This window comes from Neorhizobium alkalisoli (genome assembly GCF_007829835.1).
Taxonomy (GTDB): Bacteria; Pseudomonadota; Alphaproteobacteria; order Rhizobiales; family Rhizobiaceae; genus Neorhizobium.
Map to the genome: position 1 here is coordinate 1 of NZ_VIWP01000002.1, position 220,172 is coordinate 220,172.

230 protein-coding genes, 8 tRNA genes and 2 pseudogenes (1 of these 240 running past the window's edge) are annotated in these 220,172 nt (G+C 59.9%); 103 read left to right on the forward strand and 137 right to left on the reverse strand.

The window, feature by feature from the left end:
* Together FHW37_RS33465 and FHW37_RS05725 are read left to right on the forward strand one after the other, a co-directional pair.
* The coding region (locus FHW37_RS33465) for a tail fiber domain-containing protein (RefSeq protein WP_186458168.1) at positions 1 to 1,699 on the forward strand (1,699 nt) is incomplete at its 5' end.
* A gap of 461 nt (positions 1,700 to 2,160) precedes the next feature.
* Positions 2,161 to 2,988, forward strand: coding sequence for a calcium-binding protein (locus FHW37_RS05725; protein ID WP_145633889.1), 828 nt, complete (start codon positions 2,161 to 2,163; stop codon positions 2,986 to 2,988).
* A gap of 291 nt (positions 2,989 to 3,279) precedes the next feature.
* Here the strand turns inward: FHW37_RS05725 and FHW37_RS05730 are convergent, their stop codons facing one another.
* Entirely contained in the window at positions 3,280 to 3,750 is a 471-nt protein-coding gene (locus tag FHW37_RS05730; protein ID WP_145633891.1) for a hypothetical protein, read from the reverse strand.
* Positions 3,751 to 3,881: 131 nt separating this feature from the next.
* On the opposite strand from FHW37_RS05730, the gene FHW37_RS05735 reads away from it, so the two are divergent.
* From FHW37_RS05735 to FHW37_RS05745, 3 genes and pseudogenes are all read left to right on the forward strand, one after another.
* Positions 3,882 to 4,220, forward strand: a complete 339-nt coding sequence (locus FHW37_RS05735) for a hypothetical protein (RefSeq protein WP_145633895.1) — start codon at positions 3,882 to 3,884, stop codon at positions 4,218 to 4,220.
* Positions 4,221 to 4,267: 47 nt separating this feature from the next.
* Entirely contained in the window at positions 4,268 to 4,729 is a 462-nt protein-coding gene (locus tag FHW37_RS05740) for a hypothetical protein (RefSeq protein ID WP_145633897.1), read from the forward strand.
* 363 nt (positions 4,730 to 5,092) lie between these two features.
* Positions 5,093 to 5,323, forward strand: a pseudogene (locus FHW37_RS05745) (JAB domain-containing protein); the annotation flags it as partial.
* A 184-nt stretch (positions 5,324 to 5,507) separates the two neighbouring features.
* On the opposite strand, the gene FHW37_RS05750 reads toward FHW37_RS05745, so the two are convergent.
* The 7 genes from FHW37_RS05750 to FHW37_RS05780 form a co-directional block, all read right to left on the reverse strand.
* Positions 5,508 to 7,319 (reverse strand): ABC transporter ATP-binding protein, encoded by a 1,812-nt coding sequence (locus FHW37_RS05750; protein ID WP_145633899.1) that lies wholly within the window; start codon positions 7,317 to 7,319, stop codon positions 5,508 to 5,510.
* A gap of 11 nt (positions 7,320 to 7,330) precedes the next feature.
* A complete protein-coding gene (locus tag FHW37_RS05755) occupies positions 7,331 to 8,095 on the reverse strand; it encodes a DUF1028 domain-containing protein (protein ID WP_145633901.1) in 765 nt (254 codons plus the stop codon).
* A 3-nt stretch (positions 8,096 to 8,098) separates the two neighbouring features.
* On the reverse strand, positions 8,099 to 9,883 hold the full coding sequence (locus FHW37_RS05760) for a gamma-glutamyltransferase family protein (RefSeq protein WP_145633903.1): 1,785 nt from the start codon (positions 9,881 to 9,883) through the stop codon (positions 8,099 to 8,101).
* 20 nt (positions 9,884 to 9,903) lie between these two features.
* Positions 9,904 to 10,788, reverse strand: coding sequence for an ABC transporter permease (locus tag FHW37_RS05765; protein WP_145633906.1), 885 nt, complete (start codon positions 10,786 to 10,788; stop codon positions 9,904 to 9,906).
* Between the two features lie 10 nt (positions 10,789 to 10,798).
* Entirely contained in the window at positions 10,799 to 11,746 is a 948-nt protein-coding gene (locus FHW37_RS05770) for an ABC transporter permease (protein WP_145633908.1), read from the reverse strand.
* Between the two features lie 67 nt (positions 11,747 to 11,813).
* Positions 11,814 to 13,322: an ABC transporter substrate-binding protein gene (locus tag FHW37_RS05775; protein ID WP_145633910.1), complete on the reverse strand. Its 1,509-nt coding sequence runs from the start codon at positions 13,320 to 13,322 to the stop codon at positions 11,814 to 11,816.
* Positions 13,323 to 13,399: 77 nt separating this feature from the next.
* Positions 13,400 to 14,155 (reverse strand): FadR/GntR family transcriptional regulator, encoded by a 756-nt coding sequence (locus tag FHW37_RS05780; RefSeq protein WP_145633911.1) that lies wholly within the window; start codon positions 14,153 to 14,155, stop codon positions 13,400 to 13,402.
* A 215-nt stretch (positions 14,156 to 14,370) separates the two neighbouring features.
* Here FHW37_RS05780 and sthA point away from each other — a divergent pair, with 215 nt between their 5' ends.
* Positions 14,371 to 15,861 (forward strand): Si-specific NAD(P)(+) transhydrogenase, encoded by a 1,491-nt coding sequence (sthA, locus tag FHW37_RS05785; RefSeq protein ID WP_145633913.1) that lies wholly within the window; start codon positions 14,371 to 14,373, stop codon positions 15,859 to 15,861.
* Positions 15,862 to 16,062: 201 nt separating this feature from the next.
* Entirely contained in the window at positions 16,063 to 16,371 is a 309-nt protein-coding gene (locus FHW37_RS05790; protein WP_145633915.1) for a hypothetical protein, read from the forward strand.
* A 74-nt stretch (positions 16,372 to 16,445) separates the two neighbouring features.
* On the opposite strand, the gene rpsD is transcribed toward FHW37_RS05790, so the two are convergent.
* Positions 16,446 to 17,063: a 30S ribosomal protein S4 gene (rpsD, locus tag FHW37_RS05795; protein WP_145633917.1), complete on the reverse strand. Its 618-nt coding sequence runs from the start codon at positions 17,061 to 17,063 to the stop codon at positions 16,446 to 16,448.
* A gap of 296 nt (positions 17,064 to 17,359) precedes the next feature.
* On the opposite strand from rpsD, the gene FHW37_RS05800 reads away from it, so the two are divergent.
* Positions 17,360 to 17,605, forward strand: a complete 246-nt coding sequence (locus tag FHW37_RS05800; RefSeq protein WP_186458169.1) for a DUF982 domain-containing protein — start codon at positions 17,360 to 17,362, stop codon at positions 17,603 to 17,605.
* Between the two features lie 59 nt (positions 17,606 to 17,664).
* Here the strand turns inward: FHW37_RS05800 and FHW37_RS05805 are convergent, their stop codons facing one another.
* From FHW37_RS05805 to FHW37_RS05845, 9 genes are all read right to left on the reverse strand, one after another.
* Positions 17,665 to 19,182: an ATP-binding protein gene (locus FHW37_RS05805; RefSeq protein WP_145633922.1), complete on the reverse strand. Its 1,518-nt coding sequence runs from the start codon at positions 19,180 to 19,182 to the stop codon at positions 17,665 to 17,667.
* 163 nt (positions 19,183 to 19,345) lie between these two features.
* Positions 19,346 to 19,984 (reverse strand): LysE family translocator, encoded by a 639-nt coding sequence (locus FHW37_RS05810; protein WP_145633924.1) that lies wholly within the window; start codon positions 19,982 to 19,984, stop codon positions 19,346 to 19,348.
* A gap of 93 nt (positions 19,985 to 20,077) precedes the next feature.
* On the reverse strand, positions 20,078 to 20,365 hold the full coding sequence (locus tag FHW37_RS05815; RefSeq protein ID WP_145633926.1) for a HigA family addiction module antitoxin: 288 nt from the start codon (positions 20,363 to 20,365) through the stop codon (positions 20,078 to 20,080).
* A 14-nt stretch (positions 20,366 to 20,379) separates the two neighbouring features.
* A complete protein-coding gene (locus FHW37_RS05820) occupies positions 20,380 to 20,658 on the reverse strand; it encodes a type II toxin-antitoxin system RelE/ParE family toxin (protein ID WP_145633928.1) in 279 nt (92 codons plus the stop codon).
* An 86-nt stretch (positions 20,659 to 20,744) separates the two neighbouring features.
* On the reverse strand, positions 20,745 to 21,074 hold the full coding sequence (locus FHW37_RS05825) for a hypothetical protein (RefSeq protein ID WP_145633930.1): 330 nt from the start codon (positions 21,072 to 21,074) through the stop codon (positions 20,745 to 20,747).
* A gap of 314 nt (positions 21,075 to 21,388) precedes the next feature.
* A complete protein-coding gene (gene murI / locus FHW37_RS05830; RefSeq protein WP_145633932.1) occupies positions 21,389 to 22,189 on the reverse strand; it encodes a glutamate racemase in 801 nt (266 codons plus the stop codon).
* On the reverse strand, positions 22,173 to 23,009 hold the full coding sequence (locus FHW37_RS05835; protein WP_145633935.1) for an RNA methyltransferase: 837 nt from the start codon (positions 23,007 to 23,009) through the stop codon (positions 22,173 to 22,175). Before FHW37_RS05835 ends, murI begins: the two co-directional genes overlap by 17 nt.
* A 72-nt stretch (positions 23,010 to 23,081) precedes the next feature.
* Complete coding sequence (locus FHW37_RS05840; RefSeq protein ID WP_432442840.1) at positions 23,082 to 25,067, reverse strand: FUSC family protein; 1,986 nt, start codon at positions 25,065 to 25,067, stop codon at positions 23,082 to 23,084.
* 167 nt (positions 25,068 to 25,234) lie between these two features.
* A complete protein-coding gene (locus FHW37_RS05845; RefSeq protein ID WP_145633937.1) occupies positions 25,235 to 25,765 on the reverse strand; it encodes a hypothetical protein in 531 nt (176 codons plus the stop codon).
* Positions 25,766 to 26,018: 253 nt separating this feature from the next.
* Here FHW37_RS05845 and FHW37_RS05850 point away from each other — a divergent pair, with 253 nt between their 5' ends.
* The 4 genes from FHW37_RS05850 to FHW37_RS05865 all read left to right on the forward strand — a co-directional run bounded on the left by FHW37_RS05850 (position 26,019) and on the right by FHW37_RS05865 (position 28,964).
* Positions 26,019 to 27,233, forward strand: a complete 1,215-nt coding sequence (locus tag FHW37_RS05850; protein ID WP_145633939.1) for an NADP-dependent isocitrate dehydrogenase — start codon at positions 26,019 to 26,021, stop codon at positions 27,231 to 27,233.
* 70 nt (positions 27,234 to 27,303) lie between these two features.
* Complete coding sequence (locus tag FHW37_RS05855; RefSeq protein WP_145633941.1) at positions 27,304 to 27,747, forward strand: GNAT family N-acetyltransferase; 444 nt, start codon at positions 27,304 to 27,306, stop codon at positions 27,745 to 27,747.
* A gap of 87 nt (positions 27,748 to 27,834) precedes the next feature.
* A complete protein-coding gene (locus tag FHW37_RS05860; protein WP_145633943.1) occupies positions 27,835 to 28,464 on the forward strand; it encodes a glutathione S-transferase family protein in 630 nt (209 codons plus the stop codon).
* A 134-nt stretch (positions 28,465 to 28,598) separates the two neighbouring features.
* Positions 28,599 to 28,964: a hypothetical protein gene (locus FHW37_RS05865; protein WP_145633944.1), complete on the forward strand. Its 366-nt coding sequence runs from the start codon at positions 28,599 to 28,601 to the stop codon at positions 28,962 to 28,964.
* Positions 28,965 to 29,113: 149 nt separating this feature from the next.
* On the opposite strand, the gene FHW37_RS05870 is transcribed toward FHW37_RS05865, so the two are convergent.
* The 4 genes from FHW37_RS05870 to FHW37_RS05885 form a co-directional block, all read right to left on the reverse strand.
* Positions 29,114 to 29,365 (reverse strand): hypothetical protein, encoded by a 252-nt coding sequence (locus tag FHW37_RS05870; protein WP_145633945.1) that lies wholly within the window; start codon positions 29,363 to 29,365, stop codon positions 29,114 to 29,116.
* A gap of 111 nt (positions 29,366 to 29,476) precedes the next feature.
* Positions 29,477 to 31,099, reverse strand: coding sequence for an ABC-F family ATP-binding cassette domain-containing protein (locus FHW37_RS05875; RefSeq protein ID WP_145633947.1), 1,623 nt, complete (start codon positions 31,097 to 31,099; stop codon positions 29,477 to 29,479).
* An 83-nt stretch (positions 31,100 to 31,182) separates the two neighbouring features.
* Entirely contained in the window at positions 31,183 to 32,664 is a 1,482-nt protein-coding gene (gene tig, locus FHW37_RS05880) for a trigger factor (protein WP_145633949.1), read from the reverse strand.
* Positions 32,665 to 32,817: 153 nt separating this feature from the next.
* Positions 32,818 to 32,902: transfer RNA gene (locus FHW37_RS05885), tRNA-Leu, on the reverse strand.
* 703 nt (positions 32,903 to 33,605) lie between these two features.
* Between FHW37_RS05885 and FHW37_RS05890 the strand changes: the two genes are divergently transcribed.
* The 3 genes from FHW37_RS05890 to trmFO all read left to right on the forward strand — a co-directional run bounded on the left by FHW37_RS05890 (position 33,606) and on the right by trmFO (position 35,821).
* On the forward strand, positions 33,606 to 33,752 hold the full coding sequence (locus tag FHW37_RS05890; protein WP_145633951.1) for a DUF1127 domain-containing protein: 147 nt from the start codon (positions 33,606 to 33,608) through the stop codon (positions 33,750 to 33,752).
* Positions 33,753 to 34,023: 271 nt separating this feature from the next.
* On the forward strand, positions 34,024 to 34,167 hold the full coding sequence (locus FHW37_RS05895) for a DUF1127 domain-containing protein (protein ID WP_145633954.1): 144 nt from the start codon (positions 34,024 to 34,026) through the stop codon (positions 34,165 to 34,167).
* A gap of 229 nt (positions 34,168 to 34,396) precedes the next feature.
* Positions 34,397 to 35,821, forward strand: a complete 1,425-nt coding sequence (gene trmFO / locus FHW37_RS05900) for a methylenetetrahydrofolate--tRNA-(uracil(54)-C(5))-methyltransferase (FADH(2)-oxidizing) TrmFO (RefSeq protein WP_145633956.1) — start codon at positions 34,397 to 34,399, stop codon at positions 35,819 to 35,821.
* Positions 35,822 to 36,096: 275 nt separating this feature from the next.
* Here the strand turns inward: trmFO and FHW37_RS05905 are convergent, their stop codons facing one another.
* The 4 genes from FHW37_RS05905 to yajC all read right to left on the reverse strand — a co-directional run bounded on the left by FHW37_RS05905 (position 36,097) and on the right by yajC (position 38,356).
* Positions 36,097 to 36,582, reverse strand: a complete 486-nt coding sequence (locus tag FHW37_RS05905; RefSeq protein ID WP_145633957.1) for a hypothetical protein — start codon at positions 36,580 to 36,582, stop codon at positions 36,097 to 36,099.
* Positions 36,583 to 36,673: 91 nt separating this feature from the next.
* Complete coding sequence (locus tag FHW37_RS05910) at positions 36,674 to 37,531, reverse strand: phytoene/squalene synthase family protein (RefSeq protein WP_145633959.1); 858 nt, start codon at positions 37,529 to 37,531, stop codon at positions 36,674 to 36,676.
* Positions 37,532 to 37,536: 5 nt separating this feature from the next.
* On the reverse strand, positions 37,537 to 37,923 hold the full coding sequence (locus FHW37_RS05915; protein ID WP_145633962.1) for an Mth938-like domain-containing protein: 387 nt from the start codon (positions 37,921 to 37,923) through the stop codon (positions 37,537 to 37,539).
* 76 nt (positions 37,924 to 37,999) lie between these two features.
* Positions 38,000 to 38,356, reverse strand: a complete 357-nt coding sequence (gene yajC / locus FHW37_RS05920) for a preprotein translocase subunit YajC (protein ID WP_145633964.1) — start codon at positions 38,354 to 38,356, stop codon at positions 38,000 to 38,002.
* 220 nt (positions 38,357 to 38,576) lie between these two features.
* Between yajC and FHW37_RS05925 the strand changes: the two genes are divergently transcribed.
* Positions 38,577 to 39,449 (forward strand): ATP-binding protein, encoded by an 873-nt coding sequence (locus FHW37_RS05925; RefSeq protein ID WP_145633966.1) that lies wholly within the window; start codon positions 38,577 to 38,579, stop codon positions 39,447 to 39,449.
* A gap of 81 nt (positions 39,450 to 39,530) precedes the next feature.
* Here the strand turns inward: FHW37_RS05925 and FHW37_RS05930 are convergent, their stop codons facing one another.
* From FHW37_RS05930 to FHW37_RS06000, 13 genes are all read right to left on the reverse strand, one after another.
* The gene (locus FHW37_RS05930) at positions 39,531 to 41,141 is read right to left on the reverse strand and encodes a LysM peptidoglycan-binding domain-containing M23 family metallopeptidase (RefSeq protein ID WP_145633968.1); all 1,611 of its coding nucleotides are present in this window, start codon (positions 41,139 to 41,141) and stop codon (positions 39,531 to 39,533) included.
* Between the two features lie 155 nt (positions 41,142 to 41,296).
* Positions 41,297 to 41,941 carry a protein-L-isoaspartate(D-aspartate) O-methyltransferase gene (locus FHW37_RS05935; RefSeq protein WP_432442829.1) on the reverse strand — a complete coding sequence of 215 codons (645 nt, stop codon included), beginning with the start codon at positions 41,939 to 41,941 and terminating at the stop codon, positions 41,297 to 41,299.
* 8 nt (positions 41,942 to 41,949) lie between these two features.
* Positions 41,950 to 42,735, reverse strand: coding sequence for a 5'/3'-nucleotidase SurE (surE, locus tag FHW37_RS05940; RefSeq protein WP_145633972.1), 786 nt, complete (start codon positions 42,733 to 42,735; stop codon positions 41,950 to 41,952).
* The gene (serS, locus tag FHW37_RS05945) at positions 42,735 to 44,018 is read right to left on the reverse strand and encodes a serine--tRNA ligase (protein WP_145633975.1); all 1,284 of its coding nucleotides are present in this window, start codon (positions 44,016 to 44,018) and stop codon (positions 42,735 to 42,737) included. Before serS ends, surE begins: the two co-directional genes overlap by 1 nt.
* Positions 44,019 to 44,070: 52 nt before the next feature.
* Positions 44,071 to 44,898 carry a twin-arginine translocase subunit TatC gene (gene tatC / locus FHW37_RS05950; RefSeq protein ID WP_145633977.1) on the reverse strand — a complete coding sequence of 276 codons (828 nt, stop codon included), beginning with the start codon at positions 44,896 to 44,898 and terminating at the stop codon, positions 44,071 to 44,073.
* Positions 44,895 to 45,698 carry a Sec-independent protein translocase protein TatB gene (gene tatB, locus FHW37_RS05955; protein WP_145633980.1) on the reverse strand — a complete coding sequence of 268 codons (804 nt, stop codon included), beginning with the start codon at positions 45,696 to 45,698 and terminating at the stop codon, positions 44,895 to 44,897. Before tatB ends, tatC begins: the two co-directional genes overlap by 4 nt.
* A 35-nt stretch (positions 45,699 to 45,733) precedes the next feature.
* Entirely contained in the window at positions 45,734 to 45,958 is a 225-nt protein-coding gene (locus FHW37_RS05960; RefSeq protein WP_145633982.1) for a twin-arginine translocase TatA/TatE family subunit, read from the reverse strand.
* Between the two features lie 203 nt (positions 45,959 to 46,161).
* Positions 46,162 to 46,872 carry an SMC-Scp complex subunit ScpB gene (scpB, locus tag FHW37_RS05965; protein ID WP_145633984.1) on the reverse strand — a complete coding sequence of 237 codons (711 nt, stop codon included), beginning with the start codon at positions 46,870 to 46,872 and terminating at the stop codon, positions 46,162 to 46,164.
* On the reverse strand, positions 46,872 to 47,690 hold the full coding sequence (locus tag FHW37_RS05970) for a segregation and condensation protein A (RefSeq protein WP_145635894.1): 819 nt from the start codon (positions 47,688 to 47,690) through the stop codon (positions 46,872 to 46,874). The genes scpB and FHW37_RS05970 overlap by 1 nt, the downstream gene beginning before the upstream one ends.
* A 57-nt stretch (positions 47,691 to 47,747) precedes the next feature.
* Positions 47,748 to 48,764: a beta-N-acetylhexosaminidase gene (gene nagZ, locus FHW37_RS05975; protein ID WP_145633986.1), complete on the reverse strand. Its 1,017-nt coding sequence runs from the start codon at positions 48,762 to 48,764 to the stop codon at positions 47,748 to 47,750.
* Between the two features lie 360 nt (positions 48,765 to 49,124).
* A complete protein-coding gene (locus FHW37_RS05990) occupies positions 49,125 to 52,205 on the reverse strand; it encodes an SPOR domain-containing protein (protein WP_145633989.1) in 3,081 nt (1,026 codons plus the stop codon).
* Positions 52,206 to 52,272: 67 nt separating this feature from the next.
* Complete coding sequence (gene argS / locus FHW37_RS05995) at positions 52,273 to 54,030, reverse strand: arginine--tRNA ligase (protein ID WP_145633991.1); 1,758 nt, start codon at positions 54,028 to 54,030, stop codon at positions 52,273 to 52,275.
* 67 nt (positions 54,031 to 54,097) lie between these two features.
* Positions 54,098 to 55,330: a deoxyguanosinetriphosphate triphosphohydrolase gene (locus FHW37_RS06000; protein WP_145633993.1), complete on the reverse strand. Its 1,233-nt coding sequence runs from the start codon at positions 55,328 to 55,330 to the stop codon at positions 54,098 to 54,100.
* Between the two features lie 196 nt (positions 55,331 to 55,526).
* On the opposite strand from FHW37_RS06000, the gene erpA reads away from it, so the two are divergent.
* Both erpA and xth read left to right on the forward strand, forming a co-directional pair.
* Entirely contained in the window at positions 55,527 to 55,856 is a 330-nt protein-coding gene (erpA, locus tag FHW37_RS06005) for an iron-sulfur cluster insertion protein ErpA (protein WP_145633995.1), read from the forward strand.
* An 82-nt stretch (positions 55,857 to 55,938) separates the two neighbouring features.
* Positions 55,939 to 56,742 (forward strand): exodeoxyribonuclease III, encoded by an 804-nt coding sequence (gene xth, locus FHW37_RS06010; protein WP_145633997.1) that lies wholly within the window; start codon positions 55,939 to 55,941, stop codon positions 56,740 to 56,742.
* On the opposite strand, the gene FHW37_RS06015 is transcribed toward xth, so the two are convergent.
* The 7 genes and pseudogenes from FHW37_RS06015 to FHW37_RS06045 all read right to left on the reverse strand — a co-directional run bounded on the left by FHW37_RS06015 (position 56,731) and on the right by FHW37_RS06045 (position 65,262).
* Positions 56,731 to 57,087: a VOC family protein gene (locus tag FHW37_RS06015; RefSeq protein WP_145633999.1), complete on the reverse strand. Its 357-nt coding sequence runs from the start codon at positions 57,085 to 57,087 to the stop codon at positions 56,731 to 56,733. The genes xth and FHW37_RS06015 overlap by 12 nt on opposite strands.
* 86 nt (positions 57,088 to 57,173) lie before the next feature.
* Positions 57,174 to 57,968 carry an exopolysaccharide production regulator ExoR gene (gene exoR / locus FHW37_RS06020; protein ID WP_145634003.1) on the reverse strand — a complete coding sequence of 265 codons (795 nt, stop codon included), beginning with the start codon at positions 57,966 to 57,968 and terminating at the stop codon, positions 57,174 to 57,176.
* 480 nt (positions 57,969 to 58,448) lie between these two features.
* Positions 58,449 to 59,687, reverse strand: coding sequence for an OmpP1/FadL family transporter (locus FHW37_RS06025; protein ID WP_246690687.1), 1,239 nt, complete (start codon positions 59,685 to 59,687; stop codon positions 58,449 to 58,451).
* Positions 59,688 to 60,036: 349 nt separating this feature from the next.
* Positions 60,037 to 63,053 (reverse strand): annotated as a pseudogene (locus tag FHW37_RS06030) (valine--tRNA ligase).
* Between the two features lie 20 nt (positions 63,054 to 63,073).
* A complete protein-coding gene (locus FHW37_RS06035) occupies positions 63,074 to 64,027 on the reverse strand; it encodes a PopZ family protein (protein WP_145634006.1) in 954 nt (317 codons plus the stop codon).
* 233 nt (positions 64,028 to 64,260) lie between these two features.
* Entirely contained in the window at positions 64,261 to 64,914 is a 654-nt protein-coding gene (locus tag FHW37_RS06040) for a protein-L-isoaspartate O-methyltransferase family protein (protein ID WP_145634008.1), read from the reverse strand.
* A 150-nt stretch (positions 64,915 to 65,064) separates the two neighbouring features.
* Entirely contained in the window at positions 65,065 to 65,262 is a 198-nt protein-coding gene (locus FHW37_RS06045; protein WP_145634010.1) for a hypothetical protein, read from the reverse strand.
* A gap of 236 nt (positions 65,263 to 65,498) precedes the next feature.
* On the opposite strand from FHW37_RS06045, the gene FHW37_RS06050 reads away from it, so the two are divergent.
* The 5 genes from FHW37_RS06050 to FHW37_RS06070 all read left to right on the forward strand — a co-directional run bounded on the left by FHW37_RS06050 (position 65,499) and on the right by FHW37_RS06070 (position 68,460).
* A tRNA-Cys gene (locus FHW37_RS06050) sits at positions 65,499 to 65,572 on the forward strand.
* Between the two features lie 336 nt (positions 65,573 to 65,908).
* Entirely contained in the window at positions 65,909 to 66,409 is a 501-nt protein-coding gene (locus tag FHW37_RS06055; protein WP_145634012.1) for a ferritin-like domain-containing protein, read from the forward strand.
* 651 nt (positions 66,410 to 67,060) lie between these two features.
* Positions 67,061 to 67,264 carry a hypothetical protein gene (locus FHW37_RS06060; protein ID WP_145634014.1) on the forward strand — a complete coding sequence of 68 codons (204 nt, stop codon included), beginning with the start codon at positions 67,061 to 67,063 and terminating at the stop codon, positions 67,262 to 67,264.
* 161 nt (positions 67,265 to 67,425) lie between these two features.
* A complete protein-coding gene (locus FHW37_RS06065; RefSeq protein ID WP_145634016.1) occupies positions 67,426 to 67,647 on the forward strand; it encodes a hypothetical protein in 222 nt (73 codons plus the stop codon).
* A 558-nt stretch (positions 67,648 to 68,205) separates the two neighbouring features.
* Positions 68,206 to 68,460 carry a DUF982 domain-containing protein gene (locus FHW37_RS06070; RefSeq protein ID WP_186458170.1) on the forward strand — a complete coding sequence of 85 codons (255 nt, stop codon included), beginning with the start codon at positions 68,206 to 68,208 and terminating at the stop codon, positions 68,458 to 68,460.
* Positions 68,461 to 69,418: 958 nt separating this feature from the next.
* On the opposite strand, the gene FHW37_RS06075 is transcribed toward FHW37_RS06070, so the two are convergent.
* Positions 69,419 to 69,652 (reverse strand): hypothetical protein, encoded by a 234-nt coding sequence (locus FHW37_RS06075; protein WP_145634020.1) that lies wholly within the window; start codon positions 69,650 to 69,652, stop codon positions 69,419 to 69,421.
* Positions 69,653 to 69,863: 211 nt separating this feature from the next.
* Here FHW37_RS06075 and FHW37_RS06080 point away from each other — a divergent pair.
* The 5 genes from FHW37_RS06080 (at position 69,864) to FHW37_RS06100 (ending at position 72,785) form a co-directional block, all read left to right on the forward strand.
* A tRNA-Asn gene (locus tag FHW37_RS06080) sits at positions 69,864 to 69,938 on the forward strand.
* 311 nt (positions 69,939 to 70,249) lie between these two features.
* A complete protein-coding gene (locus tag FHW37_RS06085; protein WP_145634022.1) occupies positions 70,250 to 70,612 on the forward strand; it encodes a DUF3307 domain-containing protein in 363 nt (120 codons plus the stop codon).
* Positions 70,613 to 70,704: 92 nt separating this feature from the next.
* Positions 70,705 to 71,316: a Crp/Fnr family transcriptional regulator gene (locus tag FHW37_RS06090; RefSeq protein ID WP_186458171.1), complete on the forward strand. Its 612-nt coding sequence runs from the start codon at positions 70,705 to 70,707 to the stop codon at positions 71,314 to 71,316.
* Between the two features lie 282 nt (positions 71,317 to 71,598).
* Positions 71,599 to 72,312, forward strand: a complete 714-nt coding sequence (locus FHW37_RS06095; RefSeq protein ID WP_145634027.1) for a class I SAM-dependent methyltransferase — start codon at positions 71,599 to 71,601, stop codon at positions 72,310 to 72,312.
* Between the two features lie 233 nt (positions 72,313 to 72,545).
* Positions 72,546 to 72,785, forward strand: coding sequence for a DUF982 domain-containing protein (locus FHW37_RS06100; protein WP_145634029.1), 240 nt, complete (start codon positions 72,546 to 72,548; stop codon positions 72,783 to 72,785).
* Between the two features lie 216 nt (positions 72,786 to 73,001).
* Here FHW37_RS06100 and FHW37_RS06105 read toward each other — a convergent pair whose 3' ends face one another.
* Complete coding sequence (locus FHW37_RS06105) at positions 73,002 to 73,559, reverse strand: cupin domain-containing protein (RefSeq protein WP_246690688.1); 558 nt, start codon at positions 73,557 to 73,559, stop codon at positions 73,002 to 73,004.
* A gap of 405 nt (positions 73,560 to 73,964) precedes the next feature.
* Between FHW37_RS06105 and FHW37_RS06110 the strand changes: the two genes are divergently transcribed.
* The 6 genes from FHW37_RS06110 to FHW37_RS06135 all read left to right on the forward strand — a co-directional run bounded on the left by FHW37_RS06110 (position 73,965) and on the right by FHW37_RS06135 (position 78,280).
* The gene (locus FHW37_RS06110) at positions 73,965 to 75,002 is read left to right on the forward strand and encodes a cysteine synthase A (RefSeq protein WP_145634032.1); all 1,038 of its coding nucleotides are present in this window, start codon (positions 73,965 to 73,967) and stop codon (positions 75,000 to 75,002) included.
* A gap of 19 nt (positions 75,003 to 75,021) precedes the next feature.
* A complete protein-coding gene (locus FHW37_RS06115) occupies positions 75,022 to 75,762 on the forward strand; it encodes an alanyl-tRNA editing protein (protein ID WP_145634034.1) in 741 nt (246 codons plus the stop codon).
* A gap of 27 nt (positions 75,763 to 75,789) precedes the next feature.
* Complete coding sequence (gene sseA / locus FHW37_RS06120; protein WP_145634036.1) at positions 75,790 to 76,656, forward strand: 3-mercaptopyruvate sulfurtransferase; 867 nt, start codon at positions 75,790 to 75,792, stop codon at positions 76,654 to 76,656.
* A gap of 4 nt (positions 76,657 to 76,660) precedes the next feature.
* Positions 76,661 to 77,218, forward strand: a complete 558-nt coding sequence (locus tag FHW37_RS06125; RefSeq protein WP_145634039.1) for a GNAT family N-acetyltransferase — start codon at positions 76,661 to 76,663, stop codon at positions 77,216 to 77,218.
* Complete coding sequence (locus FHW37_RS06130; RefSeq protein ID WP_145634041.1) at positions 77,218 to 77,691, forward strand: hypothetical protein; 474 nt, start codon at positions 77,218 to 77,220, stop codon at positions 77,689 to 77,691. Before FHW37_RS06125 ends, FHW37_RS06130 begins: the two co-directional genes overlap by 1 nt.
* 88 nt (positions 77,692 to 77,779) lie before the next feature.
* A complete protein-coding gene (locus FHW37_RS06135; RefSeq protein ID WP_145634043.1) occupies positions 77,780 to 78,280 on the forward strand; it encodes a DUF1203 domain-containing protein in 501 nt (166 codons plus the stop codon).
* 186 nt (positions 78,281 to 78,466) lie between these two features.
* Here FHW37_RS06135 and FHW37_RS06140 read toward each other — a convergent pair whose 3' ends face one another.
* On the reverse strand, positions 78,467 to 79,171 hold the full coding sequence (locus FHW37_RS06140) for a PadR family transcriptional regulator (protein ID WP_145634044.1): 705 nt from the start codon (positions 79,169 to 79,171) through the stop codon (positions 78,467 to 78,469).
* Between the two features lie 173 nt (positions 79,172 to 79,344).
* Complete coding sequence (gene ald / locus FHW37_RS06145; protein WP_145634046.1) at positions 79,345 to 80,463, reverse strand: alanine dehydrogenase; 1,119 nt, start codon at positions 80,461 to 80,463, stop codon at positions 79,345 to 79,347.
* A gap of 142 nt (positions 80,464 to 80,605) precedes the next feature.
* Between ald and FHW37_RS06150 the strand changes: the two genes are divergently transcribed.
* Entirely contained in the window at positions 80,606 to 81,067 is a 462-nt protein-coding gene (locus tag FHW37_RS06150; RefSeq protein ID WP_145634048.1) for an Lrp/AsnC family transcriptional regulator, read from the forward strand.
* Positions 81,068 to 81,073: 6 nt separating this feature from the next.
* Here the strand turns inward: FHW37_RS06150 and FHW37_RS06155 are convergent, their stop codons facing one another.
* Positions 81,074 to 81,907 (reverse strand): DMT family transporter, encoded by an 834-nt coding sequence (locus tag FHW37_RS06155; protein WP_145634051.1) that lies wholly within the window; start codon positions 81,905 to 81,907, stop codon positions 81,074 to 81,076.
* A gap of 310 nt (positions 81,908 to 82,217) precedes the next feature.
* On the opposite strand from FHW37_RS06155, the gene FHW37_RS06160 reads away from it, so the two are divergent.
* The 5 genes from FHW37_RS06160 (at position 82,218) to FHW37_RS06180 (ending at position 87,839) form a co-directional block, all read left to right on the forward strand.
* Positions 82,218 to 83,006 (forward strand): hypothetical protein, encoded by a 789-nt coding sequence (locus tag FHW37_RS06160; protein ID WP_145634053.1) that lies wholly within the window; start codon positions 82,218 to 82,220, stop codon positions 83,004 to 83,006.
* Positions 83,007 to 83,143: 137 nt separating this feature from the next.
* Complete coding sequence (locus FHW37_RS06165) at positions 83,144 to 83,458, forward strand: PilZ domain-containing protein (protein ID WP_145634056.1); 315 nt, start codon at positions 83,144 to 83,146, stop codon at positions 83,456 to 83,458.
* Between the two features lie 220 nt (positions 83,459 to 83,678).
* Entirely contained in the window at positions 83,679 to 85,667 is a 1,989-nt protein-coding gene (locus FHW37_RS06170; protein WP_145634058.1) for a bifunctional 2',3'-cyclic-nucleotide 2'-phosphodiesterase/3'-nucleotidase, read from the forward strand.
* Positions 85,668 to 85,877: 210 nt separating this feature from the next.
* Positions 85,878 to 86,714, forward strand: coding sequence for a PhzF family phenazine biosynthesis protein (locus FHW37_RS06175; RefSeq protein ID WP_145634060.1), 837 nt, complete (start codon positions 85,878 to 85,880; stop codon positions 86,712 to 86,714).
* 84 nt (positions 86,715 to 86,798) lie between these two features.
* Positions 86,799 to 87,839 (forward strand): CorA family divalent cation transporter, encoded by a 1,041-nt coding sequence (locus FHW37_RS06180; protein WP_145634062.1) that lies wholly within the window; start codon positions 86,799 to 86,801, stop codon positions 87,837 to 87,839.
* A 232-nt stretch (positions 87,840 to 88,071) separates the two neighbouring features.
* On the opposite strand, the gene FHW37_RS06185 is transcribed toward FHW37_RS06180, so the two are convergent.
* Complete coding sequence (locus FHW37_RS06185) at positions 88,072 to 88,656, reverse strand: DUF2087 domain-containing protein (protein WP_145634065.1); 585 nt, start codon at positions 88,654 to 88,656, stop codon at positions 88,072 to 88,074.
* A gap of 213 nt (positions 88,657 to 88,869) precedes the next feature.
* Positions 88,870 to 89,838, reverse strand: a complete 969-nt coding sequence (locus FHW37_RS06190) for a LysR family transcriptional regulator (protein ID WP_145634067.1) — start codon at positions 89,836 to 89,838, stop codon at positions 88,870 to 88,872.
* 151 nt (positions 89,839 to 89,989) lie between these two features.
* On the opposite strand from FHW37_RS06190, the gene FHW37_RS06195 reads away from it, so the two are divergent.
* Positions 89,990 to 90,601: an FMN-dependent NADH-azoreductase gene (locus FHW37_RS06195; RefSeq protein WP_145634069.1), complete on the forward strand. Its 612-nt coding sequence runs from the start codon at positions 89,990 to 89,992 to the stop codon at positions 90,599 to 90,601.
* Positions 90,602 to 90,607: 6 nt separating this feature from the next.
* On the opposite strand, the gene FHW37_RS06200 is transcribed toward FHW37_RS06195, so the two are convergent.
* The 4 genes from FHW37_RS06200 to ilvA all read right to left on the reverse strand — a co-directional run bounded on the left by FHW37_RS06200 (position 90,608) and on the right by ilvA (position 96,945).
* Positions 90,608 to 91,888 carry a GGDEF domain-containing protein gene (locus FHW37_RS06200; protein WP_145635900.1) on the reverse strand — a complete coding sequence of 427 codons (1,281 nt, stop codon included), beginning with the start codon at positions 91,886 to 91,888 and terminating at the stop codon, positions 90,608 to 90,610.
* Positions 91,889 to 91,948: 60 nt separating this feature from the next.
* Positions 91,949 to 95,122: an EAL domain-containing protein gene (locus tag FHW37_RS06205; RefSeq protein WP_246690689.1), complete on the reverse strand. Its 3,174-nt coding sequence runs from the start codon at positions 95,120 to 95,122 to the stop codon at positions 91,949 to 91,951.
* 157 nt (positions 95,123 to 95,279) lie between these two features.
* Entirely contained in the window at positions 95,280 to 95,603 is a 324-nt protein-coding gene (locus tag FHW37_RS06210; RefSeq protein WP_145634070.1) for an HlyU family transcriptional regulator, read from the reverse strand.
* A 91-nt stretch (positions 95,604 to 95,694) separates the two neighbouring features.
* Entirely contained in the window at positions 95,695 to 96,945 is a 1,251-nt protein-coding gene (ilvA, locus tag FHW37_RS06215) for a threonine ammonia-lyase (protein ID WP_281407236.1), read from the reverse strand.
* 220 nt (positions 96,946 to 97,165) lie between these two features.
* Between ilvA and FHW37_RS06220 the strand changes: the two genes are divergently transcribed.
* Positions 97,166 to 97,249, forward strand: a tRNA-Leu gene (locus FHW37_RS06220).
* 167 nt (positions 97,250 to 97,416) lie between these two features.
* On the opposite strand, the gene FHW37_RS06225 is transcribed toward FHW37_RS06220, so the two are convergent.
* Complete coding sequence (locus FHW37_RS06225) at positions 97,417 to 98,379, reverse strand: YiiG family protein (protein WP_145634072.1); 963 nt, start codon at positions 98,377 to 98,379, stop codon at positions 97,417 to 97,419.
* A gap of 362 nt (positions 98,380 to 98,741) precedes the next feature.
* Between FHW37_RS06225 and FHW37_RS06230 the strand changes: the two genes are divergently transcribed.
* Positions 98,742 to 99,110: a hypothetical protein gene (locus FHW37_RS06230; RefSeq protein WP_186458172.1), complete on the forward strand. Its 369-nt coding sequence runs from the start codon at positions 98,742 to 98,744 to the stop codon at positions 99,108 to 99,110.
* A gap of 86 nt (positions 99,111 to 99,196) precedes the next feature.
* On the opposite strand, the gene wrbA is transcribed toward FHW37_RS06230, so the two are convergent.
* Positions 99,197 to 99,796: an NAD(P)H:quinone oxidoreductase type IV gene (gene wrbA, locus FHW37_RS06235; RefSeq protein ID WP_145634075.1), complete on the reverse strand. Its 600-nt coding sequence runs from the start codon at positions 99,794 to 99,796 to the stop codon at positions 99,197 to 99,199.
* A gap of 377 nt (positions 99,797 to 100,173) precedes the next feature.
* Between wrbA and FHW37_RS06240 the strand changes: the two genes are divergently transcribed.
* Complete coding sequence (locus FHW37_RS06240) at positions 100,174 to 100,959, forward strand: competence/damage-inducible protein A (RefSeq protein ID WP_145634078.1); 786 nt, start codon at positions 100,174 to 100,176, stop codon at positions 100,957 to 100,959.
* Between the two features lie 352 nt (positions 100,960 to 101,311).
* Positions 101,312 to 102,151, forward strand: a complete 840-nt coding sequence (locus tag FHW37_RS06245; protein WP_145634080.1) for a universal stress protein — start codon at positions 101,312 to 101,314, stop codon at positions 102,149 to 102,151.
* A gap of 62 nt (positions 102,152 to 102,213) precedes the next feature.
* Here the strand turns inward: FHW37_RS06245 and FHW37_RS06250 are convergent, their stop codons facing one another.
* Positions 102,214 to 102,549 (reverse strand): EthD domain-containing protein, encoded by a 336-nt coding sequence (locus FHW37_RS06250; RefSeq protein WP_145634082.1) that lies wholly within the window; start codon positions 102,547 to 102,549, stop codon positions 102,214 to 102,216.
* Positions 102,550 to 102,648: 99 nt separating this feature from the next.
* Here FHW37_RS06250 and FHW37_RS06255 point away from each other — a divergent pair, with 99 nt between their 5' ends.
* A complete protein-coding gene (locus tag FHW37_RS06255) occupies positions 102,649 to 103,560 on the forward strand; it encodes an AraC family transcriptional regulator (RefSeq protein WP_145634084.1) in 912 nt (303 codons plus the stop codon).
* Between the two features lie 46 nt (positions 103,561 to 103,606).
* Here FHW37_RS06255 and FHW37_RS06260 read toward each other — a convergent pair whose 3' ends face one another.
* Positions 103,607 to 104,920, reverse strand: a complete 1,314-nt coding sequence (locus FHW37_RS06260; RefSeq protein WP_432442841.1) for an MFS family transporter — start codon at positions 104,918 to 104,920, stop codon at positions 103,607 to 103,609.
* Positions 104,921 to 105,131: 211 nt separating this feature from the next.
* Here FHW37_RS06260 and FHW37_RS06265 point away from each other — a divergent pair, with 211 nt between their 5' ends.
* Entirely contained in the window at positions 105,132 to 105,596 is a 465-nt protein-coding gene (locus FHW37_RS06265; RefSeq protein WP_145634086.1) for a GNAT family N-acetyltransferase, read from the forward strand.
* A gap of 51 nt (positions 105,597 to 105,647) precedes the next feature.
* On the opposite strand, the gene FHW37_RS06270 is transcribed toward FHW37_RS06265, so the two are convergent.
* Positions 105,648 to 106,073: a YciI family protein gene (locus FHW37_RS06270; protein ID WP_145634088.1), complete on the reverse strand. Its 426-nt coding sequence runs from the start codon at positions 106,071 to 106,073 to the stop codon at positions 105,648 to 105,650.
* A 326-nt stretch (positions 106,074 to 106,399) separates the two neighbouring features.
* Here FHW37_RS06270 and FHW37_RS34015 point away from each other — a divergent pair, with 326 nt between their 5' ends.
* From FHW37_RS34015 to FHW37_RS06300, 7 genes are all read left to right on the forward strand, one after another.
* Positions 106,400 to 107,308 (forward strand): MFS transporter, encoded by a 909-nt coding sequence (locus FHW37_RS34015; RefSeq protein WP_246690690.1) that lies wholly within the window; start codon positions 106,400 to 106,402, stop codon positions 107,306 to 107,308.
* Positions 107,309 to 107,368: 60 nt separating this feature from the next.
* Positions 107,369 to 107,710, forward strand: a complete 342-nt coding sequence (locus tag FHW37_RS34020) for a hypothetical protein (RefSeq protein ID WP_246690691.1) — start codon at positions 107,369 to 107,371, stop codon at positions 107,708 to 107,710.
* Positions 107,711 to 107,832: 122 nt separating this feature from the next.
* Complete coding sequence (gene gpt, locus FHW37_RS06280; RefSeq protein WP_145634090.1) at positions 107,833 to 108,330, forward strand: xanthine phosphoribosyltransferase; 498 nt, start codon at positions 107,833 to 107,835, stop codon at positions 108,328 to 108,330.
* Between the two features lie 914 nt (positions 108,331 to 109,244).
* Positions 109,245 to 113,066, forward strand: coding sequence for a vitamin B12-dependent ribonucleotide reductase (locus FHW37_RS06285; protein ID WP_145634093.1), 3,822 nt, complete (start codon positions 109,245 to 109,247; stop codon positions 113,064 to 113,066).
* A gap of 76 nt (positions 113,067 to 113,142) precedes the next feature.
* Complete coding sequence (locus FHW37_RS06290; protein ID WP_145634095.1) at positions 113,143 to 114,189, forward strand: hypothetical protein; 1,047 nt, start codon at positions 113,143 to 113,145, stop codon at positions 114,187 to 114,189.
* 43 nt (positions 114,190 to 114,232) lie between these two features.
* Positions 114,233 to 114,514: a BrnT family toxin gene (locus FHW37_RS06295; protein WP_145634097.1), complete on the forward strand. Its 282-nt coding sequence runs from the start codon at positions 114,233 to 114,235 to the stop codon at positions 114,512 to 114,514.
* On the forward strand, positions 114,501 to 114,842 hold the full coding sequence (locus FHW37_RS06300; RefSeq protein WP_432442830.1) for a helix-turn-helix domain-containing protein: 342 nt from the start codon (positions 114,501 to 114,503) through the stop codon (positions 114,840 to 114,842). Before FHW37_RS06295 ends, FHW37_RS06300 begins: the two co-directional genes overlap by 14 nt.
* Before the next feature lie 10 nt (positions 114,843 to 114,852).
* Here FHW37_RS06300 and FHW37_RS06305 read toward each other — a convergent pair whose 3' ends face one another.
* Entirely contained in the window at positions 114,853 to 115,818 is a 966-nt protein-coding gene (locus FHW37_RS06305) for a GGDEF domain-containing protein (RefSeq protein ID WP_246690693.1), read from the reverse strand.
* A 277-nt stretch (positions 115,819 to 116,095) separates the two neighbouring features.
* Between FHW37_RS06305 and FHW37_RS06310 the strand changes: the two genes are divergently transcribed.
* The gene (locus tag FHW37_RS06310; RefSeq protein WP_145634099.1) at positions 116,096 to 117,610 is read left to right on the forward strand and encodes a DUF882 domain-containing protein; all 1,515 of its coding nucleotides are present in this window, start codon (positions 116,096 to 116,098) and stop codon (positions 117,608 to 117,610) included.
* Positions 117,611 to 117,694: 84 nt separating this feature from the next.
* Here FHW37_RS06310 and FHW37_RS06315 read toward each other — a convergent pair whose 3' ends face one another.
* Entirely contained in the window at positions 117,695 to 118,117 is a 423-nt protein-coding gene (locus tag FHW37_RS06315) for a hypothetical protein (RefSeq protein WP_145634101.1), read from the reverse strand.
* A 365-nt stretch (positions 118,118 to 118,482) separates the two neighbouring features.
* Between FHW37_RS06315 and FHW37_RS06320 the strand changes: the two genes are divergently transcribed.
* Positions 118,483 to 119,442: a hypothetical protein gene (locus FHW37_RS06320; protein ID WP_145634103.1), complete on the forward strand. Its 960-nt coding sequence runs from the start codon at positions 118,483 to 118,485 to the stop codon at positions 119,440 to 119,442.
* Positions 119,443 to 120,170: 728 nt separating this feature from the next.
* Positions 120,171 to 120,947 (forward strand): transporter substrate-binding domain-containing protein, encoded by a 777-nt coding sequence (locus FHW37_RS06325; RefSeq protein WP_145634106.1) that lies wholly within the window; start codon positions 120,171 to 120,173, stop codon positions 120,945 to 120,947.
* 52 nt (positions 120,948 to 120,999) lie between these two features.
* On the opposite strand, the gene FHW37_RS06330 is transcribed toward FHW37_RS06325, so the two are convergent.
* A complete protein-coding gene (locus FHW37_RS06330) occupies positions 121,000 to 121,899 on the reverse strand; it encodes a LysR family transcriptional regulator (protein ID WP_145634108.1) in 900 nt (299 codons plus the stop codon).
* Between the two features lie 105 nt (positions 121,900 to 122,004).
* Here FHW37_RS06330 and FHW37_RS33470 point away from each other — a divergent pair, with 105 nt between their 5' ends.
* Complete coding sequence (locus FHW37_RS33470) at positions 122,005 to 122,148, forward strand: hypothetical protein (RefSeq protein ID WP_186458173.1); 144 nt, start codon at positions 122,005 to 122,007, stop codon at positions 122,146 to 122,148.
* A 72-nt stretch (positions 122,149 to 122,220) separates the two neighbouring features.
* Positions 122,221 to 122,394 (forward strand): hypothetical protein, encoded by a 174-nt coding sequence (locus FHW37_RS33475; protein WP_186458174.1) that lies wholly within the window; start codon positions 122,221 to 122,223, stop codon positions 122,392 to 122,394.
* Positions 122,395 to 122,457: 63 nt separating this feature from the next.
* Here FHW37_RS33475 and FHW37_RS06335 read toward each other — a convergent pair whose 3' ends face one another.
* A complete protein-coding gene (locus FHW37_RS06335) occupies positions 122,458 to 123,093 on the reverse strand; it encodes an outer membrane protein (RefSeq protein ID WP_145634110.1) in 636 nt (211 codons plus the stop codon).
* Between the two features lie 388 nt (positions 123,094 to 123,481).
* Between FHW37_RS06335 and FHW37_RS06340 the strand changes: the two genes are divergently transcribed.
* From FHW37_RS06340 to FHW37_RS06355, 4 genes are all read left to right on the forward strand, one after another.
* On the forward strand, positions 123,482 to 124,579 hold the full coding sequence (locus FHW37_RS06340) for an acyltransferase family protein (protein ID WP_145634112.1): 1,098 nt from the start codon (positions 123,482 to 123,484) through the stop codon (positions 124,577 to 124,579).
* Positions 124,580 to 124,691: 112 nt separating this feature from the next.
* Positions 124,692 to 124,910: a hypothetical protein gene (locus tag FHW37_RS06345; protein ID WP_145634114.1), complete on the forward strand. Its 219-nt coding sequence runs from the start codon at positions 124,692 to 124,694 to the stop codon at positions 124,908 to 124,910.
* Positions 124,911 to 125,115: 205 nt separating this feature from the next.
* A complete protein-coding gene (locus tag FHW37_RS06350; protein ID WP_145634117.1) occupies positions 125,116 to 126,117 on the forward strand; it encodes a ketopantoate reductase family protein in 1,002 nt (333 codons plus the stop codon).
* 342 nt (positions 126,118 to 126,459) lie between these two features.
* On the forward strand, positions 126,460 to 126,771 hold the full coding sequence (locus FHW37_RS06355) for a DUF1883 domain-containing protein (RefSeq protein WP_145634119.1): 312 nt from the start codon (positions 126,460 to 126,462) through the stop codon (positions 126,769 to 126,771).
* Between the two features lie 49 nt (positions 126,772 to 126,820).
* On the opposite strand, the gene FHW37_RS06360 is transcribed toward FHW37_RS06355, so the two are convergent.
* Entirely contained in the window at positions 126,821 to 128,137 is a 1,317-nt protein-coding gene (locus FHW37_RS06360) for a replication-associated recombination protein A (protein ID WP_145634121.1), read from the reverse strand.
* The gene (locus FHW37_RS06365; RefSeq protein ID WP_145634123.1) at positions 128,134 to 129,549 is read right to left on the reverse strand and encodes a DegQ family serine endoprotease; all 1,416 of its coding nucleotides are present in this window, start codon (positions 129,547 to 129,549) and stop codon (positions 128,134 to 128,136) included. Before FHW37_RS06365 ends, FHW37_RS06360 begins: the two co-directional genes overlap by 4 nt.
* Positions 129,550 to 129,676: 127 nt before the next feature.
* On the opposite strand from FHW37_RS06365, the gene FHW37_RS06370 reads away from it, so the two are divergent.
* The 4 genes from FHW37_RS06370 (at position 129,677) to FHW37_RS06385 (ending at position 131,087) form a co-directional block, all read left to right on the forward strand.
* Positions 129,677 to 130,051, forward strand: coding sequence for a YkvA family protein (locus FHW37_RS06370; RefSeq protein ID WP_145634127.1), 375 nt, complete (start codon positions 129,677 to 129,679; stop codon positions 130,049 to 130,051).
* Between the two features lie 37 nt (positions 130,052 to 130,088).
* Positions 130,089 to 130,451, forward strand: coding sequence for a lysozyme inhibitor LprI family protein (locus tag FHW37_RS06375; RefSeq protein ID WP_145634130.1), 363 nt, complete (start codon positions 130,089 to 130,091; stop codon positions 130,449 to 130,451).
* A gap of 70 nt (positions 130,452 to 130,521) precedes the next feature.
* The gene (locus FHW37_RS06380) at positions 130,522 to 130,773 is read left to right on the forward strand and encodes a CopG family transcriptional regulator (protein WP_145634133.1); all 252 of its coding nucleotides are present in this window, start codon (positions 130,522 to 130,524) and stop codon (positions 130,771 to 130,773) included.
* Positions 130,773 to 131,087 carry a type II toxin-antitoxin system RelE/ParE family toxin gene (locus FHW37_RS06385; protein ID WP_145634135.1) on the forward strand — a complete coding sequence of 105 codons (315 nt, stop codon included), beginning with the start codon at positions 130,773 to 130,775 and terminating at the stop codon, positions 131,085 to 131,087. Before FHW37_RS06380 ends, FHW37_RS06385 begins: the two co-directional genes overlap by 1 nt.
* A gap of 19 nt (positions 131,088 to 131,106) precedes the next feature.
* Here FHW37_RS06385 and ilvD read toward each other — a convergent pair whose 3' ends face one another.
* A complete protein-coding gene (ilvD, locus tag FHW37_RS06390) occupies positions 131,107 to 132,942 on the reverse strand; it encodes a dihydroxy-acid dehydratase (protein ID WP_145634137.1) in 1,836 nt (611 codons plus the stop codon).
* Positions 132,943 to 133,164: 222 nt separating this feature from the next.
* On the opposite strand from ilvD, the gene FHW37_RS06395 reads away from it, so the two are divergent.
* Together FHW37_RS06395 and FHW37_RS06400 are read left to right on the forward strand one after the other, a co-directional pair.
* Positions 133,165 to 133,413: a DUF1902 domain-containing protein gene (locus tag FHW37_RS06395; RefSeq protein WP_145634140.1), complete on the forward strand. Its 249-nt coding sequence runs from the start codon at positions 133,165 to 133,167 to the stop codon at positions 133,411 to 133,413.
* Positions 133,414 to 133,416: 3 nt separating this feature from the next.
* Positions 133,417 to 133,611, forward strand: coding sequence for a type II toxin-antitoxin system HicA family toxin (locus tag FHW37_RS06400; RefSeq protein ID WP_145634142.1), 195 nt, complete (start codon positions 133,417 to 133,419; stop codon positions 133,609 to 133,611).
* Between the two features lies 1 nt (position 133,612).
* Here the strand turns inward: FHW37_RS06400 and FHW37_RS06405 are convergent, their stop codons facing one another.
* Positions 133,613 to 134,035 carry a DUF4112 domain-containing protein gene (locus FHW37_RS06405; protein ID WP_145634144.1) on the reverse strand — a complete coding sequence of 141 codons (423 nt, stop codon included), beginning with the start codon at positions 134,033 to 134,035 and terminating at the stop codon, positions 133,613 to 133,615.
* Positions 134,036 to 134,245: 210 nt separating this feature from the next.
* Between FHW37_RS06405 and msrP the strand changes: the two genes are divergently transcribed.
* From msrP to FHW37_RS06420, 3 genes are all read left to right on the forward strand, one after another.
* Positions 134,246 to 135,193, forward strand: a complete 948-nt coding sequence (gene msrP, locus FHW37_RS06410) for a protein-methionine-sulfoxide reductase catalytic subunit MsrP (RefSeq protein WP_145634147.1) — start codon at positions 134,246 to 134,248, stop codon at positions 135,191 to 135,193.
* 2 nt (positions 135,194 to 135,195) lie between these two features.
* The gene (msrQ, locus tag FHW37_RS06415; protein WP_145634149.1) at positions 135,196 to 135,846 is read left to right on the forward strand and encodes a protein-methionine-sulfoxide reductase heme-binding subunit MsrQ; all 651 of its coding nucleotides are present in this window, start codon (positions 135,196 to 135,198) and stop codon (positions 135,844 to 135,846) included.
* A gap of 99 nt (positions 135,847 to 135,945) precedes the next feature.
* Positions 135,946 to 136,818, forward strand: coding sequence for a DUF817 domain-containing protein (locus tag FHW37_RS06420; RefSeq protein ID WP_145634151.1), 873 nt, complete (start codon positions 135,946 to 135,948; stop codon positions 136,816 to 136,818).
* An 86-nt stretch (positions 136,819 to 136,904) separates the two neighbouring features.
* Here FHW37_RS06420 and FHW37_RS06425 read toward each other — a convergent pair whose 3' ends face one another.
* From FHW37_RS06425 to rpsL, 33 genes are all read right to left on the reverse strand, one after another.
* The gene (locus FHW37_RS06425) at positions 136,905 to 137,483 is read right to left on the reverse strand and encodes a DoxX family protein (RefSeq protein WP_145634153.1); all 579 of its coding nucleotides are present in this window, start codon (positions 137,481 to 137,483) and stop codon (positions 136,905 to 136,907) included.
* A gap of 61 nt (positions 137,484 to 137,544) precedes the next feature.
* The gene (locus FHW37_RS06430; RefSeq protein WP_145634155.1) at positions 137,545 to 137,958 is read right to left on the reverse strand and encodes a DUF2809 domain-containing protein; all 414 of its coding nucleotides are present in this window, start codon (positions 137,956 to 137,958) and stop codon (positions 137,545 to 137,547) included.
* Positions 137,959 to 138,036: 78 nt separating this feature from the next.
* Positions 138,037 to 138,462, reverse strand: a complete 426-nt coding sequence (gene rplQ, locus FHW37_RS06435; protein WP_145634157.1) for a 50S ribosomal protein L17 — start codon at positions 138,460 to 138,462, stop codon at positions 138,037 to 138,039.
* A 45-nt stretch (positions 138,463 to 138,507) separates the two neighbouring features.
* On the reverse strand, positions 138,508 to 139,518 hold the full coding sequence (locus FHW37_RS06440) for a DNA-directed RNA polymerase subunit alpha (RefSeq protein ID WP_145634160.1): 1,011 nt from the start codon (positions 139,516 to 139,518) through the stop codon (positions 138,508 to 138,510).
* A 174-nt stretch (positions 139,519 to 139,692) separates the two neighbouring features.
* Entirely contained in the window at positions 139,693 to 140,082 is a 390-nt protein-coding gene (gene rpsK / locus FHW37_RS06445; RefSeq protein WP_007766864.1) for a 30S ribosomal protein S11, read from the reverse strand.
* Between the two features lie 113 nt (positions 140,083 to 140,195).
* Positions 140,196 to 140,564 (reverse strand): 30S ribosomal protein S13, encoded by a 369-nt coding sequence (gene rpsM, locus FHW37_RS06450; RefSeq protein ID WP_145634162.1) that lies wholly within the window; start codon positions 140,562 to 140,564, stop codon positions 140,196 to 140,198.
* Between the two features lie 243 nt (positions 140,565 to 140,807).
* Entirely contained in the window at positions 140,808 to 141,458 is a 651-nt protein-coding gene (locus FHW37_RS06455; RefSeq protein ID WP_145634163.1) for an adenylate kinase, read from the reverse strand.
* Entirely contained in the window at positions 141,455 to 142,795 is a 1,341-nt protein-coding gene (secY, locus tag FHW37_RS06460) for a preprotein translocase subunit SecY (protein ID WP_145634165.1), read from the reverse strand. Before secY ends, FHW37_RS06455 begins: the two co-directional genes overlap by 4 nt.
* A 237-nt stretch (positions 142,796 to 143,032) precedes the next feature.
* Positions 143,033 to 143,512 (reverse strand): 50S ribosomal protein L15, encoded by a 480-nt coding sequence (rplO, locus tag FHW37_RS06465; RefSeq protein WP_145634167.1) that lies wholly within the window; start codon positions 143,510 to 143,512, stop codon positions 143,033 to 143,035.
* Between the two features lie 10 nt (positions 143,513 to 143,522).
* Positions 143,523 to 143,732, reverse strand: a complete 210-nt coding sequence (rpmD, locus tag FHW37_RS06470; protein WP_145634169.1) for a 50S ribosomal protein L30 — start codon at positions 143,730 to 143,732, stop codon at positions 143,523 to 143,525.
* A gap of 14 nt (positions 143,733 to 143,746) precedes the next feature.
* A complete protein-coding gene (gene rpsE, locus FHW37_RS06475) occupies positions 143,747 to 144,313 on the reverse strand; it encodes a 30S ribosomal protein S5 (RefSeq protein ID WP_145634171.1) in 567 nt (188 codons plus the stop codon).
* Positions 144,314 to 144,452: 139 nt separating this feature from the next.
* On the reverse strand, positions 144,453 to 144,815 hold the full coding sequence (gene rplR, locus FHW37_RS06480) for a 50S ribosomal protein L18 (RefSeq protein ID WP_093000497.1): 363 nt from the start codon (positions 144,813 to 144,815) through the stop codon (positions 144,453 to 144,455).
* Positions 144,816 to 144,827: 12 nt separating this feature from the next.
* A complete protein-coding gene (gene rplF, locus FHW37_RS06485; protein WP_145634174.1) occupies positions 144,828 to 145,361 on the reverse strand; it encodes a 50S ribosomal protein L6 in 534 nt (177 codons plus the stop codon).
* A gap of 42 nt (positions 145,362 to 145,403) precedes the next feature.
* Positions 145,404 to 145,802 (reverse strand): 30S ribosomal protein S8, encoded by a 399-nt coding sequence (gene rpsH / locus FHW37_RS06490; RefSeq protein ID WP_145634176.1) that lies wholly within the window; start codon positions 145,800 to 145,802, stop codon positions 145,404 to 145,406.
* 12 nt (positions 145,803 to 145,814) lie between these two features.
* Positions 145,815 to 146,120, reverse strand: coding sequence for a 30S ribosomal protein S14 (gene rpsN, locus FHW37_RS06495; RefSeq protein ID WP_145634177.1), 306 nt, complete (start codon positions 146,118 to 146,120; stop codon positions 145,815 to 145,817).
* Between the two features lie 33 nt (positions 146,121 to 146,153).
* Entirely contained in the window at positions 146,154 to 146,711 is a 558-nt protein-coding gene (gene rplE, locus FHW37_RS06500; protein WP_145634179.1) for a 50S ribosomal protein L5, read from the reverse strand.
* A complete protein-coding gene (gene rplX, locus FHW37_RS06505) occupies positions 146,704 to 147,012 on the reverse strand; it encodes a 50S ribosomal protein L24 (protein ID WP_145634181.1) in 309 nt (102 codons plus the stop codon). Before rplX ends, rplE begins: the two co-directional genes overlap by 8 nt.
* Before the next feature lie 12 nt (positions 147,013 to 147,024).
* Entirely contained in the window at positions 147,025 to 147,393 is a 369-nt protein-coding gene (gene rplN, locus FHW37_RS06510) for a 50S ribosomal protein L14 (protein WP_007770138.1), read from the reverse strand.
* 241 nt (positions 147,394 to 147,634) lie between these two features.
* The gene (rpsQ, locus tag FHW37_RS06515) at positions 147,635 to 147,871 is read right to left on the reverse strand and encodes a 30S ribosomal protein S17 (protein ID WP_145634182.1); all 237 of its coding nucleotides are present in this window, start codon (positions 147,869 to 147,871) and stop codon (positions 147,635 to 147,637) included.
* An 11-nt stretch (positions 147,872 to 147,882) separates the two neighbouring features.
* Positions 147,883 to 148,083, reverse strand: coding sequence for a 50S ribosomal protein L29 (gene rpmC, locus FHW37_RS06520; protein ID WP_007531673.1), 201 nt, complete (start codon positions 148,081 to 148,083; stop codon positions 147,883 to 147,885).
* 12 nt (positions 148,084 to 148,095) lie between these two features.
* Positions 148,096 to 148,509 (reverse strand): 50S ribosomal protein L16, encoded by a 414-nt coding sequence (gene rplP / locus FHW37_RS06525; protein ID WP_145634185.1) that lies wholly within the window; start codon positions 148,507 to 148,509, stop codon positions 148,096 to 148,098.
* Positions 148,510 to 148,547: 38 nt separating this feature from the next.
* A complete protein-coding gene (gene rpsC, locus FHW37_RS06530) occupies positions 148,548 to 149,291 on the reverse strand; it encodes a 30S ribosomal protein S3 (RefSeq protein WP_145634187.1) in 744 nt (247 codons plus the stop codon).
* The gene (rplV, locus tag FHW37_RS06535) at positions 149,291 to 149,680 is read right to left on the reverse strand and encodes a 50S ribosomal protein L22 (RefSeq protein WP_145634189.1); all 390 of its coding nucleotides are present in this window, start codon (positions 149,678 to 149,680) and stop codon (positions 149,291 to 149,293) included. Before rplV ends, rpsC begins: the two co-directional genes overlap by 1 nt.
* A gap of 2 nt (positions 149,681 to 149,682) precedes the next feature.
* Positions 149,683 to 149,961 (reverse strand): 30S ribosomal protein S19, encoded by a 279-nt coding sequence (rpsS, locus tag FHW37_RS06540; protein WP_145292336.1) that lies wholly within the window; start codon positions 149,959 to 149,961, stop codon positions 149,683 to 149,685.
* A 16-nt stretch (positions 149,962 to 149,977) separates the two neighbouring features.
* Positions 149,978 to 150,811: a 50S ribosomal protein L2 gene (rplB, locus tag FHW37_RS06545; protein ID WP_145634191.1), complete on the reverse strand. Its 834-nt coding sequence runs from the start codon at positions 150,809 to 150,811 to the stop codon at positions 149,978 to 149,980.
* An 11-nt stretch (positions 150,812 to 150,822) separates the two neighbouring features.
* A complete protein-coding gene (locus tag FHW37_RS06550) occupies positions 150,823 to 151,116 on the reverse strand; it encodes a 50S ribosomal protein L23 (RefSeq protein ID WP_145634194.1) in 294 nt (97 codons plus the stop codon).
* On the reverse strand, positions 151,113 to 151,733 hold the full coding sequence (gene rplD / locus FHW37_RS06555) for a 50S ribosomal protein L4 (RefSeq protein ID WP_145634197.1): 621 nt from the start codon (positions 151,731 to 151,733) through the stop codon (positions 151,113 to 151,115). The genes FHW37_RS06550 and rplD overlap by 4 nt, the downstream gene beginning before the upstream one ends.
* Positions 151,734 to 151,747: 14 nt before the next feature.
* Positions 151,748 to 152,389 carry a 50S ribosomal protein L3 gene (gene rplC, locus FHW37_RS06560; RefSeq protein WP_145634198.1) on the reverse strand — a complete coding sequence of 214 codons (642 nt, stop codon included), beginning with the start codon at positions 152,387 to 152,389 and terminating at the stop codon, positions 151,748 to 151,750.
* Between the two features lie 37 nt (positions 152,390 to 152,426).
* Complete coding sequence (gene rpsJ / locus FHW37_RS06565) at positions 152,427 to 152,735, reverse strand: 30S ribosomal protein S10 (protein WP_003507767.1); 309 nt, start codon at positions 152,733 to 152,735, stop codon at positions 152,427 to 152,429.
* 312 nt (positions 152,736 to 153,047) lie between these two features.
* Positions 153,048 to 154,223, reverse strand: coding sequence for an elongation factor Tu (gene tuf / locus FHW37_RS06570; protein WP_145634200.1), 1,176 nt, complete (start codon positions 154,221 to 154,223; stop codon positions 153,048 to 153,050).
* A gap of 69 nt (positions 154,224 to 154,292) precedes the next feature.
* A complete protein-coding gene (gene fusA, locus FHW37_RS06575) occupies positions 154,293 to 156,392 on the reverse strand; it encodes an elongation factor G (protein ID WP_145634202.1) in 2,100 nt (699 codons plus the stop codon).
* A 33-nt stretch (positions 156,393 to 156,425) separates the two neighbouring features.
* Positions 156,426 to 156,896 carry a 30S ribosomal protein S7 gene (rpsG, locus tag FHW37_RS06580; protein ID WP_145634204.1) on the reverse strand — a complete coding sequence of 157 codons (471 nt, stop codon included), beginning with the start codon at positions 156,894 to 156,896 and terminating at the stop codon, positions 156,426 to 156,428.
* Between the two features lie 79 nt (positions 156,897 to 156,975).
* On the reverse strand, positions 156,976 to 157,347 hold the full coding sequence (gene rpsL, locus FHW37_RS06585; RefSeq protein WP_003547537.1) for a 30S ribosomal protein S12: 372 nt from the start codon (positions 157,345 to 157,347) through the stop codon (positions 156,976 to 156,978).
* 503 nt (positions 157,348 to 157,850) lie between these two features.
* On the opposite strand from rpsL, the gene FHW37_RS06590 reads away from it, so the two are divergent.
* From FHW37_RS06590 to FHW37_RS06600, 3 genes are all read left to right on the forward strand, one after another.
* A complete protein-coding gene (locus FHW37_RS06590) occupies positions 157,851 to 158,144 on the forward strand; it encodes a transcriptional regulator (protein ID WP_145634205.1) in 294 nt (97 codons plus the stop codon).
* Positions 158,145 to 158,327: 183 nt separating this feature from the next.
* Entirely contained in the window at positions 158,328 to 159,038 is a 711-nt protein-coding gene (locus FHW37_RS06595) for an acid phosphatase (protein ID WP_145634207.1), read from the forward strand.
* Between the two features lie 232 nt (positions 159,039 to 159,270).
* Positions 159,271 to 159,642, forward strand: a complete 372-nt coding sequence (locus tag FHW37_RS06600) for a DUF6693 family protein (RefSeq protein WP_210249275.1) — start codon at positions 159,271 to 159,273, stop codon at positions 159,640 to 159,642.
* A 101-nt stretch (positions 159,643 to 159,743) separates the two neighbouring features.
* On the opposite strand, the gene rpoC is transcribed toward FHW37_RS06600, so the two are convergent.
* From rpoC to FHW37_RS06650, 10 genes are all read right to left on the reverse strand, one after another.
* The gene (gene rpoC, locus FHW37_RS06605) at positions 159,744 to 163,952 is read right to left on the reverse strand and encodes a DNA-directed RNA polymerase subunit beta' (protein WP_145634208.1); all 4,209 of its coding nucleotides are present in this window, start codon (positions 163,950 to 163,952) and stop codon (positions 159,744 to 159,746) included.
* Between the two features lie 183 nt (positions 163,953 to 164,135).
* Positions 164,136 to 168,272, reverse strand: coding sequence for a DNA-directed RNA polymerase subunit beta (rpoB, locus tag FHW37_RS06610; RefSeq protein ID WP_145634211.1), 4,137 nt, complete (start codon positions 168,270 to 168,272; stop codon positions 164,136 to 164,138).
* Positions 168,273 to 168,528: 256 nt separating this feature from the next.
* Positions 168,529 to 168,909, reverse strand: a complete 381-nt coding sequence (gene rplL, locus FHW37_RS06615) for a 50S ribosomal protein L7/L12 (protein WP_145634213.1) — start codon at positions 168,907 to 168,909, stop codon at positions 168,529 to 168,531.
* 57 nt (positions 168,910 to 168,966) lie between these two features.
* On the reverse strand, positions 168,967 to 169,485 hold the full coding sequence (gene rplJ / locus FHW37_RS06620) for a 50S ribosomal protein L10 (RefSeq protein WP_145634214.1): 519 nt from the start codon (positions 169,483 to 169,485) through the stop codon (positions 168,967 to 168,969).
* Positions 169,486 to 169,841: 356 nt separating this feature from the next.
* A complete protein-coding gene (gene rplA / locus FHW37_RS06625) occupies positions 169,842 to 170,537 on the reverse strand; it encodes a 50S ribosomal protein L1 (RefSeq protein WP_145634216.1) in 696 nt (231 codons plus the stop codon).
* A 1-nt stretch (position 170,538) separates the two neighbouring features.
* Positions 170,539 to 170,970, reverse strand: a complete 432-nt coding sequence (rplK, locus tag FHW37_RS06630) for a 50S ribosomal protein L11 (protein WP_145634218.1) — start codon at positions 170,968 to 170,970, stop codon at positions 170,539 to 170,541.
* Between the two features lie 178 nt (positions 170,971 to 171,148).
* Positions 171,149 to 171,679, reverse strand: a complete 531-nt coding sequence (nusG, locus tag FHW37_RS06635; RefSeq protein WP_145634220.1) for a transcription termination/antitermination protein NusG — start codon at positions 171,677 to 171,679, stop codon at positions 171,149 to 171,151.
* Positions 171,680 to 171,694: 15 nt separating this feature from the next.
* Positions 171,695 to 171,895 (reverse strand): preprotein translocase subunit SecE, encoded by a 201-nt coding sequence (secE, locus tag FHW37_RS06640; RefSeq protein ID WP_145634224.1) that lies wholly within the window; start codon positions 171,893 to 171,895, stop codon positions 171,695 to 171,697.
* 195 nt (positions 171,896 to 172,090) lie between these two features.
* A tRNA-Trp gene (locus FHW37_RS06645) sits at positions 172,091 to 172,166 on the reverse strand.
* 154 nt (positions 172,167 to 172,320) lie between these two features.
* Positions 172,321 to 173,688: a capsule biosynthesis protein gene (locus FHW37_RS06650; RefSeq protein WP_246690694.1), complete on the reverse strand. Its 1,368-nt coding sequence runs from the start codon at positions 173,686 to 173,688 to the stop codon at positions 172,321 to 172,323.
* Positions 173,689 to 173,889: 201 nt separating this feature from the next.
* Between FHW37_RS06650 and FHW37_RS06655 the strand changes: the two genes are divergently transcribed.
* Positions 173,890 to 175,185: a capsule biosynthesis protein gene (locus FHW37_RS06655; RefSeq protein ID WP_145634229.1), complete on the forward strand. Its 1,296-nt coding sequence runs from the start codon at positions 173,890 to 173,892 to the stop codon at positions 175,183 to 175,185.
* A 388-nt stretch (positions 175,186 to 175,573) separates the two neighbouring features.
* On the opposite strand, the gene tuf (FHW37_RS06665) is transcribed toward FHW37_RS06655, so the two are convergent.
* The 4 genes from tuf (FHW37_RS06665) to FHW37_RS06680 form a co-directional block, all read right to left on the reverse strand.
* Positions 175,574 to 176,749: an elongation factor Tu gene (gene tuf / locus FHW37_RS06665; RefSeq protein WP_145634200.1), complete on the reverse strand. Its 1,176-nt coding sequence runs from the start codon at positions 176,747 to 176,749 to the stop codon at positions 175,574 to 175,576.
* Positions 176,750 to 177,005: 256 nt separating this feature from the next.
* Complete coding sequence (locus FHW37_RS06670; RefSeq protein ID WP_145634235.1) at positions 177,006 to 177,503, reverse strand: histidine kinase; 498 nt, start codon at positions 177,501 to 177,503, stop codon at positions 177,006 to 177,008.
* 199 nt (positions 177,504 to 177,702) lie between these two features.
* Positions 177,703 to 177,776 (reverse strand) — tRNA-Gly (locus FHW37_RS06675).
* A 25-nt stretch (positions 177,777 to 177,801) separates the two neighbouring features.
* Positions 177,802 to 177,886, reverse strand: a tRNA-Tyr gene (locus FHW37_RS06680).
* A 203-nt stretch (positions 177,887 to 178,089) separates the two neighbouring features.
* Here FHW37_RS06680 and FHW37_RS06685 point away from each other — a divergent pair.
* From FHW37_RS06685 to FHW37_RS34430, 6 genes are all read left to right on the forward strand, one after another.
* Positions 178,090 to 178,971 carry a TrmH family RNA methyltransferase gene (locus tag FHW37_RS06685; RefSeq protein WP_145634237.1) on the forward strand — a complete coding sequence of 294 codons (882 nt, stop codon included), beginning with the start codon at positions 178,090 to 178,092 and terminating at the stop codon, positions 178,969 to 178,971.
* Positions 178,972 to 179,109: 138 nt separating this feature from the next.
* Complete coding sequence (locus tag FHW37_RS06690) at positions 179,110 to 179,766, forward strand: DUF982 domain-containing protein (RefSeq protein WP_145634238.1); 657 nt, start codon at positions 179,110 to 179,112, stop codon at positions 179,764 to 179,766.
* A 159-nt stretch (positions 179,767 to 179,925) separates the two neighbouring features.
* Positions 179,926 to 180,732: a 3'(2'),5'-bisphosphate nucleotidase CysQ gene (cysQ, locus tag FHW37_RS06695; RefSeq protein WP_145635920.1), complete on the forward strand. Its 807-nt coding sequence runs from the start codon at positions 179,926 to 179,928 to the stop codon at positions 180,730 to 180,732.
* Between the two features lie 90 nt (positions 180,733 to 180,822).
* The gene (locus FHW37_RS06700; protein WP_145634240.1) at positions 180,823 to 182,127 is read left to right on the forward strand and encodes a UDP-glucose dehydrogenase family protein; all 1,305 of its coding nucleotides are present in this window, start codon (positions 180,823 to 180,825) and stop codon (positions 182,125 to 182,127) included.
* Positions 182,128 to 182,229: 102 nt separating this feature from the next.
* A complete protein-coding gene (locus FHW37_RS06705; protein WP_186458175.1) occupies positions 182,230 to 182,796 on the forward strand; it encodes a GNAT family N-acetyltransferase in 567 nt (188 codons plus the stop codon).
* Positions 182,797 to 182,930: 134 nt separating this feature from the next.
* Positions 182,931 to 183,056, forward strand: coding sequence for a hypothetical protein (locus tag FHW37_RS34430; protein WP_281407238.1), 126 nt, complete (start codon positions 182,931 to 182,933; stop codon positions 183,054 to 183,056).
* A 43-nt stretch (positions 183,057 to 183,099) separates the two neighbouring features.
* Here the strand turns inward: FHW37_RS34430 and FHW37_RS06710 are convergent, their stop codons facing one another.
* Positions 183,100 to 183,774 (reverse strand): hypothetical protein, encoded by a 675-nt coding sequence (locus tag FHW37_RS06710; protein ID WP_145634244.1) that lies wholly within the window; start codon positions 183,772 to 183,774, stop codon positions 183,100 to 183,102.
* 277 nt (positions 183,775 to 184,051) lie between these two features.
* Positions 184,052 to 184,127 (reverse strand) — tRNA-Thr (locus FHW37_RS06715).
* 262 nt (positions 184,128 to 184,389) lie between these two features.
* Between FHW37_RS06715 and FHW37_RS06720 the strand changes: the two genes are divergently transcribed.
* Positions 184,390 to 185,160 (forward strand): NAD kinase, encoded by a 771-nt coding sequence (locus FHW37_RS06720; protein WP_145634247.1) that lies wholly within the window; start codon positions 184,390 to 184,392, stop codon positions 185,158 to 185,160.
* Between the two features lie 27 nt (positions 185,161 to 185,187).
* Here FHW37_RS06720 and FHW37_RS06725 read toward each other — a convergent pair whose 3' ends face one another.
* A complete protein-coding gene (locus tag FHW37_RS06725) occupies positions 185,188 to 185,841 on the reverse strand; it encodes a TetR/AcrR family transcriptional regulator (protein WP_145634249.1) in 654 nt (217 codons plus the stop codon).
* Positions 185,842 to 186,008: 167 nt separating this feature from the next.
* Here FHW37_RS06725 and FHW37_RS06730 point away from each other — a divergent pair, with 167 nt between their 5' ends.
* The gene (locus FHW37_RS06730; RefSeq protein ID WP_145634251.1) at positions 186,009 to 187,211 is read left to right on the forward strand and encodes a multidrug effflux MFS transporter; all 1,203 of its coding nucleotides are present in this window, start codon (positions 186,009 to 186,011) and stop codon (positions 187,209 to 187,211) included.
* Between the two features lie 75 nt (positions 187,212 to 187,286).
* Here the strand turns inward: FHW37_RS06730 and prfB are convergent.
* The 3 genes from prfB to FHW37_RS06745 all read right to left on the reverse strand — a co-directional run bounded on the left by prfB (position 187,287) and on the right by FHW37_RS06745 (position 192,401).
* Positions 187,287 to 188,415, reverse strand: a protein-coding gene (gene prfB, locus FHW37_RS06735) for a peptide chain release factor 2 (RefSeq protein ID WP_145634253.1) whose coding sequence is annotated in 2 segments (ribosomal slippage) — positions 187,287 to 188,345 and positions 188,347 to 188,415 — 1,128 coding nt in all. Because the reading frame shifts where the segments join, the coding sequence is not laid out codon by codon here.
* 107 nt (positions 188,416 to 188,522) lie between these two features.
* On the reverse strand, positions 188,523 to 190,979 hold the full coding sequence (locus FHW37_RS06740; RefSeq protein WP_145634255.1) for a penicillin-binding protein 1A: 2,457 nt from the start codon (positions 190,977 to 190,979) through the stop codon (positions 188,523 to 188,525).
* 267 nt (positions 190,980 to 191,246) lie between these two features.
* Entirely contained in the window at positions 191,247 to 192,401 is a 1,155-nt protein-coding gene (locus FHW37_RS06745; RefSeq protein ID WP_145635923.1) for an N-acetylmuramoyl-L-alanine amidase, read from the reverse strand.
* A gap of 756 nt (positions 192,402 to 193,157) precedes the next feature.
* On the opposite strand from FHW37_RS06745, the gene FHW37_RS06750 reads away from it, so the two are divergent.
* From FHW37_RS06750 to aat, 6 genes are all read left to right on the forward strand, one after another.
* Positions 193,158 to 196,076, forward strand: coding sequence for an Rne/Rng family ribonuclease (locus FHW37_RS06750; protein WP_145634259.1), 2,919 nt, complete (start codon positions 193,158 to 193,160; stop codon positions 196,074 to 196,076).
* Between the two features lie 284 nt (positions 196,077 to 196,360).
* A complete protein-coding gene (locus FHW37_RS06755) occupies positions 196,361 to 197,122 on the forward strand; it encodes a DsbA family protein (protein ID WP_145634260.1) in 762 nt (253 codons plus the stop codon).
* Between the two features lie 148 nt (positions 197,123 to 197,270).
* On the forward strand, positions 197,271 to 197,708 hold the full coding sequence (aroQ, locus tag FHW37_RS06760; protein WP_145634261.1) for a type II 3-dehydroquinate dehydratase: 438 nt from the start codon (positions 197,271 to 197,273) through the stop codon (positions 197,706 to 197,708).
* Between the two features lie 28 nt (positions 197,709 to 197,736).
* Positions 197,737 to 198,204 carry an acetyl-CoA carboxylase biotin carboxyl carrier protein gene (accB, locus tag FHW37_RS06765; RefSeq protein ID WP_145634262.1) on the forward strand — a complete coding sequence of 156 codons (468 nt, stop codon included), beginning with the start codon at positions 197,737 to 197,739 and terminating at the stop codon, positions 198,202 to 198,204.
* An 11-nt stretch (positions 198,205 to 198,215) separates the two neighbouring features.
* Positions 198,216 to 199,562, forward strand: a complete 1,347-nt coding sequence (gene accC / locus FHW37_RS06770) for an acetyl-CoA carboxylase biotin carboxylase subunit (RefSeq protein ID WP_145634263.1) — start codon at positions 198,216 to 198,218, stop codon at positions 199,560 to 199,562.
* Positions 199,563 to 199,570: 8 nt separating this feature from the next.
* On the forward strand, positions 199,571 to 200,188 hold the full coding sequence (aat, locus tag FHW37_RS06775; RefSeq protein ID WP_145634264.1) for a leucyl/phenylalanyl-tRNA--protein transferase: 618 nt from the start codon (positions 199,571 to 199,573) through the stop codon (positions 200,186 to 200,188).
* A 21-nt stretch (positions 200,189 to 200,209) separates the two neighbouring features.
* Here aat and FHW37_RS06780 read toward each other — a convergent pair whose 3' ends face one another.
* The gene (locus FHW37_RS06780) at positions 200,210 to 200,647 is read right to left on the reverse strand and encodes a DUF2155 domain-containing protein (protein ID WP_186458176.1); all 438 of its coding nucleotides are present in this window, start codon (positions 200,645 to 200,647) and stop codon (positions 200,210 to 200,212) included.
* Positions 200,648 to 200,832: 185 nt separating this feature from the next.
* Complete coding sequence (locus FHW37_RS06790) at positions 200,833 to 201,231, reverse strand: NADH:ubiquinone oxidoreductase subunit NDUFA12 (RefSeq protein WP_145634267.1); 399 nt, start codon at positions 201,229 to 201,231, stop codon at positions 200,833 to 200,835.
* Between FHW37_RS06790 and FHW37_RS34435 the strand changes: the two genes are divergently transcribed.
* A complete protein-coding gene (locus FHW37_RS34435) occupies positions 201,230 to 201,352 on the forward strand; it encodes a hypothetical protein (RefSeq protein ID WP_281407239.1) in 123 nt (40 codons plus the stop codon). The two genes, FHW37_RS06790 and FHW37_RS34435, sit on opposite strands and share 2 nt — an antisense overlap.
* A gap of 18 nt (positions 201,353 to 201,370) precedes the next feature.
* On the opposite strand, the gene FHW37_RS06795 is transcribed toward FHW37_RS34435, so the two are convergent.
* Genes FHW37_RS06795 through gatB form a run of 3 tightly spaced genes read right to left on the reverse strand, consistent with a single transcriptional unit; the run spans position 201,371 to position 203,875 of the window.
* Positions 201,371 to 201,832 (reverse strand): GNAT family N-acetyltransferase, encoded by a 462-nt coding sequence (locus FHW37_RS06795; RefSeq protein ID WP_145634269.1) that lies wholly within the window; start codon positions 201,830 to 201,832, stop codon positions 201,371 to 201,373.
* A gap of 29 nt (positions 201,833 to 201,861) precedes the next feature.
* The gene (locus FHW37_RS06800) at positions 201,862 to 202,368 is read right to left on the reverse strand and encodes a GNAT family N-acetyltransferase (protein WP_145634271.1); all 507 of its coding nucleotides are present in this window, start codon (positions 202,366 to 202,368) and stop codon (positions 201,862 to 201,864) included.
* Positions 202,369 to 202,372: 4 nt separating this feature from the next.
* Complete coding sequence (gatB, locus tag FHW37_RS06805; protein ID WP_145634273.1) at positions 202,373 to 203,875, reverse strand: Asp-tRNA(Asn)/Glu-tRNA(Gln) amidotransferase subunit GatB; 1,503 nt, start codon at positions 203,873 to 203,875, stop codon at positions 202,373 to 202,375.
* 124 nt (positions 203,876 to 203,999) lie between these two features.
* Here gatB and FHW37_RS06810 point away from each other — a divergent pair, with 124 nt between their 5' ends.
* Together FHW37_RS06810 and FHW37_RS06815 are read left to right on the forward strand one after the other, a co-directional pair.
* Entirely contained in the window at positions 204,000 to 204,320 is a 321-nt protein-coding gene (locus FHW37_RS06810; protein WP_145634275.1) for a DUF1294 domain-containing protein, read from the forward strand.
* A gap of 95 nt (positions 204,321 to 204,415) precedes the next feature.
* Complete coding sequence (locus FHW37_RS06815) at positions 204,416 to 204,994, forward strand: hypothetical protein (RefSeq protein WP_145634277.1); 579 nt, start codon at positions 204,416 to 204,418, stop codon at positions 204,992 to 204,994.
* A 5-nt stretch (positions 204,995 to 204,999) separates the two neighbouring features.
* On the opposite strand, the gene FHW37_RS06820 is transcribed toward FHW37_RS06815, so the two are convergent.
* Positions 205,000 to 205,509, reverse strand: coding sequence for a GNAT family N-acetyltransferase (locus tag FHW37_RS06820; RefSeq protein ID WP_145634279.1), 510 nt, complete (start codon positions 205,507 to 205,509; stop codon positions 205,000 to 205,002).
* A gap of 94 nt (positions 205,510 to 205,603) precedes the next feature.
* Here FHW37_RS06820 and FHW37_RS06825 point away from each other — a divergent pair, with 94 nt between their 5' ends.
* Positions 205,604 to 205,831: a hypothetical protein gene (locus FHW37_RS06825; RefSeq protein ID WP_145634281.1), complete on the forward strand. Its 228-nt coding sequence runs from the start codon at positions 205,604 to 205,606 to the stop codon at positions 205,829 to 205,831.
* On the forward strand, positions 205,815 to 206,108 hold the full coding sequence (locus FHW37_RS06830) for a type II toxin-antitoxin system RelE/ParE family toxin (protein WP_246690695.1): 294 nt from the start codon (positions 205,815 to 205,817) through the stop codon (positions 206,106 to 206,108). The genes FHW37_RS06825 and FHW37_RS06830 overlap by 17 nt, the downstream gene beginning before the upstream one ends.
* Positions 206,109 to 206,176: 68 nt before the next feature.
* On the opposite strand, the gene gatA is transcribed toward FHW37_RS06830, so the two are convergent.
* Both gatA and gatC read right to left on the reverse strand, forming a co-directional pair.
* Positions 206,177 to 207,658, reverse strand: a complete 1,482-nt coding sequence (gene gatA / locus FHW37_RS06835; protein ID WP_145634283.1) for an Asp-tRNA(Asn)/Glu-tRNA(Gln) amidotransferase subunit GatA — start codon at positions 207,656 to 207,658, stop codon at positions 206,177 to 206,179.
* A gap of 58 nt (positions 207,659 to 207,716) precedes the next feature.
* The gene (gene gatC / locus FHW37_RS06840; RefSeq protein ID WP_145634285.1) at positions 207,717 to 208,004 is read right to left on the reverse strand and encodes an Asp-tRNA(Asn)/Glu-tRNA(Gln) amidotransferase subunit GatC; all 288 of its coding nucleotides are present in this window, start codon (positions 208,002 to 208,004) and stop codon (positions 207,717 to 207,719) included.
* A 256-nt stretch (positions 208,005 to 208,260) separates the two neighbouring features.
* Here gatC and FHW37_RS06845 point away from each other — a divergent pair, with 256 nt between their 5' ends.
* Positions 208,261 to 209,121: a M48 family metallopeptidase gene (locus tag FHW37_RS06845; RefSeq protein ID WP_145634287.1), complete on the forward strand. Its 861-nt coding sequence runs from the start codon at positions 208,261 to 208,263 to the stop codon at positions 209,119 to 209,121.
* A gap of 64 nt (positions 209,122 to 209,185) precedes the next feature.
* On the opposite strand, the gene FHW37_RS06850 is transcribed toward FHW37_RS06845, so the two are convergent.
* Entirely contained in the window at positions 209,186 to 209,896 is a 711-nt protein-coding gene (locus tag FHW37_RS06850; RefSeq protein ID WP_145634289.1) for a metal-dependent hydrolase, read from the reverse strand.
* Between the two features lie 107 nt (positions 209,897 to 210,003).
* Here FHW37_RS06850 and ruvX point away from each other — a divergent pair, with 107 nt between their 5' ends.
* A complete protein-coding gene (gene ruvX, locus FHW37_RS06855; protein ID WP_145634292.1) occupies positions 210,004 to 210,498 on the forward strand; it encodes a Holliday junction resolvase RuvX in 495 nt (164 codons plus the stop codon).
* On the opposite strand, the gene FHW37_RS06860 is transcribed toward ruvX, so the two are convergent.
* The 3 genes from FHW37_RS06860 to FHW37_RS06870 form a co-directional block, all read right to left on the reverse strand.
* On the reverse strand, positions 210,435 to 210,767 hold the full coding sequence (locus FHW37_RS06860; protein WP_145634294.1) for a DUF6105 family protein: 333 nt from the start codon (positions 210,765 to 210,767) through the stop codon (positions 210,435 to 210,437). The genes ruvX and FHW37_RS06860 overlap by 64 nt on opposite strands.
* Entirely contained in the window at positions 210,764 to 210,967 is a 204-nt protein-coding gene (locus tag FHW37_RS06865) for a hypothetical protein (protein ID WP_145634296.1), read from the reverse strand. Before FHW37_RS06865 ends, FHW37_RS06860 begins: the two co-directional genes overlap by 4 nt.
* A 99-nt stretch (positions 210,968 to 211,066) precedes the next feature.
* On the reverse strand, positions 211,067 to 211,711 hold the full coding sequence (locus FHW37_RS06870; RefSeq protein ID WP_145634298.1) for a TetR/AcrR family transcriptional regulator: 645 nt from the start codon (positions 211,709 to 211,711) through the stop codon (positions 211,067 to 211,069).
* A gap of 189 nt (positions 211,712 to 211,900) precedes the next feature.
* Between FHW37_RS06870 and FHW37_RS06875 the strand changes: the two genes are divergently transcribed.
* Positions 211,901 to 212,836 (forward strand): AEC family transporter, encoded by a 936-nt coding sequence (locus FHW37_RS06875; RefSeq protein WP_145634300.1) that lies wholly within the window; start codon positions 211,901 to 211,903, stop codon positions 212,834 to 212,836.
* On the opposite strand, the gene FHW37_RS06880 is transcribed toward FHW37_RS06875, so the two are convergent.
* Positions 212,818 to 214,470, reverse strand: a complete 1,653-nt coding sequence (locus FHW37_RS06880; RefSeq protein WP_145634302.1) for an acyl-CoA dehydrogenase family protein — start codon at positions 214,468 to 214,470, stop codon at positions 212,818 to 212,820. The genes FHW37_RS06875 and FHW37_RS06880 overlap by 19 nt on opposite strands.
* A 182-nt stretch (positions 214,471 to 214,652) precedes the next feature.
* Here FHW37_RS06880 and FHW37_RS06885 point away from each other — a divergent pair, with 182 nt between their 5' ends.
* The 4 genes from FHW37_RS06885 to dprA all read left to right on the forward strand — a co-directional run bounded on the left by FHW37_RS06885 (position 214,653) and on the right by dprA (position 218,861).
* Positions 214,653 to 215,594 carry an aspartate carbamoyltransferase catalytic subunit gene (locus tag FHW37_RS06885; RefSeq protein WP_145634305.1) on the forward strand — a complete coding sequence of 314 codons (942 nt, stop codon included), beginning with the start codon at positions 214,653 to 214,655 and terminating at the stop codon, positions 215,592 to 215,594.
* Positions 215,591 to 216,880 carry a dihydroorotase gene (locus tag FHW37_RS06890; protein WP_145634306.1) on the forward strand — a complete coding sequence of 430 codons (1,290 nt, stop codon included), beginning with the start codon at positions 215,591 to 215,593 and terminating at the stop codon, positions 216,878 to 216,880. Before FHW37_RS06885 ends, FHW37_RS06890 begins: the two co-directional genes overlap by 4 nt.
* Before the next feature lie 196 nt (positions 216,881 to 217,076).
* Positions 217,077 to 217,694 carry a glycerol-3-phosphate 1-O-acyltransferase PlsY gene (gene plsY, locus FHW37_RS06895; RefSeq protein ID WP_145634308.1) on the forward strand — a complete coding sequence of 206 codons (618 nt, stop codon included), beginning with the start codon at positions 217,077 to 217,079 and terminating at the stop codon, positions 217,692 to 217,694.
* Between the two features lie 21 nt (positions 217,695 to 217,715).
* Positions 217,716 to 218,861, forward strand: coding sequence for a DNA-processing protein DprA (dprA, locus tag FHW37_RS06900; protein WP_145634310.1), 1,146 nt, complete (start codon positions 217,716 to 217,718; stop codon positions 218,859 to 218,861).
* On the opposite strand, the gene FHW37_RS06905 is transcribed toward dprA, so the two are convergent.
* Complete coding sequence (locus FHW37_RS06905) at positions 218,841 to 219,044, reverse strand: hypothetical protein (protein ID WP_145634312.1); 204 nt, start codon at positions 219,042 to 219,044, stop codon at positions 218,841 to 218,843. The two genes, dprA and FHW37_RS06905, sit on opposite strands and share 21 nt — an antisense overlap.
* A gap of 327 nt (positions 219,045 to 219,371) precedes the next feature.
* Between FHW37_RS06905 and topA the strand changes: the two genes are divergently transcribed.
* Positions 219,372 to 220,172: the beginning of a type I DNA topoisomerase gene (gene topA / locus FHW37_RS06910; RefSeq protein WP_145634314.1), read on the forward strand. Its footprint extends 1,902 nt past the window's final position; the window shows 801 of its 2,703 coding nt (coding positions 1-801); its start codon is at positions 219,372 to 219,374; its stop codon lies off the right edge, out of view.

Consider the following 220,172-nt stretch of genomic DNA (forward strand, 5'->3'; position numbering starts at 1 on the left):
CCCCGCTGAAAACATGCGAGGGACGGTTGAAACATGGGTCAATTCTCAATGGAAATATCGGGCTGCGCCGGGTCAGCTCTCAGTGGAAATCAACATTCAAGGCGGATACAGCCCAAGCTCTGTCGCGCCGATCATCCGTGCCATTCGCGGCGCAGCCAAACGTGATTTTGTCCGCTCGAACCTGATCTACACGACGACTGGCACATCGCCAGCCTACGTGCTGACCTACCTTGTCGCGCCTACAGCCTACAACAAAGGCGAGATTTACCGCTTCTTCGCCCATGCAGACAATACCGGTGCTGCGACGATTAACATCAACGGCTTGGGCGCAAAGTCCCTGTTGAGCCAGCGCGGCGAAGCCCTGTCTGCTGGTCAGATCAAGACCGGCGATGCGGTTGAGGCATATTACGATGGCACGAGCTTCCGCATTATCTCGAACGAGAAGCACAATGCCAAGCTGACCGGTGTACTGAACATCACCGATTCAGCGCCCGGTCTTCTTTTCACCAACACGTCGAACACAGCAGCTAATACCAATGTCCGATTTGGTATGGTCGGGAACAATGCAGTGCTGACGGTCGGCACCTCGAACACCCTGACGGTATCGGCGAACAATCTGACCGTCGCTGGTTCGATCAACACAGCCGGTTTGACTTCGACGGCTGCAATTTCTTCGACAGGCAGCGTTACGGGTGCTGGACTGATCTCCACAGCCGGTATCAGCGCCACCGGCAACATTGCCTTGGCGGCAGGTGCTGAGCGTCAGATTTCGTTCGGCGATGCCGGTACCTATTTTTACGGCAATTCGACCCAGACCGGTCTGTATTACCCTGCCGCGAACAAGTCGCCGTGGTATTACAACAAGTCTTCTGACCTTGTGAATTTTCAAGCGGGTGCACTTCAGCACAACGGCACGACGGTCGTCATCAATAACGGCGGCACCTATTCGCTCAACATCACCGGCAATGCTGGTGGTAATGCTGCTACCGCGACGACTGCAACGCGTGCAAACCAATTACTGCTCAATGGTTCTGGATATGCGAATTTCCATTGGTCAGGACAAGGCGGTCAGCCGACTTGGATGTGGGGCGCTGGCGACTCAGGCAATAGCTATCTTTACAACCCGTTGAACTTCAGCGTGAACTACGCCACTAGTGCGGGCAACGCGAACACTCTCGGTGGTCTCAGCAACGCCTACTTCATGCAGCGTCTTGTGAATACGTGGCTTACTGACAACGAAGGTGGTCTACGTTTTTACTTTAATTCCGGTAGCGGTCCCACCACAATTCGCAGCTCTGGTGATCCTATCGTGCGTTTTATGAACGGCAACGGTACCGTGGCTGCTCATGTTCGTGCAGGCGGCACCTACGAAAACCTCTCCGACCGTCGAACGAAATATGACATTGTCGATGCGAACGATATCGGTCGTGACAACCTCATGGCTCTTCGACCGCGTTGGTACAAGCGTGTAGGCATCGACAAGGTTGAACTCGGCTGGATTTCTCAGGAAACCCGTGAAGCTATCTCTGCCGCAGTGAACCCGATCAATCCGGACGACCCGGATGAGCTGCTGTACATCGATGAAAAGGCGATCTCAGTTGCGACTGTTGCGACCGTTCAAGAGCTTGTTGTCGAACTGGAAACCATAAAAGCTGAACTAGCAGCCCTGAAGCCGAAGACGCGCAAGAAAGCGGCTTGAAACGAAACATTAGCGTCCTAATTTCTTCCTTGGACATCCCCTCTGAAGTCCAGTTTAGCATTCCCATCGAATTAGCCCGCGCTTTCTTATCCAAGGCGCGGTTTTTTTCTTGAGAACGATCTACATCTTTTGATCAGCTTGTGCTGGAAGCCGCAGGACGTAGAGTCCTTATGGCTGACGCCTGTCTTTTCGGACAAGCTGGTGCGGTCAGCAGGCCCGCACAGAAGAGAAGCTGTGCGGGCTGTCGTCATTTGCGAACGACAGCGCTTACTACCTCTTTTGGTGGAATTGATGTAATGTCGCACGGAGCTAAACTTATCTGCGCGTTGCTTCGTTCATAGAGCAGCGCCCACTAGGCTCGCGTGGTTCGAGCGTCTACGCGAGCTTTTTTCCATTCCGTGGAAAAGTTGAATTCTCGCCGTCAACATAAAATCAACGAGCGATCACTGGGAGTTCTGGCAATGGTTGGACAAATCACCACGACTGACTTCAATGGCGAGATCGTAGAACTCGCGCCACTCGGAACGATAATGGCATCGCTTTCTGTCGATGGATATACATCGGATCAGCTAAGTTTCTCCATCCAGCGTCAACAATACTGGTATGCCGAGACGGTTCTCTACAGCGATTCAATCGACACGAACGCCTTCAAAATCGAGGGCAGTAAGCTTGTAGTCGCCAGCGATGACGATCTGAATTTTTTTAGTTGGCGGGTTGAAGGTTTCGGGGTCAGTCTTCAGGCTCGTGATACGTCAGGCAATTTGGTCGCCAACACCTATTTGTCGTTCGACCCAATTGATACATTGAACGACTACCGAGGGACGAACCACGCCGACAGGCTCGTCGGCACAGATGGAATGGAAAAAATAATCGCTGGCGCTGGTGATGATAAAATATACGCTAAAGGCGGCGACGACGTGCTATATGGCGGCAGAGGAAAGGACGTACTCGTCGGCGGAGCTGGTTCAGATACGTTTCTTTACAAATCCATCAAAGAAAGCACGCTCAAAGCGCCGGACCTGATCGCGGAATGGGATCATTTCTCCCAATACAACATTCGAGATTTGATCGACCTATCGCCAATCGACGCCAATACGAAGGTCAGCGGAGATCAAGATTTTGACTGGCTAGGCTCAAAGAGTTTCAGCGGTCATGCTGGCGAATTGCGTTATGTGAAAGATAAGTCCGACACCTATGTCTATGCAGATGTGAACGGCGACAAAAAAGCGGATTTCGCGATTCACATCGGGGAGGCTGTGAAGATGTACGCTGATGATTTCCTGCTTTGATGCGAGTATGTTCGAAGTTGACGCGGCTTGCATTGGATTTGTAAATCATCGCGGCGTTTACTAGCAAAATGTCTATTGGTCGTTCTCAGCACGCAGCGGAGTTTTGTCCCGCTTGCTATCGCTGCTGATTTGCTTAGATGCCCGTAAGCGACGGAGAAACTTAGAGAGCGCCGATAGGCTGTCCTGTTTTCCGTCCGCTTCCAATTCGTTGTCAGTCATATCAACCCCCATTTGCTCGCACGATGCTAACGCGAAGCCTGTGGGTCAATTCCACCAAAAGAGGTAGGCCCCTTAGTGGGCCTTTTTATTGCGTCGGGTATTGTTGTTCTGTTCGACAATCGTGGACCAGCGCAGATTACCGGGCTCATATCCCTTCTCATTGTCGATGCGGTCAATCGAGTAGCCAACGCCCGGTCGGAACTCGACACAGCGAGCAAACTCTTCGAACGACTTGAAATGATTTTGAATGCCCCTCGCCCCATAGTCTTTGTAGCGCGGGTGGTTCGGGTTGCTTGTGCGATTGCAGATGTTTTTCCAGCAGTTCCACAGTGAGGCCTGCTCTGTATCGGTGGACGTGCTGAAGCCGTGTCGGGTTTTGCCTGCGGCGTGCATCTCATCGAAAATCTGATTGACCGATTTGCGGGCCTTGCGAGCATTGTAGTCTGCAAAGAGGTTGCGGACGTCGGCAAAGATAATGTCGCTATCGATTTTGATAGAAGCGACGGATGCACTTTGAAATACGGTGTTGCTTTGAATAGTCATTTGAAAATCTCCTTAATAAACGCTTGCAATTTTATTTAGCGATTTTCAGTTTTTCAGAGTTCGAACACCGATATCGGAAACTAAGACGCCGGATTATCTAAATATCCCTGCAAGCATCAGGGAGAAATACATTGATCAAAGCCATACTTATTGGGCTGCAACAGACAGACAGCCAAATCCAAATCATTCAGCGCGGCGGGAAAAGGTTCGTGCTGGCACTCGCTATCGAGATCGCAACTACAGCCGATCAGATCGACAGCATCGACGCCACGACAGCGGTATCATTCAGTCTGGAAGAGGTGCCGCTCTCAGCCGCACGGAAACTGCTCGCTGAAATGGACGGCGATGCTGGCGCTATCGTCGCGATGCAGGACGGAAAGTCACTCAGCGGTGACGATCTTGAAGCGCTGAAGACCTATGTCCGGAGACATGTGAAGGCCCTGCCGGTGGCGACGATCAAGTCAGAATAAGCGGCTAGCTAAATAACCGTAGCAAAACATTTCTAGGAGATACGCATATGAAAACCAAAATCAATTTTACCAGCTTCGGTCGCTCTGCGAAAACCGGCACAATCGAGGGCAAGTTCAATGTTCGCGTGCCTTGGCTGGATGGCAAGATCGGTGAGTTCGATTACGAAAATGCAGTAATTACTATCGATCCGGCTGAGCTGAAGGACGCTGTCTATCGCGAGCAGGTTCGAAAGATCGAGGACATCTTTCACGGCATGGACGGCATCAACATCGACGGCACAGTGGTCATCGCCGAACGATCATACTTCACCAACGGTGAGCTTTATCGCGTCCGGGATACATTGCCAGAAGCTGGTAGCGCCCGCATTCAGTGCGAGTATGCGACTAAGGATGACGAAGGCACTGACATTTGGACACCGTGCGAAGAAGCCTGCGACTTTGCAGAAATCGAGCCGTACATGACCGGGCTTGATGCCGTATATGACAGAGCAGGTCGTCAGAAGCATTGAGCTATGAATAGACAAAGGGTCCGGCGCTTAGGTTCCGGACCTTTTTTGTTGTCAGTCGAAAATCGATAGCTTTTCAGGGAACCAGTGAAGATCGATCTTGAGGCAGCGAAGGCGCCGCCCGTAACAACTGTTTAATCGCCCTTGAAATGCTGCCGGTGATAGTATTTAATATCGCCTGTGTGTTGTTAGCACTGCTAATTATTGAGTTAATTTTACGGTCTATCCCGATAAACGAACTCAAAATGGAATATGCTAACGAGCGCTTATAAAGCTACAGTAAATCAGTGACTTAGTCGTTCGCTGACTGGAAATCTGGCTTTTTAAGTCAATCACACCCCGATCATACCCCGATCATACGCCGGTCACACGCCGGTCTATCCGCGCGAAGTGGTGCGGCGGGCGCTGGAACTGTCAGCGACGGCGATCATTCTGGTCCACAATCATCCAAGTGGCGACCCGACACCGTCGCGGGCCGATATCGATATGACGAAGACGATCGTCGATACGGCAAAGCCGCTCGGGATCACCGTCCATGATCATATCATCATCGGCAAGGACGGGCATGCCAGCCTGAAGGGGCTAAGGCTGATCTGAGCGTCGGCGATTGCCCCTCATCCGCCTGCGTCCTTCGGACCCTTCTACCCGTCTTGACGGGGAGAAGGGATATGCCGCGGCGCCACCATTTTCTCGACACCGAGCGGGGCACGTCCCCTCTCCCCGCATGCGGGGAGAGGGTTAGGGTGAGGGGCAGACGTCAAAGCGGTTGCCAAGCTGGCAGTCACCCCACCTGCACCAGATGCCCCGCCGAGACCTCGCGATATTCCCGCTTCGGCGGCTGGTAATCCATGTCGCGCACCGGGCTTTTCAGCTCGTCATTCGAGATCCCGCGCCGAATGCCGCGGCGGGACGGATCCGGCACCGGCACGGCGGCCATCAGCTTTTTCGTATAGGGATGCTGCGGATTATCGAAGACGGCGGCACGCGGACCGATCTCGACGATCTCGCCGAGATACATGACCGCCACCCGATGGCTCACCCGTTCGACCACGGCCATGTCGTGGGAAATGAACAGGAAGGCGAGATTCAGGTTCTGCTGAAGGTCAAGCAGAAGATTGCAGACCTGCGCCTTGATCGACACGTCGAGTGCAGACACGCTTTCGTCGGCGACGATCACCTTCGGGTCGAGCGACAGGGCGCGGGCAATCGCGATACGCTGGCGCTGACCGCCGGAGAATTCGTGCGGGTAACGTTTTGCCATATCGGCGGAGAGGCCGACCTTTTCCAGGAGATCCGCGGTCTTCTCCTTCGCCTGTTTGGCCGTCCCGAGCTTGTGCTTGATGAAGGGTTCGGCGATTGCCGTGCCCACCGTCATGCGCGGGTTGAGCGAGGCGAAAGGATCCTGAAAGATCATCTGCACGGATTTGCGCATGCCGCGCAGACTGACCTGATCGAGGCGTCGAACGTCGTAACCATCGAGCTGGATGTCGCCGGCCGTCGGCTCGACGAGGCGCATGATCGAGCGGCCCGTCGTCGATTTTCCGCAGCCGGATTCACCGACCAGTGACAGGGTCTCACCCTGAAAGAGATCGAAGGAGACGTTTTCGACCGCATGCACGGCGCCGGTCTGCCGAGACAGCAGGCCGGAGCGGATCGGGAAACGGGTGACGAGGTTTTTCACCGCCAGAACCGGCGTCTTGCCGCCGGTAATCGTGCCGGCGACCTCGACGGGTTCGGCCGCCTCGCCCGTCGCCATGTCGACGACAGGGAATCGCGTCGGCCATGCGTGGTTCTGCATCGAACCAAGCTTTGGCACAGCTGAGAGAAGCGCCCGCGTATAAGGGTGTTTGCCGTGGTGGAAGATGTCTTCGGTCGGGCCGGTCTCGACCTGTTCGCCGCGATACATGACGATCGTGCGGTCGGCGATCTCGGCGACCACGCCCATGTCATGGGTGATGAACAAGACCGACATGCCCTCCTCTTCCTGCAGGATTTTTATGAGGTCGAGGATCTGTCCCTGAATGGTGACATCAAGCGCGGTCGTCGGCTCGTCGGCGATCAATAGTTTCGGTTTCGACGCCAAGGCCATGGCGATCATCACGCGCTGGCGCATGCCGCCGGAAAACTGGTGCGGATATTCGTCGAAACGCGACGAGGCATTCGGGATGCGCACTTTTTCCAGAAGCCGTACGGTTTCCGCGCGCGCCTCCTGTTTCGACAGGCCCTTGTGGCGCGTCAGGACCTCGGAAATCTGGCGGCCGATCGTAAAAATCGGGTTGAGCGAGGTCATCGGCTCCTGAAAGATCATCGAGACGTCATTGCCGCGCACGCCGCGCATCTCGCTTTCCGGCAGCGACAGCAGGTTCCTGCCCGACAGCAGGACTTCGCCTTCGATGCGGCTTGATGCCGGCGACAGAAGGCGCATGATGGAGAGCGACGTGACGCTCTTGCCGGAACCGCTCTCGCCGACGATCGCGACCGTCTCGCCGGGATGCACATCGAAGGAGACGTTGCGGACAACCTGCTTCCACTCGCCATCGACGAGGAAGGACGTGGTGAGGTTCTTGACGGAAAGGACGGGCGAAGCGCTCATCAAAACTTCCTTCATCGCGATTTCAACGGAGTGGCAAAGGAGGCGGACGGACGGCCTTCGGCGAGCCGTTCGGCCTCAAGGGCAGCGATTTTTTCGTCGATGACGCGCCGGTCGATCATGCCATGCGGGTTTTCGCGGGTCGGCATGGTTTCGGCGACATGCAGGTACCGTTCCTGAGCCACCGTATAGAGGCGGCGCAGTTCGGCAAGCGGATCGGCGTGGTCGTCGGCATGGAGACGCAGCCAGGGATAATCCTGGTCGCGATAGATGACGATCGCCGCCGATTGTTTTCCGCGCTTGTCGCCGCCGGCCTTTTCGCCGGCATCCATGGCGTCGAGAAAACGCTCGGCCAGCGGCGCACCCGCGGCGGCGCGCTCCTTGTAGACACGCAGCGTCTCGGCGATCACCTCGGGGCCGGCGAGCATATTGCCGGCGACAGAGACATTGTCGTCGACCAGATGGCCGGCCCAGTCGATGCAGTTTTCGCCGGTATAGGCGGCGTTGCGGCCGTCTGCGTCGATGAGGTGCATCTGTCTCTGGCGATGGCCGTCGTCGCGCGCGGTCAGCGTCTCGATGATCTTGGCCGGCGCCATGCCTTCATCCAGAAGCTTGAGGCCATCTGTGCCGTAAAGCGGGCTGACAAATGCCTGGGTGGCGATGGCGCCGACCCTGCCCCTGATATGCGGCACAGCGCTGCCGACCGAAAAGAAGCGGCTGGCGACGGCGCTGCCGAGATGGTCCGTCTCAGGATCACGCGCGACGATCGACCAGGTCATGGTTCAGCGCCCCACCGCATAGGCCTGCATCAGGCGTGGCGTGGCGGCAGCCCGCAGCAGGCCGTCGGCATCGCGGCGGGCGGCGGTCAGGCGGCCGACCGTCCAGGGATCGGCGACCGTCACCTTGTGGCCGCGACGGCGCAGCTCGTCGAGCGCTTCCACGCCGATATTGCTTTCCACCATGATTTCGCCCGGCGAGCTGGTGCGCGGGTAGAAGGAACCGGGGAAATGCGAGGTGTGGAACAGCGGCATGTCGATCGATGCCTGCAGGTTCTTGCCGTGATGGACGTAACGCAGGAAGAAGGGCAGCTGCCACTGGTCCTGCTGGTCGCCGCCCGGCGTGCCGAACACCATGGACGGACGCCCCTGATGCAGGGCAAGCGACGGGGTAAGCGTCGTACGCGGGCGCTTGCCCGGCGCGAGCGAGGTCGGCAGGCCTTCCTTCAACCAGAACATCTGGGCACGGGAATTCAGCGCAAAACCGAGGCCGGGAATGATCGGCGAGGACTGCAGCCAGCCGCCGGAGGGCGTCGTCGAGACCATGTTGCCCCAGCGGTCGATGACGTCGATATGCACGGTATCACCGCGCTTTTCCGTGAGGTGCGACATGGTCGGTTCGTAGACCGCGCCCTTGCCACTCATCTGACCGAGCATGGCCATGGTCGCATCGACCTGGCGCTCGTAACCCGGCACCGTGCCGGGGCGCAGGTCGAGTGAGGCCGTGGAACCGATCAGCTTGCGGCGCTCATCGTTATAACCGTCGGAGAGGAGAAATTCGGTCGGGATCTGGCCGAACTCCGGATCGCCGTAATAGACTTCGCGATCGGCAAAGGCGAGCTTCATCGCCTCGACGACCGTGTGGACGAAATCCGGGCCGGACGGATCCATGGCGGAGAGGTCAAAACCCTTCAGCAGGGCGAGCGACTGCAGGAGGACAGGTCCCTGCCCCCAGGCCTGCGTCTTTGCCACCGTCCAGTCGTGATAATCATAGGTCTGCGGCGCATCGATCGTGGCGCGCCAATTGGCCATGTCCTCGGCTGTCAGCACGCCCTTGTGCTTCATGCCGCTCGCATCCATCACTTCGGCAGTCTTCAGATAGGTGTCGATCGCTTCCGCGACGAAGCCGCGATAGAAGGCGTCGCGGGCGGCCTCGACCTGGTCCTCGCGGACGGTTCTGGCTTCCGATTCGGCAATGATGCGCTTCCAGGTTTCGGCCAGAACCGGATTCTTGAAGCTGGAATGCTGCTCAGGCGCGGAACCGCCCGGTACCCAGGTCTCGTAGGAAGTCGGCCATTCCTTCTTGAAGAACTCCGCCAGTCCCTTGATCGTGTTCGACACGCGCGGCAGCATCGGGTGGCCGTATTCGGCGTAATAGATCGCCGGCTCCAGAACCTCGCGAACGGTCATCGTGCCGTAATCGCGCAGCATCAGCATCCAGCCGTCGAAGGCGCCGGGAATGACGGTCGCGAGCAGGCCGTCGCCGGGGATCAGTTTCAGGCCTTCGGCGGTGTAATGGTCGATCGTTGCACCTGATGGTGCCGACCCCTGCGCGCAGATGACCTCGACCTTGTCTTTTTTCTTCGAATAGAAAACGGCCGGCATATCGCCACCGGGGCCGCAGAGATGCGGCTCGACGATCTGCAGCACGAAGCCGGTCGCGACCGCAGCATCGAAGGCATTGCCGCCCTTTTCGAGGATCGCCATGCCGACGGCAGAGGCGATCCAGTGCGTCGAGGTGACGACGCCGAACGTGCCGAGAATTTCCGGGCGGGTGGTAAAGTCGCTCATGTCTCTATTCCTTGAAATGCTTAGGCTTCGCGCGGATCCAGCGCATCGCGCAGGCCGTCGCCGAGAAGATTGAAACCGATGACGACGAGGAAGATCGCGATCCCCGGCCACATCGCCATCCATGGCGCCTGGCTCAGAAAGTTCTTCGCGACATTCAGCATCGAACCCCAGGAGGGTGCCGGCGGTTGCTGGCCGAGACCGAGGAACGAGAGGCTCGCCTCGGCGATGATGGCGGTGGCGATGGTCAGCGTCGCCTGGACGATGATCGGCGCCACGACATTGGGCAGGATGTAGCGGGTCATGATCTCGAAGTGATTGAGGCCGACGGCGCGGGCACCCTCGACATAATCCTCCGTCTTGACTGCCAGAACCTGGCCGCGTGTCAGGCGAATGAAGAGCGGCATGGCCGAGAGGCCGATCGCGATCATCGCATTGGTGAGGCTCGGGCCGAGGAAGGCGGCGAGCGCGATCGCCATGATTAGAAAAGGCATGGCAAGCAGTGCTTCGGTGACGCGGGAGATCACCATATCCACCCAGCCGCCGAAGTAGCCGGCGACGAGGCCGAAGGGCACGCCGATGCAGACGGCGATCGCCACGGAAAAGACGCCGGCCATCAGCGAGGCGCGTGCGCCCCAGATCATCCGCGAGAGAATATCGCGGCCGAGATCGTCGGTGCCGAGCCAATGGGCGGCGGATGGCGCCTTGCGGATCGCCGACCAGCTGGTGGCGATCGGATCAGGGATCGGCAGCAAGGGAGCGAGGATGGCGAGGATGGCGAAAAAGGCGACGATGCAGAGCCCGACCAGCGCGCTCCTGTTGCGTTTCATCTTGCGCCATGCCCGGTTTTGGGCACGGCTCTGTTCGCGCTTGGCGGCGACGGGGGTTGCTTGATCGACTGTGGTCATGGTGCCAGCCTCACAGGGTTGCCCGCAGGCGCGGGTTGAGCAGGACATAGGCCATGTCGGCAAGCAGGTTCATCAGGATGAAGCCGACCGCGGTGCAGAGCACGATGCCCTGAACGACGGCATAGTCGCGGTTGAAGACGGCATCGACGGTCATCTTGCCGAAGCCGGGAATGGTAAAGATCTGTTCGGTCAAAACGGCGCCGGCCAGAAGCTCGCCGAACAACAGCGCCAGCAGGGTGATCACCGGCAGAAGCGCATTGCGAAAGCTGTGGCTGAGCACAACCTGGCGCGGCGACAGGCCTTTGGCGCGGGCGGTGCGGATGTAATCGGCATTCATGACGCCGACCATGGCCGAGCGCGTGTGGCGCATCAGGGTGGCGGCCAGCGCATTGCCGAGCACGAAGGCCGGCATGATCATCGTCTGGATCGACCGGACCGGATCGACGAAGATCGATTCGTAGCCGGATGCCGGCAGCCAGCCGAGTTTTACCGAAACGAGCAGGATCAGCATGATGCCGAGCCAGAAATTGGGAATGGAAAGCCCCGACAAAGCAACGATATTGGCGACGTAATCGATCCAGGTATTCTTCTTGACGGCGGCGAGAATGCCGATCGGAATACCGATGATCATCGCAAAGAACATCGCCATGACGGCGAGCTGGATCGTCACCGGCAGTTTCTGGCCGATCAGTTCCAGCACCGGCTGGTTGGTGCGCAGCGAAATGCCGAAATCGCCGGTCAGGATGCCGCCGAGCCAGGAGAAATACTGGACGATGATCGGGTCGTTGAGATGGTATTTTGCGCGCAGGAATTCGAGCGTCGCCGGATCGCGCTCTTCACCCGCCATGGCGAGGATCGGGTCGCCCGGCAGCAGTTTCTGCAGCGAAAAGACGAAGATCGAGATGATCAACAGGGTCGGGATCGCGACCAGCAGCCGCTTTCCGAGATAAACAGGCATGGTATCGCCCTCGATTTTTGTCAGGGACCGCACGGGCGAACCCGTGCGGTTGGCTCTCGAATGCGACTTACTTCTTGGAGACGCCGAGCAGACGCATCATGCCGTCCGGCGACGGAGCAAAGCCTGAAACCTTCTTGGAAATGGCATAGGCGTAAGGCTGATGGCCGAGATAGATGATCGGCATATCGTCGTTGAGGATCGCTTCAGCCGCATCATATTTCTGCTTGCGGGCTGCGTCGTCGGTCGAGGTGCGGGCTTCGTTGAGCAGCTTGTCGACTTCCGGATTGCAATATTTCACGTCGTTGATGCCGCCCTTGCAGGTAACGAACTGGTGGATATTGCCATCCGGATCGATACGGCCGGACCAATCGGAACGGCTGAGCTGGTAATTGCCGCGGGTCTGCTCGTCGAGCAGCGTGGCGAACTCGGTCGACTTCAGCGTGACGTTGAAACCGGCTTCCGCGACCATCGACTGGATGACCTGCATCATCTGGGTCTGGGTCGTGCTGTTGGCGTGCTGCAGCTCGATATCCAGCTTTTCGTAGCCGGCTTCCTTCATCAGCTTCTTCGCCTTTTCGATATCGCGGGCAGGAACCGGGATATCCTTGTCGAACCACGGGCTGGACGGCGGGAACGGCTGGTTGCCGGCCATGGCCGTGCCTTCGAAAACGATCTGGCTGATCGCCTCACGGTCGATGGCGAGCGAAAAAGCCTGGCGCAGGCGCTTGTCCTTGCCGAGCGGGTTATCGGCACGCGCACCGTTCTTGATGTTGACGTACATGGCCATGTAGCCAGGGCCGATGACGTCGGCATAGGTCAGGTTCGGATCGGCCTTGACCGATTCGACGTCAGACGGGGAAATGCGCTCGGCAATGTCGAGATCGCCGGAACGCAGGTTGGCGAGCTTAACCGTCGTGTCGGGGATCGGCAGATACGTGATCTTGTCGACGAGGATCTTGTCCTTGTCCCAGTAGTCGGCGAATTTTTCCAGCACGATACGATCCTGCTGGATGCGTTCGACGAACTTGAACGGACCGGCGCAGACCGGCTTGGAGCCGAAATTGGCGCCGAGTTCCTTGGCAGCCTTCGGCGCGACGATCATGCCGGCGCGGTCGGACAGCTGGGCGAGAAGCGTCACGTCCGGCGATTTCAGCGTGAACTTGACTTCCAGCGGACCGGACGCCTCGACCTTTTCGACAGACGAAAGCTCGCTCTTGCGGCGGGATTCCGGCAGGGTCATGTTGCGTTCGATCGTGTATACGACGGCAGCGGCATCCAGCGCCTCGCCATCATGGAACTTGACGCCGTCGCGGATCTTCATGGTCAGGACCTTGCCGCCCTCGGACCAGTTCCATTCTGTCGCCAGCTGCGGAACGATCTTCATGTCCTGGGAAATGTCGACAAGCTTGTCGCACATGGCGGTGTAGACGATACGGCCGACGAAAGTGCGTGACTGAGCCGGATCGAGAACGTCGGCATCGTCATTGAGGCCGATGCGCAGTTCGGAAGACAGGGCCGGAAAGGCAAAAAGCACGCCGGCAAGCAGCGCGGAAGTGAGTTTGGTCAATTTGGTCATGTTCTATCCTCTGGTCTATTTGATCTCTCGAATTTCTTTTTCTTGGCCGGCATCCGCCGACAGGTCTTGAAATTGGTTCAGGAAGCCTCGCTGAAAGGCGCCTCATCCGAAGTGTCAGCATGGTCATGTTCGAGCGAGGTTGCGCGGATCAGGCGCTCCTGCAGCATCAGCAGGTGCTGGCGCATCGCCTCCCCTGCCCGTGCCGGATCGCGCGCCTCGATCGCGTCGATAATGTCCATGTGCTGGATCAGCGAGACGCTGACCGTGTTGCCGGAAATGCGGGCGCGTTCCCGGATTGCCTGCCAGGCCTCGTCCTGACGGACACGGTTGACGACGTCGAAGATTGACAGAAACAGCTGGTTGCCGGCGCTCTGGGCGATCTGGCGGTGAAGCGCGCCATCCCAAAGCTCGCGGGCATCGGCATCCGTGCTTTCGATGATCTTGTTGGCGAGGTCGCGCATGCGGGCAATCTCGGCCGGCTTGGCACGCATAGCGGCAAGCTGGGCCAGCTGCGGTTCGATGCGCAGGCGAACCTCCATGATCTCCATGAAGTCGGTGCCGGCGACGATATCTTCCAGCCGGTCGGCAAAGGGTTCCGGCCGCTCGCCGACAAAGGTTCCGGATCCCTGCCGGCGCCAGATCAGGCCTTCCGCTTCCAGCACTTCCAGCGCGCGACGCACGGCCCGGCGGCCGACATTGAGCGCTTCCGACAAAGCGCGCTCCGTCGGCAGACGGCCATCCTCGCCGAAGCCGCGGGCATGGATCAGCTCGCGGAGCTTATCCAGCGCATAATTGGAATTGTCGTGGGCGCCGCCCGTCGTGACCTGGACCATTCAGCGTACCAATTTATGATTGGTGCAGTTGGACGATATTTCCAAAGAGGCGTCAAGGCACTTTTTGTGCAGTCAACATATTCGCCTAAATCGTGGGCAATTATTCAGCGGTAAGACTTTGACGACCGCAATCAAACATTTAGAATAAAATGATAGGCAGTGACGCAAATAGGCTATTGCAGTGCAAAAGCCGTTTTTGAGGAGCGAAGCATTTCATGAACCAGTATGACCTCATCGTCGTCGGCAGCGGCCCGGCCGGCCGCCGTGCCGCCATCCAGGCAGCCAAGCTCGACAAGAAAGTGCTCGTCATCGAGCAGGGCCGCCGGGTCGGCGGCGTCTCGGTTCATACCGGCACGATCCCGTCGAAAACGCTGCGCGAGACGGCGCTGAACCTGTCCGGCTGGCGCGAGCGCGGCTTTTACGGCAAGGCCTATCGCGTCAAGCAGGAGATCAGCGCCGACGACCTGCGCCGCCGCCTGTTGATCACGCTCGACCACGAAGTGGAAGTTCTCGAACACCAGTTCGCCCGTAACCGCGTGCAGCACATGCGCGGCAAGGCAAGCTTCGTTTCGCCCGATACGCTGGAGATCCAGAAGGACGATAACGATGTCGTTCAGGTCAGCGCCAAGAGCATCCTGCTCGCCGTCGGCACCCGTCCGTTCCGTCCCGACTACATGCCCTTCGACGGCCGGTCGGTGATCGATAGCGACGAACTTCTGGAAATGCAGAACCTGCCGCGCTCGCTGGTCGTCATCGGCGCCGGCGTCATCGGTATCGAATACGCAACCATCTTCTCGGCGCTCGATACGGCGGTTACCGTCATTGACCCGAAGGCGACCATGCTCGATTTCATCGACAAGGAAATCGTCGAGGACTTCACCTATCAGCTGCGTGACCGCAACATGAAGCTGATGCTGGGCCAGAAGGCCGAGAAGGTGGAGCACATGCCGGACGGCAAGGTGCAGGTAACCGTCGATTCGGGCCGCCGCATCATCACCGACATGGTTCTCTTTGCTGCCGGCCGCATGGGCGCGACCGACACGCTGAACCTGGCTGCAGCGGGGCTCGAGGCTGACAGCCGCGGCCGCCTGCGCGTCAATCCGGAAACTTTTGAGACCTCGGTACCCGGCATCTTTGCCGCCGGCGACGTCGTCGGCTTTCCGAGCCTTGCCTCGACCTCGATGGAACAGGGCCGTATCGCTGCCCGCGTTGCCGTCGGCGCGATCGCCAAGGAACCGCAAAAGTATTTCCCTTACGGCATCTATTCCGTGCCGGAGATTTCGACGGTCGGCCTGACCGAAGAAGAAATGAAGGAACGCGGCATTCCCTACGAATGCGGTATCGCCCGTTTCCGCGAGACCTCGCGCGGCCATATCATGGGTCTCGATTCGGGCATGCTGAAGCTGATCTTCTCGATGAAGACCCGCCGCCTGCTCGGCGTCCACATCATCGGCGAGACCGCGACCGAGCTTGTGCATATCGGCCAGGCCGTACTCAATCTCAAAGGCACGGTCGAATATTTCGTCGAGAACACGTTCAACTATCCGACGCTCGCCGAAGCCTACAAGATCGCCGGCCTCGATGCCTGGAACCGCATGGGTGAAGCGCCGAAGGACGAGAGCAAGGCAGCTCCCGCTCCCGCCGAAAAGGCCGCGACACCGGCCGCAAAGACCAAGGCAGACGACAAGAAGGCTGCCGCCAAGTGAGATCAGGCGGCCGGGAAGCACGACGCTTGCCGGCCGCCATATGCTCCGCGGCTCTTCCGGGCATTCCTCGTATCCTGCATCATTGACGTGGTCAGATCCTCGGCACGGGGCCGAGGATGACGTAGCGTGAAGGCCTCACCCTCGATACACTGATCTCTTACGTGCAAAAGAAGTCGCACGGGCGGTTAGGGAGCGGTACAGATGGCCATCAACCGGGGCAGCCTTGCCTTGCGTTACGGACTGGTATTTTTCGCCATCGTCATCCTTGCGCTTCTGCCGGCCATTCTCGCCATCGGCAGCAGCATTTTTGCCGACAGTATCGGATGCCAGGTCGATGAGGGAAGCAGCCATCCCTGCCTGTTCATGGGCAGCGATATCGGCGACACGCTGAATTTTCTCTTCGTGATGGGCTGGTTTGCCCTGATGACCATTCCGGCCGGCGCGGCAGCGCTGGCACTCTGGGCGTCCGTTCTTGTTCTCCACCTCATCCTGCGCCGGCTCAGCCGCTGAAGCGGATACGAAAAAAGCCGCGTCGGAGACGCGGCTTTCGATTTTCCGTCGAGAACGCCCCGAAGGGCGCTTCATCAACGCGAGTAGAATTCGACGACCAGCTGCGGTTCCATGACGACAGCGTAAGGAACGTCGGACAGGCCCGGAACGCGAGCGAAGGTAGCAACCATCTTGTTGTGGTCGACTTCGATGTAGTCCGGAACGTCGCGCTCAGCGAGGGCAACGGCTTCCAGAACCGTAACGAGCTGCTTCGACTTCTGGCGAACTTCGATAACGTCGCCAGCCTTGCAGCGGTACGAACCGATGTTGACCTTGACGCCGTTGACCGTGACGTGGCCGTGGTTGACGAACTGACGGGCAGCGAAGACCGTCGGAACGAACTTGGCGCGGTATACGATCGCGTCGAGACGGGCTTCCAGCAGACCGATCAGGTTCTCCGAAGTGTCGCCCTTGCGGCGGTTGGCTTCGTCGTAGATCGCGCGGAACTGCTTTTCGCGCAAGTCGCCGTAGTAGCCCTTCAGTTTCTGCTTGGCGCGCAGCTGCACACCGAAGTCCGAAAGCTTGCCCTTGCGGCGCTGGCCGTGCTGGCCCGGGCCGTATTCGCGGCGGTTAACCGGCGACTTCGGACGGCCCCAGATGTTTTCGCCCATACGGCGATCAATTTTGTACTTGGACGATTCGCGCTTGCTCATCGTATTTCCTTTCAGAATGTGTCACCGGTTCGTTTCCGGACCGGATCAAGGAAACACGCCCTCCTCTGAACCCTGATTTAAGGGCTCTGACAGGTTTCTCACGAAAGCGTCCGGAGAAAACCACGGGACATGTCAGTGAAACACCGGGTCTTTCGGCCCGGCGTTGGGGCGGTCTTTAGGGGCATGTCATGGAAATGTCAACAGCGGCCCGACCTTAAGACTTGGATAAGGCTGATTGCAGGTTTCTTTGATCGCAACCACTCCGCACACCACATATGGTCAAGGAGGATACTGCCATGAAAACGCAACCGTTCAACACCCCGATCCATGTCGAAAACCCCGATACCGGCGTCGAACAGACGGTCAAAACCGTCCGGCAGGCAAAAACCATGCTCGACGACGGCTGGCCCGCCTTCCACGGCAGCCAGCATCACCATGCCGAAGAAGTCTGCGAGGCCGCCCTTCACGGTGAAACGGCTTCGGGCGAAGCTAGGCGCGCCTTTATCGCAGCCGCCATCGAGGCGCATTTTCATATTCACTGAAACGGCCGAAACCGTGCCGTGAAAACCGGGATACGATAATTGTCAAACCGGCGGGCGGATTACTCCGCGGCCGCCTTCGTCTCGCCCTCATCCAGCGCATCGGCGCTGCCGGGCGCGGTTTCCGACTGGAGATCCGGGAAAGCGACGATGCGTTTGCCGGAAAAGTCGGCATGCACGACGATCAGGCCCTGTTCCTCGAAATAACCGAGGAGACGACGGGCGCGTCTGGCCGAGTGGGTGCCATAGGCGCGGGCGATGCGGGCGTCGGAGGGGCACGGTTCGCCGCCGATGGCAGCCTTCGCCATCATCAGGAAAACGCCCTGTAGGTCGTCGGCGACATTGTTCGACAAGGACAGGACCAGTTGCCATTTCTCGCCGGCCGCCGTTTCGACATCGACGCCGGAACGGGCGACCGCCACGCGGCGGCGGAAATCGCCAAGCGCCAGCGGTGGGCCCGGCAGGCGGCGCATGCGGGCGCGGACGAGAAAGTCCTGATAGAGGACGGAATCCGTGCGATAGGCCGATTGCGGGTCGTCGAGGATTTCGTTCAGCACTGCGGCCAGACGTTCCTCGCGCTCTTCCGGAGACATTTCCGGCTGCGGCACCCTCGCCTCCTGCGGCGCAGGCGAAGCGGCCGGTGTCGAGCGCGACAGTTCGGCCAGGATATCGGTGGTCGGGCGCGGTGCCGGGTTGGCGCGGCGCGGCGCGAGCGGGCGAGTGAACTCTTCCGGATCGGGCGTGAAGATCAGGTCTTCGACATCCTGCGGCGCATCCGGCAGCGGCATGAGTTTCGGGCTGGACGAACGGGCGCCGGTCTCGACATGGCCGATGGCGATCGGCAGCGGACGGCGCGACAGGGCCGGGCCGAGGGCGACAAAATTGCCGCGCTTCAGGTCGCGGAACATTTCCGCCTGACGGCGGTCCATGCCCAAAAGGTCAGCAGCACGCGCCATGTCGATATCAAGGAATGTGCGGCCCATGAGGAAGTTCGAAGCTTCGGCCGCAACGTTCTTAGCAAGCTTTGCAAGGCGCTGGGTGGCGATGACGCCGGCTAGTCCGCGCTTTCGGCCACGGCACATGAGATTGGTCATGGCGCCGAGCGACATTTTTCGTGCATCTTCGGAAACGTCGCCACCGACGGAAGGCGCAAACATCTGCGCCTCGTCGACCACGACCAGCACCGGGTACCAGAATTCGCGATCGGCATCGAACATGCCGTTGAGGAAGGCGGCGGCGGCGCGCATCTGTTCCTCGAGATCGAGGCCTTCAAGCGTCAGGACGCATGAGACGCGGTTCTTGCGAATACGGTTGGCAATGCCGGCCAGCTCCGCCTCGGTACGCTCACCATCGACGACGACATGGCCGAACTTGTCCGAGAGCGTGACGAAGTCACCTTCGGGATCGATGACGACCTGCTGCACCCAAGGCGCGGACTGTTCCAGCAGACGGCGCAGGAGATGCGACTTGCCGGAGCCGGAATTGCCCTGCACGAGAAGACGCGTCGCCAGAAGCTCTTCGATATCGAGCTTGGCGGGATCACCCCCGGCCAGTTTCCCCATATCGATGCCGACCTGCAATGCACTTACCTCTTCAAACGCTGGCTGATGCTGTCTCTTTGCGGTGACGCCCAAGGCCACCGCGTGCATGCTCTATCAAAGATCGGGATTCGTTTCGCCGGGCAAGAGCGAAAATGCACAGGCTTTACGATCTTGCCCCACAGCGCCGCATCGAGGCGACCAATCAGCCGGCGGCCCGCTTGAAGCCGAGCGACAGAAGACCGGCACCAATCATCAGGCTTCCGCCGGTTCGATTGACGATTTTCTGGACCTTTGGCTTGCGGATCGTGTTGCGCGCCGCAGAGGCGAGAAAGCCGTAAAGCGTGGCATTCAATGTCGCGAGGATCAGGAAGGTGACTTCGAAAACCGCCATCTGGAAAAAGAGCGGCTTTGACAGATCGAGAAACTGCGGCAGGAAGGCGACGAAAAAGACGATGCTTTTCGGGTTGAGCGCGGTGACGGCATAAGTGTGCAGAAAAACCCGCCACGGCCTTGCCGTCACGACCTCTTCCTCGCCCGCATCGGCGGCGCGCTCCGCCACCGGCACGCGCCAGAGCTTGATGCCGAGATAGATGAGATAAGCGGCACCGGCCCATTTCAGCACGGTGAACAGCGTCGCGGACGCCGCCAGTAGCGCGCCGAGCCCGAGCATGGATGCGGTCATCGAAGTGAAATCACCAAGCGCCACGCCGGCAACCGTCGCAGAGGCCACCTTGCGGCCATGGCTCAGCGCGTAGGAAATGACGATCAGGATCGTCGGCCCCGGAATGGCCAGAAGAACGGCCGAGGCGGCGACAAAGGCAAGCCAGTGTTCGAGCGACATGTTTGCAAACTCCTCCAGAAGAGAAGCGACCAAGCCACCGGTTTTTCGAATTGGCAAGAGGAGACCGAGGGCTAAATTTCAGGTGGCCGTATTTCAGGCGGCCTTGTCGTCCAGCAGCTGAACGTCCGGCTGCTCCCGCTTCAATGCCTGTGAAAGATCGTAATTCGCCTGCATCGACAGCCAGGCGCGGGCCGTGCTGACCCCTGCCCGCTCAAGTCGGACAGCCAGATCGGGACTGATCCCTGCCCGTCCGTTCAGCACACGCGACAGGGCGACCCGTGACATGCCAAGCCGTCCGGCGGCATCGGTCACCGACAATCCGAGCGGCACGAGAACATCCTCGCGAAGCAATTCACCGGGATGCGGAGGTGATGTCATCATCGTCCCTACTCCTTTCAATGATAATCCTGATAATCGACGAGCTCGACATCGGTATCGAGGAAACGGAATGTGATCCGCCAGTTTCCGTTGACCCATATCGACCAGTGACCTTTCAGATCACCCTTCAATGCATGAAGCCTGAAACCCGGCAGATTGAGATCGTTCGACCCCGTTGCGACATCCAGCAGGCCCAGAATACGTCCAAGCTTGGCCGCATGCGCCACCTGGATGCCTTTGGTGGTGCCGAAACAACAAAAGGCTTCGAACCCCTTGTGTCGGAAGCTGACGATCATGATCGGCTGTATTTGGTATCGCTACAAGATACAGCCGATCACTTCGTAGGTTCAGGCCTCACGCTACTGCGGTCGACGGCAGTTCATCACCGCCAACGCTCCCAGTAACGTTCTTCCCCATTGACCGCGTCATCGTTGATGCCCCGCTCGAGGCCGATGTCGCGGCGCATTCTGTAGGAAAGCACATCCACGTCATTGATCCGCGCCAATTGATGGCGCTGCCAGGCGGCCCGGAGGAAAGCGAGCGCTATTTTCCAGACGCCGAATTCACGAAACAGGTCGCCGAGAACCAGCGACAGGTCGTCAACAACCCTTGATTGATTTTTTTGCATAGATTTTCCGCCCCGGTGCCGGTGGCAGCCAGGTCCTTTCTGGTGTCGGAAACGCAAAGGGAACAGGGCGGATTCAGGCGGCATGGCAGAACATGCCGTTGCCCGGTCAGCCGATTACGTCAGATGAAGGTAAAAAGTCGTCGGAAGACGGATTTTGGGCGTTATCAGCCCTTGAAAGCGAGCCCGAGCACAGGACGCGGAGCGCAGGTCCGCATCATCACCGGGGTCGATCCGCCAGAAAGACGGGTATGTGCAAAAATAGCAGTCATGCTTACGCCTCCTGATTTGAGAACTGCGGATGAGGTGAGTTTACACACTCTTCGCGGCGAGGCAACAAGCACATCTGGAAATTGTACTCGGAGGCATGGAGCGTTGCTGAAAAAGCACAATTCTGGGTATCAGGCGGTCCGAAGCCCAAAACCCTGCATCAGCCGGCTCGTGGCGAAATCCGGGTTGCCGGAGGTGAAGACAGCAAAGTCGTAATCGTCGGGATGCACGGCGCCTTCGATGAGCGGCACCTTGCGGCGTGCCTGGCGGGCGATGGCTTCGGCCGGGTCGAGCCAGTCGACCGGCCATGGCGCGAGGCGGCGAAAGATATTCGCCATGAAGGGATAATGGGTGCAGGCGAGCACGACGATATCGGTTTTTGTCCCGTCCTTCTCGACGAAACAGGGAGCAATCTCGGCCAGCACCGCGTCGTCGACAACCGTCTCGCCGCGGATATAGGCCTCCGCCATGCGGGCAAGATTTTCCGAACCGACCAGCCGGACGTGACATTGGGTGGCGAAGGACTGGATGAGATCGCGGGTATAGGCGCGCTTGACGGTGCCGGGTGTCGCCAGAACCGAAACGAGGCCGGAACGGGTACGCTCGGCGGCAGGCTTGATCGCCGGCACCGTGCCGACAAAGGTCATGGCGGGGAATTTTTCACGCAGCGCGGCACCGGCGAGCGTGAAGGCGGTGTTGCAGGCAATGACGCAGATTTCCGGGCTGTAATCGGCGATCAGCTTTTCGAAGAGTGTGAGGATGCGTTCGGTCAGCGCCGCCTCTTTCCAGCCGCCATAGGGAAAACCGGCATCGTCGGCGACATAGATGAAACCGCGCTCGGGCATCAGCACGCGCGCCTCGCGCAGCACGGTCAGCCCGCCAATGCCCGAATCGAACATCAGCACGGGTTTCAGATCATTCGTCGCTGCCATTCCCCGAATTCTCCCCTGCTCCCAAATCCTCGGCCTTTTCCGGCACCGCATGCGGCCGCCGGCGCGGAAAACGGTCAAGCGAACGGATCACGCCGCGGACGACGCTGATTTCCTGCTCGGTAAAGCCGCGCCGCGAAAACACCGCGCGCAGATTGTCGACCATCTTTGGCTTTTTTTCCGGCGGATGGAAATAACCGCGGGCGTCGAGCGCTTCCTCGATATGGTCGAACAGGCCAAACACCTGTTCCTTCGTGGAAGGCCGCTGCTCGACCGGCTGGAAGGCAGTCTCGTCGAGATCCTCCATGCCGGACTTCATCCATTCATAGGACATCAGCAGCACGGCCTGGGCGATGTTGAGCGAGGCAAAGGCCGGATTGACCGGGAAGGTGACGATCTCGTCGGCCAGCGCCACCTCTTCATTGGAGAGGCCCCAGCGCTCGCGGCCGAACAGGATGCCGGTCTTTTCACCGGCCTTGAACTTTTCACGCAGCGTCTTGGTGGCGCCGACCGGGGCGCGTACCGGCTTGAAGCCGTAACGTTCGCGCGCCGTCGTGGCATAGACGAAGTTGAGGTCGCGGATCGCGTCTTCCAGCGTCTCGTAAACCTTGGTGCCGTCGATGACGTGGTCAGCCTTGGAGGCGGCGGATCGGGCCTTTTCGCTCGGCCAGCCATCGCGCGGATTGACGAGGCGCAGTTCAGCCAGGCCGAAATTGGCCATGGCGCGCGCCACCATGCCGATGTTTTCGCCCAGCTGCGGCTCGACCAGAATGATGGCCGGCCCTTCGGCAATGAGTTCGCGCTCGCTATTCGTCCCAGACATATTCGCTTCCGATGATGTTTGGCCGCAAATAGCGGCCTCAGCCTTTCGCGGCAAGCCGCTTCTTGCCGCCGATCAGGCGGGATAGAGCCGATTGAGGAGATTGGCCACCCTGTCCGCCCCCATTGCGGCCCCCTGACGGAAGGCAGGCGCGGCATTGCCGGCCATGACGGGCCGCGGCTTGCGGGTGGCGAAACAGTCCGATCCGCGGGCCGCCGCCTTGCTCAATGCCGCCCTCGCCTCCTCGATCGCCGTCAGCACGTCTGGATCAAGCGGCTTTTTCGCCTCGGCGAAATCATGGGCGAAGATCCGCGCCCAATAAGAGGTCGCGAGGAACATGGCGAGCGTCTGGCGGATCGGCCCCGGCCGGGTGACCAGCGACCAGGCGCTGCCGAGCGGCCGGGCTGCTACGGTGAGTTCGCGATAGGCGGCATCGAGACGGCTCGACAGTTCGATCACCCGGTAGCGGCTTTCGCCATCGCGCGCTGCATCGAGCAGCTGGCCCAGCGCATCATACCAGCGGGCAAGCGCCAGATCGACATTGGAACGGGTCGAGGCAGGAAACACGACGAAGGCGACGAATGTGCCGGCAACGGCGCCGATCATGGTTTCTTCGACACGCAGCAGAAGCACGTCCAGCGTCAGTTGGCCGATCAGGCCGTAGACGAGGCAGAGAACGATTGTGACGAAGAAGCTCAGGAGCGCGTAGGAAACCTGCAGGAAATAGAAGGCGAGGAAAACACAGGCCGAGGCCAGAATGACGGTCGAAACAGTGTGGCCTGCCAGAAGCGTCGCGGCGGCAAGACCGATGATGATGCCAAGCGCGGTGCCGACGGAGCGCTGCATGGCGCGGATCGCCGCATCGCCGCGCGACTTCGTATTGTTGAAGGTCAGAAAAGCCGTCAGCACGGCCCAGAACCAGCGCTCGCGAGATAGAAACAGGCCAAAGATCATGGCGATGCCGGCGGCAATGGTGATCTGCGCTGCCGCCCTGACCAGCGGATTCTTCCATGAAAAATCCGGCTTGGTCGGCGGCTCGTCCACGACGCGGTCGTCTATCGATGCAAGGCCGCCAGCTTCCTTGCCGGCGGCGCGACCAAGGGCTTGCAGCGACCGCTGCAGCCATAAAAGCGCCTGTGCACTTGCCCGGGCCGTCTCACCACCCTTTTCGACGGCAGTGCTCGCGGCCACCTTTTCGGCAAGGTCGCGATCGCCGCTGATGACGGCATGGACGAGAACGAAGGGCGGCGGCGTCTCGAGCGACTGGACGATGGCGCTTTCGGCCGAAAGATGCAGGTCGAAGATCGCCATGGAAAGCGCGGTCACCGGATCGTCGTCGGAATGGGCGGTGCCATCCACCTGGCGCGGCAAAAGACCTTCCGCCATCAGCACGACGTCCTTCAGCTGCTCTTCCATATGGCGCAGTTCGGTGCGGTCGTTTTCGGTAACGCGCCCTTCTTTCGACAGGACCGAGAGCCTGACGAGGATATCCATCACCCGCCCCTGCATCGCCTTCAGCGCCGCACGCAAATCCCGCCGCCAGTCTTCCGGAAACAGGAAAGTGCGGACCAGATGACCGATCGTGACGGCAAACAGTGGGCCGAGGGCTGCAAGCGGCAGCTCGGCAAAGGTCGGCTTCAGATAGGCGCCCATGAAATAGGAAATGAAGGCGAACATGCCGACCGCAAAGCCGCGCTGGCCGTAGACGCGCGCAAGGCTTGCGGCGAGGATGACACCGAGAAAAGCAAGGTCGGCAACAAGCCGATACCCTTCCAGCAGCGCCGCCAGCGAAATGCAGAAAAGGCTCGCGGCACAGCCGATCAGCCGTGTCTTCAGCTGTTCGCCGGGCGTGCGATCGCGCACCGCAACGCCGCCTTCGATCGAAAGCACGATCGCCAGCGCGTAGGAGATGGACGGCAGAGGCGTGACGAGGAAATGGAAGGCAATCAGCGCCGCAATCGAGATGAGGATGCTGAGCGTGACGCGGGCGCCCATCCTGACCCGCGACAGCGCCGGATCGTGGGCCACCAGCCGGTCGACCAGGGCGGAACGAAAGGTCATGACCATATGCTGCAGGCGCATGGCCGGGCCTTTGACGGTATCCGGCAAAGGCTTCAGCATTGCATCGGCCTTTCGATCACTTGCATCCCTCGTCCGCTCCGGCTTGCCCGTTTCGCTCGGCCCGCCGGTCAATCGCTGCTGTTATTCGCGCTGACCATGAGCGCTTGTCACTCGCCCTTGGCGATCGACTGCATTTCCTCGACCAGCGAATCACGTTCGTTTTCGACCACACGGTGGATGTCGTCGATGACCGGCTTGCCGCCCTCGTCGATGACGTCGAAATGCACTTCCGTGACGCTGTCCTTGACCTCGGGATCGTCGATGCAGGCCCACTGCTTGAAGGTGACGGTCACGTCCGTCACGCCATTCTTCGGCGTGCCGGGAACAGTCTTGACCTCTTTCAGCGGACACCCGTCCTGCGAACTTGTGACAACGTCGTAACCGAAAGGATCACCGGGGGCGTTGTTTTCCGTCTCATAGGCCGGATGTTTGGCAGCTTCGGCATAAGCGGACTGGAATTTCTTGCTGAAAAGACGCGACAGCGGATCGGCGTCGAAAATGGATTTCCAGTCGCTATCGGCCGTGTTCCAATTGTCTTCCGTGACCTTCATCACGGCATTGACCGGCTCGGTCGGATCGGCAGCGTAGGCGGCCTGCGAGATCAGCAGAATGGCGGTCAGGAGCGGTAAAGTCCGCATGGGCTTGATCCAGATTCTAGAGAATTTGCCGGGACATTACGCTGCGTTTGCCATTTGGCAATGGCCAATCTGAGGCAAGCGGAAGATCACCCGCCGACGCGCGGTTTTACATCCGGTTTCGCATTTGGTTTTTCGTTGCCGAAAAGACCGATATTGCAGTGCGATGCCTTTGCGTTCTGCCCCTGCGGTGCTATAGCGCACCCCGTTGATCATTTCGGGGCCGCGATGGCCCGCTTACGACAAGAGGAAGTCCATGCAGAAGATCAAGGTAGCAAATCCGGTCGTCGATCTCGACGGCGACGAGATGACCCGTATCATCTGGCAGCTCATCAAGGACAAGCTGATCCTTCCCTATCTCGATCTCGACATCGAATATTACGACCTCTCCGTCGAGAACCGCGATGCCACCAATGACCAGGTGACGATCGATGCCGCCAATGCCATCGCCAAGCACGGCGTCGGCATCAAGTGCGCCACCATCACGCCGGACGAAGCCCGCGTCGAAGAATTCAAGCTGAAGAAGATGTGGAAGAGCCCGAACGGCACGATCCGCAACATCCTCGGCGGCGTCATCTTCCGCGAGCCGATCATCATGCAGAACGTGCCGCGCCTCGTTCCGGGCTGGACCAAGCCGATCATCGTCGGCCGTCACGCCTTCGGTGACCAGTACCGCGCCACCGACTTCAAGTTCCCGGGCAAGGGCAAGCTGACCATCAAGTTCGTCGGCGATGATGGCCAGACCATCGAGCATGACGTGTTCGACGCACCGTCCTCGGGCGTTGCCATGGCGATGTACAACCTCGACGACTCGATCCGCGATTTCGCCCGCGCTTCGTTCAACTATGCCCTGCAGCGCGGAGTTCCCTGCTACCTGTCGACCAAGAACACCATCCTCAAGGCCTATGACGGCCGCTTCAAGGACATCTTCCAGGAGGTGTTCGATGCCGAGTTCAAGGCGCAGTATGACGAAGCCAAGCTGTGGTACGAACACCGCCTGATCGACGACATGGTCGCTTCCGCGCTGAAGTGGTCCGGCGGTTACGTCTGGGCCTGCAAGAACTATGACGGCGACGTTCAGTCGGACATCGTTGCCCAGGGCTTTGGCTCGCTCGGCCTGATGACCTCGGTTCTGATGACGCCGGATGGCAAGACGGTTGAAGCCGAAGCCGCACACGGCACGGTCACCCGCCACTACCGCCAGCACCAGAAGGGCCAGGAAACCTCGACGAACTCGATCGCCTCGATCTTCGCCTGGACCCGCGGCCTCGCACACCGTGCAAAGCTGGACGACAATGCCGAGCTTTCCAAGTTCGCCAACACGCTCGAAAAGGTCTGCATCGACACGGTCGAAGCCGGCTTCATGACCAAGGACCTGGCGCTCCTGATCGGCCCGGATCAGCCGTGGCTCTCGACCACCGCTTTCCTCGACAAGATCGACGAAAACCTGAAGGTCGCAATGGCTGCCTAAGCCAAAAAATTCGGATAGAAGTGAAACGGCGGGACGCAAGTTCCGCCGTTTTCATTTGGGGAGAAGTTTCATGTCCGTCACCGTCCGCCCGCTCGAAATGTCCGATCGCGAAGCCTGGGGGCCGTTGTTCGAAGCCTATCTGCGCTTTTACGAAACCGTGCTGCCGGCGGCGCAATATGACCTGACCTGGAGCCGTTTTCTCGATCCCGCCGAGCCGATGCATGCCTTCGGTGCCTTCGAGGACGGACGCATGGTCGGGCTGGTGCATGTGGTCTTCCACCGCTCCAGCTGGCTGCCCGAAGTCACCTGTTATCTGCAGGATCTCTATGTCGACCAGACGCAGCGCGGCAAGGGAACCGGCGAGGCGCTGATCGAAGCCGTTGCCGATCTCGCCCGCGCCCACAAGGCCGGCCGCCTCTACTGGCTGACCCATGAAAGCAATGCCACCGCCCGGAGACTCTATGACCGGGTGGCGCAGAATGCCGGTTTCATCCAGTACCGCAAACCGCTCTGACACCCGCCGGCCGGCATCTTTCTTCAACCGGTTGTCTTGATTTGCCGGCAAGCTGCCGCACATGGCTTGCCGAGCGGAGGAAAAAACATGTCAGACGAAATCGTTTTTTATACCAATCCGATGTCTCGCGGGCGCATTGCGCGCTGGATGCTGGAAGAGGTTGGCCAACCCTATCGCACGGAAATCCTCGGTTTCGACGGCGCGATGAAATCCGACGACTACAAGCTGGTCAATCCGATGGGCAAGGTTCCGACGATCGTACACGGCAAGGCGGTGGTCACCGAATGCGCCGCGATCTGCGCCTATCTGGCCGATGCATTTCCATCTGCCGGCCTTGCGCCGGACACGACTGCGCGCGCCGATTATTACCGCTGGATGTTCTTCGCTGCCGGTCCGATCGAATCGGCGGTTACCAACCGTGCACTCGGCTTCGAAGTACCGGCGGGACGTGAGCGCATGGCGGGGTATGGCACATTCGGCGATGTGATGAACACGCTCGAAATGGCGCTGCGTTCCAACCCCTATATCGCGGGCGAAAAGTTTACCGCAGCGGACGTCTATGTCGGCTCGCAGGTCGGCTGGGGGCTGCAATTCGGTTCGATCGAAAAGCGGCCGATCTTCGAACAATATTTCGGCCGACTAGCTTTGCGCGAAGCCTATCAGCGGGCCGCGGAGAAGGATGATGCAGCCGTGGCAATGCTTCAGAAGGCCGGATAAACGGTATTTTTCGAACATTTGCTCACGGGATGGCCGGCCTGCCGCTTTATTCAGCGAACGTTAAGCATGGAAGGCCACAATTGCGCCGACCTGGGCTGCAATAGAAATGCCCGGAAGAAACGGAACGGCCCAAGATGAAAAAGATCATCATCTCTGCAATGGTTTCGGCTGTGACGCTTGCGAGCGTCATTGCGCCGGCCACGACTGCCTCGGCACAATATTATGACGGCGCACGCCGCTGGGACCATCGCGGCCCGCCGCCGCCACCGCCGCGCCGGCATCACCATAACAATACCGGTGCCGTCATTGCCGGCGGCCTTGCTGCCGGTGTCGTCGGCGGCCTGATCGGCGGTGCGATCGCCAATAGCGGCCCGACCTATGTCGCGCCGGCCTACGCTCCGCCGCCGCCGCCCCCGCCGCGTTGCTGGTTTGAAGACCGCAGCGTGCCGAACGCCTATGACGGCGGCTACCATGTCGAAAGCATCCGGGTCTGCAACTAAGCCGATCCCGTGCTTCATGCGAATAGGAAAACAGCCGGCTTTGCCGGCTGTTTTTTTTGTCGTACCCGAACAGGATCGCAACAAAAAAGGCCAGCTTCGCGCTGGCCTTTCTGCATGTCGATGAATGGTCGTCTTACGAGGGTGCCGGATCAGCGGCAGACGCGCGTGGTCTTGCTGACCCAGCGGCCATGGTGGCGGTATTTCACGGTCTTGGTCCGGCAGACGGTGCGATAATGCGGGCGGTGATGACGCCGTTCCCAGCGGTCGCGTTCATGGTGGCGGGAATGCGGGCGATAACCGTGGTCACTGACGGTGACCGTGTAGCTTTCGGCCAGCACCGGGGCTGCCGTGGTACCAAGGCAGCCAAGGCCGATAATGCAGGCGGCGATAAACTTCTTCATGTCTTCCTCCTTCAGGCGCGCCAGTGGCGGCGGATGGTGAGAGGTTAGACGCCCGAAACTGAACGGCTCCTGACAAAGCCGTTCATCTTCGTGACGGTTGAGGCACCCGTATCAGCTATGCAGGCCCGGCGCTTCGTAGCCGGTGCGCTCGACATATTCCGAATAACCGCCATCAAAACGATGAATGCCTTCCGGCGTCAGTTCCAGCACGCGGTTGGACAGCTCGGCCAGAAAATGACGATCGTGGCTGACGAACAGCATGGTGCCTTCGTAATCCGACAGCGCCTTGATCAGCATTTCCTTGGTGTCGAGGTCCAAGTGGTTGGTGGGCTCGTCGAGGACGAGAAAATTCGGCGGATCGAACAGCATGGCGGCCATGACGAGGCGGGCCTTTTCGCCACCCGACAGAACACGGCACTTCTTTTCGACGTCATCGCCGGAAAAACCGAAACAGCCGGCAAGCGTGCGCAGAGCGCCCTGGCCTGCCCGCGGAAATTCCGATTCGAGCCATTCGAACACGGTCTGCTCGCCATCGAGAACATCCATGGCATGCTGGGCGAAATAGCCCATCTTGACGCTGGCGCCGAGTGCGACCGCACCCTGGTCCGGCTCCGCCGTGCCGGCAATCAACTTCAGCAGCGTCGATTTGCCGGCGCCGTTGATGCCCATGATGCACCAGCGCTCGCGGCGCTTGATCAGGAAATCGAGGCCTTCATAGATCGTCCGGCTGCCATAGGCCTTGTGGACGCCCTTGATGTTGACGACGTCTTCACCCGAACGCGGCGCCTGCTGGAATTCGAAGGCGACGGCCTGGCGGCGCTTCGGCGGTTCGACGCGCTCGATCTTGTCGAGCTTTTTCACGCGGCTCTGCACCTGCGCGGCATGGCTGGCGCGCGCCTTGAAGCGTTCGATGAACTTGATTTCCTTGGCAAGCATGGCCTGCTGGCGTTCGAACTGCGCCTGCTGCTGCTTTTCGTTCTGCGCGCGCTGCTGTTCGTAAAAGCCGTAATCGCCGGAATAGGAATTGAGCGAACCGGCATCGATCTCGATGATCTTCGTGACGATGCGGTTCATGAACTCGCGGTCGTGCGAGGTCATCAGAAGCGCGCCGTCATAACCCTTGAGAAACTGTTCGAGCCAGATCAGGCTCTCGAGATCGAGATGGTTCGACGGTTCGTCGAGCAGCATGACATCGGGGCGCATCAGGAGAATGCGGGCCAGCGCCACGCGCATCTTCCAGCCACCAGACAGTTTGCCGACATCGCCGTCCATCATTTCCTGGCTGAAGGACAGGCCGGCGAGCACTTCGCGGGCGCGGCTTTCGAGGCCGTAACCGTCGAGCTCCTCGTAACGGGCCTGAACCTCGCCGTAACGCTCGATGATTTCGTCCATCTCGTCCATGCGGTCGGGATCGACCATGGCGGCTTCGAGCTCGCGCAGTTCGGCGGCAACGGAGCTGACCGGCCCTGCCCCGTCCATCACTTCGGTGACGGCGCTGACGCCGGACATTTCGCCGACATCCTGGTTGAAATAGCCGATCGTGACATTCTTCTCGACCGAGACCTGACCTTCGTCGGGGATTTCCTGGCCGGTGATCATGCGAAACAGCGTCGTCTTGCCGGCGCCGTTCGGGCCGACCAGTCCGATCTTCTCGCCACGGTTCAGCGCCGCCGAGGCCTCGATATAGAGAATGCGGTGGCTGTTGGACTTGCTGATATTTTCGATACGGATCATGGCTGCGGCAACTCGACGATTTCGGGACAACAAAAAGCCGGGTCGTCACCGACCCGGCTTTCCGATCTTTTAGGTTCCGAAGATTATTCGGCGCTGTCTTCAGCGGCCTTCTTCTTCGGAGCAGCCTTCTTCTTCGGGGCTGCGGCTTCTTCGCCTTCAGCTTCCGAAGCTTCGGCCTTGGCCTTCTTCGGCGCAGCCTTCTTCTTGGCCGGCTTTGCGTCTGCTTCGCCTTCTTCTTCGGCCATCAGCTCTTCCTTCGTCACGGTCTTGTCGGTGACCTTGATTTCGGTGAGCAGCTGGTCAACGACCTTCTCTTCGAAGATCGGGGCGCGCAGCGAGGCGGAAGCGCCAGGCGTGTTGCGGAAGAAATCGAGGATTTCCTTCTGCTGGCCCGGGAACTGCTGCAGCTGGGCGTAAAGCGCGCGCTGCATTTCTTCCTCGGTCACTTCGACGCCAGCCTTTTCGCCGATTTCGGAGAGAACCAGGCCGAGACGGACGCGACGTTCGGCAAGCTTGCGGTATTCGGCGCGTGCTTCTTCCTCGGTCGTTTCTTCGTCTTCGAAGGTCTTGCCGGACTGGGCGAGATCAGTGTTGATCTGGCGCCAGATGTTTTCGAACTCGGCATCAACCAGGCTCGGCGGGGCGTCGAACTGGTACATCTCGTCCAGCTGGTCGAGGATCTGACGCTTGACCTTCTGGCGGGTGATGTTGCCGTACTGGCTTTCGATCTGGCCGCGGACGATTTCCTTCAGCCGATCGACCGATTCGAGGCCGAGCTTGGAAGCGAGTTCGTCGTTGATCTCGACTTCGGCCGGAGCAGCAACGTCCTTGATGGTGACATCGAAGGTGGCTTCCTTGCCGGCGAGGTTTGCAGCCGGGTATTCGGTCGGGAAGGTGACGGTGATAACCTTGTCTTCACCAGCCTTGAGGCCAACCAGCTGGTCTTCGAAGCCCGGGATGAAACGGCCAGAGCCGAGAACCAGTTCTGCATCTTCTGCAGCGCCGCCGTCGAAGGCAACGCCATCGACCTTGCCGAGGTAGTTCATGGTGACGCGGTCGCCGTCGGCGGCCTTGCCCTTCTTGGTTTCGTAGGTACGAGCGCTTTCGGCGATCTTGAGGATCTGCTCGTTGACTTCGTCTTCAGCGATCTCGACGACTTCACGGGTGACCGAGATACCATCAACCGACTTCAGCTCGATCGGCGGGATGACTTCGTAGGAAACGGTGAATTCGAAATCGGCTTCAGCGCTCAGGATCTTCTCGGCTTCAGCTTCGTCCTCGGTCATCGAGATCGACGGCTGCGTCGCGGACTTTTCGCCGCGCTCGGAGAGGATCTTGGTCGGGCGCTCGCGAACGATCTCGTTGACGAGGTCGGCCATGATCGACTTGCCGTACATCTTCTTCAGATGCGCCATCGGCACCTTGCCCGGACGGAAGCCGTTGATGCGGACCTTGTCCTTGGCGTCGGCGAGACGGACGTTGAGCTCGGCTGCCATGTCCTGCTTGGGGATGACAACCTTGATTTCGCGCTTCAGCCCTTCAGCGAGCGTTTCGGTAACCTGCATTTTTAAACCTTCTTATCGTGGCGGCGGTGCCCAGACACCGTTCGTTTCAATGAGCACACCACCGGAACCTCAAAGTGACCAGCTGCGGCTTCGGAGCGCAATCATCGCCCGGAACCCGATCAGCCAGTTCAGGCGACCCAATTCCGGCGACCCTGGTGCGGGTAGAGAGACTTGAACTCCCACGCCTTGCGGCACCAGAACCTAAATCTGGCGTGTCTACCAATTTCACCATACCCGCGCCCCACGCGTCGAAAATCCTCGTGACGGAGGCCTTCCGGAGCGCGCGTCTCTATATCACCCGTTTTGGCGCACGCAAAGGGAAAATGACGGTTTTCCGACACAGCCGAAAGCCCCGCCCGACAGGCCCGCCGATCCCCGCATTGCCGCCAGAGCCGCGCGATATTTCCCCTCCTCGCGCAGCTTGCCGACCCCACGCCGGGATTGCCCCGCAGCCAGCCATGCAGTTCAGACATGCCATCCCTTCCCTTATTGCACTGCACAAATCGATGCAGATTCTGTATCTATCATTGCAGAGATTGATCGGAGCGATTTGATCTCTCGATTTCGGCGCAGATGCCGACCATGAAAATGCCTCGCTCACGCGGGAAAACATATTCGGACCACGCACTCCTCCTCCCAGTGTGGTCCGTTGAGACTGGCGACCCTCCTCCTCCCAATCGCCAGTCACGCACATGACGCCCGCCGGATCTCCTCCCCCGGTGGGCGTTATGCGTTTCAGGCCAGCCTGCACAAAGCGCAATTCGCCTGTTTTTTGATCATCCAGATGCCAGAATGACGTAGTTAAGAAACATGTAATGCGTCCAGCGCATAGGTGTCATACCTAAAGCGCGCTTTTTTCTTTGCATCGCAGCATTTAAAACGATTAGCAGACGAAGAACGGGGCCGTTGGGCCTCACAAGGGCTCTAAAGGACCTAAGACAATGAACATCGCAAAGAAGCTCAGCAACTGGCGCAAGTATCGCGAAACGGTCACCGAACTCGGCCGCATGACCGACCGCGAACTTTCCGACCTCGGCATCGGCCGCTCTGACATCCGTCAGGTTGCCCGCACGGCTGTCGGCTTCTAATAGCCCACAGAATAAAGCATAACCGGCACCTGCCCGGCCTTCAGAAGACGCTCCCATCCGGGGGCGTTTTTCGTTTGTGCAGTTCTTTTACCGCCCGAATTCACAGCTGCCGGTTTTTCGGGCTCAGATGCAAAAATAATCAACACATTGCACATTTGCATGGCAGTCGCCTCCTTTTTGCACTGCACATTCTTATTATGCGGGCGTATAAGAACGTCATCGCTGGTGGCGAGAAGATCACCAGGACAAAGACACTTTTGAGGAAACGACCATGAACCCGATCCGCATCGCAAAGAACTGGATCAGCTACCGCCGCACGATGAGCGAACTCGGCAACCTGTCGAACCAGGCGCTCAGCGACATCGGCCTGACCCGCTACGACATTCGCAACATCGCAGCTCGCTCGTTCCGTTAATCCGCTTCGAATTCGAAGCGGTCCCGCCGGTCTCAAATCTGGCCGGGAGAACGAGAGAGCCCGAAGGGGCACCCAAGGATGATCAGAGGCACCTTTTCAGGTGCCTTTTTGATTCCGGCCTCGCAGCAAGCCCCCTTTTCCCAGATCTGCCCGAATTTCGTCTGCTCCAGCCCGACAGCTACCTGCTTTTTGATTTCTGTAATTCAGATGTCATGATAATGAGCCGGCCATGAGCACGACATCTCCCTCTTCCACATTCGACCCCATTCACATCGTCGGCGGCGGCCTTGCCGGTTCCGAAGCCGCCTGGCAGGTTGCCGAGGCCGGCATCCCGGTCATTCTGCATGAAATGCGCGGCGTGCGCGGCACCGATGCCCACAAGACCGACGGCCTTGCCGAACTGGTCTGTTCCAACTCCTTCCGCTCCGACGATGCGACCGCCAATGCGGTCGGGGTCATCCATGCGGAAATGCGGCTTGCCAATTCGCTGATCATGGCCTGCGCCGACCGCAACCAGGTTCCGGCCGGCGGAGCGCTTGCCGTCGATCGCGACGGCTTTTCCGACGCAGTTACCGAAACGCTCGAAAAGCATCCGCTGATCACGGTCGTGCGCGAGGAAATCCAGGGCCTGCCGCCGAAGGAATGGGATATTTCCATCATCGCCACCGGCCCGCTGACCTCGCCTGCGCTTGCCGAAGGGATCCGGACTGAGACCGGCGCGGATGCACTCGCCTTTTTCGATGCGATCGCGCCGATCGTGCATCGCGATTCGATCGACATGGATATCTGCTGGTACCAGTCGCGTTACGACAAGGTCGGACCTGGCGGCACGGGCAAGGACTATATCAACTGCCCGATGGACGAGGCGCAGTACAATGCCTTCGTCGATGCGCTGATCGCCGGTGATACGGTCGGTTTCAAGGAATGGGAAGGCACGCCCTATTTCGACGGCTGCCTGCCGATCGAGGTGATGGCGGAACGTGGACGTCAGACCTTGCGCCACGGACCTATGAAGCCGATGGGCCTCACCAATTCCCATAACCCGACCGTCAAGGCCTATGCTGTCGTGCAGCTGCGCCAGGACAATGCGCTCGGCACGCTCTACAACATGGTCGGTTTCCAGACGAAGCTGAAATACGGCGCCCAGGCCGATATTTTCCGCATGATCCCGGGCCTGCAGAATGCCGAATTTGCACGGCTCGGCGGTCTGCACCGCAACACCTATATCCAGTCGCCCGTCTTGCTCGACCGGTCGCTGACGCTGAAAAGCCGCCCGGGCTTGCGTTTTGCCGGCCAGATCACCGGCTGCGAGGGCTATGTCGAAAGTTCCGCAATCGGACTTCTCGCTGGTCGTTTTGCTGCAGCGGAGCGCAAGGGCGAGGCCATCGTGCCGCCACCGGCAACCACCGCCTTCGGTTCGCTGCTCGGCCATATTACCGGTGGCCATCTCGTGCATGACGAAGAGCCCGGCAAACGCTCCTTCCAGCCGATGAACGTCAATTTCGGCCTGTTTCCGGAACTGGCACCCGGCTCTATCGTCCGCCCGGAAGGCATCAAGCGCTTTCGCGGCAAGGACAAGACGATCATGAAGCGCCAGCTGATGGCAGCAAGGGCGCTGAAGGATTGCAAGGAATGGCTGGGGCTGGCGGGCTGAAGTTTTCTGCTACCACGGCCGTATCTGGGATTGTGGCCTAGCAGCTGTTATTAGGTGGTACCTCCCCCCCCAAAACCTCATTCCTGTGCTTGTCACAGGAATCCAGCCGACGCGCGTCCGCGCGGCGATAGGAGTCTTTTCAGCCCAAAGACTTGGGCTGGCTGGATCCCTGTGACATACCGTGGGCGAAGCCCTAAGGGCACAGGGATGAGGAAGCGCGAGAAGGCAGGCCTTCATAAACTCAACAATGGCACACCGAAGTGAGTTTCAAGGCCTCACACCGGATCGGGCTCGCCACCATGATCCGCAGGCTTTCCCGCATCATGCTCATGCTCGGCAATGCTGACGTAATTGTTGAGCAGCCAGAGGGACACTTCCGCGGCCTCCTTTTCCGTCTTGAAGACGAACGTGCCGTTCTGTGTCGGGCTATCGAGGAATTCGGCGGTAAAACCCTTGGAATTGGCGAGCGGCACGATACGCACGCGGCCCGGCTGGATCACATGGCAGGCATAGTGATTGCGGCGGTTGCGCATGATGCCGGCCTTGTTGTCGTGCAGGCGCACGAAAAAGGCGCTGCCGTCGGCCGTCGCATGCAGGCTGCGGATCGCTTCCTCAGGAAAGGCCCGGCCAAATTCAAGAATGGCGAGCCCCGTATCGAAGCTGCCGTCGCCGTCGTCATTCTGCCTGGCGACCCGTGTGATGTAATAGGCCGCGATCAATATCAGACCGACCAGAATGGCCCAGACCAAGGAACCGCTCAAACCGATTCTCCCTTAAGCGCAGTGTTGCGCGTCTCGATCCGAGTTCATCTACAATGCGTGGCTTGCGCGAATTTTGCGCAAACCTTCCACTTCAGAAGCGCCTGAACAAGCCGGATTTCAACATCCGCAATTGGCGCCGCCATTGCGGCGGTTGCATGTCGCCGTCGAGAACCGCGGCGCCACGCCGGCGTGCCTTTTTCAGCACCGGTTCGGCAAGCGAGACCGCGAGGAAGGCCGGGAAGGTCTTTGGCGAAATGCCGCCTGCCCGGCGCGCCTTTTCGAGATGTTCGAGGCCGAGGCCGGCAAAGGCTTCGACGGCAGCCGAAATCTTCGGGCGATCTTCACCGGCGAGAAAGGTCTCGCGGTCGAGGCCGGTGGCAGAGAGGATATCGAGCGGCACGTAAAGCTGATGCCGACGACGATGGATCGGCAGGAGAAGCAGGAAACCGGCGACAGCCTGGGCAACCCCGGCATGGCCGGCCGCCTCTGCCGAACGCGGCGCGTCCTCTGCCGAAAGCACGAGACTGGCGAGCTGGATCAGCGCCGAGGCGGTCTCGCCGGCATAACCTTCGAGTTCGTTGCGGTCGGCAAGCGGGTCGTCATAGAGGTCAAAGGTGCGCGCCTCGATCATGTCGAGCAGCGTCTGGCGCGGCAGACGGTAGGTGTCGACCGCCTCCATCAGCGCGGCTGCAATCGGGTTGCCGCCGGTATCGCCGGCGCCGTTGCCTTCCAGAAGATCGCGCCACCACTGCAGGCGGATTTCGCCGGGCAAGGGTTCGCGCACGACGTCCCTCACCCGCGCGAGCTCGGCATTGAAGGCATAAAGCGCGGACAGTTCCGGGCGCTTGTCTTCCGGAGAAAGCAGGCAGGCGAGATAACGGTCGCGATCGCTGTCGCGCAGCGTCGTCAGGCAGATGTCGGAAGAGACGGGAGTTTCGCCGGCGGCCATCGGTGTCAGACGGCAATCAGGGCCGTCGCGACGGCGCGGGATTCGGCGAGCATGATATTGTAGGTCCGCACGGCAGCGCCGGTGCTCATCGGGTCGGATGCGATGCCGACGGCCTTGAGCGCGGCTTTCAGATCTGCCGGAAGCGGCTTCAGGTTGGCGCCGGTGCCGACGAGGATAACCTCGATGCCGGCGGCTTCTGCGATGACCCTGGCAAAGGCGTCGACCGTCAGCGGTTCGCCTTCCGTGATATCCCAGCCATGGATGCCGGAGGGCAGGCAGAGAATGGAACCGCGATGCGACATGTCGGCAAAGCGGAAACCGCCATTGCCATAGGCATCGATCGGTGCGCGACCGGGAAAATGGGCTTCGCGGATTTCGATCCCTTTCGCCATATCGCGTCTTTCTGTCAGTCAGTCGTCATTGAAAACAGGCCCGCCGAAGCGGGCCTTGTCGAATTACCTGGCCGAATTACTTGGTCGGGGCTTCGGTCTTGACCGGCTCGCCCTTGACGCGGACTTCGGCAATATAGGTGCGCATGGCGCGAACCTTGACGCCTTCGGCGATTTCGACTTCGACTTCGTTGTCGTCGATCACCTTCGAAACCTTGCCGACAAGACCGCCGCCGAGCACGACCTGATCACCACGACGGATGCTGGTCAGGGTTTCCTGACGCTTCTTGGCCTGGGCACGCTGCGGACGGATCAGGAAGAAATACCAGACCACCATCAGCGGCGCGAACAGCAGAACCATCTGCAGGATGGAATCGGTGCTGGAACCCGCCGGGGCCGCTCCGCTCGCCTGGGCGAAAGCATCAGTAATGAACATCAAGAACTCCTAGGATGATCGGAGACCCTGGCCCCCGTTACAAGCCGCCGGAATATAGTTGTGATCGGCGCGAATGCAACAGAAAGCACTCAGGTACCGTACTGAATCCACGGTGCAAAGGCTTTTGATGCTCTAACGAAGGTGTTACCCGGTTGCAAACGACGGTCGCGGCACCCAGACGAAACAGTCGGCCGCCTTCAAAAACCTCGAGGAAATACCGATGCCAGATGAGATCAACCTCCAGATCCTTGCCGAAGTCAGACGCCTTGCCGACGCCATGGAACGGCTCGCCGGACCGCCGCCCGCCATCAACGACTGGAATGCGGCCGACTGTTTCGTCTGGGTGCCGGCCAATCTGAAGCTCTCGCCGGTCAAGCGCCCCAACCGCGTCGCGCTCTCATTGATCCGTGGTGTCGATCATGTGCGTGACATCCTGCATGAAAACACGCTGCGTTTTGCCGAGGGCTTTGCCGCCAACAACGTACTCCTCTGGGGCGCGCGCGGCATGGGCAAGTCATCGCTGGTGAAGGCGGTGCATGAGGATGTACGCGTCCAGTCCGGCGTCTCGATCAAGCTGATCGAAGTGCATCGCGAGGACATCGCCTCCCTGCCCGGCCTTCTCGATATCCTGAAGGAAAGCGGCCAGCGGGCGATCGTTTTCTGCGACGACCTGTCCTTCGATCATGACGATACGGCCTACAAGTCGCTGAAGGCGGCACTCGACGGCGGCATCGAAGGCCGGCCGGACAATGTGCTCTTCTACGCCACGTCCAACCGCCGCCATCTCCTGCCGCGTCACATGATGGAGAACGAGCAGTCGACCGCGATCAATCCGTCTGAAGCAGTCGAGGAAAAGGTGTCGCTGTCGGACCGTTTCGGCCTCTGGCTCGGTTTCCATAAATGCAGCCAGGATGACTATCTGACGATGATCGACGGTTATGCCGAACATTTCGATCTCGGCCTTACCCGCGAGGTGCTGCATCACGAGGCGCTGGAATGGGCGACGACCCGCGGCGGGCGCTCGGGCCGTGTCGCCTGGCAATATATCCAGGATGCAGCCGGCCGGCTGCGCAAGCCGCTCGATCGCGGCTGAAACCCGAAATCACAATGCAAGAACAAGAAAAGCCCGGCATCGCTGCCGGGCTTTTCTCTGTCCCCTTGAAACGCAATACAATTATTCAAGGTAGGTAGTCGGGTTGACCGGGGTCGCGTCCTTGCGGACTTCGAAATGGACCTGCGGGCGCTTGGCGTCGCCGCTCATACCGGACGCTGCGAGCGTCTGGCCGCGGGTGACCTTCTGGCCACGGGTGACGTTGATCGAACCGGCATGGCCGTAAACGGTGACCTTGCCATCGTCGTGACGAACGAGAACCGTGTTGCCGAGCTGCTTCAGACCATTGCCGGCATAGATGACGACGCCGTTTTCGGCGGCCTTGATCGGCGTGCCTTCCGGAACCGAGATATCGATACCGTCATTGCGGTTGCCGTCGACATTGGCGCCGTAACCGGCGATGACTGCGCCGCTGACCGGCCAGCGATATTTTTCGATGCCGGTGGACTGCGGAGCGGCAGCCGAAACATCCGACTTCTTCTCGACTTCGCTGATCGAAGCGGTTTCAGCCGAAGGCTTTGCAGCGGCGGCCGGTGCGGAAGCGTGTTCGACGACAGCCGGAGCGGCGGCCTTCGGTGCAGCAGCCGGCTTTTCCGGGATGGAGGCCGTCTTGACCGGATCGGCAACCGGAGCAACCGCGTTGGCGACCTTCAGCGTCTGGCCGACACGAACGCCGCCGGTCAGGCCGTTTGCGGCCTTCAGCTGGTCGATCGGCGTACCGGTTTCCCGGGCGATCTTGGCAAGGCTGTCACCCTGCTTCACCGTATAGGAGGCGCCGAGCTTACCGCCGGGAGGGGTAATCTTTGCAGGCTCGACCATGCCCTTGTCGCGGGCCGATGGCAGGACGGCAACCTTCTGTTCCTGCTGCGGCGCCGGTGCCGGAGCCTTGTTCTGCAGGTCGATATCGGCCGATGCCGTCTTGGCCGAGTTCGGCGCGGTGCCGAAGGTCGGAATGATCACGGCCTGGCCGGCAGCAACCTGGCCGCCATTGGCCTTCAGAATTTCCTTTTCCGGCACGCCGTAACGACGGGCAAGCGTCGCAGCGTTTTCGCCGGGCTTCAGGGTCACCTTCGGAGCGTTGACCGTCGACCAGCCGGACATCGGTTTGACCGTGCCGGTGGAGAGGTTGTCGGCGCGCATCGGCTGCGCCGTCGGGGCTGCCAGATTATGGGGGGCCGCGCCGAGAGCCGAATTGCGGCCCGGCATGGGCTGGGCCATGGCTTCCTGGCGGGTCTGCGGATCATGGGCCATCGGCGCCGGATTGCGGGCGGCCATCGGCGCAGGTGCGGCCGGCGGCAGCATCGAGGCAGACGGAGCGGCAAGCTCGTTGCGCTGTACGGCGACCGGCGCGACAGCTGCACGGGTCGGCGAACCGTAATTGCCGGCAGGCGCCGGATAAGGCTGATTCATCGCCGTATTGCGATTACCGTAAGCCGGCTGCGGCGGCAGAGCCTGACCGGAATTCAGATCACCGACCGGAACCGGCGCCTGACCGTAAGCGCCACCACCCTGTCGCGGCTGGATCGACGCGGTCGACATCGTATCTGTCTTGGAAAAAAGACCGGAGAACCGGTTGGCATCGGAACTGCAGCCCGTTGCCGCACTGGCCAGCAAGGCCGCAACCGCGAACTTTACAAAGGACGTTCCGACTTTCGGAGCACTCTTGAGACGCATCACTCGACCTACACCCACGCAACTATATCGTGAGAGTGATTAAAGCGCGTTAGTCTTACCGCCCGGTTAAAGCGGCACTATCAGATCGAATTTTTTGTCAAATTGATAACCATGACAAAAGAGAGCCGCTCCACCAGCGGAACCTTTTCGGCAGGTCAGAGGGCGGCGGCCATCTGCGGAACGAGCGGCAGATAGGGTACGGTAAAGAGGTCTTCCCGCTCGAAACGGCTGCCGGTCTTGGTGAGACGCACCATCAGGCAGGTATCCATACCTTCCATGACGAGAGGTGCGACCATCGAGCCGCCATGGGTCAACTGGTCGGCATAAAAGCGCGGCATTGCCGGGAAGGCTGCGGTCACGAAAATGCGGTCGAACGTGCCCTCGCCCGGCATGCCATTGCTGCCATCGGCCTGGCGCACGATGACATTGCGCAGGCCGAGTTCGTCCATCCGCGCCTGCGCATCGGCCGTCAGGGTGCGATAACGATCGACGCTCAGGACACGTTCGGCAATCCGGCCGATCACGGCTGCGCTAAAACCGCTGCCGGTGCCGATTTCGAGAACGCGATGGCCGGGCTTCACCTGCAGCTTCGACAGAAGCCGCACGGCAAGATCTGCTCCTTCCATGAAGGAGCCGCAGTCGATCGGCACGGTCCGGCTGGAATAGGCCTCGTCAGTCAAGGTCGCCGGTACGAATTGCGAGCGCGGCGTCTGTTCGACGGCCGTCAGGAGATCGAGATCGGAAATGCCCTCGGAGCGCAGGCGCAGCACAAGGGCGGCAAAACCTTCTTTCTCGAGCATGGCCGATTTCAACGGGCGGCTCCAAATCCCAATCCGGTTGATCCGAGTGCGGTTGCGAGGCGATCCTGCACCGAATAATCGGTGAGGTCCAGCTTCAGCGGTGTCACGGAAATCTTGTTTTCCTTGAGCGTCTGAATATCGGTGCCGTCGCGAAAATTGCCTTTCCGGTCGGAAAATTTCAGCCAGTAATAGGGACGGCCACGGCCATCCTCGCGGGCATCGATCATCAGGCCGAAATCAAGCTTGCCCTGGGAGGTCACTTCCACGCCCTGCACCTCTTCCGGGGCACAATGCGGGAAATTGACATTGAGGAAGGTTCCGTCCGGAAGCTCGACCGTCATCAGCGTCTTCAACAGGTCGGACGCGTAAGTCTCCGCAACTTCCCAAGGCGTAAACCGGCCGTTTTCCTTGCGCGCCGCCTGGCTGACGGCGATCGAACGGACGCCCTGCAGCGTTCCCTCGATCGCGCCGGCAACCGTGCCCGAATAGGTGATGTCGTCGGCCATGTTGCCGCCGTCATTGATGCCCGACAGAACGAGATCCGGCTTGCCGCCCATGATCTCGCTGATCGCCATGATGACGCAATCAGTCGGCGTGCCGCGCAGCGCGTAACGCTTGTCTTCGATCTTGCGCAGGCGCAGGGGCTCGGACAGCGTCAGCGAATGGGCAAGACCGCTCTGGTCGGTCTCGGGTGCGACGATCCAGACGTCGTCGGACATCGTGCGGGCGATCCGTTCGAGAACCGCCAGCCCTTCCGCGTGGATGCCGTCGTCATTGGTCAGAAGAATGCGCATCAGGCAGCCCGCTCGATCTTGGTGAGGCCTCCCATATAGGGCAGAAGCGCGTCCGGAATTGTGACGGAACCATCTTCGTTCAGATAGTTTTCCATGACGGCGATCAGGCAACGGCCGACGGCGGTGCCGGAACCGTTCAGCGTGTGAACGAATTTCAGCGCCTTCTCGTCCTTACCGCGATAACGGGCATTCATGCGACGGCCCTGGAAATCGCCGCAGACCGAGCAGGACGAGATTTCGCGGAACGTATCCTGACCCGGCAGCCAGACCTCGATGTCATAGGTCTTGCGGGCGCCAAAGCCCATGTCGCCGGTGCAGAGCGTCATGGTGCGGAAATGCAGGCCGAGACGCTTCAACACGTTCTCCGCGCATTCGGTCATGCGCTCGTGTTCGGCAACAGCACTTTCAGCATCAGTGATCGAGACCAGCTCGCATTTCCAGAACTGGTGCTGGCGCAGCATGCCGCGCGTATCGCGACCGGCCGAACCCGCTTCCGAACGGAAGGACGGGGTCAGCGCTGTGAAGCGCAAAGGCAGCTTTTCCTGTTCCAGCACTTCGGCGGAGACAAGGTTGGTGAGCGTCACTTCGGCCGTCGGGATCAGCCAGCGGCCGTCCGTGGTCTTGAAGAGGTCTTCGGCAAATTTCGGCAGCTGGCCGGTGCCGAACATTGCCTCGTCACGCACCATCAGCGGCGACGACACTTCGGTATAACCGTGTTCGCCGGTATGCATGTCGATCATGAACTGGCCGAGCGCGCGTTCGAGACGGGCGAGCGGCCCGGTCAGGACCGTGAAGCGCGAACCGGAGAGTTTTGCGGCGCGTTCGAAATCCATATAGCCGAGCGCTTCGCCGATTTCGAAATGCTCTTTCGCGGCATGATTCCAGCCCGGCTTCTGGCCGACCGTGCGCTTGACGACATTGTCGTGCTCGTCCTTGCCGACCGGTACGTCGTCGAACGGAATGTTGGGGATGCGCGACAGGGCGTCTTCGAGGGCGGCGACCGCTTCGCGCTCTTCGCGCTCGGCTTCCGACATCGTGTCCTTGATGGTCGCAACTTCGGCCTTCAGCTTGTCGGCAAGCTCGGCATTCTTCTGTGCCATGGCAGCGCCGATCTCCTTGGAGGCGGCGTTGCGGCGTGACTGCATGTCCTGAAGCGTCTGGATGACGGACCGGCGGCGGTCGTCGAGGCCAATAAGGGTTGCAGCCATCGGCTCGGCGCTGCGCTTTGCGAGTGCTGCGTCCAGAGCTTCCGGATTGTCACGGATCCATTTGATATCAAGCATCTTTTCCTGCCTTCAGCCAGATGCCGCGGCTGCTTTAGGCGTGAGCTTCAGCTCACGCCTTGTCGGTCTCGGCGACGTCCGAAGAATCCTGGTCCTTGAGGGCTTCATCGGCACGCTTGCGCTCGACGAGTCGCGCGGCGTAGATGGAAATCTCGTAGAGAAGGATAGTCGGCAGCGCAAGGCCGATCTGGGACATCGGATCGGGCGGCGTCAGGACGGCCGCGGCGATGAAGGCGATGACGATCGCGAACTTGCGCTTCTCGCGCAGCCAGTCGCTGGTGAGCAGGCCGACGCGGGCCAAGAGCGTCGTGACGACCGGCAGCTGGAAGACCAGCCCGAAGGACAGGACCAGCGTCATGATCAGGCTCAGGTATTCCGAGACGCGCGGCAGGAGCGAAATCCCGACCTCGCCTTCCGTCGGCGCCTGCTGCATCGCCAGGAAGAACCACATGATCATCGGCGTGAAGAAGAAATAGACCAGCGCCGCGCCAAGCAGGAACAGGATCGGGGATGCGACGAGGAAAGGCAGGAAAGCCTGACGCTCGTTCTTGTAGAGGCCCGGTGCGACGAACTTGTAGATCTGCGAGGCGATCACCGGGAAGGCAATCACCAGGGCACCGAACATCGCGACCTTCACCTGGGTGAAGAAGAATTCCTGCGGTGCCGTATAGATCAGCTCCGACTTGGCGACATCGAGATGCGCCCAGAGGACTGCCCATTTATAGGGGATGACCAGCAGGTTGAAGAGCTGCTTGGCGAAGAAGAAGCAGCAGATGAAAGCCACGAAAAACGCGCCGATCGACCAGATCAGGCGGGTCCGCAATTCCATCAGATGCTCGATGAGCGGCTGCGGCTTGTCCTGGTAGTCACCGCTGCTCATGCGTCGTCCTTCGGTGTCTCGGTCTTCTTGGTCGCGCGCTTGCGGGGTGCCTTAGCGACAGCCTGTTCAAGCTTTTCGACCAGCGGGGTTTCGACGGGAGCAGCAGGCTTAGCCGCACGGCTGCGCTTCGGTTTTTCGGCAGGTTCTACCGCTTCGACGATCTTGATCGTCTTTGCGGAGACCCGCTTCGGCTTTGCCGGCGCAGCCGCAGCCACTTCAGCAACCGGCGCGGCAGCCGCCTTTTCAGCAGCAGACTTGCGGGGTGCACGAGGCTTCTTTTCCGTAACAGCAGCAGTCGCCGGAGCAGGTGTTGCCGCCGGTGTCGCGACAAGGGGTGCCACCGGGGCCGCCATGGGAGCGGACTGAACGGGTGCTACCGGAGACGCGGCCAGAGGCTCTACGCTCGGCGGCACTTCCGGAGTTGCGGCAACCGCCGACGATCCTTCGACCGCCTGCTGGGCGTCCACATCCGTCTTCGCCTCTTCCGTAGAGGGGACCTGCGTCGCCTTCTGGAGATCGTTGCGGATATCCTGCCCCATCTGCCGCAGCGGATTGATGGCATCCCGCAGCGCGTTGGTGGGGTTCAGGCTCTTTGCATCGGAGATCGTCTTGCGGACGTCGTCAAATTCCGATTCGCGAAGCGCCTCATCGAACTGAGCCCGGAAATCTCCGGCCATTTTGCGGAAATTGGACGTCATCTTGCCGAAGGCGCGCAACATCGGCGGCAGGTCCTTCGGACCAACCACAACGATGAGCACGACAGCGATGACGAGTATCTCGGACCAACCGATATCGAACATTCAATAAGGCTCCTGGAACCCGCAGGTCGATCCCATCAGGACCGGCTGGTTTCCTTGACCTCGTCGGCCTTGTGATCGACCGTCTTTGCAGTGGTCGTACCATTGCCGGCTTCCGGGGCGTCCTCGTCGGTCATGCCCTTCTTGAAGCTCTTGATACCCTTTGCGACGTCGCCCATCAGTTCAGGGATCTTGCCACGGCCAAACAGGACCAGCACGATCACAAGAACGATCAGCCAATGCCACACACTAAACGAACCCATAATCCAACTCCATTAGAACGTAATTACCGATGTAAGCTCTTTGGGCTGGTTTTTCAAACACCAAATACAGGTTCGCAATGCTCCTCCCGGACGTTGTTAACCGCCGGAAGCAGATCGGGTCACAAGCGCATGCAAATTGTGCAAGACTTTATCGAAAGCTCAGAAATGCACCGTAAGATGCCGGTTTTTAACGCAAAAACCGGTTATTCTTCGTCGCCGCCGCTCGGAGCAAGCAATCCGAGCTCCTCCAGATCCAGCTGCGTGATCGGGTCTTCCTCCTCGGAAAGCTCGTCGGCACCGATCGGAATGGGGATGGAGAAGCCCGACGGGATGCGTCCGGAGAGCAGGCCCGCTGCCTTCAATTCTTCGAGACCAGGCAGGTCGCGCAGCTCTTCAAGCCCGAAATGATCGAGAAAGTCCGGTGTCGTGCCCAACGTCACCGGCCGACCCGGTGAACGACGGCGGCCACGAAACCGCACCCAGCCCGCTTCCATCAGCACATCGAGCGTACCACGCGAGGTCTGCACACCGCGGATCTCCTCGATCTCGGCGCGGGTGACCGGCTGGTGATAAGCGATGATGGCAAGGACCTCGAGCGCGGCGCGTGACAGCTTCTTGACCTCGCCCTCCTCCTTGCGGATGACGAAGGACAGATCGGCGGCGGTACGGAAGGCCCAGCGATCGCCGGTCCGGATGAGATTGACGCCGCGCGGCGCATAAAGCTCGGCAAGGGCCGCCATGATCGCCGGAATATCGCTGCCGAGCGGCAGGCGCTCGGCGAGAAAACTTTCAGGCACGGGCTCGGCCGAGGCAAAGACCAGCGCCTCGGCAATGCGGCAGGCTTCAGTCAGCGTCAGCGGCTCTGAGACGATATCGTCGTCGTTCTCGATCAAATGCTCATTGCTGCCGGACATCAACGCGAACCCTCGGCGATGGAAGCCGCAGAGGGCACGACAGGCCGCCCCTCCCCCTTGCGCAGATAGATCGGCTGAAAAGCACCGTCCTGACGGATCTCCAGACGGCCCTCGCGCACCAGCTCCAGCGATGCGGCAAAGGCGCTTGCCGTCGCCGTGACGCGGTCTTCCGGCGCCAGATATGGCAGGAGATAGTGCTGCAGCGCCGTCCAGTCGCCGATTTCACCCAGCATGCGGGTCAGAAGCTCACGCGCATCGACAAGCGACCAGACCTTGCGGCGTTCGATCGTGACCTGCGTGACGGCCGTGCGCTGCCTGAGATTGGCATAGGCGGATAGGAGATCATAAAGGCTCGCGTCAAACGCCGACTGAGAGCGATGGGGAATATGCTCCGGCGCGCCGCGGGAAAAAATGTCGCGACCGAGGCGGTTGCGGTTGACGAGCCGGCTTGCGGCATCGCGCATCGCTTCCAGCCGCTTCAGGCGGAAAGCGAGCGTGGCGGCCATTTCCTCGCCGCTCGGGCCATCATCGTCCTTGGCCTGTTTGGGGATGAGCAGCCGTGATTTCAGGTAGGCGAGCCATGCCGCCATGACGAGATAATCGGCGGCAAGCTCGATGCGCACCCGCCGGGCGCTTTCGACGAACAACAGATATTGCTCGGCCAGCGCCAGGACGGAAATGCGCGACAGGTCCACCTTCTGGCTGCGGGCCAGATGCAGGAGAAGATCGAGCGGGCCTTCAAAACCGGCAACGTCGATCATCAGCGCCGGATCGTCGGCAGCCTTTTCGATGCCGACATCCTGCCAGAGCTTGTCCATAGGAATGACATTTTGCGATGTCGTCATGCCATTCCGTTCCTTATGCCTCGGCTCCGGTCAGGCGCTGGGAAGCAGCCCGTGAAATTCGGCGCGAAGTGTTTCCTCGTCCGCACCGTCAGCGGCAGCAAATCCGGCTTCGACGGCCTTGGCGCGTCTCAGCGCCTCACCGGCAAGCGGGATCGCTTCCTTCACCACCGCCTTCATTTCGTCCATCAGGCCGTTGCAATGCAAGATCATATCGCACCCGCCCCCAACAATCCGCGCGGCACGCTCGCCGATCGTGCCCTTCAGCGCGTTCATCGACGTGTCGTCGGACATCAGCAGGCCGTCGAAACCAATATGGCCGCGGATGATCTCGTCGATCACCTTGCGCGAGATCGTCGCCGGCTCGGTCGGGTCGATGGCGGTGAAGACGATATGAGCGCTCATCGCCATCAACTCGTTCTTGAGCGCGACGAAGGGCAGGAAGTCGTGTGCTTCCAGCTCCGCGCGCGAGGCGGTAACGACCGGCAGTTCGTGATGCGAATCGGCCATGCCTCGGCCATGGCCCGGCATGTGCTTCATCACCGGCAGCATGCCGCCCGCCTTCAGGCCATCGGCAGCAGCCTGCCCCATGGCAGAGACCAGCGCCGGATCGAAACCATAGGCGCGGTCACCGATGACATTGCTCGCCCCTTCGACCGGCACATCGAGGACCGGGAGGCAATCGACATTGATGCCGAATTTCATCAGATCAAAGGCATGCAGGCGCGACATCAGCCAGGCGGCGCGAAGGCCCGCCTCGCGGTCACGCCTGTAGATCTCGCCGAGCACCGCAGCCGAAGGGTAACGCTCGATCATCGGCGGGCGGATGCGCTGAACGCGGCCACCTTCCTGGTCGATCAGGACCGGCGCGTCCGGACGCCCGATGCTGTCGCGCATGGCGGCGACGAGATCGGTGATCTGCGCCGGCTCGATGCAATTGCGGGCAAACAGGATGAAACCCCAGGGCCGCTCGTCGCGGTAAAAGGAAATTTCATCGGCTGTCAGTTGCGGGCCGCTGGAGCCCAGGATCATCGCTTTTGATTCGCTCATGACAAATCCTAGAGCCTTTCCTTGTTAGATTGAAGCATTCTGCCGGAGCAGGTTTTCGTTGGGGCAGAGGCGATTGGCGAAGGGCATACCATAGGGTACGTCCGAGCCGATCGCCTCTGATCCCGGCGGAAAGATGCCCGGCCCCTTCGGGGTTGGCTGAACCGGGCCGGCTGATCGCCTGGCCGGCTTGGCCGTATGCCGCAGCTACGACGCGCGCCGGCCAGGCGACCATCCGACTCCGCTTGAGCCAACAGAATGCTTCAATCTAACAAGGAAAGGCTCTAGATGGGATGGAGGCAATAAAAAACGGGGCGCCAGGCGCCCCGTTGGATTTCAGGAAACTCCAGGTCCTGCCACCGCTTACTTGGCGACGAGGCAGGTACCGCCGGCTGCGCGATACTTTTCGCAGAGCGCTACGGCATCGGTCTTGCTGCCGGCCGGGATACGGACGCGGTAGAACGTGCCCTTGCCGGCAATCTCGGCAGCCTTGATGTCGACGCCGCGTCCAGCAATCACGCCACCGAATTTCGACGACAGGCTCTGATACGACTTCTGGGCATCGGCCTGGGTCGGCAGCGAGGCGATCTGGATGACGTAACCGCCATCACCGACGGAAGCGACCTGGGTCGGAGCGGCCGGAGCCGGCTGCGCTGCGACAGGTGCAGCTGCTGCCGGCGTCGGAGCACGTACGGCACCCTTGTCACTTACCGCAGCCACGACATTGACGGGCTGCTGCGACGGACGGGTGGTCGGAACCGGAGCCTTGGAGACCGATGTATTTGCAGGCGCCTGCATTTCGGCAGTCGTCGTCGAGACCGGCATGATATCCGTCGCAGACGCCGACGTCTGCTGGATCGAGGCCGGTGCCGCAGAGTGAGCGGCAGGCGCAGCGTTTGCAGCTGCCAGTTCAGGCGCCTTGACCGAAGCGGCCGGCATCTTTTCAGACGAAGGCGAGGCCAGAGCCGGCACCGGAGATGCAGCCGAAGCCGAAACTTCCTGCTCCACCAGCTTGCCGTCCGGGCGGACGATCATCGTCTTGACGCGACGCGGTGCAACGGTGACCGCATCCTGCTGGCCGTTTGCAGCAACCTGCTGCTGACCCTGCTGCGGCAGAAGCCGCGGATCTTCGGTCTGACCGACATCGGTTGGCTCGATATCGTTTTCGCCTTCCAGCGGCAGGCTTTCCGGCATCAGGGTTTTCTGGACGACGTCGACCGGCTGTTCGTCGCTGGAGATCAGCGCCTGCTGCTTCGGCGTCTGCGGTGCGGCACCTGCAACGCGGTCGTAAACCGCCTTGTCCTGGTTCGGCACCGTCTTGCCGCCCGGATTTTCCGGAACGACCTTGATCGGATCCTTGTCGGCAGCGATCACGACGGGCTCGCCGCCGGAGACGACGCGCGACATGCCACCACCGAGCAGGGCATAAGCGCCACCACCGAACAGCGCCACGGCGCCGACGAAGGCAAGCGGCAGAACCCAGGCGCGGGCCGAACGGCGGGAACCGCTCTCCTCGAACTCACCCGCATAAGCTGCTTCCGCATCGTAGTCGGCGGCCGGCAGCGGCGTTGCCAGGCTGCGGCGGAAATCTTCCTCGAGCGCCTTTTCGAAATCGTCGAGATCGGCCTGGACCGGCTGCGCATCCTTGCGCGGCTCGGCTGCGCGTGCGGCGGCGGCAGCAGATACCGGGATAGCGGCCTGTTCCTTCGCGGCAGGCGATGCCGTGTTCGACGGCTCGACCAGCAGGGCTGCAAGCTCCGCATCGATATCGAGATCGTATTCCGGCGTGTAGAGCGGCTCCTCCTCAGGCTCCTCGACCGGGAGCGCCGGAACATCAAGCTCGGCGATAGCCTCGGGGTTCTCTTCCGAATCGGCGATCAGCGCCGGATCGAAAGGAAGCTCTTCAGCGACCTGTTCGGACACATCCTCTTCGGCAGCGGCGGCGACAGCCGGCTGGGCAAAGGATCTTGCATTTTCGGACGGTGCATCAAAAACAGCGGCCGGTGCCGTGAAGGCCGCGGCCTGAGCGGCACGAACCGGCTGCTGAGCCTCGACCGCCTGCTTGACGGGCTGACGGTTGTTTTCCTCGCCGACGATATCGGCCAGATCGAGTTCGAGATCGTCGAGCGCAAGCTCAAAAGCCTCGTCGGCGAACGGATCGATATCAAACGGATCGTCCGAAACTTTTGGCGCAGCCGCAGCGACTGCAGGCGCAGCAACAATCGGCGCGGCAATAACAGGTGCTGCAACGATCGGCGCCGGCGAAGCGACGAGCGGCTTTACCGGAGTTGCCGGCTGCCCACCAACCGGGAAGCGACCGATATCATAGATCAGCTCGTCGAGCGCCGAAAACTTTTCGACCGGCTTCTGAACCTGGACATCGGCAACAGCGGGTGCGGCCGGCTTCGGCAGTTCGAATGCCAGCGGCTGAACCGGCGAAGACGCGATCGGCTGCGAGGCGACCGGCGCCGATGCGGCGTCGGTCTTCATGAAGGAAAGATCCCAGTCGGCTGCAGCAGCAGCGACGGCATCGGAGGCCTGCGCATCGGCCGTCTTGGCATCGAGAGTCGGCGCGTCAAAAACCGGCTGCGGTGCAACGACCGGTGCGGTTTCGGGAGCGCGCGCAATCGGCGTCACGCCGCCATTGATGTGGAAATTCGCCAGCGGCATGCGGAAGCCGGGCGTATAACCTTCCTTGCGGCGGCTCTCGGGCTGCTGGACCTGCTGAACCGGAATGACCGGCGCTGCGGGAGCAACCGGCTGCGGCTCGCTGATGAAGGAGTTTTCGAGTTCGGCGGCCAGATCGAAAGCAGGCGCTTCGACCGGAGCTGCCGGCTGCGCGCGCTCGAACTTCGGCTCGGCTTCAAAAAATGCAGCGGGATCATAGGCCTGCGCCTGACGGACCGGCTCTTCGAAAACCGGCTCGGGGCGGATCTCTTCGAACGGCGTGGGGACCGGTGTGGGCTCGGCATAAACTGCAGCCGGCTCGACGGACGGATATGCCGTGGAAGCTGGATCGGCAGCAAGAGCGCCCTCGCCGCGCCATTCGGCCACGTCATCGGGCTGGATCGGCTCGACATAGACCTGTTCGGCGGCCTGCTCGGTGTATGAGTTCGCCTCAAGCTGCTCCGGCGCATTGCCATAGGCAGGCGCATCAAACGCGGCCGATGCAGCTTCCTGGGCCGGCTCGTCGAGCGGAATATCGTTGACGGGATCAATGCGGGGCGTGTCGTATTGCTCGAACTCGCGCAGCAATTCGTCTTCGAGATTGAAGACCGGATCGTGCCGGGGTCCGACGACCTGATCAGCCGAAACCGGCGGCGCGGGACGCACAGCCGGCTTCTCTTCAAAACCTACAATGCGGGCCAGTTCCGCCAACGGATCGCCATCCGCAAAGAAATCCGGACCATCGTTCCGGCTACGCGCAAGGTTATTTTCCGCCATTCCGTTGCTCACTCAACCAACATTACAACCGTCTCTACCAGCGCAATGTGGGGAAATGAGGGCGTTTTTACCGCATTTCTTCCGGTGCTGCTGTACCTGTGATTGCAAGTCCTGACTTCAGAACACAGGCGACCGCATGCACCAGCCCAAGCCTGGCAATGCTCAATTGTCGGTTTTTATCGTTAACAAAACGTAATTCAGGATTTTCCTTACCTTTATTCCAATGGGAATGGAAGGAACTGGCCAGATCATACAGGTAAAAGGCCAGTCTATGCGGCTCCTGGGCAATGGCAGCAGCTTCGACGATTCGCGGATATTCGGCAAGCTTGGCGACAAGCTGAAGCTCGTTCGGATCGCTTATCTCGGCAGCGGCCGAAGCAAGATCCACCGTGGCGAGATCGAGGTCCGGAAACGCGTCCTTTGCCTGACGGAAGACCGAGGCGCAGCGTGCATGCGCATATTGCACGTAGAAGACCGGATTGTCCTTCGACTGTTCCGTCACCTTGGCAAAGTCGAAATCGAGCGGCTCGGAGCTCTTTCTGTAGAGCATCATGAAGCGCACGGCATCGCGGCCGACTTCGTCGACCACGTCACGCAGGGTGACGAAATTGCCGGAGCGTTTCGACATTTTGACCGGCTCTCCCTCGCGGAAAAGCTTGACCAGCTGGCAGAGAAGCACGGTGAGCTTGGCCTTGCCGTCGGACACGGCGCGGGCGACAGCCTCCAGACGCTTGACGTAACCGCCGTGGTCGGCGCCGAGAACGTAGATCATCTCGTCGTAGCCGCGGTCGAACTTGTCCTTGAAATAGGCAACGTCGGCGGCGAAATAGGTATAACTGCCATCCGACTTGATCAGCGGGCGGTCGATATCGTCACCGACCTCCGTCGAGCGGAACAGCGTCTGCTCGCGGTCCTCCCAGTCTTCGGGCAGCTGGCCCTTGGGCGGCGGCAGCGTGCCGCGATAGACATGGCCCTTGAAGGTCAGGTCGTTGATCGCCTGGCGGATCCGCTGGGCGCCGTTGGCGTGCAGGGTGCGTTCCGAATAGAAAACGTCGTGATGCACGTTGAGCGCCGCGAGATCGTCGCGGATCAGCGCCATCATCATCTCGATCGACTTTTCCTTGACGATCGGCAGCCATTCCTCTTCCGGCATGGCATGCAGCCGCGGGCCGTATTCGGCGGCAAGCGCTTCACCGACCGGGATCAGGTAATCGCCGGGATAAAGACCGGACGGGATCTCGCCGATCGTTTCGCCGAGCGCTTCGCGATACCGCAGGAAGACCGAGCGGGCGAGCACATCGATCTGGCTGCCGGCGTCGTTGATGTAATATTCCTTGGTGACGTCGTAACCGGCGAAATCCATCAGGTTAGCCAGCGCGTCGCCCACCACGGCGCCGCGGCAATGGCCGACATGCATCGGGCCGGTCGGGTTGGCCGAGACATATTCGACATTGGCCTTATGGCCGGCGCCAACCTTGGAGCGGCCGTAATTCAGGCCTTCCGAGACCATGGCGGAAAGCAGCTGCTGCCAGTAGCCGGTCGAAAGGCGGATGTTGATGAAGCCGGGGCCGGCAACGGACACTTCGCTGACATCGGCATCGCCGCGCAGGGCTTCGGCAATGATTTCGGCAAGCGCGCGCGGATTGGTGCCGAGCGGTTTCGAAAGCACCATCGCGGCATTGGTGGCGACATCGCCATGGCTCTGGTCGCGCGGCGGCTCGACGGTAACGCGGGCGAGATCGACCGGCGTTTCCTGCGCCTTGATCAGCTCAAGGCCTTCCAGAGTCGTCTTAATTCTCTTCTCGAAATCGGCAAACAGATTCATGTCACTCATCCGGGCGTAACGCCCCTGCAAGCTCGTTAAGAGCCGTTAACATTCGTTGGCGCGGTGCCTAGCGCAAATCGGGAGTCTGGTCAAACAGCTCGCCATGCACCCGGATCGCATAGGTATCGGTCATGCCGGCGAGATAGTCGGCAACATGGCGCGCCCTCGCCGCATCTTCGAGCCCGGCAATATGATGCACCCAGTAATGGCTGCGCATCAGCGACGGATCGCTCATATAGGCGCCGAACAGGTCTGCGACGATCTGGCTCGCACCGGCCCGGATACGCATGATTTCCGGATGCCGGTAGATGCGGGAAAAGAGCAGTTTCTTGATCGCCTTGTCCGTGTCCGCCATCTCCGGCGAAAAGGTCGCAGTAACCCGGCCGGCGGCACGGATATCAGCGGCGCTCTCCGGCTTCAGGACAGACAGATTGGCCTGGGTGACGCCGATCACGTCTTCCACCATGCGGGTAATCTGGCGGCGCATGATCTCGTGGACGAAACGGCTTGCCTCCAGTCCCGGATACCGATCGCGCACGTCGCGCATGAGGCCGGCAAGGAACGGCACTTCTTCCAGCATTTCGAAAGTCAGGAGGCCGGAGCGCAGGCCGTCGTCGATATCGTGGGTATTGTAGGCGATATCGTCGGAAATCGCCGCCACCTGCGCCTCAAGGCTGGCGAAGCTTGCGAGTTCCAGATCGTGCAGGGCGCAATAATCGAGGATCGGCTGCGGCACCGGCTTTTCGCCGCCATGACCGCCGGAGCCATGCGCAGACGGTCCAAGCAGCGGGCCATTGTGCTTGACGAGGCCTTCGAGGCTTTCCCAGGTGAGGTTCAGCCCGTCGAAATCCGCATACCGGCGCTCAAGCTTGGTCACGACCCGCAGCGACTGGGCGTTATGATCAAAACCGCCATAGGGCAGCATGACCTCGTGCAGCGCATCCTCGCCGGTATGACCGAAGGGCGTGTGGCCGAAATCGTGGACGAGTGCCACGCCCTCGGCGAGATCCTCGTCGAGCTTGAGCGCCCGGGCAAGCGCGCGGGCGATCTGCGCGACTTCGATCGTATGGGTAAGACGCGTGCGATAATGGTCGCCATCAGGGCTGATAAAGACCTGGGTCTTGTGTTTCAGGCGGCGGAAGGCGGTCGTGTGGACGATGCGGTCGCGATCGCGCTGAAATTCCGAACGAGTGAGACTGTTGTCGCTTGGAAAAAGCCTTCCCCGCGAGGTCCATGGGTCGCAGGCGAAAACGGCTCTGTCGCCGCTGCCGAAACCGAGCGCCCGCGTATCGATCGTCATGCTCTCACCTGCCCTTTGCGCATCATCACTCTGGCATTAGCCTTGGCCACCTTGACGCCAACCCATTGACGCGTCGTTCACGTCTTCATACCTATAGAGGAACGGTATGCAACGCCGGTAACAGTATCGCCGGATGCTTGCGCCAAAATTCACCTGCGGAACCGCCGGGCCTTGAACCTGGCAGGAGACGGAAAATATGACCACGAATGTAACTCTCTCGGATGCCGCGGCCAAGCGGATTGCCCAGATCGTATCGGCCGAAGCCGGCAAGCAGGCGCTGCGCGTCTCGGTCGAAGGTGGCGGCTGTTCCGGCTTTTCCTACAAGTTCGACCTTGCCGAAGCACCGTCCGACGACGATGTCGTGATCGCCAATGGCGATGCCAAGGTGCTGATCGACAGCCTGTCGCTGGTCTACATGGCCGGTTCGCAGATCGATTTCGTCGATAACCTGCTCGGCCAGTCCTTCCAGATCAACAATCCGAATGCCGTCGCCAGCTGCGGCTGTGGCACCAGCTTCTCGATCTGAGCCTTACCCAAAACCATCTTCGCCCTTTCCAAGCCGCTTCCATTCGCTAAAAGGGAGAGCTTGAAGACGAGGATGGCATAAGATGAAGATCGCGACCTGGAACATCAATGGCGTCAAGGCGCGGATCGACAATCTGCGCCAGTGGCTCACCGATTCGTCTCCCGACATCGTCTGCCTGCAGGAAATCAAATCCGTCGACGAAGGGTTTCCGCGTCTCGAAATCGAGGCGCTCGGTTATCATGTCGAAACCCATGGCCAGAAAGGCTTTAACGGCGTCGCGATCCTGTCGAAGCTGAAGCCGGAAGATGTCATGCGCGGCCTTCCGGGCGACGACAGCGACGAACAGTCGCGTTATATCGAATGCGTGTTTTCGGTCGAAGGCGGCGTCATCCGCGTTGCCTCGATCTACCTGCCGAATGGCAATCCGTCCGACGATCCGGTCAAATACCCCTACAAGCTCGCCTGGATGGAACGGCTGCGCCGCCATGCGGAGACCTGCCTTCTATTGGAAGAGCCGCTGATTCTCGCCGGCGATTACAACGTCATCCCCGAGCCGCATGACTGTTTCGACCCGGCCGTCTGGGCGACGGATGCGCTGTTCCTGCCGGAAACGCGTGCCGCTTTCCGCCGCCTCGAAAACCTCGGCCTTACCGACGCCGTCCGGGCGACGACGGATGCGACAAAACTTTATTCCTTCTGGGATTACCAGGCCGGCGCCTGGCCGAAGAATAACGGCATCCGCATCGACCATCTTCTCTTGTCGCCGGAAGCAGCCGACAGGCTGAAGGCGACGGCGATCGAAAAGCATGTGCGCGCCTGGGAAAAACCGTCGGACCACGTGCCGGTCGTCGGCCTGTTCGATTTCTCTGCTCCGTCAGCGGTGTGAGAGAATATTTAAAAGCCGGCCAAAGGGATCGCGCAGGAAGAACCGCCTGACGCCCCATGGCTCCGCGGTCGGGCCATATTCGATCGCAAGGCCCGCCGATTTCACCCTTTCGACGACATCATCGAAATTGTCGACTTCCAGCGACAGGTCGGGAACTGGCGTGCCGGATCCGCCTTCAGAGGCGATGCTGATCTGCGCTGTCTGGTAAAGGGCTGCATTCGAGCCATAGGTGACGATCCAGCCGTGATCCATCACCGGTTCGAGATCGAGAATTTCGCAATAGAAGGATCGGGCCTCTTCCAGCCGGTCCGAAGCGATATTGGCGACGATACGTCGGACTGCCACCGGCACCTCCCTGCCCGCTTACGCCCAATGGTCCAAGGCAATGCCCTGAACCGGCTATTCAATCCAGCGCGTTATTCCACGCCTTATTATTCCACTCCGCGGGCAAACTCGTGCGACAGGGCGATCGCGCCGCGGCGGTCTTCCTCATTGGCGACGGAAAAGGCCTGTTCCTGCAGCTGCTGCATCCAGATACAGTCCTTCGGGCTGCACTTGTCGAGCGCCGCCGTCAGGAAAGCAAGGCCACGCACCGTCTGGCCTTCCTCGACCAGAATATTGCCGAACACGGCCATGGCGCCCGGATGGCCGGACTTGCGGGCCTGGTTCAGCCATTTCTTCGCCTGCTGGATATTGGCCGCACCGCCCTCGCCGGCCAGGATCATCTTGGCGAGCTGGAACTGTGCTTCGGGAATGCCAAATGTCGAGGCGACCTGGAAATAAAGCTGGCGAGCCTGGGACAGATCCGGCTTGATCGGCGTGTCGGGAATGCCGCGGCGGTAATAGCTGGCGAGCGACAGAAGCGCATTGACGAAGAAGCCGGTATCTTCCGAACCCGGTTCGACGCCCTGCGAGGCGATCTCGTTATAGATCTTGAAGGCTTCGTAGTCGTTCTTGGCGACACCATCACCAAACGCATACATGTTGGCCAGCGCCCAGCGCGAACCGGTATGGCCCTTTTCGGCCGCATAACGGTAAGCCTCGACGGCATCTTCCTTCTGGCCGTTCTTATAGGCCTTGAAGCCGAACTTGAAGAGATCGAAGGGACCGGATTCCTTGGTGACGCCCGACTTGATATCGAAAGCCGCTGCCGGAGCCGCCAGAATACAGGCAAACCCCACCCCAAGAATCAGTCGTTTCACGAACACGCTGTCAAACTTGGGCATAACTCAGCTTCTTCCACTCCACCGCGGAACCAGATGGTCCGCACCGGTCGTCCATGCTCCCGGACCAGCCGGAAGTCGCGGCGACCGATAGGCGCCTGCCATTACTTCCGATCGATGAAAAAGACAGTACGTGCCATTTTCGGCAAGACTAGGACCTGAAGTCCACGAAGCAAAAACACCAGCTGCGGGTGAAGAAACCCGCTCGCCGGAGCGCCGAAAGCCCCGCTTTATTTTGAAAAACCCGCCCATGGTACTCCAGATCGCGCGTCCCGCCCCCGCAGACCGCGCCCGTTATTCCCTTACCGCTGCTCCCCGTTTGTGGCGGGAAATGGACAGAATGCCACCGGTACGAGACATCGCCCATCGTCGCAGAAAACTGTTGCCAAATCGTCACAACGTTTTGACTGCCGCGGAACATGCAAAGGCCCGGCTCTGGCCGGGCCTTCAAGCTTCATTCAACCATTGGCTGACGACGTCACCTCAGAACTTGACCTTCAGCGAGGTCGAGATGGCGGCAACCATATCGTTGTCGTAGCTGTAGGTCGCTTCATTGCCGATGATACCGCCATCCGCGACCTGCGCCGACGAGTCGCCGCTGCTCATCCAGCCAAGGACGCCGGCGAGCTTGATCTCGACATTCTTGGTCGGCGAATAGGAAACGCCCGTCGTCACCACCCAAGTGTCGCTCAGGCTGCCATATTCCTGCGACGTGCCGCGATCCCAGGTGAGTGCGACCGCACCGCTCCACTGTTCGTTGAACTTGTGGCCGATACCGCCCGTGATCGTCCAGCCATCGCGATACCCGAGATCGAGCTGGGTGATCTGACCGAGAGCGTCATTGGAGAACGGGATGGTCTGCAGCTGACTCCAGTCGACCCATTTTACCGAACCGAAGGCCAGCCAGTCCTGGGCAATGCCGGACTGCAGCTTCAACTCAAGCGAGTCAGGCATGGCGGTCGAGCCGTGGACCGGAACGACCATGCCGCCGAGCGGATTGAAGGCGCTCGGAAGGTTGGTGAGATCGACCGTGCCCGAAACGTCGTTCAGCTTCACTTCGCTGAAATAGACGAGGCTGGCGCGGAAGGCATATTCCGGAATTTCGTAAGCCAGACCGGCGCGCCATCCCCAGCCATGGCCGGCGAGATCGAGACGGCCGATACCATTGCCGGTGAGACCAGCGCCGGCGATCAGTTCAGGCGCCAGAACGAGGCGCTCCTTGAAACCATCCATTTCGAGATAGTTGGCGCCGCCGATGACACGCAGCTGGCCCGGACCGGCATCGAAACGGTAGGAACAGGTCAGCGCATAGTTATCGCTGTTGATCTTGGTTTCGGTGTTCTGGTAGGCGCCGGCCCAGTTTCGGCCGGGATTGCTGTGGGCGCCATAAGGCTGCGAATAGTCGAACATGCAGTCGGCATTCTCGTAACCGACCTTGCCGCCGATCCGCGGCGACCAGTAATTGTCCGTTTCATCTGCGCGATCGGAGTAACCGAGCGCATTCAGCGAAACCGGCGTCGTGCCGCTCGTATCCTGAACGTTCTTCAGCTTGCGATCCGGCATGACGAATGTCGCCGTCGATTCCACTGCGACCGAAGACGGATCGAACAGCAGATCGATATTGTATCCGCCACGCTCGATCCCTCCCGCGAGCGCCGGCGACTGAACCGCCACACCTGCCATGACGGCGAGGACGGCCCTGGTCATGTGCTTGTTTGCCATTTTATCTCCCACTCCCAGGCAAGTAACGAGACGAGTTTGAAATGTCTCAGCCGAAATAACAACTTTCAGCTGCCCCGGCTTCGCACTGCAACACACGTAAAATTTTACGTAAGATCGCATGCGCATGGCCCGAATCGGGAGCTTCGAGACAAAAATACCTGGCGGCCCGCCGCTGGCTATGGGGACATAGAATATTATGTCCGTTCGCATGGCAGTTGTGGCAATGCGGCAACATTGCGGCTTTCTCCCCCTGTGCAGGTGCACAAAAAGCAGGTTTCGGCTGCAAACAAAAAGGCCGCGGCAGAAACCGCGGCCTTGTCATTGATCTAACTCAAGGTTCGCTTGCGACTCAGCCTGCTTCGCTGACCCGCAGGAGAGCCGTCTTCAGATTGGCCAGCTGCACTTCGAGTTCGGCGTAACGCTCGCGTTCGGCGGCAACCACTTCCGGATCGGCATTGGCGACGAACTTTTCGTTCGAGAGCTTCTTGCCGATACGCTCCTTCTCCTGTTCGGCCTTGCCGATCGCCTTTTCGATACGCGCCTTTTCGACGCCAAGATCGATCAGGCTGCCGAGCGGCAGGCAGGCGGTCGCTTCGCCAACGACGATCTGGGCCGCACCCTTCGGGGCGACATCAGCCGGAGCGATGCTTTCGACACGGGCCAGACGGCAGATCGCAGCCTCATGGCGACGCATGCGGAAGGCGGTCACCTCATTGGCACCGACGACGATCAGCGGCGCAGTCGCAGACGGCGGCACGTTCATTTCCGAACGAGCCGAACGCAGGCCGGAGACCAGATCGATCAGCCAGTTGATCTCGTCTGCCGCACCATCGTCGGCAAAGGTCGAGGTCGGCCAGTCGGCATGGCAGAGAAGACCGTCGCGGGTCGCGGTGTGTGCCCAAAGCTCTTCCGTCATGAACGGCATGAACGGGTGGAGCAGCTTGTAGGTCTCTTCCAGAACATGGGCCATGCAGGCCTGTGCTTCCGCCTTGGCTTCTTCGTCTTCGCCCATGAAGATCGGCTTCAGGAGTTCGAGATACCAGTCGCAGACCTGGTTCCAGACGAACTTGTAGAGCGAACCGGCAGCCTCGTTGAAACGCTGGGTCTCGATCGCAACCGTGACTTCGCTCGTGGTGCGGGCCAGTTCCGTCAGGATCCAGCGGCTGACCGTCAGCTTGGCATTTTCCGGCGCAAAATCCGGATCGCGCGCCACGCCGTTCATCTCACCGAAGCGGGTGGCGTTCCACAGCTTGGTACCGAAATTGCGGTAACCGGCGATACGGGCCGGATCGAGCTTCACGTCGCGGCCCTGCGCTGCCATGACGGCCAGCGTGAAGCGCAGCGCGTCGGCACCGTATTCGTCGATCAGGTCAAGCGGGTCGATGACGTTGCCCTTGGACTTCGACATCTTCTGGCCGTTCTTGTCGCGGACCAGGGCATGGACATAAACGGTGTGGAACGGCTCGACGCTGTTGCCGTCTTCGTCCTTCATGAAATGCAGGCCCATCATCATCATCCGGGCGACCCAGAAGAAGATGATGTCGAACCCGGTGACGAGAACGCTGGTCGGGTAATATTTTGCCAGTTCCGGCGTCTTGTCCGGCCAGCCGAGCGTCGAGAACGGCCACAGGGCAGACGAGAACCAGGTGTCGAGAACGTCTTCGTCGCGGGTCAGGATCGAACCCGGCTCGTAGTTTTCGAGCTTTTCCTGAACCCAGGCCTTCCACGGGCCTTCATGGGCCAGATAATGCTGGACGGCGGCGTCGAGCGCCTCTTCCTCGGTCTTTTCGACGAAGCACTGGCCATCCGGGCCGTACCAGGCCGGGATCTGATGGCCCCACCAGAGCTGGCGCGAAATGCACCACGGCTCGATGTTTTCCATCCATTCGAAATAGGTCTTTTCCCAGTTCTTCGGAACGAAGTTGGTGCGGCCTTCGCGAACGGACGCGATCGCCGGCTCGGCCAGCGTCTTTGCATCAGCAAACCACTGGTCGGTCAGCATCGGCTCGATGACGACGCCGGAGCGGTCACCGAAGGGCTGCATGATCTTCTTGTTCTCGACATAGGGAATGTCGTTGCCTTCGGCATCCTTGACGGTGACCGCCAGACCTTCGGCATTGATCGCCTCGATGATCTTCTTGCGGGCGACCATGCGGTCGAGACCACGATAATCTTCCGGAACGAGGTTGATCTCGTCGACATCACTTTCGCTCGGCAATTCGCCGGACTTGGTGATCGCTGCGGCCTGCGCTGCGCATTCGGCGTAAGAATCGCCATCGGCGCGCATCGAAGCCGTCGTGTCCATCAGGCGGTAAAGCGGGATCTTGTTGCGCTTGGCGACCTGGTAGTCGTTAAAATCATGCGCGCCGGTGATCTTGACCGCGCCCGAACCGAAATCCGGTTCCGGATATTCGTCGGCAATGATCGGGATCAGACGGCGATGTTCCTTCGGGCCGACCGGGATTTCGCACAGCTTGCCGACGATCGGCGCATAACGCTCGTCTGATGGGTGAACGGCAACCGCGCCGTCGCCCAGCATTGTTTCCGGGCGGGTCGTCGCGATCGAGATGTAATTGCGCTCTTCCGACAGGATGATGTTCCCGTCTGCGTCCTTCTCGACATAGGTATAGGTCTCACCACCAGCCAGCGGGTACTTGAAGTGCCACATATGGCCTTCGACTTCCCTGCTCTCGACTTCGAGATCGGAAATCGCCGTCTCGAATTTCGGATCCCAGTTGACCAGACGCTTGCCGCGATAGATCAGGCCTTCCTTGTAGAGCGTGACGAAAACTTCGAGGACGGCCTTGGACAGGCCCTCGTCCATGGTGAAGCGCTCGCGCGACCAATCGCAGGAGGCGCCAAGGCGCTTCAGCTGGTTGAAGATCAGACCACCCGATTCGGCCTTCCAGTCCCAGATGCGGTTGACGAAAGCCTCACGGCCCATCTCGCGACGGCCCGGCTGCTGGCGTTCCATCAGCTGACGTTCGACGACCATCTGGGTTGCGATGCCGGCATGGTCCATGCCCGGCTGCCACAACACGTCCTTGCCGCGCATCCGCTCGAAGCGGATCATCGCATCCTGCAGCGTGTTGTTGAGCGCATGGCCCATATGCAGCGAACCGGTGACGTTCGGCGGCGGGATGACGATACAAAAACTCTCGGCACCCGGCTTGGCATTGGCACCGGCGCGAAATGCTTCCGCATCATCCCAGGCTTTTGCGATCTTCGGTTCGACGGCTGCGGAATCGTAGGTCTTCTCGAGCATTTCCTGACCCGTTTTTCTTTATGAATGAGATGGTGGGTTGTTAAAGAGATGGGGCGGACGAAGTCAATAAAAAAGCCGCCCCGTTGCCGGAGCGGCCATATTCAGTGACGCTGCGACAGAATTATCGGCGAGGGCCGCGGGCCACGCGTTCGATTTCTTCCCGCACGAGACGCTCGACGAGTGTCGGCAGATTGTCGTCCAGCCATTCCTGCAGCATCGGGCGCAACAGTTCCTGCGCCATGTCCTCGACCGAACGGCGCTCGAGGCCGTTGAAGACGGCTGCGAGATCGTTGAAGGACTGGGCAACCTGCTCGCCGGCTTCCAGCGACAGGAGACGCGCGGTCTCCTCGATCTTGGCAGGAAGGCTCGTTGCCTCAGGTTCGACCGGCTTCAGCTCCGGCTGGCGCAGCTCGACATGGGCGGCCGGTGCCGGTGTGACCTGTACCGGGGACGGCTGCACTGGGGACTGCTGGGCAGGCTCGGCAAAGCGCGGCTCGACCAGCCTCTGCTCGACGGGCTGCACTTCACGAACCGGTGCTTCGAAACGCGGCTCCTGGCGGGACGGCTGTTCGGCTGCGGGCTCGAAACGGCGCTGCTCATAACCGCCCTGTTCGGCGGCCGGCTGGCGCTGAACTGGCGGGATCGAGGCACGCAGTTCGACATGATCGAAGGACGGCGCGGCACGCGCGGGTTCTACCGGCGCCGGAGCCGGGGCAGACGCGCGACCGGAGGCCTGTTCCTGCTGGCGCATCGAGGCGGCGCGGACACGGGCGGCAACATCGGCCAGCGACATGGTGCGCTCGGTGGCAGGTGCAGCGGCCTGGACCGGTGCGGGCTCTTCCTCGACATAATTTACGGAAGGCTGCGGCTGCAGCGACGGCTGGCCGCGATCGTTTGCAGCAACGGCCGGCACATAGGCGGGCTCGTCGGCAAGTTCGATCTCGTCTTCTTCTTCATAGGCCGGCTGGCTGGCGAAGGAACCGTCGCTTTGCGGTTCATTGGTCTCGATGATCCGGCGGATGGAGGCCAGGATCTCTTCCATGGAGGGTTCACGCGCTACATTTGGCTGGGCCATTTCAATCCCCGTTTTCACCGGCCCCGTCAGAGACGGCAAGCCTTAGCCTGCGAGAGGCCAATTCGGATTCATCTTAAGGACATGGCGCTTCGATACAACGCAAGCCGCGCCGCTAGAATCACGCATACACAGATTTGTTGAGAAAATGAATCCCCCTCACCCGCGCGGCGTCAAACGAAAAAGGGGCCTTGCGGCCCCGATCTTCCTGTTTTCCAAAGGCGATGTGACGCCTCTCAGAAGACGAACTCCCTTGCCTTGCGGAAGCCCGGCAGCGGCCGGATCGAGGCGTTGAAATGGCTGTTCTGCGAGAGAACGCCCTGCTCCTTGACGATTGCAACGGCCTGCGCGGCATTGCCATAGCCGATCACGCCGACGAGGCGCCCGCCATCACGCAGCTGGTCGAAAAGGGCCTGCGGAATTTCTTCGACGGAACCGCTCACAAAGATGATATCGTAAGGCGCACCCTTCTTGGAGCCGGCCTCCATGTCACCCGCGACCACGGTTGCATTGTCGTAACCGAGCGCCTTCAGCTTTTCGCCGGCAGCGGTGGCAAGACCCTGATCCGCTTCGACAGAAACGACCGAACCGGCCAGAAGCGAAAGAAGGGCGGCGACATAACCGGTGCCACCGCCGATTTCGAGAACGGCGTCATCCTTGGTAATGGCGGCGAGCTGAAGCAGCTTTGCCAGCGGCGAAGCTTCCATTAGGTAACGGCCCGGACAGATCTCGATATCCGTATCGACATAGGCAAGCGCCTTTGCCTTCACCGGCACGAATTCCTCGCGCGGCACGGCGTAAAAGGCTTCAAGAACGGAGTGAGCCGTAACATCGGTGGTACGGATCTGGTTTTCCACCATCTTGTTGCGCGCTACGTCGAAATCGATCATCTCACCTACCTCAAATTGCCGGCGCGCCCATCAGGGCTTTGCCAGCCTTCCCGTAAAACCGTGTTACTTCGCTCGCGGCACGCTTTCAAGACACGGCTCGGCTTCTGCGAAAAAAACACGGCGATCACGGTTCGGCCGGGTGAGACCGACTTATGAAGAGAGCGGCAGGCCCTGCTCGCGCTTGGCGGCAGCCATCGTATCCTGCTGGTAGGAATTGCGCAGACCATAATTGCGATCGAAAGCGGTCTGGCGGGCAAGGGCCATATGGAAAGCGCCGTCGGCAAAGGTGCCGGTCGCGTCATATTCCATGGCGGGCTGGCGCAATACGGTGATGATCTTGTTCAGCATGTCAGTCCTCCTTGCCATCGACTCATAAACTAGAAAACTTACGTTTCCGTTCCGTGACTTAAGACAAAAAGCGTTAAAAAATTAACCATACCGCAGCGCAGCATCCGGAAAATCCCGTCATCACCACGTCACAAAGGTTCAGAACGAAAAAAGGGCCGCGTTCAGAATGAAGGCACTTGCGCCTCATGTAGATTCGTTCTAAACGCCCGGCACCGCTCGCTTTTAAAGCACTGGATGGCCTCGTGGCGGAGTGGTGACGCAGAGGACTGCAAATCCTTGCACCCGAGTTCGATTCTCGGCGAGGCCTCCATCCATTTCCTCAAAGATATCAATGCGATAGAAGCTAACCAACGGCACTTCCGTGCCTTCTCCCGTGTTGCATCACGCTGCAGTGAATTCCCTTGGTTTCCGGGCATTTTCATTGGCTATCGGCTACTCGGTGCAACATGGGTAACCGCCGCCATCATGGTGAGGCTGGCGCAGAGAATACTTCGCATAACGCGCATGCTCCTTCCCTTCTGCTGGGTGGTGGCAATTGGTTCCCGCGCTCAACCTTTTGTACGCTATGGTACGCGCCGGAACGTTTCGTCCGCGTCCTTGTTCAGGATTCGCTTTCCTAGAAGCGAAACGAACAAGGAGAACCGACATGGCTGACAAGACGCTTGAAACGCTGTTCCACGAAACGCTCAAGGACATCTATTATGCTGAGCGTCAGATCGTAAAGGCGCTGCCGAAGATGGCGCGCGGGGCCAATGACCCCAAGCTCAAGGCCGCATTCGAGAAGCACAAGGAAGAAACCGAGGGCCAGATCGAACGCCTGAAAGAGGTCTTCGAGATCATCGGCAAGCCGGCTCGCGGCAAGACCTGTGATGCGATCGAAGGCATCCTTTCCGAAGGCTCCGAGATCCTCGAAGAATTCAAGGGCACTGCTGCACTCGATGCCGGCCTGCTGGCTGCCGCCCAGGCTGTCGAACACTATGAGATCAGCCGCTACGGCACCCTGAAAGCGTGGGCCGCGCAGCTCGGCATGAAGGACGTTGCTGCACTTCTGGAGCAGACACTGTCCGAAGAATCTAAAACTGACGAAGCCCTGACCGGCCTCGCTGAAAGCGCCGTGAACCTAGCTGCCGAGAAGAAGGCGGCCTGATCGCTGAAAGCAGACTGACGAAACGAGAAAGCCCGCCGCTGTGAGGCGGCGGGCTAACGAGATACCGGGAAAATCCCGTGATTTGGGCATCACCAAACCGGCTTATTTCTCAGCGCTTCCAGCCCGATTTTGGCTTGTTTGGCGATCACCCCGGATCGCGCTAGGCCAGCGACCGATGCGTCAGCAAATCTGCCATTCGAAATGCTGCGTCGAGGGAGACGGCTTTGCTCAGTACATTGATGCCGTTTGCTATGTGATTTTCCACAGTTTCAAACAAATAATACCCGCCAAACCAAGGCGTTCATGGCGGCTCTCAACGACCACTGGCGCCCTTTCCTTCTCACGGCTGTATTCACAGGCAAAGCCGACGACGGGACAGAACTGGCACAAGCCGCGAACATCCTGCTCGGCTGACTGCAACACGGCTGCAACATGCGGCGGCGATCCCGCCGAAATGGCTGTGACAACGCGGTATTACCATGCCTTGCTGAACACCGGCAGGACATCATTGGCCAAAGCCGACACCAATCCCCTTTAAAAGAACCGCCCCCTGCGGATGTGCAGTGACGCTGCGGTGACGGTCGCGTGACGCTGATTGTGATCATCTGCCCATCGAGGCGAAAATGCCCGCCATTTCTTCAGGGGATTACGATGGAACTTAAAACCAGTCAGGGAAACATCGTCGTGGCCGATAGCATTGATTGCTACGACGCCGCGAAGGTCGCTCTGGCCGCGGTCATCAAGGATCTCGTGGCGCAGGGTTTCAACCGCGCAGAGATTGCCTTGGCAATCGCGGATTCGGCAGAGGACTATGTGCTCGATCTCGCCTCCCACCGCACGAGCGCCCACCACTAGTATCCGACCCAAGACGCAGATGCAGCTGATGTGACTGCCCGCATGAAACGATACCGGCGACACTTTCGTCGGCGATCCGCGTGCGGCAGTCAGAGTTGCAAATCCGGCGCTCGACTGTATTGCTTCCCGAGTGATTCCTTGTCGCTTCAGCGGGTATATTGATGGCATCGAGCAGTCGGACCGCATGCCTGGCCATATTCGTGATGGCCGCACTGAACATATCGGTGAATTGTGCCCAAGCCGGCGATATGCGCCTGCTCGCCTATGCGCGTGTCGATAATTTTCTGTCCGAAGCGCGCGATTTCCAGTTCGAGCCCGAACCCGCAGCCGATGGCTGCATCGTCACTCCGGGCGACGACATGGAATGTTTCGACGGCGAATAATTCGGGATCCCCTTTGGGGACACTTCGCCAATCCTCTACAGCCAGCCCATAGCCGAATCACAGCGCTCCGTCTCGTAAGCCGTCGAAGCTTAAGAGCCATGTCTCCACACGGAGACTTGCGTGACCTCCGCCCTTCCCCAATAGCAAATATCGGCATTCATGTGCCGTTTCGCACCACAAACTGTGCGTATTAACCGGGCGTCCACCATGTCTGCTAACGGAACTGGAACTATTCGCCACCGCCACCCCAGATGATGGACGAAACGAATCCGGCCCTCCCGAAAGGCCGATTCCTTCGCCATTCAGAGGCCAGAACGCGGGATCGAGTTCGTCCCGCGGCGCGTTAGCGCATGGCCAAGGGGAGCATGCCATGCCGAGTTTTTCGACGTTGATCCTGATTGTTTTATGCATTGCCGCGATCGCCTTCGTCGCATCGCAATTCGTCAGCCTGTTTTAAGGCCGACATTCCGCCAACCGTCTCCATGATTGCGGAACCAAAACCGCGAACCGGCGTTTCTAGCGCCGGCATTCCGATTTCGAAATCATGAGTACGGTATTTTGGCAGAGACTATCCATTGGAGCAGCCCGGTCGTTGTCCAGATCGGCTACGGATTTCCCGAAAACGTTCGCGGCCCGCAGGAGGCACTGGATTACCTGCAATGGCGCTGGCCGGTGCGCCATGGAAATTATTATTTCGAAGCCCTTCGGGAATGCACCGATTTCCTTAAGCAGCAGACCCCGCTCGACAGGGCGCGCGAAATCTTCGTTCTTGCCAGTATCGAGGCGAAAATGCTGGCTGGCGCCGCCGCCTGAACCGGACCATCGGCTCCAGCCCGTGAACGGCGAAAAGTCGCGCACTCGACGAAACGAAATCTTAACGATCCTTCCGAGGAGCTTGTTAATGGCTCGATTATAAAAAGAACATCGACGGCGATGTTGTCGTCATGTCCTTATCAGAAGGATCGCCATGACGGCGATGATCGACCATGAAGCTTACCGTCTCGGACGCCGTCCTGGCGTTTACCACCATCGTATCGATGATCAGCATTGTCTATATCGGCCACCTGTTCATGGCCTTCTTCTGATGATGCGCGCTCCCTCCCCCACCCGCCATTAAAGCTGTTCGCCATCGACGGCATGCGACCCGCATTGCCGGCAGATTGCCGATCTCGCTTTCCATCACCTCCATCATCGCCTTTGCCGGAAGGTCGAGATCGCTCGCCCCTTCGACGTGAGGCCCATCCTTGCAGTCAGGCAGCCCAGGGTGGGAGGGAAGCCGACTGTTGCAATCAATCCATGCGCCAGTCGCTGTATGCCGCCAGCGCGCGCCTGCGCGCCACGGAGAAGTTTGGCCGCAGCCTTATCCCGGATGCAGTGGCGCATTCCGGGCGAATGCGCTATATTCGACCGATCGCACGGGTTTGGGAGAGTTCGTGCGTGTCAGACACGGTAGGAGGAGACCGTCATGCACTATCTGTCATTCTTGACCGCCATAAATCCGTTCATTCTCATCATACTCGCCGTCGTCCTGGCCTGCGGCGCCTATGATCACTGGATCCAGCATCGCTAAATCCGGCTGCGATCCTTCGGATTCGCTTTCCGCGCTTTAGTCCCGTGTTGCAGCATGTGGTTTTCGCAAAACCGCAGCAGCGTTTTTTTTGCGCGACATGTTCTGACTTGTGGAGAACCGGCAAGCGCTACGCTGCCTGTAAAATCTTTCCCTCGCATTCAGCCAGCCGCTGACGCTTCCCGCTCGCGATCATCGGCGCGATCAGGGCTGCCGGGCGTTGCGGCGCCTCTTGCGCTTCAGATACCAGAGCCGCATGCCTCTTTCGGCGCGCCGCACGACGGGGATATCCTGAGACAGGACGAGAAAGCCGAGCGGCAGCATCCAGAAGCCGAGAACGGGCAGGAAACCGAGAACCCCGCCGACAACGAGACCGGAGCCGATGCCGATGCGCCCGACCCGCGAACGCGGCATGGGCACGGACCAGCGGGCGATCATCAATCGTCCGGTCTTTTGATCGATTCCGAAATGCGTCTGTTTTTTATGCTCGGCCAACCCGGATTATCCTCCCTGAAAAAAGCCCAGTGCAGAAGGGCCAGATGGGAAGCAATCGTGGATAAAACAAGCGAACGTCATTTTTTTGAAAAAATCGCTTGGCAAATCGGAAAAGCATTTGTATTACCCCGCTCACGCCGCGGCAAGCGGTTGTTCCCTGGTAGCTCAGCGGTAGAGCATTCGACTGTTAATCGACAGGTCGCCGGTTCGAATCCGGCCCGGGGAGCCATTTCTTCCACTAGAAATGGTCAAATACCGCTAAACAAACAACATCACATTTTTGAAGATACAGCGCGCGTCATGTGCGAGCCGCGATCTTTATCAGTCGTTCGAAGAAACACCTTTCAATAGCTGCTGACGTTGTTTGCGGCCTTTCCCCTTCCCGTCACCCAATCGCATCCCGACAGAATCACTTGGACTCATGTTTGGTGAGTTGCGTGAATCTGACAACGCAACTTCAGACCAAAAGTGTTCCTTCGGGAACAGACAGGAATTTCAGCGGCGTGTATGAAAAATCATTGCCAATGAGAATTGCCGCGAATGCTTTTCAATCTCCAATTCGTCCATGACCTCTTCGCCCTGATCATCCTGTTATGCGGCGCGCACTGGCTGGGCGATTACGCGTTCCAGTCGGGTTATCTTGCCGGTGCCAAGACCAGCGGGCCTTTGCGGATCTATCATCTGATCGCCCACGCCGGCATTCATGGGATGCTGATTTTTCTCGTGACCCAGAGCGTTGTCCTCGGATTTGCGGAATGGGTCCTTCATGCGATCATCGACGACTGCAAGGTCAGGGGCTGGACAACCTATGCGCAGGATCAGGCTTTGCATTTCGTCTGCAAATTCATCTGGCTGATCGCCGCCTTTCTGGTCGTCGGACCGCCATCTTTTCTGCAATGGTAAAGCCCGGCCGAACCCGCCCTCCTGAGGACCTGCTTCGCGGCACGGAGTTGTTCGGGTCGCTTCCCGACGATGTGCGCGCAGAGTGTGCGCGCATGTTCCGCCAGATAAAATTTCCGGCAGGACACACAATTTTTCAGGCGGATGATGCCGGAAATCATGCCTATCTGATAGAAGAAGGCCTCATCCGGGTATCCCTGTCAAACGCGGCCGGCAGGGAGCTGAACGTCCATATCGCCAGGGCCGGCGATCTGGTTGGAGAGATCGCGATCCTCGACGGCGGCCCGCGGACGGCCGATGCGGTCGCCCTGACCGATGTCCTCGCCTTCTCGATGCAGGTCACCGACTTCGAAAACCTTCTCAACAGACATCCCAGCCTCTCGAAGGCGGTCATTGCCCTGCTCTGCCACCGCATCAGGAACACGATCGACAAGCTGGAAAACGTCGCCCTGCATCGTATCGAGGTGCGTCTCGGGCGTTTCCTGCTGAACGCGATCAATGCCGAGGATTTTGCCAAGGCGGGGCCATACGAACTGAAACTCGGATATTCCCAGAGCGAATTGGCTCGCCTGCTCGGGACGACCCGATCCAAGCTGAATGTGACGCTGCGCGCGCTCGAAGCCGGCGGCGTCATCAAATGGTCGGCCAAGGCGATTGTCTGCGACCGGGATGCGCTTCTGGAGATGCTGAAGGAGAATGGCGTCTAGGCCCGCCGCCTTCCGCCATGACCCGTCGCCGATCCACCCCGCTTAACCGTTACTTTAGAATTTCCTTATTTGTACGGAGCAATCCGCGCGAAAGATCTCGCGGGACATAAGATACGTTCGCCAAGTCGAAAATCATGTCGGTATGGGCTTTGTCGCCTCGCATCGTGATTTCGAAACAACGTATTCCCCTTAAAAGAGCAGCACAATTCAAGCGTCAGCTTTGCCGCTTGCATTTATGATCGCCGTTGTCAGACTCCACAGCAGAATCAACTGGAGTTTCCGATGAGCGAGAGTGTGTTGAAATATTCACAGATGCAGAGGGCGTTCTATGAACATGCCGCATCCGTGGGAAAATATGATATCGACCATAAGCGAGATATTGTGGTTGGCAGTTACCACGAACACAATCGCTGGAGTGACTACGACAAATATCTGTTCGGATTCATCGATGAATCCTACAAAGACAAGCTGGCACTTGATTTCGGCTGCGGCCCCGGCCGCAACATCATTAAATATAACCATCTTTTCAAAAGAATCGACGGCTGCGACATTGCGCAGACCAATCTGAACAATGCGGAAGGCAATATCAGGTTCGAAGGAATGGAAGTTCCCAACCTGTATCTTACCCAGGGCGCGGATGTAGGCAACGTCCCGGACAACACTTACGACGTGATCTTCTCGTCAATCACCATGCAGCATATCTGCGTCCACGAGATCCGCTACGCAATTCTTACGGACATGTATCGGGCTCTCAAGAAACTGGGACGCATCTCGATCCAGATGGGCTTCGGTGTTTCGCCAGGAAAACTGTCGTATTTCGATAATTTTTACGATGCGGCAAGCACCAATAGCGCCGCAGATACAATGATCGAGAATGTCGACTACATTCAGGGCGATCTGGAGCGGATCGGTTTCCTGAATTTCAAATATCACATTCGTCCGACCGGTCCCGGCGACAGTCATCCGCACTGGATCTTCTTCACGGCACATAAATAAGTTTTTTCCGACGGGAATAGCTGCTGTGTCGCCTCGAAGGCTGCGATCGATATCTGCATCGCGAAACCGCTTGCACCTTCAGACCTGCTGCTCCGTTTGAAGATCGAGCTGCGCCAGTAACAATGGCGCGGCCACCGCCTTTCCGCGATCGTTACTTTAGAATTCCCTTGTTTGCACGGAACAATCCGCTAAGCTCTGCATTGGAAGAGGTTGGCATTAAGGGAGGAAAACCGATGCAGACAAGCTGGGAGAAACCGGTGCGCGTTGCTTTTGGTCATCTGGGTACGGAAGTCATCAACAGCCCTTCGGAGGCTCTCATGCTTTTGATGGACCACTGGCCGGATCTGCGAGGCCCGAGCTTCGTGCGGGCAAGAAGTGCCTGCCGTGCAGCGCTGGATGGCCGTCGGTCGCCGGAAGATGCACGCCGCCATTTCGAGGAAGCCGTCAGCGAAGCTCAGCTGCACGTCAACTGATCAACGGCGCTGAAACAGCCCATCGAGACAGAAGAGCAAATGAGACCGGCTAGCTCCGTCGAGGCGGCCAGCGATCGTTTTGACGCCAATGCTCCGGCAAAAACCTGAACTGAGAGAATGCAATGGCCGGTTTTCCGGCCATTTGTCGTTTCGACAAAAGACGGCTGCGGATGGGCTACTCAGCGCGGCTCCAGGTCGTGGATTGGGAAAGCCAGCCTATACGCCGATAATATCGCCAAAAAGCCGGATCATCGGCCCGGAGAGCGCGATCGGCGCAAACAGGACCGAGAAACAGACGCAGGGCTTGTCGCCTGCAATCGGGCGATGGTCGAGCGTCTCATCGGCGACGGACACATCCCCTTCACCGAAAATGCCGCGGTGATCGTGAAACTCACCTTCCAGCACAAGCGTCAGCTCCAGCCCATGATGACCGTGATTGGGAAGCGCGCGGCCGGGCCTTGCCCATAAAAGAGAAGCCTCGACCTCGGAGGAGCGCTCGATCACGTGCTCGCGCAGTCCCGGCAGCTTGGTTCTCCAGGGAATGCCGGACAGGTCCTTGCCGGCATAGGCTCTCAGCAGTGCCGGCCACATGCCTCGATCGACAGGACCGCCATCCAGACGCGGCGGCGTGGATTTGAGGATATCGAAAAGCGTGCGATCGCGGAATTTCAGCGGCTGCGGCTCGACCGCCTCAAGCGAGTCGCCGGCAAGCCTTTGCAGGGTGTGAGCAAACCGTCCGGCCGGCGCCTGCATCTCAAGATGCGACCCAACCAAGACATGCGCCGGCGGCGGGAGGGAGCCCGCTACATATTGCGCAACCAGAAAATCAACTCGTTCGAGATTTAGAAGCATGGTCCAGCATCGGTATCATCAGAATAGTTAAAATATAAAAAGCTAAAATTCGTCAATATCACGTCCAACATTGCTTCACCGCCCCCCCTCGGCAAACCACGAGACCAAGCCTGAGACTGCAGGCCCACTCTACCAAAAAATCATACAATTCTCTTTCAAGTTTGTCGACATCACTGCAGTGCAACCTGCCGCAGATGTGATCGGAGGGCAGATTCGCTCGAATTTTCGCTGCGGAAAATCTGCCGAAGCAACGGATTTTCTTGCTCTCCTTGCCTTGCCCGCCCAAAAGAGCCTTATTACATGTTCGCAGAACAAAAAGGCTTACCCATGACCTTCAATCCTTCCGTCGTCGACGTGATCGGCAATACCCCTCTCATCCGTCTCAAGCGGGCATCCGAGGCGACAGGCTGCGAAATCCTGGGCAAGGCCGAATTCATGAATCCGGGCCAGTCGGTCAAGGATCGTGCGGCGCTGTTCATCATCCGCGATGCGGAGAAAAAGGGCCTGCTGAAGCCGGGCGGCGTAATCGTCGAAGGCACGGCCGGCAATACCGGCATCGGGCTGACCATGGTCGCCAAGGCGCTCGGTTACCGGACCGTGATTGTCATCCCGGAAACCCAGAGCCAGGAAAAGAAGGATGCGCTGAAACTGCTCGGCGCAGAACTGGTCGAGGTGCCGGCTGTTCCCTACAAGAACCCGAACAATTACGTCAAAGTGTCCGGCCGCATTGCCGAGGAACTGGCCAAGAGCGAGCCGAACGGCGCGATCTGGGCAAACCAGTTCGACAATGTCGCCAACCGCGAGGCACATATCGCAACGACCGCACCGGAAATCTGGGAACAGACCGGCGGCAAGGTCGATGGTTTCATCTGCGCGGTCGGTTCGGGCGGGACGCTGGTCGGCACGGCCATGGGGCTGAAGGCGAAGAATGCCGGCATCAAGATCGGCATCGCCGATCCGGAAGGTGCGGCACTCTATGAATATTACGCGCATGGCGAATTCAAGTCGGAAGGCAATTCGATCACCGAGGGTATCGGCCAGGGCCGCATCACCGCCAATCTCGAAGGTTTTACGCCGGATTACGCCTATCGCATCTCCGATGCCGAAGCCCTGCCGATCGTCTTCGATCTGGTCGAGGAAGAAGGCCTTTGCCTTGGCGGCTCGTCCGGCATCAACATTGCCGGCGCGATCCACCTCGCCAAGGATCTCGGCCCCGGTCATACGATCGTGACGGTGCTTTGCGATTATGGCAACCGCTACCAGTCAAAACTTTTCAACCCGGAATTCCTGAAATCCAAGGGTCTGCCGGTGCCGGCATGGCTGACGACCAAGCGGGATATCGCCATTCCCTTCCAGTCCGCCTGACGGCTGGGGAGCATTCTTGATGAGCGTCGAAATCCTTTACCGCGACGATTTTTATCTCTCGACCGCGGAAGCGCTGGTGACTGCGATCCACGAGGATGGCGGCATCGAACTCGATCGCACGTGCTTTTATGCGACCTCCGGCGGCCAGCCGGGTGACACCGGCTTTCTGGAACGGGCCGACGGTACGAAGATCATGCTTGGCCAGACCAAACACGGCGCGACCAAGGATATCGTCATCCATGTACCGCTCGAAGGCGAACCCCAGCCCCTCGTTGGCGAGGCGCTCGTGCTGCATGTCGACTGGCCGCGGCGTTACAAGCTGATGCGCATGCACACTGCCTGCCACCTTCTCTCGGTCGTCTGCCCCTTTCCGATCACGGGTGCGGCCGTCGGCGAAGACGAATCGCGTGTCGATTTCGACATGACAGAAGCCTCGGCCGACAAGGACGAGGTGACGGCAAAACTGATGGAGCTGGTGCGCCAGAACCATCCCGTCACACTGCAATGGATCACCGACGAGGAACTGGCCGCCAATCCGGGCATCGTCAAGTCGAAGAACGTCCGGCCGCCGGTCGGGCTCGGCCGCGTCAGCCTTGTCTGCATCGGCGAAAATTCCAGCATAGACAGCCAGCCCTGCGGCGGAACGCATGTGTCCGAAACCCAGGAAGTGGGCGCCATTCACATCGCCAAGATTGAAAAGAAGGGCAAGGAGAACCGTCGTTTCCGGATCCGCTTCGGCGAAGCCGCAATCGACGCCTGACATCCTTGCTCCCGAAGGAGACAGACCATGAGCGAAACCAGCCGTTTCGTCGTTTCTTCCGAGTGGCTTCACGGCGAACTCGGCAAGCCGGACCTGAAGATCGTCGATGCCGCCTTCTATCTTCCGGCGCATAACCGCGATGCCGATGCCGAATATGCGAGCGGCCATATTCCGGGCGCCGTCCGCTTCGACCATGACAAGGTGGCCGACAAGTCGACCGGCCTGCCGCATATGGTACCGACGCCCGAGGTTTTCTCGGAAGCCGTCGGCAGGCTCGGCATCAGCGAAAATGACCGGATCGTCATCTATGACGGCCCCGGCATCTTTTCCTCTGCACGCGGCTGGTGGCTGTTCCGCATCATGGGCGCCAAGAACGTCTTCATCCTGGACGGCGGGCTTGACGGCTGGAAGGCCGAGGGACGCCCGCTCGAGACCGGCGTCACCGCCCCTACCCTTGCCGTGTTCAAGGCCGACCTTCTGCTCGACAAGGTGATCGATTTCCAGACCATGCTGTCGATCGTCAGCGACAGCACGCGCCAGATTGCCGATGCGCGGCCGGCTGGCCGTTTCACCGGTGCGGAACCCGAACCGCGGGCCGGCATGCGTTCCGGCCATATGCCGGGCGCCGTCAGCCTTCCCTCCGGCACGTTCTCGGTGAATGGCAAGCTTCGCTCGCTTCCCGAACTGCGCAAAGTGATCGAGGACGCGGGCATCGATTTCGGCCGTCCGATCGTCACCAGTTGCGGCTCGGGCATTACCGCCGCGATCATCACGCTTGCGCTGGAATCGCTCGGCCACGAGGACAATGCGCTCTATGACGGATCGTGGACCGAATGGGGTGCAAGGCAGGATACGCCTGTCGTCACCGGTCCGGCAACGCCGAACGCGGCCTGACCTGATGGCGAAAAAACCGACCCCGCTCACCACCCGCGTCACCAGCCTCGAAATGACGGCACCGCCGAAGGCAAGCCTGCCGGTTCCGGTCAACCTGCAGACGGCGATCATGCGGACCTCGGAAATCCCGCTGCATTTCTACCGCTATCTCTACCGGCAGGTGGGCAAGCGCTGGAACTGGTTCGAACGCCTGCGGCTGAATGACGAGGAACTGGCGGCGATCATCCATGCGCCAAAAGTCTCCGTCTCGGTGCTTTACGTGGATGGCGCCCCGGCCGGCTTTTACGAGCTTGCCCAGAAGGAAGACGGGATCGTCGAACTATCCTATTTCGGCCTGTTCGAACGGGCGCTCGGGCTCGGCATCGGCAAATGGTTTCTGCTGCAGGCGCTTTACACCGCCTGGCAAGACAATCCGCAGAAGGTCACCGTGACGACCAACACGCTCGACCATCCGCGCGCGCTGCAGCTTTATCAGATGATGGGCTTTTCGCCGGTTGCGGCCGGTGAGGCGGAAGTCGTGCCGATGACGGATGCGGAACTGTTCAAGGTTTTGGGCGGCTGATGAATGTGCCGTCACCCAAAGCGGTCCTTGTCGCTTTGGTGATGCTCGTGCTCGTTATTGCAGCCACCCTGCTGTTCTGGCAGGTGCTGAAACTTGCCTTCTATCGACCGCAGGACGTCGTGGTCGAACGGATCGAAGCCCTCTGCTCGCGGATACCGCAACATCGCCGGCGTAGCTGGTTCGAAAAACCGCGGCAATGGACGGACGAGTGCAGCAAACTGCTTAAACAGAATGGCGGGAGAAATGTTGCCCGCGCGACATTTTTGTCCTTCACCTATCGGTCGCCCGCCGATGGCGAGCCACATGCCGGGACGCTGCAGCGGAACCTCAACGACGCAGGGCAGGCCGCCAGAACCGGCGATCGAATTGCAATCGAAGCCTCCTGGCTGCTGAGCGATGTGTTTACCGACTGGTCGAGCCCCAGCATTGCGCCGGAGAATATTTTCCGCGGCTCGCTCCCCGACCCCAATTGAGCGAGCGGCATGTCGCCCGCCGCGCAAGTATCGGGTGGCGGCTTTGCTTTTGCGGCGGCATGACAGGGCAAAACCGAAGGAGCCCATCATGACCGCTGATCCGTCCACGCAAAAATCCGCCATCCGCTTTACCGCCATGCCCGCGCCAGACGCCGTCCATCTGTGGAGTGGCGGACTGGATGCCTATGGCCGCCAGCCGGAAACAAAAGTCTCCGACGGCCCCGGCCATCCGTGCCGGCATTGCCTGAAAAATATCGAGGCGGGCGAGGAGTTTTTCGTGCTCGCATACAGACCCTTTCCGGACCTGCAGCCTTATGCGGAAACCGGACCGATCTTCCTGCACAAGGCGCGGTGCTCGCGTTATGAGGCCGAAGAGGTAACGCCGCCGATCCTCTCCAGCCCGGACTATATCGTCCGCGGTTACGGTGCCGACGACCGGATCGTTTACGGCAGCGGTGCGGTGACGCCGACCGGCACGATCGACAAAAGGGCGAGCGAACTCTTCGCCCGTCCGGAGATTGCCTATGTGCATGTCCGCTCAGCCCGCAACAATTGTTTCCAGTGCCGGATCGAGCGTCCTGAAGCATAGGGACCGCGATGAGGCCGATCGTCAAAACCCTCTCTGGCCTGCCGGCCATCTCCCCCACGAGGGGGGAGAAAATTTGCCGCACTCGCTCGCCCTGCATTTAAGCATTCAGCGGATCGACTGGGTTAAGCCCTCCCCCTTGTGGGGAGGGTTTGGGAGGGGACTTACCCCACCCATGAGCCTTCATTTTCAATTATGGCTTTCGCCATCCTTCGGCTCCGTTCGCTCCAGCCCTTCGGCCAGATCGAGCAGAAGTTTGACGTATTCGCCGGCCTTCTTCTCGTCTGCCTCAAGCTTGCGGGCGATCACCTCGCGCAGGTTCAGCATGGCGGCATCGACGCTGCGCGGCAGGTTCGGGCCGGCTTCGCCGCCGCGGCGCTTTGCACGTTCCTGCTTTTCGCGGATACGCTCGGCCAGTTCCGACAGGCGGTCGAGGATCATCGAGGCAAAGCTGCGGTTTTCATCGAGATAGGCCTTGCCTTCCTCGGTGATCGCATACCGCTTCTTGTTGCCGTCGGCTTCCGCCACGACATAGCCGGCTTCTTCGAGATAGGTGAGCGTCGGATAGATGACGCCCGGGCTCGGGGCGTAAAAGCCGTAGGTCATGTCCTCGATATGCTTGATGATCTCGTAGCCGTGACGCGGCTCCTTTTCGATCAGTGCCAGAACGACGAGGCGCAGGTCGCCCTGCATCAGGAAACGGCCGACCCGGCCCTCCCCGTCATCACCAAAACCACGGCCGCCCGGGCCACCGGGGCCGCCATGATGACCGGGACCACCCCGGCCGCGGCTGAACGGTCCGCCGCGCATGGCAAAGATTTCCTCGAAGCCACGGGCTTCGCGACCGTCCCGACCATGGCATCCATGCCGGCCTTCAAATTTGCGTCCAAACATTGTTCGTCTCCTTTAGACTGTCTTTCGATATATCTAAAGATAGCAATTCACTTCCGATTGTCCAGATCTTCGATATATCTAAATCATATCGTATTAATCTGAAACGCAGAAAAACGCCGGAAGGCATTCGGCCACCCGGCGTTTTCGTAAGGATTTACGACTATCGAAAGGCTTCAGGCGACCGCCAGAACGCTTTCCGGCGATACCGCTTCGTAACCCAGTGCCTCGGCCACCGGCCGGTTGGTGACGCGGCCCTTGTGGACGTTGAGGCCGTTGCGCAAGTGCCTGTCCTCGGCGATTGCCCTGAGGCCCCGATCGGCCAACGCCAGCCCATAATGCAGCGTTGCATTGTTCAGCGCATGCGCCGAGGTTACGGGCACGGCGCCCGGCATGTTGGCGACGCAATAATGGACGATGCCGTCGACCTCATAGGTCGGGTCGGAATGGGTGGTGGCATGCGAGGTCTCGAAGCAACCGCCCTGATCGATCGCCACATCCACCATCACCGCGCCCTTGCGCATGCCCGACAGCATTTCGCGGCTGACGAGTTTTGGCGCAGCCGCACCGGGGATCAGCACGGCACCGATGACGAGATCGGCGGAAAAGATTTCCTCTTCCAGCGCGTCGATCGTCGAATAGCGCGTATGCACCCGGCCGGCGAAAAGGTCGTCGAGCTGGCGCAGGCGCGGCAGCGAACGGTCGAGAATTGAAACATCGGCGCCGAGACCGGCCGCCATGCGGGCCGCATGCAGGCCGACGACACCGCCGCCGATCACCACGACCTTGGCCGGCAGCACGCCCGGCACGCCGCCGAGCAGGATGCCGCGGCCGCCATTGGCCTTTTGCAGCGCCGTCGCGCCGGCTTGGATCGCCAGCCGTCCGGCGACTTCCGACATCGGCGCCAGAAGCGGCAGGCCGCCGCGATCGTCGGTCACGGTCTCGTAGGCGACGGCCGTGACGCCGGAGGCGAGCAGGCCCCTGGTCTGTTCCGGATCCGGCGCGAGATGCAGGTAGGTATAGAGGATCTGGCCGTCGCGCAGCTGCGCCCATTCGCCGGGCTGCGGCTCCTTCACCTTGACGACCATGTCGGATTTTTCGAACACGTCCCGGGCGCTGGCGGCGATCCTGGCGCCAGCCGCCGCATAGGCGCCATCATCGGCACCGATCCCGCTCCCTGCGCCGGTCTCGACCAGCACGTCATGGCCATGCGCCACATATTCGCGCACCGCAGCCGGCGTCAGTCCGACGCGATATTCGTGATTCTTGATTTCCTTCGGGCATCCGACGCGCATGCAACGCTCCTCCGTTCGATTGCGGCTCAGTTCAAAACTCCCGGTGACAGGCTAGCCGCAGAGCGGATGAAATGTCCTTGCGAAGACGGGGACGCGATGGCAGAGTTTTCGCGCTTTCGCAATTCTTCGGGGAATTCTTCGAATGAGCACTCTCGACAGCATCGATCATGCGATCATGCGCACGCTGCAGGACAATGGCCGGATTTCCAATGCCGAGCTTGCCGAGCGGGTGGGACTGTCACCTTCCGCCTGTTCGCGGCGTCTCGACATTCTGGAAAAGAACGGCACGATCAGTGGTTATCACGCGCGCCTGTCCAACAAGGCGCTCGAATACAAGATGATGGTGATCGTCCATATCTCGCTGTCGGGGCAATTCGCCAAAACGCTGACGGAATTCGAGACGGCGGTCAAACGCTGTCCGAACATCCTCGTCTGTTACCTGATGTCCGGCGAATATGACTATATCCTGCGCGTCGCCGCCAAGGATCTGGAAGACTATGAGCGGATCCACCGCGACTGGCTTTCTGCCCTGCCGCATGTGGTCAAGATCAATTCCAGCTTCGCGCTTCGGGAAATTATCGACCGGCCGAATGTCGGGCTTTGAGCAGCCTCAGGAGACCCCGATCAGGATCGCCCCGGCAGCCACGACGATACAGGCCGCAATGCGCTTGACCGTGAGTGTCTCCCCCAGGAATAGCCAGCCAATGACGACGGCGAATACGACGCTGGTTTCGCGCAATGCCGAAACGGGACCGGCCGGCGCCAGCGAATAGGCAACCAGCACGACGCCATAGGAGAGAAGCGATACCATGCCGCCGCCGACCGCCTTTTTCGTCTCGCGCGCGCGCAGGTCGATCTTCAACCGGCCACGCGTCAGGAGGAAGGCGGCGCCCAGCAGAAAACCCGGCAGCACGAAAACCCAGGTTATATAGGCGGCGCGATCGCCCGAAACGCGAATGCCGATCGCATCGACTGTCGAATAACCGGCAATCATCACGCCGGTCGCAAGCCCGTAAAGCATGGACTGCACGGAAGCGCTGCCCTTGCCGAGCGCCAGAACCATGATGCCGATGACGATGAAGAGCACGCCGAGCATGGCGAGCGGATGCAGCGCCTCGCCGATCAGCGCAAAACTGCCGGCCGTGACGAGAAGCGGCGCGCTGCCGCGGATGATCGGATAGACCTGACCGAGTTCGCCATGCCGGTAAGCGGCGACGAGAAGCAGGCCGTAAAAGAGCTGGAAAAACGCGGAGCCAATCAGATAGGGCCAGGCCGCAGCGATTGGCAGCGGCAGGATGATAGCAACCGGAAGTGCCACGACCGTCATGGCCAGCGACATGACGGTCATCGTCCAGAAACGGTCAGCACCGGAGCGCAGAAAAGCGTTCCAGCTTGCATGCAGCACGGCGGCAAACAGCGCCAGGAAAACGACGGAAGTACTCACCGGCACTGACCGGAATTTGCCCGGGAAAATCCTTCCCGCATGCCGCACGAAACCATTCCCATCCCCGCTCTCCGAATCGTTTGTGAAAGATTTGTGACAGTCGCGGAAACATTGCGAAAGGGGCAGTTTTGCAAATCAGCCGACGGATAGCGACATGGGTCAGAGCGGGATCGCAGCCACGCTCTCGTCCGGATGTGTGGCTGGAACAGAAAGACACTCGACAGATCCGGGCGGTGCGCCATCTACCCCTTGGCCCTGCCGTCAGCCGCCCTCAGCCGGGTGTTCGAGAAACCAGATTACGGACCTTTCGATGACTGATTTTTCTTCCCGCTTTGCCGAACTGCTGAAGACACTGGACGATGAGAATGCGGAATTTTTCGGCGCCGGAATGCGCGACGAGCTTCTGGCGCTTGTGCCGGCTATCCCGGACCGGGCCGCGGAAGCCTGTCTGTTCCGCGAACTGGCGGTTCTCGAAGCGAAACGGGATGAACTCGTCTGCCTCGACCATGCGGAACGGGCACTGGCGGCCCATGCGGATACCGGCGCGCTCTCGGATCATCGGCTTTATTTCATGCATCTCACCTGCGGCGATGTCGGCACCGCCTGGAATGGCGGGCCGCGCACGGCATTTCACCTCAAGGAAGCACTGAGGTTGCATGCGGAACTGGGACGGCCGCTCCCCGAAGCCTTCTCGCTGCGCCTCAACCGCGGCGTCCATGAAAGAACCAACGGCACGGCCCGCATGGGGCTCGACTGGTTCGAGCCGCTTCTGGCCGACGGCGAGCGGGAATATGGCGCCGAAAGCCCCTATCTCAACCATCTGCTGGGGCTGATGTCGGATAGCGAGGAGAAGCTGGGAAACATGCCGAGGGCGCTTGCCCATGCGGAACGTGCCTTGGCGCTGCTGGATGTCGGCAGCGACATGGGACGGCGTGTCAGCGCGCTCACGGCCCATGCGAAACTGCAGCTTCGCGCTGGACACGAAGCCCGGGCACGACAGCTTTCCGACGAAGCCATCGCCTTCGCCGACGCGCATTGCTCGCGCGCCACGCAGGAATTCGCCAGGGAGCAGAAGGCAAAGATCTTTCCGGTTTCCTAGATCACCCGCGCGCAAAAGCGATCATCCCGGCTCTGCCCGCGCCTTTCGAAGACCAGTCCATTTTTATCGATCGCCCTAAAGGCGTTTCAATATGTGACGTGTAGGCTGTCTTCCAGAGAGCCATGAGGATGATCTCGATGACAGTCAAAAGCATGAAGACACGTGCAGCCGCGCGCGAAAAGACGCGCATCATGGGAACGGTACGATACTATAACGAGTCCGTCAGCGGACGGGTGGTCGACCTGTCGGCAAAGGGGCTGGCGCTGGATGTCGCAAGCCCTTTCAACGCCGCCAATGGCAGCCCGGTAAAAGTCGAGAGCAACGAGCTCGGCATTCTCGAAGGGACGGTGAAGTGGCTGCATCGCGGCCGGCTGGGCATCGAATTCCGCCCCAATTCCAATGCGGCGGCCCAGGTTTCTTCCTATTTTCGCTTCTTCCACAAAGGCGCCTGATCCCGCCGCGACAGGCAACCGATGACAGAGGGCGCGACGGCGAAAGATCCGCCGCGTCCCTCCCTTTCGATAACGTCCCGCCCCGCCACCTGGGCGACAATCAGGTGTCACAGAACCTCGCTTAAAATCCGCTTGGATATCCCATCCGTGCGGGCCAATATGGGTCCGATTGGAATTCGCCGAACCACACCGTCGGCGCCATATTGCGAGGAGTTTGTTGATGTCGTCCTTGACCGCCCCCTTCATCCTGACCCGCCGTTCGCTGATGTCGGGCATTGCCGCGTCCTCGGCACTGATCGCGCTGCATCCCTTCGCCGCCCGCGCGGCCGGCAACCAGGCGCATCTGCGGATCATGGAAACGACCGATATCCACGTCAACGTCTTCCCTTACGACTATTACGCCGACAAGCCGAACGACACGATGGGCCTTGCCCGTACCGGCTCGATCATCGATTCGATCCGTGCCGAAGCCGGCAATTCGATGCTGATCGACAATGGCGACGTTTTACAGGGCAGCCCGATGGGCGATTACATCGCCTATGAGCGCGGCATGAAGGATGGTGACAAGCACCCGGTCATCTCGGCGATGAACACGCTGGGCTACGAGGTCGGCACGCTCGGCAACCACGAATTCAATTACGGCCTCGACTTCATGTTCAAGGTCCTGAACGGCTCGAACTATCCTTATGTCTGCGCCAACCTGACCAAGGGCCAGCTGGCATCGGATCCGAAAAAGGACGAGCTGTTCTTCAAGCCCTACATCATCATCGAAAAGCAGATCAAGGACGGCGCCGGTGCTACCAGCCCGGTCAAGATCGGCTTCATCGGCTTCGTGCCGCCGCAGATCATGGTCTGGGATTCAAAGAACCTCGAGGGCAAGGCACAGACGCGCGATATCGTCGAGGCGGCCAAGGCCTGGGTGCCGGTCATGAAGGAGGAAGGCGCCGATATCGTCATCGCGCTCTCGCATTCCGGCATTGACGGCACCGGCCAGAAGGAGCGAATGGAAAACGCCTCGCTCTATCTGGCCGGCGTCGAGGGCATCGATGCGATCTTCACCGGCCACCAGCATCTCGTCTTCCCCGGCCCGAAGGACTTTGTCGGCATCGAGGGCGTCGACGCCAAGAAGGGCACGCTGCAGGGCAAGCCCGCCGTCATGGCCGGCTTCTGGGGTTCGCATATGGGCCTGATCGACCTCCTGCTCGAAAAGGACGGCAAGAGCTGGAAGATCGTCGACTTCACCTCCGAGGCGCGGCCGATCTATCACCGCGACGAGGCCAAGAAGGTCGTTGCCGACGTCAAGGACAAGCCGGAAATCGTTGCCGCCGCCAAGGCCGAGCATGAGGCGACCATCGCCTATGTCCGCCGCCCGGTGGGCAAGACATCTGCGCCGCTCTATTCCTATTTCGCGCTGGTTGCCGACGATCCGTCGGTACAGATCGTCTCGAATGCGCAGACCTGGTACATCAAGGACATGCTGAAGGAGAGCCAGTACAAGGATCTCCCGGTCCTGTCTGCCGCCGCTCCCTTCAAGGCCGGCGGCCGCAATGGTCCGGACTATTACACCGACGTCCCGGCCGGCGACATCGCCATCAAGAACGTTTCGGACCTCTATCTCTATCCGAACACGGTGCAGGCGGTTCTGATCACGGGCGCGCAGGTGAAGAACTGGCTGGAAATGTCGGCTGGCATGTTCAACCAGGTGAAGCCGGGTTCCAAGGATGCGGCCCTCCTGAACAATGCCTTCCCGTCATACAATTTCGACGTGATCGACGGCGTCACCTACCAGATCGACCTGTCGCAGCCGGCGCGTTTCGACAAGGATGGCAAGGTGACCGATGACAAGGTGGAGCGTATCGTCGACCTGAAATTCGACGGCAAGCCGATCGATCCGGCCCAGAAATTCGTGGTCGTCTCCAACAATTACCGCGCCGGTGGCGGCGGCAATTTCCCGGAGATCGCAGCCGACAAGGTGATTTTTGTCGCGCCCGATACCAATCGTGACGTGATCGTCCGCTACATCGTCTCCCAGGGCACGATCAACCCGTCGGCCGATGCCAACTGGTCGTTCAAGCCGATTGCCGACACGACCGCCGTCTTCGAGACCGGCCCAAAAGCCCGCCAGTTCGCCAAGGACGTCAAGGGCGCCAAGATCGAAGATGCCGGCGACGGCGAAAACGGTTTTGCGAAGTTCCGACTGGTGCTGTGAGGCATTCGTTAAAAAGACCCCTCCCCACCCTCCCCACAAGGGGGAGGGCTTAACCCGGCGGCGACGCTTTAGCCTCGATTGAGGCTGGCGGGCGCCGCGCGTATTCTCCCCCCTTGTGGGGGAGATGGCCGGCAGGCCAGAGAGGGTCTTGGCCACAGGCGATTACGTAGCGGCAACCACCGCGAAACTGCATGACCGACAGGACACCCCATGCCCACATTCTCCTTCCAGCAGGTTGACGTTTTTTCCAGCCAGCCGATGCGCGGCAATCCGCTGGCGGTCGTGATCGGCGCCGATGCCTTGAGCGATGCCCAGATGCAGGCTTTCGCAAACTGGACCAATCTCAGCGAAACCACGTTTCTGCTGCAACCGACCGACCCGACTGCCAGCTATCGCGTGCGCATCTTCACCCCGAGCCAGGAACTGCCCTTTGCCGGCCATCCGACGCTCGGCAGCGCCCATGTCTGGCTGTCGCAACAGGCCACATCACCGGATGGAGACATCGTTCAGGAATGCGGCGCCGGACTGGTGCGCATCCGCCGCGACGGCGGCCGGCTTGCCTTTGCGGCACCGCCCCTCACCCGTAGCGGCCCGGTCGATCCCGCCCTCATCGAGAAGATCGCCAAGGCGCTCGGCATTCCGGTATCGCTAATCATCGATTCCAACTGGTGCCAGAACGGGCCGGACTGGATCGGCGTGCTCCTGCCCTCGCGCGCCAACGTTCTGGCCGTAAAACCGGATTATTCCATTCTCGCCGGCACCCGCGTCGGGCTGGTCGGACGCTTCGATCCGTCACGGGATGGCGATGAAGCTCTATTCGAAGTGCGCGCCTTTACACGCAACGGTTACGAGGATCCGGTCACCGGCAGTCTCAATGCCGGGCTGGCGCAATGGCTGATCGGCGCCGGCGTTGCGCCTGAAAGTTATGTGGCGGCACAGGGCACGGTGCTCGGCCGTGCCGGGCGTGTCCATGTCGACAAGGTCGGCGAGGATGTCTGGGTCGGCGGCGAGGTCGCGACCTGCATTGCGGGGACGCTGACACTCTAAGCATTTCCCCTCATCGCCCATCCCCTTCGCCCGCCTCGCATTTACTGCTAAAATCGCGTGACGCCTTTGGGAGGAGGCGTAGCAATGCTCGACAAACCGAAAACCACAGCAACCCCCACGGCAACCTATGGCGAAGAGCCGGGTCTGCGTTTTGCTGTTCTTCTCGACGGTCAGGGCGGATGCCGGACGGTCGATATCGCGGCGGCCTGCAGCTGGAAGCCGGGCGATGGCGTCATGTGGCTGCATTTCGAGCGCGATCATCCGGCCTCGGCCGACTGGGTCAACACCAAGGGCGGCTTCGATCCGCTCGTGGCCGAAGCCCTGCTCGAAGAGGATTCCCGCCCCCGTGTCGAGCCGATCGGCGATGGTCTCCTGATCATCCTGCGCGGCGTCTGTGCGGCGCCGCCGGAGGACGAGGAGACCGAGGAAGACGATCTCGACCTCGTTCCCCTGCATATCTGGGTGGATGAACACCGGCTGGTGACATTGCGCGACAGTGGCCATTTCATCACCGCGCTCCGCGACATCCGCCGCGCGCTCGATATCGGCAAGGGGCCGAAAAAGGCGGGCGATCTGCTGGCTCTCGTCAGCGACAAACTGGTGCGCGATCTGGAACCCGTGCTTGACGGCATGGACGAGGAGATCGACGAACTCGACGACCTGATTTTCAAAGGCGAGGCCAGCGAGGTCCGGCAAAGGCTGAAACTGCTACGACGCCGCGCCGTGCAGCTGCGCCGTTACCTCGCTCCCCAGCGCGATGCGCTGAACCGGATCGAACATGACGATGCGCCCTGGCTGAAGGAACGCGACAAACTCAGGTTCCGCGAGGTGATCGATAAGCTGATGCGCTTCATCGAATATCTCGATGCGATCCGCGACCGCACCAGCATTTTGCATGACGACCTTGCCACCGTGATCGGCGAGCGGATCGCCCGCAATTCCAACCGGCTCGCGGCGCTGGCCGCTCTTCTCCTGCCGCCCAGCGTCGTCGCCGGCCTGTTCGGCATGAATGTCGGCGGCATTCCCGGCGTCAACGATACCTGGGCGTTTCTGATCATCGTCGCCGTCGTGGTGGTCATCTCGGCGGCGACGCTGTGGGTTTTGAAGAAGATCGACTGGTTGTGATGGCGGTGCCGCACGCCCCCTATGATCTCCCCCCTTGTGGGGGAGATGTCACGAAGTGACAGAGGGGGGTGGGCGACGGTTCTACAAAGTCAAAGATAACGATGGCGCGCGGCATCCCCCCTCTGCCCTGCCGGGCATCTCCCCCACAAGGGGGGAGATCGACTAGCGGCATGCTTCAACTTGTATGCGCTCGAATGAGAACTATCCTATTGGACACCCAGCCTCCCGCCACTCAAGCCGCGACCGCCCTGCCCGCTCCGATCCTTGAAGCCAGCAGCCGCAGTTCCGCCGGTGGCTTGCGTTCGATGCGGCGATAACCGCTGCCGTCACGTTTGCGGGTGACGAGGCCGAGATCGAACAGGTCGCGGCGCAGAAGCGCGGCGTCGCCGAACAGGTGGAAACCGTTCAGGAACTCGCTGATGCCGCGTTCCGAAAATTCCTCGCCCCGCGGGATCTTTGACCAGAGCAGCCAGAGGCAAAGTTCCTGCTGGGCCCGCTTGGTCGGCCAGCGGATGAGCCTGCCCTCGCGATCGAAAAGTCGCAGCATTTTGGCGACCCGTGCCTCATTGGGCATGGGCTCGGGTTCAACGGGATGCAAAGCGGTCACCGACAGGTGACCTTCTTCCGCCGGCGGCACTGCTGCGGTTTTGGCGCTGGCGCGAAAATGCTGGTAGTTTTTGAAACCGGCAGCCCGGCTCAACAGGTTGAGCATTTCGACATGGCTGGGTTTATGATCGAGCGTGACGATCTGTTCACGCAAAGATTTGGCGAATGCCGACATGTCGGCCACCGCCATCGGAAAGATGGTTCTGGTCATCTCTTATCCTCGACACGTGCCGGTCCGTCTGGAATGTCGCTGGTCGCCGTCTTGTCGATTTCGGCACGGGATAAGTGCTGATGATCCTGGAATATGCAGGTTTAGCTTCCCTTTCGGGACGGCGACGCCTCGGTGAACTGCTGACCGTGACGCCATCTATAACAGAGGCCGCAAGCGCGTCAATCGCATCGGCGCGCGGCCATCGCGACCTGCCTACTCGGCGGCGACGGGATAGCTGAGATGTTCGCCGGTCTTCACCAGCCGCGAAAATTCGGCATGGTTGGGGCAGGACGACAGGCGGGCGCCAAAACTTTCGATCAGCCATTGGCCCGCAGGACCCGGCGGATTGGCAGCTTTGCGCAGCGCATAAAGCGGATATTCGCCCTGTTCATAGGCTTCGAGATCGAGCTTGACGAGATCGCCAGTACTCAGATCCCCGCGCACCATCGAAGCCGGCAAGCCGCCCCAGCCGAGGCCACCCTTGATCAGCTGGTATTTCGTCGCGATGTCGCTGATCCGCCAGATCTTGTAGGACAGAACGTTGAAATCCCGGCCCGCGGTAATGCCGGAAGCATCCGTTACTACCAGCTGGGTTTCCTCGCGCACATCGGCCACCGTCAGCGGCCGGCCAAGGCGCACGAGCGGATGTTCGGGGGCAGCGACCGGCAGCATGAAGGAATGGCCGATCCTTTCCGCCACCAGCGAATCGTCTGGCCGCAGCAGCGCGCCGCCAATGCCGATCCCGGCCCGGCCGGAAGAGACCATGTCCATCACCATGCCGAGCTCGCCGACACTGAGGTTGAGCGCGACGCTCGGAAACTGCTTGCGGAAATCCTTCAGCTCGGCCACGACCGCCTCGGCCGGCACCATGACGCTGATGGCGAGCGAGACTTCCGCCTCAAGCCCCTGCTTGATGCTTTTTGCCCGCGAGCGCATCACCTGCAGGTCGGCGACGATGCGGCGCGCATCGGTCAGCATCGCCCTGCCCGCATCCGTCAGCCGCGGCTGCCTTGCGCCGCTACGCTCGAACAGCGGCATGTCGAGCTGCGTCTCGAGATTGGCGATCGTATAGCTCACCACGGACTGGGCGCGGTTGAGTTGTCGGGAGGCGGCGGAAAAGCTGCCGCTTTCGGCAACGGCAATGAAGACCTGCAGCTGGTCGAGTGTCGGGTTGGCGTCCATTGAACTATCCAGATCTTCGATAGAAAACTTCGATATTATCCCCGTTTTATCGATGACGGTCCACCCTTATTTCTGACGCCAGACGAGTCCCTCCAGTCTCGCAAGCGGGCCGCAAGGCTCAATATTTTTAGAGCAATCAAGGATTTGACCCATGTCCTCCATTCTTCTGGTGACGTCCAGCCCGCGCGGCGAGGAATCCCTGTCCACCAAGATCGCCACCGAATTCGTCGATAAGTTGAAGGCGAAGGATGCTGGCGCAACCGTGACCCGCCTCGATCTCGGCAAGAACCCGATCGCACATCTCGACACGGTCACCACGTCGGCCATCCGCAAGCCGGCCGAAGCCCGCAACGCCGAAGAAGCTGCCGCTGCCGCCGAATCCGACCAGCGCGTTGCCGAGCTGCTCGCAGCCGACACGGTCGTGCTCGCCACCGGCCTCATCAACTTCAACATCTATTCGACGCTGAAGAGCTGGATCGACAACGTTGCCCGCGCCGGCCTGACCTTCCGCTACACCGCCGAAGGCCCGCAGGGTCTTGCCACCGGTAAGAAGGTTTATGTCGTTCTGTCGGCTGCCGGCGTTTACTCCGAAGGCCCGGCCATGGCGATGAACCATGCCATTCCCTACCTGAAGACGGTTCTCGGCTTCATGGGCATGACCGATGTCGAAGTCATCTATGTCGAAGGCACCGCCTTCGGTCCGGAAGCCTTTGAAAAGGCAATCGCGACCGCTCAGGAACGCACCACGGCGCTCGCAGCCTAAGACTGCTCAGGAGGCTGCGACTGCAGCCCCACCGAGACGACCATGACGGCCGTGGACATTGTCCCGGCCGTCTTTTTTTGCCTGGTAGAGGCGCGTATCGGCAGCAGAGAGCAGAGTTTCAAGCGAGGTCCCGTCATCCGGCGCGGTCGCAACGCCGATCGAGACCGTCATTCCCTCGCCATCCGGACGCAGCACGCCATGGCTCGCAAGCCTCAGGCGTTCCGACAGCGCCAAGGCTCCGTCATGGTCCGTCACAGGCAGGATCATGACGAATTCCTCGCCACCGAAACGGAAAAGCCGATCGCCCGGCCGGGCGCTGACCTTGAGGTTCGCGGCAAGCCCCCGCAACACGTCATCGCCCTTCAAATGACCAAACAGATCGTTGACCTGCTTGAAATGGTCGGCATCGATGATGATCAGACTTACAGCATCTCTGACAGACAGCGAGTTACGCAACAATCCCGGCGCATCGGCTTCGAGCCGGTTGCGATCGAAGGCGCCGGTCAGGCCATCGACGCCGCTTGTCGCGAGCAGCGCGTGGTACCGTTCGCGGAAGGTGAGATCGTGAAAGATGTCGCTGATCTCGCGCCGGGACCGTGACAGCCGCGGGATCTGCTCGATCTTCATGTAGATGCCGAACAGCGCTGAATAGAGCAGAACCGCAAGAAGCTTGGCGTACCAGCCGCCGAAAAAGACGGCGAGCGGCGCGTTGAACAGAATATGCAGGACGGAGAAGAAGGCCGCCTGATCGAAAGTCATCATGATCAGGCCGCTCAGGCAGAAGCGCCAGACGACATGGCCGCGCAGGATACGCCCGAGCCGCTCGTAAAGAAGGATGATGGCGATCGCATCGACATAAAGGATCGCCGTGCCCCAGACCATCAGCCATCCCATCTCGTTGAGGAAGCCCATGTCGGCGGGACGGCCGCCCGGCAGGGTGACCACCGGATGGGCCTGCAGGATCTGCGCGATGACGACGGTCAGGAGATTGCCGAGAAACAGGCCGTAGATCGGCTGACGCACGGTCGCCGCATCCTCCTTGAGATAAAGGAGCAGGATCATCATCAGCTTGCCGGTGAAAAACACCGAGGATCCGGGCGAAACAAGACCGAATGGCAGCTCGACGTAAAAGACGGCCGCCAGGTAGGTTTCCATGAAATGCATGACGCCGAGCGCGGCCAAAAATACCCCAAGCCCGAGCTGCCGGCGGAAATGCAGGAAGCCGGCCATGATCGCGAAATAGATGACCGCCTCAATGACGAACAAAACGAGATTGAAGACCTGCATCGACATGTTTTCTCAGCTACTTAAGGCGATCCATCGGGACGCTCGGCTCGATTATGGCGATTATACCTTGCGGTGCAACATCCTCTGCGGCGTTATGCTTTCAAAACTGTCGTCCTGGATTTCCGGCAGTCTGCGCGGCATGTTGCGCAGCCGCGTCGCAATGGCCGGATCGATATCCCTTGCAAGTTCGGACGCCCTGGCGGGACGGCCGAGAAGGTAGCCCTGCAATTCGTCGCAACCGGCCTGGGCGAGGAAAAGCGCCTCTTCAATGCGCTCGACACCTTCGGCAACCGTATTCATGCCAAGCCCGGCACCGAGATCGATGATCGTGCGGACGATGACCTGCGCATTCTCGACTTTGCCGATATTGGAAACGAAGCTGCGGTCGATCTTGATCGTATCGAAGGGATAACGGCTGAGATAGCTGAGCGACGAATAACCGGTGCCAAAATCGTCGAGAGCGATATCGAAGCCGATCTTTTTCAGGTCGTTCAAAATCTGCAATGCGCGTTTGTCGTCGTCGATCAGCACGTTTTCGGTGATCTCGAGCTCGATGCGGTTCGGATCGGCACCCGTGCGGCGCAGGAGTTCGGTCAGGTTGGAGACGAATTCCGAATGGCGGAACTGCAGCGGGCTGACATTGACGCTGATCCGGCCCTCGATCGTCTCCAAGAGCCGGCAGGCCTCGGCCAGAACCCATTCGCCGAGCTGGATGATCTTGCCCGAGGCTTCGGCCACCGGAATGAAGTCACCGGGGCTGATCATGCCGCGCTTCGGATGGCTCCAGCGCAGCAGCGCCTCGTAACCGATGACATCGGCCGTCTCCACCTCGACACGCGGCTGCAGATAAAGTTCGAACTCGCCACGTTTCAGGCCGATCTCGAGATCCGCCTCAAGCGCACGGCGCTTTTCGATCAGCTCGTTCATGCCCTTTCGGAACAGGCGAAAAGCGTTCCGGCCGGCATTTTTTGCGTGATAGAGGGCGATATCGGCGCAGCCGACAAGCGGGTCGCTGTCCTGCGCATGGTCGGGGCAAAGCGCGCCGCCAATGCTGACCGAGACATTCACCTGCTCGCCGAAACCGATATCGATCGGTTCAGCCATGGCCTGCAGGATACGCGCACCAAAATCCTCCAACTGCGCCTCGTTCTCGACATGGCAGAGCAGGACCGCGAATTCGTCGCCGCCTAGGCGGGCGGCGCTGGCATGCTCGCCGGCCACCGCAGCGAGCCGGTTGGCCGTGGCGCGGATCACCGCATCACCGGCCTGGTGGCCGTGAATGTCGTTGATATCCTTGAAGCGGTCGAGATCGACCATGACGACGCCGCAGCTGCGCCCGGGGCCGGCGGTGTTGACGAGCGATTTCAGGCGTTCGGAAAAGAGAACACGGTTGGGCAGGCCGGTCAGGGCATCGTGCTGGGCCAGATGGCGGATGCGCTGCTCCGCCTGTTTTCTCTCACGCAGATCGAAAAAACAGCCGACACGCGCCGTTTCGCCACGAAACACGATGTCGCGGCCGCGCGCCTGCACCGGAATGCATTCGCCATTCGGCCGGCTGATCGAGATTTCGTAGCTGGTATCGTCATTGAGCTGGACGATCTCGGCAATGCTCATCGTCTCGCCGTCCATCAGGAAATCATAGATCGACGTGCCGACCAGCTCGCTCAGCGGCAGGCCGACCAAGGCGCTCAGCTGTTCGTTGCCGTCGACGACAAGGCCATTGCGGTGGATCATGATCGCTTCGAAGGTCGCATTGGCAAGGGTCGCGACGCGTTCGGCCTCTTCCCGGTCGTGGCGGAGCTGCAGCAACTCGCCGCGGCTGCGCTCCTGATCTTCTAGCCTGTTCATCAGCCGGTTGAAAAGGCCCGTCAGCCGTTCCGATTCATCGCCACGCACGATCGGCAGGCGCTTCTGCAGGTTGGGATTGGCATCAAGCAGATCGCCCAGCGCATTTTCGACATGGCCGACACCGAGCCGCGTGCCGTGCTCGGCCATGTTGAGCCCGTCATCCTCGTCCTCCAGCGAAACGCGGATCGGCATGATCCGGCCGAGGATGCGGAAGAAGATATAACCGAGGCCGAAGGACCAGTAGAAATTGACGCCGGCACCGACCATCTGGATCTGCAGCTGGCCAAGCCGGCTGCCGGCCGGCAGAAGCTCAAGCGGAGCAAACAGCGCGACGAGAAGCGTGCCGGCGACACCGGCAAAGGCATGCACGCCAATCGCGCCGACGGCGTCATCGACCTTGAGCACCCGTTCGACAAAGGCATTGCCAAAAATGGCGACGGCACCACCGATCGCGCCGACCATCAGCGAGGCGGCCGGATTGAACATATCGCAGCCGGCCGTGACGGCCACCAGACCGCCGAGCAGGCCGGCGCTCGATTTTTCCGGCAGGATGACGCCATCCTGGAAAAAGCCGAGGACATAACCGATGCAGGCGCCCATGCCGCCGGCCAGAACCGTGTTGACGATGATCGGCGCCGGCGAATGCGACAGACCGAGCGTCGCGCCGCTGGTGAGGCCGATCCAGCCGGTAAACAGCATCATCGCGCCGGTCGTCGCCAGAACCGGATTGTGGCCGGCAATGCGGACCGGGCTTCCGTCTATCCCGTATTTGCCAAGTCTCGGACCGATGACCAGACAGGCGGCAAGCGCCATCCATCCGCCCGTCGAATGCACCACGGTCGAGCCGGCAAAATCGACGAAACCCATATTGGCGAGGAAAGCGGTGCTATTGGCAAACAGTGCATTGCCCCAGGCCCAGTGGACGAAGGCCGGATAGATCAGCACCGACATGAAAAGCGAGGCGAAGACATAGGCTGCAAGCTTCATCCGCTCAGCGACGGCACCCGAGACGATGGTCGAGGCCATGCCGCAGAACATGACCTGGAAGACGAAAAAGGCGGATTGCCAGGGGCTTACCTGGTTGAGGAAGTAGAATGTGTCATCGCTGCCGATCGGCAGCAGCCCGTCCGATTTGCCGAAGGCCATCATGAAGCCGACGGCGGCAAAGGCGACCGCGCCGAAGACGAAATCGAGCAGGTTCTTCTGCGCGACATTGATCGAATTTTTGGAGCGGACCATGCCCGCTTCGAGCAAAAGAAAACCGACCTGCATGGCCATGACCATGACGGCGGCGACGAGAACCCAGATCAGATCGAGATTGGAGGCGGCAAAATGTCCGTCACCGGCAAAGAGCATATCCGGGCTGAGGCCGGCGACAGACGCCACCCCTACCCTTGTTACCCGAAACGCCCCCCGGCAAGAACGCATGAAATCGACCGCTGAAAACCTGATGAAAATCAAGTTCAGCTTACGGGCAAGGATTTAATTTTGAGTGTTTATCGGTTTTCGCTTGATGAAAGCGGCACCGGCCTGAACGTCAGGTTCAGGCTGAGCGGGAAACCTCACCATCGGCAAACAGCGACGGACCGTTCTGGTCGATGATCTGCTGTGCCTTGCGCACCGTGTATTCGACCGCATCGTCCATTGAGGTGAACATGTCGGCGCGCACGAAGGTCCGCGTCAGGGTCTGGCCGTTGACATCCTTTTCGATGCGGCCGGCAAGACGGAACTGCTGGCCCTCGCGCATCGGGGCCGCATAGATCCGGCATTCGCCATAAAGCTGCGGCTCGGCCTCGGCAGCCGGCGCGGAGGACGGCTTGGCGCCGCCGGAAAACATCGAGAAGAGATTGTTGAGAAAAGAAGCCATGTCCGCTTGCTAGCACATTCGGGCAACGGACGAAAAGAGCCGCGCCGCCAAAATCCGACGGCTGCGGCTTCGTCCTTTCGCCCCTCCCCGATCAGATGATCAGGTTGGCGAGGATTTCGTTTTCGGTAATGTCCTGATAACCGAGGCCGGCATCGTCGAAACGAGCCAGAAGATCGGTAAAGCTTTCCGGCGTTTTCGCCTCGATGCCGATCAGGATCGAGCCGAAATTGCGGGCCGATTTCTTCAGGTATTCGAAACGGGCGATATCATCGTCCGGGCCGAGCAGGTTGAGGAAGTCGCGCAGGGCGCCGGGGCGCTGGGCAAGTCGCAGGATGAAGTATTTCTTCAGGCCGGCATACCGCATCGCCCGTTCCTTGACGTCCGGCAGACGCTCGAAATCGAAATTGCCGCCTGAGACGATGCAGACCACGGTCTTGCCGGCAAGCTTTTCACGATCGACCAGATCGAGCGCGGTGATCGACAGCGCGCCGGCCGGCTCCAGAACGAGGCCTTCGACATTCAGCATGTCGGTCATCGTCACGCAGATGGCATTTTCCGGCACGAGCTGGACCTGATCGGCGGAGAAATTCTTCAGCGCCTGGAAATTCAGATCACCGATGCGGGCGACGGCAGCGCCATCGACGAAATTATCGACCTTCGGCAGCGTCACCGGCTCGCCCCTGGTAAGGCTGGTCTTCAGGCTTGGCGCCCCTTCCGGCTCAGTGAAGAGAAAACCGTCCTTGGCCACGACGTCCTTGAAATAACCGGTCAGGCCCGAGGCGAGACCACCACCGCCGACCGGCATGATGACGAGATCGGGCGTCACACCTTCCGGCAGCTGGTCGAGGATTTCGGCCGCGACCGTTCCCTGGCCTTCAATAATGTCGTCGGCATCGAAAGGCGGCACCATGGCGCCGCCAGTTTCGGCCACATAGGCGCGGGCTGCGGCATAGCACTGGTCAAAGATGTCGCCGATCAGCTTGATGGTGATGAAGGGGCCGCCGAACATGCGGGTCTTGTCGATCTTCTGCTGCGGCGTGGTGACCGGCATGAAAACGACGCCCGGCACCTGGAAATGGCGGCAGACAAAGGCAAAACCCTGGGCATGATTGCCGGCAGAGGCGCAGACGAAGGTCTTGTCCTTCTCACCCGCCGCAATCGCCTTGCGCAGGAAATTGAAGGCGCCGCGAATCTTGTAGGAACGGACCGGCGAGAGATCCTCACGCTTCAGCCAGATCTGGGCACCGAATTTCGCGCTCAGGTGATCATTGAGCTGCAGCGGCGTCTCCGGAAAGATTTCCCGCATTGCCAGTCTGGCTTCATCCACGCCCGCCTTATCCACGTGCGGCTCCTCCTCATTCGAAACTGGGCGGCAAATCCTGCCGCGATATCTGGTGCGGGCGACGAGGATCTTTTTTGATCCGGCCGTCAAAGCCCGCATCTCTTGGGTTTCGGGTGCCCTATCGCCATTCCGAAGGCCGCGCAAGTCCAGCCGGCCGGCATGCGGTACGTCAGAACTTTCGTTGACCATGGTCGGGGGTTCTGGCAAAGGGTTTTACAGAGCGGACGTGGTGGAATTGGTATACACAACAGACTTAAAATCTGTCGCCACTGGCTTACGGGTTCGAGTCCCGTCGTCCGCACCAGTTTCGGCAGACCTGTTCCGCAACCGAGCTTTCAAACCCAAGCGACGTGTTTACGCGGAGCGGAGCGGACCGTTCCGCCCCGGGAATGCCCTCGCCCCGGCATTCGACGCCGGGGCACCTTGTCTCTGGCAAAAAGGGCGGCGTGCCCGAATGGGCACACCAGATCCTCAGCAACGGTTGAAGTTCAGCGCGTTGATGACGTTGTTGAAGTTCTGCAGCAGCGTCGAAGCGTCCCGCTGCTCGTCCGACTGCATGAGCTGGAACTGTGCCGGGCGCTTCTTGTCCTTTTCATATTTGCCGCTTTCGGTGTCCTGGATGATCTCGCGCCCCTTGGCGAGATAGGCGTTGACGTGCAGCATCAGCGAAGAGCAACCGTTCTTCGTCTTTTCCCGGACCTTGTTCTCGTAATTCGTCGCCATGCCGTTAAACTGGTCGAGTGAGGTTTTGAAAGCCTCCTTCTTGTCGCCGAGACCATTGCCGGCCAGAAAACCGCTGGCCAGATCCATGCTTTCCTTGATGTGATAACTCATGCCCAGCTGGTAATAGGCGATCGTATCCTTTTCGGCCTTCTCGAATTCGGCCTTGATACGGGCACGGTCCTTCGCGTCGATCGCATTGGCAAAGCCGGCCTGCGCCGCCGTGACCGCCTCCATGCTGGCGATGAAGGCCGACTGGATCTCGCGGCCATGGGCTCCCTTGTCGCTCAGATAAGTCTTGGCCCCGATATAGTTGGCCATGTCGCTATAGAGCGGATCGGCCTTGCCGAGGGCCTCGCTATAGGTCTGTGCCGGAGCGTCGAGATCTGCCATGTCGGGCTTCATCGCCCGCGCCTTGTCCAGCTTCTCCTTGATCCGGCCCATGGATGAGGTCGAGGAGAAGAACAGGCTGTCGCTCTTCTTCTTTCCGTCGAAGACGGGCTGAACATATTGCCGGTATTTTTCCAGATCGTCGCCGAACGAGGCCTGCGTCATGTTCGCGGTGCCGACATATTCGTTATATTTCAGCACCTCGGCCTGTTCGGCCGACACCTGTGGCTGCCGATTCGCCTCGGATTTGCTGTCGTCGCAAGCCGAGAGCGTGAGCAGGCAAGCGGCAATACCCAGCGACCTGATTGCAGTCTTCATCGTCATCAAATTTTCCCAGTTGAAAGGCGGAGGAGAATTTTCCGCATGCGAAATTGTCGGCACCGCCGATTGATTTGACCCGGATCCGGGAGTTGCAAGGTGAAAGGAGGACAGGCGCGGATCGGGCTAATCCGAATGCCCGGAAACGAAAAAGAAATTGAAAGAATGAACATAATCCATAGGTTGCAGGCGATATGCCCGGCAACACCGGGCAATCGTGATATAGGTCACGGCGGCGAACTGTCCATTCACGGCGGGTTCAGAAAAAATCCTTACAGTCTAAGCCGTTAGGTCAAAAAGCAGGCGCGATGACGAGACAGGAAAAAGCCTGTCATTCGGATGGCGGAGCTTTGGGAGGAAACCAAGAGATGAAAATCAATCTGCGCGCCATGGCGACGATCTCGGTCATGATCCTGTCGGGCACGACGCTGGCCGGCTGTGTCAGTGAAGGCTACGGCTATGACGACGGGCCGCGTTATTCGCGCCCCTATTATGGCGGCTATTACCGATTCTATGATAGCGGCCGTTATTATTCGCGCCCGCGGCCCGAATGGCGCGGCAATGATCGCGACCGGGACCGCGATCGGCCCCGCCACTGGGATCGCGGTGACAACCGTGGCGACAGGGGCGACCGCGACGGCCGGCCCTCGCGGCCGAACTGGCGCGACCGGGACGATCCGGGTCCCGCCAGTGCACCGCGCGGCGGTCATCGTCGCTGGATGGAAGACGACGGCTGAAGAACCGGCCGGAGGCTTTATCGAAATCCGAAACAAAAAAGGCGCGGTAGCCTCGCTACCGCGCCTTTCTCGTCACTCAGATAAAATCAGGCCTTGAGCTTGGCAGCCAGCTTGGCGACGTGGGCGCCCTGGAACTTTGCACCTTCCAGTTCGATTTCCGACGGCTGACGCGAACCGTCGCCATTGGTGATCGTGGTTGCGCCGTAAGGCGAGCCGCCCTTGACTTCTTCCGTGCCCATCTGGCCCTGGAAGGCGTAAGGCAGGCCGGCGACGACCATGCCGTGGTGCAGGAAGGTCGGGAGGAAACCGAGCAGGGTCGATTCCTGGCCGCCGTGCTGGGTGGCGGAGGAGGTGAAAGCCGAGCCGACCTTGCCGACCAGCTTGCCGTTGAACCACAGGCCACCGGTCTGATCCCAGAAATTGCGCATCTGCGAGGCGACCGTGCCGAAACGGGTGCCGGCGCCGACGATGATTGCATCGTAGTCAGCCAGTTCGTCGACGGTGGCGATCGGAGCGGCCTGGTCCATCTTGAAATAGGAGGACTTTGCGACTTCTTCCGGAACCAGTTCCGGAACGCGCTTCACGACGACTTCGGCACCGGCCGACTTTGCGCCTTCGGCAACGGCATTCGCCATCGTTTCGATATGGCCGTAGGAAGAATAATAGAGAACCAGAACTTTCGTCATTGTCTTCGTTTCCTTGAGTGGAGCCTGACTTGGTGTGGATGTGGTTACGGGCGAACCGGCGATCAGCCGCTTCAGAAACTCGATGATCATGTCTGCCCTTGCAAGCTGTCGATTAAAGGCGGTTCGATTACAGCCGTATGAATTGCAACAGCCGGTTGGTTTCAGATGTCGACTGCAAACTAGCCAAGCCGGCGGCCGCGGCACAGCCCACCCTTTCACGACGCACTGTCCATCTTTTATGAACGCTCGGCCAAAGTCTCGTCCAATTCTGCAACAATGCGCGATCGAGTGCGATCAACGGGGATCAAAGCGGCTTGCGCTTGCATTCGCAACCATCCGCGATAACGTCGAGGTCACAACAGACAAGTGAGCCTTTCATGACCAGCCCCTCTTCCGCCTCCTCCGTCGTGACCGCCGCCATGCTGGCGATCGGCGACGAGCTTCTCTCCGGCCGCACCAAGGACAAGAATATCGGCCATCTCGCCGATCTCCTGACGCTGTCCGGCATCGACCTCAAGGAAGTGCGGATCGTCGCGGACGAGGAGGATGCGATCGTCGAGGCGCTGAACGCGCTGCGTGCCCGCTACACTTACGTCTTCACCTCGGGCGGCATTGGCCCGACCCATGACGACATCACGGCGGATGCCGTCTCCAAGGCTTTTGGCGTACCGTGCATCCACGATCCAAAGGCGATGGAACTGCTCGCCGCCATGTACAAGCGCCGCGAGATGGAATTCACCGAGACCCGCCAGCGCATGGCGCGCATGCCGGAAGGCGCCCGCCATATTCCCAATCCGGTTTCGACGGCACCGGGTTTCGTGATCGAAAATGTCTATGTCATGGCCGGCGTGCCGCAGGTGTTTCAGGCGATGATCGACAATGTTTTGCCGACCCTGAAGACGGGTGCAAAGATCCTGTCGCGGGCGATCGCCTGCCCCTATGGCGAAGGCGATATCGGCACGCTGCTCGGTGCAATCCAGAAGGCACATCCGGAGACCAGCATCGGTTCCTATCCGAAATATGACGGGCAGCGTTTTTCCACCGAACTGGTGGTCCGCGCCCGCGATGCGGACGTGCTGGAGGCCGCGGCACAGGCCGTGGTCGCGATGATCGCGGATCTCGACCGCGCCAAGGCGAAACCCAATCCGACTGCGGAAGCGTGATGCCTTTTGGCTCAAAGCAATGCCAATTCAGGCAAAAGCTACCGCATAAACGAAAACCCCTCCCCACCCTCCCCACAAGGGGGAGGGCTTAACCCAGCCACTCCGCCGAGGTCCAATTCAGGCAGGCGAGTGCCGCGGGTCTTCTCCCCCCTTGTGGGGGAGATGGCCGGCAGGCCAGAGAGGGTCTTTGCCACATATCGACGGCTACCTTTCGAGAGCAAATCGCCATTCGGCACTTTCTGCAATATGCGGCACCGCCCTGCTCCCCCAAATGCTTGACCGACCTCAATGACAGCCCCACCTTATCCTTTAGGACTGGTTCCATGAACCGGCCGCTCAAGGAGGTAAGGTTATGGGCTACAAGACCATTCTCGCCGTTCTGGATGCTTCGCACAGCGCCAGACAGATCACCGATTTCGGCACCGCGCTGGCCGACCAGTTTTCCGCCCATCTTCTTGGCGTACATGCCGAGACACTTGCCGCAGTTCCGCTGATCGCACCGATGGAAATTCCCGACCCCGCCGCCATGCAGGTTCTGCAGGAAGTGGCGCAGAAGGAAACGTCCCAGGTCGAGCAGATCTTTCGCCAGCAGACGAGCCGCGACGGTATTTCCGCCGAGTGGCGCAGCTTCATGTCCTCTGCCGGTTATTCGGCCAATACGGTGATGGAAACCGCCCGCACCGCCGACCTGATCATTGCCGGCCAGAGCGACCCGGCGCATGCGGACCACCGCGCCGATCTCGAAACCTTTCTGTTCGAAAGCGGCCGACCGCTTCTTCTCATCCCCACCACGCTGAAGGCACCGCAGCCGATCCGCCGCGTGCTGATCGCCTGGAACGGCTCGCGCGAGGCGGCCCGCGCCACGTTTGACGCCCTGCCCCTCCTCAAATCGGCAGACAGCGTCGAGATCCTTGTCGTCGACCCGCCGGAACGCCCCGGCCAGGATGGCGAGACGGCTGGCAACGAGATTGCCGAAACGCTTGCCCGCCATGGCGTAAAGGTGACGCTCACCACCCACCAGACCGCTGGCGGCAAGGCGAGCGCCGCGATCGAAAACCGGCTTTCCGACAACAGTATCGATCTGCTCGTGATGGGCGGTTACGGCCATTCGCGCTGGTGGGAAATGCTGTTCGGCGGCGTCACCCGCAGCATTCTGGACAGCATGACTGCGCTGACGCTGCTGTCGCGGTAACGCGAGCGGATTGAAAAGCGCTCCGCCGCCCATGACCGCGGCGGAGCAATCCTTACCCGCCGTTATTCGACAACGACAATCTCCTCACAGACAAGCCGGACGATCGACGACATGTCGATGAAATTGTCGTGGTCCGGATCGACCTTGGTGACGAAATTTTCCGAGAGGAAAAGGCCGTCCATGTCTTCGACTGTATCGAACCATGCTTCCACCACGGCATCGAAGCCGGGCTTTTCGGATCCTTGCGTTTCGATCGGATAGGAGACGACGAAGCGGCGGATTTTCTTTGCTTCCGGGATGGCAAACAGCATGGGTGCGTGGATATTCCGGCGATAGTCGCGGAATTCCTGGATGCCCATTCCCGGCTTTCGGTTGAAGCCGATGATGACCTTGATCATGAGATTTCCTTATCGAGGATGATTGACGGCCGGGAGATAGCAATCGCGCAGGGGACGAACTATGCTTGAATAACCCTATTACTTTCGCGATTGTCCCCGATGTCTGCCGATCCGCTGTCCGAAGTCCTTTCCATCCTGAAACCCGAGACCTGCATTGCCGGTGGTTTCGATCTTGGCGGCGAATGGTCGGTCCAGTTCGAGCAGCACAATGGCGTCAAATATTTCGCGCTCGTTTCCGGTGCCGCCTGGGTGAGCGTCGAGGGCGAGCCGGAGCCGATCCGGCTGGAGGCGGGAGATTGCGTGCTTCTGCCGAACGGGCGGCGGTTCGTGATGGCAAAGGACCTTGCCTTTCCGTCCATCGGCATCGCGGCCCTGCCGGAATCCGACTGGAATGGCGGTATCGCGACCCTGAATGACGGCGGCGACACGACGATCCTCGGCGGCCATTTCGGCTTTTCCGGTGCGCATATCGACATCTTGCTCGGCTCGATGCCGGCGATCATCCGGCTGCGGGACGAGGAGGACAAGGTCGGCCTGCGCTGGGCTCTGGAGCGCATGCGGCAGGAACTGTTTTCTAGACAGCCGGGCGCGAAACTGGTGATCCAGCATCTCGCCCATCTGCTGCTGGTGCAGGCGCTGCGGCTTTATCTCTCGCACGGCATAGGCCGCGGAACGGGATGGCTGTTTGCGCTGGGAGATCCGCGCATTGCAGCGGCGATCGGGGCCATCCATAAAAGCCCCGGCCATCGCTGGACCTTGCCTGTACTTGCCGAAAAGGCGGGAATGTCGCGATCCAAATTCGCGCTGCGGTTCAGGGACCTGTCCGGTTATGCGCCGATCCAGTATCTGACCCGATGGCGCATGCTGCTCGCCTGCGACCGCCTGACCAAGGGTCATGAGCCGATTTCGGTGATCGCCCTGTCATTGGGGTATGAATCGGAAGCGGCCTTCAGCACGGCATTCCGGCGCGTGATCGGCTGCGCACCACGCAGCTATGCGGCGACGCCCTAAGCATGTTCGCCACTTCCGCGGCGAACACAGTTTTGGTCGAACGGTCTCAGTGATCGTGGTGCAGGTAACGCGCCTGGCGCGGCAGCCTGAGCGATACCAGAAGCGCGATCGCCATCATGACCGTGACATACCAGTAGAACATCTGCTCGCTGCCGGCCGTCTTCATCGACAGCGCGACGAATTCCGCCGAGCCGCCGAAGATCGCGTTGCCGACCGCATAAGCGAGGCCGACGCCAAGGGCGCGCACTTCCGGCGGGAACATTTCCGCTTTCACGATGCCGCTGATCGAGGTGTAGAAGCTGACGATCGCCAGCGCGACAACGATCAGTACGCCGGCCACGACCGGGCTTTGCACATATTGCAGCGTGCTCAGGATCGGAACGGTACAGATCGTGCCAAGCACGCCGAAGAGCAGCATGTTGTTGCGACGGCCGATCTTGTCCGACAGTGCGCCGAAGAGCGGCTGCATGCACATGTAGAGGAACAGCGCCACGGTCATGATGTAGCTCGCCGTCTTCACCGGCATATGCACCGTGTTGACCAGATATTTCTGCATATAGGTGGTGAAGGTGTAGAAGATCAGCGAACCGCCGGCCGTGTAGCCGAGAACCGTCAGGAAGGCCGGGGTGTGGTGGCGGAACAGTTCCGACATGGTCCCCGCCTCCTTGCTCTTGGCGGTTTCCGTCTTCTGCGTCTCGGTCAGGCCGCGGCGAAGCAGAACGGAAACGACGGCGGCGATGGCGCCGATCACGAAGGGAATGCGCCAGCCCCAGGCGGTGATCTCTTCCTTGGTCATCAGCGCCTCGATGATGACGATCACCAGCACAGCGAGAAGCTGGCCGCCGATCAGCGTCACATACTGGAAGGACGAGAAGAACCCGCGGCGGCCACGCAGGGCGACCTCGGACATATAGGTGGCGGTCGTGCCGTATTCGCCACCAACCGACAGGCCCTGGATGAGACGGGCGACCAGAAGCAGGATCGGTGCTGCCACGCCGATCTGCGCATAGGTCGGCAGAACCGCGATCAGCAGCGAGCCGGCGCACATCATCGCCACCGAGATCAGCATCGAGGTCTTGCGGCCGAGACGGTCGGCAATCGTGCCAAAGATCCAGCCGCCGATCGGGCGCATCAGGAAGCCGGCGGCAAACACGCCCGCCGTCTGCAGCAATTGCACCGTCGGATCTGAATTCGGAAAAAAGGCACTGCTGAAATACAGCGCCGTGAAAGCGTAGACGTAGAAATCGAACCACTCGACAAGATTGCCCGACGATGCCGCCATGATGGCAAGGACGCGATGGCGGGTTTCCTCAGCAGTATAATGCGGCGCCGTGCCAGTACCGGATTGCTCTGACAAGATTTTTTCCTTCAGAATTGTGGAGATCAACGCGCGGAAGACATTCTATAAAGGAGTGATCTAGGGGCCTCGGCCCCGGAGGCAACCTGAAGGCAGGATGTACCGCTCGCTGAAGACGACAGGCATCGGCGCGCCTGCAGCTGACAGAAGGCTGCCGAAGCGGCTACAGAGTGGCAAATACCTCAGCCTTACGGCCTGCCCTTATGGAGCGCTCATGTTCGATATCATCGAGGACGATCTCAAGAACCCGCAATCACGGGCGCTGATTGCGCTGCATCTGGCCGGAATGAGTGAAAACGTGCCTGACGACGCCACCTTTCTCGGCCTGTCGGATCTTGAGCGCCCGGAGGTGACGGTGTGGAGCGCCTGGGAAAATTCGAGGATCGCCAGTATCGGCGCCCTGAAAATGCTGCCGGATGGAACCGGCGAGATCAAGTCGATGCGCACCCATCCGAATTTTGCCGGACGCGGCGCAGGCGCTGCCATCCTGAAAACGATCATCGCCGCCGGCAAGGCGCGTGGCCTTCGACGCCTCAGCCTCGAAACCGGCAGCGGCAGCGCCTTTGCCGCCGCCGTGGCGCTTTACCAGAAATACGGTTTTGAAAAAGGCGAAGCCTATTCGACCCACACGCAGACCGAGTTCAACCATTTTCTGCATCTCGATCTGCCGCAGTCATGACGGGCCGCGCCCCGGCAGTGGTTTGACTGCCGAGGCGTCAAGATCCGGCGGTCAGGCCACGCCGAGCCTGCCGCGCTCGCCCGTGCGGGGATTGGCGAGTTCTTCCGGCGTCAAAAATTCGGCGAGATCCTCCACCTCGTAAAAAGGCCGGATCTCCATCTCGCTCCGGCCCGGCATCGTGTTCGGCGCGCGTCTCGCCCAGGCCACCGCCTCGTCGATATCCTTGACCTCCCAGATCGCAAAACCGAGGACGAGATCGCCGTTTTCGGCAAACGGCCCGTCGATCACCGTGCGCTCCGCGCCCTCGAAAACGATCCGTTTGGCGTCACCGCTGTTCTTCAACCCGGCAGCGGCAACAAAAATGCCGGCCTCGACCAGTTCCTCGGTAAACCGGTCCATCGCCGCAAACGCCTCGGTCGCCGGTTCTTCCCGCTCCGCATCACCAACCGATGACTTCATGAACACCATCACACGCATTGCGTCTCTCCTCGCTCCAGCCGGCCTTTTGGCCTCTCTGATGGAAGACGAAGCAACTTGGCGAGAACCGACATGGTTGCATGGATTTTTGGGGAGACGGCTTGCACCCACCAATCTCACCCCTTGTGGGCAGGGGAACGGCATATGGCCAAAGTCCCCTCCCCACCCTCCCCACAAGGGGGAGGGCTTAACCCAGCCGATCCCCCGAGGCCTGCATTGAGGCGAGCGAGTGCCGCGAGTCTTCTCCCCCTTGTGGGGGAGATGGCCGGCAGGCCAGAGAGGGTCTTGGCCACATGCGACTGCCTTGCCTCAAGGGGGAGATCGGCATGTCGCAGGCTCTGCCCCACATGCCCCCATTCAACCAGCTGTCACAAAAGCCGGCTAACGTTACCACTTTCAACCTGACCCCATTGCCATTCCTCATGCCCATCCCCTCGCCGACCGTCCGTGCCGTCGCAGCACTTTCGCTGACCCAGCTGATCGGCTGGGGCGCCAGCTTCTGGCTGCCCGCCGTCACGGGTCCGGCCATGGCGCGCGACCTTGGCATGACGCTGCCGATGGTAATGGCGGGGCCGACCGTGATGCTGGTCGTCATGGCCATCGCCTCCTGGCCGCTCGGCGGGGTTTTCGAGCGGTTTGGCGCAAGGCCGGTCATGGTCATCGGCTCCCTGTTCGGCGCGGCCGGACTTTTCGTCATGGGCGTTTCCGCGGGACCGGACCTCTATTTCCTCGCCTGGCTCATTCTCGGCCTTGCGGGTGCGACGATGCTGACGACGCCGGCGCAGATCGCGGTGACGGAAATCGCCGGCGACAAGGCGCGGCAGGCGCTGAGCGTTCTTATCCTCGCCGGCGGGCTGACCTCGACCATCGTCTGGCCGCTGACCGGAGTTCTGCAGGCCGAATGGGGCTGGCGCGCGCCGACCTTGCTGTATGCCGCACTGATCCTGTTCCTCTGCCTGCCGCTGCACTGGGCCGTGCTTGCCCGCAAACCGCGGGAAAAATCCGCAGCCAAGACGACCGCCGAACCTGTCGTTATCGATCGGCCTCGTTTTGCGCTTCTGGCGATCACCTTTGCCGCCAATGGCTTTTTCACATGGGGTTTTGCACTCACCATCATCATCCTGTTCGAAGCGGCCGGGCTTGATCATGCGAGCGCGCTCACAGCAGCCGCCTTCATCGGCATTGCCCAATGGGGCGGGCGCATGGTCGATTTTCTCGGTGGCCGGCGGGTTTAGGGTTTAGTCGCAGGCCTTGCCGCCACGGCACTGTTTCCGCTGAGCTTTGTCGTTCTGCTGATGACCAGCAATTTTGCCGGTGCCGTGACATTTGCCGTGCTTTACGGAATTGCGAGCGGCATCACCGCCGTCACCCGCGCGACGCTGCCGCTGCAGATCTTCGCCCCCGGCGCCTATGCGCGGGCTTCGGCGCGACTTGCCGTGCCGCTCAATCTCTCCTTTGCCACGGCACCGCCGGTCTTTACCGCGATCGTCACCTCGGCCGGGCCGCATGCGGCGCTGTGGCTGGCGCTGGTCATCTCGATCTTCGCCTTCTCGACGCTTTTCTGGCTTTTTATCCTGCAGCGCCGGATGGACCGGGCGGCAATCCAGCCATTGGATATCTTCGCCGACCGGCCGTGATTCGCCCTCCGCTGCCGACACCGCGACAAAGCCGCATTCCGTCCACAGCCATTCCTTGCCAGAAGCCCGGCATTACCGGTATTAGCGAGAGCCAACGCAGCTCTCGCTAACGGCAAAACACCATGTCTCTTCCCGAAAAAGCATTTCCGGTCTCCTGGGACCAGTTCCATCGCGATACCCGCGCCCTCTCCTGGCGGCTTTCCGGCCTGAACCAGGAATTCAAGGCCATCGTCTGCATCACCCGCGGCGGTCTGGTGCCGGCGGCGATCATTTCGCGCGAACTCAATATTCGTCTGATCGATACGGTCTGCATCGCCACGCGCCATGACTATGTCAATCAGGGCGACACGGTTCTCCTGAAGGGTATTTCGCCCGAGCTGATGGAAAATGGCGGCGAAGGCATTCTGGTCGTCGACGATCTGACCGATACCGGCAAGACCGCGCTCGAAGTGCGCGAAATGCTGCCCAAGGCGCATTTCGCCTGCGTCTACGCAAAACCCTCCGGCGTGCCGACGATCGACACCTTTGTCACCGAAGTGTCCCAGGACACGTGGATCTATTTCCCCTGGGACATGGGCTTTACCTACCAGGAGCCGATCGCCAAGGGGTCCAAGGGCTGATTGGCCGGCTCCCTTTCTTAAAGGAAAGGGTATCGGCATCGGGATTTAAGGCGGTGCAGCACGCTCCCAATGATCTCCCCCCTTGTGGGGGAGATGTCACGAAGTGACAGAGGGGGGTGAGCAACAGTTCTGCAAGTTCAAGCTGAAACGGTGCGCAGGGATACCCCCTCTGCCCTGCCGGGCATCTCCCCCACAAGGGGGAGATCGGCTGGCGGGATGCCCCCTGCCTCATCCAAAGCTCCCCCTGTCCCGAAATGACGCTGTCAATGACCGGCCCGTCCGAAAAATCTTCGGCGGGCCTTTCTACATCTTGTGGGCACCTGTCACCAATTTGTATCAATATGGTAGCGGAGCCCCTTGAAACGGGGCTTCAGCGCTGCCCGCTTTGCCCCTGAAATGCCACGATCTCAAATGGCAAGCCTCGCGCAAGCTTCAAACTTTTCGTCCAAGTCCCTGAGAATCCAAGAGCTTTTTTCATCCCCGTTATCCACAGGTAAGAACCACAATATCTTGTGGTTAAAAATGTGCTGCAAACTACGGCTTGACCGAATCGCCGCACGCTCGCATGAATGAACCCATGTTGCGGCGGCGACTGAACCGGAGGTAACGAGGCCGGTTCTCTTTCGAGTTCTGCGGAAACAATTGTGGGCTTGGCGTGTTCTGAAAGACCGCCGGGCAACGGGTTTTCGCGGCCTTTCGGATGCTCTGCCGAAACACGTGATGGCACTGGCGGAAAGAACCTGTTAATACTATATTTAGTGTTTGCAGCCACCATCCATCACAAGATACAGAGATGACATCCAAGATGATTCACCTGGATGATGGAATTTCAACCGGCTGCCCATGATGGCGAGCAGCCGGCGCGGACACGTGCGCCCCAAGAGTGGCGCCAAATTGATGAGGGACCTAAGGCAATGCGCATCGAACGTCGTTTCACCAAGCCTGCGACAGGCGCTTACGGGGAAATCGAATTCCGCAAGGCGGTCAGCGAGATCCGCAATCCGGACGGGTCCATCGTCTTCCGGCTTGCCGATATCGACGTCCCGACCCAGTTCTCCCAGGTCGCGACCGACGTTCTGGCCCAAAAATATTTCCGCAAGGCCGGCGTTCCCAAGTTTCTGAAGAAGGTCGAAGAAAACGACGTTCCCTCCTTCCTGTGGCGCTCTGTAGCTGACACGGAAGCGATGAAGGCCCTGCCGAAGGAAGAGCAGTACGGCTCGGAAACCGATGCGCGCCAGGTATTTTCGCGTCTTGCCGGCACCTGGACCTACTGGGGCTGGAAGGGTGGCTACTTCACCTCCGAAGAAGACGCGGCCGCCTTCATGGACGAGCTTGCCTATATGCTCGCCACCCAGCGCGTCGCTCCGAACTCGCCGCAGTGGTTCAATACCGGCCTGCACTGGGCCTATGGCATTGACGGCCCCGGCCAGGGCCATTTCTATGTCGATCCCTTCACCGGCAAGCTGACCAAGTCCAAGTCGTCCTACGAACATCCGCAGCCGCATGCCTGCTTCATCCAGTCCGTCGAAGACGACCTCGTCAACGAAGGCGGCATCATGGACCTGTGGGTTCGCGAAGCCCGTCTCTTCAAGTACGGCTCCGGCACCGGCTCCAACTTCTCCCATCTGCGCGGCGAAGGCGAAAAGCTTTCGGGCGGCGGCCGTTCTTCCGGCCTCATGAGCTTCCTCAAGATCGGCGACCGTGCAGCGGGCGCCATCAAGTCCGGCGGCACGACCCGTCGTGCGGCCAAGATGGTCGTGGTCGATATCGACCATCCGGATATCGAGGAATACATCAACTGGAAGGTCAAGGAAGAGCAGAAGGTTGCTGCCCTCGTTACCGGTTCCAAGATCGTCAATCGCCATCTGAAGGCGATCATGAAGGCCTGCGTCAATTGCGAGGCTGACGGCGAAGACTGCTTCGACCCGGCCAAGAACCCGGCCCTCAAGCGCGAAATCCGCGCTGCCAAGAAGGACCAGGTTCCGGAAAACTATGTCGGCCGTGTCATCCAGTTCGCCCGCCAGGGCTACAAGGACATGGAATTCAAGACCTATGACACGGACTGGGATTCGGAAGCCTACCTGACCGTCTCCGGCCAGAACTCCAACAACTCCGTCTCGATCAAGGACGATTTCCTGCGCGCAGTCGAAAACGACGGCGACTGGAACCTGACCGCCCGCAAGGACGGCCGCGTCATGAAGACGCTGAAGGCGCGCGACCTGTGGGAATCGATCTCCTACGCCGCCTGGGCATCGGCCGATCCGGGCCTGCATTTCAACACGACGATGAACGACTGGCACACCTCGCCGGCCGGCGGCCAGATCCGCGGCTCGAACCCGTGCTCGGAATACATGTTCCTCGACGACACGGCCTGCAACCTTGCTTCGCTCAACCTTCTCCAGTTCAAGGACAAGGCAACGAAGAACATCAACATCGCAGACTACGAACATGCGACGCGCCTGTGGACCGTCGTGCTCGAAATCTCGGTCATGATGGCGCAGTTCCCGTCCAAGCGGATTGCCGAACTTTCCTACGAATACCGCACGCTCGGCCTCGGCTACGCCAATATCGGCGGCCTGCTGATGTCCTCCGGTATTGCCTACGATTCTGCTGAAGGCCGCGCCATTGCCGGTTCGCTGACCGCGATCATGACCGGTATCTGCTACGCAACCTCGGCTGAAATCGCGTCCGAGCTCGGCCCGTTCCAGAACTTCCCGGCCAACCGCGACAACATGCTGCGGGTCATCCGCAACCATCGCCGCGCCGCCCATGGCGAGACCTCCGGTTACGAAGGCCTGTCGGTCGATCCGGTTGCGCTCATCCATGCTGAAAACCCGGATCAGGATCTGGCAGCCCATGCCAAGTCGGCCTGGGACAAGGCACTGGAACTCGGCGAAAAGCACGGTTACCGCAATGCACAGGTCTCGGTCATCGCCCCGACCGGCACGATCGGCCTTGTCATGGACTGCGACACGACCGGCATCGAGCCCGACTTCGCACTGGTGAAGTTCAAGAAGCTCGCCGGCGGCGGTTACTTCAAGATCATCAACCGCGCCGTTCCGGACGCGCTGCGTTCGCTCGGCTACACGGAAAGCCAGATTGCCGAAATCGAAGCCTATGCTGTCGGCCACGGCAACCTGAACCAGGCTCCGGGCATCAACCCCGGCACGCTGAAGGCCAAGGGTTTTTCGGATGAGAAGATCGAAGCCGTCAACGGCGCGCTGAAGGCCGCCTTCGACATCAAGTTCGTCTTCAACCAGTGGACGCTCGGCGCCGACTTCCTCAAGGGCACGCTCAAGGTCACCGACGAGCAGCTCGCCGACATGAGCTTCAACCTGCTCGAGCATATCGGTTTCTCGAAGAAGGACATCGAAGCCGCCAACATCCACGTTTGCGGTGCGATGACGCTCGAAGGCGCGCCTTTCCTGAAGGACGAGCATCTGCCCGTCTTCGATTGCGCCAACCCCTGCGGCAAGATCGGCAAGCGTTATCTCTCGGTCGAAAGCCATATCCGCATGATGGCGGCTGCCCAGCCGTTCATCTCCGGTGCGATCTCGAAGACGATCAACATGCCGAACGACGCCACCGTCGAGGATTGCGGCGCCGCCTACATGCTGTCCTGGAAGCTGGCCCTCAAGGCCAACGCCCTTTACCGCGACGGCTCGAAGCTCTCCCAGCCGCTCAACGCCTCGCTGATCGACGAAGACGATGCAGACGATGCGATCGAGGAACTGGTCGCAGCGCCGACCGCAGCCCAGGCCGTGCAGATCACCGAAAAGATCGTGGAACGCGTCATCGAGCGCGTCACCCGCGAGCGCGAAAAGCTGCCGAACCGTCGTCAGGGTTACACCCAGAAGGCCAATGTCGGCGGACACAAGGTGTATCTGCGCACCGGCGAATTCGGTGATGGCCGCATCGGCGAGATCTTCATCGACATGCACAAGGAAGGCGCTGCCTTCCGCGCGATGATGAACAACTTTGCCATCGCCATCTCGCTCGGCCTCCAGTATGGCGTGCCGCTCGAAGAATATGTCGAAGCCTTCACCTTCACGAAGTTCGAGCCAGCCGGCATCGTCACCGGCAACGACGCGATCAAGAACGCCACGTCGATCCTCGACTACGTGTTCCGCGAACTCGCCGTCTCCTATCTCGGTCGTCATGACCTTGCGCATGTCGATACGTCGGACTTCGGCAATACGGCACTCGGCAAGGGCATCCAGGAAGGCAAGACGCAGCTCGTCTCGACCGGCTGGACCCGCGGCTACAAGCCGACCCTGATCCAGGGCGGCCAGTCGGGTGACCGCGCCGGTTCCGAAGCCAAGGGTTCGGCCACCGCCGCCCCTGCCCGCGCTTCGGCAACGGTGACCTCGTTTGCCGGCTCCGCGGCCCGCAAGCTGGAACCGACCGTGTCGATCTCGACCTCGGAAGTCGTCTCCTTCAAGCGCGATTATGAAGAGCGCGCCAAGGAACTGGCCGAAGAGATTGCCGAGGAAGTGCTCGAGGACGTGGCAACCGAGGACAAGCAGGTTGCAACCGCGCTCTTCTCCGACAAGGCCGAAGCAGACGCCGCTGCCGCCAAATCGGAAGCCAAGAAGCTCGAAGCCGACCGCCGCATGAAATCGATCATGCAGGGCTATACGGGCAACATGTGCTCCGAGTGCCAGAATTTTACGATGGTTCGTAACGGCACCTGCGAGAAGTGCGACACGTGCGGCGCGACGAGCGGTTGCAGCTGATTAGTTATGGAGCGCTGCACTGAACGGTGCAGCGCTCCAGCAGTAATATGTCCCGCAACTTTGGAGATGGACATTTATGTTCTCCGGCAGGTGGATTGGAGACCTCAGAGGAACTCATGTTGCCAATCTTTTTGCCGAATTTACCCAAGTAGACGGCGATCCATTTATCATTCTAAGACTTGGGAATAGCAACGACGCCTTAAAATTCGAAGGAAAGCTACTGCCTGTCCTTCAGAGATCTCAGTCCTTAAAAAGCACTGCAGAATCTCAAAATCCTGAGAATATTAGTTTATTTCTGGAACGTGCCGATCAGAGCATAATCGCAGGTCGTTGGGAAGGCAGCGGCGATCAAGCCGGAATTTTTCAATTATCCCCCGTCGCCTCACCATCGGCCGAGATTTCTTCAAATGAATCTCAAACGCCGATGCGCGTCATCAATAAAGCGGCTTCATTGCCGCGCCTAAAGATCTACAGGAACGAAATTCAGCTTATAACGGCCAAAATGAAGTCTATGCTTCAATCTCCATTTGACGTGGTTATAAGAGCGAAGGTCGATGGCAAAGACATCAACGCATACGCCTCTGATTTTTGGAAGATACCAGGACTAAACAATAAAACTCCTGAGATATATCTTAGTTTAACCGAGCCAGCAAATCCAATAGCCCGCTCCATAAACGTCAACATAACAACTTCTGGCTGCTATTACTCGGCAACAGGAGTTGATGAAGTTTGGGTCGCAGGAACCTTCGAAGAGCTTAAGTCTTTACCATTGTTGCGTAACCGCACGATGAAACGTATTTTTGAGAACAACGCACTCACCATAAATGGCGTCATAGCTGTTCTTGCCGTAGCACTTTCACCGGATCTAACATTTACAAAGCGAATTATACTATTCACATTCGCATTCGTTTTCGCCGTTACATTTAAATTTATACATAGTAAAATCATAGAGACGGCAGTATATCTCAACAAAGATCGAACGAAACCTTCGATGATAGATCTGCCAGGACTAGTAACCACTCTTGTCGGCACAGCTATCATTGGCTTTGTGCCTGTTGTGTATGCCTACCTCCAAGGCGACTATATAAAGAACTTTCTCATACAGTTTCTTTCTACAAATTAGAGATTTAAGCACCCCCTCCACTACTGGAAACCCGTAGTCCGCCATGCTATATTTCGCGTGGAATGAAGACAAGGCAGCGGCCAATCTCGCCAAGCATCGCGTCAGCTTTGCCGATGCATGTTCCGTATTCGATGATCCATTTGCCTTGGATATCGAGGATCTATCCATGGAATACGGCGAGATCAGACGGCGGATCATCGGCCTTGGCCAGGGGCGATTTCTGACGGTCATCTATACGGAACGGGACGATACGGTCCGGCTCATTTCCGCCCGAAAGTCCACGAAACCGGAAATGCGGGAGTATGAAAACAATGTCGGATGGTAAGAAGGATCAGACCGACTGGGCCTATCTCGACGCCATGACCGACGCGGAAGTGGAAGCAAACGCGCTTGCCGATCCCGACAATCCGCCAAGGACCTCCGAAGAGCTGCGCGCGGCTCCACGCATGCCGCAGGTCAAGGTGATCCGTCGAGCACTTCGCCTGACGCAGGAAGAGTTTTCGACCCTCTACCATATTCCACTCGGCACTTTAAGCGATTGGGAACAGGGCCGTTCCGAACCCGACCAGGCCACAAAAGCCTATCTCAAGGTGATTGCTGTCGATCCGCAGGGAACGGCGTCGGCATTGAAGAAGGCGAGCGGCAGAGCCTAAGCCCTCATCCTCACGTCCCAAATCCCCGTTCCGCCTCTTCCTCCGCCTCCTGCGGCACCCCGAGACAGACGACCGCGATCCGCTCGCGGGTCGCCTTGGCGATATACATATAGCCGTCCGCCCGCTTCATCAGGCTTGCGACATCATCGCCCTTTTCCAGAAACGCGACGCCGACGGCGGCCCCGACATCGGCAAGCTCGCCTTCGATCGGCACCGGCTTGAAGACGCGCGCCACGGCGTCTTTCAGATTATCCACCGCTGCCATGCCGTCATGCCTTGAGACCGGCAGGAGGATGACGAATTCGTCGCCGCCGACGCGGGCGATGAAATGGGTGTTGGAAAAATTGTCGCGCAACCGGCTGGCGATCGTCTTCAAAACCTCGTCGCCGGCATGGTGGCCCATGCGGTCATTGACGGGCTTGAAGCCGTTCAGGTCCATATAGGCAAGAAGCAGATCGCCGGAGAGATGCGGCGCGAGCAGCCTTTCGGCAAGTTCGGCTTCCAGCCCGGCGCGATTGGCAAGGCCGGTCAGGAAATCGGTACGGGCAGAGGCCATCAGGGCGCGGTCGATTTCCTGCTGGTGGCGCACGCGCGACGAGACGTCGAGGATGATTTCGACATCGAAGGACACGCCGTCCACCACGGTGCGCTGGGCGGAAATCAGGGTCGGGATGATCGTGCCGTCGACATGGCGGATATCCACCTCTTCCAACACGTAGGAGCCCTGTTCGGCCAGCATCCGGTGGCGGCGGTCGCGGGCGGGATTGTCGATCGCCGCCCCTTTCGAGGTCAGCTTGCGGCCGGAAATATCGTCCCAGCGCAGCCCGGTCAGTTTCAGATAGGCATCGTTGACCTTGGCATAACTCGATGTCTTCGTGTCGCTCGTGCTGACGGCCATGGCCACCGGCGCAAACTCGAAGAGGCGCATCAGCATGGATGCCAGTACTTCAGGTTTGATGAGTTCCTTGTCTTCCATGGCCGCCCGGCTCGAGAGATCTGCTGACCGTTTTATGACAGACACGTTAAGATGTTGCTGATGCAATACATCGATATGACTGCAATTGCGGCAAAGACCCGCGGAAAATCCTCAAAACAGCCGGCTTAATATTTCAGATAGTTAGTCATGTTTTGGCGATGCTTTCGGCTTCACTCTTTCGCGAGCAGGCGCATTCCGATGTCCGGATATGGCGCACATCAACCGCTTGTTAGCTTTTCATTGACCATAATTTCCGCTGACCAGCCGGAATTGCGCAATGCCGCAATCCGGTCGTTACAGTTTTAAAGTCAGCGGGTTTTTCGTGTCTCAGTCCCAGCCAGTCTCCGTGTCGCAGGATTTTTTGGACGCCATCAAGGCGGCCCGCGGCTTTATCGGCAAGGCTTTTGGCGCACTCGCCCTGTCGCTCGCGGCGCTGGTCGGCTCCACCGTCTACGCCGAGGCGGAAGACCGGGCGCTGAAACTCTATTTCACCCATACGGGCGAAAGGGCGACGATCACCTACAAGCGCAATGGCCGGCTCGACATGCAGGGCATTGCCAAGATCAACCGTTTCCTGCGCGACTGGCGCCGCAATGAAAATGCCCGCATGGATCCGCGCCTGCTCGACGTGATCTGGGAAATCTATGACCGCACCGGCACGAGCCAATATATCCATGTCGTCTCCGCCTACCGGTCACCCGCCACCAATGCGATGCTGCGCGGCCGCTCGCGCTCGACGGGCGTTGCCAAGAAAAGCCAGCATATGCTCGGCAAGGCGATGGATTTTTACATTCCGGGCGTCAAACTTGCGACCCTGCGGGCGCTGGCCATGCATATGCAGTCCGGCGGCGTCGGGTATTACCCGACATCCGGCTCGCCCTTCGTGCATGTCGATGTCGGCAATGTCCGCGCCTGGCCGCGCATGAGCCGGCAGGAGCTTGCCCGCCTGTTTCCGCGCGGCCGCACCATGCATCTGCCGGCATCGGGCGGACCGCTGCCCGGTTATGACGATGCCGTTGCCGATTACCGCCGCCGCGTCGGCGCAAAAACCATCGAGGTTGCCGCCACATCCGCAGATGACGACGATGATGCACCCTCCGCGCCCGTCACGAGACGCAGCGTGATCACCGCCATGCTGCCGACCCCGAAGGACAGGCCGGAAGCCGCAAAGGCGATCCTCGCCGCAGCCGCGGCACCAACGCCGACCCTGGCGCCGATCATGACACCAACCCTGACACCACCACAGGCGCCGGCGGCACCACAAACACCGGCCTTTGCCGATCTCGCCCGCCTCGCCATTCCAAGACCCGGCACCCGACCACAATCCGACGGGCCGGAAGCGCAGATCGACGACATCGAAACCGCATCGATCGACCCCGCCGCGATCGCCGCTCCCTTGCCGATGCCGTCGCCAACCGCAGCGACCCCGGCCGTGTCGGAAAATCCGCTGGCGGCGCTCGCGCCCTCCATCGCTTCTCCCATCCCGGCCGCCTTCGCGCCGGGCCGGCTGCATCCCGTCTCGACAATCCGCCTTGCCATGCCGAAGGCGGGCTCGATCGCGTCGCTGCCGATCACCGGGCCGGAATTCGAGGAGGAAGAGGACGAGTTCGACGCGCAGGACGCGCTGATCGCCTGGGCGATCTCCAAACCCGGCACGCCTGCCGGCATGAGCGCCCCTGTTGTCACCGGCCGCACCCTGACCGACCTCACCGCCCCCGCCGCCCGCACCGAACCCCTGCCGGCCGCGATTTCGGAAGATTTCGATTTCACGCGGTTCTGGTCGAAGGGGTAAAGCCCTCAAGGGATCGGTCGGCCCGCCCCAATATCGACAGGTGCCTGCCACACACGAGATTAAAACCCGGCCGCAGCGACGCCGTCAGATGGCTGCATCGAATGCATCTGCCTCGCTTTGGGTGGCAAAATTGAATGTGATCAGTTCGCTGTCATCCTCCTGACGGATACCGACTGCGGTCACGATCAACCGGGCGATCTCGTCCTGCGCTTCGCTTCCCGACCGAGACAATTTCACCGCCTTCTCGATGGCGGGTGCAAATAGCTCGCTGATGACACCGAGGCGCATATTGTGTTTCATGATGATATCGCGGTCTTCGATGATCGCCGTCTGCTCGGCCTTCGGGATCAAGGCATTGTCCATTGCGGTGATCGTGGCATTGGTCGCGAGTTTGATCGGACCTTCCTGAAGCCACCGATCCACCATCTGGTGGAACTGACGCATGCGCGCAGCGGGGATTGATTTCTGTACGGTGATAGACATCTGCGGTCCTTTGTCGGCATCCAATCAAATAGAAACACGCTTGCTTCGATGATGGACCTGGTGTCGCCATCATCAGACTTTGCGTCAGGAGGGTCTATGGGGTCGAACAGCGGGCTTCAATGCCTTTATCCTGAGGATCAGCTCGACGGGGACGTTGGTACAGGTGAAAGGGAGATAGAGGACGGCCTCATACACCGTTTCGGGCCGGCTGCTATTGTGGCGCGGATGCGCCAATAGCGGACATGCCTCGAAGCGCCATGAAGGTGCGCTACCGACCCAATTAAGACACCGCAACTCGGTTGTACTTCGTCCGAAAGCTGCAATAGAGTTTCGTGCCGCGTTGTAGGCGCAAGTAGCATCCTGTTATTAATAAAGCGAAAGGCTTTAGCTTGGAAAGTACCGGTCGCTTCAATGCGGAATTGAGGGCTCTGCAGTCAAATAGCTATGACCGGTGCCAATCGTGCGGCGCACAGTTGCCAAGGGAGGTGGCTGCGTATGCAGGCTATGCGGCTGATGGCAGCGCTCGTTATGTCGGCGAATGCTGCGTCCAGGAGCTCGATGAGCTAGCGACTCACGTCTATTGGTGGTGGGAAGCCGACAAGCGTGTTGAACCGAGCACTACCCTATGGCGATACATGGACCTTGCGAAATTCCTCCAGCTATTGGATGGAAGCGCGTTGTTCTTTTCTCGTGCGGACAAGTTCGAAGATCCTTTCGAAGGCGCTTCAGGCCTAGAGTCGCGCGAAAAAGAATGGGACGCTTTCTACCTAGATTATTTCCGGCGTGTGGTTCGAAACCCTCCACCGGGAGTGACTACAGCTTTGCTGTCGGAAGATGCCGTGGAGCAAAACGCTCAGCATCTCCTAGCCTCGATCCGAGATGGCGCTATTCGTGATCGTCGCTCGACTTTCGTTAGTTGCTGGCATGCCAACTCCGGGGAATCGGAGGCGCTGTGGCGTTTATATTGCCCGCCCGGTTCAAGCGGTGTCGTGATCAAGACAACAGCTGGCCGATTGATGAGCGCACTGGATCCCAACGCTCCAGTCAAGCTAGGACGAGTCCAGTACGTAGACTTCAGGACGTCATTTGCCGGTTTTCATGATCGCATCTTTTGGAAGCGTAAGTCCCTAAGTCATGAGGCTGAGGTTCGCGCTGTTATCGCGCGTAGACTGAGTGAGGATCGGTCTGGCGTATCCGTCTCGATCAACCTTTCCGAGTTGATTGAGGTAATTGTACCTTCCCCTCTTGCCCCAGCATGGTTTTCAACACTGCTCGGTTCGATTCTGGAGCGCTTCAACCTTCAAATTCCGGTCCAAGAATCAGAGCTGCTCGCTCAGCCATTCTTCTGAGATGTAAAATTTGAGCATAGTCTGATTTTCGACGCTGTTTCGCAAAATCGGCCACTCCGGTTCCCGCCCCATCTCAGACGAGCCTAGCTCAGTCCTGTTATGTCCGCTTCGGGCCGAAAACAGACATGGCCGGCATCCCCCACTCCCCTCCAAAAAAAATTCACCTCGCGTTTTCCCCCTCCCCAAAACCTGTGCCTATAATGGTTGCGTTCCGTCACGGATACACCGGCAGGCGTGCCGGCGAGGCGGGATCGGCGCGGGGTGTGAGGGAGAGACGCAGGATCTCGCATCCCGGGTTCGCGGAAAATGGTCTCCCTCCGGCGAGACGGGGAGTTTTGACGGGTTCGGACCGGCTCGTCATTTCTTGATGCCCGACCAGGGCGCCGGGCGTGCCTGTGCGGCACACAGGGTGGTTCGACGGACAAGTTTTGCCGGGCTTTTCAGTCCGTGACACTTTTCGAAAGACCGGCGGAAAAGACCGTCCGGAAGAACCACGGCAGAGGGACCGAAGTCGCGGGCAAAAACCGCCGAACGGGGCGCCGGGAGGTGTCATTTGTTTTTGAATTCACGAGGCAGCTTTCGGCGCCCCGTCCGTTCAATCAAAAGGCCGGGATCGCCAAGGGATAACTCTGCCTTGCGCCTGCCTGCGGCAGCGCTTCGCGTTGACATCAACCGATGCCCGGCTCACCCTGCCCGGGACGATATTTGAGGACGAAGGGATTTTGGCGATGAGACGGATCTTTTGGGCAGCGCTGGCGATCTTTGCGGTCGGGCTTTATGCGGCGCAATCCTTGGCAGATGACGGCGCGCTGGCGGCGATCAAGAAGGATGGCGTGCTGAAGATCGGCACGACGGGCGATTACAAGCCTTTCAGCTACAAGGGGCCGGATGGCGAACTTGTCGGCGCCGATATCGCCATGACCAGGGATCTGGCGGCCGAGCTCGGCGTCAAGCCGGAATTCGTCATGACCAGCTGGAAGACGATGCTCGAGGATTTCAAGGCCGGCAAATTCGACATGGTCGCCGGCGGCATTACCGTCAATCCGGCCCGCGCCGAGGTCGGTGATTTTTCCGTGCCGAATGTCAGCGATGGCAAAAGGCCGATCGCCCGTTGCGAGGATGCCCAGAAATTTTCGACGATCGAAGCGATCAACCAGCCGTCCGTGCGCGTCATCGTCAATCCGGGCGGCACGAACGACAAGTTCGCCCATGAAAAGCTGGAAAAATCGACGATCGAGGTTTTTCCCGACAACAAGACGATCTTTGATCAGATCGCCGCCAACAAGGCCGACGTGATGGTGACGGACGGCGTCGAGGCCGATCTGCAGTCAAAGCTGCATGCCGGCGTGCTTTGCCCGGTCGCGGTCAAGGAGCCATTCACGCATTTCGAAAATGCCTATCTGCTGCGCAAGGACACCGCCTTCAAGCAGGCCGTCGATGCCTTCATGACGAAGGAGCTTTCGAATGGCGACTGGAAGGCAAAGCTCGACGCCTCGATGAAGTGAGGCGTGTTCGGCGCGGCTGGATCGCGCGGGAAAAGGTCGGCATGAAAATGCCTCAGCCGCCGACCGCCCGCTCCAGCGCGCCGACGACATCGAGGAAATTGCGCACCAGCGGCGAGGCCTCGTCGCGGCGATAGAGGCCGACAATGCCGGACAGGATCGGATCGCCGGCAAGTTCACGAAACACGACGCCCGGCATCAGCACGCTCGACGACACGGCGCCGGGCACGATCGCGGCACAGCCGCCGAGCGAGACCTGGGTCAGGACACCGATCAATGTGCGCTGGACGGACTGGACATTGACGACGAAGCCGCCGCGGCGGGCCAGTTCGTTCGTGCCATAGGTGAACTGTTCCGGCACGACAAAACGGCTGTCGGCCAGTTCGCCGGCCTCGATCGGCAGATCCGGCGTCGCGGCGAGCGGATGGTCGGAGGAGAGTGCCACGACGTGGCTGTCGTCGGTGAGGCCGATCTTGCGCAGCTCGGCGGCACCGGGCGCCAGCGGCGCCCTCACCAGCGCAAAATCGATGCTGCGGCTCTCCACCATGACCGGCAATTCCTCGATCTGGTATTCGGCGGCGATCACGACCGCCCGCGGAAAACGCTGGCGGAAGGCGGAGACGATGCGCTGCAGCGTGCCGCCATAGGCGGCCGAGCCGACATAACCGACAAACACCTTGCCGGCCTCGCCGCGGGCCGCATAACGGCCGATCTCTTCGGCAGCGGCAGCGGCTGCCAACACGTCGCGCGCCGCCTTGATGAATTCCCGGCCCGATGTCGTGACGCTGAGTTTCTGGCTGGTGCGTTCGAAGATCGGCGCGCCGAGCAGATCCTCGACATATTTGACCTGAACCGAGAGCGTCGGCGTCGATATGCCGAGCGCAAGGGCGGCGCGGGAAAAGCCGCCTGCCCGTTCGACGGCGACGATATAGCGGTAATGTCGGAGCTCGATCATGAAAAGATCATTAGGCCTGACCTAACGAAGTCGCAAGCTATCCGAAAATGACGCTCGCTCAGATTGAGCGTATCCCGGAAACCAAGCGGATTGGAGGAAGGGAAAATGTGGATTGCAGTTCAGATCGTCGGCTTGGCTGGAACGGCCTGCATCTTGGTCGCCATGATGTGCGTGCAGCCGTTTCCGGATCACATCGTCAAGGACAGGGATGGCCGCAAGGGCGCGGCGAAGAAGAAGGATGGCGGCTGAGCCGCCCTTCCCGGCAGGTATGCCGATCAGAGGAAAGACGCACGGCTTGACGTTTCAGGACAGAGGATAGGGATGCTCAGGAAACTTCCATGGCTTGCACCGGCCGGCGCCATCGGCCTCGTTGCCGCTGAGATCGAGCCGCCCGTGCCGGATCTGGTCTGGGCCCTGCCGCTCAGCGTCAGCATCGTCGTCTGCATCGTCCGGTTCGGCAGCCATTCCGGGCATGGTGACAATCGCCGGAAATAAAAACGGCGGGGCACAAGGCACCCCGCCGCAATCTGGATCGACTGGAGATCGATCGGAAACAGATCAGAACTTGTAGTTCACGCCGAGATTGATCGTGTGGTCGTGAACGTCCTTCTTGCTCTCGACACCGCCGGTTTCGCTGCGGACATCGCCGGTCATGACGTAATTGTATTCGACGCGGGCAGAAATGTTCGAGGTCAGGTTCTGCTCGACGCCGGCGCCGATCAGGAAGCCCGGCTTCCAGCCGTCCGGACCGGAAACATCGCCGTGGTCGCGGAACTTGGTCATGGCAAGACCGGTCGTGCCGTAAACGAGGGTCTGGTCGAGCGGAACGCCGGCCTTGACCTTGGCAGCGATGCGGTGGCGCTCGTCGAGCTTGCCGCCACGGGCCTTCACACCGGCATCGCCGAGGTAGGAGTAGTCGAGTTCGCCACCGACGACAGCGCCGCCGACATCAGCATTGTAGCCGCCGTGAACGCCGAGGTTCAGGCCCTTGCCGCCGTCGAACGGGTTGATCTTGCGCGAGGTCATGCCGCCGTGGCCGCCGACATAGGCGCCAGTCCAGTTGGCCGGGCCGGAAGACGGCTCGTTGTAAGCCGGGGCCGGCTCGGAATAGTTGGTGAGATCGGCGGCGAGAACCGGGGTTGCGGAAACCGCAGCGGCAAATGCCAGCGCGAAAGGCGCGAAAGTCTTGGTCATGGTTTACTCCGTACAGAGCCCGCGCTTCAAACAGGACGCAGGCGTTACTCGTTACAAATCTGTGCAGCGGTCGTCGCCGTTTTCACCCGGCGACAGGACCGCTTAAGCAATTCCTGGGCGCCGCCCCCGGACCGCCGGCAGGTCCCTTCTCATTTTCATGATTTTATAAACACATCCTTAACCGGACCGACCCGGGCGCCCGACTCTTCGATCAAGTTATGTAACGAAGCCGAGAAGTGCGGCGATCGGGCCCAAAGGCAACATCATTTTACCGAGACTGGTGTCGAAGCGGGCGGCAGGGCTCTGGACGCGGCGCAGCAATTGTCCCAACTAGACAGATGACCGGAATGGCCGCGACCGCGGCGCCCGAAGCGAGGATGGCGCATCGATGACGCAGGCCGAGAGACCGACCCATGAACGTTTCGTCCTTCTGGACGGCCTGCGCGGCATCGCCGCCATCTTCATCATCCAGCGGCATGCCGAGGACCTGCTCGGCGATGCCCTGCCCTCGAGCTATCTCGGCGTGGATCTGTTCTTCGGCCTGAGCGGCTTCGTGCTGGCGCATGCCTATGGCGCCGCGCTTCGCGAAGGGCGCATGTCGGCGGGGCAGTTCATGAAGGCGCGGCTGATGCGGCTCTATCCGCTCTACGGCTTCGCGCTGGCACTGGTATCGGCCTATTACATCTTCATGTATCTGTCGGGACGGCCGGTCTTCTTCGGGCAATTCGTCGTCCCGCATGAGCTGGCCGTGTCGATGCTGACCGGTCTCCTCTTCCTGCCCGCCCCTTTCACGATATCCTTCAATGCGGCGCTGTTTCTGGTGCACCCGGCCTGGTCATTGTTCGACGAACTGGTGGCCAATATCGCCTATGCCTTGAAAGGTGCGCGGGCGAAGGTGCGGGAGATGCTCGTCTTCATCGCGTTCTGCGCCGTCGTTCTGGTGATCGCGGCGATCGAGTTCGAGCGGCTGCATGCGGGTTTTCGCTGGCATGAAATGTATGCGGGCTTCGGACGGGTATTCTTCTCGTTCTCGGTCGGCATGCTGATCTATCGCTATCGCCGCAAGGTGCCGCTGGTCCGGCCGTTCCAGGCCTTGCTCTGCATTGCCGTCCTCTGCATCGTGCTGACCTTCCCGACGCCCAAGGACATGAAGGCGCCTTTCGATCTCTTCATCGTCTTCCTCGTCTGGCCGGCCCTTCTATATGTCGCAAGCGGCATCGTGCCGGGATCGGTAACGGCCGCCGTCTCGAATTTTCTCGGCACCGCATCCTATGCGGTCTATGTCCTGCATGCGCCGCTGCTCGACTGGGCGCATGTGTTGTGGCCGGGCATGACGGAACCCGGCATCGCGCCGTTTGCCGGCATCGGTCTGATCAGTCTTATCGTCCTTCTCTCGTGGCTCTTGACCGTCAAGGTCGACCAGCCTTTGCAGAAGTGGCTGAAGGCCCGCATCGGCGCCCGCAGGTCCGTTGCCCAGCAAGGCTGACCCGCGCGGTATTTGCCGAATCACCAAGATTTTTTTGAATTTGATGGAACTTTTTCTACATTAGGAAATTGGAAAGATTCAGACAAAAAACGAGAAGAGGAGAATCGTGACAATGCCGATGTCTGCAACACACCAGCCCCTCACCTCCCCTGACGAACATGTCCTGACTGTTCAGGAGGCGCTGGAACCCCTGTTTCTTGCCTTGGAGCAGGAAGCCGAGGTCAGGATGATCGCCGCCGCCGTCAAGGCCGGATGGCCGGTCGAGGAAGCCGTTGCGGCGATAGACGAGCTGCGCCGCAGCGAATTGCTGGCACATCCCAGCACGCACTGAATTCTTCCAAAAAACTTTCGTCTTACAGAGATATGCTGCCGGCACCATTCTCGTGGCCGGCAAGAGAAGCGAGTGCAGGTGGCGTCCTGATGGACGTGCAAAAAACGCACTAACTCTTTGAAACTGCAGCGTCAGCCTCAAAATCGATTAGGATTTTCCGGCCGATGCTGTAGCCTGCCGGCTTCAACAACGCCGGCGAGGTATCATGACAATCACCAATATCTGCGTTTACGGAGCGGGGGCGCTTGGCGGTGCCTTTGCGGCCAAGATTGCGGCAGCATCGAACGGGGCCAATGTCTCGGTCGTTGCGCGCGGCAGTCACCTGTCGGCGATCCGTGAAAACGGCCTTGCGGTGGTTTATGACCGGGATGGCCTGGAACCGGTCGCAGCGAAGGTCACGGCCACCGACGACCCCGCCTTACTGCCGAAACAGGACCTGATCATCACAGGCTTGAAAGGTCACCAGCTGAGTGCCGCAGCAGATGGCATCGCCTCCCTGCTGAAGCCCGGCACACGCGTGATGATGATCCTGAACGGCATTCCGTGGTGGTATTTCCATGGCGATACGGAAAGCGGTTTCGCCGGGCGCCAGCTTCCGGAGGTCGATCCGGATGGCCGCATCTGGGACCTGATCGGACCGGAGCGGGTGATCGGCTGCGTTGCCTATCAGGGCGCGGAAGTCATCGAGCCCGGCAAGATCCGCCTGACCGGCAAGGGACATTTCTACCTCGGCGAACCTTCCGGAGAAATGTCGGACGATCTCGCCGAAATTGCCGCCATTCTCGACCGGAGCGATCTCGAGGCGCGGCCGACGGCCCGTATCCGCGACGAGATCTGGGCCAAGCTGCGCGGCAATGCCGCCTTCAATCCGATCAGCGCTCTGACCAGAGCCCTGATGAACAACATGATGGCCAATCCCGAACTCGCGCAAATGGTGCGGCGGATCATGAACGAGGTGCAGGCCGTCGGCACCGCTCTCGGCTGCCGTTTTACCCGCTCGGCCGACGAACAATTTGCCAGCGCCAGCGGTTTTGGACCGGTCAGGACATCCATGCTGCAGGATCTTTTGGCCGGCAAGCAGCTGGAAATCATGCCGCTGACAGGCATGGTCGTCTCGCTCGGAAAGCTGACCGGTGTCCCGACGCCGATCTGCGAAACCGTGCTTGCGCTCACGGTCCAGCTCGACCGCGAAAACCTGAGAAAATGATTCATGTCGCTAACATCTTGATTCCGCTTTCGGCAGCAGAACATTGATTTAAAAAGATCTCCTCAAATGCGGCGAAGCAAATATGCATCCCTGCCCCGCCGCAACAAAGAAATGCCCGCTGTGGGGAACAGCGGGCATCAGATAGGAGGTCGATTGTTATTGTTGTGCGGCGACGCAGGGGACGACATCGCCCGTTTATTCATCTTGCCATCTACAGACCTCAGCCTGCGACAGTTGATCGGTTCCATTGAATAACACTTGAACTGCGACTAAGTTCCACCAATCCTTAACCACACCGGGTTAGGCTTGATCGACTGGAATGCTGACACCAATGAGGCAGATATGGCGGGACCCAATTTCCGCTACAAGCATTACGATCTTCAATCTCAGCGTGCTGGCACGGTGATAGAAGTGACATTGAGCGCGGTGAACAACATCCGCCTGATGACGGCTGCCAATTTTCAGCGGTTTACCGAAAAGCTGGACTTCAAATATGTCGGCGGCGTCGCCAAGAAATCGCCGATCCGTCTCACCGTTCCCGACCATGGCCACTGGCATCTGATCGTCGACATGGAAGGTCATAACGGGCTGGCCGAATCCTCGGTCAAACTGATCAATTCTCCCAACCACGTGCCCCAGAAACGGGCCTCCTGAGTCTGAGCTCGAGCTGGGGCTTCGACATCAGCGGCAAGCGGCAGATGGATCAATCGCCGGACCGTTCCTTGCGAAGCTTTGCCCACCATTCCAGTCGCTTGCGGATATCCCGCTCGAAACCACGCTCCGGTGGATCGTAAAAGACCTGGCGGCCCATCTTTTCGGGAAAATAGTCCTGGCCTGAAAACGCGTCCGGCTCGTCGTGATCGTAGCGATAACCGTCGCTATACCCTTCCGTCCTCATCAGCTTGGTCGGGGCATTCAGGATGTGTTTGGGCGGCAGGAGGGAACCGTTTTCCTTGGCGGCACGGGTGGCGGCCTTGAAGGCGGTATAGACGGCATTCGATTTCGGCGCCGTCGCCAGATAGACGCAAGCCTGGGCAAGCGCCAGTTCCCCCTCCGGCGAGCCGAGATAGTCATAGGCGTCCTTGGCGGCATTGCAGACGACCAGCGCCTGCGGATCCGCGAGGCCGATATCTTCGACCGCCATCCTGACCAGCCGACGGCCGAGATAAAGCGGATCCTCGCCGGCATCGAACATGCGGGCGAGATAATAGAGGGCGGCATCCGGATCCGAGCCACGCACCGACTTGTGCAGGGCGGAGATCAGATTGTAGTGGCCATCCTGCGCCTTGTCGTAGACCGGCGCGCGGCGCTGGACGATTTCCGTCAGGGCCGGCGTATCGAAGATCTCGCCCGGCCTTGCTGCGCGCCAGACTTCCTCCGCCAGCGTCAGCACCGCCCTGCCATCGCCATCGGCCATGCGGATGAGGCTCGCACGGGCATCGTCATTGAGCGGCAGCGGCTTTTCCTCGGCCGCTTCGGCGCGCTCTAGAAGTTCCCGCAGGCTCTCTTCATCATGGGCGCGAAAGGTCAGGACGCGGGCACGCGACAGGAGAGCGGCGTTGAGCTCAAAGCTCGGATTTTCCGTCGTGGCACCAACGAGGATGACGGTGCCGTCTTCCATGACGGGCAGAAAGCTGTCCTGCTGAGCGCGGTTGAAACGATGGATCTCGTCGACGAAAAGCAGGGTCTGACGCCCCTGCATGCGCCGCATGCGCGCCGTTTCGAAAACCTTCTTGAGATCGGCGACACCGGAAAAGATTGCCGAGATCTGCTCGAAGGCAAGGCCCGCCTCGCCCGAGAGGAGCCGGGCAACAGTGGTCTTTCCCGTACCCGGAGGCCCCCAGAAAATCATCGAGCCGAGAGAGCCCGAGGCAATCATCCGGCGCAAGACGCCGTCTTCACCGGTCAGATGCGGCTGACCGGTGACTTCAGAGAGACTTTTCGGCCGCAACCGGTCTGCAAGTGGCCGGCGATTGGCCACCTCCTCCGGAATTTTCGGCGCGAAAAGGTCGTCGCTCATCGGAAGAATTGCCGGATGCGCTGGCCGTCCCGCTCGATCTCGACCCGCCAGAAGCCCGGATCCTCGTTGAGCATCTGCTCCATCACCTTGGTCGACTTGACGGGATCGCCGTTGACCGAAATCAGGATATCCTTGGGTGCAAAGCCGAGGCGGGCGGCGGGCGAGCCGCGGGTCACCTCGGTCACCACGACGCCGGTCTTGTCAGGCGCCATCTGGATTTCGGTGGCGAGCTTGGGTGAAAGGTTTGCGACACGCAGGCCGGCAAAGGGATTGCGACCTTCAAGCAGGCGTTCGTCGCGCGGCGTGTTTTCGGGCGCCGGGTTGAGAGCCAGCTCAACTTCGCGCTGGCCATCGGCGGTCCGCACGGTGAGTTTGACGCGTTTGCCGAGACCGGCCGTCGTCAGACGATAACCGAGCGCATCGGGATGTTCGACGGAAACGCCGTCGACCGCCGTGACGATTTCACCAGTCTTGAGGCCCGCCTTGTCTGCAGGGCCACCTTCGGCGATGCGGCTGACCAGTGCACCACGCGCAGCCTTCAGACCGAGCGCTTCGGCGACATCGGAGGTGACGGCATCGAATGTCGCGCCGACATAGGGCCGCTCGAAGGTGGAGCGTCCCTCTTCCGCAGAAGCCAAGAACACCTTGACCAGATTGGCCGGAATGGCAAACCCGACACCGTTCGAGCCACCGCCGCGCGAAAAGATCGCCGTGTTGACGCCGATCAACTCGCCTTTCATGTTCATCAACGCACCGCCGGAATTACCGGGATTGATCGATGCGTCGGTCTGGATGAAGAAGCCGAAATCGCCCGAGCTGACCTGGTTGCGGGCAAGCGCCGACACGATGCCGCTCGTCACCGTCTGGCCGACGCCGAACGGGTTGCCGATGGCGAGCACGAGATCACCGACCTCGACCGCATCGGAATTGCCGATCGGCAGAACGGGGAAATGTTCCTTCGACTTGATCTTCAGGACTGCGAGATCGACCGTCTCGTCCTTCAGGACCACCTCGCAGGGGAATTCACGGCCATCGGCCAGTGCGATCTTGATATCGTCGGCGCCCTGAATGACGTGATTGTTGGTGATGACGAGGCCTTCCGGCGTGGCGATGACGCCCGAACCGAGCGAGGACTGCTTTTCCGAACGGTTCGGCATGCGCTGGCCGAAAAACTGCTCGAAGAAGGGATCGCCGGAAAACAGGTTGGAGCGCTGCACGACGCGCTCGGCATAAACATTGACGACGGCGCCGGCGGTCTGCTTGACCAAGGGCGCGAAGGACAGCTGCATGTCCTGACGGGTTTGCGGCAGAGCCTTGCCCTGGCTTTCCTGTGCCTGCGCCGTAACGGCAGCGGGACAGGCAAGGGCCAGAACGATGAGACCGGCCGACAGGCGCTTAAACAGGCTTGGCATTCGATTCCTCTTTCAATTTCAGCATCAAGTTTTAGCGCGGCAGGCTGGAAAAGAAAGGTGGCCGAAACAGGACGGAAAGGGCTATCTCGTCGTTTTGACGCGGTCACGAAATCAAAGAGGCGTAAACATGCTGGCAAGGCTGAAAATCTGGGCGAAAGCGCTGAAGCGCGATGTCGTCGCGCTCTGGATTGCCGCCCGTGACCGCCGCGTGCCGTTTTCCGCCAAGATCGCCGCCGGCGCGGTTGCTGCCTATGCTCTGTCGCCGGTCGACCTCATTCCGGATTTCATTCCCGTCCTCGGTTATCTCGACGACCTTCTGATCGTGCCGCTCGGCATCATGCTGGCCATCCGGCTGGTGCCGGACGCGCTGATGGCGGAGTTTCGCGCAGAGGCCATGCGCAGGGCCGAAAGACCGGTCAGCCGCAGCGGTCTCATCTTCATCCTTGCCATCTGGCTCGCCTGCCTCATCTTTCTCGGATGGAGCCTGAAGGATCTCTTCTGAGACCGGCTCCCCGCATTCGATCACGAGGGCCACAGGCATGAGACATTTTCTGACGACAACCGGCATAACGGGCCTTCTCTTCGGCGCAGCCCTGATGGCAGCACCTTCGACCGCCTCTGCCGCCAGCTTCGACTGCGACAGCGGCAAGCTGGCCGCGGATGAAAAGGTGATCTGCGACACGCGTTCGCTCAACGATGCGGATGTGAAAATGGTGACCACCTTCGACATCCTGACCAGCCTGCTTGCGATGGGGAACCGCGGCAAGCTGCAGGAAGAGCAAAGCGTGTGGCTCAAGAAGCGCCAGGCCTGTGGCGAGGATGTGGAATGTATCCGCGGCGCCTATGCCGAGCGGCTGAAGCAGCTGGATGAGGCGTATAAGGGGCTGAGCCGGCCTTTGTGATATGCCCGGCCGCGATGGCCCTACGCGTCGAAAGATGATAGCCTAGACCCATTCATAACAATGGTTTGTCATGGCCAAGAAACTTACGATCGACATTAGCGACGACGTCATGGTCGGCCTTGATCGGCTTGCGAACAGGTCTTCCGTATCCTCGGCTAGCCTCGCAAGCCAAGCATTGTCCGCCTATGTGGCTAATGAGCTTGAAATTGTCCGGGGTATTGAGCGAGGCTTGTCCGACCTGGAGGCCGGCAGGGTCGTATCTCATCAGGATGCGATGGAAGAGATCAACACTCTGATCAGCAACTCTCCGGCTCGTCGCTGATGACAGCAAAACTCCAGTGGTCACGTGATGCATTGGAGGATTTCAAGAGACAAATTGGATATATTGCCGAGCACAATCCTGAAAGTGCGCGCGATGTGGCCAAGCGAGTGGACGAATGCGCACTTAGGCTTTCTGTGCATTCGACAGGACGCCCTGGTCGGGTCGCCGGCACCTTGGAAAAGTCCGTTGCCGGGCTGCCTTATATCCTTGCTTACAACATTTCAGCGACGGATCGCGGATCTGTTCTTACCGTTCTGCGCCTCATCCATACATCCCGTGACTGGCGCAAAGGACAGTGGCCGAAGGAAGACTAGCCCCCTCCGGCCAATTCAATCATTCCGGCAGGATGCGAACCGCACCCTTGTCCGCCGAAGCGGCAAATGCCGCATAAGCCTTAAGCGCCGTCGTGACATTGCGCTTGCGGGGCGCGGCCGGCTTCCAGCCGAGGGCTTCCTGCTCGTGGCGGCGGGCGGCGAGTTCACTATCGGTCACCTTGAGGTGGATCGTGCGGTTCGGGATGTCGATCTCGATCATGTCGCCTTCCTGCACGAGGCCGATGGCGCCGCCCTGGGCTGCTTCCGGCGAGGCGTGGCCGATCGACAGGCCCGAGGTGCCGCCCGAGAAGCGGCCGTCGGTGATCAGCGCACAGGCCTTTCCGAGGCCCTTGGACTTCAGGTAGCTCGTCGGATAGAGCATTTCCTGCATGCCCGGGCCGCCCTTCGGGCCTTCGTAGCGGATAACGACGACATCACCGGCCTTGATCTCGTTGGAGAGGATCGCCTTGACCGAGGCGTCCTGGCTTTCGAAGACGCGCGCGGGACCGGTGAATTTCAGGATCGATTCATCGACGCCGGCGGTTTTGACGATGCAGCCGTCGAGCGCGATATTGCCGTAAAGCACGGCCAGACCGCCATCCTTGGAGAAGGGCTTTTCAACCGAGCGGATGACGCCCTTTTCGCTGTCGGTATCGAGCTCGTCCCAGCGCGACGACTGGGAGAACGCGACCTGGGTCGGCACGCCGCCCGGTGCTGCCTTGAAGAAGGTGCGGACGGTTTCCGAATTGGTGCGGGTGATGTCCCAGCGATCGATTGCGTCGCCGAGGGTTGCTTCGTGGACCGTATAGCAATCGCGGTTGATCAGGCCGCCACGATCGAGTTCGCCCAGGATGCGCATGATGCCGCCGGCGCGGTGAACATCTTCCATATGGACGTCCTGCTTGGCAGGCGCGACCTTGGAGAGGCACGGAACCTTGCGCGAGAGCACATCGATGTCTTCCATAGAGAAATCAACGCCGCCTTCGTAAGCGGCCGCCAGGATGTGCAGAACCGTGTTGGTCGAGCCGCCCATGGCGATATCGAGCGACATGGCGTTCTCGAAGGCCTGCTTGGTGGCGATATTGCGCGGCAGGACGGTCGTATCGTCCTGCTCGTAATAACGGCGGGCGAGATCGACGATCAGGTGGCCGGCCTCGACGAACAGGCGCTTGCGGTCCGAATGGGTGGCAAGCGTCGAGCCGTTGCCCGGCAGCGACAGGCCAAGGGCTTCGGTCAGGCAGTTCATCGAATTTGCGGTGAACATGCCGGAGCACGAGCCACAGGTGGGACAGGCGGAACGTTCGATCGTTTCGACTTCTTCGTCCGTGTAGCTTTCGTCGGCTGCGGCAACCATGGCGTCAACCAGATCGAGCGCAACCTTCTTGCCGTGAACGGTCGCCTTGCCGGCTTCCATCGGGCCGCCGGACACGAAGACCGCTGGGATGTTGAGGCGCATCGCGGCATTCAGCATGCCGGGCGTGATCTTGTCGCAGTTCGAAATGCAGACCATGGCGTCGGCGCAATGCGCATTGACCATGTATTCGACCGAGTCGGCGATGATTTCGCGCGAAGGCAGCGAATAGAGCATGCCGTCATGGCCCATGGCGATGCCGTCATCGACCGCGATCGTGTTGAATTCCTTGGCAACACCGCCGGCCGCCTCGATCTCGCGGGCAACGAGTTGGCCGAGATCCTTCAGATGGACGTGGCCGGGCACGAACTGGGTGAAGGAGTTGACGACGGCGATGATCGGCTTGCCGAAATCGCCGTCCTTCATGCCGGTGGCGCGCCACAGGCCGCGGGCTCCGGCCATGTTGCGGCCGTGGGTGGTGGTTCTCGAACGATAAACAGGCATGGATGTATCCTCGGTCTCTTCCCGGTCTTGCAGTCTACCGGTTTATCAGCCGGGACGCAAAAGCCGCTGTTTTGTAAGCTCTCCTAGCAAACCGGAAAAATGCTGTCACTACCAGCAAGGGCAAAAGCGGTACTGTGCGGTACGGTACGGTTTGATCCGGTGAAATTGTATTTCCGATATGGCTGCGGTTATAATCAGCCAGCGATTTTCTCGGAGAGTTCCATGAACACTGTCATGTCCATCATCGTGCATGCAACATGGGATGACGAAGCATCCGTGTGGGTCGCAACCACCGACGATATCGATGGGCTGGCTGTCGAGGCTGCCACGATCGAGGCACTTGAACCCAAGGTGAAGGAAGCTCTTGCGGACCTCATCGAGCTTAACGGGATCAGCTCACCTCTGGCTGAGATTCCTATTCGTATCCTTTCGGAGCAGCATTCGCATATTGCCAACCCTCACGCTGCGTAAGCCATGGCGAGCTATCTGCGCGAACTCAAGAAACTGCTCGAAAAGGCTGGTTGCCATTATCATCGTCCAGGAAAAGGCGACCATGAGATCTGGTACAGCCCAATAACCCAGCGCTATTTTACCGTCGACCACGGTGTGAAGTCGCGCCATACCGCAAATGCGACCCTCAAGCAGGCGGGATTACCAAAAGCATTTTAAGTTAGCGCCCTCGCCTCAAATCTTCCCGGCTCATGCCAAAATGCTCCAGCACGATATCGAGGTTGCGGCGGTTGGATTTGAAGAAGACGTCGAACACGTCACCTGCGACAGGCACACTGCCGAGCAGAGTGTCGGCGGCGATGTTGGCGAGCATGCGGACGAGCTTTTCCGCGGGTACGCCCAAGAGCCGTGCCTCGTTCATCATGTAGAGGCCGACCAGAGCGCCTCCGGCGTCGCCAATGACGGGCACAAGGCCGAAGACGGAATCGGCACCGAAACGGATGCCGGTGCCGGGAATCCGGATTGCGGTATCCATCAGCCGGGCGATGCCATGCAGACGGCGCAGGCGGCGCATCAGTTCCAGCCGGTCGGCATTGTCGGCAAAGGCGCTTTCGGCGCGGTCATCCCAGGTTCTGGTTGCCATCGATCTATGTGCCTCCATGCCCCGCCAATCATTGAAGGGGTATTCCGTAAATGGATATGGCGGCCCAAAAGTTCAAATCGGCCCAGATCTTCGGCAGCTCCACCGGATTCTTCACGCAAACGTGCTTCGCGGATCAGCTTGTTGCTGTGAAACCAAGGGCTTTGTGCTTACGTATGAGCATAGACACGCTTCCCGCCTGAGGAGACCTCGATGCCTGCCTATCGTCCGCCGCATATTCCGTCTTGCGAAATCACACCGCGCGATACCTATCTGTCGCGGCGCCAGTTCATCGGCACGGCGGCAGCCGGTGCCGGTCTGGCGCTGATGGGCGCCGGCATGGCCGAGGCAGCGCCGCTGACGGCAGCGCCCAGCGCCTACAAGATCGACGAAAAGCTGACGCCGAAGGAAGCGGTGACGAGCTACAACAATTTCTACGAATTCGGCGTCAACAAGGAAGATCCGGCCCAGAATTCCGGCAGTTTCAAGCCGACGCCCTGGTCGGTGAAAGTGGATGGCCTTGTCGGCAAGCCGAAGGAATTCGGCCTCGACGAGCTGATGAAAATGAAGCTCGAGGACCGGACCTACCGGATGCGCTGCGTCGAGGGCTGGTCCATGGTCATTCCCTGGATCGGTTTTCCGCTGGCAAGCCTGCTCGATCAGGTCGATCCGCTTGGCAGCGCCAAATACGTCTCGTTCGAAACCGTCGTGCGACCGGAGGAAATGCCGGGCCAGAGCGGCTTTTTCCAGCCCCTGCCCTGGCCTTATATCGAAGGGCTCAGAATGGATGAAGCGCGCCATCCGCTGACCATTCTTGCCGTCGGCCTTTATGGCGAAACGCTGCCGAACCCGAATGGCGCACCGATCCGGCTCGTCGTGCCGTGGAAATACGGGTTCAAGAGCATCAAGTCGATCGTCCGCATTTCGCTCGTCGAAAAGCAGCCGGAGACGACCTGGAAAAATTCGAATGCCCGCGAATACGGGTTTTATTCCAACGTCAATCCGGCCGTCGACCATCCGCGCTGGAGCCAGGCGACGGAGCAGCGGATCGGCGAAGGTGGCCTGTTCGGCAATGCCCGGCGCGATACCCTGCCCTTCAATGGTTATGCCAATGAAGTCGCCAGCCTCTATTCCGGCATGGACCTGAAGGCGAATTACTGAGCATGGCGTTTCTACCGACCCTGCCCCGACACTATCACGCCGCCAGCATCTGGGCGCTTTACGTCATCGGCCTCTGTCCCGCCGCCTGGTATTTCTATCAGGCGGCAACAGGCGGGCTTGGGTTCAATCCCGTCAAGGAATTCGAACATCTCCTGGGCAGCTGGGCGCTGCGCCTGATCATCGCGACGCTTGCGATCACGCCGCTGCGCGACATCTTTGGCATCAACTGGATGCGTTACCGGCGAGCGCTCGGGCTTCTCGCCTTCTATTACGTTGTGATGCATTTTGCCGTCTATCTGCTGCTCGACCTGCGCTTAAATTTTGGCGCGGTCGGCGGCGACATTATTCGGCGGCCCTATATCACCATCGGTTTCGCCTGCCTTGTCTTCCTCGTGCCGCTTGCGATCACCTCGAACAACTGGTCGATCCGCAAGCTGTCAGGCGCCTGGAACAGGCTGCACAAGCTGATCTATCTGATCGCCGTGGGCGGCGCGATCCACTACGTGTTGGCCGTCAAGTCGGTGACGCTGGTGCCCTTCATCCATATCGCGTTGATCGGCCTGCTTCTCGCCTACCGCCCGCTGCGGAGGCCTTTCCTCGCCTGGAAGCGGGGCGGGAAATCCGCCCGGACGCCAAGGCCGGCCGAGCGTTAGCCGCTACATCCTGTTGGTGAAACCGGCATCGCCTGTGCGCGCGGGTTGACATGCCACGCTCGCCGGGGTCCATTCCGAGCCCTGAATGGGGAGTTTGGCATGACAACGGATACGGGGGTGAATAACGGGCGGCTGGCGCTCCTGGATTTCTATCTCTGCGATGTCCGGCCGTTTCGTCAGCTGACGGGCTTTCTCCGCTTTGTCGTCGAATTCCTCTATTTCGGCATGAAGGAAGCACGCGCCTGCCTGTTTGCCGGCCTGTTCTTCGTGTCGATCTTTCTTGTGCCGAAGGCCGGGCTTTTCGGGGTGCCACGGTATGACGTGCTTCTCGTAATCGCGCTCGCCATCCAGATCTTCATGATCTGGAGCAAGCTTGAAACGCTGGACGAGGCCAAGGCAATCTGCCTCTTCCATGTTGTCGGTTTTGCTCTGGAAGTCTTCAAGACCTCCGGCAGCATCCAGTCCTGGTCCTATCCGGATTTCGCCTATACCAAGGTTCTGGGCGTGCCGCTGTTTTCCGGCTTCATGTATGCGGCGGTCGGCAGCTACATCATCCAGGCCTGGCGCCTGCTTGACCTGCGCATCCGTCATCATCCGAGCTACTGGATGGCAGCCCTTGTAGCGCTCGCTACTTACGCCAATTTCTTCACCCATCACTTCATCGGCGATTATCGCTGGTATATCGCCGCCTGCGCGCTCGGGCTTTATGCGCGCACCAGCGTGATCTTCCGCCCTTACGACCGCGACAGAAAGATGCCGCTGCTGCTTGCCTTCGTGCTGATCGGCTTCTTCATCTGGCTGGCGGAAAACATCTCGACCTTTTTCGGCATCTGGAAATATCCGAACCAGCTCGGCGCCTGGTCGACGGTGCATATCGGCAAATGGAGTTCCTGGTCGCTGCTGGTGATCATGACCTTCACGATCGTCGCCAACCTCAAGCATATCAAGCGGCAGATCCACGTTCCGGACTGACGCTCCTCTTTCATAAAAACGTTTGAGGCCGGGTCCCCAAACCCGGCCTCTTTCCTGTCCTTGCTCGAAAGCCCTCCTCGCAAGGGCTAGAACTGCTTTTTGAAAAGCAGCCGGTCGAGCGACAGGTAACCACCGCCGAAAGCCGCGAAGATGAAGGCGCCGCCGGTCCAGAACAGCGAGTTCTGTTCGGCCTTTTCCTGAACCTGATGCAGAAATTTAGCACCGCCATCCGCTATGCGGGCCATGGCATTCGGCGTGAAGAGGTCACTGCCGGCCTTCAACGCATCGATGCCCGCCTGGGTCAGGACCGCATCGCCATAGGGATGGGCGAAATGGTACCAGAGCGTGATGGCCAGCATGACGCCGTTGGCAAGGGCGGCTGGCCGGGTGAAGAGGCCGAGCGCGATCAGCAGGCCGCCAAAGACCTGCATGACGGCGAGCATGGGCGAGAAAAGCCACCCCGGATGGAAGCCGAGCCCTTCGACGAAGCCGACCTGGGCCATCGGCGCCATCAGCTTCGGCCAGCCTTCGAGCACCAGCATGCCGCCGATGGCGACACGGAAGATGGTCCAGGCCATGGGCTGGGCCACATGCTCGTAAAAGCCGCCCAAGGCGGGAATGAACAGTTCTTTGGGTTCGTTGTCGAATGCAGGTGTGTACGCCATCGTCGTCCCTCACAACCCCTTTGGTTGATACGGTCCGAGATTACACTCGGCAGAAATGACCTCATTGATCGCGGTCAACACGCGTCAGCATGGCATCCGCGACGGCCGCAAGCGCTATGCCGATCGCATAGGCGAGAATATTCCAGAGCGAGAAGACACGGCCGAGAAGCAGCTTGCCGGCGAGTGTGAGGCGGAATGCATCCAACGCTGGGGTCTGGTAGAGCCGCGAAAACTCGACTGCGATGGCGATCAGGAGCGCCACCGTGACGAGGACGATGGGCCGGCGTAGGCCGGCAAGGCACGCGACGATTAGGAAAACCATCGCGCCCCAGAGGATGGAGCCGCCATATTTGACGATGAGGAAAGGCAGGCCGAGATCGTATCCGAAGCGCCGCAGCAAAAGCCCGAGGAGGATCACGCAAAGCGCCGCCAGAAGCCGGCCGAGCCGCCGTTTCGAAATCCCCTTGCCCGCCATGTCGCCCTACCCTGCAGATAACAAAAAGGCCGGGTGTTTCCACCCGGCCTTTTTGAATTCAGTATCGGTCGCTTGAAATCAAGCGGCTTCGGCAGCTTCTGCTTCAGCAGCAACGCGAGCCTTGTCGGCTGCGCCCTTGGCGTCAACATCGCGTTCAACGAACTCGATGACGGCCATGGCAGCGTTGTCGCCCTGGCGGAAGCCGGCCTTCATGATACGCAGGTAGCCGCCGTTGCGGGTTGCGTAGCGCGAAGCGATGGCGTCGAACAGCTTCTTGACAGCGTCCTGGTCCTGGATCTGCGAGATCGCCTGACGACGAGCGTGCAGGTCGCCGCGCTTGCCGAGAGTGACGAGCTTTTCAACGATCGGACGGATTTCCTTCGCCTTCGGAAGGGTCGTTACGATCTGCTCATGAGTGATGAGCGAAGCCGCCATGTTGGCGAACATCGCCTTGCGGTGGCTTGCGGTGCGGTTAAGCTTGCGGCCGGATTTTCCGTGGCGCATGTTAGGTCTCCTTCACTTGCAGGCATACGCCTGCAGTATGATCTGTTAGTATTGGTCTTCGTAACGCTTGGCGAGGTCTTCGATGTTTTCCGGCGGCCAGGCGGGAACTTCCATGCCGAGATGGAGGCCCATGGATGCCAGAACTTCCTTGATCTCGTTCAGCGACTTGCGACCAAAGTTCGGAGTGCGGAGCATTTCCGCCTCGGTCTTCTGGATCAGATCGCCGATGTAAACGATGTTGTCGTTCTTCAGGCAGTTAGCCGAACGAACGGAAAGTTCCAGTTCGTCGACCTTCTTGAGAAGTGCCGGATTGAACGCCAACTCGGTAACCGATTCCTCTTCGGCTTCCTTCTGCGGCTCGTCGAAGTTGACGAAAACAGCGAGCTGGTCCTGGAGGATGCGGGCGGCGAAGGCGACAGCGTCTTCACCCGTGACCGAACCATCGGTTTCGATGGTCATGGTCAGCTTGTCGTAGTCGAGAACCTGGCCTTCGCGGGTGTTTTCCACCTTGTAGGACACTTTCTTGACCGGCGAGTAGAGGCTGTCGACCGGGATGAGACCGATCGGAGCATCTTCGGCACGGTTACGTTCGGCCGGGACGTAGCCCTTGCCGTTGTTGACCGTGAATTCCATACGGATTTCAGCGCCCTCGTCGAGGGTGCAGATCACGTGGTCGGGGTTCAGGATCTCGATGTCGCCAACCGTCTGGATGTCGCCGGCGGTAACCGAGCCCGGGCCCTGCTTGCGCACGACCATGCGCTTTGCGTCGTCGCCATCCATCTTGATGGCGATTTCCTTGATGTTGAGCACGATGTCGGTCACATCTTCCCGAACGCCGGGGATGGACGAGAATTCATGCAATACGCCGTCGATCTGCACTGCGGTGACAGCAGCACCGCGCAGAGACGACAGAAGCACGCGACGAAGCGCGTTGCCGAGCGTCAGGCCGAAGCCGCGCTCCAGGGGTTCGGCAACAAGCGTTACCTTGGTACGGCCGGAGGAGGAAAATTCCACCTTGTTCGGCTTGATCAGTTCCTGCCAGTTCTTCTGGATCATCACTTAAACCTTCCGTTCGTTGCCACCATTCAATCGTGGCAACCGAGCATGAGGAACTCCGAGAGGAGCAAAGCTCTTCGGCGATACGGTTAAAGCCGCTCGACCTTTTATAGGTAAAGCGGCTGTCCCCGAGTTCAAAACCGGGCCGCCAAGGGCGACCCTTAAGTCTGACGATCAGACGCGGCGCTTCTTGCGCGGACGGCAGCCGTTGTGCGGGATCGGCGTGACGTCGCGGATCGAGGTGATCATGAAGCCAGCAGCCTGCAGAGCGCGAAGTGCCGATTCACGGCCGGAACCCGGACCGCAAACTTCGACTTCAAGCGACTTCATGCCATGCTCCTGAGCCTTCTTGGCGCAGTCTTCGGCAGCGATCTGAGCAGCAAACGGGGTCGACTTACGCGAACCCTTGAAGCCCTTGGCACCAGCAGACGACCAGGCAATAGCATTGCCCTGTGCGTCGGTAATGGTGATCATCGTGTTGTTGAAGGTAGAATTGACGTGGGCAACGCCCGACGTGATATTCTTGCGTTCGCGACGACGAACGCGGGTGGCTTCCTTGGCCATATTATCCCTTTCGTTGATCTCTGCACCGCCGTAATGCCAGCGGCTCCACCTTGGAACGGACCATCACGCAAAAGCGGACAGGAACCCTGCCTGCTCGGACGATCCATCCAAAATTACTTCTTCTTACCGGCGATTGCCTTGGCCGGACCCTTGCGGGTGCGGGCATTGGTGTGCGTGCGCTGACCGCGGACCGGAAGGCCACGACGGTGACGCAGGCCACGGTAGCAACCGAGGTCCATGAGGCGCTTGATGTTCATCGCGGTTTCGCGACGAAGATCGCCTTCGACCTGGTAATCGCGGTCGATGGTTTCGCGGATCTGAAGGATTTCAGAGTCCGTCAGCTGATGGACGCGCTTGTCAGCAGCAAGGCCGACCTTGTCCATGATTTCCTGTGCAAACTTCGGGCCGATCCCGTGAATGTAGGTCAGCGCGATGACAACGCGCTTCGCAGTCGGGATGTTGACGCCAGCGATACGTGCCACGCCTATTCTCCTTGGTTCCGGTTGCCATCCGGCAAGCGGTATTTCTTCCATGAAAGCAACCGAATAACGGCCGCCAGTTCAAACGTCATACGGGACAGCTCAAAAGGATCGCCCCGGATGTCCTTGGCAGGACCTCCGCGCCGATCGCTGAAAACTGTCGCGAGTTGGCGCGGTGTTTAGCGGAATCAGTGCTTGAATGCAACCTTACCGCCCAAGATTCTTTAACAGACCTGTGACAGCCTTTTAGAGGCTGCCGAGGATCTTTTCGATATCGGCCGTGACCTTGTCCATCTCGGCCATGCCGTCGACGGTCTTCAGCTTACCCTTGGCATGGTAATAGCCGATCAGCGGCGAGGTTTCCTTGTAGTAGACCTCGAGGCGCTTGGTCATGGTTTCGGCATTGTCGTCCGGACGGCGCTTGAAGTGGGTGGAACCGCACTTGTCGCAGACGCCTTCCTTGGAAGGCTTCTTGTCCGTGTCGTGATAGACCGTGCCGCACTGCCCACAGGAATAACGACCGGAAACACGGCGAACCAGTTCCTTGTCGTCGACCCGCAGCTCGATGACAACGGAGAGATCCTTGCCCTTGGCCTGCAGCATGACCTCGGTGGCATCCGCCTGGACCAAGGTCCGCGGAAAACCATCAAGGATAAAACCGTTCGTACAGTCAGGCTGATCGATCCGTTCGGAGACGATCGCGTTGACGATCTCGTCGGAGACGAGATTACCGGCATCCATCACCGCCTTGGCGCGCTTGCCAACTTCGGTTTCTGCAGCAACAGCGGCACGCAGCATGTCACCCGTGGAAAGCTGCGGAATGCCGTGCTTTTCCACGATCCGCTGGGCCTGGGTCCCCTTACCCGCGCCCGGCGGTCCTAAAAGAATCAGTCTCATCGTCCCCTCTTGCCTCCGCGCAGCTTCGATTTCTTGATCAGACCCTCATATTGCTGCGCAATGAGGTGTCCCTGGATCTGCGCCACCGTATCGAGGGTAACACTGACCACGATCAAAAGCGAAGTACCACCAAGGGCTAATGGCACGCCGGTGCGGGCCACCAGGAATTCCGGCAGGATGCAGACTACGACTAGATAGATCGCGCCGATGACCGTGATTCGGGTCAGCACATAATCGATATATTCGGCGGTGCGCTCGCCCGGACGGATGCCCGGAATGAAGCCACCATGTTTCTTCAGATTGTCGGCCGTGTCCTTCGGATTGAAGACGATGGCCGTGTAGAAGAAGGCGAAGAAGGCGATCAGCGCCGCATAAAGCAGCATGAACAGCGGCTGGCCATGGCCGAGCGACGAGATAACGGCAGTCGCCCAGGTCGGCAGCGCCGTCGTGCCCGCAAAACCTGCGGCCGTTGCCGGCAGAAGCAGAAGCGAGGACGCGAAGATCGCCGGAATGACGCCCGAAGTGTTGAGCTTCAGCGGCAGGTGCGAAGTATCGCCCTGGAACATGCGGTTGCCGACCTGACGCTTCGGATACTGGATCAGAAGGCGGCGCTGGGCACGTTCGACGAAGACGATCAGCGCAATGACGGCGATCGCGACAACGAGGACGAGGAGAATCAGACCGGTCGGCAGAGCGCCGGTGCGGCCAAGTTCCATCGTGTTGGCAAGAGCAGTCGGCAGACCGGCTGCGATACCCGAGAAGATGATCAGCGAGATACCGTTGCCGATACCGCGCGAGGTGATCTGCTCGCCGAGCCACATCAGGAACATCGTGCCGCCGAGAAGCGTGACGACGGTCGAGAGGGTGAAGAACCAGCCGGGTTCGGACACGATCCCCTGCCCGCTCGAAAGGCCGGCGGCAATGCCGTAGGCCTGCAGCGCGCCAAGGATGACGGTGCCGTAGCGGGTATACTGGTTGATGATCTTGCGGCCCTGTTCGCCTTCCTTCTTGAGGTTCTCAAGCGAAGGAACGACGGAGGTCATCAGCTGAACGATGATCGAAGCCGAGATGTAAGGCATGATCCCGAGGGCGAAGATCGCCATGCGCTCGACGGCGCCGCCCGAAAACATGTTGAACAGGCCAAGGATACCGCCGGCCTGGCCGCGGAAAGCCTGCGCATAGGCTTCAGGGTTCAGGCCCGGAAGCGGAATATGCGTACCAAGGCGATAAACGAGGAGAGCAGCGAGCGTAAACCACAGCCGCTTCTTCAGATCCTCAGCCTTGGCAAAGGTTGAAAAATTCAAATTGGAGGCAAGTTGTTCTGCTGCAGAAGCCATGCAATTCTCCGCCCGACACATTTCTCCGGCGGTGAACAAAACCAAACCCGGAAAGCAGTCTAAATTCTGGTTTTAAAAACCGGGCTTCGGGAGATTGCGGCTGCAATCGACTGCCTCACCCTGTTTTCCGTGTGATTCCGGACAGGCGACCCGGCTGGATCGCCGCGGAATCGTGAGGCTCACATATGGAGATAAAAATGCCCGGTGTGAAGCTCACACCGGGCATTTTCAAACGATTTACTCTGCGGCAGATTCGACAGCTTCGAGAAGCTTGATCGAACCACCGGCCTTTTCGATCTTTTCGACAGCAGCCTTGGAGGCGCCGGCGACTTCGATCGAGACCTTTGCCTTCAGTTCGCCGTCGGACAGGACGCGAACGCCGTCCTTCGGGCGACGGATCACGCCAGCAGCCTTGAGGGCAGCCGCGTCAACCGTTGCCTTGGCGTCGAGCTTGCCAGCATCGATCGCGGTCTGGATACGGCCGAGCGATACGGTGACGTAATCCAGTGCGAAGATGTTGTTGAAGCCGCGCTTCGGCAGGCGACGGTAGATAGGCATCTGACCGCCTTCGAAGCCCTTGATGGCAACGCCGGAACGGGCCTTCTGACCCTTGACGCCGCGACCACCGGTCTTGCCCTTGCCAGATCCGATACCGCGACCTACGCGGATACGGTCCTTGGTGGAGCCTTCGTTGTCCTTGATCTCATTCAGTTTCATGATCAAACCCTCACTTCTCGTCGACGACGCGGACGAGATGCTGGACGGCCCGGATCATGCCACGAACGGAAGGCGTATCTTCCAGAGTGCTAACCCGGTGCATCTTGTTGAGGCCCAGACCGATCAGCGTTGCACGCTGGATGGCCGGACGGCGAATAGGCGATCCGATCTGTTCGACCGTAACCGTCTTTGCTTCAGTCTTCTTCGTAGCCTTAGCCATGGATCAGACTCCTCTTATTCTTCCGACGCATTGCCGGAAGCGGCGCGGCGCGACTGCAGGGTGGCATACTTGATGCCGCGCTGAGCTGCTACGTCCTTCGGATGCACCTGGTGCTTGAGAGCGTCGAACGTCGCACGGATCATGTTGTACGGGTTCGAGGAACCGGTCGACTTGGCGACGACGTCATGAACGCCGAGCGTTTCGAAGACGGCGCGCATTGGACCACCGGCGATGATGCCCGTACCAGCCTTGGCAGCGCGCAGCAGAACCTTGCCGGCGCCGTGACGGCCGTTGATGTCGTGATGAAGCGTACGGCCATCGCGCAGCGGTACGAAGATCAGGTCGCGCTTGGCGGATTCAGTTGCCTTGCGGATAGCTTCCGGCACTTCGCGTGCCTTGCCGTGACCGAAGCCAACGCGGCCCTTCTGGTCGCCGACGACGACGAGAGCAGCAAAACCGAAACGACGGCCGCCCTTGACGACCTTGGCGACGCGGTTGATCGCGACCAGCTTGTCGACGAATTCGCTATCGCGCTCTTCACGAGGCGCACGATCTTCGCGGCCCCTTCTTTCCTGTGCCATTGTCCTTGTCCTTTTTCTTTTGCGGGTGGAACGGCAGTTGCATGAATTCCGGCATGTGAGTTCACCTGCCGGATTGAGGTGCGGAAAAACCGCAATTCGCCCGCCCTGCCCTTTCACAAGGCAGGACGGGCGAAATTGATTAGAAGCTCAGACCGCCTTCGCGGGCAGCTTCAGCAAGTGCCTTGATGCGGCCGTGATAGATGAAGGCGCCGCGATCGAACACGACTTCCTTCACGCCAGCCTTCGAGGCGCGTTCTGCAACCAGCTTGCCGACGGCAGCAGCTGCTGCAACGTCCGCACCGGTCTTCAGCGACTTGCGCAGATCGACGTCGAGCGTGGAAGCGGCAGCAAGCGTGCGGCCGGCCACGTCGTCGATGACCTGTACGTAGATGTTCTTGGAGGAGCGGTGAACCGACAGACGCGGACGGCCGTTTGCGACCTTCTTGATCTGGCGGCGAACACGGCTCGCACGCTTGGTGAGTGCTTCTTTTCTGGTAGCCATGATCGCTCGTCCTTACTTCTTCTTGCCTTCCTTGCGGACGATCCGTTCCTCGGCGTACTTGACGCCTTTGCCCTTGTAGGGCTCGGGACCACGGTATTCGCGGATTTCCGCGGCAACCTGACCGACCTGCTGCTTGTTGATGCCGGTGACGACGATTTCCGTCGGCTTCGGCACGGCAATGGTGATACCCTCAGGGGTTTCGTAAACAACGTCATGGCTGAAGCCGAGCGCCAGCTGCAGGTTCTTGCCCTGCATGGATGCGCGGTAACCGACGCCGTTGATTTCGAGCTTGCGCTCAAAACCGTCCTTAACGCCCTTGAAGATGTTCTCGATCATCGTGCGGGACATGCCCCACTTCGAACGAGCATCCTTCGAATCGTTGACCGGGGTCACCGAAACGGCGTTGTCCTTGAATTCAACCTTTACTTCGTCATTGGCGACGAAGAAGAGTTCGCCCTTCGGACCCTTTGCAGAGATCTTCTGGCCGTCAACGGTAGCCGTGATCCCAGCAGGAACCTGAACGGGCTTTTTACCGATACGAGACATTTTTTTATCCTGTCTGTCCGTTATGGAGATCCTTGCCCAGTCTTAGAAGACCGAGCAAAGAACCTCGCCGCCTACGTTCTGTTCGCGAGCCTGGTGATCGGCCATCACGCCCTTCGGGGTCGAAAGGATGGTGATGCCGAGGCCGTTCGCGACCTGCGGAATGGACTTAACCGAGACATAAACTCGGCGGCCCGGCTTCGAAACGCGGCCGATCTCACGGATCACGGATGCGCCTTCGTAGTACTTGAGTTCGATTTCGATCTCGGCCTTGCCGTTACCGTAGTCGATTTCCGAATAACCGCGGATGTAGCCTTCAGCCTGCAGAACGTCGAGAACGCGTGCACGCAGCTTGGAAGCAGGCGTGGAAACGGACGACTTGCGACGGGCTGCGCCGTTGCGGATACGGGTGAGCATATCGCCCAAGGGATCAGTCATGGTCATCTAACGATCTCCTTACCAGCTCGACTTGACGATGCCCGGCACTTTGCCGAGGTTGCCGAGTTCGCGAAGCGCGATACGCGACATCTTAAGCTTGCGATAGAAAGCGCGCGGGCGACCGGTGACTTCGCAACGGTTGCGGATACGCGTCTTCGAGCCATCACGAGACATCGAAGCGAGCTTGATAGTTGCCTTGAACCGGTCTTCGATCGGAAGTTCCTGGTTCATGATGGTCGCCTTCAGTTCTGCACGCTTGGCAGCCTGGTTGGCGACGGTCTTGCGGCGGCGCTTGTTCTTTTCAACTGCGCTGGTCTTCGCCATATGGGAGTTCCTTTTAAACGCTCGTCGTTACGGTTACTGGCGGAACGGGAAGTTGAACTCTGTCAGAAGAGCCCGCGCTTCGTCGTCCTTGGTAGCCGTCGTGCAAACGATGATGTCCATGCCCCACATCTGATCAACCTTGTCGTAGTTGATCTCCGGGAACACAATGTGTTCCTTGATGCCCATGGCGAAGTTGCCACGGCCGTCAAAGCTCTTCGGGTTCAGGCCGCGGAAGTCGCGAACGCGCGGAAGCGCGATGTTGATCAGGCGATCCATGAACTCGTACATACGGGCGCCGCGCAGGGTGACCTTCGCGCCGATCGGCATCTGTTCGCGGACCTTGAAGCCTGCGATCGAGTTGCGCGCCTTGGTGATGACCGGCTTCTGGCCGGCGATCGCTGCGAGATCGGCAGCAGCAACAGAAGGCTTCTTGGAGTCGGCAGTCGCCTCGCCCACACCCATGTTGATGACGATCTTTTCCAGCTTGGGGATCATCATCTCGTTGGAGTAGGAGAACTGCTCCTTCAGCGCGCCACGGATACGCGAAACGTATTCCGCCTTGAGACGCGGCTCATACTTAGCCTCAGCCATCGATCACATCTCCCGTACGCTTGGCAACACGAACCTTCTTGCCATCGACGACGGAGAAGCCAACGCGGGTCGGCTTGCCGTCTTTCGCGACGATCGCGATGTTCGACAGGTGAATGGACGCTTCCTTGTTGATGATGCCGGCTTCCTGCGTCTGAGACTGACGCTGGTGGCGCTTCACCATGTTGATGCCGCGAACGACCGCACGGTCTTCCTTCGGCAGGACCTGGAGGACTTCGCCAGAACGGCCCTTGTCCTTACCAGCCAATACGACGACGTTGTCGCCCTTCTTGATCTTATTCATCGCATGAGCTCCTTACAGCACTTCCGGAGCCAGCGAGATGATCTTCATGTGGTTCTTCGCACGAAGTTCGCGCGGAACCGGTCCGAAGATACGGGTGCCGATCGGCTCTTTCTTGTTGTCGATGAGGACCGCTGCGTTGTTATCGAAGCGGATGACGCTGCCGTCCGGACGACGGATGTCCTTGGCGGTGCGCACAACAACCGCCTTCATCACGTCACCCTTCTTCACGCGGCCGCGCGGGATCGCTTCCTTGATCGAAACGACAATGATGTCGCCGATGGAAGCGTACTTGCGCTTGGAGCCGCCCAGCACCTTGATGCACATGACACGACGTGCGCCGGAATTATCCGCCACGTCGAGGTTTGTTTGCATCTGAATCATGTCAGGTCGCCTTTTTCTAATGACCGGCAAGACCGCGCGCGAAAATGCACGGAGCCGGCAATGAACATAATTTTTGTGCGCGGGATGGGTCTTGCCAAGGTGGTTTCCCGAGTTGGGACCTTCCATGCGCTCAAAGCAAAAGTACGCCCGTTGCCGAGCGTACTGCGCCAGTGGCGTGCTTCATATACGATTCTGCGCCAGACGCAAGGCCCTTAGGCCAGTCTGACGCAAAACTGTAAGATTAGGCCTGGGCGGTAATAACCGTCCAGGTCTTGTCCTTGGAGATCGGTGCGCATTCCTCGATGGAAACTACGTCACCAACCTTGAACTGGTTGTTTTCGTCATGCGCCTTGTACTTCTTGGAACGGCGAACCGTCTTCTGAAGCAGCGGATGCGCGAAGCGGCGCTCTACCCGAACAACAACGGTCTTCTCGTTCTTGTCCGAAACGACTACGCCCTGCAGAATGCGTTTTGGCATATTATTCTTCCTTAGGCCTTGGCTTCTGCCGCCTTCTGGCGGGCAATGGTCTTAACGCGGGCGATGTCCTTGCGGACTTCGTTGATGCGCGAGGACTTCTCGAGCTGACCGGTGGCCTTCTGGAAGCGCAGGTTGAACTGCTCCTTCTTCAGGTCGGCGAGCTTGTCCTTGAGCTGGTCGGCCGTGAGGCCGCGAACTTCTTCGGCTTTCATGTGCCTTGCTCCTTACTCTGCGATGCGCTGTACGAAGCGCGTCTTGACCGAGAGCTTGGCGGCACCGAGCGTCAGAGCCTGGCGGGCAAGCTCTTCCGTAACACCATCGATCTCGAACATCATACGACCAGGCTTGACCTTGCAAGCCCAGTATTCGACGCCGCCCTTACCTTTACCCATACGGACTTCGGTAGGCTTGGCAGTAACCGGAACGTCAGGGAACACACGGATCCAGACGCGGCCGGCACGCTTCATAGCACGCGTGATCGCGCGGCGGGCCGCTTCGATCTCGCGAGCATTGACGCGGTTCGGTTCAAGTGACTTCAGGCCGAATTCGCCGAAAGCCAGGTCGAAGCCGCCCTTGGCCACACCCTTGATGCGACCTTTGAACTGCTTGCGGTACTTGGTACGCTTTGGCTGCAACATTTTCTTACTTCTCCGAGCTTATCTTTCGCCAGCGCTTATCAAGCGTTTTCGCGTTCGCGACGACCGCCTCGGTCACCGCGATCACCGCGTTCACGGCTTGCCGGGCCCTGTGCGTCGCCTTCCAGCGCGCGGCGTTCGGAAGCCATCGGATCGTGCTCAAGGATTTCGCCCTTGAAGATCCAGACCTTGATGCCGCAAATGCCGAAAGCGGTTTCAGCCTCTGCAGTACCGTAGTCAATGTCGGCGCGCAGCGTATGAAGCGGCACGCGGCCTTCGCGGTACCATTCGGTACGAGCGATTTCTGCACCGCCGAGACGGCCGGCGCAGGTGATCTTGATGCCTTCGGCGCCGAGACGCATGGCCGACTGAACGGCACGCTTCATCGCACGGCGGAAAGCCACGCGGCGCTCGAGCTGCTGGGCGATCGACTGAGCGACCAGCGTAGCATCAACTTCCGGCTTGCGCACTTCAACGATGTTGAGGTGCGTTTCCGAGCGGGTCATTTCGGAAAGCTTCTTGCGGAGCTTTTCGATGTCTGCGCCCTTCTTGCCGATGATCAGGCCCGGACGAGCCGAGTGGATCGTGACGCGGCACTTCTTGTGCGGGCGCTCGATGACCACCTTGGCGATACCGGCCTGCTTCAGTTCCTGCATGAGATATGCACGGATCTTCAGGTCTTCGTGGAGCAGCTGGCCGTATTCGGCGTTGTCGGCGAACCAACGGCTGTCCCAGGTGCGGTTAATGCCGAGGCGGAAACCGATCGGATTAATTTTCTGGCCCATTATGCGGCCTCCCCTTTTTCCTCGACTTCGCGAACGACGATCGTCAGATGCGCGAAAGGCTTTTCGATGCGCGATGCACGGCCACGGCCGCGAGCGTGGAAACGCTTCATCGTGATCGACTTGCCGACGTAAGCTTCTGCTACGATCAGCGCGTCGACGTCGAGGTCATGGTTGTTTTCGGCGTTGGCGATAGCAGACTCGAGGGTCTTCTTCACCGTGCCAGAGATACGCTTGCGCGAGAACTCGAGTTCTGCGAGTGCGCGCTCAACCTTCTTGCCGCGGATCATGGCGGCAACCAGGTTCAGCTTCTGCGGGCTGATGCGAAGCGTACGGGCGACTGCCTGTGCTTCGTTGTCCTTCAGCCGGCGTTCGGTCTTTGCCTTCGCCATGATTACTTCCTCTTCGCCTTCTTGTCCGCGCCGTGACCGTAGTAGGTCCGGGTGGGAGCGAATTCACCAAACTTGTGTCCGACCATGTCTTCGTTGACGGCTACCGGCACATGCTTGTTGCCGTTGTAGACGCCGAACGTCAGACCGACGAACTGCGGCAAGATGGTGGAGCGACGGCTCCACATCTTGATTACTTCACTGCGTCCGCCTTCGCGCACCTTCTCAGCCTTCTTGAGAAGATAGCCGTCAACAAACGGACCTTTCCATACTGAACGAGCCATTGAACGACTTCCTCTCTTACTTCTTCAGGTGGCGCGAGCGCATGATGAACTTGTCCGTGGACTTGTTCGAACGTGTGCGCTTGCCCTTGGTGGGCTTGCCCCAAGGCGAAACCGGATGACGGCCACCCGAGGTACGACCTTCACCACCACCGTGCGGGTGGTCGACCGGGTTCATGACGACGCCGCGGTTATGCGGACGCTTGCCACGCCATACGGTACGACCGGCCTTGCCGTCGTTGATGTTGCCGTGATCCGGGTTGGAAACGGCGCCAACGGTAGCGAGGCACGAGCCCGGAACGAGGCGCTGTTCGCCGGAGTTCAGGCGCAGGATAGCCATGCCGGCATCGCGGCCGACCAGCTGTACGTAGGTGCCAGCAGAGCGAGCGATCTGACCGCCCTTGCCCGGCTTCATTTCGACGTTGTGAACGATCGAGCCGACCGGGATGTACTGCAGGGGCATGGTGTTGCCCGGCTTTACGTCGACGGCCTTGTCCGAAGCGATGACCTTGTCGCCGGCAGCGAGACGCTGCGGAGCGATGATGTAGGCCTGCTCGCCATCGGTATAGGTGATGAGCGCGATGAACGACGTACGGTTCGGGTCGTATTCCAGACGCTCGACCGTGCCTTCAACGTCGAACTTGCGACGCTTGAAGTCGACCAGGCGGTAGGTACGCTTGTGACCGCCGCCGATGAAGCGGGCGGTGATGCGGCCGTTGTTGTTACGACCGCCGCTCTTGGAGAGACCTTCCGTCAGCGCCTTGACCGGCTTGCCTTTCCACAGGCCCGAACGGTCGACGATGACCAGCTGACGCTGGCTCGGGGTCGTCGGATTATAGCTTTTCAGTGCCATTTTTCTTTACCTCAGAGACCGGTGGAGATGTCGATCGTCTGACCTTCGGCCAGGGTGACAACAGCCTTCTTGACGTCTTTCTGCTTGCCGACGAAACCGCGGAAGCGCTTCGTCTTGCCCAAACGGACCAGCGTATTGACGGCAGTGACCTTCACACCGAAGAGAGCTTCTACGGCAGCCTTGATTTCCGGCTTCGAAGCAGTCTTGGCAACGTTGAAGACAACCTGGTTGTGCTCAGACAACAGGGTCGACTTTTCGGTGATCGACGGAGATACGATCACGTCGTAGTGGCGAATGTCTGTCACTTGAAACGCTCCTCGAGGGCTTCAACCGCAGCCTTGGAAAGCACGAGCTTGCCGCGACGCAGGATGTCGTAAACATTGATGCCCTGAACCGGCAGAACGTCCACGTTCGGGATGTTCTGGGCTGCGAGCTTGAAGTTGCTGTCGAGCTCAGCGCCACCGATCAGGAGGGCGTTGGTGAGACCGAGCGAAGCGAACGTACCAGCGAGAGCCTTGGTCTTTGCTTCAGCAGCAACCAGGTTGTCGACGATGATCAGGTCTTCGGCCTTGAGCTTGGCAGAGAGAGCGTGACGCAGAGCGAGCGCACGAACCTTCTTGGGAAGGTCATGCTCGTGGCTGCGCACGACCGGGCCGTGAGCCTTACCACCGCCGCGGAACTGCGGAGCGCGAGCCGAATGGTGACGAGCGCGGCCCGTACCCTTCTGCTTGTACATCTTGGCGCCGGTGCGCGAAACTTCCGCACGGCCCTTGGTCTTGTGCGTGCCCTGCTGCTTCTTGGCGAGCTGGTAACGCACCATACGTGCGAGGATGTCCTCGCGGGGATCGAGGCCGAAGATCGCATCCGACAGGGAAACCTGGCCGGCGTCTTTTCCCTCGAGGGTCTTGACGTTGAATTCCATTGTAGCTGGCTCCCTTACTTCGCGGCCGACTTGATGGCGTCGCGAACAACGATCCAGGCGCCCTTGGAGCCGGGGACGGCACCCTTGACGAGGATCAGGCCGCGGCCTTCATCGGTCGAAACGACTTCGAGGTTCTGGGTGGTGATGCGCGTCTGGCCCATGTGACCAGCCATGCGCTTGCCCTTCCAGACCTTACCCGGATCCTGGTTGTTACCAGTCGAACCGTGCGAACGGTGCGACACGGAAACACCGTGGGTCGCGCGAAGACCGCCGAAGTTATGGCGCTTCATGGCGCCGGCGAAACCCTTACCGATGGAGGTACCGGTCACGTCGACCAGCTGACCAGCAGCAAAGTGATCAGCCTTCAGCTCGGTGCCGACTTCGATCATGTTATCTTCAGAAACGCGAAACTCGACGAGCTTCGCCTTCGGCTCAACGTTGGCAATAGCGAAGTTGCCGCGCATAGCCTTGGAGGTGTTCTTCACCTTGGCAGAACCAGCACCGAGCTGAACGGCTGCATAGCCATTCTTCTCAACAGTGCGGTGTGCGACGACCTGGCAGTTTTCCAGCCGCAATACGGTAACCGGGATATGCTCGCCAGCGTCGTTATAGACGCGGGTCATTCCCACCTTTTGTGCAATTACACCCGAACGCATCGGTTCAATCCTTCTCACTCAGTCCAAGACAGAAGTCTTAGAGCTTGATCTCAACATCGACACCTGCGGCGAGGTCGAGCTTCATGAGCGCGTCCACCGTCTGCGGGGTCGGGTCTACGATGTCGAGAAGGCGCTTATGCGTGCGCATCTCGAACTGCTCGCGGCTTTTCTTGTCGACGTGGGGGGACCGGTTAACCGTAAACTTCTCGATGCGGGTCGGAAGCGGAACGGGGCCCCGGACGCTAGCTCCGGTGCGCTTCGCCGTCGACACGATCTCGCGCGTAGAAGCGTCGAGAATACGGTGATCGAATGCCTTAAGGCGAATGCGGATATTTTGGCCGTTCATTCGACGTTATCCTTGTTATCTTGTTTACGCATGCCTGGGTTACGGCACACGTTGTTCGTTTTCCTAAGGCGGGACCACCGGTGTCAAAGATCGAACGGGATGCGCGAACAGCAGCATCCCCTTCCAGTCTTCGGGCCATTGGCCCACCTTAATTTCTTTAGCAATTGCCTACTTCGTACAAACGAAGCACGCGCAAATCGCGCTTGCGCGCCATTTGCTACATTTCTGTGTCATAAGCAAGTCACCATCGGCAACTTGCTTAAAGAAATTCATGCACTCGGCGCAAACCTGGTTTGCGCCGAGTGTTATCGATTACTCGATGATGGAAGCGACGATGCCGGCGCCGACGGTACGGCCGCCTTCGCGGATAGCGAAGCGCAGCTTTTCTTCCATCGCGATCGGAACGATCAGTTCGACGGCAACCGTGACGTTATCGCCAGGCATAACCATTTCCGTGCCTTCCGGCAGGGAGACGATGCCCGTCACGTCCGTCGTGCGGAAGTAGAACTGCGGACGGTAGTTGGTGAAGAACGGCGTATGACGGCCGCCTTCTTCCTTCGTCAGGATGTAGGCTTCTGCCATGAACTTCTTGTGCGGCTTGACCGAACCCGGCTTGCACAGGATCTGACCACGCTCGACGCCGTCACGGTTAACACCGCGAACCAGTGCGCCGATGTTGTCGCCGGCCTGACCCTGGTCGAGCAGCTTGCGGAACATTTCAACGCCGGTAACCGTCGTCTTCGAGGTGGCGCGGATGCCGACGATTTCGACTTCTTCACCAACCTTGACGATGCCGCGCTCGACGCGACCGGTCACGACCGTACCACGACCCGAGATCGAGAACACGTCTTCGATCGGCATCAGGAACGGCTGGTCGATCGGACGCTCAGGCGTCGGGATGTAGGCGTCGACTTCGGCCATCAGCTTGCGGATAGCGTCTTCGCCGATGGTCTTGTTCGAATCTTCGAGAGCGGCCAGAGCCGAACCCTTGACGATCGGAATGTCATCGCCCGGGAAGTCGTAGGACGACAGAAGTTCGCGAACTTCCAGTTCGACGAGCTCGAGGAGCTCTTCGTCGTCAACCTGGTCGACCTTGTTGAGGAACACGACGATCGCCGGAACGCCAACCTGGCGCGCGAGCAGGATGTGTTCGCGGGTCTGCGGCATCGGGCCGTCAGCAGCCGAGCACACCAGGATCGCGCCGTCCATCTGGGCTGCGCCGGTGATCATGTTCTTGACGTAGTCGGCGTGGCCGGGGCAGTCAACGTGTGCGTAGTGGCGGTTCGGGGTCTCGTATTCGACGTGCGCCGTCGAGATGGTGATACCACGGGCCTTTTCTTCCGGAGCAGCGTCGATCTGGTCATACGCCTTGAATTCACCGAAATACTTCGTGATCGCAGCCGTCAGCGACGTCTTGCCGTGGTCGACGTGACCGATCGTGCCAATGTTGACGTGCGGCTTATTGCGCTCAAACTTGCTCTTTGCCATTGGAGGCTCTCCATTCTTGTCCCCACCAAAGGGGGAAATTCTTCAATGCCTAGGGATGGGTAGCTCCGGTCACTTCTGACCGGAGTACTTTGCCTGGATTTCGGTCGCGACGTTCGACGGGACCGGTGCGTAGTGATCGAACACCATCGAGTACTGAGCGCGGCCCTGCGACATGGAGCGCAGGTTGTCGACGTACTTGAACATGTTCGCGAGCGGAACGTGGGCAGCGATGACCACGGCGATACCGCGGCTTTCCTGACCCTGGATCTGACCACGACGGGAGTTCAGGTCACCGATGACGTCGCCGACGTAATCTTCCGGCGTTACCACTTCGACCTTCATCATCGGCTCGAGGAGCTGGGCACCGGCTTCGCGGGCAGCTTCACGGAAGCATGCACGGGAAGCGATTTCGAAGGCCAGGACCGACGAGTCGACGTCGTGGAAAGCGCCGTCGATGAGGGTCGCCTTGACGCCCAGCATCGGGAAGCCTGCCAGCGGACCGGAAGACAGAACGCTTTCGATACCCTTCTGAACGCCCGGGATGTATTCCTTCGGAACAGCACCACCGACGATCTTGGATTCGAACTTGAAATCTTCGCCATCCGGGTTCGGTTCGAAGATGATCTTGACGCGTGCGAACTGACCAGTACCACCCGACTGCTTCTTGTGGGTGTAGTCCTTTTCCGTCTGACGGGTGATCGTCTCGCGGTAAGCAACCTGCGGAGCACCGACGTTTGCTTCGACCTTGAACTCGCGACGCATACGGTCGACGATGATGTCGAGGTGAAGTTCGCCCATGCCGGCAATGATGGTCTGGCCGGATTCCTGGTCGGTCTTGACGCGGAACGACGGGTCTTCAGCAGCCAGGCGGTTGAGCGCGAGGCCCATCTTTTCCTGGTCGCCCTTGGACTTCGGCTCGATCGCGATCTGGATGACCGGCTCCGGGAATTCCATGCGCTCGAGGATAACCGGCTTCAGGGGATCGCAGAGCGTGTCACCCGTGGTGGTTTCCTTGAGGCCGGCGAGAGCAACGATGTCGCCTGCAAAGGCTTCTTCGATGTCTTCACGGGAGTTCGAGTGCATCTGAAGCATACGGCCGACGCGCTCGCGCTTGTCCTTGACCGTGTTCATGACGGACGAGCCCTTTTCGAGCTTGCCCGAGTAGATGCGAGCGAAGGTCAGCGAACCGACGAAGGGGTCGTTCATGATCTTGAACGCGAGCATCGAGAGCGGCTCGTTGTCGTCAGCGTGACGTTCGATTTCGGCTTCGGTCTTGAAGTCGATGCCCTTGATCGCCGGAATGTCGAGCGGCGACGGCAGGTATTCGACAACGGCGTCGAGCAGCGGCTGAACGCCCTTGTTCTTGAAGGCAGTGCCGCAGAACATCGGGTGGAACTTGACGTCGATCGTGCCGCGGCGAACCAGGGCGCGGATCTTGTCGTTGTCCGGCATGTCGCCGTTCAGGTAAGCTTCCATCGCTTCTTCGTCGATCTCGACAACGGTCTCGATCAGCTTTTCGCGATATTCGGCAGCCTTTTCCTTCAGGTCGTCCGGGATCTCGACTACGTCCCAGGCAGCGCCGAGGGACTCGTCACGCCATACGAGAGCGTTCATCTCGATCAGGTCGACAACGCCCTTGAATTCGGTTTCTGCACCGATCGGGAGCTGCATGACAACTGCGGTGGCGCCGAGACGGGTCTTGATCATCTCAACCGAGCGGTAGAAGTCCGCACCGGTCTTGTCCATCTTGTTGCAGAAGATCATACGCGGAACGTTGTACTTCTCAGCCTGACGCCAGACGGTTTCCGTCTGCGGCTCTACGCCGGCGTTGGCATCGAGAAGAGCGATCGCACCGTCGAGAACGCGCAGCGAACGTTCGACTTCAATGGTGAAGTCGACGTGGCCGGGGGTGTCGATGATGTTGAAGCGACGCTTCTTGCCATCACGGCCGGTCCAGAAGGTCGTGGTCGCAGCAGAGGTGATCGTGATGCCACGCTCCTGCTCCTGCTCCATCCAGTCCATCGTGGCTGCGCCATCATGAACTTCGCCGATCTTGTGCGACTTACCGGTGTAATAAAGAATACGCTCGGTGGTCGTGGTCTTGCCGGCGTCGATATGCGCCATGATACCGAAATTTCGGTAGTCTTCGATTTTATACTCGCGAGCCATAGGACTGCCTTTCGAATTTCGATCGGATGGAAATTACCAACGGTAGTGCGAGAATGCGCGGTTCGCGTCAGCCATCTTGTGCGTGTCTTCACGCTTCTTGACGGCAGAACCACGGTTGTTTGCAGCATCCATGAGCTCGCCGGACAGGCGATCGATCATGGTCGTTTCGTTACGCTTGCGGGCAGCAGCGATAACCCAGCGGATGGCGAGAGCCTGACGGCGCTCCGGACGAACGTCAACCGGGACCTGATAGGTTGCACCACCAACGCGGCGCGAACGGACTTCAACATGCGGCGCGACATTGTCGAGCGCCGAATGGAAGATACCGAGCGGATCGGCCTTGGCCTTGCCCTGCACGACGTCGAACGCGCCGTAAACAATGCTTTCAGCTACGGACTTCTTGCCGTGGAGCATGATGGCATTCATGAACTTGGTGACGATCAGATCGCCGAACTTCGGGTCCGGGTTGATCTCACGCTTCTCTGCACTATGGCGTCTGGACATACTTCTTCTCGTCTCTAAACGTTAAGGCGCTCAACCACGCGGAGGACCTCGCGCAGCGCCGGGATCTTAAAGTTCCGAATTACTTCGGACGCTTTGCACCGTACTTCGAACGGCGCTGCTTACGGTTCTTGACACCCTGGGTATCGAGAACGCCGCGGATGATGTGGTAACGAACGCCCGGCAAGTCCTTGACGCGGCCGCCACGGATCATGACGACAGAGTGTTCCTGCAGGTTGTGGCCTTCACCCGGAATGTAGCCGATGACTTCGAAGCCATTGGTCAGACGGATCTTGGCAACCTTACGCAGAGCCGAGTTCGGCTTCTTCGGGGTCGTGGTGTAGACGCGGGTGCAAACACCACGCTTCTGCGGGTTTTCCTGCAGGGCAGGAACCTTATTGCGCTTTACGTTCGCCTGGCGAGGCTTGCGGATCAGCTGGTTTACGGTAGGCATACAACCATCCCTTACGTTTTTCTGTACCCTTGCGGGCAATCTCATGCCGTTTCCGGCGGCGCTACACACATTTCCTCATGCACGAAACGTGGCCCGATCCTCAACGGATGGACCACAATAAGGCAGAGGACGCATTCAAGATGCGTCATGCGTGCAGCATTCGTGTCGTCAACGTGCGTTTGGAACCTTGTTTGAGGCAGAATCCAGAACTAGACGTACTGGACGGGCAAGCCTCACATCGCTTCCGATGCGGGGCGTTTACTGTCTTAGCCCCTGCGCGTCAAGGCCCGGCCCGAAATTAATGGCTGAAACGCCCGGTTTCAAGGGGGAAACGGCCGCCATGGGACCCCCTGCCCTTAACCGTTCCGGCATGAATATGGCGGTCCATCCAATTCTATTTGGGAATCGGCGCGGATGGCACTATGGATGCGTTCAATACGCCCATTTTCGGCACTCGGGACAGGGGCCAGAAAGGGGATCGACCTTTCGGCATGGAGAATCAGATGATCAGCTCGCCAGACAATGACAACCGGCTCGACGGACCGATGATCTTCATCATCATCGGCAAGGGCTACGAGAACAAGGGCGGCGAAGGCGTCGAGCTGCATATCATGCTGCGTGCACCCGACGACGATTCGGCCGTGCGCGAAGCCTTGAACGCGCTTTCCGAAGAAGGTTTTATCGAAGCGGACCTCGACCAGATCGGTGTCCTGACCGACGAGCCGCCGGAAGAGCCGCATGCATCGGCCTATCAGGGCGCACTCGAAGGCGAAGTCGCGATCATCCGCTTCGAATAGACCCTTCCCGCACCAATCGGCGCCGCGGCATCCCTGCCGCGGCCTTTCGCGGCCTGCCGCGCTTCGCATGCCGTCCTCTGAATCATGGACAAAAGTTAATCAGCCGCGCGGGCTGACTGTCACGTATCCAGAACAATACGCTCCTAAATCTCCTCCCGCATTTTTGCCTCAAGAGGAGTTTTCATGCGCAACCTGTCCACGTTCGTCTCCCTCGGCCTGGCCGCAGCGATCGCCTTTGCCTCTCCCGTCCTTGCCGAAGAGAAGGCCGCTCCCTTCACCGACGCGAAGGAAGTCAATCTCGTCAACCTGCTGCCGCCGCCGCCGGCGAACGATTCTGCCAAGACCAAGCAGGAGATCGGCCAGATCCTCACCATTCAGGTGACCCGCACGCCCGAGATGGAAGCTCGCGCCAAGGCCGATGCGGAAGAGACGATCTTCCGTTTTGCCGAAGTCGTCGACAATCCGAAGTTCGCCAAGGAAAATCTGCCGAAATTCTCCGCCTTCTTCGACCGCGTCGTCGAAACAGAAGCGGCCGTCGTCGATCCGGCCAAGGATGTCTGGAAGCGGACCCGCCCTCACCTTCTCTACCCCGATCTGGTCAAACCGGCCGTGCCGCTGTCGAAATCCGGCTCCTATCCGTCCGGCCACACGACGGTTGGCACGCTGATGGGCGTCGTGCTTGCCAACATGCTGCCGGAAAAGCGCGATGCGATCATGGCACGCGCCTGGGAATTCGGCTGGAACCGCGTAATCGGCGGCATCCACTATCCGAGCGACATCGAGGCCGGCCGTATCTCCGGCATCTCGATCGCCCAGACGATCATGCAGCATGACGACTACAAGACCGAATTCGACGCTGCCAAGGCTGAACTGCGCAGCGCGCTCGGCATGTGAGCAGAAGTCTCCAGCCGGAGACAAGCGAGCCGCCGGTCATGCCGGCGGCTTTGTTATTACTTCCATTCGACTTTTGATAATCAATCTGGTTTCGTCGAAGTGTCCGGCCAATCGGGGGAAGGACACGCACAAGCGGTGGCGGATCTTGCGTGGTCTAGTCGGCTACATCGCGCAAGAAAGCCAAATCAAGCAGACGAACAGCACGATATGCTTTAAATTCCAGGGGGAAATCATGGAAAACAGTATTCAGGCACTATCTGGCAACTCAATCGCAAGGCCAGCAAAGTTCAGGTGCAATTTTTCGGTCACCGAAGCGATCGGAAGCATCATCATCTGGATCATCCTATCAATCGTGACGCTCGGCCTCGCGCTCTTGATCTTTCCCTATTACCTCAATCGGGCGGTGCTCAATAAGACGGAGGTTCTGGACGCAGCAGGCCGCCCGATCGGCAGGCTGGATTGCCAGTTCAATCTGGCATCCTCCATCGGTCACGTCATTCTCTGGTTCCTGCTGATCATTGTAACTTTGGGGCTCGCAAGCTTCATCTATGTCTATCGCGTTTTGCGGGTCGTATTGAACGAGACCAGAATTAGTTATTATTGACACGCCGAGCATCATTCGACGCCCACGGCCACGCTTAAGAACGCAAAAACCGCCCGGATCGCTCCGGGCGGTTTTTTCATTCCTTCGGAAAATCCGGCCGATTATTCGGCCGGGGTGTTTTCCGGGTTCATGTTCTGCAGCATCGGGGTTGCCGAAGCGGAACCCGTACCCTTCTTGCGCTCCTCGAGGATGAGGTCGTCGCGCGAGGTGGCGATGCGGCGGATCTGGGTCATGGTGCCGCCGGTACCGGCCGGGATGAGACGGCCGACGATGACGTTTTCCTTGAGACCCTGCAGCGTGTCCATCTTGCCGGCGATCGCAGCTTCCGTGAGAACCTTGGTGGTTTCCTGGAAGGATGCGGCCGAGATGAAGGACGGCGTCTGCAGCGATGCCTTGGTGATGCCGAGCAGGACCGGTTCGCCGTAAGCGGGCTTCTTGCCCTCTTCGGCCAGACGATCGTTGGCATCTTCCAGTTCGATCCGGTCGACATTGTCACCGACGATGTACTGGCTGTCGCCGGCATCGGTGATCTCGACCTTCTGCAGCATCTGACGAACAATCACTTCGATGTGCTTGTCGTTGATGACAACGCCCTGCAGACGATAGACTTCCTGGATTTCGTTCACGAGGTAGGAAGCGAGTGCTTCCACGCCCTTGATCGCCAGAATGTCGTGCGGCGCAGGATTGCCGTCGAGGATGTAGTCGCCCTTTTCGATGTAGTCGCCTTCCTGAAGGTGGAAGGGCTTGCCCTTCGGGATCAGGTATTCGACTGCTTCGACGCCGTCTTCGGCAGGCTCGATCATGACGCGACGCTTGTTCTTGTAGTCGCGGCCGAGGCGGATCGTACCATCGATCTCAGCGATGATGGCGTGGTCCTTCGGACGACGAGCTTCGAACAGTTCTGCGACGCGCGGCAGACCACCGGTGATGTCCTTGGTCTTGGCGCTTTCCATCGGCACACGTGCAAGCACGTCACCCTGGGAAACCTTCTGACCCGGCTCGACCGACAGAATGGCGTCAACCGAAAGGTTGAAGCGGGCTTCGCCACCACGCGACAGCTTCATGATCGCACCGGAAGCGTCCTTGATGACGATTGCCGGCTTCAGATCCGTACCGCGCGGGGTCGAACGCCAGTCGATAACCTGACGCTTGGTGATACCGGTCGACTCGTCGGTCGATTCCAAGACGGAGATCGAGTCGACCACGTCTTCGAACTGAACCGTACCGGCGACTTCCGTCATCATCGGGCGTGTGTAGGGGTCCCACTCTGCCAGACGCTGACCGCGACGAACCTTGTCACCGTCATCGACGAACAGCTTCGAACCGTAGGCAACGCGCTGCGACGAACGCTCGACGCCACGCTCGTCAAGGATGGTGACCGCCATGTTGCGGCCCATCGCGACGAGAACGCCTTCCGAGTTGCGCAGCATGTTGCGGTTCTTGAGCAGGATCGTACCTTCGTACGATGCTTCCAGGAACGACTGGTCGACCACGTTTGCCGTACCACCAAGGTGGAACGTACGCATGGTGAGCTGGGTGCCCGGCTCGCCGATCGACTGTGCTGCGATAACGCCGACGGCTTCGCCCATGTTGACCGGCGTACCACGAGCAAGGTCGCGGCCGTAGCAGACCGAGCAAACGCCGGTCTGAACTTCGCAGGTCAGTGCGGAGCGAATGCGGATCGACTGGATGCCAGCCTTTTCGATTTCGATGACATCCGGCTCGAGGATCATCTTGCCAGCGTCGACGATGCGAGCACCCGTGACCGGATGATCGATATCGTCCAGAGCGGTACGACCAAGGACGCGAGCGCCGATGGAAGCAACGACCTGACCGGCGTCAACGATCGCCGTCATGGTGAGGCCCGATTCCGTGCCGCAATCCACGAGGTTGACGATGCAATCCTGTGCCACGTCGACGAGACGACGGGTCAGGTAACCGGAGTTCGCGGTCTTCAAGGCGGTGTCTGCCAGACCCTTACGGGCACCGTGGGTCGAGTTGAAGTACTCGTTAACGGTCAGGCCTTCCTTGAAGTTCGAGATGATCGGGGTCTCGATGATTTCACCCGACGGCTTCGCCATCAGGCCGCGCATGCCGCCCAGCTGGCGCATCTGGTTCGGAGAACCACGGGCACCCGAGTGGGACATCATGTAGATCGCGTTCATCGGCTTCTGGCGACCGGTCTCCGCGTCGAATTCGACGGCCTTAATACGAGCCATCATGTCTTCGGCGACCTTTTCGGTTGCCTTGCCCCAGGCGTCGACGACCTTGTTGTACTTTTCGCCCTGAGTGATCAGGCCGTCATTGTACTGCTGCTCGTATTCCTTGACGAGAGCTTCGGTGTCACCGACGATCTTCACCTTGGAATCCGGGATGATCATGTCGTCCTTGCCGAACGAAATGCCGGCGCGGCAGGCATGGGTGAAGCCGAGCTGCATGATGCGGTCGCAGAAGATCACCGTGTCCTTCTGACCGCAATGACGGTAGACCGTGTCGATCATCTTGGAGATGTTCTTCTTGGTCATTTCCTGGTTGCAGGTCTCGAACGGCACGTTGACGTTCTTCGGCAGAAGTTCGCCGATGATCATACGGCCAGGCGTGGTTTCATAGATCTTCGAAACCAGCTTGCCATCGGCATCCATGGTCTTGAAGCGACCGCGGATCTTGGCATGCAGGGTGACGACCTTGTTTTCCAGCGCATGGTGAAGTTCGCCCATGTCGGAGAAGGCCATGCCTTCGCCCGGCTCGCGCTCGTTCATGATCGACAGATAGTACAGGCCGAGAACCATGTCCTGCGAAGGAACGATGATCGGCGCACCGTTTGCCGGATGCAGGATGTTGTTCGTCGACATCATCAGCACGCGGGCTTCGAGCTGGGCTTCGAGCGACAGCGGCACATGAACGGCCATCTGGTCACCGTCGAAGTCGGCGTTGAAGGCCGTGCAGACGAGCGGATGCAACTGGATAGCCTTGCCTTCAACCAGGGTCGGTTCGAAGGCCTGGATGCCCAGGCGGTGCAGCGTCGGTGCGCGGTTCAGGAGAACCGGATGCTCGCGGATGACCTCGTCGAGGATATCCCAGACTTCCGGCTTTTCCTTTTCAACCAGCTTCTTGGCCTGCTTGACGGTCGAGGAATAACCCTTGGCGTCGAGGCGGGCGTAGATGAACGGCTTGAACAGTTCGAGCGCCATCTTCTTCGGCAGGCCGCACTGGTGCAGCTTCAGTTCCGGACCGGTCACGATGACCGAACGGCCGGAATAGTCGACGCGCTTGCCGAGAAGGTTCTGGCGGAAGCGGCCCTGCTTGCCCTTGAGCATGTCGGACAGCGACTTCAGCGGACGCTTGTTGGCGCCGGTGATGACGCGGCCACGACGGCCGTTGTCGAACAGCGCGTCCACAGATTCCTGCAGCATGCGCTTTTCGTTGCGGATGATGATGCCCGGAGCGCGCAGTTCGATCAGGCGCTTCAGACGGTTGTTACGGTTGATGACGCGGCGGTACAGATCGTTGAGGTCGGACGTCGCGAAACGGCCACCATCGAGCGGAACCAGCGGGCGCAGATCCGGCGGGATGACCGGAACGACCTTCATGATCATCCATTCCGGGCGGTTGCCGGATTCGATGAAGTTCTCGACGATCTTCAGGCGCTTCATCAGCTTCTTCTGCTTGAGATCCGAAGTGGTCTCAGCAAGTTCGGCACGCAGGTCGCCAGCGATCTTTTCGAGGTTCATCGACGCAAGCATCTCGTAGATGGCTTCCGCGCCGATCATGGCCGTGAACTGATCTTCACCGAACTCGTCGATGGCGATCATGTATTCTTCTTCCGACAGAAGCTGATTTTCCTTCAGCGACGTCAGGCCCGGTTCGGTGACGATGTAGTTCTCAAAATAGAGAACGCGTTCGACATCCTTCAGCGTCATGTCGAGCAGGGTTGAGATACGCGAGGGAAGCGACTTCAGGAACCAGATATGGGCAACCGGAGCGGCGAGCTCGATATGGCCCATGCGCTCGCGGCGAACGCGCGACAGCGTGACTTCGACGCCGCACTTTTCGCAGATGATGCCCTTGTACTTCATGCGCTTGTACTTGCCGCACAGGCATTCGTAGTCCTTGATAGGCCCGAAGATGCGGGCGCAGAACAGACCGTCGCGCTCAGGCTTGAAAGTACGGTAGTTGATGGTCTCCGGCTTTTTGATTTCGCCGTAGGACCAGGAGAGTATCTTCTCCGGCGACGCGATCGAGATACGGATCGAGTCGAAGTGCTGTGCCGGCACCTGCGGGTTGAAAAGGTTCATGACCTCTTGGTTCATGCCTGTCTCCTTATGGGGCAAAAGCCCTCAAACGGGTTTGGTATCGGCAAATTCCCGGGCTGCCGAACCAACCCTCAATGACAATAGACGCCAATTAAGGCGAAACTCCCCTCACCCGACCGGTTGCCCGGCGGAGCCAAGGAATGGTGTGCGCGATCTCTCACGCACACCGTTGTCAAATCATTACTCTGCTGCGTCAGGCAGCTGGTCTTCCGGCTGGACTTCGAGCTTGGAATTCTCCAGCTCGACCGACAGACCGAGCGAGCGCATTTCCTTGACGAGAACGTTGAAGCTCTCCGGAATGCCCGCTTCGAACGTGTCGTCGCCACGGACGATCGCTTCGTAGACCTTGGTACGACCTGCCACGTCGTCCGACTTCACGGTCAGCATTTCCTGCAGGGTGTAGGCGGCGCCGTAGGCTTCCAGAGCCCAGACTTCCATTTCCCCGAAGCGCTGGCCGCCGAACTGCGCCTTACCACCGAGCGGCTGCTGGGTGACGAGCGAGTACGGACCGATCGAACGCGCGTGGATCTTGTCGTCCACGAGGTGGTTCAGCTTGATCATGTACATGTAGCCGACGGTGACCTTGCGGTCGAAGGGCTCGCCAGTACGGCCGTCATAGAGGACCGACTGACCGCTTTCGTGCAGACCAGCCTTCTTCAGCATCGCAGCAACGTCCGGTTCATGCGCACCGTCGAAGACCGGCGTTGCGATGGAGACGCCCTTGCGGGACTGTTCGGCCAGCTTGACGAGAGCGTCGTCATCGAATGACGAGACTTCATCCTTGGCTTCAGAGGCGTACACGTCCGTCAGAACCGTCTTCAGGTTGCTGATGTCCATGGTCTTGCGATACTCGTCGAGCATCTCGCCGATCTTCTTACCCATGCCGGCGCAAGCCCAGGCAAGGTGGGTTTCGAGGATCTGGCCGACGTTCATGCGCGAAGGCACGCCGAGCGGGTTCAAGCAGATGTCGACATGCGTACCGTCTTCCAGGAACGGCATGTCTTCGACAGGCACGATACGCGAGACAACGCCCTTGTTACCGTGACGGCCGGCCATCTTGTCGCCCGGCTGGATCTTGCGCTTCACAGCGACGAAGACCTTGACCATCTTCATGACGCCCGGAGGCATTTCGTCGCCGCGCTGGACCTTTTCGACCTTGTCCATGAAGCGCTGTTCAAGGCGCGACTTGGATTCGTCGTACTGACCACGCAGAGCTTCGATCTCGCCCTGGACCTTTTCGTCTTCGACGGCGAACATCCACCACTGCGAACGCGGGTATTCGGAAACAACCGCATTGGCGAGCGTGACGCCCTTCTTGAAGCCCTTCGGACCGGCAACCGAAACCTGGTTGCGCAGCATGTCGAGCAGACGGCCGTAGACGTTACGGTCGAGGATCGCCTGTTCGTCGTCGCGGTCCTTGGCGAGGCGTTCGATTTCCTCGCGCTCGATCGCCATCGCACGTTCGTCCTTTTCAACGCCGTGGCGGTTGAAGACGCGAACTTCGACGATGGTGCCGAACGTGCCCGGAGGCATGCGCATGGAGGTGTCGCGAACGTCCGAAGCCTTTTCACCGAAGATGGCGCGCAGAAGCTTTTCTTCCGGCGTCATCGGGCTTTCGCCCTTCGGGGTGATCTTGCCGACGAGAATGTCGCCAGGAGCAACTTCCGCACCGATGTAAACGATACCGGCTTCGTCGAGGTTCTTCAGCGCTTCTTCCGAAACGTTCGGAATGTCGCGCGTGATTTCTTCCGGACCAAGCTTGGTGTCACGGGCCATCACTTCGAATTCTTCGATGTGGATGGAGGTGAACACGTCGTCAGCGACGATGCGTTCCGACATCAGGATCGAATCTTCGTAGTTGTAGCCGTTCCAGGGCATGAACGCGACGAGCGCGTTGCGGCCGAGCGCCAGGTCACCGAGGTCCGTGGACGGGCCGTCGGCGATGATGTCGCCCTTGTTCAGGATGTCACCGACGGCGACCAGCGGACGCTGGTTGACGCAGGTGTTCTGGTTCGAACGCTGGAACTTCTGCAGACGGTAGATATCAACACCGGACTTGCCTGCATCGAGGTCTTCCGTGGCGCGAATAACGATACGCGTCGCGTCAACCTGGTCGACCACGCCGCCACGACGGGCAGCGATAGCTGCACCGGAGTCACGGGCAACGACCGGTTCCATGCCGGTACCGACGAACGGCGCTTCAGCGCGAACGAGCGGAACGGCCTGACGCTGCATGTTCGAGCCCATGAGAGCGCGGTTGGCGTCGTCGTTTTCCAGGAACGGGATCAGAGCGGCTGCAACCGAAACCAGCTGCTTCGGCGAAACGTCCATCAGGTTGATGGTGTCGCGCGGGGACAGCATGACTTCGCCGGCATGACGGCAGACGACGAATTCTTCGACGAATTCACCGACCGAGTTCAGCTCGGAGTTCGCCTGGGCGACGTAATACTTGGCCTCTTCCATAGCGGAGAGGTAGATCACGTCGTTGGTGACCTTGCCGTCGATGATCCGGCGGTACGGGCTTTCGATGAAGCCGTACTTGTTGACCCGGGCGAAGGTGGCGAGCGAGTTGATCAGACCGATGTTCGGGCCTTCCGGCGTTTCGATCGGGCAAATACGGCCGTAATGGGTCGGATGAACGTCGCGGACTTCGAAGCCTGCGCGCTCGCGGGTCAGACCACCCGGGCCAAGTGCCGAGAGACGGCGCTTGTGGGTGATTTCCGAAAGCGGGTTCACCTGGTCCATGAACTGCGACAGCTGCGAGGAGCCGAAGAATTCACGAACAGCAGCAGCAGCCGGCTTGGCGTTGATCAGATCCTGCGGCATGACGGTGTCGATTTCGATCGACGACATGCGTTCCTTGATCGCGCGCTCCATGCGGAGCAGGCCGAGACGGTACTGGTTTTCCATCAGTTCGCCGACGGAGCGAACGCGACGGTTGCCGAGGTTGTCGATGTCGTCGATCTCGCCCTTGCCGTCACGCAGTTCGACCAGCATCTTGACCACGGCCAGGATGTCGTCCTTGCGCAGAACGCGCATCGTGTCCGGAGCGTCGAGGTCGAGACGCATGTTCATCTTGACGCGGCCAACGGCGGAGAGGTCGTAACGCTCCGCATCGAAGAACAGCGAGTTGAACATGGCTTCGGCCGAATCCATTGTCGGCGGTTCACCCGGACGCATGACGCGGTAGATGTCGAACAGAGCGTCCTGACGGTTCTCGTTCTTGTCTGCTGCGAGCGTGTTGCGGATATAGGCGCCGACATTGATGTGATCGATGCCGAGAACCGGGATCTCGTCGAAACCGTGGTCGAGAATGACCTTGAGGGTCTTCTCGTCGATTTCGTCGCCGGCTTCGAGATAGATCTCACCCGTCGAGTAGTTGACGACGTCTTCGGCAAGATAGTTGCCGTACAGATCGTCATTCGTGGCCTTGATGGCCTTGAGGCCCTTCTCGGTCAGCTGACGCAGAAGACGCGGGGTGAGCTTCTTGCCCGATTCGACAACGACTTCGCCGGTATCGGCGTCGACCATGTCGGACAGAGCCTTGGCGCCCTTCAGCGTCTCAGCGTTGAACGGAATCCGCCAGCCTTCGCCGTCGCGCTCATAGGTCGACTTCGTGTAGAAGGTCGAGAGGATGTCTTCGCCATCCATGCCGAGTGCCATCAGCAGCGACGATACGGGGATCTTGCGGCGACGGTCGATACGCGCATAGACGATGTCCTTGGCGTCGAACTCGATGTCGAGCCAGGAACCGCGATACGGGATGACGCGAGCTGCGAAGAGCAGCTTGCCGGAAGAATGGCTCTTGCCCTTGTCGTGGTCGAAGAACACGCCCGGCGAACGGTGCATCTGGGAGACGATGACGCGCTCGGTGCCGTTGACGATGAACGTGCCGTTGTCGGTCATGAGCGGCATGTCGCCCATGTAGACGGACTGTTCCTTGATGTCCTTGATCGACTTCGCGCCCGTATCCTCGTCGATATCGAACACGATGAGACGCAGCGTCACCTTCAAGGGAGCTGCATAGGTCAGGTCGCGCTGACGGCATTCCTCGACGTCGAACTTGGGCAGTTCGAACTCGTAGGACACGAATTCCAGCATGGACGCGCCGGAGAAATCGCTGATCGGGAAAACAGACTTAAAGACGGCGTTCAGACCTTCGTCCGGACGTCCGCCCTTCGGTTCGTCAACCATCAGGAACTGGTCATAGGAAGCCTTCTGAACCTCGATGAGGTTCGGCATTTCCGTGACTTCGGGGATTTTTCCAAAAAACTTGCGTACGCGCCTGCGACCATTAAACGAAAGGGTCTGAGCCATCGTCGCTCCTTCAAAATTGCATCCGGGCCTGCAACGGACGGGGTTCGCTGGCCAGTCGATCCCACGTCAACAAATGGGTATTCTCAAACTCGTCCCACTTCTCGAACGCGCCAGGCCGGATTGCCTGTTCGGTGCGATTCGGGACCATCCTCTTGAGAACCCATTACCCGGGGACCGTTTTTCGACGGTCCCCGGGTAATAAGTTCCGGAGAAATGGATGGGAGAGAGATAGTCTCTCCCCCACCACATTCCAGTATTACTTAACGTCGACCTTAGCGCCGGCGTCTTCAAGCTTCTTCTTGAGGTCGGCAGCTTCAGCCTTCGAAACGCCTTCCTTGACAGCCTTCGGAGCGCCTTCGACGAGGTCCTTGGCTTCCTTGAGGCCCAGGCCGGTGATGGCGCGGACTTCCTTGATGACGTTGATCTTGTTAGCGCCGGCGTCAGCCAGGATAACGTCGAACTCGGTCTTTTCTTCTTCAGCCGGAGCAGCAGCGCCAGCAGCGCCACCAGCAGCAGCAACTGCTACCGGAGCAGCAGCGGAAACGCCCCACTTTTCTTCGAGCATCTTGGAAAGCTCAGCAGCTTCCAGAACGGTCAGGGCCGAGAGGTCTTCAACGATCTTTGCGAGATCAGCCATTTTGTAGTTCCTTCTGTTCGGTTCGAACTGGTTTTAAATAAACAGCGAAGTTCCGCCTTACGCGGCTTCGTCCTTCTTGGCATACGCTGCAAACACGCGAGCAAGCTGAGCTGCCGGTGCCTGTACGACGCCTGCGATGCGGGTAGCCGGGGTCTGAATCATGCCCAGCAGCTTTGCACGCAGTTCGTCCAACGACGGCAGGGTCGCAAGCGACTTGACTGCATCGGCGTTGAGCGTGGTCGATCCCATGGCGCCACCGAGAACAACGATCTTGTCGTTAGTCTTGGCGAAATCCATGACGATCTTCGGAGCCGTAATGGGATCATCGCTGTAAGCGATGAGCGTCTGACCCTTGAAGAGGTCGGACATCCCTTCCGATTCCGTGCCCTGAAGAGCGATCTTGGCCAGACGGTTCTTCGCGACTTTGACGGTGCCGCCAGCAGCGCGCATCTTCGAACGAAAATCGTTCATCTGTGCGACTGTGACACCAGCATAGTGGGCCACGACAACCGAACCAGAAGCCTTGAAGACTTCGTTCAGCTCCGTGACAAATTCGCGCTTTTCCGCTCTTTCCACTGTCTGTCTCCAGTTGGTAGGACCGCAATCCTGCAAGTCCCACCGGGTTGCCTTTGCCTCATACGGCCTCGAAAGAGACCGTAAGTGGCGGTTGAGGATCCTGTCCCCCCGCACTGAAACCGCAAGGTTCCAGGCACAAGGCACACTAGGCTCGAACCGAAAATCGAAGCGCAGGACGCACTTCCAAATTCTGCGTTCTTACCCGTCTCATGCAGGTCATTCGATTAAGGCATCATCCAGAAGGATTTCAGCCACCCGCAATCTCGGACAGGAATTCCGGATTTCTCCGGAAATTCCCGGTCCCGAAGGACCAGGAATTCATGCGGTCAGGCACCCTAGGGCGCCGGACAATTCAATCAGGCCGTGACCGACGACGGGTCGATCTTGACGCCCGGACCCATGGTCGAGGAGATCGCTACGCGCTTGACGTAGTTACCCTTGGCGCCAGCCGGCTTTGCCTTGATGACCGCGTCAGCGAAGGCCTTGATGTTTTCTTCGAGCGCCTTGGCGTCGAAGGAAGCCTTGCCGATGCCGGCGTGAACGATACCGGCCTTTTCGACGCGGAATTCGACAGCGCCGCCCTTGGAAGCCTTAACGGCACCAGCGACATCCATCGTAACCGTACCGACCTTCGGGTTCGGCATCATGCCACGCGGGCCGAGAACCTTACCGAGGCGACCGACGAGCGGCATCATGTCCGGGGTTGCGATGCAACGATCGAAGTCGATCTTGCCGCCCTGAACGATTTCGACCAGGTCTTCTGCGCCGACGATGTCAGCGCCAGCAGCCTTGGCTTCATCAGCCTTGGCGCCACGTGCGAAGACGGCGACGCGAACGTCACGGCCGGTGCCGTTCGGCAGGTTGACCACGCCGCGGACCATCTGGTCAGCGTGGCGCGGGTCGACGCCGAGGTTCATCGAGATTTCGACGGTTTCGTCGAACTTCGCGGTCGCACGTTCCTTGACCATCGAGATGGCTTCCGGGAGGGCGATCAGCTTCGTGGGATCAACGCCTTCGCGGATCTTCTGAATACGCTTTGCAAGCTTTGCCATGTTACGCCACCACTTCCAGGCCCATGGCGCGGGCAGAGCCCTCGATCATGGCCATTGCGCCTTCGAGATCGGCCGCGTTGAGATCCTTCATCTTGGCTTCAGCGATCGTCTTGATCTGAGCCTTGGTGAGCTTGCCGGCGGAAGCGCCCTTGCCCGGGGTCTTGGAACCCGAGGTGATCTTCGCTTCCTTCTTCAGCCAGTACGAAACCGGCGGCTGCTTCATTGCGAAGGTGAAGGACTTGTCCTGGAAATAGGTGATGACGACCGGGATCGGCATGCCCTTTTCCATTTCCTGCGTGGCAGCGTTGAACGCCTTGCAGAATTCCATGATGTTAATGCCGCGCTGACCAAGCGCCGGGCCGATCGGCGGGGACGGGTTAGCCGATCCTGCCTTGACCTGAAGCTTGAGCTGGCCTGCTACTTTCTTAGCCATATCTCTCTGCCTTTCATGATGGACCGAGAAGGTCCGTTATGCCGGATAAATCCAGCGGCTGCGGTTGCGTGGTTCGATCCAAGGACATCCGGCTAAGATGCCCGACCTCCCACGCGGCTGCGGCAAACGCCGCACGAGGCCCACCGCAAAACGGCGAGCCCCATTCTTTAAAAACCCATCAGACCTTTTCGACCTGGGCGTATTCCAGCTCGACCGGGGTCGCACGACCGAAGATCGAAACTTCGACCTTGAGACGGGAGCGCTCCTCGTCGACATCCTGAACGATGCCGTTGAACGAAGCGAAGGGACCGTCGGAGACGCGAACCTGCTCGCCGATCTCGAAGGAGATCGAGGACTTCGGCCGCTCGACACCTTCTTGGACCTGACCCAGGATGCGCTCGGCTTCGAAGTCCGGAATCGGAACCGGCTTATTGTCGGAACCGAGGAAACCCGTAACCTTCGGGGTATTCTTGATCAGGTGGTACGCTTCATCAGTGAGGTTTGCCCGCACCATGACGTAACCCGGGAAGAACTTGCGCTCGGCATCGACCTTGCGGCCACGGCGCACTTCCACAACCTTCTCGGTCGGAACGAGGATCTTCTCGAACAGGTGCTCAAGCCCCTTCTGGCGAGCCTTGTTCTCGATGTCCTCGGCAACCTTCTTCTCAAAATTCGAATATGCGTGGACGATGTACCAGCGCGCCGCCATCTTCATTCTCCAGAATCAAACGCTGACGTTCAGAATCAAACGTAGCAACCAGCCCATAAACTGGTCGGCAGCGAAGAAAAACAGCGCAGCGACAACGACCATCACGACAACCATGACCGTGGAGATCACCGTCTCGCGGCGCGACGGCCAAGTGATCTTGGACGCTTCGGAACGAACCTGCTTGAAGAACGTTGCCGGATTGGTTTTGGATGCCATCGATTATCCACGCAATTACGGCGCGTAAAGCCGAACTTACTCAGCCCCACGCACCGCGTGTCTGTTTTGACCCTACATAAACACCCCTTCCCTCTTAAACAAGAGGAAAAACAGCGTTCGATGAAATTTCGCCGAATGCTCCGAAAGGCCCTGTCGAGCCAGCTTCAATCTGAAGCGTCGAGCTATCGGTGTAACTGGCAGGGGCAGCCGGGCTTGAACCGACGACCTGCGGTTTTGGAGACCGCCGCTCTACCAACTGAGCTATACCCCTTCACCTTAGGCAGCGATCGGATCGCTTCCGATCCACTCAGCCACCCGGCTAGGCGCTCCCTTTAAGGTGCTGCGCCAGACTTGGCAAGAGCGTTTTTCACGTTTGCCAATCTTAAGTTATCCGGTCCCGGTAAAGTTCGGGGCCGGTTACGGCATTAGCGGAACTTGCCGCCGAGACGATCGGAAATATCCGCAACGACCACGGCCGAAAGCGCCTGTTCCGGACCATTGCCAAGGATGTCGCGGCCGGGGATATCTATGCCATTCGGCAGGAGACCGCCCGAAGCCGCCTTCCTCTCCTGCCTTTCCTGGGCAAGCGGCAGACGCTGCCAGGCCAGACGCGGCGGGCTTTCGACAAAGGCACCGGGTTCATTCACGGTCCGGCCACGCACGCGCTCGACAATCGAGGCAACAGCCAGCTTGCGGCCTTCGCGATTGTAGAAATTGCCCTTGATCTGGATCGTACCGGCAATCGCCTTGATGAAGGCGCGCAGCAATTCCGAATCAAGCGGATCGGGCGTGCGCCAGAACGTATCTATGCCGCCCTGATGGGTCAGGCCTGGCATGTCGTAGACGGCGGAGCCGAGCGCAATCGTCGGCAGACCGGCGCGCAGGCTGTGCAGCGCCGTGGTCGAGTTGACGACGATCGTGCCATGCGCATTGCGCAGGATGGCGCCGAGATCGCCCTTCTCGATGAACTGGATCTTGTTTTCGACGTGGTAACGCTTGGCAAGCGCCATCACCACCTTGCCCCAGCGCTCCAGATCGTTGTCGAGCGGATGCTGCTTGACGAGAAGACGGGCATTTTCCGGCGCATGGCGCGAAAAGGACTGGATAACCTGTTCCAGCATCTGCGACAGGTGCCGGTAAGGCGAATTGGCGCGGATCTGGTAATCGCTCTGGAGCTGCAGGGCGAGAAGGTAATTGATTCGCGACTTGTCCTCGAAATAGTCCGCCGGCATATCGTGGCGGGCGCGGAACATGCGCGGTAGCCAGGACAGATAGTCGAAGAGCGGATCGTAATATTTGTCGGACTTGTAGAACGGAAACATCGGCCGGCCGAAATAGGCAAACAGATTGTAGACGACCTCGTTGGTCGCCTCCTGGCCGAATGTATGGGCATAACGGGCATGCAGATCCGGATCGGCGACCTGGGCCGCAATCGTGCGCACCTGTTCCGGATCATGCGGGAAATGCGAGAAACGGCCCATGCCGTTACGCTCGAGCGTGATCCAGTCCGGCCGCAGATAACCGAATTCCACCGCATGACACTGGATGCCGAGCCGCTTTGCGACGCGCGCGGCAAAGCGGTGATAAGGAAGCCGGTCGGCATAATAGAGAATGTCGGTAATGCCTTCGCGGCGAATCAGGTCCGCCAGATAGCGCGGCCAGGCGCGCAAAGTGCCGCGATAGTTGATCGCATTGCGCTTGCGCCAGTAGAGCTGGTCACCGAACGAGAAGTTGACCCGCTTCGTGCCGATCCCCTGCGCTTCGAACGCATCGGCGAGCTCGCGCCAGAACACGGAAGGGGGACCTTGCAGAAACAAAACTTTTGTCATTCCGAAGCCAATGCTACTTGAATCACGATAAGGACAAGTGACCCGCTTAGAATGCGAGTTTCAATTTATGTATAAGCCGATAAACAACGCGGGTATTTTCATCAAGGCAGCCCTCCCGTCAATGGCACAATTCGATTCAAAACTTTCCACAACAGGTTGCGGATCATGACCGGCCGCAGATTCCTGTTCCTGCAGGGGCCGGCCTCTCCTTTCATGAAGAAGCTGGCGCAAGTGCTTGAAACGCAAGGCTCCAGCGTTTTGAAGGTGAGCTTGTGCATCGGAGATGTGGTGTTTTGGTGGCCGAAGAAAAGCCCGCTCTTCCGCGGACGGCAAAAAGATTGGGCAGTGTATCTGGATTGCTACATTACCGATCACAATATCACCGACATCGTCATGTTGGGTGATGGGCGCGCGCCGCACGCGACGGCCGCCCGGATCGGCATGGAACGCGGCCTGCGCGTGCATATTCTCGAACACGGTTATCTGCGGCCGGACTGGCTGACGATCGAGCCAGACGGAATGTCTGCGCATTCGCGCTTTCCCCAGGACGCGAATCAGATCGCGGCGCTCGCTGATCAGGCCCCTCCCGTGCCGGCCGGCGGCCTCTACCGGTCGAGCTTCCTCACTTACGCGCTCTACGACCTCGCCTTCCATATTCCGAACGTCCTTTTCGGCTGGCTCGTGCATCCGCATTACAAGCAGCACGGCCCCGTTCATCCTGTCATCGAATATAGCGGCTGGGTGTGGAAGGCGTTGACGCTGCGCAAGCGGCGCGCGCGGGCAGAACAGGCGATCAACGCCTGCCTTGCAACGGACAAGGGCCGGGAAATTCCGTTTTTCCTGTTCCCACTGCAATTGCCGGGCGATTACCAGATCATCCGCCACGCGCCGGGCGGCAATCTGTTCCGGCTGGTCGAGGCGACGATCGCCTCCTTCGCAAAACATGCGCCGGCTGAAACACGACTGCTGTTCAAGGTCCACCCGATCGATAACGGTCTGTCACGCTGGCCGGAGCGGATCGCCGAAACTGCCGCACGCCACGGCATTTCGGACCGCGTCTTTCTGGCCGACGGCGGCAATACGGACGAGCTGATCCGCAAATCGGCAGGCGTCGTCACGGTCAATTCGACGGTCGGCCTGACGGCGCTGATCGCCGGCCGCCCGGTCATCGCGCTCGGCGCTGCGATCTATGATGTGCCGGGCCTGACCTTTCAGGACAGTCTGGCGGATTTCTGGCGTTACCCGATCACACCCGATCCGGACCTTCTCGACGCGTTTCTCCGGGCGCTTGCGGCCACGACACAGGTGCGCGGCGGCTTTATCGGCGAGGCGGCGATCACCGCCGGTGCGGAGAATGTTGCCGCGCGTTTGCTGGAAGAAGAGGAACGGCTGCCGATAGCGCTGCGCAAGCCGCAGGGGATGCCTCGGTTCCGATATGCGGAAGAGCTCGGGCAATCATAATATTGCAGCCGCTCTAATCGTTGGACTTGGGCGTCTTTGGAGGTTCGAGCGCGCATTCACGGTTTGCGCCGGTGCCGGGAGCGTTTTCGAAGACGCATCGCGTCTCCGGCGGATTGCCGCACACTTTATAGAGGGCCTTGAAGCCCACGCATTTTCCGTCCGGTCCGCGATAACCCGGACCACCTTTGCAGCCGCAACCACGGCAAGCGGGACGGTCAGGGCATGCCGCATGGGCAGCCGGCGCCTGATGAAACGCAGCAGCAACGGCTAATGCCATGATTGCGATAATCCGCACACTCGCCTCCCCGCTGATGCGCCACCATTCACCCCAACGAAAAAGGCCCCGCCGTTTCCGGCGAGGCCCTTTCTAACTTGGTCGCTCTATCGATTACTCGATGATGGAAGCGACGATGCCGGCGCCGACGGTACGGCCGCCTTCGCGGATAGCGAAGCGCAGCTTTTCTTCCATCGCGATCGGAACGATCAGTTCGACGGCAACCGTGACGTTATCGCCAGGCATAACCATTTCCGTGCCTTCCGGCAGGGAGACGATGCCCGTCACGTCCGTCGTGCGGAAGTAGAACTGCGGACGGTAGTTGGTGAAGAACGGCGTATGACGGCCGCCTTCTTCCTTCGTCAGGATGTAGGCTTCTGCCATGAACTTCTTGTGCGGCTTGACCGAACCCGGCTTGCACAGGATCTGACCACGCTCGACGCCGTCACGGTTAACACCGCGAACCAGTGCGCCGATGTTGTCGCCGGCCTGACCCTGGTCGAGCAGCTTGCGGAACATTTCAACGCCGGTAACCGTCGTCTTCGAGGTGGCGCGGATGCCGACGATTTCGACTTCTTCACCAACCTTGACGATGCCGCGCTCGACGCGACCGGTCACGACCGTACCACGACCCGAGATCGAGAACACGTCTTCGATCGGCATCAGGAACGGCTGGTCGATCGGACGCTCAGGCGTCGGGATGTAGGCGTCGACTTCGGCCATCAGCTTGCGGATAGCGTCTTCGCCGATGGTCTTGTTCGAATCTTCGAGAGCGGCCAGAGCCGAACCCTTGACGATCGGAATGTCATCGCCCGGGAAGTCGTAGGACGACAGAAGTTCGCGAACTTCCAGTTCGACGAGCTCGAGGAGCTCTTCGTCGTCAACCTGGTCGACCTTGTTGAGGAACACGACGATCGCCGGAACGCCAACCTGGCGCGCGAGCAGGATGTGTTCGCGGGTCTGCGGCATCGGGCCGTCAGCAGCCGAGCACACCAGGATCGCGCCGTCCATCTGGGCTGCGCCGGTGATCATGTTCTTGACGTAGTCGGCGTGGCCGGGGCAGTCAACGTGTGCGTAGTGGCGGTTCGGGGTCTCGTATTCGACGTGCGCCGTCGAGATGGTGATACCACGGGCCTTTTCTTCCGGAGCAGCGTCGATCTGGTCATACGCCTTGAATTCACCGAAATACTTCGTGATCGCAGCCGTCAGCGACGTCTTGCCGTGGTCGACGTGACCGATCGTGCCAATGTTGACGTGCGGCTTATTGCGCTCAAACTTGCTCTTTGCCATTGAATGCTTCCTGTGAACATAAGAGGTGAACCCGGCGTCCGGGTTTGGTGTCGCCGTTTAAGGCTTTCCATAGGATTGCGCAAGACATAATTGCGCGCGGCGCCAGTACAAGGGGCGCGGCCGAAAACGCGGTAAATCGCGCGTTCCACGAGAGGCTTTTCCGACATGGCGAAATCGCCATGCATGCCCTCGCCTTTCAGCCATGAAGCCGGCCGCCATAACATGGGATGACAGCCGGCCAATGGATGCCGCAGGCTTATTTGCCGGCAGATTTCAGCGACTGGATGATCGCCAGCAGTTCCGGCCCATGCTTTTCCTGCTCGCCCTTGGTACCCCAATAGGTAATGACGAGAAGCTTGCCTGGCTTCGGCGACAGGAAGGAAAGACCGATATTGACCGGGCCGTCCTTGTCCTTGCCGCTCCAGTCGAGATTGCTCATTTTCATGCCGTTGACGGTATCATCGGATTCCTTCTGGCTCTTCTCGTCGATCGAGACGCCATTCTGCTGAAGGAAATCGATCGCGTCGCTGATCACCTTGTCGGAGGTCTTTTCGTCGGCGATATCGATCGACAGATAGATCGCGCTGTCGTCAGAGGTTGCCTGGATGCCGGTTTCGGTCTCCTCCGGGCCCCAGCTGTCGGGGATGGTAATCTGGGCAATCGGCTTTTCGCTCGGAAACTTCAGGGTTTCGGCGAAAGAGACGCAAGGGATCAGCATGGTTGCAAGCGCTGCGGCAGCAAGCATTTTCTTCATGGAGAATATCCGTCAAAAGAGGAGAGCGCGGCATCTTGCCGGCCCACGATCTTTAGAAGAAACCGCAAGGAAAGTCGCATCCAAAAATGGTATAAACCGCGGCTTTAAAAAGATAAATTTCTGCGGCGCGTAAATTTGACCAAACGCAAGAATAGCGGATGCCGCCGATACTTTATCATCAATTTTCGAAGAGGGAGCTTGGAGCGGGTAGCGGGAATCGAACCCGCGTATTCAGCTTGGAAGGCTGCTGCTCTACCATTGAGCTATACCCGCGGAGGTGGTCACGATCTGAGACGAATGGTGGAGAGAGTTGGATTTGAACCAACGTAGGCTGAGCCAACGGATTTACAGTCCGTCCCCTTTAACCACTCGGGCATCTCTCCAGTTTTTCGTCCGGATCGTTAGACCAAGTTCGGCAGACTGTGAAGCTTGCCGCCCCGTTGTCTGCGCCGCGTATATGACGGCCTCGATCCCGTCTGTCAACACGGGAAAACAGCAAAAATTACGAAAATAAAACAGCGTCCACAGGCAGCCGGTTTGGCAGGTGGGGCTTTGCCGGGCCAATGCCCCTGAGTTATAAGGCGTCATGAGCAAAGACGACACAAAAGACAAATCCACCCGCGACACCCATTATGCGACGCTTCGGCGCGCGGTGCGCGATGCCAAGCGCGAGCGTGGCGAAATTCCAACCCCGCAGCAGAAGCGGATCAAGTCCAACAAGGACTGGAAGCCGCCGCAGTTGCAGCCCGAACAGGTCTTTCTCTATGGCCTGCATACGGTCAGGGCGGCTCTCGATAATAAAGAGCGCAAGCTGATCAAGCTTTCGGTGACGCAGAATGCGTTCGCAAGGCTTGATATCGGCGAGGATCCATCCGCCCTTTCCTTCCCCGTCGAATTCGTTTCGCCGCAGGATATCGACAAGGTGCTCGGCCCCGAAGCGATCCACCAGGGCGTGATGCTGGAAACAAGGCCGCTGCCGGTGCGCCGGCTTGAAGCCTTGAAGAAAAGCCCGCTTCTTCTTGTCCTGGACCAGGTCACCGATCCGCATAATGTCGGCGCGATCATGCGTTCGGCCGTTGCTTTCGATGCCGGCGCCGTCATCACCACCCAGAGACATAGCCCGACCGAGTCGGGCGTGCTTGCCAAATCGGCTTCCGGTGCACTGGAACTCATTCCCTATATCCAGATCGGCAATCTTGCCGAGGCGCTAGACGAGCTGCATCGGCTCGGCTTCCAGACGATCGGCCTTGATTCGGAAGGCCCCGCCCCGCTGGAAGGCACCTTCGAGGGCGAGCGCGTGGCGCTTGTACTCGGCTCCGAAGGCAAGGGCCTGCGCCAGAAGACGCGCGAGACGGTGACGTCTCTGGCACGGCTGGACATGCCGGGCGCGATCAAGTCGCTCAACGTTTCGAATGCCGCGGCAATCGCGCTTTATGCGACACGCCAGCATCTGACCCGCAAGAGCTGAATTTCGACACCAGATCCGGACCGCCCACACAATCCATGCGGGCGGTCCATTCCATGATGCAGCGCAATACAACTTCGACGCAATCCCGACGCAAGCTTTATATGAATATCTCCTAATGTGCTTATTAAGGAGATTCATATGAATCGCGGGAGTTGGAAAAAGCCGGTCGTCCTCGAAATCTTCGGGCGGCCCGGCACGATTACCGTTTCGGACACGCTCGACGCGGCATTGATGATGCTCGCGGCCTGGCCATGCAAACGGACGGACGCACATCTGACGGCCGTGCGCGCCTGCCGCGACGCGCTGACCGGCAAGGCATCACCCTCGCTGGCCCGGGCCGATTTTATCGGCGCAGCACTTGAGGCCGGTTTCCATGTGCAGCCGGAAACCTTTCTTTATGACAATGAGGAAGAAGAACCGGAGGTCATCCTCTATGTGCCGCCGCGACCTTCCTGGCTACCGCCCCTGTCCTCTCCCATGATCGATCAGGCAATAGCACCGAACCCAGCCATGCCGGCGCAAGAGCTTCCGGACAGCATTTCCGCCTATCTGCCGGCGCCCAGCGCGGATGCGGCACCGGCAACAGAGAAGACACCTGTCACCTGGACGGAACATTTCGTCTCGCAGCCGGCTCCTGCTCTCGCCGCCCGCGCCGATATTCCCGACATGCATGTGCTTCTCATCCGGCTTGCCGAAACGCTTGGCATGATCATGCTGGTCACCCTGCAGAATGCCGCGGGCCTGCTCAATATCGATATCCGGCGGCGACGTCCCGGTCGGGCAGCGCCGCAGTAGGCTGCGCTCTATATATAAGCGGGAGGAGCGGCGTTTCGGCGCGTGGCAAGAAGCCGGCATTGCGTGACGGAGGGCAATTGCCGTAAGGCATTGCCCATGACATCGATGTTGAAACCTTCCGAGCCTGCCTCCTCTCTGATCCCCGGCCGAGTCTCCGGCATGCTGGAGATTTTCGAAAGCGCGGCCCTTGCCGCCGGCAAGGCCATTGTCGAGATCCGGCAAGCCGGGGCAGTCACCCATTACAAGGCTGACCGCTCCCCGGTGACCGAGGCCGACGAAGAAGCCGAGCGGATCATTCTTGCGGCGCTCGCCCAAAACTTTCCGGAAATTCCCGTGATTGCCGAGGAGCAGGTGGCGGCAGGCCATGTGCCTGACATTACCGGCCGATCCTTCCTGCTCGTCGACCCGCTCGACGGCACCAAGGAATTTGTCAGCGGCAAGGATGATTTCACCGTCAATATAGCCCTGATCGAAGATGGCGTGCCGACTGCCGGCATCGTTTATGCGCCTGCACTGGGCGTTGCCTATGCGGGTGCCGGCAGTCAGGCCTGGAAGATCAAGGTCGGTGCGGATTTTACGCCTGAGAGCCGCGAGCCGATCCGCTGCCGGGCCATGCGCCAGCCGCCGGTGGCGCTGGCCAGCCGGTCGCACCGCACCGCCGAGACGGACGCCTTCCTTGAACGTTGCGGCGCGATGGAAACGAAATCGATCGGTTCGTCCCTGAAATTCTGCCTTCTGGCAGAGGGGGGCGCCGATATCTATCCCCGCTTCGGCCGGACGATGGAATGGGACACGGCTGCCGGCGATGCCGTGCTGCGCGCTTCCGGCGGCCATACGCGTGACACAAACGGCCTGCCCTTGCGCTACGGCAAGACGAACCAGTCGGATGATGCGGATTTTGCCAATCCGCATTTTATCGCGGAAGGTCCGGCGCCAGATCCGGTGGTGAGACAGGAAATCCGTTGATACCCCGCAATGGGCGGGCGGCCCGTCACATTGCAATAAAAAACAGATGATTTAGGAAGCCGCGCAGAATGCGTGGCAAAGAGGTGCGGAATGCATATCGTAATGGTCGGTTCGGGCTATGTGGGCCTGGTGTCTGGTGCATGCTTTGCGGATTTCGGGCATGACGTGGTCTGCGTCGACAAGGCCGCAGACAAGATCGAGGCCCTGAAGAACGGCGTTATCCCGATTTTCGAGCCGGGTCTCGACCAGCTCGTCGAAACCAATGTCAAGGCGGGTCGCCTCTCCTTCACGACCGAGCTCGCGGAAGCGGTCGCTGCCGCGGACGTCGTCTTCATCGCCGTCGGCACGCCGTCGCGGCGCGGTGATGGCCATGCCGACCTCGGCTACGTCTATGCGGCGGCGCGCGAAATCGCGGCCTCGATCAAGGGCTTTACCGTCGTCGTCACCAAATCAACCGTGCCGGTCGGCACCGGCGACGAGGTGGAGCGGATCATCCGCGAGACCAATCCGGATGCCGATGTCGCTGTCGTCTCCAACCCGGAATTTTTGCGCGAAGGTGCAGCGATCGAAGATTTCAAGCGGCCTGACCGCATCGTCGTCGGCCTTGCCGACGATCGTGCGCGTGGCGTCATGACCGAAGTCTACCGGCCGCTTTATCTCAATCAGGCGCCCATTCTCTTCACCAGCCGCCAGACATCCGAGCTGATCAAATATGCGGCCAACGGTTTTCTGGCGATGAAGATCACCTTCATCAACGAGATCGCCGATCTGTGCGAACGTGTCGGCGCCGACGTGCAGGATGTTTCGCGCGGCATCGGCCTCGATGGCCGTATCGGCGCAAAGTTTCTGCATGCCGGCCCGGGTTATGGCGGTTCCTGCTTCCCCAAAGACACGCTGGCGCTGGCAAAGACCGCACAGGACCATGACAGCCCGATGCGGCTGATCGAAACGACGATCGCAATCAACGACAACCGCAAGCGCGCCATGGGCCGCAAGGTCATCAATGCTGCCGGCGGCGACGTGCGCGGCAAGAAGGTCGCCGTCTTCGGTCTCACCTTCAAGCCGAATACAGACGACATGCGCGACAGCCCGGCGATTGCGATCGTCCAGGCTCTGCAGGATGCGGGTGCAATCGTTTCCGGCTACGATCCGGAGGGGATGGAAAACGCCCGCCAGATGATGGATATCGAATTTGCCAAGGGGCCTTATCAGGCGGCCGAAGGCGCCGATGTCGCGGTTCTGGTGACGGAATGGAACGAGTTCCGGGCGCTTGATCTCAACCGGCTGAAATCGGTGATGAAGGCCCCTGTTCTGGTGGACCTGCGCAATGTCTATCGCGCCCATGAGGTTGAGGCACACGGCTTTGCCTATGCGGGCGTCGGCAAGGTGAAGTGAGGCCGGCGATTTTGGATAGTTTTCAAGGGCGGCAGCGATGTCGCCCTTTTTCTTTTCACTGTCTTATCTACGATGAGACCACATCACCGGAGGCCCATCGAGATGAACCGGACTGCAGGCTTTTCGCTGGAAATTCTGACCGAGGCGGATTTTGCCGTGCTGGGGGATGAAGCGCGCAGCTTCTGCCTGCGGATCATCCAGGAATTTTACGGGATCGACTACAATCCCGTCTGGCATGCCGATCTCGATTCTCTGCGGTCCTCGGGGGAAGGCAACTGGTTCACGGAGAAAAGCCGCGGTGCCTTCATCATCGTTCGCAATGATCGGAACGAGATCATCGCGACAGGCGGACTGTGCGGCCTTGGCCGAAAACCCGGTACGGCGGAACGCCTGAAGGATCGTTATCCTGATCCGGCTAAAACCTGCCAGATCGTCCGCGTCTATCTCGATCAGACGGTGCGCCGGCACGGGCTCGGCAGCCGTATCGTCCATGCACTGGAAGCGGAATCAGAAAAGCTGGGTTATGCCCTCTCCTACCTCCATGCCGACGCGCTTGCAGACGGCACGCTGAAGTTCTGGGGCAATCAGGGTTATGCGGAATTCGGGCGTTTCTCCTATCCATCACCGAAGGGCACGGATACGAGCGTCGATTTCGACAAGCGGCTTTAGCCGCCGCACCTTACCCGAGGATCATTCCGGTCCAACAGCCGCAATCGCCTGTGCAGAACCGGGACAAATTAACCACCTGTTAATCGGGAAAGCCGCAAATCTCGACCACGGCTGGGGGCAGTCGAGGTTTTGTCATGCGTAACGGCGCCGTCGTGCTTTTCATCATTCCCATCATCGCCATGCTGATGTTCAGCGCCTCCGTGGCTTGGCATCGGCTGGAGGTTATTGATCCGGTGATGACGGGGTCGATTAGGCGGTGATGATCGACCATATATCTCACCACCGAGATCTTTGATTCGGGGTTCAGGGAATCGGCTTAGGTTCAAATCTTTTTCTGATTACCCTTGGCCAATTCTGAGCGGGCGGACTATCGAGAGTTTGAAAATTGAACGGATATTCCCCGGCTGCTCTTTTAGCTCTCATTTCTTCACGCATTTCATTTTCTTCGCGCTCAATTTGCTCCTCCTCCTTAATTAGGGCGCTGTAAACAATTTTTACTTGATCGCTTGATGTATTATTAAGACATCCCAAAATATACATATTCATGTAATTCTCCGATCGAGACGACGCGCTTGAAAAGTGCGTTCTTTTGTAGTTTGAGAAATTGTGAGCTAACCTGCCACATACCTGCTCAACACTCTCGGCAACTTTAGGAACAACCCCCTCACGCGCCCAAGTCTCAAAATCGCCGTACTCAATCTCAATGCCTGAGAACTTTTCCAGTGCACGCACGGCGAACTTTCTTTGCGGTTCTAACTCTTCGTTTGCTGCAGGGTTGCTTGCCTCCGATAGGATCGATAGCGCTACGCGCATCATCTCAATATCGAGCTCGCGATCCTTGTTAATAAAGCCCGTCGTTGAAGCTATCAGGGCTCCGACGACACCGAAGAGTGCTGCGAAGACCGCACCACTGGCAGTGTTGAAGATGGTCGATAAGAAGTCTATCCGTGAACTGGCTACATTTTCAGTCTCGGTCATAAGCATCCCCACACTTTGCAAGCCCAAAGTGCCACGGCATGGTCGGCTGTCAATGACTTGATTTTCATTTTCCTGGTCGCAGAAAAAACGACCACCAGTTCGGTCACGGCTATTTGCCCAGCCACACTTAATAGACCCACCCTACCCGTGTTGCATGTTGAATGCATTCGCCAGCATTTTCACGGAGTGCCGGGAAGCCAAGGGAACCAGCTTACAACATGCACATGCCATGCAGCCCAAAAAAGCCGCTGATTCACTGTAAACATTGGGAAATTTGTGGTGCCCCCGGCAGGGTTCGAACCCGCGACCCCCTGATTACAAATCAGGTGCTCTACCAACTGAGCTACAAGGGCACTCGGGGACGGGAGTTAGCATATTCTATCCTCCTGTAAAGCGAAAACTCCTGTCACATGATCATGACATGTGGATGGATCGAACGGGGGCGGGACAGGATGTCGCCGGTTGGGCTTGGCCATGGCGCTTGTGGCGGGCCGGTGTTTTCCTGTACCTAACGGCAGCGGCCGTACATTCCGTACGATCCTCGTGCGTCAAAAATCCTGTGTCCCTGCGCAAAACGCGTTCGCGTCACGCTTAGGGCTCCATCGAAGGTTCGTCATGGTATCGGCCGAAAAGCTCGCTTTCATCGCCTCCCCGGCTCCGGACGCGCAATCCGCGCTGGAGGAGCTTGTCGGGCTTTATGGCAATGTGCCGGCCCCGGAAGCGGATGTCATCGTGGCGCTGGGTGGCGACGGGTTCATGCTGCAGACACTGCATGAGACCATCCATACCGGCCAGCGGGTCTATGGCATGAATTGCGGTTCGGTCGGCTTTCTGATGAACGATTACAAGACCGACAATCTGCAGGCCCGCGTCGCAACCGCCGTCGAAAACGAGTTTCATCCGCTGCTGATGACTGCGACCGATTCGGACGGCAACACTTCGACGGCGCTCGCCATCAACGAGGTCTATCTGTTCCGGCAGTCCTATCAGGCGGCCAAGCTTCGGGTGGAGATCGACGGGCATGTGCGACTGGAGGAGCTGATCTGCGACGGGTTGATGATTGCAACACCGGCCGGCTCCACCGCCTATAACCTTTCTGCCCATGGGCCGATCCTGCCACTCGAGGCGCCGCTTCTGGCGATGACGCCGGTCAGCGCGTTCCGGCCGCGGCGTTGGCGCGGCGCGCTTCTGCCCAATCAGGTCTGTGTCGACCTCACCATTCTCGAGCCAGAAAAGCGGCCGGTGAATGCGGTTGCCGACAATACCGAGATCAAGTCAATCCTGCATGTGCGCGTCGCCCAGACGGCGGATCTCAAGGCGCGGCTTCTCTCCGATCCGGACCATTCCTGGTCTGACCGTATTCTTGCGGAACAGTTCAACAATTAAACTGCGGGTCTAAGGCTTAGGCGAGGCTCAGCGGCGGCCGAAGGCGCGGATGAAGGTTTTGGTCGCGTCGGCGGCCATCTGGTCGATTTCCGATTCGGGCATCGGCCGGCCGGTCTGCTGGTTGATCTTCAGGTCGGTCGCCAGCAGCGCCATGTATTGGCGGGCAGCGAGCGCCGGATCGTCGAGATCGAGATAACCGCCAAGGGCAAGCTGCGCCAGCCGCGCGGCGATCGCCGGGTATTTCTTGCCCGGGCCGTATTCCTTCCAGGTCTCGAATAGTTCCGGAAAGCGATCGCCCTCGGTTTCCACGAGTTTTCTCAGCCAGCGGCCGTTCGGGTCGCAGATCGCCTTGCGCAGCAGATTGGCGGAAAATTCGGCGAGCTCAGCTTCCAGATTTTTGGGCGTTACGGGAAAGGTGTCCAGCACCTTAAAGAAGCCGGCGCTGGAACGGTCGGTAATGTCGGAGACCACGACCTTGAAGAGATTATCCTTGTCGCCCAGCTGGTTATAGATCGTCTGGCGCGACACCCCTGCCCTTGCGGCAATCGCATCGATGCTGGCGCCGGCAAACCCTTCCTCGGCAAAAATATCCGCGGCAGCGTTCAGGATGGCCTGCCGCTTGTTCTGCGGCGCAGGCCAGGTTTCGGGTTCCAGAAGCGTGTCCGACAGCGAATTTTTCATGACAGCAACATAAGGCCACTTGACTGATTGGACAATCGTGTCCAAAATATTTTACATAATTGCCATCCAAGCTCCCATTCGGCCGGCAATCGTTCCCTTACTTCCTATGGTCGTCCCACCCTTGCGGTCTATACGCAAAATGTGGTGACGAGAAAGGCTTTTTCCAAATGCAGAGCAAGTCTTCGCATCATGCGCTCGTGCTCGGCCTGCTTTCGGCCGTCGGTCTGTTTGCCCTCGACATGTATCTCCCCGCTTTGCCGACCATCAGCGAAAACCTGAAGGCCGACAGCCATGCCGTCCAGGCGAGCCTGATCTCCTTTTTTGCCGCCATGGCGGTGTCGCAGATCGTTTACGGTCCGCTGTCGGACATGTTCGGCCGCAAGCGCCCGCTTTATGTCGGCCTTTGCCTTTATCTGATCGGCTCGATCGGCTGCGCGCTGTCGCCGTCGATCGAATGGCTGGTCGCCTTCCGCTTTCTGCAGGGCATGGGCGCCTGTGCCGGTGTCGTCATTTCCCGCGCCGTCGTGCGTGACCTGCATACCGGCCCGGCTGCGGCGGAACTGATGTCGCGGCTGATGCTGGTCTTCAGTGTGTCGCCCATTCTGGCACCGCTTGCCGGCAGTATCGTCACACTGTTCGGCGACTGGCGGCTGATCTTTGCCGTCATGGCGATTGCCGGCGTCGCCGGTCTGGCCGTTGCCCTCTTCGGTCTGGAAGAAACCCGGCCGCAAGCGGCCCGCAGTGAAAGCTCGATCGCAGGCGCCCTGCGCTCCTATGGCATGCTGCTGCGCGATCCCTATTATCTCGGCCTTGTCTTCATCGCCTCGTTCGGCATGTCGAGCTACATGATCTATGTCGCCAACTCGTCCTTCGTGCTGATCGAGCATTACGGCCTGTCGCCGACCTTCTACAGCATCGTCTTTTCGATGAATGCCGTCGGTTTCATCGGCATGTCGCAGCTGAACGGCTGGCTTTCGCGCAAGATCGGCCTGCGCAAGGTCATCCGCGGAGCGGTGCTCGGTTATGTCACGATGATGGTGGCGCTGGCGCTCGTCATGCATACCGGTTTCGACCGGCTGGAAATCATGGCCGCCTTCCTGTTCGGCGGTTACGCCTTCCTCGGCATGATCGTGCCGACGGCAGCCGTCCTTGCGCTCGAACACCATGGGCGCATCGCCGGCACCGCGTCGGCGCTGATGGGCACGATCCAGTTCTGCACGTCGGCCGTGGTGATCGGCGTCGGCGGCCTGTTCGTCGATGGCACGGCGCTGCCGATGGTGACCATCATCGCGATCTGCTCGCTTGTCGTCTGCGGCCTGTCGCTCTTCGTACTGCGCAGTTCGCGCGGTGCGATGGCGGCGGCCGAATAACAAAACCATCATTGCAAACGAAAACGGCCGGATCGTAAGATCCGGCCGTTTTTTGTTGTCCGATGAAATCGAAGATCAGTCGATGTCGGCTGCGACGTCGGCGGCACCGCTGATGCGGTGCGCGAGTGCGGCTTCCATGAACTCGTCCAGATCGCCATCCAGAACATCGTCCGGCGCCGTGCTGGAAACACCCGTGCGCAGGTCCTTGACCAGCTGGTAGGGCTGCAGAACGTAGGAGCGGATCTGGTGACCCCAGCCGATATCGGTCTTCGAGGCCGCTTCGGCATTGGCCGCGTCTTCGCGCTTCTTCAGTTCCGCTTCGTAGAGACGGGCACGCAGCATGTCCCAGGCCTTGGCGCGGTTCTTGTGCTGCGAACGTTCCTGCTGGCACTGCACGACGATGCCGGACGGCATATGCGTGATACGCACGGCCGAGTCGGTCGTGTTGACGTGCTGGCCACCGGCGCCCGACGAGCGGTAGGTGTCGATGCGGCAATCGCTCTCGTTGATGTCGATCTGAATCGAGTCATCGACGACCGGGTAGACCCAGATCGAGGAAAACGAGGTGTGACGGCGCGCATTGCTGTCATAGGGAGAAATACGAACGAGGCGGTGAACGCCCGATTCGGTCTTCAACCAGCCATAGGCATTGTGGCCCTTGACGAGGATCGTCGCGGACTTGATGCCGGCTTCTTCGCCGTCATGCACTTCGAGAAGCTCGACCTTGAACTTCGAACGTTCGGCCCAGCGGGTATACATGCGCAGAAGCATGTTGGCCCAGTCCTGGCTTTCCGTGCCGCCGGCGCCGGAATGCACTTCGACATAGGTGTCGTTGCTGTCGGCTTCGCCCGAAAGCATGGCTTCCACCTGGCGGCGGCCTGCCTCTGCCTTCAGCGCCTTCAGCGCATCCTCGGCTTCCTTGACGATTGCCTCGTCTTTTTCTTCCTCGCCCATGGCAATCAGCTCGATATTGTCGTTGAGCTGCTGTTCCATGGCCCGGACGCCACTGATGCCGTCATCCAGCTGCTGGCGCTCGCGCATCAGCTTCTGGGCTTCGGTGGCATCGTTCCAGAGGTTGGGATCCTCGGATTTGTTATTCAACCAGTCCAGTCGTCTTACCGCCTGATCCCAGTCAAAGATGCCTCCTCAGCAGGCTTATGGCCTGCTTGATTTCGTCGACTACGTTCTCGATTTCCGCGCGCATGGCGTTCTGCTTCTCGCTTTCAGATTTATCGGATTTCGGATTGCCGTGGACATAGTTGCGCCGGCCGCGGATGTAAAGGCCCGCGCCCGGCTCACGCCCAAGACGGATCAGAAGAGGCCGGGCATGCCGGACGTGACGGCCTGCTGGGCCTGCGGCGAGGATTCCAGGATCTGGTCCTGGCTCATGTATTCGCCGTCGCCGATGACGTGGAAGCTGTCGGCCGGGCCGGTGCCGGGCTTGAAGGCTTCCATGATCGTGTCGGGATCGCCTTCCGCAGCCGCCATGCCGGTCTTGCGGTTGACGGCCATGACCGTCATGCCTTCCGGCACGTGGAAGCGCTCAGCCGGCATGTGCTTTGCCGCACCCTCGAGGAATTCGTTGAAGATCGGCGCGGCAAGCGTGCCGCCGCTGACCCGGCCAAGCGGTGACGGGGTGTCGAAGCCGATATAGAGGCCGGCGACGAGGTTCGGGGTGAAGCCCACGAACCAGGCATCCTTTTCGTCGTTGGTGGTGCCGGTCTTGCCGGCGACGTCGCGATCCTTGACGGTGATCTTGCCGGCGGCGGTGCCGCGCTGGACGACGCCCTGCATCATCGAGGTGATCTGGTAGGAAGTCATCGGGTCGAGAACCTGCTCGCGGTTGTCGACGACGGTCGGCTCTTCCTGGTTCGCCCAGTCATTGGCGTTGCAGCCTTCGCAGGTGCGCTCCTCATGACGGAAGATCGTCTTGCCGTAACGGTCCTGGATGCGGTCGATGACGGTCGGCTTGATCTGCTTGCCGCCATTGGCGATGACCGCATAGGCCGAGACCATACGCATGACCGTGGTTTCGCCGGCGCCGAGCGACATGGCGAGAACCGGCAGCATCTTGTCATAGATGCCGAAACGCTCTGCATATTCGGCAACCAGTTCCATGCCCATGTCCTGCGCAAGGCGGACGGTCATCTGGTTCCGCGAATGCTCGATACCGAAGCGCAGGGTCGAGGGACCGTTGCTGCCTTCATTGCCGTAATTGTCCGGCTTCCAGACCTGGCCGCCGGAAACGACCTCGATCGGTGCATCGAGAATGACCGAAGCCGGCGTATAGCCGTTGTCGAGTGCGGCCGAATACACGAAAGGCTTGAAGGACGAGCCGGGCTGGCGCATCGCCTGGGTGGCGCGGTTGAATTCCGACTGCGCATAAGAGAAGCCGCCGACCATGGCGAGAACGCGGCCGGTATTCGGGTCCATGGCAACGAAACCGCCCTGTACCTTAGGCGGCTGGCGCAGCCTGTAGGTCTTGGCCTGTTCGTTGATCGTCTCGACGTAAACGACATCGCCGGACTTCAGCACGCCGTCGGGAGACTTGGCTGTCTTGCGGTCGCCGGTGGCATCGCGATAGGCCCATTTCATGTCGTCGGCAGCGATCGTACCGGTGACGCGGTCAGCTACAGGCTTGCCGGCACCATCGGTGTCGGGCTGCAGGCCAACGGTCACCGACTTGGCGGAGACGTCTGTCACGACGGCGAGCTTCCATTCCGGAATGTCGCCGAGCGCCTTCAGCTTTGCCAGTGCCGGACCCCAATCACCGCTCGGCGGGATCTGCGTGACCGGACCACGGTAACCGCGGCGCTCGTCGTAATCGATCAGGCCATCCTGCAGCGCATGACGGGCAAGAGCCTGCAGATCGGGATCAAGCGAGGTGCGGACCGAAAGGCCGCCCTCATACAGAACCTTGTCGCCGTAGCGTTCGATCAGCTGGCGGCGGACTTCCTCGGAGAAGAATTCCGAAGCGAAGACCTGGCCGCCGCCGCGGCGCAGATTGACGCCCAGCGGCTGCTTCTTGGCATCGTCGGCATCGCTCTGGGTGATGTAGCCATTCTCGGCCATACGGTCGATGACCCAGTTGCGGCGGTCCAGTGCTGCCTGGGTGTGGCGGAACGGATGATAGTTGTTCGGTCCCTTCGGCAGCGAAGCCAGATAAGCGGCTTCCGCCGTCGTCAGTTCGGTGACGGACTTGTTGAAATAGGTCAGTGCCGCACCGGCGATGCCGTAGGAGTTCAGGCCGAAGAAGATCTCGTTCAGGTAGAGTTCGAGGATCTTGTCCTTGGAATAGGTCTGCTCGATGCGGAAGGAGAGGATTGCTTCCTTGACCTTGCGGTCGATCGTCTGGTCGTTGGTCAGAAGAAAATTCTTCGCCACCTGCTGGGTAATGGTCGAGGCGCCTTCAGGGCGACGACCAGAACCGAAATTCTGCAGGTTGTTGAGAACTGCACGACCGAGACCGGAAATATCAACGCCCGGATGATTGTAGAAGTTCTTGTCTTCGGCCGACAGGAAGGCTGCCTTGACGCGGTCCGGAATGGCCTGGATCGGCAGGAACAGGCGGCGCTCGCGGGCATATTCCGACATCAGCGCGCCGTTGCCGGCATGCACGCGGGTGGCGACGGGCGGCTCGTAGGAAGCCAAGACCTCGTAATTGGGCAGATCCTTGGCAACGCCATTCAGATAGATGGCGGCTGCAGCGGCGACACCCAGAAACAGGACGCAGCCCATGCCAAAGAAATATCCAATCAGTCTGATCATGTCCGAGCTACCGTTCAGCTTTCAGTCGGCGCGCAATGCGCACCATCGCATGGTTCAAGGCGTTTTGCACGGTGATTGCACCGACGCAAGGCTTGGGGCGATAAAACGCACCGTCTCCGCCGCATTCGGCTGGCCACGAATAATCGTCCGAATGTGAGGAAAATAGGGCTTCGCCCAAGTATTTCCGTGGGTTGTCTGCAAGGTTTACGATATTCGCCTGCATCTGTGGCAGGCAGGCCACGTATTCGTGATCAGCAAAGCCCCGCATCAGCCGCCGTTTGCGACGGATCGACCACGATACTGATCGACGGCCGCAGAGATCAGGCCAGCGACTTTCTCACGCCATGCTTCATCGAGCAGTTGTCTTTCATCGTCCGGATTGGAGAGGAAACCGAGTTCGAGCAGTACCGACGGAAAATCCGGGGCGCGCAGAACCTGGAAGCCCGCCTGGCGGTGCGGATTGTTGATGAGGCCCACCTGCCCTTCGAAGGATTTGACCACCTTGTCGGCCAGCGACACCGAAAAGGCCTGGGTCTCGCGGCGGGTGAGATCGAGCAGGATGTCGGCAACCTCGGACGGACCAGCCTCCGGGCTGACACCGGCGATCTGGTCGGAAAGGTTTTCACGGGCGGCGAGATTTTCCGCCATGCGGTCGGACGCCTTGTCCGAGAGCGTGTAGACGGTCGCGCCGCGGATATCCTTCTGCGGAACCGTGTCGGCATGCAGGGAGATGAACAGGTCGGCATGGTGCTGACGAGCAATCGTCACCCGCTCGGACAGGGACAGGAACGTGTCATCCTCCCGCGTCAGGAAGGCCTTCACCCCCTGCAGCTTGTTCAGCTTGTCGGCGAGAAGCTTTGCGAAACCGAGCGTGATCACCTTTTCCGGCGTCTTGCTGGCGAGTGCCGTCGCACCGGCATCGATACCGCCATGGCCGGCATCGATCGCGACGGTGAAAACGCCATCGTCGGCGGCCAGCGGATTGGGCGCGGCCTCAACCGTCGAACCGTCATTCCAGTCCTGCCCCTTGAGCAGCGTGGCGAAATCGTCCTTGCTGGTCATCTCGGCATCGAGCACCAGCCGGTAACCGCCATTCTCCTCCTGGCGCGCCTCCGCCTTGACCAGCCTGACCGGCTTGACCGAGGTCAGGACGATGCGGGCGCTGGCGCTGCCCATCGTGCCGTAGCGAATATCCTTGAACAGGCCGCGCGGGGAAAGATCGTCGGCCGGGAAGCCGAAGGCGGTTGCGGGCAGGTCGATGATGATCCGCTCCGGACCGCCGACATAATGAACCGAAAATTCCGGCTTGGCCTCGAAATCGATGACGATGCGGGTTCTGGCGGCATCACCGGCGATGCGTGCGCCATAAGCGAGAATCGGCTGCGCCGCGCGGGCGCCCTGCCCCATCAGAACCGCGGCCATCAGAAGCGCGACCCGGCAGGCGATTCGCGCCGAGATCCATCGAAATTGCAGCACTGGCGCATGGCCCGTCCCGCTTCGGGACAGGTCGGCGCCTGTCTGTTTCCGGTGAGCTTTCAACCCCAGTTCCCTACTCGAATACCCGCTTCAAGCCTGTCCCGAATGGAAAATCCCATATGCCAAGCCTGTATTGCAAGGAGTGATGCGCGAAAACGCGCGAATCATGCCTTCCCGTCCTGATGTTTCATAAGAGGATCAAATCGATCGACAATATGGCGGATACGGGTTTTCCCTTGCTATTGTGACAGATAAACCATACAACGCAGGTGAAGGTTAAAGCGTTGACGGGATAGTCTGCCGATAGGCTGGCCAGCCTCTTAACGGGCCTGGCGCCGAGGACCGCAGTCATCCGCCGTCGCTACGCTTTATCCTGATACACACGATCCGTCCGGCGGTGGCCGGAAAAATACCGGATGGCACGCTATCCGTCGCTCAGTGGAGCAATTTCATCGGACCCTCAAGGGTCTATGTTTACGTCATTCTCGTTTGGTCTTTGATGTCGCGGCACAGTTTTCAGAACCGGGAGAGAACAAGGAAGCCTCTGGCTCCGTCTTCTTTCCGGTTGCCGTCACGACAGGTCCACCCGACGGGATCCCCCTTATCCGGCGCAACGACTGTCTCTCATGATCGGTCTGTCCCAGTTGAAATACTGGTGGCAGGCCTTTTTGCGGATGTGCGGCGCCGAGGAGCAGAACATCAATGGCAGACAAAATGCTTATCGACGCGTCTCACGAAGAGGAGACGCGCGTAGTCGTCGTACGCGGCAATCGCATCGAAGAATTCGATTTCGAATCGCAGCATAAGAAGCAGATACGCGGCAATATCTATCTGGCGAAGGTGACACGGGTCGAACCGTCCCTTCAGGCCGCGTTCGTGGATTACGGCGGCAACCGCCACGGCTTCCTCGCCTTCGCGGAAATCCATCCCGACTATTACCAGATCCCGCTTGCCGACCGGCAGGCGCTGATGCAGCAGGAAGCGGAAGATCAGCGCAAGATCGCTGAAGCCGACGCCATGGATCCTGTTGTCGATCTCGCCAACGAGGAACAGCCGGATATCGGCATCGTTCCGGCCGCACCGGTAGAGGCCGCAGCGCCTGAGGCCGTAGCCGAAGTCGTCGAGGCTGTTACCGAGACCACCGCGGAAGCCGCAGAGCCGGCGCCTGAAGAAAAGAAGACCAAGCCGCGCCGCAGCCGCGCCAAGAAGAAGCCGGAGGCCGCAAAGGCCGAAGAGGCTTCTTCCGAAGAGACCGCTGACGCCGCGCCTGCCCCGTCCGAGGATCAGGGCAACGACGATTCGACGCCGGACAGCATGGCCGCCATGGTCGATACCGACTCGATCTCGGAAGACGTCGATTCGCGCCGCCGTCGTGATGACGACGAGGATGACGACGACGATCATCACGAGAAGGAAGAAATCGAATCCGTCGGCGCAGAAGACGCGATGGAAGAAGTTCCGGATCGCGTCGTGCGCCGCCCGCGCAAGCAGTACCGCATCCAGGAAGTCATCAAGCGCCGACAGATCCTGCTCGTGCAGGTGGCCAAGGAAGAACGCGGCAACAAGGGCGCAGCGCTGACCACCTATCTGTCGCTTGCAGGCCGTTATTCGGTCCTGATGCCGAACACGGCACGGGGCGGCGGCATTTCCCGCAAGATCACCCAGCCGGCCGACCGCAAGCGCCTCAAGGAAGTTGCGCGCGAGCTGGACGTGCCGCAGGGCATGGGTGTCATCCTGCGCACCGCAGGCGCCAACCGCACTCGCGTCGAGATCAAGCGCGACTTCGAATATCTGATGCGCCTGTGGGAAAACGTCCGCACGCTGACCCTGCAGTCGACCGCGCCGACCCTCGTTTATGAAGAAGGCTCGCTGATCAAGCGTTCGATCCGCGACCTGTATAACAAGGACATCAACGAGGTCATCGTCTCCGGCGAAGAAGGCTATCGTGAAGCGAAAGACTTCATGAAGATGCTGATGCCGAGCCATGCCAAGGTGGTTCAGCCCTATCGCGACCTGCACCCGATCTTCTCGCGTTCCGGCATCGAAGCGCAGCTCGACCGCATGCTGCAGCCGCAGGTGACGCTGAAGTCCGGTGGCTACCTGATCATCAACCAGACCGAGGCGCTGGTTGCCGTCGACGTCAACTCCGGCCGTTCGACCCGCGAGCACTCGATCGAAGACACGGCACTGCAGACCAACCTGGAAGCGGCTGAGGAAGTCGCCCGCCAGCTGCGCCTGCGCGACCTTGCCGGCCTGATCGTCATCGACTTCATCGACATGGAAGAAAAGCGCAACAACCGCGCTGTCGAGAAGAAGCTGAAGGATTGCCTGAAGAACGACCGTGCCCGTATCCAGGTTGGCCGCATCTCGCATTTCGGCCTTCTGGAAATGTCGCGCCAGCGTATCCGCGCATCGGTTCTCGAATCGACGACGCAGATCTGCTCGCATTGCGGCGGTACCGGTCACGTTCGCTCGCAGTCTTCCGTCGGCCTGCATGTCCTGCGCGGCATCGAGGAATACCTGCTCAAGAACACGACGCACGACATTACCGTGCGCACGACGCCCGACATCGCGCTCTACCTGCTCAACCACAAGCGCGCGACCGTGGTGGATTACGAAAACCGCTTCGGCGTCTCGATCTTCATCGAATCCGACGTCAGCATCGGTTCGAACCATTTTGCGATCGACAAGGGCGAGCCGGTTGAAAACCCGGTCCGCATCGAGAGCCTGATGCAGTTCGCGGCGATCCCGGTCGAGGAAGAAGACGATGTCGTCATCGAGATCGACGAGGAAGAAGACGAGGAAGAGCTGAACGCAGCTCCGGCCCAGGCTTCCGGCGAACGCGCCCAGCAGAGCGATGAAAACGGCCGCAAGCGCAAGCGTCGCCGCCGTCGTCGCAATCGCGGCGGTGAACGCAATGGCGAAGCGCAGGCTTCCGACGCTGATGGCCAGGACCTTACAGCCGAAGATGGCGACGAGGACGAGGATGATGCAGCCGAAGGCGCCGTCAGCGCCGAGGGTGCAGAAACCGGCGAAGGCGATGAAGGTGCGCGCCGCAAACGTCGCCGTCGTGGCAAGCGTGGTGGCCGCCGCAACCGCGGTGACGAGGACGGCAGCGAAATGACGGCTTCCGAAGCCGGCGACGACGAAGCATCGTCGGATGAAGCCGGTGCCGAGGCGGAAGATGCGGTTGTCGCAGTCGAAGCTGCCGAGGAAACGACCGCAGCCGTTGTCGAGCCTGTAGCCGAAGAGGCTCCGGCTGAAGTTGCAGCACCGAAGCCGCGCCGCTCGCGCCGTGGCAAGGCTGCGACTGCAGCAACGGAAGAAGCGCCTGCCGCCGAGGCCCCTGCTCCGGTCGAAGCCGTTGCGGAACCGGTCAAAGCGGCTCCGGTCGTCGAAACGCCTGTCGTTGCCGAAGAACAGCCCGCAGCGGCTGCAGAAGCGGAAGCTGAAACGGCTGAAGGCGACGACAAGCCGGCCCGCGCCAACCGCGCCTCCAACATCTCCTCCTCCAGCGAGGCGGTGGTGAAAAGCTCCGACCCGGCAGCAGCACCGGAAACCGATGGCGAAGCCGGCAAGCCCAAGAAGGCTGGCTGGTGGCAGCGCCGCGGCTTCTTCTGAGCCTGGTCAATATTCTGGATTATCGAAACGGCCGCGTCAGCGGCCGTTTCTCGTTGGATGACACCGCATCCTCTGTTGAGGATCTGATTCACACGACGGCCGTAAACATCGCTTGGAAAAGGTTTTTTCGATTCTCGCGGCGCCGGTTTACGCAGTTGTGAAAGTCGAGTTGGCCTCCCCGTTCGTTTTCGGGTTTCCAGACGGTCTTTCCTGACTTAATTTCGGCCCGAATCGAACTGCTGTTCGGCATTTCTGCATTTCACCTTCTTCGACATGAGGACCGGATGACCTTCTTCAAGAAATTTGCTCTTGCCGGCGTCTTGGTCGCTGCTGGATTTTCGGCTGCCGCCCCGGCACTCGCACTCGATGACACGCAGAAGAAGGAAATGGGCGAATTCATCCGCCAGTATCTGATCGACAATCCGGAAGTGCTGATCGAGGCGCAGAACGCGCTTGAAGCCAAGCAGCAGGCCCAGCGCGTCGACCAGTCGACCAAGGCGGTCGCAGCCTACAAGGACACGATCTTCGCCTCTCCGTCCGACATCACGCTCGGCAATCCGAAGGGCGACGTCACCATCGTCGAATTCTTCGATTACAATTGCGGCTATTGCAAACACGCACTGTCCGACATGGACGGCATTCTGTCCAAGGACAAGAATGTCCGCTTCATCCTGAAGGAATTCCCGATCCTCGGACCGGATTCGGTTGCTGCGCACCGCGTGGCGAATGCCGTGCGCCTGGTCGCGCCGACGAAATATCCGGAATTCCATCGCAAGCTCCTCGGCGGCACGGCGCATGCTTCGGAACAGACGGCCCTTGCCGTTGCAAAGTCGCTTGGCGTCGACGAGGCTGCGATCCGCAAGTCGATGGCCGACAAGCCGAATGACGATCAGGTGCGCGAGACCTACCAGCTGGCCAACGCGATCGGCATTACCGGCACGCCGACCTATGTCGTCGGCGACGAGGCCGTATTCGGTGCCGTCGGCGGTGAAACGCTGGAAGAGAAGATCTCCAATGTGCGTTCCTGCGGCAAGGCAAGCTGCTGATCTTCCGATCCGAACATCCTCCCCTTTATCGCCCTTGGCCTTGACTTCCGTGGACGGCGGCCTCTTTCGGCCTGCCGGGGGCTTTTCCTTGCGGTCCTAGCGGTCTATAGGTGGCCGCAGATTTGTGGATGGAACTTCTAAGATTGCGATGAGCAAAACGATCTTCGTTCTCAACGGCCCCAACCTCAACATGTTGGGGAAGCGGGAACCGGGCATTTATGGCGGCAAGACGCTCGATGATATCGCTGCCGATTGCCGCGCCGCCGGCGACGCTCTTGGCTTCACCGTCGACTTTCGCCAGAGCAACCACGAAGGCGTGCTGATCGACTGGATCCATGAGGCCGGCGAGAAAGCCGCCGGTGTCGCGTTCAACGCGGGTGCCTATACCCACACTTCGATTGCGCTGCACGACGCCATTCGTGCGATATCCGTACCAGTCGTGGAAGTTCACATCTCGAATGTGCATGCCCGGGAAGAGTTCCGGCACCATTCGGCGATAGCGGCGGCCTGCAAGGGCGTCATCTGCGGGTTCGGGCCGACGAGCTACATTCTCGCCCTGCACGCCTTGAAATCCATCACTGCCTGACAACATAAACAAAACAATAGGGTTTGCTATGTCTGAGAAGAAAGCCGGTATCGACAAGGGTCTGATCCGCGATCTCGCGAACATCCTGAAGGACACCGATCTGACCGAGATCGAAGTCGAACAGGACGATCTCCGTATCCGCGTATCGCGCCAGGGCAATACGCAGTATATCCAGGCTCCGATCGCAGCAGCACCGGTTGCCGCCGCTGCACCTGTCGCGGCCGTTGCAGCTGCTCCGGCCGCTGCTGCCGGTCCGGACCTGAAGAATGCCGTCACGGCCCCGATGGTCGGCACTGTCTACATGGCACCGGCTCCCGGCTCGCGCGCTTTCATCGAAGTCGGCGCCACCGTCAAGGAAGGCCAGACCCTGCTCATCATCGAAGCCATGAAGACGATGAACCAGATCCCGTCGCCGAAGTCCGGCAAGGTCGTGGAAATCCTGGTCAACGACGCGCAGCCTGTCGAATACGGCCAGCCGCTCGTCATCGTCGAGTAAGGCTTGAGCCCATGATTTCCAAGATCCTCATAGCCAACCGCGGTGAAATCGCACTTCGCGTCCTGCGCGCCTGCAAGGAGCTCGGAATTGCGACGGTTGCGGTTCATTCGACCGCCGATTCCGATGCGATGCATGTGCGCCTGGCAGACGAAAGCGTCTGCATCGGCCCGCCGCCTTCGCGTGACAGCTATCTGAACATCCATCAGATCGTTGCCGCCTGCGAGATCACTGGCGCTGACGCCGTGCATCCCGGTTACGGCTTCCTGTCGGAAAATGCCAAGTTCGCCGATATTCTCGACGCCCATGGCATCACCTTCATCGGACCGACCGCCGACCATATCCGCATCATGGGCGACAAGATCACCGCCAAGCAGACGGCACAGGAACTGGGTATCCCGGTCGTGCCCGGCTCGGACGGCGAAGTGAAGCCCGAGAACGCGATGGAAATCGCCCGCAAGATCGGCTTCCCGGTTCTCATCAAGGCAACCGCAGGCGGCGGCGGCCGCGGCATGAAGGTCGCCAAGACCGAAGAAGATCTGGACGAAGCCGTGGCGACCGCCCGGACCGAAGCGTTGAACGCTTTCGGCAATGACGCGGTCTACATGGAAAAATATCTCGAAAAGCCGCGGCATATCGAGATCCAGGTCGTCGGCGACGGCGCAGGCAATGCGATCCATCTCGGCGAACGTGACTGCTCGCTGCAGCGCCGTCACCAGAAGGTCTGGGAAGAAGCCAATTCCCCTGCCCTCACCGTCGAGCAGCGGATGAAGATCGGCCAGGTCTGCGCCGATGCGATGAAGAAGCTGAAATATCGCGGCGCCGGCACGATCGAGTTCCTCTACGAAAACGGCGAGTTCTATTTCATCGAAATGAACACCCGTCTTCAGGTCGAACACCCGATCACCGAAGCGATCACCGGCATCGACCTCGTGCACGAGCAGATCCGCGTCGCTTCCGGCAACGGCCTGTCCGTGACCCAGGACGAGATCGTCTTTCAGGGCCATGCGATCGAATGCCGTATCAATGCCGAGGATCCGCGCACCTTCGTACCCTCGCCCGGTACGATCACCTATTTCCACGCTCCGGGTGGTCTTGGCGTTCGCGTCGATTCGGGTGCCTATGCCGGCTACAAGATCCCGCCATACTATGACAGCCTGATCGGCAAACTGATCGTGCATGGTCGCACGCGCAGCGAATGCATGATGCGCTTGCGGCGCGTCCTCGACGAATTCGTCGTTGACGGCATCAAGACCACGCTGCCGCTCTTCCAGGAACTTGTCGACAATCCCGATATCGCAGCCGGCGATTACGACATCCACTGGCTGGAGAAGCATCTGGCGGCAACGTCCGCTCAGTAAGGAGATCAATGGCAGGGCGTCGCGGCAAATACTATCCGGCGATTACACCGGAAATTCTGTTGCGCGCCTATTCCATCGGGCTTTTCCCGATGGCCGAAGCCGCGGACGACCCGGAGATTTTCTGGGTCGATCCGGAAATGCGCGGCGTGCTGCCGCTCGATACGTTCCACGTTTCGAAAAGCCTTGCCAAGGCAATCCGCCAAAAACCTTTCGACATCCGCTTCGATACCGATTTTCCCGGTGTCATCGAGATGTGCGCAGAACCCGCGGAAGACAGGCCCAGCACCTGGATCAATGCCACGATCCGAAAGCTCTATTGCGAACTGCATGCCATGGGCCATGCCCATAGCGTCGAGGCCTTCGACGGCGACGAACTCGTCGGCGGGCTTTATGGCGTTTCGCTCGGCTCCGCCTTCTTCGGCGAAAGCATGTTCTCCCGCCGCACCAACGCGTCCAAGATTGCCCTCGTGCATCTCGTCGAGCGCCTGAAGCAGCACGGCTTTACGCTGCTCGACACGCAGTTCACCACCGAACACTTAAAGACGTTCGGCGCGATCGACGTGCCCAAGGACGAATATCTCGCCATGTTGCGGGCCGCCGTCGACGGGCCGCATCTGGTATTCTGAAATTCAGGAAATAGAAGACGCTTACTTCGCTGCCTTGGCGGCGGGCGCCGGCACGTCCGAGGTCTGCTTGCAGCCTGTCAGCCAGACGTCATAGATCGGATGCTCGACGGCATTGAGGCCGGGGCTGTCTGCGAACATCCAGCCGGAAAAGATGCGGCGGATCTTGCGGTCGAGCGTGATCTCGTCGACCTCGACGAAACCATCGATCTTCTGCACTTCCGTATCGTCGCGGGAATAACAGACCTTCGGCGTCACCTGCAGGGCGCCGTATTGCACGGTCTCGTTCAGATAGACGTCGAACTTGGTGATGCGGCCGGTGATCTTGTCGATGCCAGCGAACTCGGCGACGTGGTTCTCGATACGGGCCGCGGACGCCTCGCCTCCCATCAGAACCGGAACGATCGCCAGAAGGGCGCCGACCGCCAGTTTGCGTGAGATAAGCTTCGTCCGTGTCATCATTCATCCCGTCTCGACAGATTTTGTCCGCCGAGGACTAAAGCGTGTCGCGATCTTTCAGATTCGCTCCGTACGCTTTAGTGTTTTGTTGGAGCATGTCGTTTTCGCAAAACCGCGGCACACTTTTGCGCGACATGCTTTAAAAGTGGATTATGGCCAAAACAGGTGTCGGCCTCGAAAGGGCAGGATCAGTTTCCTGGCGTCCAGGCGTCGTAATCGCCCGTGACGCGGGCGCGTTCACCGCCGGTCGCAAGCGAGCCCTTCGGGTGGTAGGCAAGCGGCGTACCGGTCATGTTGGCCTTGTGCGGCTTCTGCCATTCGCGGGCCTTGTAGTCTTCCTGCGACGGCGGAACGTCGGTGCGGTAGTGCATCCAGCCATGCCAGCCCGGCGCAATCGCCGAAGCCTCAGCATAACCCTTGTAAACGACCCAGCGCTTCGGCTTGCCCCACGAGGTCATCGGACCTTCGTAATAGACATTGCCCATTTCATCCTCGCCAACCTTCTTGCCGTGGCGCCAGGTGAAGACCCTGGTCCCCATCGTCTGTCCGTTCCACCAAGTGAAGATCTGCAGCAGGAGGTTTTTCATGGATGTTCCGTCGGCTTTGAAAGCAGGTTGGAAATACAATCTGATCGTAGGCTGGTCATTGGCTGGCCAATGGCACCGCACTGCTTCGCTTATGCCGCTTGGCAGCGTGCGTGTCCAGTGATTCCGGCTTTTGGCACCTTTATTTGAGCTCCATCTTGAAGCCGAAATGGCCCTTGGAGAAACCCAGTCGCTCGTAGAAACGATGCGCGTCGATGCGCTTCATATTCGATGTCAGCCGCACGACCCGGCAGTCATGGCGCCGCGCTTCTTCGATGGCGTAAGCAATCATCTGGGCGCCGATACCGCGCCCGCGCATGTCGGCGCGGGTCTGGACGGCCTCGATGATCATCGTCAGCGAGCCGCGGCCGGTCAGGGTGCGATTGAAGACGATCTGGAACGTGCCGACGACCTCGCCATCAAGCTCGGCTGCAAACAGCTGCTCGTTCTGGGAGGCGTCGATGACATGAAAGGCACGCAGGTAATCGTCGAAGGCGGCAGCGTCCGTCGTATCGCCGTGACCGCCGACATCGTCGTCGGCGAAGAGAGCTATCAGGGCCGGCAGATCCGCCTCCCTTGCCCGGCGGATGATGATCTCGACCATGTCATGCCCTCCCTGGTGCGTCTTTGCCTCTAATGCGAGGCCAGCCGCTTTTCCATGATGATCGCCGGCAGGCCGGAATTGGGGGCGCCCCACTCCTCCATGCGGTCGACCTCGACAAATCCGAGCCGCTCATAAAACGAAAAGGCCCGGACATTCTGCAACGCCACTTCCACCCGCATGATTTCGGCATCGGGGAAGCAGGTTTCGAGTTCGGCAAAGATATCGCGGCCGACACCCTCTCCCTGCGCCGAGGGGCGCACGTAGAGCTGATGCAGCATCACCGTCTTGTCCATCTTCGGATATTTGGCGGCATAACCGATGCCGCCGATCGAACGGCCGTCATCGGCGACGAGGAACTCGCCATCCTTCTTCAGGATGCGTGCCTTGATCGCGCCTGCCGAATGCCAGCTGCCGACCATGCGCGCCACCTGTTCGGGCCCGTAGAACGGGTCGTAGGAGGCATGGAAGGTTTCGGTGAGGACGGAGCGGATCTTTTCCACATCCTCCTCACCTGCGGTGCGAACGAAGTAGACCATAAGCCTACTCCTCGATCCCCAGCTTTGCCTTGACCAACGCCTGGACGGCCTGCGGATTGGCCTTGCCGCCGGTGGACTTCATGACCTGACCGACGAACCAGCCGGCCAGCGTCGGCTTCGCCTTGACCTTCTCGACCTGATCCGGATTGGCGGCGATGATCTCGTCGACGGCCTTTTCGATGGCGCCGGTATCGGTGACCTGTTTCATACCGCGGGCTTCGACGATCTCGGCCGGATCACCGCCTTCGGTGAGCACGATTTCGAACAGGTCCTTGGCGATCTTGCCGGAAATGGTCTCGGCCTTGATCAGGTCGATGATGGCACCGAGCTGAGCGGCGGAAACCGGAGTCTCTTCAATGTCTTTGCCGGTTCTGTTCAAGGCGCCAAGCAAGTCGTTGATGACCCAGTTGGCAGCCATCTTGCCGTCACGGCCTTCGGCCACGGCCTCGAAATAATCGGCGATCGCCTTTTCCGAAGTCAGGACAGAAGCGTCATAGATGGACAGGCCGAGTTCGGCGACGAAACGGGCCTTCTTGTCGTCCGGCAGTTCCGGCAGGTCCTTTGCCATGGCGGCGATGAAGGCATCATCGAATTCGAGCGGCAGCAGGTCCGGGTCCGGGAAATAGCGATAGTCGTGCGCGTCTTCCTTGGAGCGCATCGAACGCGTCTCGCCCTTGCCCGGATCGAACAGACGGGTTTCCTGATCGATCGAGCCGCCATCCTCGAGGATGGCGATCTGGCGGCGTGCCTCGTATTCGATCGCCTGGCCGATGAAGCGGATGGAGTTGACGTTCTTGATTTCGCAACGCGTGCCAAAACCTTCGCCCGGACGACGGACGGAGACGTTGACGTCGGCGCGCATCGAGCCTTCATCCATGTTGCCGTCGCAAGTGCCGAGATAACGGACGATCGAGCGGAGCTTGGTCATATAGGCCTTGGCTTCGTCCGAAGACCGCATGTCGGGCTTGGAGACGATTTCCATCAGCGCCACGCCGGAGCGGTTCAGGTCGACATAGGACATGGTCGGATGCTGGTCGTGCATCGACTTGCCGGCGTCCTGTTCTAGGTGCAGGCGCTCGATGCCGATCTCGATATCCTCGAACTGGCCCTGTCGGTCGGGGCCGAGCGAGATGACGATCTGGCCTTCACCGACGATCGGATCCTTGAACTGCGAGATCTGGTAGCCCTGCGGCAGGTCGGGATAAAAATAGTTCTTGCGGTCGAAGATCGAACGCTTGTTGATCTGGGCTTTCAGGCCGAGACCGGTGCGCACGGCCTGGGCCACGCATTCCTCGTTGATGACGGGCAGCATGCCGGGCATCGCCGCATCGACGAGCGAGACGTTGGAATTGGCAGGCTTGCCGAATTCGGTCGAGGCGCCGGAGAAAAGCTTCGAATTGGAAAGGACCTGAGCGTGCACCTCCATGCCGATGATCACTTCCCAGTCGCCTGTGGCGCCGGGAATGAAGCGTTTCGGATCGGGCGTGCGAACGTCGACTAGGGTCATCTTATGCTCGTCTCATAGGTGAATTCTTTAAGCTGGTGAGGTAGAACAAATGCCATTGTGGCGCAAGGCTTGAAGCCTCCTCCGAGCCTTTAAGCGCCCATGTGCATTGCCCCGGAGGCATTTGTTGTCGCTCGATACGATCCTCATACTCGCGACAACCGCCTTCCTCTACAACACCGTCGTCTTTTGCGTCTATTGGCGCGACAAGCAGGCGGCGCGCGACGGCAATTGGCGCGTCAAGGAATCGACGCTTCTGCTTCTCGCCTTTGCCGGCGGCGGACCGGGCGCTTTTACCGCTCAAAAACTGCTGCGGCACAAGACGCGGAAACCGCCCTTCCCGGTTGCCCTGCCGTTCTTTGTTGTCCTGCAGATCGCGATTGTGATCGTCCTGATCACAACTCCGGAGAGCTTCGTTGCAATCTGGCGTTCCATCGCCCTGTGGTGAACGGCAAAAACTCCGCTTTTCCCGCGGACTTGCCGCTTGCCGGTCGCGATGTTACCGATTGAGGACCGTCATCGGAAAAAAGCCCAGGGAGCATCATGACCCGTCGCCCGATCCTTTTCATCGCAGCCTTTTCGATCCTCGCCGGCTCTGCCCTTCCCCTTCTTGCGCAGCAGATCACCGTCAAGGATCAGGTCAAGCTGATGGAGGAGATGAAAAGCCAGGGCAAGACCGGGACAGCGAAGAAGACGAAGCAAGTCGATGCCCGCCCCGCCAATCTCGGCGAGATCGTCATCACGATGATCAAGGGCGAAGGCGTGGAAACGAAATCGAAGCCGGCCGAAGATGGCGACTGGGTGGTGCGCAACCGCTGCCCTGAAACCGGCAATGAGGAAATCCTCGTAAAGTCGGCAAAGTTTCCCGACCGTTACGGCAAGCCGCTCGGCGAGGCAGATTCGCGCGGCTATCGTCCCTTCCAGCCGAAGGGCAGCGAAATGAACTATTTCATCGTTCCCGCGACCATGGGAGGCTTCTCCTTCACCGCGCCCTGGGGTGAAAAGATGATCGCCAAGCCGGGCGACGCCATCGTGCAGATCCCGAGCGATCCGTCGGATACCTACCGCATCGCCGCCGCATCCTTCGCCTGCACCTACGAAATCACCAAGCCGGCCCCCTGACCGGTTCAGAATTTCGGCCCGTAGGTGCCATCCCAGTCTTCAACGAGGCGCTTTGACAGCCCCACCGACTGCACGTCCCGGTCGATCCTCGGCGAATAGGCGATCGACAGCCAGTGGACGGTATAACCATGCCTTTCGAAAAAGCCGACCGCCTCGGCATTGCGGGCATGGGTCTCGATCCTGGCGATCTCGAACCCCTGATGGACGATCTCTGCCTCGACTTCCTTGAGCAGCGCCTTGCCGAGCCCCTGCCCCTGATGGGCGGGATCAACCCAGAAGTCAGTAATCAGCTCATCCAGCTTTTCACGCGCGGACCAGCCGGCGACAGTGCCATGCAGCTCGACGACATTGACCGTCAGCCAGTAATCACGGGCAAAGGTGCGAAAGGCACGACGCGCATTGTCGCGCATATCGGTCATCTCACCGATCGCGACCATCGCCTTTTCCCAGGCGCGGAAGCCGATTTCGGAGATGATTTCCGCCTCATCTTCACGCGCGTTGCGAACGATTGCCATATGCTCTCTCTATCTCACCTGTGAGTAGAACAAAGAGTTCCGGTTTTGACCAGCAATCCGGATGGAGTTGGTTAAGGCAAACTGGGGAAAAGCCGTGACGATTGGCGCGACCTCGATTTCACGCTATAGTGCGGGCATGAGCGAGACCAAGGGAAAAATCAGCTTCAAAGACCTGACGGCCCCCGCCGAAGGCCAATCGACCGATGCCGATTATCTTGCGTGGAAAGAGGCGAAAATCCGCAAGGCCCTGAAACAGGCGGAAGACCGCTCGCTGATGGTTCCTGCGGAAGAGGTCTGGAAACGATTTGGCTTTGAACGTTGAGTTCACCCCGGAAGCCGTATCAGACCTGCGTGACATTCACGCCTATATCGCCGAATTCGACCCAGGAACTGCAGACCGCGTCATTTCCCGTATCAGGCAGACGACCGATATGTTCGGGCATTTTCCCATGCTCGGCAGAGAAGGTAGCCTAAGCGATACGCGGGAATTTGCCATACCCGGCCTTCCCTACACGATCGTCTACCGGATCAGCAGCAAGACCAGTCTCGATATCCTGACGATCGTCCATCAGCGCAAACGATACCCTCCCGAAACGTGAGCTGAAGCATCACCTGCTTCGCCGGCCAAAAAATCGGTCGGCGAAGACAATTCATGGGAAGCGCTTGCTTACCACCACTTCGCCGGCGTGAATTTGCCAGCTGCCTGTTCGATGACATGCGCCGTCTTGAACAGCGTTTCTTCCTCGAACGGCTTGCCGATCAGCTGCAGGCCGAGCGGCAGGCCCTTCCGGTCGAGGCCGGCGGGGACTGCGATGCCCGGCAGGCCGGCCATGTTGACCGTCACCGTGAAGATGTCGTTCAGGTACATGGCAACCGGATCGGCGGCGAGATCCTCGTCGGCAATGCCGAAGGCCGAGGACGGTGTGGCCGGCGTCAGGATGGCATCGACACCGGCATGGAACACGATCTCGAAATCGCGCTTGATCAGCGTGCGCACCTTCTGGGCCTGCAGATAATAGGCGTCGTAATAACCGGCCGAAAGAACATAGGTGCCGATCATGATGCGGCGCTTGACCTCGGTGCCGAAGCCGGCAGCGCGGGTCTTTTCATACATGTCGGCAATGTCCTTGCCGTCGACGCGCAGGCCGTAACGGACGCCGTCATAACGGGCGAGGTTCGACGAGGCTTCGGCGGGCGCGACGATGTAATAAGCCGGCAGCGCGTATTTCGTGTGCGGCAGCGAGATATCGACGATCTCCGCACCGGCATCCTTCAGGAAGGCGATACCCTGCTGCCAGAGCTTTTCGATCTCTTCCGGCATGCCGTCGACGCGATATTCCTTCGGAATGCCGATCTTCATGCCCTTCAGCGACTGGCCGAGAACCTTTTCGTAATCCGGCACCGGCAGATCGACCGAGGTGGTGTCCTTGGCATCGACCGAGGCCATCGACTTCAACAGGATCGCCGCATCGCGCACGTCGCGAGCGATCGGGCCAGCCTGGTCGAGAGAGGATGCGAAGGCAACCGTACCCCAGCGCGAGCAGCGGCCATAGGTCGGCTTGATGCCAACGGTGCCGGTGAAGGCGGCCGGCTGGCGGATCGAGCCGCCGGTATCGGTCGCGGTGGCACCGGCGCAGAGATGCGCGGCAACGGCTGCGGCCGAACCACCGGAAGAACCGCCGGGAACGAGCTGCTGGTTGGAACCTTCAGCCTTCCACGGATTGATGACCGGGCCGTAGAACGAGGTTTCGTTGGACGAGCCCATGGCGAATTCGTCCATGTTCAGCTTGCCGAGCATCACGGCGCCATCGTCCCAGAGGTTCTGGGTGACGGTCGATTCGTATTTCGGCTTGAAACCGTCGAGAATGTGGCTGCAGGCCTGGGTATGGACGCCTTCGGTGGCAAACAGGTCCTTGATGCCGAGCGGGACCCCTTCGAGCGCGCCTGCCTTGCCGACGGCATAACGCTCGTCGGAAGCCTTGGCCATGGCGATCGCCTTGTCCGACGTTACCGTCACATAGGCGTTGATGACCGGATTGGCGGCCTCGATCGCCGACACATAGGCCTGTGTCAGTTCGACGGCGGTGATTTCCTTCGAGACCAGCTTTTCGCGGGCTTCGGCAATGGTCAGGCTGGTCAGTTCGGTCATGATCTTTTTCGGCTCGTTCGAATGCGGGAAACGGTCGGCAGCGCTTGGGTTAAGCAGCTTATTCGACGACCTTCGGAACCAGGAAGAAATTGCGGTCGGTGGCCGGCGCATTGGCGACGACATCGTCGGCCTTGTTGCCGTCGGTGACGTCGTCATGGCGCTTGCGCATGTCCATCGGGGTCACCGAGGTCATCGGCTCGACACCGGTCACATCCACTTCGGACAGCTGCTCGACGAAATTGATGATGCCATTGAGCTCGCCAACCATGCGATTGGCATCTTCCTCGGTGACCGCAAGGCGGGCAAGGCGCGCAACGCGCTTCACTGTGGCGAGATCGACGGACATGGCTTTACTCCGGGCAAGATAATTCCTCCCCGCTATAATGGCGACGCACCAGCTGCGCAACGGGGTAAGGCCGCGCTCTTCAGCAAAACCGCCGCGAAAGCGCAGCTTGTCGCCACGATAGAGCACCATCACGCAGCGTTGCAGGAATGCAACGTCCGCGCGTCCAGTGCATTAGGCGGTTTGCCTTGCCCGCCGATGCCCTATGTCCCGCCTCGCCACCATTTGAACATAATCTTTATTGCGAGAGGGAATATCCATGGAATTCAAGATTTCAAGAGTCCGGCATCCGAAGGAGAAGTTCTACGGATCACTGATGCTGGTGATCGGATCTCTGATCTGGCTGATTGCCGTTGGTGCGATTGTCGCCGCCGTCATGCTGGCGCCGGAAGGCATCGCAATCATCTTCGTCGTCGCTTTTTATATCGCTCTTCTTTGGTTCATGAGCTTCGTCGCCCGTGCCCTGACGCGCGCCTACATGATCGGCCATTACGTGATGGTCAGCGAGCAGCAGTTTCCGCAGCTGCACAAGATGGTTCAGGACGGCGCCCGGGCGCTTGGTCTGAAAGAGGCGCCGCAGGCCTTCGTCTACAATTCCAGCGGCGTGATGAATGCCATGGCGCTGACGCTGGTCGGCCGCACGCGTTACATCTGGCTGACGTCGCAGCTGATCGATGCCGACAATGAAGAGCAGGTGAAATTCGTCATCGGCCACGAGCTCGGCCACCATGTTGCCGGCCATCTCGACACGGTCCCGAGCCTGCTGCACCTGCCGGCCTATATCGTGCCCTTCCTCGGCCAGGCCTATTCGCGTGGCCGCGAACTCACCTGCGACCGCGTCGGTCTCGTCGTCTCCCGCAACATCCAGGCATCGCGCACGGCATTGCAGATGCTGGCCTGCGGCAGCGCCAAGCTGAATGCCCAGATGAACCCGACGGCCTTCGAGGCGCAGGAACGCATGGTGCCGTCGATCGCCGGCTTTTTCCTGCACATCTTCTCGTTCTATCCGCGCCTGACGCGCCGGGTCGAGGCGATCAGCCAGTTCGCCCAGTCGGCCAATCAGAGCCCTGCCCCGCAGGTGCGCGAGCAGGCCGGCCGGGTCGAACCGCAGATGGCCTGAAGCCTGTGCCAGAAACACGATATGCCGGGAGGGCCCGGCATATCGCTTTTATTCAAGGTTTTGCTCAGTAGCTGAGCACGGTGCCGGGCGCCGGCGCCTCGACGCGGGTCTTCAGGCCTTCCATGCCCTTGATGAACTTTTCCGGCGTCTGTTCGATGATCGGGAAAGTGCCGTAATGGCAGGGAATGGCGTGCTTGAAATCGAAGAAGCGCTGGCAGGCGAGCGCTGCCACGGCACCGCCCATGGTGAAGCGATCGCCGACCGGCACGAGGCCGATATCCGGCTGGTGCAGTTCGTTGATCAGGCCCATGTCGGTGAAGATGTCGGTATCGCCCATGTGCAGGACCGACATTTCGTCTTCAAAATGCATCATCAGACCGTTGGCCGAGCCGAGCGAATGGGCAACGCCCATCTCGTCGACCTGGCCGGAGGAATGCAGCGCCTGGGTGAAGGTGACGGAAAAACCATCAAAACCGACGGTGCCGCCGGTATTGCCCATTTCCAGCTTCTCGACGCCCTTGGTGCCGAGCCAGGAGGCGAGATCGGCATTGGCGAGAACGACGGCGCCCTTTTCCTTGGCGATCGCGGCCGTGTCGCCGACATGGTCGGCATGGCCGTGGGTGAGCAGGATATGAGTAATGCCGTCGGTAACATCCTTGATGTTCAGGCCGGCATCCGCAAACGGCTGGTTATAGGTCAGGAATGGGTCGATCAGGATCTTTGCCTTGGCGGTTTCGATCCGGAATGCGGCATGGCCGAGCCAGGTGATCTTCATGGAAGTTCTCCGTCGATGGATGATGTAAAAACTTTTGGGAGTGTTAAAGACTGCTTTTCCGCCTGAGGAATATAGGCGAGCTGATACAAGGACGAGATGTATAGCGCATGACCGTGATGACGATAGAGGAATTCGCAGAAATCCTGACGCCGGGTCAGTGCGTCGCAGGGCTCGATCTCGGCACCAAGACGATCGGGCTTTCGCTCTCGGATCTCGGTTGGCGATTCGCATCCCCTCGCCCCGTCATCAAGCGCGTGAAGTTCACGCTCGATGCCGAAGTGCTGCTGAGCTTTGCGGAAAAGGACAAGGTCGGCGGTTTCGTCATCGGCCTGCCGATGAATATGGACGGCTCGGCCGGGCCGCGTGTTCAGGCAACCCGCGCCTTCGTGCGGTCGATGAGCGAAAAGACCGACATCCCTTTCATCTTCTGGGATGAGAGGCTGTCGACGGTTGCTGCCGAACGGGCACTGCTGGAAATGGACGTTTCAAGGGCGAAGCGGAAGGAGCGGATCGATTCGGCCGCTGCCAGCTTCATTCTTCAGGGTGCGCTGGACAGGCTTTCGTCGCTGCGCAGGGAAAGTGCAGCCGCGCGGGACAGCTGACGGCGGCGCCACCAGGCCATGATCTGCTTGCGCTTGCGCAGGCCGATGATCGCGAAGACGACAAAACTGTCGAACACCATGGCGCGCGCGACGAGCGGCGGGATGGTTTCCGGCGGAATGCCGAGAATATTGCCATAGACCTGGAAAACGAGGTCATGCGTTTGGCGGGTCAGCATGAAAAAGCCGAAGCTCATGTCATAATAGGAGAACCCGTACCAGCTGGTGAGCAGGAGTACGGGGCCGGCCCAGAGAATCAGAAACCACTTCATGCGGTCTCGCCTTTCGGTTCGACTGGATAAAAGTCCAGCACTACCACCCATCTTGACAGGGCCATGAGGCTCAAGACAAGCGCGGGTACCGAAATATCCAGGGCCAGCACCGCGAAGATCGTCGTCATGACGACCAGCAATGCACGATCCCAGAACAAGGTTCCCATTGTCATGACGCCCGGTACAAACTTGGTTAACAATCGGTTAACCTGAATTTAGGCGCCAAGGATTTTCGTGCAACGCAAACCGATGGATATGGTTAATTTCCGTTGGCCGTCTGTGGACAGGCGTCGCGCGGATCAGCCGTAAATGGCGCGAACAAGGCGCTTTACGGCTGCCTCCACCTTCTCCCAGTCTTTCTTCGTCTTCAACGCGACGCCGGCGAACTGGCCGCTGACCGAAGCCGAAATGACGAGATGCTGGATGGAAGCGAATATGAGGGCGTTGGTGGTCACCGTGTCGACGCCCTTCGGCGGTGTCAGAGAGCCACGCATGTGCTCCAGCCATTTGCCGAGCGCCTTCATGCGCGCTTCCGAAAGGCGGCGGACCTGCGGCGTATCCTGCGAGACTTCCCAGGCGACGATCTTGCAGACCAGCGGGTCGTCACGCAGCGCTTCCATGAAATAGATGGAGAGCTTTTCCATCAGGTCGCCATAGGTGAGCAGGAACATGCCGCCGGTATCCTGCGGAATGCGATCCTGGACCCAGGAGCCGAGATCGGTACCGATCGCCTCGACCAGACCGTCGAGACCACCGTAATAGCGATAGATCAACTGCTTGTCGCAGCCGGCGCGGCGCGCGACGGCGTTGATGCCGAAACCCTGAAAGCCCTCTTCCGCAAGCAGGTCGCGCGCTGCGACAAAAATCGCCCGCTCGGTGCCGGCACGGTTGCGCGGCTTCGGCACCGCCCCTTGCGTTTGCGTCGTCTCAGCGATTTGCAGCATGCGCTTGTCCGTATCTCAAAAGTCTATCCTCCGCGATAAAGCGCGGATTTCGCCCCGACAAGCGGATCGGCAGGCGTTTGCGCGGTGATGCACAGGATTGCGCCATTGCAATCGGATCTTTTCCATGCAGAAGTCCTAAAGGGGGAGGACAGACGACAAGATCAATCAGCCACCAGTCTCCTCCGCTTCATGCTCGCCATATTCGAAAGCATCCTGCCGATCTTCCTTCTCGTCCTGCTCGGCGTCGGGTTGAAACGCACCTCCGTCATCGACAAGACCTTCTGGGACGGCATGGAGCAGTGCAGCTACTATGTCCTTTTCCCGGCGCTGCTGTTCGAGACCATGGTCAAGGCCAATTTCAGCGATACGAGCAGCATCAGCGTCAGCCTGATCGCCGTCGTCTCCTTCATGACCATGTCGCTTCTGGTCCTGTCGCTATGGCCGCTCCTGCAACGGCTGAACGTCACCCCTTCCTCCTATACGTCGCTTTACCAGACGGCGACGCGGTGGAACGGGTTCATGGCGCTCGCCATCGCCGCCAAGACTTTTGGCCCGCACGGGCTGGCCGTGGTTGGCTTGGTGATGGCGGTGGTGATCGTGCCGGTCAATATCGGGACGATCCTGGTGCTTTCGTGGTTTTCAGGCTCACGGCCAAGCATCCGCGGACTGATCATACGGATCGTGACCAATCCGATGATCCTTGCGACGATCGTCGGCATTCTCATCAACCTTGTCGGCATACCGATCTACCAGCCCGTCATGGGCGCGGTCGAACTTCTGTCGCAGGCTTCGCTCAGCCTCGGCCTGATCACGGTTGGCGCCGGGCTTCGGGTGCAGGATGCACTGAAGCCGAGCGCGGGCGTGATTGCTGCCGTCGTGCTGAAACTGGTCTTCTTCCCGCTCCTGGCGCTGGGTGTCGGCATTGCCTGCGGGCTTTCCGGCATCAACTTGGCCTTGCTCGCCCTCAGCGCTGCCGTGCCGACCGCGATGAACGGCTATGTTCTGGCCAAGCAGATGGGCGGCGATACCGAATTCTACGCCGCGGCGGCAACGGTGCAGACGGCGTGCGCCTTCTTCACCATTCCCGCCGTGCTGCTGTTTTCGAATTACGTCGCCGGCGGATAAAGCAGGTCGACGATGTAGCGCGCGTCGAAACGGGCATCAAGCATGCCGTAGGTCGAGCGCCATCCGCCCGCAAGCCGGGTTTCCAGAAATGCATCGGCGATTTTGCCGGCGCCAAGACGAGCCAGTTCCGCGGCACCGGCGGCAAGCGCCAGCTGTTCGACGAGAAGCCTTGCGGCGCCCTCATCGCTTTCGCAGAGCGCCATTGCGGCCCTCAGCACTTCAACGGTTCGCTTGCCCGAGGCGCCAAGATCGCGCTCGAAACCCGACAGCACGAGCTCGAACAGATCACGGCCACGGGACAGGACGCGCAGCACGTCGAGCGCCATGACATTGCCCGACCCTTCCCAGATCGCATTGACCGGGGCCTCGCGATAATGCCGGGCGATCGGACGCTCCTCGACATAACCGTTGCCGCCAAGGCATTCCATCGCCTCATAGATCAGCGACGGGGCGATCTTGCAGTTCCAGTATTTGACGACCGGCGTCATGACGCGGGCAAAGGCGGCATCGACCGGATTGCCACCGGCACGGTCGAAGGCCGTTGCGAGACGGAAGCCGAGTGCAGTCGCAGCGGCCACGTCGAGCGCCATGTCGGCCAGAACGCGCGTCATCAGCGGCTGGTCGATCAGTTTTCGGCCGAACACGCTGCGGCCGCGGGTATGATGCACGGCCTCGGCAAGCGAAGCACGCATGATACCGGCAGAGGCCATGGCGCAATCGAGGCGGGTCAACGTCACCATGTCGAGAATGGTGCGGATGCCGCCACCGGGCTCGCCCAAAAGATAACCGAAGGCATCGGTGAACTCGACTTCGGAGGACGCATTCGAGCGGTTGCCGAGCTTGTCCTTGAGGCGCTGGAACTGCAGGCCGTTGGCCGATCCGTCTTCCAGCAGCCGCGGCACGAGGAAACAGCCCATCGAATCGCCGGTCTTTGCCAGCATGATGAAACCGTCGCTCATCGGCGCCGACATGAACCATTTATGGCCGGAAAGACGATAGACGCCCTCGCCCACCCGCTCCGCCGTCGAGCGGTTGGCACGCACATCCGTGCCACCCTGCTTTTCCGTCATGCCCATGCCGAGCGTGATGGCGGATTTCTGCAGGGCCGGCCTGTTGGTCGAATCATATTTGCGCGACAGAACTTTTGGCGCCCACTCCTTATGAACGCGCGGCGAGGCCATCATCGCGGCAAGCGAGGCGCTGGTCATCGTCAGCGGGCAGAGATGGCCGCATTCGAGCTGCGCCGTCAGGTAAAAGCGCGTCGCACGGGCACGATGCTCGTTGCCGCGAGCTTCCGGAATGTTTTCCCAGATCGACGAATGCAGGCCGGTCTGCATCGAGCGGCGCATCAGTGCGTGCCAAGCCGGATGAAACTCGACCGTATCGAGCCTTTCACCGCGCGGACCATGGGTCTTGAGTTTTGGCGGATTTTCATTCGCCATCCGCGCCAGTTCCTGCGCTTCCGGCGACGTCACGTAATTGCCGAGCTGATCGTATTCGTCGCGGATCGCCCGGTTGAGGTCGCCGGTCAGGTCGACGACCAAAGGGTCGGACCGATAGGCATTGATGCCGGACCAGGGTTTTGGCTGGTTGAGCTCGGCGAGTTTCTGTTCTTCGTGCGACATGTCGTTCATGCGCCGGTTCTAGCGGAAGTTACAGAGCGTGGAAACGGCTCCCGTTCAGGAAATACCGTCTTCTCAACAAAAGCGACATCCCTGTTCAAAAGCCGCTTACCGGACGGGATATCGCCCCTATCGACTTGCAGGTCGTTTTCCCAAACCTTATAGACCGCCGAACGCAAGCGGAGACACGCCTCATGGTCTTCTTCCCCCACCGACATCTGATCGGCATCAAGGGTCTCACCGAACAGGACATCACCTATCTTCTCGACAAGGCCGACGAGGCTGTGAAGATATCCCGGCAACGGGAGAAAAAGACGTCCACGCTCCGGGGCCTCACCCAAATCAACCTCTTCTTCGAAGCCTCGACCCGGACGCAATCGTCCTTCGAGCTTGCAGGCAAACGGCTTGGCGCCGACGTGATGAACATGTCGGTCGGCAATTCGTCGGTGAAGAAGGGCGAAACGCTGATCGATACGGCGATGACGCTGAACGCCATGCGGCCGGACGTGCTGGTGCTGCGGCATTCTTCCGCGGGCGCTGCGGCACTTCTCGCCCAGAAGGTTGCCTGCTCGGTGGTCAATGCCGGCGATGGCCAGCATGAACATCCGACCCAGGCGCTGCTCGACGCGCTGACCATCCGCCGCGCCAAGGGCAAGCTTTCTGGCATCATCGTCGCCATCTGCGGCGATGTTCTGCATTCGCGCGTTGCCCGGTCCAACATCATTCTCCTCAACGCCATGGGCGCCCGCGTCCGTGTCGTGGCGCCTGCGACGCTTCTGCCCTCGGGCATCCGCGACATGAGCGTCGAGGTTTTCCACTCGATGGAGGAAGGCCTCAAGGATGCGGACGTCGTCATGATGCTGCGCCTGCAGCGCGAGCGCATGGCCGGCGCCTTCGTGCCGTCGGTGCGCGAATATTTTCACTTCTACGGTCTCGATGCGGAAAAGCTGAAAGCCGCCAAAGAAGATGCGCTCGTCATGCATCCCGGCCCGATGAACCGCGGCGTCGAGATCGCTTCCGAAGTTGCCGACGGTCCGCAGAGCGTCATCGAACAACAGGTCGAAATGGGGGTCGCCGTGCGCATGGCTGTCATGGAAACGCTGCTTGTTTCCCAGAACAATGGAGAACGCGCATGACCGTGACCGTTCTCAAAAACCTGCGCATCCTCGATCCCTCGCGCAATCTCGACGAAACCGGCACTGTTATCATCGGTGACGACGGCCGTATTCTGGCCTCCGGCAAGGACGCCCAGAACCAGGGCGCGCCGGAAGGCGCCACCGTCAAGGATTGCAAGGGCCTCGTCGCGACGCCCGGCCTCGTCGATGCCCGCGTCTATGTCGGCGAGCCCGGCGCGGAACATACCGAAACCATCGAATCGGCCAGCCGCGCGGCAGCAGCCGGCGGCGTTACCTCCTTCATCATGATGCCCGATACGGATCCGGTGCTGGACGATATCGCCCTTATCGAATTCGTGCAGAAGACGGCGCGCGACAAGGCGGTCGTCAACGTGCATCCGGCTGCAGCGCTAACCCGCGGGCTTGAAGGCAAGGAGATGACCGAGATCGGTCTCCTGCAGCAGTCCGGCGCCGTCGCCTTCACCAATGGACGCCATGGTCTTTCCGATACGCTGCTGCTGCGCCGCGCGATGACTTATGCGCGCGAGTTCGGCGCAGTGATCTCGCTGGAACTCAAGGAAAAATATCTCGGCAACGGGGTGATGAACGAAGGCCTGTTTGCCAGCTGGCTCGGCCTTTCCGGCGTGCCGAAAGAGGCAGAAATCATTCCGCTGGAGCGGGATCTTCGGATCGCCGCGCTGACCCAGGCGAAATACCACGCCGCAAAAATCTCGACGGCCGAATCGGCGCGCGTGCTGCGTGAGGCCCGCGAACGCGGCGCCAACGTCACCTGCGGCGTGTCGATCAACCATCTGTCGCTCAACGAGAACGACATCGGCGAATATCGCACCTTCTTCAAACTGTCGCCGCCGCTGCGCTCGGAAGAAGACCGTGTCTCCATGGCGGATGCGCTGGCCAACGGCACGATCGACATCATCGTCTCCTCGCATGATCCGCAGGATGTCGACACCAAGCGCCTGCCGTTTGCCGATGCCGCCGATGGCGCGATCGGGCTCGAGACGATGCTGGCTGCCGCCCTCCGCCTGCATCACGACGGCCGCGTGCCGCTGATGCGCCTGATCGATGCCATGTCCACCCGCCCCGCCCAGATTTTCGGGCTCGATGCCGGCACGCTGAAGCCGGGCGCGAAGGCCGATATCACGCTGATCGATCTGGAAGAGCCTTGGATCGTGTCGAAGGATATGCTTCTCTCACGTTCGAAGAACACGCCGTTCGATGACGCGCGTTTCTCCGGCCGCGCGGTCGCGACCTATGTCGCGGGCAAGTGCGTTTACAGCCTGAACTAGAAATTCGGTCGGACCAAAATTCGCTTGGTGCTTGCCCCTCATCCGCCTGCCGGCACCTTCTCCCCGTTCTGACGGGGAGAAGGATACAAGCGGCACACTCCCTGCCTCGATCGGGGCACGTCCCCTCTCCCCGTCAAAACGGGGAGAGGGTTAGGGTGAGGGGCAAGGCCGACATCAGATCCTCGGGGGGAACAAGATGGCAGACCTCTTCAACTGGCAGATCACGCTGCCAATCGCAGCCGGGGCGCTGGTTCTCGGCTATCTTCTCGGCTCGATCCCGTTCGGCCTGCTGCTGACACGGGCGGCCGGGCTTGGCGATATCCGCTCGATCGGCTCGGGCAATATCGGCGCGACCAATGTTCTGCGCACCGGCAACAAGAAGCTTGCCGCCGCGACGCTGTTGCTCGACGCGCTGAAAGCGACGGTTGCCGCCCTGGTCGGATATTATTTCTTCGGCCCGGAGGCGGGCCTGCTTGCAGGCTTTGCGGCCTTCATGGGCCACCTCTTCCCGGTCTGGCTTGGCTTCAAGGGCGGCAAGGGTGTGGCGACCTATATCGGCACCCTGCTTGGCGTCGCACCCTGGATGGTGCTGGTCTTTGCCGTGATCTGGCTGTCGGTCGCCAAGATCAGCAAATATTCGTCTCTATCCGCTCTGGTTGCAACTCTTGTCATTCCGGTTGTGCTGTGGTTCATAAACGAACCGAAGATCGCATTGGTCATGGCCATCATGACGGTGATCTCCTGGATCAAGCACGAAGCCAATATCAAGCGGCTGATTGCCGGCACCGAAGGCAAGATCGGCCAGAAGGGGTAAAGGCCCCGAGGGGGTGGCGGAATGGAGACTGTCGGCGCAAGACGAACCGGGATTGCGCTGACGGAAAGACAGAGGATCGCCTGGCTGAGGCTGATCCGCTCCGACAATGTCGGCCCGGTTACCTTTCGCGATCTCATCAATCATTGCGGCTCGGCGGAAAACGCGCTTGCCATGCTGCCGGAGCTTTCGGCTCGCGGCGGAGCCTTGCGGGCGATCCGCATCGCATCTGTTGAAGAGGCCGAACGGGAGCTGGAGGCGGTACGCCGCTTTGGTGCACGCTTCATCGGCATCGGCGAGCCGGACTATCCCCCTGCCCTGCGCCAGATCGATGGCGCGCCGCCGCTGATCAGTGTGAAAGGCGACCTCTCCATCGCGACGCGCCCCTCTGTCGGCATCGTTGGATCGCGCAATGCCTCGATCGCCGGTGCCAAGTTTGCCGCGATGATCGCACGGGACTGCGGGAGGGCCGGTTATTCGATCACCTCGGGCCTTGCCCGTGGCATCGATGCTGCCGCCCACCGTGCCAGTCTCGACACGGGAACGATCGCCGTGCTGGCCGGCGGTCTCGACCAGCCCTATCCGCCGGAAAATATTCCCCTGCTTGACGAGATCACCGAGGGCGCTGGCCTTGCAATCAGCGAAATGCCCTTCGGCTGGGAGCCGCGTGCGCGGGATTTTCCCCGGCGCAACCGGCTGATCGCCGGCATTTCACTTGGGGTCGTGGTCGTCGAAGCCGCCGAGCGCTCCGGCTCGCTGATCACCGCCCGGCTTGCCACCGAATTCGGCCGGCTGGTCTTTGCCGTCCCTGGCTCGCCGCTCGACCCGCGCTGCCACGGTACCAATGGATTGTTGAAACAAGGGGCGATCGTCACCACCTCATCTGCCGATGTGCTCGACATGCTGTCGCCGATCTCGCAAATCGATCCGTCGCAGGATTTCGTCGTCGAGGAACCGGACAAATCTGCCGCCCCTCTTCCGCCCCCTGATGACGACGACCGAGATCGGATCATTTCCTCGCTCGGCCCAACGCCTGTCGATATCGATGACATCATCCGCCACACGGGCCTGCCAGCCCAATGGGTCTATCTCGTGCTTCTGGAACTCGATCTTGCGGGACGGCTCTATCGCCATCCGGGCGGAATGGTCTCACTCGTGATGCAGGATTGAACGCTTGCGACGCCCCGCCTGAAGATCACCGGCCTCCACATAGGCCATCTCGATCAGATAGCAGAGCATCTCGGCTCCTTCGGCATAGGCAACCTGTCGCAACTCACCCAGCATCTGCCTTATATAGGCAATGCTGTCTCCGGTCTCCTCGCCGCGGCCTGTCGTGTCACTTTGGGGAACCATATCGCATTCCTGTTTAAGGGCCGGCCTGTTCAAGAGCGCGGCCTGTTCAAGAGCCGGCCTATTGAAAACGACGACCTGTTGAAAACCCCGGTTGCAGGGCTGCCATATAATGCGGTGTTGAAGCGGGATTGTTATTGTTGCAAGAACCATACAAGCGTTTATTTAAGATTGCAACAAATTGTAAATCTCGTTTTGGTTGCATTCCGTTGTGATGCTTAAATTGACGCCACCTCTTGACCGCGGGCCAATCGCCCTCCATGTCGGGAGGTCAAAGTTTCCGCCTGGATCGCAAGATGCCGGGCAATGCTCTATTCCAGAGAAACAAAGATGAATGTTGTTGTTGTAGAATCTCCCGCCAAGGCCAAGACGATCAATAAGTATCTCGGGTCGGGCTACAAGGTTCTCGCGTCTTTCGGCCACGTCCGCGATCTTCCGGCCAAGGATGGCTCGGTTCTGCCTGACCAGGACTTTGAAATGTCCTGGGAAGTCGATCCCGCATCGCAGAAGCGCATGAAAGATATTTCGGATGCCGTGAAGGGTTCCGATGCCGTCTTCCTCGCAACCGACCCGGATCGCGAAGGTGAGGCCATTTCCTGGCACGTGCTCGATCTGTTGAAGAAGAAGAAGGTGATCGGCGACAAGCCGGTCAAGCGCGTCGTCTTCAACGCGATCACCAAGAAGGCCGTGCTCGACGCGATGGCCAATCCGCGCGATATCGACGTGCCGCTGGTCGACGCCTATCTCGCCCGCCGCGCACTGGACTATCTCGTCGGCTTCAACCTGTCTCCGGTCCTGTGGCGCAAGCTGCCGGGCGCCCGGTCGGCCGGCCGCGTCCAGTCCGTCGCGTTGCGCCTCGTCTGCGACCGCGAAAACGAGATCGAGCGCTTTGTCGCCGAAGAATACTGGAACCTCTCGGCACTGCTGAAGACGCCCCGTGGCGACGAGTTCGAAGCAAAGCTCGTTTCGGCGGACGGCAAGCGCCTGCCGCCGCGCGGCGTCAAGAACGGCGAAGATGCCAACCGGCTGAAGACGCTGCTCGACGGCGCCGCCTTTGCGGTCGAAAGCGTCGAGGCAAAGCCGGTCAAGCGTAATCCAGGCCCTCCGTTCACCACGTCGACGCTGCAGCAG

What these genes read in the sequence shown, in the direction of transcription:
- FHW37_RS05725 (WP_145633889.1), top strand. Translation starts at nt 2,161, where the DNA reads ATGGTTGGACAAATCACCACGACTGACTTCAATGGCGAGATCGTAGAA.
- FHW37_RS05730 (WP_145633891.1), bottom strand. Translation starts at nt 3,750, where the DNA reads ATGACTATTCAAAGCAACACCGTATTTCAAAGTGCATCCGTCGCTTCT.
- FHW37_RS05740 (WP_145633897.1), top strand. Translation starts at nt 4,268, where the DNA reads ATGAAAACCAAAATCAATTTTACCAGCTTCGGTCGCTCTGCGAAAACC.
- FHW37_RS05750 (WP_145633899.1), bottom strand. Translation starts at nt 7,319, where the DNA reads ATGAGCGCTTCGCCCGTCCTTTCCGTCAAGAACCTCACCACGTCCTTC.
- FHW37_RS05755 (WP_145633901.1), bottom strand. Translation starts at nt 8,095, where the DNA reads ATGACCTGGTCGATCGTCGCGCGTGATCCTGAGACGGACCATCTCGGC.
- FHW37_RS05760 (WP_145633903.1), bottom strand. Translation starts at nt 9,883, where the DNA reads ATGAGCGACTTTACCACCCGCCCGGAAATTCTCGGCACGTTCGGCGTC.
- FHW37_RS05765 (WP_145633906.1), bottom strand. Translation starts at nt 10,788, where the DNA reads ATGACCACAGTCGATCAAGCAACCCCCGTCGCCGCCAAGCGCGAACAG.
- FHW37_RS05770 (WP_145633908.1), bottom strand. Translation starts at nt 11,746, where the DNA reads ATGCCTGTTTATCTCGGAAAGCGGCTGCTGGTCGCGATCCCGACCCTG.
- FHW37_RS05775 (WP_145633910.1), bottom strand. Translation starts at nt 13,322, where the DNA reads ATGACCAAATTGACCAAACTCACTTCCGCGCTGCTTGCCGGCGTGCTT.
- FHW37_RS05780 (WP_145633911.1), bottom strand. Translation starts at nt 14,155, where the DNA reads ATGGTCCAGGTCACGACGGGCGGCGCCCACGACAATTCCAATTATGCG.
- sthA (WP_145633913.1), top strand. Translation starts at nt 14,371, where the DNA reads ATGAACCAGTATGACCTCATCGTCGTCGGCAGCGGCCCGGCCGGCCGC.
- FHW37_RS05790 (WP_145633915.1), top strand. Translation starts at nt 16,063, where the DNA reads ATGGCCATCAACCGGGGCAGCCTTGCCTTGCGTTACGGACTGGTATTT.
- rpsD (WP_145633917.1), bottom strand. Translation starts at nt 17,063, where the DNA reads ATGAGCAAGCGCGAATCGTCCAAGTACAAAATTGATCGCCGTATGGGC.
- FHW37_RS05800 (WP_186458169.1), top strand. Translation starts at nt 17,360, where the DNA reads ATGAAAACGCAACCGTTCAACACCCCGATCCATGTCGAAAACCCCGAT.
- FHW37_RS05810 (WP_145633924.1), bottom strand. Translation starts at nt 19,984, where the DNA reads ATGTCGCTCGAACACTGGCTTGCCTTTGTCGCCGCCTCGGCCGTTCTT.
- FHW37_RS05815 (WP_145633926.1), bottom strand. Translation starts at nt 20,365, where the DNA reads ATGATGACATCACCTCCGCATCCCGGTGAATTGCTTCGCGAGGATGTT.
- FHW37_RS05820 (WP_145633928.1), bottom strand. Translation starts at nt 20,658, where the DNA reads ATGATCGTCAGCTTCCGACACAAGGGGTTCGAAGCCTTTTGTTGTTTC.
- FHW37_RS05825 (WP_145633930.1), bottom strand. Translation starts at nt 21,074, where the DNA reads ATGCCGCCTGAATCCGCCCTGTTCCCTTTGCGTTTCCGACACCAGAAA.
- murI (WP_145633932.1), bottom strand. Translation starts at nt 22,189, where the DNA reads ATGGCAGCGACGAATGATCTGAAACCCGTGCTGATGTTCGATTCGGGC.
- FHW37_RS05835 (WP_145633935.1), bottom strand. Translation starts at nt 23,009, where the DNA reads ATGTCTGGGACGAATAGCGAGCGCGAACTCATTGCCGAAGGGCCGGCC.
- FHW37_RS05840 (WP_432442840.1), bottom strand. Translation starts at nt 25,067, where the DNA reads ATGACCTTTCGTTCCGCCCTGGTCGACCGGCTGGTGGCCCACGATCCG.
- FHW37_RS05845 (WP_145633937.1), bottom strand. Translation starts at nt 25,765, where the DNA reads ATGCGGACTTTACCGCTCCTGACCGCCATTCTGCTGATCTCGCAGGCC.
- FHW37_RS05850 (WP_145633939.1), top strand. Translation starts at nt 26,019, where the DNA reads ATGCAGAAGATCAAGGTAGCAAATCCGGTCGTCGATCTCGACGGCGAC.
- FHW37_RS05855 (WP_145633941.1), top strand. Translation starts at nt 27,304, where the DNA reads ATGTCCGTCACCGTCCGCCCGCTCGAAATGTCCGATCGCGAAGCCTGG.
- FHW37_RS05860 (WP_145633943.1), top strand. Translation starts at nt 27,835, where the DNA reads ATGTCAGACGAAATCGTTTTTTATACCAATCCGATGTCTCGCGGGCGC.
- FHW37_RS05865 (WP_145633944.1), top strand. Translation starts at nt 28,599, where the DNA reads ATGAAAAAGATCATCATCTCTGCAATGGTTTCGGCTGTGACGCTTGCG.
- FHW37_RS05870 (WP_145633945.1), bottom strand. Translation starts at nt 29,365, where the DNA reads ATGAAGAAGTTTATCGCCGCCTGCATTATCGGCCTTGGCTGCCTTGGT.
- FHW37_RS05875 (WP_145633947.1), bottom strand. Translation starts at nt 31,099, where the DNA reads ATGATCCGTATCGAAAATATCAGCAAGTCCAACAGCCACCGCATTCTC.
- tig (WP_145633949.1), bottom strand. Translation starts at nt 32,664, where the DNA reads ATGCAGGTTACCGAAACGCTCGCTGAAGGGCTGAAGCGCGAAATCAAG.
- FHW37_RS05890 (WP_145633951.1), top strand. Translation starts at nt 33,606, where the DNA reads ATGAACATCGCAAAGAAGCTCAGCAACTGGCGCAAGTATCGCGAAACG.
- FHW37_RS05895 (WP_145633954.1), top strand. Translation starts at nt 34,024, where the DNA reads ATGAACCCGATCCGCATCGCAAAGAACTGGATCAGCTACCGCCGCACG.
- trmFO (WP_145633956.1), top strand. Translation starts at nt 34,397, where the DNA reads ATGAGCACGACATCTCCCTCTTCCACATTCGACCCCATTCACATCGTC.
- FHW37_RS05910 (WP_145633959.1), bottom strand. Translation starts at nt 37,531, where the DNA reads ATGGCCGCCGGCGAAACTCCCGTCTCTTCCGACATCTGCCTGACGACG.
- FHW37_RS05915 (WP_145633962.1), bottom strand. Translation starts at nt 37,923, where the DNA reads ATGGCGAAAGGGATCGAAATCCGCGAAGCCCATTTTCCCGGTCGCGCA.
- yajC (WP_145633964.1), bottom strand. Translation starts at nt 38,356, where the DNA reads ATGTTCATTACTGATGCTTTCGCCCAGGCGAGCGGAGCGGCCCCGGCG.
- FHW37_RS05925 (WP_145633966.1), top strand. Translation starts at nt 38,577, where the DNA reads ATGCCAGATGAGATCAACCTCCAGATCCTTGCCGAAGTCAGACGCCTT.
- FHW37_RS05930 (WP_145633968.1), bottom strand. Translation starts at nt 41,141, where the DNA reads ATGCGTCTCAAGAGTGCTCCGAAAGTCGGAACGTCCTTTGTAAAGTTC.
- FHW37_RS05935 (WP_432442829.1), bottom strand. Translation starts at nt 41,941, where the DNA reads ATGCTCGAGAAAGAAGGTTTTGCCGCCCTTGTGCTGCGCCTGCGCTCC.
- surE (WP_145633972.1), bottom strand. Translation starts at nt 42,735, where the DNA reads ATGCGCATTCTTCTGACCAATGACGACGGCATCCACGCGGAAGGGCTG.
- serS (WP_145633975.1), bottom strand. Translation starts at nt 44,018, where the DNA reads ATGCTTGATATCAAATGGATCCGTGACAATCCGGAAGCTCTGGACGCA.
- tatC (WP_145633977.1), bottom strand. Translation starts at nt 44,898, where the DNA reads ATGAGCAGCGGTGACTACCAGGACAAGCCGCAGCCGCTCATCGAGCAT.
- tatB (WP_145633980.1), bottom strand. Translation starts at nt 45,698, where the DNA reads ATGTTCGATATCGGTTGGTCCGAGATACTCGTCATCGCTGTCGTGCTC.
- FHW37_RS05960 (WP_145633982.1), bottom strand. Translation starts at nt 45,958, where the DNA reads ATGGGTTCGTTTAGTGTGTGGCATTGGCTGATCGTTCTTGTGATCGTG.
- scpB (WP_145633984.1), bottom strand. Translation starts at nt 46,872, where the DNA reads ATGTCCGGCAGCAATGAGCATTTGATCGAGAACGACGACGATATCGTC.
- FHW37_RS05970 (WP_145635894.1), bottom strand. Translation starts at nt 47,690, where the DNA reads ATGGACAAGCTCTGGCAGGATGTCGGCATCGAAAAGGCTGCCGACGAT.
- nagZ (WP_145633986.1), bottom strand. Translation starts at nt 48,764, where the DNA reads ATGAGCGAATCAAAAGCGATGATCCTGGGCTCCAGCGGCCCGCAACTG.
- FHW37_RS05990 (WP_145633989.1), bottom strand. Translation starts at nt 52,205, where the DNA reads ATGGCGGAAAATAACCTTGCGCGTAGCCGGAACGATGGTCCGGATTTC.
- argS (WP_145633991.1), bottom strand. Translation starts at nt 54,030, where the DNA reads ATGAATCTGTTTGCCGATTTCGAGAAGAGAATTAAGACGACTCTGGAA.
- FHW37_RS06000 (WP_145633993.1), bottom strand. Translation starts at nt 55,330, where the DNA reads ATGACGATCGATACGCGGGCGCTCGGTTTCGGCAGCGGCGACAGAGCC.
- erpA (WP_145633995.1), top strand. Translation starts at nt 55,527, where the DNA reads ATGACCACGAATGTAACTCTCTCGGATGCCGCGGCCAAGCGGATTGCC.
- xth (WP_145633997.1), top strand. Translation starts at nt 55,939, where the DNA reads ATGAAGATCGCGACCTGGAACATCAATGGCGTCAAGGCGCGGATCGAC.
- exoR (WP_145634003.1), bottom strand. Translation starts at nt 57,968, where the DNA reads ATGCCCAAGTTTGACAGCGTGTTCGTGAAACGACTGATTCTTGGGGTG.
- FHW37_RS06025 (WP_246690687.1), bottom strand. Translation starts at nt 59,687, where the DNA reads ATGGCAAACAAGCACATGACCAGGGCCGTCCTCGCCGTCATGGCAGGT.
- FHW37_RS06035 (WP_145634006.1), bottom strand. Translation starts at nt 64,027, where the DNA reads ATGGCCCAGCCAAATGTAGCGCGTGAACCCTCCATGGAAGAGATCCTG.
- FHW37_RS06040 (WP_145634008.1), bottom strand. Translation starts at nt 64,914, where the DNA reads ATGATCGATTTCGACGTAGCGCGCAACAAGATGGTGGAAAACCAGATC.
- FHW37_RS06045 (WP_145634010.1), bottom strand. Translation starts at nt 65,262, where the DNA reads ATGCTGAACAAGATCATCACCGTATTGCGCCAGCCCGCCATGGAATAT.
- FHW37_RS06055 (WP_145634012.1), top strand. Translation starts at nt 65,909, where the DNA reads ATGGCTGACAAGACGCTTGAAACGCTGTTCCACGAAACGCTCAAGGAC.
- FHW37_RS06060 (WP_145634014.1), top strand. Translation starts at nt 67,061, where the DNA reads ATGGAACTTAAAACCAGTCAGGGAAACATCGTCGTGGCCGATAGCATT.
- FHW37_RS06065 (WP_145634016.1), top strand. Translation starts at nt 67,426, where the DNA reads ATGGCATCGAGCAGTCGGACCGCATGCCTGGCCATATTCGTGATGGCC.
- FHW37_RS06075 (WP_145634020.1), bottom strand. Translation starts at nt 69,652, where the DNA reads ATGATCGCCCGCTGGTCCGTGCCCATGCCGCGTTCGCGGGTCGGGCGC.
- FHW37_RS06085 (WP_145634022.1), top strand. Translation starts at nt 70,250, where the DNA reads ATGCTTTTCAATCTCCAATTCGTCCATGACCTCTTCGCCCTGATCATC.
- FHW37_RS06090 (WP_186458171.1), top strand. Translation starts at nt 70,705, where the DNA reads ATGTTCCGCCAGATAAAATTTCCGGCAGGACACACAATTTTTCAGGCG.
- FHW37_RS06095 (WP_145634027.1), top strand. Translation starts at nt 71,599, where the DNA reads ATGAGCGAGAGTGTGTTGAAATATTCACAGATGCAGAGGGCGTTCTAT.
- FHW37_RS06100 (WP_145634029.1), top strand. Translation starts at nt 72,546, where the DNA reads ATGCAGACAAGCTGGGAGAAACCGGTGCGCGTTGCTTTTGGTCATCTG.
- FHW37_RS06110 (WP_145634032.1), top strand. Translation starts at nt 73,965, where the DNA reads ATGACCTTCAATCCTTCCGTCGTCGACGTGATCGGCAATACCCCTCTC.
- FHW37_RS06115 (WP_145634034.1), top strand. Translation starts at nt 75,022, where the DNA reads ATGAGCGTCGAAATCCTTTACCGCGACGATTTTTATCTCTCGACCGCG.
- sseA (WP_145634036.1), top strand. Translation starts at nt 75,790, where the DNA reads ATGAGCGAAACCAGCCGTTTCGTCGTTTCTTCCGAGTGGCTTCACGGC.
- FHW37_RS06125 (WP_145634039.1), top strand. Translation starts at nt 76,661, where the DNA reads ATGGCGAAAAAACCGACCCCGCTCACCACCCGCGTCACCAGCCTCGAA.
- FHW37_RS06130 (WP_145634041.1), top strand. Translation starts at nt 77,218, where the DNA reads ATGAATGTGCCGTCACCCAAAGCGGTCCTTGTCGCTTTGGTGATGCTC.
- FHW37_RS06135 (WP_145634043.1), top strand. Translation starts at nt 77,780, where the DNA reads ATGACCGCTGATCCGTCCACGCAAAAATCCGCCATCCGCTTTACCGCC.
- FHW37_RS06140 (WP_145634044.1), bottom strand. Translation starts at nt 79,171, where the DNA reads ATGTTTGGACGCAAATTTGAAGGCCGGCATGGATGCCATGGTCGGGAC.
- ald (WP_145634046.1), bottom strand. Translation starts at nt 80,463, where the DNA reads ATGCGCGTCGGATGCCCGAAGGAAATCAAGAATCACGAATATCGCGTC.
- FHW37_RS06150 (WP_145634048.1), top strand. Translation starts at nt 80,606, where the DNA reads ATGAGCACTCTCGACAGCATCGATCATGCGATCATGCGCACGCTGCAG.
- FHW37_RS06160 (WP_145634053.1), top strand. Translation starts at nt 82,218, where the DNA reads ATGACTGATTTTTCTTCCCGCTTTGCCGAACTGCTGAAGACACTGGAC.
- FHW37_RS06165 (WP_145634056.1), top strand. Translation starts at nt 83,144, where the DNA reads ATGACAGTCAAAAGCATGAAGACACGTGCAGCCGCGCGCGAAAAGACG.
- FHW37_RS06170 (WP_145634058.1), top strand. Translation starts at nt 83,679, where the DNA reads ATGTCGTCCTTGACCGCCCCCTTCATCCTGACCCGCCGTTCGCTGATG.
- FHW37_RS06175 (WP_145634060.1), top strand. Translation starts at nt 85,878, where the DNA reads ATGCCCACATTCTCCTTCCAGCAGGTTGACGTTTTTTCCAGCCAGCCG.
- FHW37_RS06180 (WP_145634062.1), top strand. Translation starts at nt 86,799, where the DNA reads ATGCTCGACAAACCGAAAACCACAGCAACCCCCACGGCAACCTATGGC.
- FHW37_RS06185 (WP_145634065.1), bottom strand. Translation starts at nt 88,656, where the DNA reads ATGACCAGAACCATCTTTCCGATGGCGGTGGCCGACATGTCGGCATTC.
- FHW37_RS06190 (WP_145634067.1), bottom strand. Translation starts at nt 89,838, where the DNA reads ATGGACGCCAACCCGACACTCGACCAGCTGCAGGTCTTCATTGCCGTT.
- FHW37_RS06195 (WP_145634069.1), top strand. Translation starts at nt 89,990, where the DNA reads ATGTCCTCCATTCTTCTGGTGACGTCCAGCCCGCGCGGCGAGGAATCC.
- FHW37_RS06200 (WP_145635900.1), bottom strand. Translation starts at nt 91,888, where the DNA reads ATGCAGGTCTTCAATCTCGTTTTGTTCGTCATTGAGGCGGTCATCTAT.
- FHW37_RS06210 (WP_145634070.1), bottom strand. Translation starts at nt 95,603, where the DNA reads ATGGCTTCTTTTCTCAACAATCTCTTCTCGATGTTTTCCGGCGGCGCC.
- FHW37_RS06225 (WP_145634072.1), bottom strand. Translation starts at nt 98,379, where the DNA reads ATGACGATGAAGACTGCAATCAGGTCGCTGGGTATTGCCGCTTGCCTG.
- FHW37_RS06230 (WP_186458172.1), top strand. Translation starts at nt 98,742, where the DNA reads ATGAAAATCAATCTGCGCGCCATGGCGACGATCTCGGTCATGATCCTG.
- wrbA (WP_145634075.1), bottom strand. Translation starts at nt 99,796, where the DNA reads ATGACGAAAGTTCTGGTTCTCTATTATTCTTCCTACGGCCATATCGAA.
- FHW37_RS06240 (WP_145634078.1), top strand. Translation starts at nt 100,174, where the DNA reads ATGACCAGCCCCTCTTCCGCCTCCTCCGTCGTGACCGCCGCCATGCTG.
- FHW37_RS06245 (WP_145634080.1), top strand. Translation starts at nt 101,312, where the DNA reads ATGGGCTACAAGACCATTCTCGCCGTTCTGGATGCTTCGCACAGCGCC.
- FHW37_RS06250 (WP_145634082.1), bottom strand. Translation starts at nt 102,549, where the DNA reads ATGATCAAGGTCATCATCGGCTTCAACCGAAAGCCGGGAATGGGCATC.
- FHW37_RS06255 (WP_145634084.1), top strand. Translation starts at nt 102,649, where the DNA reads ATGTCTGCCGATCCGCTGTCCGAAGTCCTTTCCATCCTGAAACCCGAG.
- FHW37_RS06265 (WP_145634086.1), top strand. Translation starts at nt 105,132, where the DNA reads ATGTTCGATATCATCGAGGACGATCTCAAGAACCCGCAATCACGGGCG.
- FHW37_RS06270 (WP_145634088.1), bottom strand. Translation starts at nt 106,073, where the DNA reads ATGCGTGTGATGGTGTTCATGAAGTCATCGGTTGGTGATGCGGAGCGG.
- FHW37_RS34015 (WP_246690690.1), top strand. Translation starts at nt 106,400, where the DNA reads ATGTCGCAGGCTCTGCCCCACATGCCCCCATTCAACCAGCTGTCACAA.
- FHW37_RS34020 (WP_246690691.1), top strand. Translation starts at nt 107,369, where the DNA reads ATGACCAGCAATTTTGCCGGTGCCGTGACATTTGCCGTGCTTTACGGA.
- gpt (WP_145634090.1), top strand. Translation starts at nt 107,833, where the DNA reads ATGTCTCTTCCCGAAAAAGCATTTCCGGTCTCCTGGGACCAGTTCCAT.
- FHW37_RS06285 (WP_145634093.1), top strand. Translation starts at nt 109,245, where the DNA reads ATGCGCATCGAACGTCGTTTCACCAAGCCTGCGACAGGCGCTTACGGG.
- FHW37_RS06290 (WP_145634095.1), top strand. Translation starts at nt 113,143, where the DNA reads ATGTTCTCCGGCAGGTGGATTGGAGACCTCAGAGGAACTCATGTTGCC.
- FHW37_RS06295 (WP_145634097.1), top strand. Translation starts at nt 114,233, where the DNA reads ATGCTATATTTCGCGTGGAATGAAGACAAGGCAGCGGCCAATCTCGCC.
- FHW37_RS06300 (WP_432442830.1), top strand. Translation starts at nt 114,501, where the DNA reads ATGTCGGATGGTAAGAAGGATCAGACCGACTGGGCCTATCTCGACGCC.
- FHW37_RS06305 (WP_246690693.1), bottom strand. Translation starts at nt 115,818, where the DNA reads ATGGAAGACAAGGAACTCATCAAACCTGAAGTACTGGCATCCATGCTG.
- FHW37_RS06310 (WP_145634099.1), top strand. Translation starts at nt 116,096, where the DNA reads ATGCCGCAATCCGGTCGTTACAGTTTTAAAGTCAGCGGGTTTTTCGTG.
- FHW37_RS06325 (WP_145634106.1), top strand. Translation starts at nt 120,171, where the DNA reads ATGAGACGGATCTTTTGGGCAGCGCTGGCGATCTTTGCGGTCGGGCTT.
- FHW37_RS06330 (WP_145634108.1), bottom strand. Translation starts at nt 121,899, where the DNA reads ATGATCGAGCTCCGACATTACCGCTATATCGTCGCCGTCGAACGGGCA.
- FHW37_RS33470 (WP_186458173.1), top strand. Translation starts at nt 122,005, where the DNA reads ATGTGGATTGCAGTTCAGATCGTCGGCTTGGCTGGAACGGCCTGCATC.
- FHW37_RS33475 (WP_186458174.1), top strand. Translation starts at nt 122,221, where the DNA reads ATGCTCAGGAAACTTCCATGGCTTGCACCGGCCGGCGCCATCGGCCTC.
- FHW37_RS06335 (WP_145634110.1), bottom strand. Translation starts at nt 123,093, where the DNA reads ATGACCAAGACTTTCGCGCCTTTCGCGCTGGCATTTGCCGCTGCGGTT.
- FHW37_RS06340 (WP_145634112.1), top strand. Translation starts at nt 123,482, where the DNA reads ATGACGCAGGCCGAGAGACCGACCCATGAACGTTTCGTCCTTCTGGAC.
- FHW37_RS06345 (WP_145634114.1), top strand. Translation starts at nt 124,692, where the DNA reads ATGCCGATGTCTGCAACACACCAGCCCCTCACCTCCCCTGACGAACAT.
- FHW37_RS06350 (WP_145634117.1), top strand. Translation starts at nt 125,116, where the DNA reads ATGACAATCACCAATATCTGCGTTTACGGAGCGGGGGCGCTTGGCGGT.
- FHW37_RS06355 (WP_145634119.1), top strand. Translation starts at nt 126,460, where the DNA reads ATGGCGGGACCCAATTTCCGCTACAAGCATTACGATCTTCAATCTCAG.
- FHW37_RS06360 (WP_145634121.1), bottom strand. Translation starts at nt 128,137, where the DNA reads ATGAGCGACGACCTTTTCGCGCCGAAAATTCCGGAGGAGGTGGCCAAT.
- FHW37_RS06365 (WP_145634123.1), bottom strand. Translation starts at nt 129,549, where the DNA reads ATGCCAAGCCTGTTTAAGCGCCTGTCGGCCGGTCTCATCGTTCTGGCC.
- FHW37_RS06370 (WP_145634127.1), top strand. Translation starts at nt 129,677, where the DNA reads ATGCTGGCAAGGCTGAAAATCTGGGCGAAAGCGCTGAAGCGCGATGTC.
- FHW37_RS06375 (WP_145634130.1), top strand. Translation starts at nt 130,089, where the DNA reads ATGAGACATTTTCTGACGACAACCGGCATAACGGGCCTTCTCTTCGGC.
- FHW37_RS06380 (WP_145634133.1), top strand. Translation starts at nt 130,522, where the DNA reads ATGGCCAAGAAACTTACGATCGACATTAGCGACGACGTCATGGTCGGC.
- FHW37_RS06385 (WP_145634135.1), top strand. Translation starts at nt 130,773, where the DNA reads ATGACAGCAAAACTCCAGTGGTCACGTGATGCATTGGAGGATTTCAAG.
- ilvD (WP_145634137.1), bottom strand. Translation starts at nt 132,942, where the DNA reads ATGCCTGTTTATCGTTCGAGAACCACCACCCACGGCCGCAACATGGCC.
- FHW37_RS06395 (WP_145634140.1), top strand. Translation starts at nt 133,165, where the DNA reads ATGAACACTGTCATGTCCATCATCGTGCATGCAACATGGGATGACGAA.
- FHW37_RS06400 (WP_145634142.1), top strand. Translation starts at nt 133,417, where the DNA reads ATGGCGAGCTATCTGCGCGAACTCAAGAAACTGCTCGAAAAGGCTGGT.
- FHW37_RS06405 (WP_145634144.1), bottom strand. Translation starts at nt 134,035, where the DNA reads ATGGCAACCAGAACCTGGGATGACCGCGCCGAAAGCGCCTTTGCCGAC.
- msrP (WP_145634147.1), top strand. Translation starts at nt 134,246, where the DNA reads ATGCCTGCCTATCGTCCGCCGCATATTCCGTCTTGCGAAATCACACCG.
- msrQ (WP_145634149.1), top strand. Translation starts at nt 135,196, where the DNA reads ATGGCGTTTCTACCGACCCTGCCCCGACACTATCACGCCGCCAGCATC.
- FHW37_RS06420 (WP_145634151.1), top strand. Translation starts at nt 135,946, where the DNA reads ATGACAACGGATACGGGGGTGAATAACGGGCGGCTGGCGCTCCTGGAT.
- FHW37_RS06425 (WP_145634153.1), bottom strand. Translation starts at nt 137,483, where the DNA reads ATGGCGTACACACCTGCATTCGACAACGAACCCAAAGAACTGTTCATT.
- FHW37_RS06430 (WP_145634155.1), bottom strand. Translation starts at nt 137,958, where the DNA reads ATGGCGGGCAAGGGGATTTCGAAACGGCGGCTCGGCCGGCTTCTGGCG.
- rplQ (WP_145634157.1), bottom strand. Translation starts at nt 138,462, where the DNA reads ATGCGCCACGGAAAATCCGGCCGCAAGCTTAACCGCACCGCAAGCCAC.
- FHW37_RS06440 (WP_145634160.1), bottom strand. Translation starts at nt 139,518, where the DNA reads ATGATCCAGAAGAACTGGCAGGAACTGATCAAGCCGAACAAGGTGGAA.
- rpsK (WP_007766864.1), bottom strand. Translation starts at nt 140,082, where the DNA reads ATGGCCAAGGAAGCCACCCGCGTTCGTCGTCGCGAACGCAAGAATATC.
- FHW37_RS06455 (WP_145634163.1), bottom strand. Translation starts at nt 141,458, where the DNA reads ATGAGACTGATTCTTTTAGGACCGCCGGGCGCGGGTAAGGGGACCCAG.
- secY (WP_145634165.1), bottom strand. Translation starts at nt 142,795, where the DNA reads ATGGCTTCTGCAGCAGAACAACTTGCCTCCAATTTGAATTTTTCAACC.
- rplO (WP_145634167.1), bottom strand. Translation starts at nt 143,512, where the DNA reads ATGAAACTGAATGAGATCAAGGACAACGAAGGCTCCACCAAGGACCGT.
- rpmD (WP_145634169.1), bottom strand. Translation starts at nt 143,732, where the DNA reads ATGGCTAAGGCTACGAAGAAGACTGAAGCAAAGACGGTTACGGTCGAA.
- rpsE (WP_145634171.1), bottom strand. Translation starts at nt 144,313, where the DNA reads ATGGCACAGGAAAGAAGGGGCCGCGAAGATCGTGCGCCTCGTGAAGAG.
- rplR (WP_093000497.1), bottom strand. Translation starts at nt 144,815, where the DNA reads ATGGCTACCAGAAAAGAAGCACTCACCAAGCGTGCGAGCCGTGTTCGC.
- rplF (WP_145634174.1), bottom strand. Translation starts at nt 145,361, where the DNA reads ATGTCTCGTATCGGTAAAAAGCCCGTTCAGGTTCCTGCTGGGATCACG.
- rpsH (WP_145634176.1), bottom strand. Translation starts at nt 145,802, where the DNA reads ATGACCATGACTGATCCCTTGGGCGATATGCTCACCCGTATCCGCAAC.
- rpsN (WP_145634177.1), bottom strand. Translation starts at nt 146,120, where the DNA reads ATGGCGAAGACCAGCGCAGTTGAAAAGAACAAGCGCCGCCGCAAGACC.
- rplE (WP_145634179.1), bottom strand. Translation starts at nt 146,711, where the DNA reads ATGGCTGAGGCTAAGTATGAGCCGCGTCTCAAGGCGGAATACGTTTCG.
- rplX (WP_145634181.1), bottom strand. Translation starts at nt 147,012, where the DNA reads ATGAATAAGATCAAGAAGGGCGACAACGTCGTCGTATTGGCTGGTAAG.
- rplN (WP_007770138.1), bottom strand. Translation starts at nt 147,393, where the DNA reads ATGATTCAGATGCAAACAAACCTCGACGTGGCGGATAATTCCGGCGCA.
- rpsQ (WP_145634182.1), bottom strand. Translation starts at nt 147,871, where the DNA reads ATGCCAAAACGCATTCTGCAGGGCGTAGTCGTTTCGGACAAGAACGAG.
- rpmC (WP_007531673.1), bottom strand. Translation starts at nt 148,083, where the DNA reads ATGAAAGCCGAAGAAGTTCGCGGCCTCACGGCCGACCAGCTCAAGGAC.
- rplP (WP_145634185.1), bottom strand. Translation starts at nt 148,509, where the DNA reads ATGTTGCAGCCAAAGCGTACCAAGTACCGCAAGCAGTTCAAAGGTCGC.
- rpsC (WP_145634187.1), bottom strand. Translation starts at nt 149,291, where the DNA reads ATGGGCCAGAAAATTAATCCGATCGGTTTCCGCCTCGGCATTAACCGC.
- rplV (WP_145634189.1), bottom strand. Translation starts at nt 149,680, where the DNA reads ATGGCGAAGGCAAAGACCGAACGCCGGCTGAAGGACAACGAAGCACAG.
- rpsS (WP_145292336.1), bottom strand. Translation starts at nt 149,961, where the DNA reads ATGGCTCGTTCAGTATGGAAAGGTCCGTTTGTTGACGGCTATCTTCTC.
- rplB (WP_145634191.1), bottom strand. Translation starts at nt 150,811, where the DNA reads ATGGCACTGAAAAGCTATAATCCGACGACCCCGAGCCAGCGTCAGCTG.
- rplD (WP_145634197.1), bottom strand. Translation starts at nt 151,733, where the DNA reads ATGGAATTCAACGTCAAGACCCTCGAGGGAAAAGACGCCGGCCAGGTT.
- rplC (WP_145634198.1), bottom strand. Translation starts at nt 152,389, where the DNA reads ATGCGTTCGGGTGTAATTGCACAAAAGGTGGGAATGACCCGCGTCTAT.
- rpsJ (WP_003507767.1), bottom strand. Translation starts at nt 152,735, where the DNA reads ATGAACGGCCAAAATATCCGCATTCGCCTTAAGGCATTCGATCACCGT.
- tuf (WP_145634200.1), bottom strand. Translation starts at nt 154,223, where the DNA reads ATGGCAAAGAGCAAGTTTGAGCGCAATAAGCCGCACGTCAACATTGGC.
- fusA (WP_145634202.1), bottom strand. Translation starts at nt 156,392, where the DNA reads ATGGCTCGCGAGTATAAAATCGAAGACTACCGAAATTTCGGTATCATG.
- rpsG (WP_145634204.1), bottom strand. Translation starts at nt 156,896, where the DNA reads ATGTCCAGACGCCATAGTGCAGAGAAGCGTGAGATCAACCCGGACCCG.
- rpsL (WP_003547537.1), bottom strand. Translation starts at nt 157,347, where the DNA reads ATGCCTACCGTAAACCAGCTGATCCGCAAGCCTCGCCAGGCGAACGTA.
- FHW37_RS06590 (WP_145634205.1), top strand. Translation starts at nt 157,851, where the DNA reads ATGATCAGCTCGCCAGACAATGACAACCGGCTCGACGGACCGATGATC.
- FHW37_RS06595 (WP_145634207.1), top strand. Translation starts at nt 158,328, where the DNA reads ATGCGCAACCTGTCCACGTTCGTCTCCCTCGGCCTGGCCGCAGCGATC.
- FHW37_RS06600 (WP_210249275.1), top strand. Translation starts at nt 159,271, where the DNA reads ATGGAAAACAGTATTCAGGCACTATCTGGCAACTCAATCGCAAGGCCA.
- rpoC (WP_145634208.1), bottom strand. Translation starts at nt 163,952, where the DNA reads ATGAACCAAGAGGTCATGAACCTTTTCAACCCGCAGGTGCCGGCACAG.
- rpoB (WP_145634211.1), bottom strand. Translation starts at nt 168,272, where the DNA reads ATGGCTCAGACCCTTTCGTTTAATGGTCGCAGGCGCGTACGCAAGTTT.
- rplL (WP_145634213.1), bottom strand. Translation starts at nt 168,909, where the DNA reads ATGGCTGATCTCGCAAAGATCGTTGAAGACCTCTCGGCCCTGACCGTT.
- rplA (WP_145634216.1), bottom strand. Translation starts at nt 170,537, where the DNA reads ATGGCAAAGCTTGCAAAGCGTATTCAGAAGATCCGCGAAGGCGTTGAT.
- rplK (WP_145634218.1), bottom strand. Translation starts at nt 170,970, where the DNA reads ATGGCTAAGAAAGTAGCAGGCCAGCTCAAGCTTCAGGTCAAGGCAGGA.
- nusG (WP_145634220.1), bottom strand. Translation starts at nt 171,679, where the DNA reads ATGGCGGCGCGCTGGTACATCGTCCACGCATATTCGAATTTTGAGAAG.
- secE (WP_145634224.1), bottom strand. Translation starts at nt 171,895, where the DNA reads ATGGCATCCAAAACCAATCCGGCAACGTTCTTCAAGCAGGTTCGTTCC.
- FHW37_RS06655 (WP_145634229.1), top strand. Translation starts at nt 173,890, where the DNA reads ATGACCGGCCGCAGATTCCTGTTCCTGCAGGGGCCGGCCTCTCCTTTC.
- tuf (WP_145634200.1), bottom strand. Translation starts at nt 176,749, where the DNA reads ATGGCAAAGAGCAAGTTTGAGCGCAATAAGCCGCACGTCAACATTGGC.
- FHW37_RS06670 (WP_145634235.1), bottom strand. Translation starts at nt 177,503, where the DNA reads ATGAAGAAAATGCTTGCTGCCGCAGCGCTTGCAACCATGCTGATCCCT.
- FHW37_RS06685 (WP_145634237.1), top strand. Translation starts at nt 178,090, where the DNA reads ATGAGCAAAGACGACACAAAAGACAAATCCACCCGCGACACCCATTAT.
- FHW37_RS06690 (WP_145634238.1), top strand. Translation starts at nt 179,110, where the DNA reads ATGAATCGCGGGAGTTGGAAAAAGCCGGTCGTCCTCGAAATCTTCGGG.
- cysQ (WP_145635920.1), top strand. Translation starts at nt 179,926, where the DNA reads ATGCTGGAGATTTTCGAAAGCGCGGCCCTTGCCGCCGGCAAGGCCATT.
- FHW37_RS06700 (WP_145634240.1), top strand. Translation starts at nt 180,823, where the DNA reads ATGCATATCGTAATGGTCGGTTCGGGCTATGTGGGCCTGGTGTCTGGT.
- FHW37_RS06705 (WP_186458175.1), top strand. Translation starts at nt 182,230, where the DNA reads ATGAACCGGACTGCAGGCTTTTCGCTGGAAATTCTGACCGAGGCGGAT.
- FHW37_RS34430 (WP_281407238.1), top strand. Translation starts at nt 182,931, where the DNA reads ATGCGTAACGGCGCCGTCGTGCTTTTCATCATTCCCATCATCGCCATG.
- FHW37_RS06710 (WP_145634244.1), bottom strand. Translation starts at nt 183,774, where the DNA reads ATGACCGAGACTGAAAATGTAGCCAGTTCACGGATAGACTTCTTATCG.
- FHW37_RS06720 (WP_145634247.1), top strand. Translation starts at nt 184,390, where the DNA reads ATGGTATCGGCCGAAAAGCTCGCTTTCATCGCCTCCCCGGCTCCGGAC.
- FHW37_RS06725 (WP_145634249.1), bottom strand. Translation starts at nt 185,841, where the DNA reads ATGAAAAATTCGCTGTCGGACACGCTTCTGGAACCCGAAACCTGGCCT.
- FHW37_RS06730 (WP_145634251.1), top strand. Translation starts at nt 186,009, where the DNA reads ATGCAGAGCAAGTCTTCGCATCATGCGCTCGTGCTCGGCCTGCTTTCG.
- FHW37_RS06740 (WP_145634255.1), bottom strand. Translation starts at nt 190,979, where the DNA reads ATGATCAGACTGATTGGATATTTCTTTGGCATGGGCTGCGTCCTGTTT.
- FHW37_RS06745 (WP_145635923.1), bottom strand. Translation starts at nt 192,401, where the DNA reads ATGGCCGCGGTTCTGATGGGGCAGGGCGCCCGCGCGGCGCAGCCGATT.
- FHW37_RS06750 (WP_145634259.1), top strand. Translation starts at nt 193,158, where the DNA reads ATGGCAGACAAAATGCTTATCGACGCGTCTCACGAAGAGGAGACGCGC.
- FHW37_RS06755 (WP_145634260.1), top strand. Translation starts at nt 196,361, where the DNA reads ATGACCTTCTTCAAGAAATTTGCTCTTGCCGGCGTCTTGGTCGCTGCT.
- aroQ (WP_145634261.1), top strand. Translation starts at nt 197,271, where the DNA reads ATGAGCAAAACGATCTTCGTTCTCAACGGCCCCAACCTCAACATGTTG.
- accB (WP_145634262.1), top strand. Translation starts at nt 197,737, where the DNA reads ATGTCTGAGAAGAAAGCCGGTATCGACAAGGGTCTGATCCGCGATCTC.
- accC (WP_145634263.1), top strand. Translation starts at nt 198,216, where the DNA reads ATGATTTCCAAGATCCTCATAGCCAACCGCGGTGAAATCGCACTTCGC.
- aat (WP_145634264.1), top strand. Translation starts at nt 199,571, where the DNA reads ATGGCAGGGCGTCGCGGCAAATACTATCCGGCGATTACACCGGAAATT.
- FHW37_RS06780 (WP_186458176.1), bottom strand. Translation starts at nt 200,647, where the DNA reads ATGATGACACGGACGAAGCTTATCTCACGCAAACTGGCGGTCGGCGCC.
- FHW37_RS34435 (WP_281407239.1), top strand. Translation starts at nt 201,230, where the DNA reads ATGGATGTTCCGTCGGCTTTGAAAGCAGGTTGGAAATACAATCTGATC.
- FHW37_RS06790 (WP_145634267.1), bottom strand. Translation starts at nt 201,231, where the DNA reads ATGAAAAACCTCCTGCTGCAGATCTTCACTTGGTGGAACGGACAGACG.
- FHW37_RS06795 (WP_145634269.1), bottom strand. Translation starts at nt 201,832, where the DNA reads ATGGTCGAGATCATCATCCGCCGGGCAAGGGAGGCGGATCTGCCGGCC.
- FHW37_RS06800 (WP_145634271.1), bottom strand. Translation starts at nt 202,368, where the DNA reads ATGGTCTACTTCGTTCGCACCGCAGGTGAGGAGGATGTGGAAAAGATC.
- gatB (WP_145634273.1), bottom strand. Translation starts at nt 203,875, where the DNA reads ATGACCCTAGTCGACGTTCGCACGCCCGATCCGAAACGCTTCATTCCC.
- FHW37_RS06815 (WP_145634277.1), top strand. Translation starts at nt 204,416, where the DNA reads ATGACCCGTCGCCCGATCCTTTTCATCGCAGCCTTTTCGATCCTCGCC.
- FHW37_RS06820 (WP_145634279.1), bottom strand. Translation starts at nt 205,509, where the DNA reads ATGGCAATCGTTCGCAACGCGCGTGAAGATGAGGCGGAAATCATCTCC.
- gatA (WP_145634283.1), bottom strand. Translation starts at nt 207,658, where the DNA reads ATGACCGAACTGACCAGCCTGACCATTGCCGAAGCCCGCGAAAAGCTG.
- gatC (WP_145634285.1), bottom strand. Translation starts at nt 208,004, where the DNA reads ATGTCCGTCGATCTCGCCACAGTGAAGCGCGTTGCGCGCCTTGCCCGC.
- FHW37_RS06845 (WP_145634287.1), top strand. Translation starts at nt 208,261, where the DNA reads ATGGAATTCAAGATTTCAAGAGTCCGGCATCCGAAGGAGAAGTTCTAC.
- FHW37_RS06850 (WP_145634289.1), bottom strand. Translation starts at nt 209,896, where the DNA reads ATGAAGATCACCTGGCTCGGCCATGCCGCATTCCGGATCGAAACCGCC.
- ruvX (WP_145634292.1), top strand. Translation starts at nt 210,004, where the DNA reads ATGACCGTGATGACGATAGAGGAATTCGCAGAAATCCTGACGCCGGGT.
- FHW37_RS06860 (WP_145634294.1), bottom strand. Translation starts at nt 210,767, where the DNA reads ATGAAGTGGTTTCTGATTCTCTGGGCCGGCCCCGTACTCCTGCTCACC.
- FHW37_RS06870 (WP_145634298.1), bottom strand. Translation starts at nt 211,711, where the DNA reads ATGCTGCAAATCGCTGAGACGACGCAAACGCAAGGGGCGGTGCCGAAG.
- FHW37_RS06875 (WP_145634300.1), top strand. Translation starts at nt 211,901, where the DNA reads ATGCTCGCCATATTCGAAAGCATCCTGCCGATCTTCCTTCTCGTCCTG.
- FHW37_RS06880 (WP_145634302.1), bottom strand. Translation starts at nt 214,470, where the DNA reads ATGAACGACATGTCGCACGAAGAACAGAAACTCGCCGAGCTCAACCAG.
- FHW37_RS06885 (WP_145634305.1), top strand. Translation starts at nt 214,653, where the DNA reads ATGGTCTTCTTCCCCCACCGACATCTGATCGGCATCAAGGGTCTCACC.
- FHW37_RS06890 (WP_145634306.1), top strand. Translation starts at nt 215,591, where the DNA reads ATGACCGTGACCGTTCTCAAAAACCTGCGCATCCTCGATCCCTCGCGC.
- plsY (WP_145634308.1), top strand. Translation starts at nt 217,077, where the DNA reads ATGGCAGACCTCTTCAACTGGCAGATCACGCTGCCAATCGCAGCCGGG.
- dprA (WP_145634310.1), top strand. Translation starts at nt 217,716, where the DNA reads ATGGAGACTGTCGGCGCAAGACGAACCGGGATTGCGCTGACGGAAAGA.
- FHW37_RS06905 (WP_145634312.1), bottom strand. Translation starts at nt 219,044, where the DNA reads ATGGTTCCCCAAAGTGACACGACAGGCCGCGGCGAGGAGACCGGAGAC.